Genomic DNA, 230,686 nt, shown 5'->3' with positions numbered 1-230,686 from the left:
CGAAGTACAAGTTCATGGAATGACCGCAATGTTCCAATCTAAGCGTTCTCTTCTTGGAAATTATTATGAATACCAAGGAAAAGTGATGGAAGTTGAGAATCGCAAATTGGAACATAACATGTTTTTACATGATAAAGAACGGGAGAATAAATATCCGATCTTTGAAGACGAAAACGGAACACATATTATGAGTCCAAAAGATATGTGTATAATTGACGAGCTTCAAGACATGATTGAGGCAGGAATTGATTCATTTAAGATAGATGGAATATTAAAAAGTAGTGAATATATTGTTGAAGTAACAAAGCTATATAGAAAAGCAATTGATCTTTGTATCGAAGATCCGGATTTGTATGAAGATGCAAAGGATGAGCTTTTAGAGGGAATAGAAAAAATTCAGCCAGCTAATCGCCCGCTGGATACAGGATTTTTCTTTAAAGAAACAGTATATTAAAGGAGGCAGCTATATGACAACGGTGAAAGATACTATTTCCCAAATTGTGAACGGCAAACGGGTAATCGTTAAAAAGCCTGAATTGCTTGCGCCAGCTGGAAATTTAGAAAAACTAAAAATTGCCGTTCATTATGGAGCCGATGCCGTATTTATTGGTGGCCAAGAATATGGCCTGCGATCAAACGCTGATAATTTTACATTCGAGGAAATGAAAGAAGGCGTCCAATTCGCCAAAAAATATGGGGCAAAAATATATGTAACGACAAATATATATGCTCATAATGAGAATATTGATGGACTTGAAGACTATCTGCTTGGTCTGAAAGAAGCGGGGGTAGCAGGTATTATTGTTGCAGACCCTCTTATTATTGAAACCTGCAGAAGGGTTGCACCGGAAATAGAAGTTCATTTAAGCACGCAGCAATCTTTATCCAACTGGAAAGCTGTTCAGTTTTGGAAGGAAGAAGGACTAGAGCGTGTGGTTCTTGCTCGTGAAACAAGTGCGGAAGAAATTCGTGAAATGAAGGAAAAGGTTGATATTGAAATAGAAACCTTTATTCATGGGGCAATGTGTATTGCTTATTCTGGACGTTGTACATTAAGTAATCATATGACAGCTCGTGACTCAAACAGAGGTGGATGCTGCCAATCATGCCGATGGGATTATGACCTTTATCAATTAGAAGGAACAAATGAAATTCCATTCTTTAATGAAGACGACTCTTCTTTTGCTATGAGTCCAAAAGATTTAAATTTAATTCAATCTATACCGCAAATGATTGAACTTGGAATTGATAGTCTCAAGATTGAAGGCCGTATGAAATCCATTCATTATGTTGCTACTGTTGTTAGTGTGTATCGTAAAGTAATAGATGCTTATTGCGCAGATCCTGAGCAATTTAAGATTAAGCAGGAATGGCTAGAGGAATTAGCTAAGTGTGCAAACCGCGATACTGCTCCTGCGTTTTTTGAAGGAGTACCAGGGTATAAGGAGCAAATGTTTGGAAATCATAGCAAAAAGACAAATTTCGATTTCGTTGGATTAGTATTAGATTATAATCCAGATACGCAAATGGTTACATTACAGCAGCGTAACCACTTTAAACCAGGTCAGGAAGTAGAGTTTTTTGGGCCTGAAATCGAAAATTTCACCCACATCATTGATAAGATTTGGGATGAAAAAGGGAATGAACTCGATGCAGCCCGCCATCCGCTTCAAATTATTCAATTTAAGCTCGATAAGCCGGTATTCCCTAACAACATGATGCGAAAGGAGATTTAATCACCATGACCCGCAAACCCGTTGTTATCGGCGTTGCCGGCGGCTCTGGCTCGGGAAAAACGAGTGTGACAAAATCGATTATTGATCGCTTTGCAGGTCACTCGATTTTGATGCTGGAACAAGATTATTACTACAAAGATCAAACTCATTTGCCGTTTGAAGACCGATTAAAAACAAATTACGACCACCCTCTAGCTTTTGACAATGATTTATTAATTGAACATATCAAAAAATTATTACGTTACGAAACAATTCATAAGCCTGTTTATGATTATGCACTCCATACAAGGTCTGAAAAGGTCATTAACGTTGAGGCGCAGGATGTAATCATTTTAGAAGGAATCCTCATCCTTGAAGATGAGCGCCTACGAAACTTAATGGATATTAAACTTTTTGTAGATACGGATGCTGATCTACGCATAATTCGCCGTTTGTTCAGAGATATTAAAGAACGCGGACGGACAATGGATTCTGTAATCGAACAATATGTAAATGTTGTTCGACCAATGCATAATCAATTTATTGAACCGACGAAGCGATATGCAGATATCATCATTCCTGAGGGCGGGCATAATCATGTGGCTATTGATATAATGGTAACAAAAATTCAAACAATTCTTGAACAAAAATCGTTTTTATGACACAATAGCATAGAATAAGAAAAGCGGAAGCGCATTCAGAACAATCAAAGGTCAGATTGTTCCTGCGATGATTATTCTGAGACGCTGGCTAGACCATTTTCGGACTCGAGGAAAGCTATACTTTTTTATCTTTTATTAAAAGGTCCAATATGGACAAACTTTTATGCGCGCCCTTTAAAGGTCGCGCTCCTATATTAATTAGCAGTACATAAAATAAAGAAAGAACACAATGAAAGTATAATTGTGAAATTTTGAAGGAGTGAAGGTTTTGGCAATTGAAAAAGTTTTCCCTATGACGCAAGCTGGTAAAGAGAAGCTTGAACAGGAATTAGAATATTTAAAGTCTGTTAAGCGTAAAGAAGTAGTAGAGCGTATCAAGATTGCACGCAGCTTCGGGGACTTATCTGAGAACTCTGAGTACGACTCAGCTAAAGAAGAGCAAGCATTTGTGGAAGGTCGAATTACAACCATTGAAAATATGATCCGCAATGCAAAGATTATTACAGAAGCTGAGATGAGTGCTGACACAGTTTCATTAGGCAGCTCTGTTACATTTATTGAACTTCCAAATGGAGATGAAGAAACTTATTCTATTGTTGGGAGTGCAGAAGCGGACCCGTTCGAAGGAAAGATCTCGAATGATTCTCCAATAGCCAAAAGCCTATTTGGCCATAAAGTTGGAGATGAAGTAAAAGTTCAAACTCCTGGTGGAGAAATGGATGTAAGAATTATATCAATTAAATAAATATTCATTGTTTGAAAATATGAAACCTCGTCAAAACTTTTGACGAGGTGTTTTTTATGTGGAAAAAGAGAGCGATTGTATGGCTTTGCATCTGTTTAGCGATATTCACTGTATTAATCGGAAGACTAATTCAACTTCAATTAGTCGCAACAGAGGATTTTACAAAAAGGCAAATTAACTTATTAGAGGCAAGTGTACGACAACGATCTCAAGAGATGGTACTTGATACTGGTAGAGGGAATTTTCTCTACAAGGATGGTAGCCCAATCACGCACAAAACCCTTCCCGTTCTCATCCTCTTTCCTTTTCTAAAAAAAATGGAATGGGATATTGAGAAAGTATCTAATATTACTGGTATTTCTTCATATTCCCTTCGCTATGCTGTGGAAAATGCGAAACATCCCTTCGCTTATGAAGACCCAGATCCATATCTTTTAACAGAATCCCAGATCGAAAAAATAAATAATTTAAGAATTCCTGGAGTGTTTGCTGTTGAAAAGAAGTATCACCTAACTGAAAATTTAGCTGAACATTTAATAGGGATTACAGGAGAAAATGAAACTGTCCTTCGGAGCCGTTATTCAGAAAAGGATCTTACTACAAATACTATGATTGGTTTAACAGGGATGGAGAAAAGCTTTGATGAATTTCTCTTACCTGATGGAAAATCGAAACTTGTTTATCATGTAGATGCAACTGGAGGACCACTATTCGGGATTAATGTTAAATATGTGGAGCCTGCTAATCCGTATTACCCAGTAAATATTAAAACGACTCTTGATTCAAGCTTACAGGCAATGTTGGAAAAGCTTGTAGAACAAAGCGGGATGAAAAGAGGGGGAGCCGTTCTTCTCGATATTGAATCTAATTCTGTTTTGGCAATGGTTTCCAAGCCATCAATCAATCGTAAAGATCCTTTTAATAAAGAAACGGGTGGAATAGAAAATTTAATGGTGAAACAGCAAATAATGGGCTCAGTTTTTAAGACGGTCGTTGCTGCTGCAGCGATGGATTATGAGTTGACAGATCCATCACGAAAATTTGATTGCAGTAAGAAAATTAATGGCGAGCCAGACTTACAGTTTCAGTACGGTATGCTTGATTTTACTAATAGCTTTGCAAGAAGCTGTAATAATACATTTGCAACATTGGCAAAGGAATTAAAGGAAATTGACCCAAATATTCTAGAGGATTATGCAGAAAGACTTTCATTAACTGGTACCGTTGGATGGAAAGGGGATATTTATCATTTTCCTGATTTCAGACAATTGCAAGATGAAGAGAAAGGGAGGATTTTCCTTACGGAGGATGCGAAAAAGGATTCTAACTTTGTAGGTCTTACTGGTATTGGACAACATGAGGTGCGAGCAACACCACTTGCAGTAGCTAATATGATGGCAACAATTGCAAGGGGGGGAAAGAAGGAAATGGTTCGGGTAGCTTCAAAAATAGAATATAAGAATCGAACAACATTACTCGAATTTAATGAAAAAGAACTTCAAGGAGAATCTATCTCACCCTATACAGCAATGAAGCTTCAAAAGATTTTGCGTGAGGTCGTAATGAATGAAAATGGAACTGGAAGATGGTTTCAAGCCCTTCCATATGAGGTGGCAGGAAAGTCTGGGACAGGAGAGACTGGCAGAGTTGAAGGTGACAAGCCGCTTTATAATAAATGGTTTGCTGGCTATTTTCCGTATAAAAATCCTAAATACGCGCTTGTAACAGTAAATTTAGGAGTAACGAGCGAATCAGGTGGAGTGAATTCTTTATTTGCTGATATAGTTAAAGGTATCTATAACATGGATCACAATTAGAATATGATGAATTTGACTCTTTTGCATGCATCCCATCTGCGATAAAATGAAACTTACCTTTCTCTTTTTTCGTCAATGTAATATAGATGCGAAAAAGGAATAAGGCTCGTTTAAAACATCACATTCATAGACAAATCAACTAATTCATGTTTGAATAAGGATGGTAATTTATTTTTTCATTTCACAAAAATTGAAATGAGAAGAAGCTTAGTAGGGAGGCGAATTATTTGAAAGGCAACTATGGTTCATCTAGTCGGGAATCCCGCTCTGAAAATAGGGGAAAAAGAAGAAAAACAAATTTAATATTAAATATGCTAATCGGACTTGTTATTTTGTTAATCATTATTGTCTCTTCAATTATTTTCTTAGGGGGAAATGATGAGGAAACAGCAGGAAAACAAGTAGACGATAAGAAAACAATACAGGAAAATGGATCGACTAAAGATGAAGACACTGAATTAGATAATCAAACTGAAAATCGTTCTGATAATGAAGAACAGGAAGAAGGAAAAGAAGAAACGCCTGAAAAGCAGTCAGAAGATGTTGCTAAGGAAAATGATGATAATAGCAAACCTGTTATACAGGCACCATCTCCAGAAAAAGAAGAGGATGCAGTTGTTACGAATGGTGGAGACAGCGAAGAGGTTAATAAAACAATTGAGAATCAAAGCTGGCAGCCGATCGGAACATCTCAAGTGGGTGAACACGTTTCTGTATATGAGCAAGATTCAGTAGACTGGTCAGAAATGACTCAAGCTCTTTCGTATGCGACAGGAATTGATCATGATAACATGACTGTATGGTTTTTAGGCAATAACGGACATAATAAATCCGTAGGAACCGTATCGGCAAAAAATCAGAAGCAAAAGTATCGCGTTTATATTGATTGGGTAGATGGTCAGGGCTGGAAACCTACAAAAGTAGAAGAGATTAATAAATAGAATCATAAAATGAAGACGAATGTAGGTAAAACGAGGAGGGCACATGACCGTCCTCATTTTTTTGATTTAAAATGAACGACTGCGGAATAAAACCTTTTCCCGTTTTCGTCAACACTCATTTGGTGCGAGACGTGATGGACAGATAGTAAGATGGCCTTGTTATGATCGATTTGTGTATTGATGTTTTTTTCAAGCGTCTTTAAGTCATGAGCGTCAAAAAATTCAATTTTATCATCAATTAATTCTAGATTGAAATTCATTTTCCTTCCGATCTCCTTTTAATCAATTAACTATATAATGTATTTTATCCCATGTGAATTGTATAAGCCAAGACAGCTTCTGAAATTTTTCAGTTGAATGGTTCATTTGAGAATGGTAAATTGGGAACATGTATGATTGGAATCAAAAACAAGAAAGAGGTTTAAACAGATGAAAATAGCTATAATTGGAGCAATGGAAGAAGAAGTTACGTTACTGCGTGAAAAAATAATAGATAAGGATCAGACTGTTATTGCTGGCTGCGAGTATACAACTGGGCTAATGGATGGAGTAGAAGTAGTCCTGCTGCGTTCTGGAATTGGAAAGGTGAATGCTGCATTATCGACGGCAATCCTACTGGAAAAATTCAAACCTGATTTTGTCATTAATACTGGTTCTGCAGGAGGCTTCAATCCAGATTTAAATGTTGGTGATGTCGTCATTTCTACAGAGGTAAGACACCATGACGTAGATGTTACTGCATTTGGTTACGAGTATGGACAAGTCCCTCAGTTGCCGGCAGCCTTCGAAGCTGATAGCCAATTAGTACGTACAGCAGAGGCATGCGCAAAGGAAATCAAGGATATCCAAGTCGTAAGAGGATTAATAGCTACTGGCGATTCATTTATGAATGATCCAGTACGTGTGGACTATATCCGTGATAAGTTTAACGATCTACAAGCAGTAGAAATGGAGGCAGCTGCGATCGCACAGGTTTCTTATCAATTTGGAACTCCCTTTGTTATCATTCGATCATTATCAGATATTGCAGGGAAGGAATCAGATGTATCATTTGAGCAGTTTCTTGAAAAAGCTGCACTTCATTCAGCTGATTTAGTGATGAAGATCGTAAGTGCTATGAAATAAATTCAAGTATGAGAAAATAATGTCTATTGCCTAATTTTGAAAAAATATTTATTTTCTGCAATAAAATGGTTTACAAATACTAAGTGTGTGGTTATAATTACCAATGTAAGTGAAAAAATTCCAAAAAGGAGGTCGAATGAAATGATGATGAAGAAAGTTTGCAATGCAAAACTACATGCTTTTTTATACGTAACGAATTCGACCTATCAGGAATGGATCGCTTAATCTAACATAGCCTATCCATGCCGCAGGGAGAATCGTTTCCCTGTGGCTTTTTTGTGCCTATTTATGCTGCAGGGATGTCTCCTTGCGGCTTTTTTGTGTCTATGTTAATGAAAGAAAGGGTTTTGAAATGGGTATTTTCGGAGATGATCTTACCGAGTTTCAATTACGTTTTTTTGAGGAGGTGAAACAATAATGACACTAAATATTTTTTTCTTAACGATAACGATTAAAAAACGCGAGCTATCGATTGAAGAAATACTTCATGATCAAATGGTAAAAAAAATTCAAGATGAAAATCGTGATCGTCAATACACGATGTATCGCACTTATTAATTTGATTTTAAAAAAAATAGTGAAAGGTGGTAATGAAAATGATTTTTTTAATGCAAGGACGTCAAGCAATCTTTTGGGTGGAGAATGATTCCACCTAGCCTAAAAGGTAGGAGGAGCAGCTATATGTCATTACATGTTTTACTGCTAACGCTTAGCTTCCGTAAAAAGAAAAGCAAATGAAATCAATATCAAACATGGCAATTCATTAAATCACCTAATTAACAGAATGTTCATATTTAGATGAAATCATCAGGGTATGAATATGGTAATTTAATATTAATTAGGTGGTTTAAAGGGGTGCAAAAGCATGTTCATGATGGTGATGGGTTTAGTAATTTGCTGTGCAATAGGCAGTATTATTATTTCTGAAGTAAGTGTCGACGCAGTAGGTCTTGAATAAAAAAAGGATTAACCTTCATGGTTAATCCTTTTTTAATGCTTTCGTTTTTGCTATTTCTCTGGACGACCCCATAAGAATACAATGACTGCGACTGTTGCAATTAATAAGATGATTGGTTTTGTGGAAAATCCTTCGAAAATAATTTCTGCACCGGTTGCTATAAGAACGATAAAGAGTACAAGCAATAGAATAATACGCTGGCCTGTCATGACAAATCCAACTTTCATAAAGTAGTATTATTATTTTACCATATTTTTGTGTAACCATATTTAATGATAGCTTTATATAGAGCAAATTTCCTTTCCCTCCCGCTCTTAATTATTTTACTTAACTGGATTCTGGTCATTCACGATCAAATTCAATGACTTTATTTAAGAGGGAAAAATTTCCCGAACAAAATAAATGAATTGGACAGACAAAAACAACTCTCTTTACTCATAGGAATTAGTTAAGGGTAAAGTGTTTTTTATGCGGGGGTGGAAAAAATGTCTGGAATTCTAACGGCACTTGGCTATTTAGTGAAAGAAATTGTGTTTCTTGTATCTTACGTAAAAAACAATGCTTTTCCTCAACCGCTATCGGTTGCTGATGAAAAAAAGTATTTGCGGTTGATGGCGTCTGGTGATGCACATGCACGCAATATGCTAATCGAGCATAATTTAAGGCTCGTAGCTCATATTGTAAAGAAATTTGAAAACACTGGTGAGGATTCAGAGGATCTTATCTCAATTGGAACTATAGGGTTAATAAAAGCAATTGAAAGCTATTCTGAAGGAAAAGGAACGAAGCTAGCAACCTATGCAGCAAGATGTATAGAAAACGAAATTTTAATGCATTTACGGGCATTGAAAAAAACGAAAAAAGATGTTTCCCTTCATGACCCGATTGGTCAGGATAAAGAAGGAAATGAAATATCACTTATTGATGTTCTTAAATCTGAATCTGAAGATGTCATTAATACGATACAATTGAATATGGAGCTTGAAAAAGTGAAGGAATATATTTGTGTCTTGGATGAGAGAGAAAAGGAAGTCATTGTCGGCAGATTTGGTTTAGATTTGCAAAAAGAAAAAACACAAAGGGAAATTGCTAAGGAACTTGGAATATCAAGAAGCTATGTTTCAAGGATTGAGAAACGTGCCTTAATGAAAATGTTTCATGAATTTTACCGTGCGGAAAAAGAGAAAGAGAAGCGGAAGAATAACTAATAGGATGAAGGATAAAATGTGGCTGTCCCAAAGCAAAGTGTCAGGCACGACGAACAATATCTAGAATCAATAAGTGAGTGGACTCTAAATATTGTGCATTAAGTGGATGCCAGACACCTTATGGGATAGCCTCATCTCTTTTTATTCTATTTTACCGTTCTTTAATACCAAATTCCAATTCTCACCACCATCTGTAGACTCGTACACATCATTTAAGTAAGTGGCAAATGAGAGTGTATTTTGATTCTTCATATTAACAGAAATAAAGGTGATTGGGTTATCATAATTTAAATAGGGAATTTCAATTTCGACTGCTTTATTCGTACTTAGATCTATTTTGTGAAAAAGTACTTTATTATTTTCTACTGAAGAATAGTATAGCTCGTTTTCGGAAAATGCAAGAGCTGTAGCCATTACCGGGGCGGTTGCTAGCTTCAGATTCTGTCCTTTATCCTCAGATATAAATACACCGCTTCGAGTTGACATTGCCATTATGCTACCATTCGTTGGATGAGCTGCAATCATTCCCAATGTATCTGATTCCAATCCATTTAACTTTAATGGCTTCCATGACTTCCCTTCATCTTCTGAAATGAAGACACCTGGTTCTAATTCAGGTAAGGCTTTTTCATTAATGATATAAATGACATTTGTATCATAGCCTGCTGATAAAAAGTGAAAATCTCCTTCCCCATAAAATGAGAGTGGCTTAACCGTTGCTCCTCTATCAATACTTTTTACGATACCAATTGGATCTTTCATGTTGGAGCCCTTTTCAGGATGACCGCCTGAAATAAAACCGTCTTTCGTTGCTTGAAATCCTACATACTCATGTTTTTGTGAAGATCCTTCGAGCCACCCATTATTCGTGTTGATTTTTATTCCCTCCTGTGAAGAAAGATAAAGTCCTTCGTCGTTTCCAGGATAACCCAATCCATAAATTTGTTCTAAACGCTGGGGCTCTGCTTTTTGGATGTTGTAAGTAACAGTCTGCTGAATAGGTTCAGTCTTTTTATCATTCAGTTTTCCTTCATCTTGATCATTTGCGGAGGAACATCCAGCTGCAATTAAAATAAACATGAATGGTAAAAAATATTTTTTAGATATTTTCAATGTAACTCACTCCAACTGCACTTATTTTAAAAATGTTTAAATCCTTCCCCATAGTAACGGAAAATTCAACAAGGAAGCAAAGAATTAGTTCTAAAAAATGTTTTAACTATAATTTTATCCCGCATTAACGTGCAGTAAGACCCTCACCTCAAGATTGAGAGAGAAGCGAGGAAGATAGGTGGGGGACAACTGCCCGTAAAAGCCCGACGACGGACAGGATGTCCTAGTCAGGCGATAGCCACAGGACGTGGCGTTTTGAGCGTGATTGGTTCAACTAACCATCAGTGGGGGATGAAAAAAAAACCCACTGATGGAAGTTTCACTTTATAAAAGTAAGATTGTTAATATCCTTATTTTGGAAGTTATGAACGATTGCCTACACTCTTCTAAATTGGCCATCATAATTTATTAAAAGGACACAAGGAGGTAGAATTCAATGCTATATGGTTACCTATACACATTTGCTTATCCTCCGCCTCCAGCAGCATATTTTTGTGGAGGGGGATTTTGGTTAGCGCTAGCTATTGTAATATTGATATTGTTGCTCGTATTTGGTGGATTGTTTTGTTGTTCAGGTTGTTAAGCCAAAAGAGGTCGTCCCATAAGGTGTCTGGTATCCACTTAAAACATTATATCTAGAATCCAACTCACTTGTTGATACTAGATATTGTTCGTGGTGCCTGACACCTTTGTTTAGGGACAGCTCCTATTTTTTTCTAAATTTTAAGATCACCCATAATAATGGAATTTTTCGAATTATTAACCTATAATATTTTTGTAGTTATAGATATAAAACGCTTCGTAAGTCATGCAAGCGCACGACTAAAAGCAGAGCTTTTAGAAGGAAATGGCGTCCCTCGTCAGAGTGGGGGTTAGAAAATAAGGAGGAAGATGAATGACAACAAAAACATATTCAACAGTTTGGGATTTAGATGTATTTTTTAATGGCGGCAGTTCTTCAGAAGCATTTGCTGAACATTTAAAAATCACAGAAGAGGAAATAAAGGATTTTACTTTACAGGTACATAAATGGGAAACAACAAATTCTATATCTGATAAATCAGCATTAATTCGTTTAATTGATCGTTTTCAAGCAGCAACGAAAAAACTGCGTGAAGCAGGTGCTTTTGTAAGCTGTCTTCAGGCTCAAAATACTGGTGATAAAAAGGCGAGCGAGCATCGTGCGGCAATTACTCAACTTAGTGCGAGCTTTCAAACTGCTTTGACCGAATTTGATGAAAAACTAACAAGCTATGATTCTTCAATTTGGGAGGACATGTTAAAAAGTGAAGAACTCAGCGAATTGGCCTTTGTCCTAACAGAAAGACGTCAAACTGCGGCAGAAAAATTATCAAAAGAGGAAGAAAGCTTAATAAATGCTCTAGGAGTGGACGGCTATCATAGCTGGGGTCAGTTCTATGATTTGGTTGTGGGAAAAATTAAAATTCCTTCTCATGAGAACGGTGAGGAAACAATTCTTTCAGTTGGGCAAGCTGCTAATAAATTCTCAAGTCCCGACCGTGAAGTTCGTAAGGATATGTTTGAAAAGTGGGAAAATGCATGGAAGGAACAGTCGGAATATTTATCTAGAGTTATAAATCATTTATCAGGATTTAGACTTAATGTGTATAAGCAGCGTGGCTGGGATGATGTATTAAAAGAGCCATTAGCAATCAATAGAATGAGTCAAGAAACCTTAGATGCTATGTGGGACGTTATTTCTAAAAATAAACAGCCTCTCGTACAGTTTCTAAATAGGAAGGCTAAACTACTAGGAGTAGAAAAACTGAGCTGGTATGATCTTGACGCTCCGATCAATAAAACTGAATCAAAAGTTTCTTATCAAGAAGGCGCAGAGTTTATTTTGGAGAACTTTTCAAAGTTTGGTGAAGAAATGACTTCATTTGCTAAAATGGCTTTTGAAGATAAATGGATTGAAGCGGAGGATAGACCAGGGAAATCACCTGGGGGTTTCCATACGTATTTTCCAGAAAGCAGTCAGTCAAGAATTTTTATGACGTATTCTGGAACACCTTCAAATATATCTACTTTAGCCCATGAGCTTGGACATGGATTCCATACTTATGCGATGAGGGATCTGCATTTATTGAATCGCAATTATGCGATGAATGTGGCAGAAACAGCTTCTACTCTTGCAGAAATGATTGTCGCAGACGCTTCAGTTAAAAGCGCTCAATCTGAGGAGGAAAAAATTGCGCTTCTTGAGGACAAAATCCAGAGAACGGTTGCATTATTGATGAACATTCATGCTCGATTCTTATTTGAGACACGCTTTTATTCAGAACGTAAGAATGGCTCGGTAAGTACAGAAAGATTAAATCATCTAATGGAAGAAGCCCAAAAAGAAGCATATGGTCATGCACTTGAAGAATATCATCCTTCTTTCTGGGCATCTAAGCTTCACTTCTATATTACGGGTGTCCCGTTTTATAACTTCCCTTATACGTTTGGATACCTATTCTCACTTGGAATTTATGCTAGAGCAATCGAGGAAGGAAAGGACTATGAACAAAAGTATATCGCTTTATTGAAGGATACAGCATCAATGAAAGTGGAGGAATTAGCGCAAAAGCATTTGAACGTTGATTTAACGAGACATGAGTTCTGGGAAAAGGCAGTTCAATTATGCATTGATGATATTGAGGAATTTTTAGCCTTAACTGAAGGAAAGTAATGAAAACAAGCTAATCTTCTATAAAAGCCGCACCATTTAATAGGTGCGGCTTTTACATTTTAAACCTTTTTTAATTTAAAGGGGCTTACCATTAAGAATGAAAGAATTATCATGATAAATAAGAAGAATTGGGAAGGCAGATATGGTATAGTAAGAAAACTTAGAGTAGCAAGACAGCCTGCAGCAGTAATCGGAAGGCCCGTAAAATAGCCATTATTTTCACTAATATTAAATCTTGCAAGTCTAAAGGCGCCGCATCCTATGTAAAAAATGGTGAAAAATGAGCCAGGAGCACCAAATTCAAATAAAATTCCTTGATATATTAATAGTGCAGGTGCGACTCCAAATGATATAATATCACTCATGGAATCTAATTGCTTGCCTAGCTCTGATTCGATATTTAGCTTTCTAGCAACCATTCCATCAAATCTGTCAGCAAGTGCGGCAATAAAAATAAGCAATAAACTCAAGTCTAAATAACCATTTATGGAAAATAATATGGCAAAGCCACCTAGGAATAAATTCGTTAATGTTAATACATTTGCTATCTGAGCTTTTAATTTTTTTATGGTTTGATCAAATATATCGGATAAAAACATTCACCACACTCCTTACATATTAGAGGAATAAATTTTGTCCACCTATTGGCCAGTCTGCCAAAAAGGTTTAAGAACAATTTCTGCGCTATTCTATATTAATATTTTATTTTAAGCTTTTTAGTACTATCCGTAAAGAGTATTATTACACCAAATGGAGGGGTACCATTGATTCAATCTATTTATCGGCTGTTTATTGAGCTAACAAATGGGAAAATAACATCAGGTTTGATAAGAAAGTTTGCACGCTCAAAAGCAAGTCGAATGTTCATTCCTTCTTTCTCTAAGGCTTACCAAATAAATCAAGATGAAATGGAGCAAAAATTAGAAGAGTTTCCTACCTTGCATGATTTTTTCACAAGAAGGCTTAAAGAAGGGGCACGAATGCCAGATATTGATCCTGATTCAATAATAAGTCCGGTTGATGCTGTAATTGAGGATATTGGCATTATTGAGCCAGGGCATATTATAACAGTAAAAGGGAAGGATTATTCAATTAGAGAAATGTTAGGAAAAGATGAAAAAATAGAAAAATATACAGATGGATGCTATATGATTTTCTATCTAAGTCCTAGTCATTACCATCGGATTCATAGTCCGGTAACAGGTCGTGTCATTGACCAATGGACATTAGGATCAAAGTCTTATCCGGTAAACAAACATGGTCTAAAATATGGGAAGAACACTCTTTCAAAAAATTACCGTACCATTACAGAGGTGGAACATAAAACTGGTCTACTCTCCATTGTGAAAGTTGGAGCCATGTTTGTGAATTCTATTGAAGTCATTCATGAAGGTGACCAATTGGTGAAAGGAACTGAAATGGCCTACTTTTCCTTTGGATCAACAGTTGTTCTTTTATTCGAAAAGAATAGTATTCAACCACTAACGTCATTAAAGACACCATTCGATATTAAAGTTGGGGAAAAAATAGGATATTTGACTAGGAAAAAGGAAGATTTGAAAGGATAATCTTAATGCCGACAAAGATTCTGAAAAAGAAAGGATAGGTGGGGGATATGGTCTGTAAGGATAAACAGACGATTCTTTAACATTTATTTAAAGCATGCTGACTATGCCTTGCTTGTATAATATTTTGATAAGCCCCCACAGATAGAAAAATTAAATTAAGATGAAACCTTTATATTGTGAGATAATGAACGTCGGTGAATTTCGGTTTCAATAAGTCTAATAAAGTCTAGACTTAATTTCAGCTCTATGGCTTTATAATAGGATTCTATTAATAATTCGTCTGACAGCTTGCGCATGTCTATTCACCTCCAATACTGAAATTTCAAGGTTCTAATTAATCGTTAACGAGCATATACTGTAAATTTATATAATGTATCTTAACTCTAGCAAAATTCAACAGTTAGAACAACCGTTCTCTTATCCACAGCTAACGGTGGAAAACCTGTGGTTAAGTTGTTAATAAAAGTGGGAAAAGTAAGTATATGGGAGTAGGAAATGTGTATAAAGTTATCCACAGATTTAGATTTAACAAAAAATGTCGAAAAATTTATTGATTTATGGAAAATGACCTAAGTTTGAAACAGTTTATAAAATTAGTTAAAATGATGAGTACAAATTAATGGAATTATTTTTTATATACAAATTACTATAGCAACTAACTGAGGTGTTTAATAAAGTGTTAAAACATTTTTTACCAGATCAGCATGCAAAAAGCATATTTGAAATTACTCCTGAAAGCTTAAAGGAAAATGGAGTAAAAGGGATTATTACCGATTTAGATAATACGTTAGTCGAATGGGATCGCCCACATGCAACTCCCAGATTAATAAAATGGTTTGAAGAAATGAAAAACAGCAATGTAAAAATTACGATTGTTTCAAATAACAATGAAATTCGTGTGAAGTCTTTTTCTGAGCCTTTAAATATACCATTCATTCCTTTAGCAAGAAAGCCTTTAGGACGAGCATTTAATAGGGCTTTACATGAAATGGGTCTTAGGAAAGAAGAAACAGTTGTTATCGGAGATCAATTACTGACAGATGTTCTCGGAGGCAATCGCAGTGGTTTCCGTACAATTCTTGTTGTTCCCGTTGCACAAACTGATGGATTTATAACCCGTTTTAATCGAAAAGTAGAAAGAAGAATATTAAATTGGTTTAGAAAAAAAGGTATGATTCAGTGGGAGGATTAATTCGTGAGTGAACAATATATTTGTATAGGATGCGGTGTGAAAATTCAAACAGAGGATCCTGCTCTAATCGGTTATGCACCGCAATCTGCATTGCTTAAGGATGATATTATATGCCAACGATGTTTTCGATTAAAGCATTATAATGAAGTACAGGATGTCAATTTAACCGATGATGATTTTCTAAAAATATTAAATGAGATTGGAAAAAGTAATTCTCTAATTGTAAAAATAGTTGATATTTTTGACTTTAATGGAAGTTGGCTTCCTGGGCTGCATAGGTTTGTAGGTAATAATAAAATTCTTCTTGTTGGGAATAAAGTTGATTTACTTCCAAAATCAGTTAAACACAATAAGTTAATTAATTGGATGAAGCAAGAAGCGAAGGAGCTTGGCTTGAAGCCAGAAGATGTTTATCTCGTAAGTGCTGCTAAAGGGAAGAATATTAAAGAGGTAGCTGCTGCAATCGATGAACATCGAAAAGGCAAGGATGTCTATGTAGTCGGATGTACGAATGTTGGAAAATCAACCTTTATAAACCGAATATTAAAAGAGGTAACTGGTGAAGGCGATGTCATTACAACCTCGCATTTTCCTGGTACAACTCTTGATATCATCGAAATTCCGCTAGCCGATGGAAAAGCACTGGTAGATACACCAGGAATTATTAATCATCATCAGATGGCACATTATGTGGATAAAAGGGATTTAAAAATCATTACACCAAAAAAAGAAATTAAACCAACTGTTTTTCAGTTAAATGAAGAACAAACCCTTTTCATGGGCGGCTTAGCTAGGTTTGATTATATTTCTGGTGGACGAAGATCTTTTGTGTGCCATTTTTCTAACGAAATAAATATCCATCGAACAAAATTGGAAAATGCAGAGGAATTGTATAAAAATCATCTTGGAGAACTATTAACTCCGCCAAGAATAGAGCAAGTCGATGTTTTTCCTGAATTAATTAGGCACGAATTTATGATTAAAGAAGGAAAAATGGATGTAGTTTTCTCAGGACTTGGCTGGATAACGATAAATGATCCAGGAGCAAAAGTGGCTGCATATGTTCCAAAAGGTGTTCATGTCTTATTAAGAAAATCATTAATATAATTAGTTTATTAAAGCAGGTTGACGTCTAACAATAGGCTTACTTCGAAATATTATATGGGGGGAAGCTATTTTGAAAAAGCTATTTGCTGTATTAGGGGACCCAATTGCCCACTCCATGTCACCTGCCATGCATAATGATCTTTTTTCAATTTATGGAATGGATGCGCATTATCACCCCTTTCATGTGAAAAGGGGCAGCTTAGAAGAGGCTATTAAGGGACTAAAGGCAATCGGAATCGCAGGTTTTAATATAACTGTTCCGCATAAAGAAACAATTATTCCGCTATTGGATGAAATCGATCCACTTGCAAAATCAATTGGAGCGGTAAATACAGTGGTGAATGTGAATGGAAAATTAATAGGCTATAATACAGATGGCAGTGGTTATGTAAAAGGATTAATAGAGGAATTTCCATTAATAAATGATAAAAATGTTTTGATAATTGGGGCCGGTGGAGCAGCTAGAGCAATTTATTTTACTATGGCGGAAGCTGGTGTACGAAGAGTAGATATTAGTAATCGAACAGTATCAAAGGCTGAAGTGATTGTGGAAGAATGTCCTTATGCTGCTAACTCCAATGTTTATGGGATGAATGAAGCCGAAAATATTTTAGGTGAATACGATTTAATTATTCAAACAACCCCAAAAGGGATGGCGCCTGATTCCTTCGAGCTGCCTCTTTCTTTACATAATCTAAACCGTGATACATTTGTTAGTGATATAATATACAATCCACTAGAAACAAAGTTTTTGGGGGAAGCGAAAAAAAAGGGTGCGAGAATTCAAAATGGCTTAAATATGTTTGTTTTCCAAGGTGCATTAGCCTTTGAAAAATGGACTGGAATATTTCCAGAAACAAGCCGTATGAAAGCGAATATTCTAACACAACTAGGAGGATAACAATAATGCTTACAGGAAAGCAAAAACGATTCTTACGTTCAAAAGCTCATCACCTAAATCCAATTTTTCAAGTTGGTAAGGGTGGTGTAAATGATAATATGATTAAACAAGTATTTGATGCACTAGAGGCACGCGAATTGATGAAAATAACGATTTTGCAAAATTGTGATGAAGATAAAAACACAGTTGCGGAACAATTAGTTGAAGGAACGAACGCAGACTTAGTTCAAATTATCGGGAACACAATCGTGCTGTATAAAGAATCAAGAGAAAATAAGCAAATCCAATTACCATAGGATTGTGAAAAGAAATATCTGTTTAGAATAAGCTAGGAGGAAATTTTCTTGATTAAAATCGGCATTCTGGGAGGCACCTTTGATCCGCCGCATCTTGGACACTTAATAATTGCAAACGAAGTATTAAATAGCTTTGATTTAAATGAAATTTGGTTTATGCCGAATCAAGAACCTCCACATAAGAAAAAATCAAATTCCATCAAGGATGAAGACAGGGTAAAATTATTAAAGCTTGCGATAAGTGAGCATCCTAACTTTAAACTTGAATTAATTGAGCTTGAAAGGTCAGGACCATCCTTTACTTACGAAACAATGAAAATGCTTAAGGAAAGGCATCCTGATAAACAATTTTATTTCATTATTGGTGCAGACATGATTGAATATTTGCCAAAATGGAGAAATATTGATCAATTGGTTGAAATCGTTCAATTTATTGGCGTCAATAGACCATCCTACAGTCAAAAAAGCTCTTATCCTATACTTTATGCTGAAGTTCCGAATATCGAGATTTCCTCAAGCCTTATTCGAAGCAGACTAAAGGAAGGCAAAACGATTCAATATATGGTTCCTGAATCTGTTAGGAATTATATAAAGGAGAAGAATTACTATGGATCGCAATGATGCATTACGATTAGTAAAAGAACAATTGACTGAACATCGTTATAACCATACACTAGGTGTTATGGAAACAGCCATTATTCTTGCTAATCAATATGATGCAAATGAAAAAAAAGCAGAGCTTGCTGCCATTTTTCACGATTATGCTAAGTTTCGACCGAAAGAAGAGATGAAACAAATCATATTAGAGCAAGGTATGCCTAGTGAACTTTTACAATTCAATAGTGAACTTTGGCATGCTCCAGTCGGGGCTTTTCTTGTTCAAAAAGAAGCTGGATTGGATGATGAAGAAATTTTAGATGCAATAAGGTATCATACATCTGGCAGAGTAAATATGACCTTGCTTGATAAGGTCATATATTTGGCGGATTATATTGAACCAGGGAGACACTTTCCTGGAGTGGACGAAGTGCGGGAGCTCGCTAAGGTAAGCTTAAATCAAGCATTAATCAAAGCGATTCAAAATACAATCCAATTTTTAATGAAAAAGGGTCAGCCGGTTTTCCCTGCTACCTTTTATACGTATAATAACTTAGTGATGTTCCAGGAGGACTGATTGAATGAGTGAAAAACAATTATTATTAACGGCTGTTAAAGCAGCTGATGATAAACGAGCTGAAGATATTATTGCATTGAATATGAAAGGAATCTCTCTTATCGCGGATTATTTTCTTATATGCCACGGGAATTCTGATAAGCAGGTTCAAGCCATTGCACGCGAAGTAAAAGAGAAAGCGGAAGAAATAGGGTATACAGTAAAAAGAATGGAAGGCTTTGATGAAGCTAGATGGATTCTTGTCGACCTAGGCGATGTCGTTGCGCATATATTCCATCGTGATGAAAGAAGCTATTATAATCTTGAACGCTTATGGGGAGATGCACCGATTGAGAATGTGCAAAGTGAACTTAATCAATGAGTTATGGGAAGTTTGCCTATCTTTACGATGAGTTAATGAAAGATGTCCCTTATAATAAATGGGTTGAATTAGTTGAAAAAAAGACAAAAAAATATAATTTGAACGGAAATAATCTTCTTGATCTTGCATGTGGCACAGCTGAGCTGTCTGTTCAATTAGCAGAAAAGAGCTTCAATGTCGTTGGAGTAGATCTTTCAGAGGATATGTTGACAGTTGCTCAGTCAAAGGCGATAGAGAAAGGGCAAGATATAAAATTTTATCAGCAAAACATGGCTGAACTAGATGGATTAGGCCAGTTTGATATCATTTGCATTTTCTGTGATTCTTTAAATTACTTACAGTCAGAAAAAGATGTTTTGGATACATTTCATAGTGTCCATCATCATTTGGCTGAGAATGGCCTCTTTCTGTTTGATGTTCATTCTATCTATAAAATCATGCAGATTTTTATGAATCAAACCTTTGCCGTCAATGATGATGAAATTAGTTATATTTGGCATTGTTATCAAGGGGAATTCCCGAACAGTGTTGAGCATGATTTAAGTTTTTTTGTTCTTGATGAAGAATCTGACTTATATGAACGGTATAATGAACTTCATTTTCAGCGCACATTTCCAATTGATGTATATGAAGGATGGTTAAAAAAGGCAGGTTTTGAATTACTTGAAATAACATCAGATTTTGAGGATGTTCCTCCACAAACCCATTCTGAAAGGATATTTTTTACTTGCCGGAAAGCTAGATCATGATCAATGATAGAAAAAGGCCAGCTGAATAAGCTGGCCTATTTTTTATACGTTAAGAAAGTATAAATTGTCAGCGTAGAAGGTCATTCGACGTAGTTGCCAATTTTAGGAATTAAGTACGACGGACAGGATGTCATAGTCGGGCGAATGCCACAGGACGTGGCATATATGAGCGCGATAAGCGCAACTACGCCTCTGTCTTCGCCTTTTCAAGGCTCGCCAATCGGTGAGTTTTCTTTATAAAAAATTTTATTTGATACAGGAAGGAATTTGTATTTTTATGAAGAATTAATTAGAGTGTAACGTATAGTGCTTTTTTACTTGTTGTATATCTTCATCAAATTTAGCATGAGTTGCCTGAAATACGTGCTCAAACACCTCATCTAAACCGGTTTCAAGCACCTTGATTCCCTCTCCCGTTATACCTCCTTTAACACAAACTTTTTCCTGTAAAGTCGGCAATGTATATAAGCCCTTTTTCATTAATTCGCCCATCCCAATTAACATATTCTCTGCTAAAATAGTTGCTGTTTCCTGATCGATAGCAGTTTCTTTCACAGCGGCAAGAATGAATCTTTGCATTAAATAGCTAAAAAATGCAGGTCCGCAGCTTACAATATCTGATGCTACTCTTGTAATATTTTCTTCAATTTCAACTGGAGTGGATATGGCTTCTATTAATTTTCGAATACTCGCCTTCCAGTTTTCATCACATCTTTTTCCAAATGATAATAATGAAACGCCTGAGAGCGCTCGATTCGTAATACTTGGAATAACTCTTGCGACTGAACAAGAGGTAATGCATTCTAATTGGTCTACATTTATTGGACTCGTAATCGAAACAATGCACTTATCTTTTGTTAAAAATGGATTAATATCATGAATGACGTTATGAACGTCATGTGGCTTAACGCAAATAAAGATAAGTGTAGATTGTTTAGCTACTTCTTTTCCATTTTCTCCAATATTTATTTCCTCATTATTCTCTTTAATTTCCAATGCCTTCGCAATCGTTCGATTCGTGATAGTCATCGAAGAAGGGGAAACGGCTTTTCCTTCAATTAATGCCTCTGCCAGAATTCTCCCCATATTTCCTGTTCCTATAATTCCGATTTTCAATGTCCCTTCCCTCCTTCACGAGCAAGATATCTCCTATACAATATGAAATACCATAATAGAATATGCTTATTTGAAAGGATGATATAGATGATTAACTTTATAAAAGAACATAAACTTTACTTTTCTTTAGGAATTGGGGCTCTTATTATTGTGATTTATTTCGTATTTCAACCGTTTGAAGAACAAGGGATCCCTTTTGAAGAGCAAGAAGATTTTATGAAAATGGAGGATGAGAGCTTAGTTGAGACAGCAGAAGTTGAAATCAGTGATGAAACAGTCATTGTAGATGTAAAGGGGGCTGTAATGAAACCGGGTGTGTATGAAGCTGAGCAGAATGATCGAGTGATTGACTTAATTAATATGGCTGGTGGATTAAATGAAACTGCTGATGAAGCCAAAATAAATTTCGCCATGAGAGTCGAGGATGAAATGGTCATTTATATTCCGAAGGTAGGGGAGGATGTGGAAGAATCGGGTACAGAATTGTTAGTCGGCGCTTCAGCAGCTTCAGGTCAAGCAAAAAATGATGGCAAGGTAAATTTGAATACAGCAAATGAGACAGAGTTACAAACTTTACCAGGAATAGGTCCTGCCAAAGCATCAGCAATTATTGAGTTCCGTGAAACGAATGGTCCTTTTAAAGTAATAGAGGATATAAAGTCCATTAGTGGGATTGGTGATAAAACCTTTGAAAAATTAAAAGACAGTATTAAAGTCAAATAGGATCTCTACCATTGACCCATTCATGTCGGAAGCTTAAACTAATGGCTATAGGAACTAATAATTAGAGGAGAATAGAATATGTCGAGAAAAAATTGGGATGAATACTTTTTAGATATAGCAGAACAAGTAGCCACACGTTCAACGTGTCCAAGATTGCATGTAGGTTGTGTTATCGTAAAGGACAAGCATATTGTATCGACAGGTTACAATGGAAGTATTCATGGGCATGAACATTGTGACGATGTTGGATGTTTGACTGGTGAGGACGGCAGGTGTTACAGGACCGTACATGCTGAAAATAATGCCGTCTTGCATGCTGATAGAGGGTTGCTGTTGGGGGCAACAGCGTACGTAACCCACGAACCATGTGAAAACTGTTCAAAAACGTTAGCACAGTCAGGCATAACGAGGGTTGTTTTTAGAAGCGCATATCCAAATAAGTTGAATAAATATTTTTTGAAGGATATTGAAGTGATTCACTTGCCAAAAATTAACGAAGGCATAGAGTAAGGTGTTCTCTATGCCTCTTTAAGTATTTTATTGAAGGAGAACCCAATAATGAAAGGAAGATGGATTTATTTTACATTCGTTTCTCTAATAGGAATATTAGCTGCTTTTGTAAATGTGCTTATTTTTGTAATTTTTTTTATCCTGATCATTCTTTTTCTATATAAAAAGAAAGGCTTTTCTCAGAGGATGCTTATTTTAATAAGTTTTATTTTTTTTGTGTTTTTTATCCGAAGTGAGATGGTTGAAAAGGGTAATAAGACACGATTACCGCCTCAAGAAACTAATTTTATTGTTCGCTTTGAAGAAAATTTGAAAGTTGATGGGGATCGTTTTTCTGCAACTGTAAAGGAGCTTGTATATAAAGAAAAGCTTATCCTCTCATATAAAATAAAAACGGAAAAAGAAAAGGAAGCTATTTCGAAACATTTGAAAACTGGAATTGCTTGTCAATTAAGTGGCACATTAGAAGAACCAATAACATCAACAAATGAAAATGCCTTTAACTATAAGGAATATTTAAAAAGAAATCAAATGTATTGGATATTAAAAGTTGAGCATCTATCCCTCTCTAAATGTAGTCCTCAAAAGAAGTCCCCTCTTTCATTCTTTCGTTCTATTAGGCAAAAAGGAATTGAATACGTACAAAATAACTTCCCGAAGGAAAGTGCACCTTTAGCAGTAGCTCTGCTCTTTGGTGATCGAAATTTAATGGATGAGGATGTGTTAGCCTCTTATCAAAAGCTTGGAATTGTTCATTTATTGGCAATTTCTGGTCTTCATGTCGGCATGCTTACTGGGATGATTTATTATCTAGGCATACGAATTGGTATCTCGAGGGAAAAAATGATTTCGGCTTTACTATTGTTTTTGCCGTGCTATGCCTTAATAACAGGTGCTTCTCCTTCTGTAATCCGAGCAGTCTGTATGATGATGATCTTTTTTTTGTTAAAAAAGTGGGGCAATCATTTTTCACTTCAAACAATTGATATCTTCGGCATTGTCTTTATGGTGTATACTTTCTTTTCGCCTCTTGTCATTTATAATGTAGGGTTTCAGCTTTCTTTTAGTGTTAGCTTTTCACTTATTCTTTCTGCTCCAATCATATTAAAAAGGTGTACACATTCATTTGCATTAATCTTTGTAACATCATTTATATGCCAATTGGCAGCTACCCCTATTTTGTTTTTTTACTTTTATGAAGTCTCAATAATCTCCATTTTTGCTAATGTGCTTTTTGTTCCGCTATTTTCCTTTCTCATTTTACCTGCTATTTTTATTCTCTTTCTTTTACATTTATTATTCGGTGCAAATATTTATTTCCTCATTTCCATAATGAACTACATCATTTATTGGATGGATTTTGCAGCTAAATGGTTTGCGCAGCTCCCGTTTGCAACAATTATTCTTGGAAGGCCAGGTTTGCTGATTTTATTCCTCTATATTCTAATCATTCCATTGTATTTTTCTTTATGGGAGAGGAAATTCAAAATAAAGTGGTTCCTAAAAATTCAAATTCTTCCTCTTGTTATTTTTTTATTACATGCGTTAGTTCCTATACTCTCTCCATATGGTGAAATAACTTTTATTGATGTCGGGCAGGGAGACAGTATACTGATAAAACTTCCACATGGGAAAGGAAATTATTTGATTGATACAGGGGGGACCTTGAGATTTAATATTGATGATTGGAAAGTAAGAAAGAAACAATATGAAGTTGGCAAAGATGTGGTCGTTCCTTTTTTAAAAAGTAAGGGGATCAAAACGATAGATAAGCTTATTTTGACACATGGAGATGCGGATCATATCGGAGGTGCAGAACAAGTTGCTGAAGAGTTAAAAATTAAAGAAATTCTTCTTCCAAAAACGGATGATCTATCAGAACTAGAAAAAAATTTATTACTGACTGCAAAAAAGAAGAATATTCCATTTTATTTTGTTAAAGGTGGGCAAGGCTGGAAGAATGGAATAAATGTATTTAAAATAATATCTCCATATCCTGAATTGGAGGTAGAAAAAAATAACGGATCAATTGTTTTATTTGCCAATATCGGAGGTTTAAATTGGCTATTTACTGGTGATTTAGAAGCGAGTGGAGAGGAAAAATTAATGACTCGCTATCATAAATTGAATATTGATGTGTTAAAGGTTGGCCATCATGGCAGTAAAACATCAACCTCCCCTATGTTTTTAGATCATATTCAGCCTAATCTAGCGGTGATCTCAGCAGGTAAAAATAATCGATATGGCCACCCAAATCGCGAAGTGCTAAACAATCTAAATGAAAGGAAAATAAAAATTTTACGAACAGACGAGCATGGAGAGATTTCTTATATTTTTAAAGGGAATGCTGGAACCTTTTACAAGCAGCTCCCATAAGATATATTAATCAGAAAATGAAAAGAGGCTGCATTGTATGCAGCCTCCGTACATTCCATTCTATGTAGATTTATGAACCTACAACTTTAACGACTGTTGCAATAATAAATAATGTTGCGAAGAATCCAAAAGATACGAAAAAGCCTACTCCAGAGTCGACAGCATCATTTCTTTTACTTTGGACATTTTGTTCAAATTCGTTCACAGTCTACCCCTCCTATTTCCTACATTAATTGGCAGTATTATCCCAACACCAAAGTGATGGATGTCAAATAGCTAGTAGGATAACTGCCCATAACATTCCGAACTAACTAACCATCAATGTGTAAATTGATGGAAGGCTCGCCTTTTAGTATAAGCGATTCAAAAAAAAAAATCTAGCTTTCCTCGTGGCTTTTCCTTAGATGACAAGAGTTGTCACAAATAAGTTACAATTGTAAGGCAACAATATTCATACGGTGATGCACCGTCGTGATTTGAGTATCCTAGGCCTCAATTTACGACGTTCATTATAGATGGGGGAATTGGCACTTTGGTTAAATGGATACGTGTCAATTCCCTTTGTACTTGTCAAAACGCCCAAGCTTCTTTAGGATAAAAGGTAAAGTATCCTAATGTGAACGGAGCGAAATTCAGTGGTTTTTGATTTATGGAAACAAATAAAAGCTAAAAAGTTTGCTCCTATTTATTTATTATACGGAGTGGAATCATTTCTTATTAATGAAACAAGGCAGCATTTAATCAATCATTTGTTGAATGAGGAAGAAATGGATTTTAATCTTTTTTCCTATGATTTAGAAGAAACGCCTATTGATGTAGCTCTTGAAGATGCTGAAACTTTTCCTTTTATGGGAGAAAGAAAACTAATTTTTTTACAAAACCCTGCTTTCTTAACCTCTGAAAAGACGAAGGAAAAAGTCGAGCATAATTTGTCTAAATTGGAGGCGTATATTAAAGAACCCTCTCCTTTCACTGTCCTTGTTTTCATTGCACCTTATGAGAAATTGGATGAACGAAAAAAGATTACAAAAGAATTAAAAAGAAATGCTGCAATCCTAGAAGCAAAAAAGTTGAACGAAGTAGAGCTAAAATCTTGGATTAAAGAACGCGCAGCATTAAATCATGTGGAAATAGAAGAGGAAGCTGTCGAATTAATACTGTCTCTAGCTGGGACAAATTTATTTATGCTAACGAGTGAAATTGATAAGCTGGCATTATATTCTGGTGCAGGTAATGGAATTAATGTACATATGGTCGAAAATTTAGTTTCTCGTTCGTTAGAACAGAATATATTTACGCTAATTGATAAAATTGTTAACCGCAAAATCGAAGAGGCATTAAGGATTTATTATGATTTACTAAAACAGAATGAAGAGCCGATAAAAATCCTATCGATTATTACTGGACAATTTAGGCTTATTTATCAGGTAAAGGAGCTCGCCAGAAGAGGATACGGTCAGCAGCAAATTGCAGGACATTTAAAAGTTCATCCATTTCGAATTAAGCTAGCCGCAGGACAAGCCAATGTCTTCGGAGATAAAGAACTCACACACATTATGAAAAGCTTAGCTGAAACAGATTATCAAATGAAAACGGGTGGAATGAATAAGGAATTGCTCATTGAAATGTTTTTATTCCGTTTACATCACAAATAATATGAATGGAAAAACGACCAAATCAGGTCGTTTTTTTTTTCAAAATAAAAAGGCTATCTATTTAAGATAGCCATCACCTTTAAACTTACGCGTTTAAAGTGTTCATTTTTTTCATTAAACGAGACTTTTTACGAGCAGCAGCGTTTTTGTGGATAAGACCTTTAGCAGCAGCTTTGTCTAGTTTACTAGCAGCAGCAGCGAAAGTTTCCTTTGCAGCAGTAGCATCGTTATTTACGATAGCAGCATCAACCTTTTTAACAGCTGTACGCATTGCAGATTTAGCAATAGTGTTTTGAGCGTTTTTAGCTTCGTTTGTTTTTACACGCTTAATAGCAGATTTAATGTTTGGCATTCCATTCACCTCCCGCAAAAACAGCATCGAGATTATATAAACTCGACTTTCACATTCATTAACAATCAATTATTAAGAACAAGTGATATTTTATCAAACACTTGGTTATATTGCAATACTCAGCTTACAAATTGCTAAAGGATTAGCCATCCTTACAATGGAGCAAAGAAAATCTCTTAGCCAAATGAATAGGAATGTTTCTGCTAGAAAAAGGAAAGGATAGGACATAGATACCTGTTTTTAGTGGTTATTCATGTTCGAATAACAAGAATGAATGCAAAGCATATTATTAATCAAAAGGCGAGGGGTTCTATATGGAAGAATCATTGGATTTAAGTAAATACTCGATTAGAACAGATTTAGCCATTGAAGCTCGTGAAATGGTCATAGATGATCGTAAGAAACATGTCCAGGAGCAGGAAAACCTTTCACAATTAGAAGGGGTTATTATAAAGGAAAAAGAAGAGGATGATATGAAAGTATCATACGTTGAGGTGACAAAAGAGGGAGCAAAATCCATAGGAAAAAAGGAAGGGAAATATTTAACAATTGAAGCCATTGGGATTCGGCAGCAAGATACAGTGATGCAAAAAAAGGTTGTTGAATTATTATCGATGGAGCTTTCTCAGTTTTTGAAGAATCTTGGAATTACAGACGACGCCTCCTGTTTAGTTGTTGGTTTAGGTAATTGGAATGTGACACCGGATGCATTAGGGCCTCAAGTATGTGAGAACCTGCTTGTCACACGCCACCTCTATCAACTGCAGCCCGAAAGTGTAGAAGAAGGATATCGACCGGTAAGTGCCATTGCACCAGGAGTTATGGGGCTTACAGGAATAGAAACGAGCGATATTATACTTGGTATTGTTGAAAAAATAAAACCAGACTTCGTTATTGCCATTGATGCACTTGCATCTCGTTCAATCGAAAGGGTTAATTCTACTATTCAAATTTCGGATACTGGCATTCATCCTGGTTCAGGTGTAGGGAATAAACGAAAAGAAATTAGCAAGGAATCGCTTGGAATTCCTGTGATTGCGATTGGTGTGCCGACAGTGGTGGATGCTGTTTCAATTACGAGTGATACGATTGACTATATCTTAAAACATTTTGGGAAAGAAATGCGGGAGGGAGACAGGCCATCTAGAGCATTAGCTCCCGCTGGAATGAGCTTTGGTGAACGTAGAAAGCTAACAGAAGAAGATTTACCTGAGGAACATCATAAAAAGACATTTCTTGGCATGATCGGAACATTGCCTGAAGAAGAAAAAAGAAAATTAATATACGAGGTTTTATCTCCCCTTGGGCATAATCTGATGGTGACACCGAAAGAAGTTGATGTATTTATAGAAGATATGGCAAATCTCTTAGCCAATGGGTTAAACGCAGCACTTCATCATAATGTTAATCAAAAAAACGCTGGATTTTACACAAGATAATTTTTTTCTGTTCTATCTTTCCTAGCAAAGTCATATGAATTACTAGACTTGCAAAGAGGGGTGGAAAGATGAAACCTTTAAAAACAAATGGACACATTGTTTTTATACAAGGGACAACCTTTATAAAAATAATAGGCGGCTTTCTCTTGTTTCTATTGATGATTTTTTCTATAAGTGGTGTTTTGACGTCTTTAAAACCCGAATACAGACTCAGCTCTTCTTCAGTGAATACTGCAGCAAATAAAATAACGGGAAAAATGCTCTATCATTTTCTCGGTTGGGAGAATCACCATTTTACAAAGGGAATGGATGATTCGTCTAATTCTCCAACCTTGACGAATATTTTTTTTAAGCTTTCAACCAATATTAATTTAGATGATCCAAGGAGCTTACTAGGAAATGAATTACCGTACTTTTCTATTTATGATAAGGAAATAATTGTTGCTGGTGAGGGAACTAATTATACAAATATGCCTTTTGAATCTGCTCCACCCCAAGAGATTTTAATGGCAGAGCAAGAAGCAACACTGCAAAATATTGAGAATTTAGATAATCCGTCTGGAGAGGAATCTTCAGGGAAACCATTAAATACGACTGGGGATCGGAAGGTAGTGTATGTTTATTTTACTCATAACAGAGAATCCTTTCTTCCGTATTTAAAAGGAGTGACTAATCCAGATTTTGCGCATCATTCCAAAGTAAACGTAACAAAGATTGGAGATAAACTGAAGGAAGAGCTTGAAAGAAAAGGCATTGGGACAACAGTTGATAAAACGGATGTTCAAGGAAATCTTGTTAAGAAAGGTTGGAAATATCCACGATCCTATCAAGAATCTCGTTCAGTTGTACAAGCCGCTACAGCTGGTGATAGAAATTTATCTTATTTAATCGATATTCACCGCGATTCTAAGAGGAAAAAGTATACAACATTAGATATAAACGGAAAATCTTATGCGAAACTAGCCTTTATTATTGGAACTGATAACCTAAATTATGAAAAGAATGTACGCTTAGCAAATGAACTGCATAAAAGACTAGATAAAAAGTATAAAGGTTTAAGCAGGGGGATTTTGCCACAGCAAGGCCCGGGTAATAACGGTATTTACAATCAAGATTTATCAGGAAACGCCATTCTAATAGAATTTGGCGGTGTAGATAATACATTTGAAGAATTAAATCGTTCGGCAGAGGCTTTAGCAGATGTATTCAGTGAATTCTTTTGGCAGGCAGAAGAGGTTAATAATCCGGTAAATGGACAGGATGAAAAGAAATAAAAAAGATAGGTGATCGGTTATGAAATGGTTTATGCTTAAAAGTTTTTTACTCGTCTCTCTCATGTTCATGGCTGTTCTATTCGGGATGCAGCAGGCAAATGAAGGCATTCAAAATATGAAGGGCTATCATGATTCTAATCTTAAAGGGGCATTCGCCTTTCAAGATGGAAAGGATGGACAGGTGCAAGCATCCATTCTTGGAAAGGATATATCTAGCCATGATCTTCAGCAAAAAAAGGAAAAACTTGAAGAGATGAAAGCCTTTAATTTCTTTTCAACAGTAGGCAAAAAGCTCTCAGAAGGTATTTCAAATCTATCAGAATCCACGATTACTTTCTTAACCGATCTCATAAACGGTAATTAGCGGCTGCTTAATAGCCGTTTTTTATTTTTGAAAAAAACCGAACTCATTCTCTAGTACTAGCATTGAATCTTCATAAACGGACTGCTATAATCAAAAAATAGTGCATGTTGACAAATTTAGGCCCTGTCTTGTCAGGGGAATGAAGGCGCTTGCGTTTTTCTTAGTAGGAGTGAAATGATGAATAGAGAAGAAAGACTTAAAAGACAATCAAAAATTCGAAATTTTTCCATCATCGCACATATCGATCATGGAAAATCGACTTTAGCTGACCGTATTTTGGAAAAAACAAATGCTTTAACTTCACGGGAAATGAAAAATCAACTTCTAGATTCCATGGATTTAGAAAGAGAACGTGGGATTACGATAAAATTAAATTCCGTTCAATTAAAATATAAAGCAAAAGATGGCGAAGTTTATACATTCCATCTCATTGATACACCTGGGCATGTCGATTTTACCTATGAGGTGTCTCGTAGCCTTGCTGCTTGTGAAGGGGCAATTCTTGTCGTAGATGCTGCACAAGGAATTGAAGCGCAAACATTGGCGAATGTATATTTAGCGCTTGATAATGATCTTGAAATCTTACCGATTATTAATAAAATTGACCTTCCAAGTGCAGATCCGGAACGTGTTCGAAATGAAATTGAAGAAGTGATCGGTCTTGATGCTTCAGAAGCTGTCCTTGCTTCTGCAAAGGCAGGAATTGGGATCGAGGAAATTTTAGAACAGGTAGTTGAGAAAGTGCCTGCTCCAACAGGGGAACCAGACGCTCCATTAAAAGCCCTCATTTTCGACTCATTGTTTGATGCCTATCGAGGTGTTATCGCCTATATTAGGGTAGTTGAGGGAACTGTAAAAGCCGGGGACAAAATTAGAATGATGGCAACAGGCAAGGAATTTGAAGTTGTTGAAGTAGGTGTCTTTTCACCTAAAGCACAAGTCCTTGACGAGCTGACAGTTGGTGATGTTGGGTTCTTAACTGCCTCAATTAAAAATGTCGGCGACACACGGGTTGGGGACACAATTACAAATGCTAAGAATGGGGCAACTGAAGCTCTCCCTGGTTACCGCAGATTAAATCCAATGGTGTATTGCGGATTATATCCAATTGACAGTGCGAAGTTTAATGATCTGCGCGATGCGCTTGAAAAACTAGAATTAAATGATTCGGCCCTTCAGTTTGAGCCTGAAACGTCTCAAGCACTCGGATTCGGTTTCCGCTGCGGATTTTTAGGTCTGCTTCATATGGAAATTATTCAAGAGCGTATTGAACGTGAATTCAAAATTGACTTAATTACTACAGCTCCAAGTGTAATATACGATGTGATTCTGACAGATGGGTCAAATATTAAAATTGATAATCCATCCAAAATGCCTGATCCACAAAAAATTGATCGAGTTGAAGAGCCGTATGTAAAAGCAAAAATGATGGCACCAAATGACTATGTTGGGGCGATCATGGAGCTTTGCCAGGAAAAGCGCGGAATCTTTATTGATATGCAATATATGGATGAGACGCGTGTAAATATTACGTATGAAATACCATTATCTGAAATTGTATATGATTTCTTTGATCAGCTTAAATCAAATACAAAAGGATATGCTTCCTTTGACTATGAATTAATTGGCTATAAGCCTTCCAAACTTGTGAAAATGGATATTCTTTTAAATGCGGAAAAAGTGGATGCGTTGAGCTTTATTGTTCATAAGGATTTTGCATATGAGCGTGGAAAAGTAATCGTAGAAAAACTAAAGGAACTAATCCCTCGTCAACAATTCGAGGTTCCTGTTCAAGCAGCAATAGGTCAGAAGATTATTGCGCGTTCAACGATTAAATCAATGGGGAAAAACGTATTGGCTAAATGCTATGGCGGTGATATTTCCCGAAAACGAAAACTTTTAGAAAAGCAAAAAGAAGGTAAAAAGCGTATGAAGCAGGTTGGGTCTGTTGAAGTTCCACAGGAAGCATTTATGGCTGTGTTGAAAATGGATGATACTGCGTCGAAGAAAAAATAAAATTGATTTGTATGGGGGGCGGATATGCTTTTTTAGTAAAAGCAAGTCTAGCCTCTTTTTTTCACTTTATCGCAGATTAACGGGCAGTAAGACCCCCACTTCAAGGTTGCGAGAGAATCAAAGAATTTTAAGTGGGGGATCAACTGCCCGTAAAGGCCCGATTGGTTCAACTAACCATCAGTGGGGGATGAAAGAGAACCCCCACTGATGGAAGTTTCACTTTATTAGTTTTTAATAAAAGGTTGTGAGAATTTGATTAAAGCAGCATATATTCATATTCCGTTTTGCGAGCATATTTGTCATTACTGTGATTTTAATAAATTTTATCTACAAGGACAGCCAGTAGATGAATACCTTGATTTACTAGGAAAAGAGATGGAGCTAACCTTACATGAAACACCAACTGATCACTTACAATCGATTTTTATTGGTGGCGGAACTCCAACTGCATTAAATGAACGCCAGCTAGAAAAGTTATGCAGCATGATTAAGGAGCATTTGCCGTATAGCGAAGAATCAGAGTTTACTTTTGAAGCCAACCCAGGGGACTTGTCTGAAGAGAAGCTAAAGATTTTATATGATGCTGGTGTTAATAGAATTAGCTTCGGTGTGCAAACGTTTAATGATGAATTATTAAAGAGAATTGGACGAGCTCATCGTGCAAAGGATGTCTTTCACTCAGTAGAGTCGGCTAAACGTACGGGCTTTGAAAACATTAGTATTGACCTTATCTATAGTTTGCCAGGACAAACATTAGAGGATTTTAAGGAAACACTCGAAACCTCATTTAAGTTAAATATCATGCACTATTCTGGGTATTCTTTAATCATAGAGCCAAAAACTGTTTTTTATAATTTAATGAGAAAAGGTCAGCTGCCAACACCTGGAGAAGATATTGAGGCTGAGATGTACCAATTATTAATGGAAGAGATGGATAAGCACGGATTCAGGCAATATGAGATTAGCAACTTTTCCAAACCTGGCTATCAAAGCAGGCATAATTTAACCTATTGGAATAATGAATGGTATTACGGTTTTGGCGCAGGTGCTCATGGATATGTGAATGGCAATCGTATTTCTAATCATGGTCCACTAAAAAAATATATGGAAGCTCTGAGTCAAGGGAAAATGCCGATTATTGAAAAGCATCATGTGACAGTAAAAGAGCAAATAGAAGAGGAAATGTTTTTAGGACTACGAAAAACAGATGGTGTATCCATTTCTCGATTTATAGGGAAATTTGCAGAAAATCCGCTTGAATTATTTAATAAGGAATTGAGAGAGCTTATTGATCGTGAATTAATTAAGGTATCAGACAATTTTATTCAGTTAACGAAAAAAGGTCGTTTCCTAGGAAATGAAGTGTTTCAATCTTTTTTGAAGTAAAATCGTTTTTTATTGACACAAAACTCTTGATTTGATAATTTATTAATAGAATTAGCACTCACGAGCATGGAGTGCTAACAGAGGTGATAACTGTGTTGACTGATCGCCAATTATTGATATTTCAAGTAATTGTTGATGATTTTATTCAATCTGCGCAGCCAGTCGGTTCAAGAAGTTTGTCGAAAAAGGACAAAATAGCATTTAGCTCTGCGACTATCCGTAATGAAATGGCTGATTTAGAAGAGCTGGGGTTTATTGAAAAAACACACACCTCATCAGGAAGAATTCCTTCGGAGAGAGGGTATCGATATTATGTGGATCATTTGCTTTCTCCTCAACAACTAAATCAGCATGAAGTTCACGAGCTAAAATCGATTTTCGCTGAAAGAATTTTTGAGCTAGAAAAGATTGTGCAAAAATCAGCAAAGATTTTATCTGAGCTTACAAATTATACTTCAATTGTTTTGGGGCCGGCTGTTAAGGACAATAAATTGAAGAAAATTCAGATTGTCCCATTAAATAATCAGACTGCAATAGCCATTATCGTAACTGACTCAGGACTAGTAGAAAATCGCATGTTTCAATTACCAGAATCGATGGATGCAAATGAGCTTGAAAAATTAGTAAATATCTTAAATGATCGCCTATCAGGTGTACCAATTGAAAGCTTGAATGACAAAATGTATAAAGAGGTTGCAATTCTTTTAAGGCAGCATATTAATAATTACGATTACATTCTTCATTCAATTGCCGATTCGCTCAAAATTCCTGTACATGAAAAATTATTCTTTGGCGGGAAATCTAATATGCTAAGCCAGCCAGAGTTCCATGATTTAGATAAAATTAAAAGTTTGATGCAAATGATTGAACAGGAAGATAGTATTTATGATCTCATTCGAAAAAATAAGACTGGGATCAATATTAAAATAGGTAAAGAAAATAAAAATTCTGCGATGGAAAATTGCAGTTTAATTACAGCTACCTATTCTATTGGAACAGAACAGCTAGGTACGATTGCCATATTAGGTCCGACAAGAATGGAATATTCACGAGTCATTAGTCTATTAGATTATATTAGTACAGACTTGTCATCTGTTTTGACGAAACTGTATCAAAGAAATTGACGTTGGAAATATTGATTAAGGATGGGGCAATATGATTGATCTCCATCCCTTTCCCTATGTCTGTTATAGATTTATCGCAGATTAACGGGCAGTAAGACCCTCACTTTAAGGTTGCGAGAGAATCAAAGAAACCTAAGAGGGGGATCAACTGCCCGTAAAGGCCCGATTGGTTCAACTAACCATCAGTGGGGGATGAAGGCCGACTAAGAACGCCGCGTTCTGTGGCAACTTCGGCACTAGCACGTCCTGTGCGTCGAAAAACTCCCACTGATGGAAGTTTCACTATATCAGGAGTTTAAATATTCTTATGGGGAGGTGAAAAAGTTGGCAGATGGAAAAAACATTTTAAACGAAGAGACAATGGAACATGAAGAGTTGGAAGCGGCTGATGCTGTAGGTTCTGAGGAAGCAGAAATTTCTAATGATAAACCAGAAGAAGTTTCCCTTGAAGAGCAACTAAAGGAAGCACTAAATAAATCAGCTGAATTGGAAGCAAAGCTAGCAGATGCTGAAAATCGATATATCCGTCTTCAGGCTGATTTTGATAACTCTAGACGTAGAGCAAGATTAGATATAGAAGCGTCTGAAAAATATAGAGCACAAAAGTTAATTTCTGATTTATTACCTGCTATTGACAATTTTGAAAGAGCACTTCAAATGGAGACTGATAGTGAACAAGTCAAATCTGTCCTTCAAGGGATGGAAATGGTTTACCGCAGCCTATTAGAAGCTCTTAAAAATGAAGGTGCAGAGCAAATAGAATCAGTTGGAAAAGAATTTGACCCTCATATCCACCAGGCAGTTATGCAAGTGGAGGTTGAAGGATTTGAATCAAATACTGTAGTAGAAGAATTTCAAAAGGGCTATATTTTAAAGGACAGAGTGATTCGTCCAGCAATGGTGAAAGTTAATCAATAATTACATAAATTGGGGAGGTAAAAAAACATGAGCAAAATTATTGGAATCGATTTAGGGACTACAAACTCATGTGTTTCCGTATTAGAAGGCGGAGAAGCAAAAGTTATTCCAAATCCAGAAGGAAACCGTACAACACCTTCTGTTGTTGCTTTTAAAAATGGCGAACGCCAAGTTGGTGAAGTAGCAAAACGCCAATCTATTACAAATCCAAATACGATTATGTCTGTTAAACGCCATATGGGTACAGCTCATAAAGTTGAAGCAGAAGGTAAGGAATATACACCGCAAGAGATTTCAGCGATTATTCTTCAATATTTAAAATCATATGCAGAAGATTATCTTGGAGAAAAAGTATCAAAAGCTGTTATTACAGTACCAGCTTACTTTAATGATGCTGAACGTCAAGCTACAAAGGATGCAGGTAAGATTGCAGGTTTAGAAGTTGAGCGTATTATTAACGAGCCAACAGCTGCTGCCTTAGCTTATGGTATGGATAAAACTGATGAAGATCAAACGATCCTTGTATATGACCTTGGGGGCGGAACATTTGACGTTTCCATTCTTGAACTTGGAGACGGAGTATTCGAAGTTAAATCAACTGCGGGTGATAACCGTCTAGGTGGAGACGACTTCGACCAAGTGATTATTGACTATTTAGTTGAAGAATTTAAAAAAGAAAATGGCATTGACCTATCCAAAGATAAAATGGCTGCTCAACGTTTAAAGGATGCAGCAGAAAAAGCGAAAAAGGATCTTTCAGGTGTAACATCAACACAAATTTCCTTGCCGTTTATTACTGCTGGTGCAGCAGGTCCGCTTCACCTTGAAGTAACATTGTCAAGAGCTAAATTTGATGAGATTTCAAGTGAGTTAGTTGAAAGAACAATGGGACCAACTCGTCAAGCATTAAAGGATGCAGGCCTATCCCCTTCTGAGATCGACAAAGTAATACTTGTTGGTGGATCTACTCGTATCCCTGCTGTACAAGAGGCTATTAAAAAAGAAACAGGTAAAGAACCTCATAGAGGAGTTAACCCTGACGAAGTAGTAGCGATGGGAGCTGCGATCCAAGGTGGAGTTATCTCTGGTGACGTTAAGGATGTTGTTCTATTAGACGTTACACCGCTATCACTTGGTATTGAAACAATGGGTGGTGTATTTACAAAGCTTATTGACCGAAATACGACAATCCCAACTTCTAAATCACAAGTATTCTCTACAGCAGCTGATAATCAATCAGCAGTTGATATTCATGTGCTTCAAGGGGAACGTCCAATGGCTTCAGACAATAAAACTTTAGGACGCTTCCAATTAGGCGATATTCCTCCTGCACCAAGAGGAATTCCTCAAATCGAAGTTTCTTTTGATATCGATAAAAACGGTATTGTGAATGTTCGTGCGAAAGACCTTGGCACAAATAAAGAGCAAGCTATTACAATTAAATCTTCTACAGGCTTAACTGATGAAGAAATTGATAAAATGGTTAGAGAAGCTGAAGAAAATGCAGAAGCAGATAAGCAGCGTAAGGAAGAAGTGGAGCTACGAAACGAAGCAGATCAGCTAGTCTTTACGACTGAAAAAACATTAAAAGACCTTGAAGGCAAAGTGGACGAAGCTGAAGTTGCTAAAGCAAATGAAGCGAAGGATGCTTTAAAAGCTGCGATTGAAAAGAATGATTTAGAAGAAATCAAAGCAAAGAAGGATGCACTGCAAGAAATCGTTCAAGCTTTAACAATGAAGCTTTACGAAGATGCTGCTAAGCAAGCTCAAGCTGCTCAAGGCGCAGAAGGACAAGATAGCGGAAAAAGCAGTGATGACAATGTAGTTGACGCAGAATTTGAAGAGGTTAAAGACGATAAATAAGTCAATAGTGTTTATGTTAATAGGTGTTGTCTAGCTTCAGCGCCTAGGGGCTCTCGGGTCTAAGCCAATCCGTCAAGAAGGTTAAATAACAACCTCCTCGTCGGCTTGTCTTATGCTTGTCGCCCCTGAGCACAAAGGAAAGCTTCTGCGAGTAATCATCGCAGGAACAATTGATCTTTGATTGTTCCGAAGGCACTTCCGCTTTTCTAAGTCAAAGTCAGGGTATTCTTGGCTTTGGCTTTTATTTTTGCTAAGAGAGTGTTAAAATAATTTTCATGTGAAAAGATTCGGGGAGTGGTAATCATGAGTAAAAGGGATTACTATGAAGTCCTTGGTGTCAGTAAAAGTGCATCCAAGGATGAAATAAAAAAGGCTTATAGAAAGCTATCCAAACAGTATCACCCAGATATTAATAAAGAACCGGGTGCAGATGAAAAATTTAAAGAAGTAAAAGAAGCCTATGAAGTATTAAGCGACGATCAAAAAAAGGCTCATTACGACCAGTTTGGCCATACAGACCCTAATCAAGGGTTTGGCGGTGGTGGTTTTGAAGGTTTCGGCGGCTTCGAAGACATCTTCAGTACCTTCTTTGGAGGCGGTGGTTCACGTAGACGGGATCCAAATGCACCTAGACAAGGCTCTGATTTACAATACACAATGACCTTATCTTTTGAGGACGCAGTTTTTGGTAAAGAAACCGAAATTGAAATTCCGCGTGAAGAAACGTGTGAAACTTGTAATGGAACAGGTGCAAAATCTGGAACAAAACCTGATACGTGTGGCCATTGTCATGGTTCTGGTCAAATAAATGTTGAGCAAAACACGCCATTTGGAAGAATTGTTAATCGCAGAGCATGTCATCATTGCGGCGGAACAGGGAAGCAGATTAAACATAAATGTTCTACGTGCAGTGGTACTGGTAAAGTGAAGAAACGCCGAAAAATTTCGGTGAAAATTCCTGCAGGGATTGATGATGGACAACAGCTGCGTGTAACTGGGCAGGGAGAGCCAGGGGTAAATGGTGGTCCATCAGGAGATCTTTATGTCGTTTTCCATGTACGATCTCATGAATTTTTTGAGCGTGATGGAGATGATGTGTATTGTGAAATGCCAATTACATTCGTTCAAGCTGCTTTAGGGGATGAAGTTGAAGTCCCTACCCTTTATGGAAAGATAAAATTAAAGGTTCCAGCAGGTACACAAACTGGGACAAAATTCCGTTTAAAGGAAAAAGGCATCCCGAATGTAAGGGGATACGGAAAAGGTGATCAGCATATCATCGTCCGAATTGTTACTCCTACAAAGTTATCTGAAAAACAGAAGCAATTGCTTCATGAATTTGCAGAGATTAGTGGGCAAGCACCTCAAGGCGAACAAGAAGAAAGCTTTTTTAATAAAGTAAAACGTGCATTTAAAGGCGATTAATGGAAATGGAGTTGGGAAGCAGTGAAATGGTCAGAAATCAGTATCCATACGACAAATGAGGCAGTCGAACCGATTTCGAATATTTTGCATGAAGCCGGAGCAAGCGGAGTTGTTATTGAGGATCCATATGAACTTGTAAAAGAAAGAAAAGATCAATTCGGTGAAATTTACCAGCTCAATCCATTAGACTATCCCGAAGATGGTGTAATCGTCAAAGCTTACTTGCCTGTAAATAGCTTCCTTGCTGAAACAGTCGATGAAATTAAAGAAGAGATCAATAATCTTCTCTTATATAATATTGATATTGGCAAAAATGATATTAGCATTAGTGAAGTAAATGAAGAAGAATGGGCAACAGCTTGGAAAAAGTATTATCACCCAGTAAAAATTTCTGAAAAGTTTACTATAGTACCTACGTGGGAAGAGTACACATCTGTATCTAGTGATGAATTAATCATAGAGCTTGACCCTGGTATGGCTTTTGGAACTGGAACCCATCCAACAACCGTTATGTGTATTCAAGCATTAGAAAGAACAGTGAAAAAGGATGATAGTATCATTGATGTTGGTACTGGATCTGGCGTTTTGAGTATTGCTGCTGCTATGCTTGGTGCTGAAAAAGTAACTGCTCTTGACCTTGATGAGGTGGCTGTTAACTCTGCGCGGGAAAACATTGAATTGAATAAAGTTCATCATGTCGTCAGCGTGGCACAAAATAATTTGCTAGATGGCGTAAAAGATGAAGTAGATATAGTTGTTGCAAATATATTAGCAGAAGTAATCCTTAAGTTTACGGATGATGTTGCTTCTGTAGTTAAAAAATCCGGTTATTTTATCGCTTCTGGTATTATTCAACAGAAAAAGCAGGATGTTAAGGATGCAATGACCGAGGCCGGTTTTATCATTGAAGAAACGATTCAAATGGAAGATTGGGTAGCCATTATCGGAAGAAGACAATAGGACTTAGCATTTGCCATAAGAACTTGGCAAATGCTAAGTTTTTCTAACACGTTAAGAAAGTATAAATTGCCAGCGCAGAAGATTATTCGACGCAGTTGCCAATTTTAGGTATTAAGTACGACGGACAGGACAAGGAAGGCTTCGATAGCGATTAACATCGCACGAAGGAAAAGCGATAGCTTTTACGAGGATGTCCTAGTCGGGCGAATGCCACAGGATAAGGAAAGCTTCGTCAGAGATACATCGCACGACCAAAAGAGAAGCTTTTGGGAGGACGTGGCATGTATGAGCGTGATAAGTGCAACTACGCCTCTGTCTTCGCCTTTCCAAGGCTCGCCAATCGGCGAGTTTTCTTTATAAGTTATTTAAATTGAAAAGTAGGTGCTGATTTTGCAGCGTTATTTTGTCAATCAATCTGCAAATGATAATTGTTTTACCATTTCAAATGATGATTACCATCACATCGTTCGTGTTATGAGAATGAAGAAAGGTGATCGACTTATCTGTGTTGATTCTATGAAATCAAGCGCTATTTGTTCAATTGTAGAAATTACCGATGAAAAAGTGATTGCAGAAGTTGTAAAATGGGAAGAAGAGTCCTCAGAATTGCCCATTAATATAACAATAGTGAGCGGACTGCCTAAAGGGGATAAGCTGGAATGGATTATTCAAAAGGGTACTGAGCTTGGAGCTCATCGGTTTATCCCTTTTATTTCAGCACGCTCAGTAGTAAAATGGGATGAGAAAAAGGGTGCTAAAAAAATAGAACGCTGGCAAAAAATCGCCAAAGAGGCCGCAGAACAGTCTCATCGCACGAGTCTTCCTGAAGTAATGAGCCCACAAAATATAAAATTATTGATAAAAGCAAGTGAGGGCTATGACTATAGATTAATTGCTTTTGAGGAGGATGCTAAGCGAGGGGAAAAGTCTGTGTTGGGGAAAACCTTAACAGAAATAAAACATGGCCAGTCACTTATGATTGTATTCGGACCTGAAGGCGGGCTAACCGATCAAGAGGTTACACTATTTTGTGAACACGGCTTTCAATCTTGCGGACTAGGCCCTCGTATATTAAGAACTGAAACAGCACCTCTTTATGCTTTATCAGCTGTTTCCTATCATTTTGAATTAATGGAGTGAAATAATATGCCTACTGTTGCATTTCATACACTTGGTTGCAAGGTCAACCATTACGAAACAGAAGCTATTTGGCAATTGTTTAAAGATACAGGCTATGAACGAGTAGATTTTGAATCTATGTCAGATGTTTATGTTATTAATACTTGTACAGTTACAAATACTGGTGATAAGAAAAGCCGTCAAGTGATTCGCAGAGCGATTAGAAAAAATCCAAATGCTGTTATTTGTGTAACTGGCTGCTATGCACAAACATCTCCTGCTGAGATTATGGCAATTCCAGGTGTAGATATTGTCGTTGGAACACAAGATCGAGTGAAGATGCTTGAATACATTGAGCAATATAAAGAGGAGCGTCAGCCGATTAATGGAGTAGGAAATATCATGAAGAATCGGGTATACGAGGAGCTTGATGTGCCTGCCTTCACTGATCGTACTCGTGCTTCGTTAAAAATCCAAGAAGGTTGTAATAACTTCTGTACATTCTGCATCATTCCTTGGGCACGTGGATTAATGAGATCCAGAGATCCAGAAGAGGTTATTCGTCAGGCCCAGCAGCTCGTAGATTCTGGCTATAAAGAAATTGTCTTAACAGGAATTCATACGGGCGGCTATGGTGAAGATATGAAGGATTACAATCTTGCCATGTTACTGAGAGATTTAGAAGCGCAGGTGAAGGGATTGAAGCGTATAAGAATCTCTTCAATAGAAGCGAGTCAAATTACTGACGAAGTGATAGAAGTAATAAATCAATCTAATATGGTTGTTAGACATCTTCATATCCCACTTCAATCTGGCTCAAATACAGTATTAAAAAGAATGCGTAGAAAATACACGATGGAATTCTTTGCTGAAAGATTAGATCGTTTAAAAGAGGCGCTTCCGGGATTAGCTGTTACTTCAGATGTAATTGTAGGCTTTCCGGGCGAAACAGAAGAAGAATTTATGGAAACATACAATTTTATTAAAGAGCATAAATTCTCAGAGCTGCATGTTTTCCCTTATTCAAAACGTACAGGTACACCAGCTGCAAGAATGGAAGACCAAATTGATGAAGAAGTAAAAAATGATCGTGTACATCGATTAATATCATTATCTGATCAGCTTGCTAAAGAATATGCTTCCCAATTTGAAGGCGAAGTTCTCGAAGTAATTCCTGAGGAAGAATACAAGGATGAAGCAAATAGCGGTTTGTATGTTGGGTATTCCGATAATTATTTAAAAGTCGTTTTTCCAGCAACGGAGGAAATGGTCGGACAAATTGTAAAAGTGAAAATTAATAAAGCGGGTTATCCATATAACGAAGGACAGTTTGTACGAGTACTAGATGAAATAGCTAATTGCGAAGAAACAGCGGTATAATAGGAATATTAAAGAAGGAATTACAATAGAGTAATTCCTTTTTTAATGGTAAAAATAAGCTAGATAAAGCTTGTGTTGGATTGAAAAATGCTGCTTTCCTTCTCGCTATTTTTATGTTGACATGATATGATGTGAGAGGTACGGACAACTAGTTTGTTTGAAGGGAGATTAATAAAATGACAAAATCAATTGCGAAAATGATCGATCATACATTGTTAAAAGCAGAAGCAACAAAAGATCAAATTGAAAAAATTTGTGCAGAAGCTAAGGAATATAATTTTGCATCAGTATGTGTTAATCCAACATGGGTAAAGCTTTCAAGTGAATTACTAGCTGGAACAGAAGTAAAAGTTTGTACAGTTATCGGTTTTCCTTTAGGTGCTTCAACGCCTGAAACAAAGGCATTTGAAACGAAAAATGCGATCGAAAATGGTGCTACAGAAGTAGATATGGTCATTAATGTAGGGGCATTAAAAGGCGGAGATATCGAATTAGTTGAAAGAGATATTCGAGCTGTTGTAGATGCGGCAAAAGGAAAAGCTTTAACTAAAATTATCATTGAAACTTGCTTGCTTTCTGAAGAGGAAAAAATCCAAGTATGCGAAATATCGGTTAAAGCTGGAGCAGATTTTGTTAAAACATCAACAGGCTTTTCTACTGGCGGAGCGACGGTTGAAGATATCGCCCTTATGAGAAAAACGGTAGGCCCCGAAATTGGAGTTAAAGCTTCTGGTGGTGTAAGAAGTGCAGAAGACGCTGCAAAGATGATTAAAGCTGGGGCTACTAGAATTGGAGCAAGCTCTGGTGCAGCCATCGTGAATGGTTTAACAAGCGATTCAGATTACTAAAAAAATGTCGTATATTAAAAGCACTCTTATTGTTAGACACCTCTAACAATAAGAGTGCTTTTTTTAGCTAACAGGAAAGTTTATGTTTTATGGTGGCAGGCACCAGTCGTGGACAAACAAGGAAAAGTGTCCTTTTACGGTGCCTGACACCAATGGCTGACACCATAAGTGAATAGATTAGCGATCATGGATTCGAATGATTAGCCTCCCAAATGGCGCTGCAAAAGGAAGTACAATAAGAGAAGAAATGACATTAAATAATACACCTATATGTGCAAGCTGTAAATCAGGGTTATTAGCTAAATGAATTCCAATATTTGTGAGTATTCCGATGAATGGATAGAATGCAACCACACCGATAATATTTAGCCAAATATGGGCATAAGCTGAAAGTCTAGCTTCTTTTCCAGCACCAATTGAAGCTAGAAAAGCTGTTACACATGTTCCGATATTCGAACCTAGCATGATCGCTATTCCAGTATCTAATTCAATTGCTCCATTTGTAAGGAAACCCATTATGATACCGGTTGTAGCGGTACTGGACTGAATGATAGCAGTAATAAAAGTCCCTGCAAAAATACTATATATATGACTACTATCTAATGAAATAAGCAACTCATCAATGAATTCAATCGTTCTTAGAGGACCCGCTAAATATTCAAAACCACCCATGGCTGCAAATACAGACGCAATACCAAGAAGAATTAGCCCAATACTTCGAAGATTTTTCTTCCCAAGAAAAAGAAAAGCCGCTCCAATTATAGCAATGGGTGCAAGGAATGGTTCAATATCAAATGTAATTAATTCTGTAGTTAAAGTGGTGCCAATATTCGTTCCTAATATAATCCCAATAGATTGAGGGAATGAAAGCAATCTTGTAGAAATAAGTCCTATCGTAATGACCATAACTGCCGAGCTGCTCTGTAGAATACAAGTGATGACAATTCCAGCTAATAAGCCTTTCCATGGTGAATCAGTTAATTTTGTCAGCCATATTTTTAATGCATCAGCAGATAAATTGAACAGACCTAACCTTAGTAAAGTCATTCCATAAATAAATAACCCAATAAATACAATAAATAGAATTAGCTGGGTCAAGCTCTCACCCCCTACTCTATTTGTATGGAATCGGGTGGAAGGACATGCCTTTACATGAAAAATAATTTGCATTCACGTTTATCTGGGATTTTACTACTATTAGCTTGAAAAACACTGCTGTTAAAGGCTAATAACAGTTGACCTCTAATCGCTGTTATATTATAATTGCAAAGTACATGGAAAAACCATGTTGATGTAAGTGTGTTGTGCTCGGAGGGAGGGAAAGAGAATGTCTAAAACCGTCGTTCGTAAAAACGAATCGCTTGAAGATGCTCTTCGTCGCTTTAAACGTACAGTTTCTAAAACTGGTACTTTGCAAGAAGCAAGAAAGCGCGAATTCTACGAAAAGCCTAGTATTAAACGTAAGAAAAAGTCTGAGGCTGCAAGAAAACGTAAGTGGTAAGAGAGGGTGTTTGAATGAGTCTTCTCGAACGTTTAAATGAGGATATAAAACAAGCGATGAGGAACAAAGAAAAAGATAAGCTTACTGTAATTCGGATGATTAAAGCTTCGATACAAAATGAAGCTATTAAGCTTGGAGCAGATTTATCCGAGGAGCAAGAGCTTACTGTCCTTTCTCGCGAAGTTAAACAACGCAAGGATTCCCTCCATGAATTTGATAAAGCAGGTCGTGAAGATCTTGTTGAAAAAATTCGTTCTGAACTTCAGTTCGTCGAATTATATATGCCTAAACAGCTATCTGAAGAAGAGGTTTCAAAAATCGTTCAAGAGACGATTGCTGAAACAGGTGCAAAATCTAAAGCCGATATGGGTAAAGTAATGGCTGCCATTATGCCGAAAGTTAAAGGTAAAGCAGATGGAGCACTTGTAAATAAACTTGTACAACAACACCTTTCATAAGACAAATGTATTATTAAAGACCGTAAGCTATTGCTTTCGGTCTTTTTTAAATTTGGTAAAAAAATAGGCTGTAGATCATTGAAACCTTTTTTACAGACATACGTATAAGAAAGAGAGTAACCAATGGGGGAGGGGGAAAGATTGAGATTTAGAAGGATATTAATTATTTTTTCATTTCTTTTTGCGTTTATCTTAATGATGGGTGCCCCATCTAAAGGAAATACGGATCATGAAATCATCTATATTGTGCCCATTCACGAAACGGTAGAAAACGGGCTATATGCCTTTTTAAACAGAGCTATTCAGTCGGCTGAGGAAGATCAAGCATCTGCTATCATTTTTGATATAGATACTCCTGGCGGGGCTGTAGATGCGGCTGGGAAAATCGGAAAACTATTAACCTCAACAAATGTGAAAACGATTTCATTTGTTAATAAACAGGCTTTATCCGCAGGTGCATATATTTCTTTAAATACAGATGAAATCTATATGTCTCCAGGGTCAACTTTTGGATCTGCAGCAATCATTGATCATCAAGGAAATACTGCTGGTAAGAAGGTTGAATCCTATTGGTTTAAAGCAATGGAAGAGGCTGCAAAACAAAATAACAGAGATCCGAAATATGCCCTTGCCATGGCGGATGAATCTGTTCATTTGCCTAATGTTGGAGCACCAAGAGGAAAGCTGTTAACTTTAGGAGCAGACGAGGCTAAAAAGATCAATTACTCAGAAGGAACATTTAACAATATCGATGAATTAATAAAGCATCTAGGGTATGAAAATGCCAAAGTTCATAAAGTAGAAGAGAGCTTTGCGGAAAAACTGGCACGATTTATTACTCATCCTGTTGTGATTCCGATCTTGCTGTCAATTGCAAGTCTAGGACTAGTTCTTGAACTTTACTCACCAGGCTTTGGAGTAGCTGGATTTATGGGATTAACAGCATTGCTATTGTTCTTTTATGGACATTTAGTTGCTGGACTGGCAGGTTATGAAACGCTTATCCTGTTTATCATTGGAATTGGATTGATCATTGCAGAGTTTTTCCTCCCAGGGGCAGTAGCAGGGCTACTTGGCGTGGCAGCTGTCTTGGGCAGTTTATTTTTAGCATCAGAAAATGTCATTCATATGGGAATTTCTATTTTAATTGCAATTGGTGTTGCTATCTTGGCATTGATACTAATGGTAAAGGTGTTTGGTAAAAAGATGAGTATATTTAAGAAAATAATTCTAACCGACGCAACGAAAACGGAAGAAGGTTATGTATCAAATAAAAGCAGGCTTGAGCTTATAGGATTGGAAGGCTATGCTTTGACAGCACTTCGTCCATCGGGAACTGTTGTCATTGAAGATGAACGAATTGATGTCGTAAGTGAAGGTGGATTTATATTAAAAGATGCGAGAGTTCGTGTTGTGAAAGCAGAAGGTTCCCGTATTGTTGTAAGAGAAATACCTAATTTAGATAAATAAAAAGAGGAGGATGTAGTATGTTGGAAGCAGGCTCGGTACTTGTAATAGTTGTTGTTGTTCTTGCTATTATTCTTTTAGGTGTGTTATTTACCTTTGTTCCGGTCATGCTGTGGATATCTGCACTAGCTGCAGGTGTTAAAGTGAGTATCTTTACTCTGATCGGTATGAGGCTTCGTCGTGTCATTCCAAGTCGTGTCATTAATCCTTTAATTAAAGCGCATAAGGCTGGAATTGATGTAACGACAAATCAGTTGGAGAGTCATTATTTAGCTGGTGGGAATGTTGATCGTGTTGTTAATGCATTAATTGCCGCACATCGTGCAAATATTGATTTAAAGTTTGAACGTAGTGCCGCTATCGATCTAGCAGGACGTGATGTTCTTGAAGCAGTTCAAATGAGTGTTAATCCAAATGTTATTGAAACACCATTTATTGCAGGAGTTGCAATGGATGGGATTGAAGTAAAGGCGAAGGCTAGAATTACAGTTAGAGCTAATATAGACCGTCTAGTTGGTGGAGCAGGTGAGGAAACGGTTGTTGCGCGTGTAGGTGAAGGGATTGTTTCTACAATCGGTTCATCCGAAAGTCATAAAAAAGTTCTTGAAAATCCAGATATGATATCTCGTACTGTCCTCGCAAAAGGGTTAGATTCAGGAACAGCTTTTGAAATTCTCTCTATTGATATTGCAGATGTTGATATCGGCAAAAATATCGGTGCACATTTGCAAACTGAACAAGCTGAAGCAGACAAAAAAATAGCACAAGCGAAAGCAGAAGAACGCCGTGCTATGGCCGTAGCCACAGAGCAGGAAATGAAATCAAAAGTAGAGGAAATGAAAGCAAAAGTTGTTGAGGCAGAGGCTCAAGTACCACTTGCGATGGCTGAAGCACTTCGTACAGGAAATATTGGTGTAATGGATTATATGAATATTAAAAACATTTCAGCTGATACGGATATGAGAGATTCTATCGGCAGAATTAACGATGATCATAAAGATGAAGGTAAAAAATAATTAAGGAAATGGCAAGTCAATGCTGAAATTGCTCTAAGGCATGCATGTAAAATTTTTGATCCTAATACATTGTTATTTTTGAAGGGAGTGGGATCAACTTGGAAAGTTTATTTGATTTTCCAATTGTTTTTATCATTGCAATAATCGGTTATATCTTTTCACTTTTTAATAAGAAGAAAAAAGATAACCAACAGCAGCATAAAAATATTCATTCAAAGAGAACACCTATACCAGCTCAGACTTTTGATCAGATGCTTAAGAAAAAGCCAATACAGGAGAAGCCACACTCTCCTAATACGCTTGAAGCTGAGTATGCAGAGCAGAAAAAACAGGCTGAAACCCTCACAGAACGATTACAAACAGTACCAAGTTTGCCGATAAAGCATTCAGCTTCATTATTGCAAAAAGGAGCACGTTCATCCTTTTCGCCAAGCCAAAAACAGCTTGTGGATGGCATTATATGGTCAGAAATAATTGGTCCTCCAAGGGCTCTAAACCCCCATAAATCAATGAGAATCAAGAAATAGGCTTATTAAAATGAAGAAAAATAAGTGCTAGAACCTTCCATCATTTCATACATATGAGATGAAGGGGGGTTCTTTTTTTATGACAAAAAAATGGGGACATTTCGTTCGAAAATGGATAACAAAAAATATGGAGCTTCCTCAAGATGTCATGATGGATTTACCCCGCATTACAATGATCGGACAAATCCATATATATATTGAGAACCACCGGGGCTTAATCGCTTTTTCCGACAAAGAATTAAGGCTACTTCTTAAGCAGGGACAGCTTTTGATTAAGGGAAATGCTTTTGTAATAAAAACGATATTACCAGAGGAGATCCTGCTAGAAGGGAAAATTGATCAGGTCACATATATAAATGAATAGACATTCTTACAGAAGGAGAGCGCCTTCTGTAGGATTTTTCTACGTATAAGCTCCTTATCTAAATGTGATGAGCAATAAAGAAAATATTCAAACGAACGTGACAAAGTAAATCAGGAGGAAGGAAATGAAGAATCTGTGGATTGAATTTATTGGGGGTATTGTTACAGTAAAAGCCAAAGGGAAAGGAATAGAGCGTTTTATTAATACTCTTACTCGGAACGGGATTCATATTTGGCAGGTTAAAAGGCATGGCGTCGAAGCAGTAATATTCAAAATGAAGCTAAAGGATGTTAATCAGATTAGAAACGCTGTCAGAAACAGTGATTGCAAAATTGAATTTTTACAACGGACAGGCTTTCCATTTCTTTTCAAGCGCTTGCTAAAAAACTTTGGTTTTGTTTTAGGTGCGACAGCATTTATTATCGTTATTTTTGTATTGTCCAATATGGTTTGGGGAATTGAAATTAAAGGAGCAAATCCAGCAACTGAATATAAAATTCGTAAAGAATTAACTGAAATGGGTGTTAAGAGGGGGAAGCTTCAGTTTTTCTTAGATAATGTTGAAGGAATTCAAAGAAAGCTATCGGATAATATTGAAGAAATCACTTGGGTTGGTGTGGAGCTAAAAGGGACAACCTACCATCTTCAAGTGGTGGAGAAAAACGACCCGAAGAAACCTGAATATTTAAGTCCAAGAAATTTAGTGGCAAAAAAGAAGGCAGTTATTGTGTATATGTTCGTAGAAGAAGGTCAACCAGTCGTTAGAGTCAACGATCATGTACAACCAGGACAATTGCTTGTTGCGGGAAAAATTGGGAAGGAAGGGAATATTGAATTAGTTCCTGCTAAAGGTGAAATTTATGGAGAAACATGGTATAAAACAGATGTCACTCTTCCGCTGAAAAAAACCTTTCAAGTATTTAATGGGAATGAAAAGCGGAAGCATTTCATCAAAATAGGAAATGTTGAAATTCCAGTTTGGGGTTTCAAAAAAGTGGAATATAAGGATTTTGAGACGGAGTCGAATGAAAAGAAAATTAATTTTTTAAAGTGGGAGCTCCCTATTTCGTATATAGATAGGACGATTAGAGAAAGTGAACAGGAAACTTTAATTTACGATCACGAGCAAGCATTTGAAGCTGCAAAAACTTTAGCTCGAAACAAAATAAAAAGTCAACTATCTGAAAATGATAAAATAAAAGGCGAAAAAGTTTTACACAAGTCTGTAGACAATGATAAAGTAACTATATCAATACATTTCCAAATTATTGAGAATATTGCAGAAGCACAACCAATTGTTCAAGGAGATACAGAATGACAGAAAACTTGAAAACAGTGAATGTACAACTTGAAAATCCGAATGAAGCTGTTTCTTTACTTGGTAATTCGGATGCACACATAAAAATGATCGAGCAGGAATTAAATGTAACTATCATTACGAGGGGCGAGACTGTTTTTATTTCCGGCGAAACAGAATTGGTCGAAATGGCAGGTCTTTTACTTGCTGAATTATTGCAAGTGATTAGAAAAGGAATCAATATTAACCAAAGAGATGTAATGTACGCTATTCAAATGGCAAAAAAAGGAACTTTAGATTACTTTAGTGATCTATATGACGAAGAAATTATTAGAAATGCAAAGGGAAAAATAATCAGAGTTAAGACAATCGGGCAAAGCCAATACATTCGGTCTATAAGAAGAAATGATCTTGTATTTGGAATTGGACCAGCAGGAACAGGCAAAACATATCTTGCGGTTGTTATGGCTGTTAATGCATTGAAAAACGGTCATGTGAAAAAAATTATTCTCACTCGCCCCGCCGTGGAGGCAGGTGAGAGCCTTGGATTTTTACCTGGAGATTTAAAAGAAAAGGTGGATCCTTATTTAAGACCATTGTACGATGCGTTAAATGATATATTAGGTGCAGAGCATACACAAAGGCTTATTGAAAGAGGAACGATTGAAATTGCTCCTCTCGCATATATGAGGGGAAGAACACTTGATGACGCTTTCGTTATTTTAGACGAAGCACAAAATACGACACATGCCCAAATGAAAATGTTTCTAACACGTCTTGGATTCAACTCGAAAATGGTTATCACTGGTGATAAAACCCAGGTCGATCTTCCGAAAGGAGCTAAATCTGGATTAATAGTTGGGGAAGAGATTTTACAAGGAGTAAAGGGTATCTCATTTGTCCATTTAGAAGAAAGTGATGTTGTACGTCACCCTCTTGTGGCAAAAATTATTCAAGCATATGGACAGATAGAATAGAAAAGCGAAAGCACTTAATAAAAACCGTCGGTAATACCGTCGGTTTTCTTTAGGTTTTGTCTCTTATAAATCTATTGATGTAGAGAAGTTTCAATAGAAGGATGCATCTTGATTGAAAAACTGTTATCATTTTACATAATTATAGTGTTAATGAACCAAAAACGATGATAGGAGGGAGAACATTGGACAAGCTTCAGCAATACTTGACAAAAATGAAAAAGTTATTGGAATTAACTTTTTTTAGAATCCTTTTATTTATTTTACTTGGAATCATTATGTTTCTTTCTATGTTCAGTAATGTAAAACCGGAAAAATTAGACTTAGATTTGTTCGTAGTTGCTGAACAAACAATCAGATCCCCTATCACCATTGAGGATAAGGCGAGTACAGAAAAAAGAAAGAAAGAAGCGGCAGATCAAGTTCAAGATATATATGTTGTAAAAAAAGAAATAGCGCAAAATCGGGTTGATCTAATCACCTCCATTTTTGATTCTGCAATAGAAGTGAAGGATGAGATTAAAGAGGATTTAGAGGAACAGCAAAAGGCTGAAGAACAATCGGGAGAGGTTGAAAACGGATCATTTAATATCCAAGAACCGTCACCATCAGATAAATTAGCACGAATGAAAGAAAAACTTACTGAGGATATTACAAAGGAAATATCGGATCAATCTTTGCTTGCATTATTACAGGCTTCTAAAGGTGAACTTTCAATTGCAAAAGATATGACAGTGACAGCCATAAATAATGTTATGAGCAAGAGAATCCCAGCAGATGGTGTAGAGAATGCAAAAAAAAGCCTAGAGGAAGAATTGAAATTTACCAGTCTGAATTCAAACTTGAAGTCGGCAGCTATTGAACTGGGAAGGTATGCCGTTTATCAAAATGAATTTTATGACCCGACTGCAACTGAAGAGGCGCGCCAGCAGGCTGTTGAAAGTGTTGAGCCTGTTAAGATTCTTCAAGGACAAATCATTGTTGAGGAGCAGCAATTAATCACTAGGGATATATATAGGCAATTAAAGCTGATCGGAATGTTGGATAACAACAATTCGATACAACCTTTTGCAGGACTTGCAATCATTACTCTTGTAATCCTAGGAGCTTTATATTTTTATTTTAATGATATGCAGTCTGAGTTAAAGCAAAACTATTTACTGCTGTTTAGTTTAATTTTTACTTTATCCATATTAATAATGAAAGGGATAAGCTTTTTTCCTGAGTTTAAATATTCAGAGATTAGCTATATTTTCCCAGCAGCAATGGGATCGATCTTAATTAGAATACTAATTAATGAGCGAATGGCAGTTATTTTTACAATCATAATGTCCATATGCGGAAGTATAATCTTTAACGAAGGTGTTACAGGCACTTTTAATGTTTCTTCAAGCATTTACATCATTTGCAGCGGACTTGCTGGTATTATTTTTTTAACAAAGCAAAATCATCGGTCAAAAATATTACAAGCAGGTATGTTTGTAGCTGTGGTTAATGTTATAGTTATTTTTTCACTCGTTTTTTTAAGGAATGGACAATATGATGGAATAGAATATGGATTTTATTTTATCATTGGGGTTATTTCAGGCATTTTGTCAGCAGTCTTAGCAATAGGCTTGCTTCCGTTTTTTGAAGCGGGTTTTGGTATTCTTTCCACAATGAGATTAATTGAATTGACTAGCCCAAATCATCCGCTGCTAAGAAAAATTCTAACAGAAGCACCTGGAACGTATCATCATAGTGTCATGGTAGCCAATTTATCAGAATCAGCATGTGAAGCAATTGGAGCAAATGGGTTATTAGCAAGAGTCGGTTGCTATTATCATGATATTGGAAAAACAAAACGGCCACAATTCTTTATAGAGAATCAAATGAATATTGAAAATCCGCATGATAGACTTCCGCCTCAAACTAGCAAAAATATTATCATTGCCCATGCTACGGATGGGGCTGAAATGCTTCGGAAGCATAAAATGCCTAAGGAGATTGTCGATATTGCTGAGCAACATCATGGAACAACACTACTTAAATATTTTTATCATAAGGCGAAGCAAAGTGGGCTTGAAGTTCGAGAAGAAGATTATCGATATCCGGGACCGAAAGCACAAACGAAAGAATCAGCCATAATTGGAATTGCTGATAGTGTTGAGGCTGCGGTTCGTTCAATGTCTCACCCAACTCCAGATCAAATAGATGATCTCGTAAGGAATATCATTGCTGATCGTCTTCAAGATGGACAGCTTAATGAATGTGATTTAACCTTAAAAGAATTAGTAATAGTAGAGAATTCTTTTTGTGAAACTTTAAATGGTATTTTCCATTCACGAATAGAGTATCCAGAAATGACAAAACAGAAGGTGAAACAGGCATGAGTTTAAATATTGACTTTTTGGATGAAACAAATGAGTTATCTGCGGAGCAAATTTCTTATATAAGTGAACTTCTTAATTTTGCTGCAAAATATGAGTATATTGAGGAAGATAGTGAGGTTTCACTAACTTTTGTGAGTAATGAAAAAATTAGAGAAATTAATAAAGAGTACCGAAATAAAGACAGTGTTACTGATGTCATTTCTTTTGCGATGGAGGAAATGGGTGAAGGTGAGATCGAGCTTATAGGCGTTGATATGCCGCGCGTACTTGGCGATATTATCATATCGGTTGCAAGAGCACGGGGGCAGGCTGAAGAATACGGACATTCTAATATGCGGGAGTTAGGTTTTTTAGCCGTTCACGGTTTTCTTCATCTTCTTGGATATGATCACGAAACAGCTGATGAAGAAAAGGAAATGTTTACCCGCCAAAAGGATATTTTAAATGAATTCGGACTCCAGCGTTAAGAAAAATCGATTACTTAAATCTTTTGGATTTGCCTTAACCGGCATCAAAGAAGCTGTCATGTGTGAAAGGAACCTTAGAATTCATCTTTTCTTTTCAGTAATCGTAATATGTATGGGAATATGGTTATCTATTTCTGTAAGCGAGTGGCTAATTATTGTATTGGCTATTGGAGGAATGCTTTCACTTGAAATTCTCAATTCTGCTATTGAAAGAGTTGTTGACCTTGTCACTACGGATTTTCACCCTTTAGCAAAAACAGCAAAGGATATGGCTGCAGGTGCTGTACTTATTTTTGCGATAATGTCAGTGATCATTGGGTTAATTATTTTTTTGCCGAAAATTATTGATCTTTTTCATTAGTTAGGACTGCCCTAAAGTAGGGCAGTTTTTTTACTCATTTGAATTTGCTCCATAATTTTTGGTAAAATGGGTTGGCATCATTTATAAACAAAATATATTTTTAGAAAATTCAATTTTCTATATTACGATTTTGCTACAAACGATGATTTTGAAGTCAATATGAGGTAAAATAAAAGAAGTACCCCCTTCTTACAGGAAAGGAAGACCATTTGTGCAAATTGAAAAATTAATTGAAGAAGCGAAAATAGCAAGGGAAAAAGCATACGTACCCTATTCAAAATTCAAAGTAGGTGCGGCTCTCTTAACAGAAGATGGAAAAGTGTATCATGGATGTAATATTGAAAACGCGGCATATAGCATGTGTAATTGTGCTGAACGTACGGCAATTTTTAAAGCATATTCTGAAGGAGATAAGAAATACACAGCAATGGCAGTTGTAGCTGATACAGAGCGACCATGTTCTCCTTGTGGTGCCTGCAGACAGGTTATTGCGGAATTATGTCCGAAAGATATGAAGGTTATTCTAACGAATCTTAAAGGTGATATTCAAGAAATCACGATAGAAGAATTGCTGCCAGGAGCTTTTTCACCGGAGGATTTGCATGAATAATACAGCACAAGAACATAAATCTGGGTTTATTTCAATCATCGGAAGACCAAATGTTGGAAAATCTACGTTTTTAAATCGAGTAATCGGGCAGAAAATTGCAATTATGAGTGATAAACCTCAAACGACAAGGAATAAAGTTCAAGGTGTTTTAACAACAAATGATGCTCAATTTATCTTTATTGATACCCCTGGTATTCACAAGCCTAAGCATAAACTAGGTGATTTCATGATGAAGGTCGCCCAGAATACATTGAAAGAAGTAGATGTTGTTCTGTTCATGGTTAATGCTGAAGAAGGCTATGGACGTGGGGAAGAATTTATTCTAGAAAAGTTCCAGTCCATTCGAACACCAATATTCCTTGTTATTAATAAAATAGACCAAGTTCATCCAGATGAACTGCTTACAATTATTGAATCCTACAAAGAAAAATATAATTTTAGTGAAATTATCCCTATTTCTGCCCTTGAAGGAAATAATGTTGAAACATTATTAGAGCAGATTAAAAAATATATTCCAGAAGGGCCACAATACTATCCAGCTGATCAAGTAACAGATCACCCTGAAAGATTTATCGTATCAGAATTAATAAGAGAAAAAGCCCTGCATCTAACAAGGGAAGAAATTCCTCATTCCCTTGCGGTATTGATTGATAAAATGGAGCGCCGTGATGATAAAGATGTAGTTCATGTAATGGCTACCATTATTGTCGAGCGAGATTCTCAAAAAGGGATCGTTATAGGTAAGCAAGGAAAAATGCTAAAGGAAATTGGCCAGAGGGCACGAATCGATATTGAAAATCTACTCGGATCTAAAGTGTTTTTAGAGCTATGGGTAAAAGTTCAGAAAGATTGGCGCAACAAGATGTCACAACTTAGAGATTTCGGTTTTCGTGAAGATGAGTATTAGAAAAGCGTAATGGCATCGGAAAGTTAATCTTTCCCTTTTTGGGGGATTGACCAAAACGTCCAGCCTTAACTAAGTTATTACCGGAAGTCAAGAATTATGCATAATGAAGATTAACAATATTTTTCTCTTATGAAATTTGAAAGACAGGCTATGATATATGGTAAGGATTTGGGATTTAGAATATTGCGTTGAATAACTGAAAGGTGGGGTTTTCGATGATGGATTTTACCTGGAGAGTGTTTTCGCAGACAGGTAATATAGACACATATCTTCTCTTTAAAGAGCTAGAAAAGGAAACTCAAGATATACCCGGAAATCAGGACGCAGAACTAGCAGAAGTTGACTTTCCCATCTCATAGATTGTCTTAATATAGGGATGGTGGATATGGTGCTTGAAAAATGTGAAGGCATCATTATTAGAGCAACAAATTATGGTGAGACTAATAAAATTGTCACTCTTTATACCCGAGAATGGGGAAAGGTTGGTGTGATGGCGCGCGGTGCAAAAAAGCCGAACAGTCGACTTGCAGCCGTCACCCAGCTTTTTACATACGGCTATTTTTTAATTCAGAGAGGTAACGGCTTAGGAACATTGCAACAGGGAGAAATGATTTCATCCATGCGATCGATCCGAGAAGATATTTTTCTTACAGCCTATGCAAGCTATATTGTTGATCTAACTGATAAAGGTACTGATGATAGGAAACCCAATCCTTATTTATTTGAATTAGTTCACCAAATATTAAATTTAATTAATGAGGGGTATGATGCCGAAATTCTTGTAAACATTTTTGAAATGAAAATGTTAAACACATTTGGCCTTTATCCCGTACTGAATCAATGCTCCATATGCGGCAGTACAGACGGACATTATTCTTTTTCTATTCGTGAAGGAGGACTCCTTTGCCATCGTTGCTTAGAAAAAGATCCTTATCACTTCAAAATTTCCTCTGCTACTGTGAAGCTCTTAAGGCTTTTTTACTTTTTTGATTTATCACGTCTTGGAAATATCTCTGTTAAGGCAGAAACAAAGGCTGAGTTAAAAAGAGTGATAACTGCTTATTATGATGAATATTCAGGCCTAAATTTAAAAACGAAAAAATTCCTCAATCAAATGGCTAAGTTTGGGGATATGATTTAATAGGGGAAAAAAATCTTTTTTTTTAAAGGCTCTTTTCGCATATATTGTTGCTTTTGCTTTCAAATTTCGCCCGTTGATTTCCGCTGCGGTCACTTGCTTTCCGCGGGGAGAGACGTGAGCCTCCTCGGCGCTTGCGCCTGTGGGGTCTCACGCTTCCCTCCATTCCCGCAGGAGTCAAGTGCCCTCCGCTCCAATCAACTCAGATAGTTAAATAAAAATTGCATTTAAAACAACAACCTTTACGAAAACAGCCTTTTTAAAAGATAAAGTTTAACTTTTCTCGAATTAGTGAAATGTCTAGCTCCAGCGCCTACCCCCGACGTACAAGGACGTACTAGTATCGACAATGCGACAGGACGTCGCGTTTTAGATCATAAGCCAGTCCGCCAAGAAGGTTAAAGAGAAACCTTCCTGTTGGCCTGTCTTATGCTTGTCGGGGGTGAGCACAAAGGAATGCTCCTGCGAGTTCTCATCGCAGGAACAATTGCCTTTGATTGTTCCGAAGGCGCTTGCGCATTTCTTCTTGACATTTATTTTTGTTTCGTCTAAGATTCAAATTATTAAATCTAATAGTTGCATGGATGGAGAAGAGTACTTAACTCTCTTAATTAAAGCGAACCTAGGACAGTGTAAGCTAGGGAATTAAATGTTAAGGAAGGCGCTCTTGAGCAACATGTTAATAAGGTGGCTGCTATTTCAGATTGCAGCAAATAGGGTGGAACCGCGGGTTAACTCTCGTCCCTATGCTTCATGCATAGGGACGGGAGTTTTTTGTTTTTAGTAAAAAAAATCTAATAAGAGGTGTGCTGTATGAATATTCAAAACATGATATTAACTTTACAAAAGCACTGGTCTGATTACGGTTGTATATTAATGCAGGCCTATGATGTGGAAAAAGGAGCGGGAACGATGAGCCCTTATTCGTTTCTGCGGGCAATAGGGCCAGAGCCATGGAATGTGGCATATGTGGAACCGTCCCGTCGTCCCGCGGATGGCCGTTACGGTGAGAACCCCAATCGTCTTTATCAGCATCATCAATTTCAAGTGATTATGAAGCCATCACCGGATAATATTCAAGAAATGTATTTAGACTCTTTACGAGCACTTGGTATTAATCCGTTAGAGCATGATATTCGTTTTGTTGAGGACAACTGGGAAAATCCATCACTAGGCTGTGCAGGACTAGGATGGGAAGTATGGCTAGACGGGATGGAAATTACTCAGTTTACTTATTTCCAGCAAGTTGGAGGCATCGAGTGTAAGCCTGTGTCAGTTGAAATTACTTATGGAATTGAGCGTCTTGCCTCGTACATTCAGGAAAAAGAAAATGTCTTTGATCTTGAATGGACAAATGGTTTTACGGTAAGAGATATATTCCTGCAGCCAGAATACGAGCATTCAAAATATACATTTGAAACATCCGATCAAGAAATGTTATTTAATCTCTTTAATATTTACGAGAAAGAAGCACATCGCCAAATGGAGGAAGGACTAGTCCATCCTGCTTATGACTATGTATTGAAATGCTCTCATGTATTTAACCTTTTAGATGCAAGAGGGGCTATATCAGTAACAGAAAGAACAGGATATATTGGTCGCTGTCGAAACCTTGCGAGAAAGATTGCAAAGACCTTTTATGAAGAACGTGAAAAATTAGGATTCCCGATTTTACAGTCAAAGGAGGAAATGGACCGTGACTAAAAGAGAGCTCCTTTTAGAAATTGGCTTAGAAGAAATGCCCGCAAGATTTGTAACGAATTCAATGGATCAGCTTTCAGACAAAATCCAAGCTTGGATGATGGAAAAGAAAATTTCATTTGAGAATATTAAAGCTTTCTCCTCTCCACGTCGTTTAGCGGTACTAGTAGAGGGAGTGGTTGAAGCTCAAGAAGACATTCATGAAGAAGCAAAAGGTCCAGCTAGAAAAATAGCTGTCGATGAAAACGGGGAATGGACAAAAGCAGCAATAGGATTCTGCCGTGGTCAAGGAGCTAGCGTTGAAGATATCTTTTTTAAAGAGATTAATGGTATTGAGTATGTTCATGTGAAAAAATTTATTAAAGGGCAAGAAACGAAATCTTTATTGCCTGAATTACAACAAATTATTACAAGCTTGACATTCCCAAAAAATATGAAATGGGCAGATAAGGATCTTCGCTTTATACGTCCTATCAAATGGTTGTTAGCTTTATATGGCAGTGAGGTTATGCCATTTTCAATTACAACGGTGGAAACCGCTAATTGGACGCTTGGACATCGTTTCCTTGGAAGCAAAATTGAAATAAATGAGCCAAAGGACTATGAAAAAGCTCTTCTTGGACAATATGTTATTGTTAACCCAGAAGAAAGAAAGAATGCTATTCGATCCCAGTTGGTTAAAATCGAAGAAGAAAACAATTGGGTTATTCCAATTGATGAGGAGTTACTAGAAGAGGTTACAAATCTTGTTGAATATCCAACTGCTCTATTCGGCCGTTTTGAAGAAGAATTCTTAGTACTTCCTGAAGAAGTTCTTATTACATCAATGAAAGAGCATCAACGCTATTTTCCTGTAAAATCACACGATGGCAAGCTTTTACCCTTCTTTGTTACTGTACGAAATGGAGGACATGAACATTTAGAAAAAGTAGCAAAAGGAAATGAAAAGGTATTAAGAGCAAGACTATCAGATGCTGATTTCTTTTATAAAGAAGATCAAAAAACGGAAATAGAATCTTCACTTGCTAAGTTAAAAACGATCGTCTACCATGAAGAAATTGGGACTTTAGCTGAGAAAGTTAACCGTGTTCGGAAGCTAACGAATGAAATGGCTGAAAAACTTGATTTTAGCATAGAAGATAAAACTGTTGCTGACAGAGCTGCCGAGATTTCAAAATTCGATCTTGTTACTAATATGGTATATGAGTTCCCTGAATTACAAGGCTATATGGGAGAAAAATATGCTCTGCAAAAAGGTGAAAAGGAAGCAGTAGCTAAGGCGATCAACGAACATTATATGCCAAGGAATGCGGATGATCATACTCCTAGCAGTCATGTAGGAGCGGCGCTATCAATTGCGGAGAAAATGGATACAATTGCATCCTGTTTCGCAATTGGCATTATACCAAGCGGTTCCCAAGACCCTTATGCACTAAGACGTCAAGCAACAGGAATTGTCCAAACACTTTTAAATAAAGACTGGGAAATTGAATTAGAATGGCTTATTGGATCTGCATTAATACAAATTGAAGAAGCTGGTATCACCAAAAAATCTAAAGATGAGATTGCAAAAGAAATTGTTGCATTCTTTAAGCTTAGAATAAAGCATATTCTTCAAGAAAAACGAGTGAGATATGATTTAATTGAAGCTGTATTGGGTAATGAAATTGGATCTTTACCATCACTAGTAAAAAGAGCAGAAGTTCTTGAAGCAAGGAAGAATGATGACGGCTTTAAAGAAAATATGGAAGCATTAAGCCGTGTTTTAAATATTTCATCTAAAGCAGAGATTGCAGGAGAGATTAATAGAGATTTATTTGAAAATGAATACGAAAAAAATCTTTATAATAAATACGTGCATATAAGCGAAAAGATGGAAGAGAAAATTTCAGAAAGCGTTTCATATGAACAGCTCATTTCTCTAAAACAAGAAATTGATGAATACTTTGATCATACAATGGTTATGGCTGACAATAAAGAAGTTCGTGAAAATAGGTTAAACCAGATGGTTATGCTCGCACACATTATTAGGAAATTTGCAAATGTTAACGAGATTATTGTGAAGTGAGCTTAATTTTTGCTTAAACTATATAAAAAAAGTATTATTATCATGAGCCTGTCTTAAAATTGACAGGCTCATTTATATACAGTAAATCTTTTCATTTATTTTAAATAGTATATAATAAATCTATAATAGTATGTCATTTTTCGCTTGCGCTTTTCTATTAAGGTGGTGAGGACGATCGAATTAAATAAAAGGCAGGAAACAATACTAGAGATTGTAAAAGAGAACGGTCCTATTACTGGTGAAAATATTGCGGAAAGATTGAATTTAACGCGAGCTACTCTAAGACCAGATTTGGCCATTCTTACAATGGCTGGATATTTAGATGCTAGACCACGAGTGGGGTATTTTTACACGGGAAAATCAGGCACACAGCTCCTTACAGAGAATCTAAATAAACTGTACGTAAAAAATTATCAATCTATACCCGTAGTTGTACATGAGAATGTATCTGTTTATGATGCGATTTGTACGATGTTTTTAGAGGATGTAGGGACATTATTCGTTGTTGATCAAGCAACATTACTTGTTGGGGTTCTATCAAGGAAAGATCTATTGCGTGCGAGCATTGGTAAACAAGAATTGACGAACATACCAGTAAATATTATTATGACGAGGATGCCTAATATCACGATGTGTGAAAAAGAGGACTTAGTAATTGACGTCGCGAAAAAGCTGATCGAGAAACAAATTGATGCTTTGCCAATTGTGAAAAAAACGGAAAAAGGTTTTGAAGTGATTGGCAGGATTACAAAAACAAATCTAACAAAGGCATTTCTTGCCCTTGCAGAAGATAATTAAGTAAATGAACAGAGGAGATGGTATTAAGGAATGACAAATAAGCCAATCATCTATGTAGTATCTGACTCTGTAGGGGAGACAGCAGAACTTGTTACTAAAGCAGCAGTGAGTCAATTTAATGGCAATGGAGTTACGATAAAACGTTTTCCATACGTAGAAGACAAAATGCATATTGACGAAGTTATTTCATTGGCGAAATTAGATCAAGGTATGATTGTTTATACACTTGTTAAGCCAGACATACGTCAATATATCAATGAAAAGGCTTTAAAAGAAGGAATATATGCTTTTGATATTATCGGTCCGTTAATGGATCAAATCCAGCATTTATACGGAAAAACCCCTCTTTTTGAACCTGGCTTGGTTAGAAAGCTTGATGAGGATTATTTCAAAAAAATCGAAGCGATTGAATTTGCAGTAAAATATGATGATGGACGCGACCCAAGGGGGATACTAAAGGCGGATATAGTGCTTGTCGGTGTATCAAGAACATCAAAAACCCCACTTTCACAATATCTGGCACATAAAAGGCTTAAAGTTGCGAACGTTCCTTTAGTACCAGAGGTAGATCCTCCAGAAGAATTATATCTTGTTCGTCCTGAAAAATGCTTTGGATTAAAAATTAGCCCTGAGAAGCTAAATAATATTCGCAGGGAACGTCTAATTTCTTTAGGATTAAGCGACAATGCCAGCTACGCAAATATTGAGAGAATTAAAGAAGAAATCAAATATTTCGAAAGCATTGTAAATAAAATAAATTGTCCTGTCATTGATGTTACAAATAAAGCAGTGGAAGAAACAGCCAACTTAATATTAAATCAATATCACAAAAGCTTTCCGAAAAGCTAGCACATAATTTGAATTATGTGCATTTTTCTTTTTGGGGGAAATAGTATCAGAAGTTTCAGAATTCTTCCTTTTGTTAAAGAAAAATGATTGTATAACGATAAAAAATGATAAAAACAATAGATATTCAAATTATTTTATACTATAATAAAAAATTGTGATAAAAATGTTATAGATTAGGTTTAGAGTTCAGTATGAACGAATAAACTATTTATTGTGAGAAGTCAAGGGCACGACCTGAAAAAAATTCGACATAAACCCCCTTCTAACATAGTACAGCTTTTTAGTGTTTATACACTAAAGTCAAAAGTTGTTTTTAGAAAGAAGGAATATGTGGAGTGATGTAGAATTATTAGAACATTAGGCAATCCTAAAATTTTATTGATGCAGAATCATGTCCTGTAAAGGAGAATATTGTCGAAATAAACAATAAGAATTCTGTAGAAGTAATATTCATTGCCTCCTATGCCCTATGAAAAATGATTTAATTGTGGCTAAGTGGAAATTTGTTGACTCAAGAAAAGAGAAAGTTGATTTATTTATTATGAATCATGCATTACCTTCCGATATTGTTATTACGCAAGATATTGGATTAGCATCTACACTTTTACTCAAAGGAGTTTATGTCCTTTCTCCGAAGGGGATTTTATACGAGGAAAAGGAAAATCACACCGCACTTGATATGCGATATTTATCTTCAAAGGCGCGGCGAAGGGGGATATATGGCAAAGGTCCAAAGCCTTACAGTCGGGAAGATCGTTTAAGGTTTGTGAAGGAATTGACCAAGATTTTGTCGAAATTTGAAGGAAAACGCTGACTTTTATAGAAATACTATTTGAAAAGCTTTCTGAGTGTCTAGCTACAGCGCCTACCCCCGACGTACAGGACGTGCTAGTGTTGACAATGCGACAGGACGTCGCGTTTTTGTCGACCTCGAGGTCACAAGCCAATCCTCCCAGAAAGGTAAAGAACACCTTTCCGTGAGGCTCGTCTTGTGCTTGTCGGGGGTGGGCAAGGCGCTTACGCTTTTCTAATTATTGGAGTTGTTTCCATGGCAGAGCGCATCGCCGAGGAGAAAGTGAATGAAATTCGGCAAGCTGTCGATATTGTTGATATTATTAGCGACTATGTACAATTAAAAAAGCAAGGACGAAATTATTTTGGTCTATGCCCTTTTCATGGAGAGAACACACCGTCTTTTTCTGTTTCACCAGATAAGCAGATCTATCACTGTTTTGGCTGTGGTGCAGGTGGAAATGCTTTCTCATTTTTAATGGATCTTGAAGGATATTCATTCCAAGAAGCTGCTGTCAAACTAGCTCAAAAAGGTAATATAAAGCTTGATAACCTTACCCCAATAGCAGCACAAAAGCAAGTTTCTCCAGATATTCAACACATGCTTGATGCTCATGAAGTATTACGTAAATTTTACCATCATCTTCTTGTAAATACAAAAGATGGCGAGCATGCATTAGAATATTTGCTTGGAAGAGGATTTACAATGGAATCCATTGAAAAATTTCAAATCGGTTATTCTCTACAATCATGGGATTTTGTTTTCAAGTTTTTAACAAAAAGGAAATTCCCTTTAGAAATTATTGAAAAAGCAGGTTTGATCATAAGACGTGAAAAAGATGGCAGTTATTTTGATCGCTTTCGTAATCGAATTATGTTTCCTATTTTTGATCGAAGTGGTAATACGATTGCCTTTTCAGGAAGATCACTAGGGGACGACGAGCCCAAATATTTAAACAGTCCTGAGACGCCAATCTTTAATAAAAGTAAAATTTTATACAATTTTCATTTAGCAAGACCTCAAATAAAAAAATTTCAGCATGCAGTACTTTTTGAAGGCTTTGCTGATGTAATATCTGCAGATCTTGCTGGAGTTGAAAACGGTGTTGGCACAATGGGAACTTCTTTAACGGAAGATCATGTTTCCGTATTAAAGCGGAATGTGCAGTCAGTCACCATTTGCTATGATTCAGACAATGCTGGAATTGAAGCAGCTTTTAGAGCTGCAAGTATGCTATCACATGCAGACTGCTCTGTAAGAATAGCAGTAATGCCTGATGGACTAGATCCCGATGATTACATTAAAAAATTTGGTCCAGAAAGGTTCCGCCATGAGGTGATTGATGCAAGTGTCACACTAATGGCTTTTAAGTTATTATACTATCGCAGGGGAAAAAAACTGCAACATGAAGGAGATCGGCTTTCTTATATCGAAGAAGTATTAACGGAAATTAGCAAGCTGGATAAAGCAGTTGAAAAAGACTTTTATTTGCGACAGCTAGCAGACGAGTTTTCGCTTTCGTTAGATGCTCTTAAAGAGCAAGAGAAACAAATTTATCTTTCAGACAGACGGAAGAATAAAGGGGAAAGTGGAAAAGCGGCAAATAAAAAGCTCCTTCTAACGAAACAAACAAAGCAGCTTAATCCTGCTTTTTATACAGCTGAAAGAAGGCTTATTGCACATATGCTACAAAACAGCGATATTGCTTTTAAAGTGCAAGATTTGCTACAGGGTAACACTTTTAATATTGATGAACATCAAGCAATTATTACTTACTTATTAGGTTATTATGAAAATGGGCATTCACCTGATCCGAGTGCTTTTATCAATTATATTAATGATGAAAAGCTTAAACGGGTTGTTGCTGATATTGAAATGATGAGTATAAACGAAGAAATTAGCGAGCAAGAATTAAGTGATTATCTTAAACAGGTGTTTAATTATCCAAAAATGTTAAAGATAAAAGAAAAAATGATTGAACAGAAGGAAGCGGAACGGCGAAGTGATTTTGCGGAGGCAGCCTTAATCGCAATGGAAATAATTCAATTGCGCAAGTCTCTATAGATAGTTAATTATGTAAGGATTGTCGTGACTTTGGAAGGAGGGGGCCATATGGCTGAAAAATCAGCTCGATCAAAAGAAGTTGATTCAGAATTGACCCTAGATCAAGTAAAAGAACAAATAACTGAAGCTGGGAAAAAGACAGGTGTTTTAGCCTATGATGATATTGCAGAAAAATTGTCTCATTTTGAATTAGATTCTCATCAAATGGATGAGTTTTATGAATTCCTTGGGGATCAAGGTGTTGAGCTTATTGGTGACAATGATGAAGATGCTGACCCGAATGTACAGGAATTAGCAAAAGGTGAAGAAGAATTTGATTTAAACGATTTAAGTGTACCACCGGGAGTAAAAATAAATGACCCTGTACGCATGTATTTAAAAGAAATAGGCCGTGTTGATCTTCTTTCCGCAGAAGAAGAGATTTCTCTTGCGGAACGTATTGAAGATGGTGACGAAGAAGCGAAAAGACGCCTTGCAGAAGCAAACCTTCGTTTAGTCGTCAGTATTGCCAAAAGATATGTAGGTCGAGGTATGCTTTTCCTAGATTTAATTCAGGAAGGGAATATGGGACTAATAAAAGCAGTTGAAAAATTTGATTACAGAAAAGGCTTTAAATTTAGTACCTATGCTACATGGTGGATCCGACAGGCTATTACAAGAGCTATAGCTGACCAAGCAAGAACGATAAGAATCCCGGTTCATATGGTAGAAACAATTAATAAATTGATTCGAGTTCAGCGTCAATTACTTCAGGATTTAGGCCGAGAACCAACTCCTGAAGAAATTGCGGAAGATATGGATTTAACACCAGATAAAGTAAGAGAAATACTAAAAATTGCACAAGAGCCTGTTTCATTAGAAACACCAATTGGAGAAGAAGATGACTCCCATTTAGGTGATTTTATTGAAGATCAAGATGCTACTTCACCATCAGAGCATGCTGCATACGAACTTCTTAAAGAGCAGCTAGAGGATGTTTTAGATACTTTAACCGATCGGGAAGAAAATGTCCTTCGTCTTCGTTTTGGACTTGATGATGGCCGCACAAGGACTTTGGAGGAAGTCGGTAAAGTCTTTGGTGTAACTCGCGAGCGTATTCGTCAAATCGAAGCGAAAGCATTGCGCAAATTAAGACATCCAAGCAGAAGCAAGCGCCTAAAAGACTTTTTAGAATAGAAAATGATTGTCAGAAAATAGTTTACTTCTTACAATGGAGGTAAACTATTTTTTATTTTCAAGAAATTACATAATATCTTTAACTTCCAGAATGGACGTGAAGCAAAAATGAATGAAACAAGAAAAAAGATCATCGTTAACGAAATTGTCAATTGGAAAAAAAATCGATTGCTTCCAGAACAATATTGTGACTATCTTTTAGCTTTATACACAGAAGGAAATCAACAGGAGGAAATGGAAGGTTCAGGTAAAAATAAAAATTTTTTTTGGGAAAATCATTACCTTTTTTTACTTCTTATTCCATTGTCCGTGTTTTTAATCCATTTTACTGAATTGTCTATTATTTTGCAAATGACCTTTTCCCTTTTATTTGTTTTTACTGCAATTTTATTCACATTTTACTTTTTTAGAAAAGGAATCTTACTGCAAATTCCTCTTTTTGTAGCAGCATTAATAATATTATTAGCATCTGTTGAATTTTTTTCAAGTGTCTACCCTGATAGTCCATTATTACTGTATTTTAACCTAATTATAAATTGCATCATATGGATGATTACAGGATGGAAACTAAAGCTTCCTTCCTTTAGCATTTCAGGTATTTTAGGATTTATATTAATAGTTATCTTTATATTTAAATAATAATATATTTTTAAAAATTTTTAAATGTTGTGAAAATTATCCCTTCTCTTTTATAATATAAATGAAAGCGTATACAAATCAGCTTCAAGAGGGGGATGAAGATGAATTTTGATTTAACAAATGAGCAGGAAATGATTTTAAAAACGATACGAGAATTTGCAGATGAAGAAGTAGCTCCCGGAGCACTTGAAAGAGATAGGACAAAGAAATTTCCAGAAGAAGTATTTAAGAAAATGGCAGATCTTGGATTAATGGGATTGCCTTTTCCTGAAGAATATGGCGGTTCAGGTGCAGATACAGTAAGCTTTGCAATTGTAACTGAGGAATTAAGCCGGGCATGTGGCTCAACAGGTATAACCTATTCTGCCCATATTTCACTAGGTGGAGCCCCACTATATTTATTCGGAACAGAAGAACAAAAACAAAAATATTTAGTGCCTATTTGTACGGGCGAAACCTTGGGAGCATTTGGTCTGACAGAGCCGAGCGCTGGTTCAGATGCAGGAGGAACTAAAACAACTGCTGTAGAAAAAGATGGGGAATATATTATTAATGGCAATAAGTGTTTTATTACAAATGCTAGCTTTGCTAAGCATCTAGCTTTAACGGCCGTTACTGGAGAAAAGGAAGGTAAGAAGGAAATAAGTGCGATTATAGTGCCAACGGATACAAAAGGCTTCAAAGTAATGGATAATTACGAAAAAATGGGGTTGAATGCATCTAATACAACGGAACTAGTACTTGAAGACGTTCGCGTTTCGACTGAGCACTTGCTCGGCAAAAAAGGGGAAGGCTTTAAGCAATTTTTAATAACTCTAGATGGCGGAAGAATTGGAATTGGGGCGATGGCTGTTGGAATTGCTCAGGCAGCATATGAAAAATCATTGCAATATGCAAAGGAAAGACAGCAATTTGGTCGGACGCTGGCCCAGTTTCAGGCTATTCAATTTAAGCTTGCTGACATGGCAATGAAAATAGAGCTTGCAAGAAATATGGTGTACAAAGCAGCATGGTTAAAAGACCAAGGCAGACCTTTTTCAAAGGAAGCATCAATGTGTAAATTGTATGCATCAGAGATTTGCATGGAGATCACGGATCAAGCAGTGCAAATCCATGGAGGATACGGCTACATGAAGGATTACCATGTAGAGCGGTATATGAGAGATGGTAAATTAACAGAAATCGGAGAAGGAACATCTGAAATACAAAGAATGGTAATCGCACGTCAAATTGGCTGTTAAATCGAAAAGCGGAAGCGCCTTGATCAGAGGCGACAAGCATAAGACGGGCTGACGAGAAGGTTGTTCTTTAACCTTCTTGGCAGACTGGCTTATGACCTCGAGCCTCTAGGCGCTGAAGCTAGACAAATCGAAAAGCGGAAACGCCTTGGTCAGAGGCGACAAGCATAAGATGGGCTGCCGAGAAGGTTGTACTTTAACCTTCTTGGCAGACTGGCTTATGACCTCGAGCCTCTAGGCGCTGGAGCTAGACAAATCGAAAAGCGGAAGCGCCTTGGTCAGAGGTGACAAGCATAAGATGGGCTGTCGAGAAGGTTGTACTTTAACCTTCTTGGCAGATTTGGCTTATGACCTCCGATGGGCAGGAAGTCCTAGTGCCGATTTTGCCACAGGACGTGGCGTCTTAATCGGCGAGCCTCTAGGCGATGTAGCTAGACAAATCGAAAGCGAACAAAACTCCATCTATGAGGATGGAGTTTTTGTCTAAATTCCGAAAATGATTTGACAAAATTTGCTTTAGGGCTTTTCCTTCTTCCTATTTTGAAGTAGAATAGAGATTGTTTGTATAAATACTTAATAAAAATGAAATTTTCTTACATAAGGGAGGTTAAAACATGAAAAATCCAGTAATGCCGTATATCTTAATTTTTGCCTTAGGTATTGTTGCAATGTTCCTGATTTCCTTCAAAGGACTTGGTGATGCGGAACAACTCGCTGCTGAAAAAGAAGGTAAGGGCGAGAAACAAGAAGAAACGGTAGCAGCAAGCCCTGAGGAGATTTATAAAAAAAGCTGTATCGGATGCCACGGTGACCAATATCAAGGCGGAGTTGGCCCTGCATTAACAGGAGTCGGTGATCGTCTATCGAAGGATGAAATTGCTGATATTGTTACAAATGGTAAAGGTTCAATGCCTCCAGGTTTAGTTCCTGCTGACAAGGCTGGCGATATGGCTGCATGGTTAGCTGAAATTAAATAATGTTCTAATAATGAGAAAGTCCTTTGCATTCGTAAAGGACTTTTTTTAGCTAGTAGGAAATGTTAAAGTAAAATTGAAATAATGATTAAGTTTCTGCTAATATGATAAAAACTAAGGCATTCGCAGAAAGGAATTAGCGAATGCCAAGTTTTTCTAATTCTATAGAGATAGAAATATCTCCGTCTTTTCTAAAATTATTGGAATGGTGAACGAATGAATACTGAAAAATTATCACAGCGTTTAGAAGCTGTAGCGAATTATATACCTAAAGGCTCTCGATTGGCTGATATTGGCTCAGATCATGCTTATTTACCTTGTCATGTAGTAAAAAAAGGATTAGTTTCCTTTGCTATTGCAGGAGAAGTAGTTGAAGGGCCATTTCAATCTGCTAAAAAACAGGTTGAAATGGAAGGTCTAAATAATCAAATTACTGTCCGAAAGGGAAATGGTCTGAAAGTAATTAGCTCTGGCGAAGTTGATTGTATTACGATCGCAGGAATGGGTGGTGCATTAATCACTAATATTCTGGAAGAAGGAAAAGAAAAGCTAAGTTCAACAAAAAGATTAGTACTACAACCTAATATTAGTGCAGTGACTATTAGAAATTGGCTTTTGAATAATGGCTGGGTGTTAATTGCAGAAGAAATTCTCGAAGAAGATGATAAGATATATGAGATTCTCGTAGCTGAACAAGGAACAGCAACAAGCAAACCTAGTGAAGTTTTGCAAAAGGAATTACTGTTTGGACCGTTTTTATTAGAACAGAAATCTGATATTTTTAAGAAAAAGTGGTTGATCGAGTTGAATAATTGGAAAAGGATTTTAGATCAACTATCAAGAGCTACAAAAACAGAAGAAACTGTAAATAAAAAATCTGTACTAATAAAGAAAATAGAAATGGTCGAGGAGGTATTACGGCATTGAAGAAAGTGAATGGGCATCAAATTATTCAGCTTTTTGAACAGTTTTCCCCGAAAAGCTACGCAATGGAAGGCGATAAAATAGGTCTGCAAATTGGCAGGCTGAATCAGCCAGTTGAAAATATTATGATCGCTTTGGATGTGCTTGAAGATGTAGTTGATGAAGCAATCGCAAAAAATGTTCAGCTTATTATAGCCCACCACCCACCAATCTTTCGTCCACTTAAATCAATTGCGACAGATACACCCTCTGGGAGAATGATTGAGAAACTAATAAAGCATGATATTGCTGTCTACGCTGCTCATACAAATTTAGATGTAGCAGTTGGCGGTGTGAATGATATGCTAGCAGAAGCATTACAGCTAACCAATACAGAGGTTCTTTACCCGACAACAGAAATACAATTGAAAAAACTAGTTGTCTATGTTCCAGAACAATCTGCAGAAGTTGTTAAAAAAGCTTTAGGTGACGTAGGTGCAGGTTCGATTGGAAATTATAGCCATTGCTTGTTCTCATCAACTGGTACAGGTCAATTTTTACCAGGAGACGGAACAAATCCACATATCGGTCAACTAGGAAAACTGGAAACAGTTGTAGAACAAAGAGTTGAAACTGTATTTCCAGAGCATCTAGAAAAAAGAATACTTTCTGCGATGTTTAAATCCCATCCTTATGAAGAGGTTGCTTATGATATCTATAAGCTTGAGAATTCAGGAGAAAAATTAGGCTTAGGAAGAATTGGTGATATTCAGGAAATGTCGCTAAAAGACTTTGCCAACCATGTTAAAATGTCATTAGGTGTTTCAGGGGTTCGCGTCGTTGGAGACTTGAATTCAAAGGTGAAAAAAGTTGCTGTATTAGGCGGAGACGGAAATAAATATTTCACAGCTGCGAAATTTAAAGGTGCAGATGTGTATGTTACAGGCGATATGTATTATCATGTTGCACATGATGCGATGATGATAGGATTAAATATTGTCGACCCTGGCCACAATGTTGAAAAAGTCATGAAAAATGGGGTGGCCAAAAAATTGGATCAAATGTGTAAGGAAAAGGAATTTAAGGTTACTATTTTTCCTTCAGAAATAAATACTGACCCTTTTCAATTTGTATAAGCAATGATAAAAAAATAAAAAAAGAACCTGTTCAGATCAGACTTTTAAGTTGAACAGGTTCTTTTTTTATTTGAATTTGAGATTTTTTATTGTATAGGAAATTATTATTTTCGCTATCTGTTGATAACTTGAGATATAGTTTATCTACGTTCAGCTCTAGCGCCTACCTCCTCGAGGTCACAAGACAATCCTCCCAGAAAGGTAAAAAACACCTTTCCGAGAGGCTCGTCTTGTGCTTGTCGGAGGTGAGCAAGGCGCTTGCGCATTTGTTCTTATCTCTTTACCTTAGGTAAAATTTTGCTCAATGGTACTTTTTTCTCTTTTACCCACGTATTTTTATCCTGTGGATCAAATTGCTCGATAAAAGAAATAACTTCTTTTGTAATAGGTGTTGGTGTAGATGCACCTGATGTGACACCAACTGTATTTGCATCCATAATCCAGTCTATATTAAGCTCGGAAATATCCGCAATTCGATATGCTTTCGTTCCAGCAATTTCTTCTGAAACCTGTGCTAGTCGATTCGAATTATTGCTTTTTGGATCGCCAACAACAATTAATACATCTGCCTCTCCAGCTTGTTCAGCAACTGCCTCTTGTCGAACTTGAGTTGCAAGACATATTTCTTTATGGAACTCTGCCTGTGGGTATTTTTCTTTAATTTGTTCCATCACATGCTTTACATCCCACTGGCTCATTGTTGTTTGATTTGTAACGACAATCTTATCGTTTTTGATGTTAAGTGCGTGAACATCTTCAATTGTTTGTACAAGATGTACAGCATTTGGGGCGACTCCTACTGCTCCCTCAGGTTCTGGATGGCCTTTCTTTCCAATATAAATGATTTCAAAGCCTTCTTTTACTTTTTGTTCAATTAAATCATGCGTTCTTGTTACATCAGGGCAAGTAGCGTCAATTGTAACAAGCCCCTTTTGCTTTGCTAATTCTCTAACCTGAGGAGAAATTCCGTGAGCAGTGAAAATGACTGTGCCCTTATCAACTTTTTCAAGGATTTCCATTCGGTTATTCCCATCAAGTGTAATAATTCCCTCTTCCTCAAAAGCATCAGTCACGTGCTTATTATGGACGATCATGCCAAGTATATAAATTGGGCGCGGTAAGGATTTATCAAGAGCTGCATTTCTTGCAATCACCATTGCATCAACAACTCCGTAACAGTACCCGCGTGGCGAAATTTTAACAACTTCCATGTATGAATACCTCCCAAAAATTAATGATCTATAAAAAATGACGTTTATGCAGGATAATTTGCAATTACGTATACTATTATATAGGACATCTGTAAATAATAATACTAATAGAGATTTGTAGTAAAACAAAAAGAAATCGACTAAATGGCCGATTCCTTTTTAACGGTTCTATACAAATAATTTTGGTTTTGGTTGCACTTTATTCCTTTTTTTTATATTTTGTATTGGTAATTGCTCAATTGGTATTTCTTTTTTCTTTCCTTTGGTGGTTTTTATAGTCGGGTTTTTATTACTTTTTTGGGCATTTTCCTCAGTAGATTTATCTGTTGAGCTTGTTAGTCCTCTAAAAGCCTTCCACATAGATGGGATATTCTTTACAATTGGCCCGTATTGCTGGAACATTGGCCCAAATTGCTGTGCGCTCGATAATACTTTCTGTGAATTGGTTAAAAAACCGTTAATGGCTTCAGGATTGCTTAAGGATTTTAGAATGCCTCCTCCTGGATTTGCAGCACCTGACCCCATAGCTCTGCTGGCAGTTTGCATTGGTCCAGTCGCCATTCCCCGAGCTTGATTGCCGCGACCGAAGAGTTTAGCTAATAATCCTCCACCTCTACCCGACCTCATTGGAGAAGATCCCCCTCCCATCATAGGTGAATTAGGCATCATTGAAGAAGGTCCTCCAGGAGGCCTAAATCCCCCACCCATCATAGGTGAATTAGGTGTCATTGGAGAAGGTCCCCCAGGAGGCCTAAATCCCCCACCCATCATAGGTGAATTAGGTGTCATTGGAGAAGGTCCCCCAGGAGGCCTAAATCCCCCACCCATCATAGGTGAATTAGGCATCATTGGAGGGTGTCCCCCAGGAGGCCTAAATCCCCCACTCATCATAGGTGAATTAGGTGTCATTGGAGAAGGTCCCCCAGGAGGCCTAAATCCTCCTCCCATCATAGGTGAATTAGGCATCATCGGAGGGTGTCCTCTAGGAGGCCTAAATCCTCCACCCATCATAGGTGAATTAGGCATCATTGGGAAAGGTCCTCCAGGAGGCCTAAATCCTCCTCCCATCATTGTTGAATTAGGCATCATTGGAGGACGCCCTTGCATTGGGTTCATAAATGGCTGTGGAGGCGTGCCACCTCGAAATGGCATCCTTGGTCTATATTTCATTTACTTTGCCTCCTATCTATTCTCTAATATTAATAAGGTATGCACTAATTTTGAAATGGTTTTTGTTCGTTTGGGATGATTTAATTTCTAGATACAAGAGGAATATGTGGTTATTTCATACGAATTTTATTATAATAACAGGATGATTAAATGAATCGAGGAGTTAACAATATGAATGAAACAAAATTTGATCGCTTTAATTTTAAATCTTTTATTCTAAATGCTGTGGAGGATTTGGGCTTTTATGAGCCAACAGAAATACAAGAAAGATTGATTCCCACAATTATTAAAGGTGATAGTGCAATTGGGCAATCTCAAACAGGAACAGGAAAGACTCACTCTTATGTTTTACCGATTTTGCAAAAAATTGATCCTGAAAAACAGGAAGTACAGGCAGTCATTACAGCACCAACAAGAGAACTTGCGAGTCAGATTTACCATGAAATCTTAAAGGTTACGAAGCATTGTCCAGTTGGAGAAGAAATATCAGCAAGAGTTTTCATCGGTGGAACGGATAAGCAGAGATCAATTGAAAAATTAAAAACACAGCCGCAAATTGTAGTTGGAACACCAGGCAGAATTAATGATCTAGTAAAGGAACAAGCCTTATTCGTGCATACATCAACCATGCTTGTTGTAGATGAAGCAGATTTAATGCTTGATATGGGTTTTATTGAGGATGTTGACCAAATCGCAGCAAAAATGCCTGTAAAACTGCAAATGCTTGTTTTTTCAGCAACAATTCCGGAAAAATTAAAGCCGTTTTTGAAAAAGTATATGGAAAATCCAAAATATATTCAAATTGAGCCAAAGCAAGTGACAGCGGCAAAAATCGATCATTGGATCATGCCTTCAAGACATCGAAATAAAGTGAAGCTTGTTCATGAAGCATTAACTGAATTTAACCCATTTTTAGCTATTGTTTTTACGAATACGAAAAAAATGGCTGATGAGGTCGCAGATTTGCTAATTGGAAAGGGCTTAAAGGTAGGTCGAATTCATGGTGATTTGAATCCACGAGAACGTAAAAAAATGATGAAGCAAATTAAAGACTTAGAATTTCAATATATCGTAGCAACAGACTTAGCTGCTCGTGGAATTGATATCCAAGGGATCAGCCATGTTATCAATTATGAACTGCCATCAGATTTAGATTTTTATATTCATCGTGTCGGCAGAACAGCACGTGCTGGCCATTCAGGAATTGCTCTTACGATATATGACCCAGCGGATGAAGATGCTTTAAATCGTCTTGAGAAAATGGGAATTGAATTTAAGCATGTTGATTTTCAAAAGGATGGCTGGACTGATTTAGGAAAACGAAATAAAAGAAAAGGTCGTCAGAAACAAGTTGATGAAATAGATAAACAAGCAAAATCTATTGTCAAAAAACCGAATAAAGTAAAGCCTGGTTATAAAAAGAAAATGCAATCTGAAATAGAGAGCTTTAAAAAACGACAAAAAAGATTGCAACGTAAAAAATAAATCATTAATGGGGAGAGAAGTGAAAGATGCTAAAAATTGGATCACATGTTTCCATGAGTGGGAAGAATATGCTTTTAGCAGCTAGTGAGGAAGCTGTTTCATATGGTTCTAATACATTTATGATTTATACAGGGGCACCTCAAAACACGAGAAGAAAAAAAATTGAGGAATTAAATATTGAAGCTGGACTTAGGCACATGGAGGAAAATGGTATTTCTGATATTATTGTACATGCTCCTTATATCATTAATATTGGGAACACGACAAATCCAGCCACGTTCGAATTAGGTGTAAATTTTTTAAGAACGGAAATTGATCGTACAGAGGCGATTGGAGCGAAACAGATCGTTTTGCACCCAGGTGCACACGTTGGAGCTGGCACTGAGACTGGCATAAAGAAAATTGTTGAAGGTCTTAACGAAGTTTTAGCCGGAGATGAAAAAGTTCAGATTGCTCTTGAAACGATGGCAGGAAAAGGATCTGAATGTGGAAAATCTTTTGAGGAAATAGCGATGATCATAGATGGTGTTAACTATAATGATCATTTATCTGTATGCTTTGATACGTGTCATATCCATGATGCGGGCTATAATATCGTGGAAGATTTTGATGGTGTTTTAGAGCAATTCGATCGAATTATTGGGCTTGATCGATTAAAAGTTCTGCATATAAATGATAGTAAAAATGAACGAGGTATGAGAAAAGACCGTCATGAAAATATTGGTTTTGGCCATATTGGTTTTAAAGCATTAAATTATATTGTTCATCATCCTCAGTTGAAGGATGTACCAAAAATCCTTGAAACTCCTTTTGTTGGTGAGGATAAGAATAATAAAAAGGCACCATATAAACATGAAATAGCAATGCTACGATCACAAGAATTTAATGAAAATCTATTAGATATTATTATGCAAGGGTAATTATTAAATATTGCTGCTTATGTCAAAAGAAGCAAAAGCTGTGGAGGGATACTCACAGCTTTTGCTTCATTTTATTTTGTGAATTGAATAAATAGCCGATTTACTTCTCTAGCGGTTTCTGGTCCTGCAATCTTTGCAATTTCTTTCACAATTTTGGAGCGTTCAGTATCATCAAAAATATTGATCTGCTTTCCTCTGAGATACTCCGCTATTTTAGTTGCTTGTTGTTTTGTAATAGAAACTTGAAATTGCGAAGCATATTTTAATAATTCAGTGGCAGTCATATTATTAATTTTATAATTGATGATGTTCTCAAATATTTTCAATTCTTATCACTCCTCAAATGTACTTTATGTAGGCTAAATGAAAATCGTGACAGTTTTATTGATTAAAAAACATTCTAGTATACGTCAATTTATTAAGCAGAGGCTTACAATCTTGTTTCTTTACAATCCTTTTTAGTTCATGTATACTAACCATTGTTAAATCGGAATGATTCTTAATATTAAAAGGTGATACAAAATGAAGGCTCAAAAAAAGCCAATTATTGAATTAAAGCAAGTTTCGTATCGTTATGAAAAAGAAAATGTGCTTGAAGATATTAATTTGACTATTCAAGAGGGAGCATTTCTGGGAATTGTTGGACCAAATGGTTCTGGGAAATCAACAATGTTAAAGCTAATACTTGGATTGATAAAAACTCAAAAGGGAGAAATTCATCTTTTCGGACAGGATATTAGCCGCTTTAAAGACTGGCAAAAAATTGGTTTTGTTTCCCAAAAGGCAAATTCCTTTAATTCAGGTTTTCCTGCAACTGTATTTGAGGTTGTTGCTAGCGGATTAACGAAAAAACTTGGACTATTTAAATTTCTAAAGAAAGAGCATCATAAAAAGGTTTTTCAGGCAATTGATTCTGTAGGCCTCCTCCCTTTTAAAAATCGCAATATAGGAGAGCTTTCAGGGGGACAGCAACAGCGTGTATTCATTGCAAGAGCGTTAGTAAGTGATCCAAAACTTTTGATTCTTGACGAGCCAACAGTAGGAGTTGACGCTCAAAATGTTCAATCGTTTTATCATATGCTCGATAGCCTGAATAAGGAATTAGGAATTACTCTTTTATTAGTGACTCATGATATTGGAGTCATTTCTGATAAAGTTACCCATGTGGCATGTTTAAATAAGCATTTGCATTTCCATGGAAAAACGTCAGAATTTGAACAATTGAAAAAGGATGAAATGTCGGATTTTTATGGCCACGATATCCAAATCCTCACACACAATCATGACCATCATCACCACGGAGGAAGAATGCAATGATTGAAGGATTATTACAATATGAATTTTTGCAAAATGCCTTCATAACTGGGATTATTATAGGTATTATTGCCCCTTTATTAGGAGTTTTTATTGTTGTTAGAAGGTTATCTTTAATAGCAGATGCACTGAGCCATGTGACCCTAGCAGGAATTGCAGCGAGTCTCTATTTAGAGAAAAATTTCACGGCTTTCTCCGGCTTAAATCCATTGTACATGGGAATGGCCTTTTCAGTGACGGGTTCATTATTTATTGAAAAACTTCGCTCTGTTTATAAACATTATCAAGAGCTTGCAATCCCAATTATTTTATCAGGGGGGATTGGTTTAGGAGCCATTTTTATTTCTCTTACTGATGGGCTTAATACGGATATAATGGGTTATTTATTTGGAAGTGTGAGTGCGGTAAGCCGTATCGATCTTTGGACGATAGTAATCATAAGCATTGTCGTTATTACATTAATTATTTTATTATATAAAGAATTATTTTTATTATCATTTGATGAAGAGCATGCGAAAGCCTCTGGAATTGCAGCCAAAAGTGTTCATTTTATTTTTATTATTATGGTTGCACTCGTTATAGCAGCCTCGATGAGAATTGTCGGTATTTTGCTTGTTTCTTCATTAATGACTTTACCAGTCGCTGCAAGTATCCGAATTGCTACTGGATTTAAACAAACCATCTTATTTTCAATTATATTCGGAGAAATATCTGTATTAGGTGGGCTTTCGCTTTCCTATTATTTAGATATAGCACCTGGTGGAACAATCGTGATGATCGCAGTGCTTATTTTGATCTTAACAATTCTTATAAAAAAAATGACAGTTAGGCTAAAATAGGCATAAATGAAAGGGTATTTTTTAAAGAGGTGAATGATGTGGATATTAATGAAGCATTACAGCTGCTAAAGGATAAAGGGTATAAGCATACAGGTAAGAGGGAAGAAATGCTGCAATTATTTGCTAAGAGTAATAAATATTTAACAGCAAGAGATGTTCTTACATGGATGAAGGATGATTATCCTGGATTAAGCTTTGATACAATATATAGGAATTTGTCTTTATTTGTTGAACTTGGAATTTTTGAAATGACAGAGCTATCTGGAGAAAAGCATTTTCGGTATACTTGTTCTCATGATCATCATCACCACCATTTTATTTGCTTAGATTGCGGAAAAACAAAGGAAATTGAAACCTGTCCAATGAAAGAGCTACAGGACAATTTAAGAGGTTATGATGTATCAGGGCATAAATTTGAAATATATGGACGATGTCCTGAATGCGTTAGCTAAAACAGAAAAACGGCTTACCTGCCGTTTTTCTGTTTTTTTTCTTCTTTTAGCCAATTTTCTACCCAAATATTTGCTTCTGCCCAATTTTTTACGCGGATGACCCCACTAGGAATTGGCTCCTGATTGTATGGAGTATCAAATAAAATGACAGGAATTTTACATTCTTCATGAAGCATTACAGCATTGTCATGTTTATCCTCAAAGAAGATATCTACTTTATATTCTTTAGCCGCTTTAATCTTATTATGAGTACCAATTAAATCAATATGATGAAAGCTTAATGCGTTTCTTAAGAACCATTCTTTTGTCAAATCAAGCAGATGTGATCCTCGTGCACTAATAAAAAACAATTCATGCTCTTTTTCCCATTTATTCAAAATATGCTTAGCTCCTTCTGCAAGTGGGGATTCAGCATATATAACTGGTTCAATTTCAGCAAACCAGTTAGCAAACTCCTCTTCAGAAATATCGACTAAATGGTTAAGATCGTATTGTTTTACATCATTTAATGTAATATTAAGATTAAATGCATGATTTAAATATGGAATCAAAGACGATGGACAGGTGACGGTCCCATCAATATCTATACCAAACCGATTTTTCATAAAATACTCCCCTTATAACAAAGTTCAATCTATATCTTAGTAAAAACATGAGCTAAAGTAAAACATTAACATCATTAAAAATAACATTTTCGTAAACAATATTAATGCTCCAAAAGAAATGAGACAGTAAGGGTTGTTAAATGGAAAGGATTATTTCCATATTTGAAAGCGAGGGATCATGATGGCAGATCAAGAACGTGAATACGAAGATTATGATCTTCGTAATGCGCAAGAAATTGGAGAAAAGAACCAATATGGAACTGCAGATTATACAGAAGAAACCTCAGCTGAACTTGCTGCACCTGTTTCATATGACAGGGGCAGGGATATAGAAAATGAGAAGGAAGATGAAACCGATACAGCAGGTAGGGGAATAGGGATTTCTGCTTTGGTTCTTTCCATCATCTCATTATTTGTGTTACCAGTCCTGTTTGGAGCGACAGGCATTGTGCTTGGCTTTATTGCACGGGCTAGAGGGGCTAGAACCCTTGGAAACTGGGCGATAGGAATCGGAGTTGTATCTATAATTGTAGGAATGTTTATCCTCCCATTTTTTTAAAAATTTTTAGCAAAAATAAAGAAGCCTGGCACCGAATGCCAGGCTTTTTGAGCTTCATATTAAATGCTTGGGGTTTTCTAATTCACAGATTCAGTCTTTTTCTTTTCTTCTTCTTGCTTTGCAAAATATTCCGCTGCAATTTTATCGATTTCGATTTTTAATTCATCGACCATTGTTGCTTCAGGAACTTTACGTACAATTTCTCCTTTGCGGAATAAAAGGCCTTCTCCCCTCGCTCCAGCAATACCAATATCAGCTTCTCTTGCTTCTCCAGGGCCATTAACAGCACAGCCAAGAACTGCTACTTTAATAGGGGCTTTTATTTTTTGAATGTATTCCTCTACTTCATTTGCAATGCTAATTAAATCAATTTCGATACGACCGCAAGTTGGGCATGAAATTAATGTTGCTGCATTCGAAGAAAGGCCAAACACTTTAAGTAATTCACGTGCAACTTTAACTTCTTCTACAGGGTCTGCACTTAATGAAATACGCAGTGTATTTCCAATGCCTTTATTCAAAATAGCACCTAATCCTGCTGCACTTTTCACAGTACCAGCAAATAAAGTACCAGATTCAGTTATTCCTAAATGCAATGGATAATCAAAGGCTCTCGCTGCTTTATCATAAGCCTCAATAGCTAGGTTAACGTCTGATGCTTTCATGGAGACGATAATATCATGAAAATCTAGATCTTCAAGAATTTTTATGTGATGAAGGGCACTTTCAACCATACCATCAGCAGTAGGATAACCATATTTTTCAAGAATCTTTTTTTCTAAAGATCCGGCATTTACACCGATTCGAATCGGAATACCCTTTGCTTTTGCCGCTTTTACAACAGCTTCGACCTTTTCACGTCTTCCGATATTCCCTGGATTGATTCTGATTTTATCAGCTCCGCCCTCAATTGCTTTAAGAGCAAGCTTATAATCAAAATGTATATCTACAACAAGAGGAATGTTGATCTGTTTTTTAATATCTGCAATTGCATCTGCGGCCCTTTCGTCAGGACAAGCAACCCGCACGATTTGGCAGCCAGCTTCTTCTAAGCGTTTAATTTCAGCAACTGTAGCTTCAACATCATGTGTTTTTGTTGTTGTCATACTTTGGATAAAAAGCTCATTACTGCCGCCGATTGTTAAAGGTCCAACTTTAACAGGGCGAGTTTTTGTACGATGTATAAGTTCACTCAATGGAGATTCGCTCCTTTTTTACTGATCATTTTAATTATCTTGTTTCCAATAATGAAATAGAACTTCACCTTATTATTGTATCAATGATTCTTTGGAATTGACAAGAATGATGGTTATCCATGAGTGGGAATTTTTTTAGTAACTGCTAAAAGACGAACTACATGCCAAGGTGCAATTGTCGGAAGGACTTGGAGAACACCTTAGTTTTTCAATAATTTGGGAATTTATACGTATATCCAAATTTTATCTCTTCCGGCTTTATACCTTTATTTAAGCTTGTAAAATCAGTAACAACCTTATTAATTGGGACTGGAAGGGGTCCGTTTATTTTTTTCTCAACGATTGATAGAACTGTTTCACCTGGACTAACCTTTTTTTCGAAAAACGGGATGGTAGTGTCTATTGGTGCCATTGCTTCTATGACTGGTTCTTTTGGCTCTGATAGCGTACCCTGGGTTAAATCGTAATAAATCACATATATAATAAGGATAGAAATAAGAAATGCAGCTAGACGCTTCATTTTCATAAACCTCCTAGAATTAATAAGTTATAAAAAATATGTATGCTTGTCCAAAGAATTTAGAACTTGTAAAGAATAATAATATTTTAAATAGAAGAAAAATTAATATAATCATTACGTTATCTTTACGTTTTCTTAATATTTCTTTGAAATAATGATCGAAGGGAATAGAAGGGGGCATCTATTTGTAAATGAAGAAGATAAAAGAGAAGTTTCATATTTTTTTAACAAAGATATCTCTTCAAACAAGGCTTTTAGTATTGATATTAAGCTTACTTCTTGTAAGTGTTTCTACTGTCGCATATATCTCATATGCAAAATCAAAGGAAACAACGATAAACTTAATCGAGCAGCGTTTAACTAAAGAGGTTAAGACCATTTATGATATGGCACAGAATCTGATGCTTCTCTATGTAGGTAATGAAGAAAAGTTTAATAAAAAAATGAATCAAATCATAAAAAGTCAGGATGCGGAGCTTGCACAAGATGGATTATCGGGGACTTTCTTCTTAGTGAATGAAAAAGGAGCAACTCCATTTCAAATCAGCAAAAATACAAAAATCAAATTTACTCAGTCAATGATTGACGAAATAAGAAAAAAAGAGAATGGTCTTTTCCATCAAAATATTAATGGGGAGCCGTATACAATAGCATTTCAATCTGTGCAAGAACTAAAAGGGATCTATGCCATTGCAATCCCACAAAAGCAGTATTTAAGAGAGAATAATGAAACGGCCAAATACATATTTATTGTTGTAATAATTAGTCTCACAATAACTTCTGTCATAGTTATTCTTTTAGTAAGAAACCTTACGAAGCCGCTATCTAGATTAAGAGAGGTAATGAGAGTAGCTAGAAATGGAAATTTAGATGTTCATGTTGAAGCAAATACGACAACTCCTGAAATAACATCTCTTGTCAAAAGCTTTGACGCGATGATTAGGCAAATGAGTGCTCTCCTTTATAAAATATCCTCTACGACAATGGATCTGTCTAAAACCGGTAGTGATCTTCAGAGTCTGTCAGGAAAAGTATTGGAAGAGAACGAAATGCTAATGGAAGCAATTCTTGTTGTTAAAACAGGTGCTGAACAAACTGCAAGCAGTTCAGAGGATAGCATTCAAATGTTTCAAAATATGAAGAGCTCTATCCAAAATATTTACGCACATATGAATGATGTCATGACTAAAGCACAATCCATGAATGATTCAGCTCATAATGGTGAAAAAAGTGTAGGCAATCTTATTCAGGCATTTGATCATTTTGGACAAGAGTTTTTGGGAGTTGCATCAACGGTTCAAGAAGTAAAAGACCATTCGGAATCAATTGCAAAAATTATTACCTTTATCCAACAAATTTCTGCACAGACAAAGCTTTTAGCATTGAATGCTGCAATAGAGGCTGCAAGGGCAGGAGAGTCTGGAAACGGATTTGCTGTTGTTGCAAATGAGGTTCGATTATTAGCTGAACAATCATCAAATGCAACAGAGGAAATAAAACGAACAATTGAGCAAATGGAGATGATCTCTTCCAAGGCATCCAGTGAATTTAGTGAAATGCTAGGAAATTTCCAATCACATCTTGAAACAGCGTCTGCAAGTAGAAAATCATTTGATACACTAATGTTTGAAATTGAAAAGGTTAGTGGCATGATAAAAAATGCCCAGAATGAGTTAGTAGGTCTAAATCATGCGCTGCCAAAGATGGAATCATCTGCAGAAAATTTTGTTTCTGTTTCCCAGCAAACCCTTGCTAGTGCAGAACAAATGCTTGAAGCCTCACAAAGGCAGATGAATAATGTAAGGATGAATCATGAGACTGGAGAAAAGTTAAAGGATTTGTCGCAATCATTAGCAAAACATAGCTCTGAGTTCAGTTATTCAATAAACAATTAATTAATTGACATTAAAAAAACTTGGAATTCGCCAAATCCTTTTTCTTATTAGCTAAAAAATAAAACGCGCTTTCGCGCGTTTTTATTTTTTTTTCGGCTGAGGTATTTCTTTAATAGCTAAGAAAAGGATCATAATGGCAACAAACCAATTGATGATGGCTGCATTTGGTACGACAGTTTGAAGACTATTCATGATTGTAAAAAACATCGTTGGAAGTGTAACACTATAAGCTGCCAATCTCCAAGACTGACGGTAATGAAGATTTTTTAGCATCATTTTATTCATAAACTGTCCAAATAAGGCAAGAATAGATATTTCGATAAATTTCATTCCGCTTGCAAAAATGAAAATTACAACAGCAAGTAATGGAATGAAAATAGGTAATGATGAATCGGCTGTATCTAATAATTCAAGCAAACTCTCATTTGTTAATGATAGATCTGGAAACATGGAGTATGGCAAAGATTGAACTTGTCCACCTGCAATAAAATAGGCATCATTTTTTAATATAGCTAAAGTATTATCGCTATTTGCCAACTTCTCAGAGTCTACAGTTCCTGTAGAATCGAAAATAATTGTAAAATCCTCTTTGTTAATAATAATTGGAGCATCTTGTTCTGCTTGCAGGACTCCGTTTTTAATTTGAAAAGGGGGAAGTTCATTTTTAACACTTTCCTCAACTGCATTAACACCATTAATCAAAGCAGAACCAAAATAATATACGGATGGAATAATCGATAAAAGAACCAGAAAAAACACGTATAGAATCGTTTTCCCAATCCCTTGAAAGCGGAACATAGCAATATCCTTAGGAGAATAGAAACTTTTAATAAATTGCTTGAAAATATTCATTTTTACACACCCTTAAAAAAGATCATCACATTATTTTAACCGGATAAATCCAGTAGTACAAGTATTTGATCTGCAAAAACAACCTAAATAATGTAACGTAATTGTAATATAAAGACCGATTGTAAATGTATTGTAAATGTATTGTAAATTTAAACCGAGAACTCTTTACTTTGAAATAAAACTTCATTAATAATTGTATGGAGTTTGAAGAAAAATGTCGAATTAATTACTTAATAGGGGTTGGGAAAGTGGAACTGAATATTCAGCAGATGCTTTTTGAGTTTTTAGGCGGACTTGGAATTTTCTTATTTGGAATTAAATATATGGGAGATGGTCTTCAGAAATCAGCAGGTGACCGTTTAAGAGATTTACTTGATCGTTTCACTACAAATCCACTAATGGGTGTATTGGCGGGTATGCTCGTAACAGTCCTCATTCAGAGCAGTTCGGCTACAACAGTCATAACAGTTGGATTAGTTAGTGCTGGTTTTATGACACTGCGCCAAGCAATCGGCGTCATAATGGGGGCAAATATCGGAACAACCGTAACAGCATTTATTATTGGTATTAATGTTGGTGAATATGCACTTCCTATTATTGCAGCAGGAGCTGTTTTACTATTCTTTTTCAAAAATAAAAAGGTTCATAATGTTGGTCAGATCGTATTCGGATTTGGTGCACTGTTTTATGGTCTAGAGTTAATGAGTGAAGGAATGAAACCATTAAGCTCCCTTGAATCTTTTCATGATCTAACAGTAAATCTGAGTTCAAATCCTATTTTAGGAGTTATTGTAGGTACAGTTTTTACTGTCATTGTTCAAAGCTCAAGCGCGACTATCGGAATATTGCAGGGGCTATTTTCTGAAAACCTGCTTGATTTAAATGCTGCATTACCTGTGCTTTTTGGAGATAATATTGGTACAACGATCACGGCAGTACTAGCATCAATTGGTGCCTCTGTAGCTGCGAAAAGAGCTGCAGCTGTACATGTTTTATTTAATCTAATTGGAACAACGATTTTCTTGATATTATTAAAACCATTTACGTTAATAATAGGAAATATACAGGAAGCTTTGAACCTTAATCCTGAAATGACAATCGCTTTTGCACATGGAATATTTAATGCGTCTAATACGATTATTCAATTGCCGTTTGTCGCGGTATTAGCATGGATTGTGACAAAATTGATTCCTGGCGAAGATTCTGTATTAGAATACAGGACGAAGCATCTAGATCCTGTATTTATCGAACAGTCACCTTCCATCGCTCTTGGACAAGCGAAAGAGGAAGTATTAAGAATGGGCAAATTCTCGATTCACGGTTTAGAGGAAACGCATGAATTCTTAAAGACAAGACTCCAAAAGCATTCAGATAATGCCATACAAATTGAAGATGCACTTAATAATCTAGATCGAAAAATCACGGATTATTTAATCCAACTAGCAACTAGCTCACTGTCTGATCATGAATCAGAAGAGCATACAATGTTGATGGATACAGTTAGAGATATTGAAAGAGTCGGGGATCATTACGAGAATATTATAGAACTTATCGAATATCTTCAGGCGAATAAAGTAAAGATTACAGATTCTGCTATGGAAGATTTAGAGGAGATGTTTAACCTCACCATTTCTACTGTATCAGATTCTATACAGGCGTTAGATCATAATGATAAAGAAGCCGCAGCACATGTTGTGCAAAAAGAAGAAGAAATTGATAAAATGGAAAGAAGGCTACGTAAACAACATATACTGCGTTTAAATGAAGGATTATGTTCTGCACAAGCTGGCATTATATATGTAGACATTGTAAGTAACCTAGAGAGAATTGGTGATCATGCAGTAAATATTGCCGAAGCGATCTTAGGAGAAGAAAATTAGTTAAAGATAAAGAGCAAGGAGGGTGCCCCTTCTTGCTCTATTAAGCTAATTAGGAAAGTTATTTTTATTAGCGTACTAATTATGGTGGATGGTGAGATATGGATCACTTCTATTGGAGTTTAATTATCATTTTATTCATTGTTTCATTTATAGGACTTGTTTATCCGATTCTTCCTAGTGTGCTTTTCCTCATTGGCGGCTTTTTATTGTACGGCTTTGTATTTACTTTTGATGAATTTAACTGGTTATTTTGGGTCATTCAGGGTTTGTTTGTTGTCTTACTATTTGGAGCAGATTATTTAGCAAATATGATTGGGGTAAAAAAATTTGGCGGCTCAAAAGCAGGAATATGGGGAAGTACAATTGGAATTATTCTAGGACCTTTTGTGATCCCTGTATTCGGTATTCTAATCGGCCCATTTTTGGGAGCAATAATTGCTGAATTTGCTGTAAACAAAAAAGAATGGAAAGAAGCTGTCAAAATCGGTTTTGGATCTGTTATTGGTTTTATCAGCAGTGTTATAACAAAAGGAATCATTCAGATCATAATGATTGTTTATTTTTTTATCGTTATTTAACAATTAGACGGAAAACTTAAATCTAGTGTAAAAAATATTGAGGTAAATTGAAAAAATGGATATATTTTATTAAAATCGGGAAATGTATATTTGGAATTAAGCATTTTGATTGAAACGATTTTCTTTCTTTGGTAATCTACAAATATAGCCATGAAGAATAATTCTAATTTCAGAATAATAAGAACTATAGAATAATTTAAATGGTTAATAATAATTTACATAGGAGGAATGTACAATGGCATTTGAATTACCACAATTACCTTATGCTTACGATGCATTAGAACCAAATATTGACAAAGAAACAATGAATATTCACCACACGAAGCATCACAACACATATGTAACAAATTTAAATAACGCTTTAGAGGGAAATGAAGAGCTTCTTTCTAAATCAGTAGAGGAAGTTATTTCAAATATGGATGCTGTTCCTGAAGCTGTACGTACTGCTGTACGTAATAATGGCGGCGGACACGCAAACCATACATTATTCTGGCAGGTTATTTCTCCTAATGGCGGTGGAGAACCTACTGGTGATTTAGCAGCTGCAATTAACAGCAAATTCGGAAGCTTTGATAGCTTTAAGGAAGAGTTTGCTAAAGCAGCTACTACACGTTTCGGCTCTGGCTGGGCTTGGCTTGCTGTAAACAATGGTGAGCTTGAAGTTACAAGCACTCCAAACCAAGATTCTCCTTTAATGGATGGCAAGACGCCAATTCTAGGCTTAGACGTTTGGGAGCATGCTTACTATTTAAATTATCAAAACCGTCGTCCAGATTACATCAATTCTTTCTGGAATGTTGTTAATTGGGATGAGGTTTCAAAACGCTATAGTGCTGCAAAATAATGATTTTACTTAACACGGCAGAGAGTTCTCTGCCGTGTTTTTCTAACTACTCCTAAAAATTTGAATAAGAGTACTGGCTTTGTTGGAAACTACCCTTTAGATGCAAAGGGGAGTTTTTTTATGAGTAAGGTAAAGAAATTGATCGGTGATGTTGAAATAACAAAGGATTTAGGATTATTACTAATAATTGGTGGATTATATTCATTAAGTGTTGCATTATCCAATACATTTGTGAATATTTACCTTTGGAAGCAGTCCGGAGATTTCAAGGATTTAGGTTTATATAATTTAACAGTCGTTATAATACAGCCATTAACATTTATTTTAGCGGGCAGATGGGCGAAAAAAGTGGACCGTGTAATCGTGTTAAGGATTGGTGTTATTTTTCTAGCTGCATTTTATTTAGCTGTATTAATCATTGGAACGAATGCTTCGAAATTTTTATTACTGCTAGGGGCGCTCCTTGGAGTAGGCTATGGATTTTACTGGCTGGCATTCAACGTACTAACATTTGAAATTACTGAACCTGAAAATCGTGATTTTTTTAATGGATTTCTAGGAATTTTAACTTCTATAGGTGGAATGATTGGACCAATTGCTGCTGGTTTCATCATATCGAAGTTGGAAAAATTCACAGGGTATACAATCATTTTTGGGATTTCACTTGGTCTATTTTCGCTTGCAGTTTTTTTTAGTTTTTTTATCAAAAGACGTCCAGCGAAAGGAAAGTATTGGTTTAAAAGAATATTTTCTGAACGAAAAAATAATATGAATTGGCGGCTTATTACAAATGCTCATTTTTTTCAAGGTCTTCGTGAAGGGACCTTTGCTTTTGTCATATCCGTTTTTGTCTTTATTTCAACTGGCAGCGAATTAGCTTTAGGGGCTTATGGACTCGTTAATTCAGGGGTTTCATTTATCGCATACTATGTTGTGTCACGTCTGCTCAAGAAAAAGTATCGGAAAAAGGCAATATTAATTGGTGGAATCATACTGTTTGCCGCCATATTTTTAATCATATTTGAAGTAAGCTACTCCAAATTGCTTATTTATGGAGCTACAATTGCCATCGCGTATCCTCTTTTACTTGTTCCTTATATTTCAATGACCTATGATGTGATCGGTACAGGATGGCAGGCTGCAGAAATGCGAATAGAATATATTGTCGTAAGAGAAATATTCGTCAATTCTGGAAGAGTTTTTTCGGTTCTCTGCTTCTTAGTAGTGATTACCTTTTTTAATGAACAAAAAGGCATCCCCATTCTTCTCCTATTTCTTGGTGCCGGCCATTCAATTATTTATTTCTTTATCCGTAAAATCCATTTTCAATCAACATGAGAGAAGAGTACAATCCTCTTCTCTTTTTTAAAGATATGAGCCGATTTTTTGAAAATCTAACCAGCTCACATATTTTTTAAAAATATCCAGATATTTTCTTATAGGTTCTTTCTAGAATTAATGAATGATTTCTTATAGAATGGGATGAGGGGAAGTAATAAGTTAACCTTTTTAAAGGAAGTGTAGATTCAAATTGAATAAAAAGAAAAAGAAAAAAAAGTCACATGTTCCATTCCGTTTGAACATTTTATTTTTGATCGTGTTTATACTGTTTTCAATATTGATTCTTCGTTTAGGAATTGTTCAAATTGTATATGGAGATGATTATAAGCGGGAGATAGAGCGAACAGAGGATGTGACCGTCAATAATCCTGTTCCAAGGGGAAAGATGTATGATCGGACAGGAAAAGTGATCGTTGATAACAAGCCGCAAAATGCTATTACCTATACGAAGAGTACAGGAGTTAAGCAGGATGATATGCTTAAAGTAGCAGAGGACCTTGCTATGCTCATAGAAAAGGATACCGATAAGGTCCAAGAGAGAGATAAAAAGGATTACTGGATTATGAAAAATCCGGAGCGAGCAGATAAAAAGGTTTCAAAAAAAGAAATTGATAAATTGAAGGAAAAATTTGAAGGAAAAGAATTAGATAAAGAAATTTACCAATTAAAGCTTGACCGTATTACTGAGGAAGAACTGAATGAGCTTACAGAACAGGATTTAGAGATTCTTGCCATATATAGAGAGTTTTCAACTGGATACGCATTGACACCTCAAATTGTAAAAAATAAAGATGTAACCCCTGAAGAATTTGCTGTTGTAAGTGAAAATCTGCAGCTTCTTCCTGGTGTTGATACGACAACAGATTGGGAAAGATATTATACATTTGGTTCTACATTAAAGTCTGTTCTAGGGAAGGTAACAGACTCTGATGAAGGCTTGCCTGCAGAGCAGCTAGATTATTATCTAGCAAGGGATTACAGTCGAAATGATCGGGTAGGGAAGAGCTATATTGAACAGCAGTATGAAGAGGTTCTGAATGGTCAGAAAGCTAAAGTTAAAAATGTTACTGATAAGGCGGGTAATGTTCTTGAAACGATTCCTATAACTGAGGGGAAAAGAGGAGATGACCTTGTCCTTAGTATAGACATGGAGTTACAACAAGCAACGGAAAAGATCATTGAAGAAGCGTTAAAGGAAACGAAAACCAAGGGTGGTACTTCATTGCTAGATCGTGCGAATGTTGTGGTTATGGATCCGCGCACTGGTGAGGTACTCACAATGGCAGGTAAGCAAATTGTTAAAGATAAGGAAACTGGCAAAAAGACATTTCAGGATGACGCACTCGGCAATATTTCGATGACATATAACGTCGGTTCAGCAGTCAAGGGAGCAACAATCATGACGGGGTATAATACTGGGGCAATCAAGCCAGGTGATACTTTTTATGATACTCCGATGAAAATTTTACAAACACCTGTAAAAAAATCCTGGAAAAACCTTGGTCTTGTCAATGATAGTGATGCACTAAAAATGTCTTCGAACATTTATATGTTCCACACGGTTATTAAGATGGCTGGTGGTACGTATATAGAAAATGGACCTTTACGATTGGATCTTGATTATGGAATGAAAACGATGAGGGATTCCTTTGCACAATATGGTCTTGGTGTGAGAACAGGAATAGACCTTCCGAATGAACAAATTGGATTTAAAGGGCCAGCTGAAACAAATGGTTTACTTCTTGACTTTTCCATCGGTCAGTATGATACGTATTCAAATATGCAACTAGCCCAATATATATCTACAATTGCTAATGGTGGCAACCGGATGGAGCCCCATGTTGTGAAATCGATTAATGAGCCTTTAATGGAAAATGATGAGATCGGACCAATTGTACAAGAAATTTCTCCGAAAGTACTTAACCGTGCCGATGGAAAAGACGAATGGTTCGATAGGGTTCAGGGCGGATTCCGCAGAGTTACACAGGAGCCGGGTGGAACAGCCTACCATTGGTTCGGTGACAAAGACTATAACCCTGCTGGAAAGACAGGGACTGCTCAAGCATTTTACGATGGACCTGACAAACAAGAAAAATTCGGCAAAGAACCTCATGAAGTCATTAATTTAAGCTTTGTTGGCTATGCACCAGCGGATGACCCGGAAATTGCGATTTCTGTTCTCGTTCCATGGGCATATGATTCAGGAAAAGGCCATTATATGAATCTTGAAATTGCGGAACGTGTTATGGATACTTATTTTGACCTAAAAAAACAGCGACAAAATGGAAATGAAAATGCCGCACTATCAAGCCAAGATGATAAAAACAAAGAAAATGTGCCAGAAGGCGAACAAGCACAATAGAATAGCTTGCAAACAGCTTGTCTCTTACTTATTAGGAGGCAGGCTTTTTTTATTGCAATTCCCTTTATTCATAAAAACATTCGTAATTTCATCGTAATTTACAAAACCTTTACATTTTATTAAAACCAGATTAATGCTTAAGCATTATTCTATTACATGTAGGACAAAACAACCAAATCTCTTAGGGGGAATTTAAGAAATGAAAAGCTTTAAATTCTTGGCACTTTCAACAATGATTGGAGCAGTGCTAGCATTCACTTCAGCTTGTGGGTCAACAGAAGAAAAAACAAACAACGGTTCTCAAACTGAAGGAAACACAACTGAACAAGCTAATGAAGAAGGTAAGCAACTTCAAGGTGAAATAAATATTGATGGATCATCGACTGTATTCCCGATTATGGAAGCTGTAACTGAAGAATTTAATATGGAGCAGCCTGATGTAAAAGTTTCTGTTGCTTCTTCTGGTACAGGTGGCGGTTTTAAAGCGTTTATTGCTGGAACAACTGATTTCAGTAACGCTTCTCGTCCAATAAAAGATGAAGAAAAAGCACAATTAGAAGAAAAAGGAATTGAATATACAGAATTAAAATTAGCAAATGACGGACTATCCGTTGTTGTAAGCAAGGACAATACTTGGGTTGATTATTTAACTGTAGATGAATTAAAGAAAATGTGGTTAGAAGATGGAACTGTTAAGAAATGGTCAGATATTCGTAAAGGATGGCCTGAAGAAGAAATTAAATTCTACTCACCAGGTACAGATTCTGGAACTTTCGACTATTTCGATGAAGTTATTCTAGAAGAACAACCGATCGTTGAAAAAGCAACACTTTCAGAAGACGATAACGTTTTAGTACAAGGTGTTGCAGGTGATAAAAACTCAATTGGTTACTTTGGCTATGCTTACTATGCTGAAAACAAAGATAAATTGAAGGTAGTGCCAATCGATTCTGGTAATGGTCCTGTTGAGCCAACAAATGAAACAGTTGAAAGTGGAGAATATGCTCCATTATCCCGTCCATTATTCACTTATGTGAAAAATGAATCTGTTAAAAAAGAAGAAGTTTATGAATATCTTAAATTTACAATTGAAAATGCAGGTCAACTTGCAGAAGATGTTGGCTACGTTAAATTAAAGGATGAAGAATATACTAAGGGCTTAGAAACAATTGAAGGTCTGAAGTAAGATCCAAAACTGAAATGATGGGAAGCACGTTTTTGGTGCTTCTCCTCTTGTTTTGTGGATGAAAGGGGTTTTCACTTTGCAAAATTCAACAAATACGTTTTCCGTACAGGAAATGATTCAGTTAAAAAAGCAAAAAAAGAATACAAGTTCAACGATTGAAAAAATCGTTCCTATACTATTATTATTTACAGCTATTGTCTCAGTACTAACAACTCTTGGAATCGTACTTACACTAATAGTTGAAACATTTACTTTCTTTAGCCGAGTTTCGATAGTAGAATTTTTTACGTCAACAAAATGGTATCCTTTCTCACCTACTCAAGGCTCGTATGGTGTATTGCCACTTGTTGTAGGAACCTTAAAAGTAACAGGGATTGCTGCCATTGTTGCGATTCCAATCGGATTAGCAACAGCGATTTTTTTGAGTGAGTATGCATCAGATAGAACTCGCAGAATCATTAAGCCGATATTAGAAGTATTAGCAGGAATTCCTACTATCGTTTATGGATTTTTCGCCTTAACTTTTGTTACACCGTTATTGAGAGAATTCATTCCTTCCCTTGAAATATTCAATGCGTTAAGTCCGGGTATCGTTATTGGGATTATGATCACACCAATGATCGCATCTTTGTCTGAGGATGCAATGTCCTCAGTACCAAATTCAATGCGCGAAGGAGCACTAGCATTAGGTTCAACTAAGCTGGAAGTTTCCTTAAAAGTTGTTCTGCCAGCTGCTATTTCTGGTATTATCGCTTCAATCGTCCTCGCTGTTTCCCGGGCAATTGGAGAAACGATGATTGTAGCAGTTGCAGGTGGATCTACACCTAATATGAGTTGGGATTTAACCACTTCAATTCAAACGATGACAGCCTATATCGTTCAGGTGAGCCAAGGTGATGCTGGGTATGGAACAACTATTTATTACAGCATTTATGCGGTTGGATTTACACTTTTCGTCTTTACATTAGTGATGAACTTATTTGCCCAGTTTATCTCTCGTCGTTTCAGGGAGGAGTATTAAATGAAACTAATTAACCACACATCGGTTGTTAAACATATGAAACCTAGACTAGTCATAAACATTCTTTTTAAATCTTTGTTTTTTGCAGCTACTTTGTTTGGTTTGCTAGTTTTAGGAATTTTACTTTATCGGATATTCACTCAAGGAATCGATTATCTTGATATGCAGTTTCTCCAAAGCCTACCTTCACGTAAGCCAGAACAGGCTGGGGTTAAAACTGCTTTGATTGGAACAATTTGGTTAATGGCGGTAGTGACGCCTATTTCCTTATTTTTAGGTGTTGGAACTGCCATATATTTAGAAGAATATGCGAAGAAAAACCGCTTTACAAGTTTTATTCAAGTGAATATTTCAAATCTAGCAGGTGTTCCGTCAATCGTCTTTGGTTTATTGGGACTAACTGTTTTCGTTCGTGCTCTTTCACTCGGAACGAGCGTCTTAGCAGCCGGTTTGACAATGAGCTTATTAGTTCTTCCAATTATTATTGTTGCTTCACAGGAAGCGATAAGATCTGTTCCAAAAGAATTAAGAGAGGCTTCTTTTGGGATGGGAGCAACAAAATGGCAAACTATTGTTCATGTTGTCTTACCTGCAGCAATTCCAGGTATATTAACAGGCGGGATTCTAGCGTTATCAAGAGCAATAGGAGAAACGGCTCCTTTAGTAGTGCTTGGTCTTCCGTTATTCTTAGCATTCTTGCCAAAATCAGTTTTTGATATGTTTACTGTATTGCCAATGCAAATATACAACTGGACTGGAAGGCCGCAAGCAGAATTTCAATCTTTAGCAGCTGCTGGAATTATCGTGCTACTTGTCATGTTAATTATTATGAATTCTATAGCTGTTTTAATTCGAAACAAATATCAAAAAAGATTTTAGGCATTAAAGTTAAAGTGGATGAGGGGGATATTTTAAAATGAATGCAACAATGGAAAAACAAAAGGTACGGATTGTTCAAGGTGAAGATAAACAAGCTGAAATGGAAAATAAAAGTATTGTCTATAAAACAGACCAGCTTAATTTATGGTACGGAGAAAATCATGCGCTAAAAAATATTAATTTAGATATTTATGAGAACGAAGTCACTGCTATTATTGGACCATCAGGCTGTGGGAAATCGACTTATATTAAAACTTTAAATCGCATGATTGAATTAGTCCCTGGTGTGAAAACATCAGGTGAAATTGCCTATCGAGGCCGAAATATTTTTGATCGCTCATACGGTGTAGAAGAGCTGCGCACAAAGGTTGGAATGGTATTCCAAAAGCCAAATCCTTTTCCTAAAACGATTTATGAAAACGTAGCATACGGTCCAAAAATTCATGGGATCCGCGACAAAAAGATTCTTGATCAAATCGTTGAGAAAAGTTTAAAAGGTGCTGCCATTTGGGATGAGGTTAAGGATAGATTGAATCAAAATGCTTATGGGCTTTCAGGCGGTCAGCAGCAGCGTCTTTGCATTGCGAGATGTCTTGCCATTGAACCAGATGTTATCTTAATGGATGAACCAACATCAGCTCTAGATCCGATTTCAACCTTAAAAGTAGAAGAACTCGTACAAGAATTAAAAAAGGAATTCAGTATTATTATTGTTACTCATAATATGCAGCAAGCAGCTCGAATCTCTGATAAAACAGCTTTCTTCCTGAATGGAGAGGTTATTGAATTCACTGATACGAATAAAATTTTCTCAATGCCATCTGATAAGCGAACAGAAGACTATATCACAGGTAGATTCGGTTAAGGAAGGAGATGCAAACTAATGCCAGTACGTGGAAAATTTGATGTAGATTTAAAAGAATTACAAGGAAAATTGCTGGAACTTGGAAATTTTGCAGAGTCTGCTCTTTCCAAATCAATTGAAGCACTAGAAACACAAAATATTGAAATGGCTCTTGAAATTATCGATGAGGATTCTAACGCAAATCTTATGTATGAAGACATTAATGATTTTGCCATTTTATTAATTGCAAAGCAACAGCCAGTAGCCATTGATCTCCGTCGTATCATTGTTGCGATTAAAATTGCGGCTAATATTGAAAGAATTGCTGATTTTGCAGTAAATATTGCAAAATCGACGATTAGAATTGGTTCTGAGCCGCTTGTTAAGCCGATTGTTCATATAAAAGAAATGCATCAAATTACGTTAGAAATGCTTAAACTATCATTAGAGGCATTTAATGATGAAGATATTATTAAAGCAAAAAAGCTAGCTGATATGGATGACACGGTAGATGATTTATACGGTCAAACAATTAGAGATTTAATGCAAATCAACTTACAGAAGCCAGAATATTTGCCTCAAATTTTACAGTTATCATTTATCTGCCGTTTTCTTGAAAGAGCAGCGGACCATATAACTAATATTGCTGAAAGTATTTTATATCTTGTCAAAGGGCGACAATACGATTTGAATAAATAAATGATTAAAAAAGCTAAAGAAGCATATATATGTGCTTCTTTAGCTTTTTGTAATGATATTAGCAATTTCCTTGTAGCTCATTCCTTTTTTTACTTCAAAGGTTCCAAGCTGAATTTTTTTGCTATACCCGTATTCTTCTAGATATGTTTCAAAACGGTCTGCATCATCAATCAATTTTTTCTCCTCTAGAATAGAAGAAATGTCATGTGAAACCATGCCACTAACAATTTCAATTGTGAAAGATGTGGTTGGTTCCATATCTTTTGGCTTATTGACCACTTCTTTTTTTTGTGGTTTTTCGGCTTCCTTTTTTGTTAATTTTGTTATGGTATTTTCCATTTCACTATACTTTTGCTTTTCTACCACAATAAATCCGCTTTCATTTAATAATGCTTCTGCTTTTTCAATATTTATTTGTTCCTTTTTTCCATCCTCACTAAAATAATAAAATGAACCTAGTATACATACGGTAATCAGAATTCCGAATGCAAACGCACGGATGCTCCTTTTGTTCATACTTTTACCCTCTTCCGATCATTTCCACTAAGATAGATTCGACTTCACTTGGCATCAAAGAAGATTGTTTAGCGATTTGCTCAACTGTTAAACCTTGCTGTGCTAATGACCAAACTTGATTTTTTATTATTTCATGAATGTCTTTTTTCTGCTTTGAGCTAGGTGGTTGCTGAACTGAAAGAGCTGGCTGGAAATCCACATCATTAACTAGCAATTCCTCTTCAAGAACTTTTAATTTCTTCTTGATAACATACATATCTTGAATTTGCTGCATTGAGAGCTGGTCTATTTCTTCTCGAATGCTCTTATATGGGTCCCTCATAAAAGCGGATAAAATTAAAAGAATAATAGCAAAAGCAAGTAAGCCGATCATTACAAATTCCAAATATGCCACCTCAATTAATTCTTTAAGATATTTCCCTTACATTAAATATTTTACCATTATTTACGACAAACTTCGATTCGAAATATTCATATGAAGAAAGAAAGAATTCTTTTTGTCGTATTTTATAGATGGAAACGCAAATTACGACAATTTCCGTTCGTTGTGAGAGTTAGTTTTCAATGATAACATTAAACTATAGAAAAGTGGAATAAACAGTCTCTATTACTCATATCATACTTATTTAGGCCAATATTTGAGGAAACCATTTGAGATACGTGAAAGAAACTATGAGGTGTATGGATAATGGAAGAAAGAATACATGTAAGTTTAATATCAAAGGATATATTATCTGTTACTTGGGAAGTTCCAGATTTTATAAAAAGCTTTATTGAAAATTATTTTGAACAACTATTCACATCATTAATAAGCGCAATCAGAATCTATGATGTTACATGTATTATTTTTGATGGAAGTAATGCTCATTATTATTTTGAGGCAATGACCGGGGAAAGCCAAAAAAATTGGAAATTTAAAAATCTAAAGGCAAATCGTAATTACTGTGTTGAAGTAGGGATTAAGCTTTCAGAAAATCAATTCTTCCCATTACTACGATCCAATACTGTCCGAACTTGGGAGAACCAGTCAGCCTTAGAGGATAAAAATCAAATTGAAGAATTTCCTTCGTCTGAAAACGATGACTCTAGAGAGAATTGGAACGATTTCGTGAGCACTTATTCTTATTATGGGAAGAGTTATCCTTCCTTCATCTATGAGAGAGGAAACTTCTCGCATCAAATAAAAAAATCATTTTCTATAACGACTTTTTTTCTAGATGAAGATAAAAAACGAAAAAAGATTCTTTTATTGACTTGGGAGTACCCACCAAACATTATTGGGGGTTTATCAAGGCATGTACATGGCCTTGCAGGAGGTTTACATAAAAAAGGCTATGAAGTATATGTGATCACTGCTAATTCAAATCAGCAGATGCAGGAAGAATTTACTGATGGAATCCATATTTATCGAGTTAAGCCATTACTTGAAAAAGACAATGATTTTCTAAGCTGGATTGGCGGGCTTAATTTAGCGATGATTCAAAAGGCAATGGAATTATCTAAAATCCATCATTTTTCCTTAATCCATGCGCATGAATGGCTTGTGGGAGCTTGTGGAATTACTCTGCAGGAATTCTTAGCAGTCCCCTTAGTTGTAACCATACATGCAACTGAGTTTGGTCGAAACAACGGAATTTACAATGGGCTTCAAAGGTTTATTCATGAAAAGGAACAACAATTGATTAATCAAACGGAACAGCTAATTGTCTGCAGTACCTACATGAAAAAAGAGCTTCAACAAGTATTTTCAATGAAGAAAAATAAGAAGATATGGACGATACCAAATGGAATTGAAGAAAAAGATCTTAAAGAAATATCTGACGAAGTCTTATCAGCAATCCCTATACAAAAAAATAAGCGCCTTATTTTTTCCGTTGGTCGTATTGTTAAGGAAAAGGGCTTTGATACATTAATTGAAGCAGCATATAAGTTGCGCCTTGCCTATCCAGATTTGTATTTTATTATTGCTGGTAAAGGACCAATGCTAAAAGAATACAGAAATAATGTGATTGAGAAAAATCTTCAGGATGTTGTCTTCTTTATTGGCTTTGTCACAGATGAACAAAAAAACGCGCTTTTTTCTAAGTGTACCATGGCAGTTTTTCCAAGTCGCTATGAGCCCTTTGGGATTGTAGCAATTGAGTCATTGAGTAAAGGTATTCCAACTATTGCCTCAAATACAGGAGGCTTGAAAGAAATAATACAGCATGAAGTAAATGGATTATTAATGGAAGCGGGTAACTCCGATAGTTTGATTGAACAGACAATTTTCTATTTAGAAAATGAATCTAAGGCTCTTAAAATAGGAAGTAATGGAAGGAAAATGGTCGAGAGCGAATTTAGTTGGGAAAGAATTGCAAACGAAACAAATAATGTTTATAAAGAAGCGTTTATAAATAATAAGGGAAAAACATCATCTGCTTCTATGGATGTTAATCCAATATGATCAAATACATCTTAACTTTTTACGGAGGTGATATCTGATGAAATTAAATACATATAGTCAATCATATAGAATGGAAAAATTTATAGATACCAATAAAGAAGGTTTAGAAATGATTCCAGGCATCTGGATTGAGGGTAAAACGTATTGGTTAACATCTGGAACAGAAGAACTAATGAAAGACGAAGGCATTTCTGTGGATGTAAAGCAAGAGAATAGTCGATCGGATATTCAATCATTTATTATTAATATCACGAATCATATTCAGCGATCAAAAAATGTTAAGCTCCTTATACAGAATAGGTATCAACATCAAGACTTTAATCATTATTCATTTATTTCACCTACTGAAAATGCTGTCTTCCATTTGATTGATAATCAAGTTTATTTAATAGATGGATTTTGTAATAGTATGTCGAGGGAGGCTTGTTCAGTTCAGCCAATTTGGGATATTTATATGGATAGAATTTGGTCCTGTTCAAAACTGGGTAAGCTAAAATATAATCCAATGGCTAACGGAAATGCCGCAAGTATCCTGCTTTACAATATTAATTTCAAGGGAATTCAAACCTTTGAAGGGAAAACGTGGATGATAAAAGGGGAAAATGAAGTAGAATTAATAAAATTAAACGAAGCACTTTTAAAAACATACTAGCATTTCCAATTGAAAAATGATATTATAGAAAAGTCGTATGAACGAACTAGTCATATATAGTTTGGAGGGAAATTACATGCGTGTGAATATTACGTTAGCTTGCACAGAATGCGGAGATCGTAACTATATTTCTAAAAAAAATAAACGAAACAATCCAGATCGTCTTGAGCTTAAAAAATACTGCCCAAGAGAAAAGCGTTCTACAACTCATCGTGAGACAAAATAAGTAGTGGGGTTATTCCTACTGCTTTTTTTGTTGCATTCGATGGATATTTTGGTGAGCACCGAGTTTTTCTAATCAATAGAATTGATTGCCTTTATGTGTTTAGGCTATTACAAATATCTAGAAAACAAAGGGCTGAAGGAAAAATGAAAAATGAAAAACAGTTCCTGAGAAAGGAAATAATGGCCAAGCTTGATAATATAGAAAAACCTCAGTATGAACACTTTTCCTATTTAATTGCAAAAAATCTTTATCAAGATTCTTATTGGAAAGAGTCTAAGACGATAGGGATAACCATTTCTAAGCAATCAGAAGTTGATACATATCAAATTATTAGAAAGGCATGGGAAGAGGGAAAGCAAATCGTCATTCCTAAATGTCTGCCTAAGTTAAGAGAAATGGTCTTTCGTACATTTTGTCAATTTGATCAATTAGAATGCGTTTATTCGGGGTTATTCGAGCCAATTGAAGCTGAAACAGAAGAAGTTTCCAAAAGTGATATTGATTTGTTAATTATTCCTGGTCTTGCTTTTACCGAGAAAGGTTTTAGACTTGGTTTTGGAGGGGGCTATTATGACCGTTATCTAACAGAATATAAAGGCCGTACAGTTTCCCTTGCATTTCACCCTCAAATAGTTTCAGATTTGCCGATAGAGTATCATGATATGCCTGTTAATAAGATCATAACCCCGAGCAAGGTTTTGAGCGTAAATGATTGAAGTTATTTTTCTTATTCTATTTATTGGAGCTACCTCAGTCTGTGGATATTTTCTTAAATTACTTACGAAATCAGGAAGTATTGCTGCACTCATCGTTGGACTCACTGTCGGTCTAAGTTTTGGGGTTGAAGGCTTGCTGTTGCTTGGTTTCTTTTTTGCAAGCTCTAGCTTTTGGTCTAAGTACAAGAGGAAAAATAAAATTAATATTGAGAACCGACACGAAAAAGGTTCCCGAAGAGATTGGATGCAGGTGGCAGCCAACGGAGGAACTGCTGCTTTTATCAGTCTATTAAATATTTTTTTTCCTGATTCAATCTGGATTTACGGCTTCTCCATTTCCATTGCAGCTGCTAACTCGGATACATGGGCTTCGGAAATTGGATCTTTAAGCAAACGGTCCCCAATATATATTCGCTCATTCAAACGGATTGAAGCTGGTACATCTGGGGCAGTGAGCGTACTTGGGACTTTTGCAGCTATTTGCGGGGCATTTTCAATTGTGATTTTAGCTAATTATTTTTTTCATTTTTCTATTGGAGAAATGGCAATCATTTTTGCTTTCGGTTTTTTTGGTAATGTAATTGATACGCTGCTGGGTGCTTTCATTCAGGCTGTATATAAATGTGAAATATGTGGGACTGAAGTAGAAGCGTTACATCATTGTGGTGCTAAAACAACCCATAAACGAGGCGTACTAATTATGAATAACGACTTTGTAAACTTTCTCTCTGGTTTTCTAGCTGCATTTCTTGGGCTGCTTTTCATTCATTGATTTACCTCATACCCTATTGATATATACTCATTAGAATATTGACTAAGGACATGACAGTATAATGGATAAAATCGAGACATTCATCTCAAACTAAATGTAGGAGGGATGATTATGGGTCGTATTTTTTCTATTATTTTGATAGGCTTAGGCAGTTATTTTATTTTCCAAAACCGTTATCGCGCTTTGAATATGATTATTAAGAATTCATTTTTAAGGCGTATTTTTGTCAGCACGTTCATGGGGCTTCCTGGGGTAAGGAATCAGCTGATGAAAATGGTTTTCCCGTCAGGCCCTGCTGAGCTGCATTAGAAAAGACCTGTTCAGGGTCTTTTTTTCTTTTAACTTTACAAAAAGTAGGGATTTTGCCTATATTAAAAATAAAGAATTCATCGGTTTTTTGAAGAAGGCTAAGTTTTTCTAATCATATGTAGTTATTTTGAATCTAGACTAAAAAAATTGTAGTAAGTTTGCATAGAGAGTAGGGGGAAATTTGAAATTTCAAGAGGAATATGTTTTTTGGAAGCTTGCGCATTATTTCATTTCTGTTCATGAATATCGAATTGTTCAATTATCGGAAGAGCATAATGAATTATGGCTTGAAAAAATGGAGAATAAAGAGGCACAGGTCATTAGACTGCTCCGTTATAATTTAGATTGGAGCAACTGGATGCAAAAAGATATTGAGCTTACCGCTATGAATGGTGAAAGAATTCGTAAGCAATTATTAAAAGGAGATATGAATGTCATTAATTTATACGTATCTTCTCATCCTCCAGTTGATGAATATGCATTTAGAATCGAGAAACCTTTTGTACAACAAGGTAATGAAAAAACAAAGGTTAAATCCATTATTTTCGATCGGACGCATTACGGAGAAGGCTTCCATGAACTCGGCACTATTTTCAAAGAAGCAATAACTTTTCCTATTCATGATGAAGGATATACAGAGCAAGAAGTAGACTCAGTTAAGCTTGCTGCACTATCAGTAGCATCTAATCGATCTAAGAAGGAAAAATCCCTATTTGAGTATGGAAAGCCGTTCTTTACATATATGTTTATTGCTATACAAATTGCCATGTTCCTCTTCTTGGAATGGAAGGGCGGAAGTACAGATACATCTACTTTAATAAAGTATGGTGCTAAGTTTAATCCGCTAATATTAGAAGGTGAATGGTGGCGTTTTTTTACACCGATTTTTCTCCATATTGGGTTGCTGCATTTATTCATGAATACTTTGGCGCTTTATTATTTAGGAACAGCCGTAGAGAGAATATTTGGCAATATAAGATTTCTTTTTATCTATTTAACCGCAGGGTTTTGTGGTTCATTAGCGAGTTTTATTTTTAGTCAAAATTTATCTGCGGGAGCAAGTGGAGCCATATTTGGATGTTTTGGAGCTTTGCTTTACTTTGGAGTCATCTATCCAAATCTTTTCTTTAGAACTATGGGCTTAAATATCATGGTTGTCCTCGGGATTAATCTTGTCTTCGGATTTTCTATGACTGGTATTGACAATGCTGGACATATTGGTGGGCTAATCGGTGGTTTTTTGGCTACAGGAATTGTACATTTTCCAAAGCAAAAAAAGCCATGGCTGCAGCTCTTATTATTAGTAATAACTGCTCTAACGATAACTGGATTATTGAAATTTGGATTTGATGAGCCTGAAAGATTACTGAATGAGCAATCTGCAATCGTAATGGCTGATAGCTATTTAAAGTCGGGAGAATATGAAAAAGTAAAAAACATCCTGCATGAATATTCTAATGAGAGCTCAGCTTCTGCAGATGTTTATTTTTTGCTTTCATATGCAGAAATCAAAACAAATGATATCTCAAAAGCAAAAGAGCATTTGCATCTAGCGATTAAGAAAAGGAAAGACTTTCATGAGGCATATTATAATTTAGCCCTTATTTATCTACAGGAGGGTAATATTGAGGAAGCTAAAAAATTTGCCAAACAGGCTGTTGAAATAATGCCTAATCAAAAGGAATATAAACAATTATGGGAACGGATTAGCGAACAGACTAGTTCATAAAATTTACTTTTTTTGATATGAGGGAACAGAATGAAAACAATTTACGATATTCAACAACTTCTAAAAAGGTTCGGAACAATCATCTATATTGGTGACAGGGTTGCAGATTTAGAGCTGATGGAGGCTGAAATGAAGGAGCTTTATCAATCACAGCTCATTGAAACAAAAGATTATCAAACTGCCATTTTATTATTAAGACATGAGGCTAAGCTTTTAAAAGAAAAAGGCTGATCCTTTGTTGGGCTAATTGTTGTGGATTGACTAACATAAAACTGTATAGAACTTTAGTTCTGGAAATTTCAAGGGAATTCGTGATTAGAGCGGATTCTCTTTTTTTTGAAGGAAAAATGATACAGGGCGGAAGAATCATTTTTTTAGAAAATGGACAAACACGAAACTTTTCAAAGATTCAATCGTCTAATACTTTGGATAAAGAGAATATAAAGCAACCTATAATTATATAAAAATATGTTAAATTCTCATTTGATTTTTTGTAAAAAAAGTATTAAGATAATGTTTGATTCAAAACAATCTATCCTAAAAATGTAAAAAAACGACAAAAAATTCCATATCTGTTCTTCAAAAACAGGGAGGGTTTCACTTATTATGAAGAATTTCAAATGGTCAAGGATTTCACTTTTAGGTATTGCAATAGTGCTCCTTTGGCTAAAAACGTACATTACGTACAAAACTAGCTTTGATATTAAAATTGAAAATTGGAAACAGGAGTTTATTTTATTTATAAACCCATTAAGCTTTTTGCTATTTGTTTTTGGAATAAGCTTATTTATGAAAGAAAAGAATCAAAAACGCTACATACTCATCACAAGCTTTCTCGTATCCGTCGTATTATTTGCAAATGTAGTCTTTTATAGGTTCTTTAATGATTTCTTAACGATTCCAGTTCTTTTTCAAACGAGTAATATGAGTGATTTAGGTAGTAGTGTAAATGAATTATTGAAATTCACTGATATTTTTTATTTTGCTGATGTTATAATTTTGGCGTTAATTGTATTTTCAAAGCCTAAATTCGTCATACAAAGGAAATTTTCTAAGGTGGATCGAAGAGCATACTTCCTTATTGCAGTCGCCATTGCCTTTTTTAATCTTGGATTAGCTGAAACTGAACGTCCACAGCTTCTTACTAGAACCTTTGACCGTGAAATGCTAGTTAAAAATATTGGGACATATAATTATCATCTTTATGATGCTTTTCTTCAATCTAAATCATCTGCCCAAAGGGCTTTGGCAGATGGCAGTGAGTTAGTTGATATTGATAACTATATCAATGCAAATTATAAAAAGCCGAATGATGAACTATTCGGAATTGCGAAGAATAAAAACGTCATTTTGATTTCATTAGAATCTACTCAGAGCTTTGTTATTAATGAAACGGTAAATGGCCAAGAAATAACGCCGTTTTTGAATGACTTTATTAAAGAAAGCTATTATTTTGATAATTTCTACCATCAAACTGCACAGGGAAAAACATCAGACTCAGAGTTTATTGTGGAAAATTCTCTTTATCCATTAAGTCGTGGGGCAGTTTTCTTTACACACTCTGGTAATGAATATACTGCAACACCTGATATTTTGGGGAATAATGGTTATTATACAGCTGCCTTACACGCCAATAACAAGAGCTTCTGGAATAGAGATATTATGTATCAATCATTAGGTTATGACCGATTCTATTCACTTCCTGATTATGAAGTAACTGCTGAAAATTCTGTTGGCTGGGGATTGAAGGACATTGATTTTTTTGAACAATCCGTTCAGCATTTGAAGGAAATGCCACAGCCATTTTATGCGAAATTTATTACTTTAACGAATCATTTTCCATTTGAGTTAGATGAAGAAGATCGATTTATTGAGCCGTATACTTCGAATAATAAAACGGTGAATAATTACTTCCCAACAGTTCGTTATCAAGATGAAGCTTTAAAGCTATTTATCGAACGATTAAAAGCAGAAGGCCTATATGATGATTCAATCATCGTACTTTATGGAGACCATTACGGTATTTCTGAAAACCATAACAAAGCAATGGGTGAATTTTTAGGAGAAGAAGTGACTCCTTATGTTAGTACTCAGCTTCAGAGAGTACCATTTATCATTCATATACCTGGACAAAAAGGTGAAACAATTTCAACTGTGTCTGGGCAAATGGATGTAAAGCCAACCATCCTTCATTTATTAGGAATTAATACGAAAAATAATATTGATTTTGGATCAGACTTATTCTCAGAGGACAAATTGGAGTTTACGGTTTTACGTGATGGAAGCTTTATTACAAAAAATAATATTTATACTCGTGAGACTTGTTACGATAAAGGAACAGGGGAACCTACAGATAACAGTGCATGTGAACCATATATTGAAAAAGCGAAAAATGAGCTAGAATACTCTGACAAGATTATTTATGGAGATCTCCTTCGGTTCTATGAAGATGAAGAGTTTAGAAATTCAAAGACATTTGGTAATGAAATTAAATTTGATTCTAATTAGCACGAAAAAGCCTGCAATTATTTGCAGGTTTTTTCTTTGATCAAAATACTTTACTCGCGTTGGAGAAATGCATAGCTCTACAAGGAAGGCTGCTTTGCATATTCATCGCAAGAACAATTGACCTTAATGCTTTCGATAGGGATTATGCTTTTCTTACAGTCCTGTCATTTTTTCCTGTATTTCTTCATAAAAATGAATGGATAAGGGAGGATGATTGAAATGAGAGTTAAAGTACGTTCAGGAGATACTCTATGGTATTATAGCCGCCTGTTTATGATCCCATTAAATTTGCTCATCGATTCTAATCCCACAATCAATCCGAACTCCTTGTTTATAGGTCAGGAGGTACTTATACCCGGATTTATTACACAAACGTATAAAATAAAAAAAGGTGATACATTATGGAAGATTAGTGTTGGAAAACATTTGGCTGTGGATGCTTTGCTTCTAATTAATCAAAATATGAACCCAAATCAGCTGCAAACAGGGTCGACAATACTTATTCCTAAAAGAGTCATCACACCTATAGTCTCTGGAATGAAGAATTATCATTACGAAGCAGTAACAGAGGATATAAGAAATTTAAAGGCAATATTTCCGTTTATTAAGGTGACTACGATTGGCAACACTGTATTAGGGAAGCCTATTTACGAGATTCAACTTGGTAAAGGAACGAAAAAGGTGCATTTTAATGCATCCATTCATGCAAATGAATGGATTACCTCGAGTGTTTTAATGGCGTTATTAAATTATTTTCTCTTATCCCTAACAAATATCAAACCGATAAGAGGACTTCAAACCATGCCCTTATATCAATCGGTAAATATTTCAATAGTGCCGATGGTTAATCCCGATGGAGTCGATTTAGTTCTTAACGGGCCCTCTCCAGAAGTTAGAGAGCAAGTAATAAATATTAATCGTGGAAGTACAGATTTCTCAGGTTGGAAAGCAAACATAAGGGGTGTTGATTTAAACGATCAATTTCCGGCAAAATGGGAGATCGAGAAGGAGAGATCACCTGAAAAGTCTCCAGCACCAAGAGACTACCCAGGGACAGCCCCATTGACTGAACCTGAGGCAATTGCAATGGCGGATTTGGCAAAAAATCGCCAATTTAATCGAGTACTTGCTTTTCATACTCAAGGTGAAGAGATTTACTGGGGGTATGAGGGTTTAGAGCCTCCTGAATCAAGAGCTCTTGCTGAAGAATTTTCTAGAGTAAGTGGTTATAAATCAGTACAATATATTTATAGCTTTGCCGGGTTTAAAGATTGGTTTATTAAGGAATTTCGTAAGCCGGGTTTTACAATAGAAATGGGAAAAGGAATTAATCCTTTACCGTTATCACAATTTGATGAAATTTTTGAAGAGGTTCTCGGTATTTACCTAGCGGCATTATACATGTAGAATAAGTTTTGGATTAAGAAAAAGCCGTTATTCCGGCTTTTTCTTTGTTAAAAATGAAACAATTTTTATTTTCTTTCGTAATAAGTATAGGATAGAGAAAAGGGGTGAGGAATTGGAGCAAAGGAAAAATAGCAGTATCTGTATGTTTCTTTTTTTATGTACAATTCCCCTTTTTATCTTATTTGGATGCCAAAATGAAAAAGAAGTTGGGGTGCAGCCTGTAAAGAAGCATAATATTTCACTAGGTAAAGAAGCCATTCCTCACTCATTTGTTTCTAATGAAACCATGACCCCTATACCAATTGAAAATGGGCAATTTAATACAGTAAATGGCTGGTTAAATAATGAAACCATAATTTACATGACAAATGTAGGGCTAGGCTCAAATGTATATACTTATAATGTATTTACAGGCGAGAGTTCATTAATCTTTGAGAGTGAGGTACCAATATCTTCAGTAGTCCCGAGTCCATCAGGTCAATACATTCTAATCCATTCCGCTCCAAGTACATATGAAGGAATTATTTCGATTATTGATCCAAAAGGCGAGCAGTTAATGTCTGAGCACATCAGTGCATATGAGTTAACTTTCGAGTGGAATCCTTATGATGAAAACTTGATACTTATCTCTTCATTTTCGGAGAATTGGGATTTTTCGATGTTTCAAATGAATATTAAAGAGAAGAAGCTAGACGAGATCCATAATAAGGAGCCATTTGTTAATTGGGTAGACAAGGATGAAATCATTTATTTAAATTGGGATCAAAAAGATATTTCTCTCTTTGCCCCACTTGTAAAAAAGGGCATAAACGTGCAAAATGAAAAAATACTCCTTAATGATGTATTTTATGTTAAAACCGTTAAAGATTTAATTATGACGATTACTGTAAACTCAAATGCATCAGATGAGGCTGTTTACACCTTTCACTCTAATGATTTTCAAGAGCTGTCGTCCTTTACAGTTCCGCATTTGACGCGCTACTCTGATTGGCTTGTTCCTTATTTTGATTTTGATGCAGAGAATCATTTTCTTACCTTTCAGCCACTTTTCAGTGCAGAAGCTGATTCTTATCGCGATGGATTTCAGCTGTGGTCGTTTGATGCGGTAAAAGGTGAGAAAGAAGTGATCATGGAAGATTTAAAAAATGAACCGCTAAGCTGTTCACCAGATGGGAAGTATTGTTTGTATGGCTTTAATTTTGAAAAGCTGATTGACATACAATCAAAAAAAGTAATACCACTTATAAAGGATTTCTAAAAACAGATAAAGGATGATTTAGCATGGCAATTGTTGATGTAACTGTAATACCAATAGGAACAAGTACACCGAGTGTCAGCAGCTATGTAGCAGATATTCAACGTGTATTAAAAGGGTATGAAGAAAAAGGGCATATCAGATATCAGCTAACACCAATGAATACGATTATCGAAGGAGAGCTGCCGGTATTATTCGAAGTCATTCAGGCAATGCATGAGGTCCCATTTGAAAATGGGTTAATGAGGGTAGCGACAAATATCCGTATTGATGACCGCAGGGATGTAAAAAGAAAGATGGAAGAAAAGGTCGAAAGAGTTGTAAGTCAATTAAATGATAATTAGAAAAACTTGCGTTCGCCAAGTCCTTTTTGGCAAATGCCTTAGTTTTTCTTATGCGATCTTATTAGAAGTTAATTTAATTGAAAACACACTTTACTTTAGTACGTTAAAAAACTTAAACTTTCCTATTAGCCTAGAAAAAAGGACTGTCCACCATAGTTTGGACAGTCCTTCTTTTAATTACAAGATAAGTATGGCTTTTGCAGTCTAGAGAATTAAGCTTGTCTTATTCATGACGGGGTTGGTACAAAGGGAAACGCCTTCGGAACATTCCGAAGGCGTTTAAGCATTTCTTAGTGTACTGCAGGGTATCCACTGTTAATAAGTGTCAATAAAGCAAAACCGCCGAAAACAACAAATGAACCGGCTCCGAATACAAAGCCTAGGATATTCTTGTTCTTAAGCGCACTCCAAGCACCAATTCCAGCGAGAACTGCAACTAATGCGAAGATAATAACTAGTCCCATTATTTATTGCCCCCTTTTAAATAATAATCAGCAGGCATATGCCTTTTTAATTAAAAATAAAAAACTGTATGTAAACTTACTTATACACTCGTATTATATTCTATATTTTTTTCACTTGTTTGTCGAGTTCAAAAAATGACACTTTTATGTCGTAAGCATCGGCAATCCCTTTTACTAATTCAATTAAGTGAGATTCCACAAAATATACTGTTTCCTTTTCATGAACAGATTTATATAGGAGATGTTCATCGAGCTGTAATACTGCCATGCGAATGGAATCCTCATCCCCACCAATAATGAAAAACGAGCAAAGCAGTTCCTTTAGCAGATAAGTTTGGTTGGGAGTATCAAATCCAAAGTCAGAAAAAGTTTCTCCTTTTTCTCCATTATCTACGAGAAGAAGTTCGAAATGATTTTCAAATAGGTCAGCCTCAAGCAGTAATTCTTCTGCATGACGCGCCTCTTCATATGTTTCAAACATAAAGATTAAATCATGAAAATCAAATACTTTTGTTTCTTTTACAAGGAGTTCCATAAATTCAGGAACTTCTTCAATGATATTGTTTGCTTCAACTGCAAAGATTATTTTCATATTTTTCTCCTTGAGAGAGTTTTCTTTAAATTATTATTAACTTTAGTGTAAAATAAATCTAATCAATCGATCGAATGGAGGTATTCACATGAAATGGAATCAGATACCATTAGGACCATTACAAACAAATTGTTATGTATTGTCAAAGGAAGACAATTCATGTTTAATATTTGACCCAGGTGAAGAAAGTGAAAAGCTTAGCGATTATATTCGTCATAATCAATTGAAGCCACATGCAATAATTTTAACACACGCCCACTTTGACCATATCGGAGTGGTCGAGGATATTCGAGAAGAATTCGGCATTCCAGTCTATATTCACAAAAAGGAAGCTGATTGGTTGCTTGATCCTGCATTGAATGGCTCCTTGCGTTATGAGATGATAAAGAATGTGAGTGGGAAGCCAGCGGATTATTTCATTACTGAAGAACAAGAAATGACAATTGGAGATTTCACTTTTCAAATCTTAGAAACTCCTGGACATTCTCCAGGAAGTTTATCATTTTATTTCCAAGATTCGGGCTTAGTCATTGCCGGTGATGCGCTTTTCAATGGAAGTATCGGGCGTACAGACCTTCCTTTCGGAAACCATAATCAACTTATAAAAAGTATCCATGATAAATTATTAATTCTGCCAGAAGAAACGATCGTTCTTTCTGGACACGGACCAGCTACAACGATCGGACAGGAGATGGATTCTAATCCATTTCTTAATGGTTTTTAAATAGAAAAGCCCTTCTCAAAAGAGAAGGGCTTTTCTGGGGGATGTTCTATTCATATAATGGGAGGGGATATAGTTAAGCTACTACAATAAAAATATAATAAAGTTATCACTATGTCAATGGTGAAAACGTGAAAAGGAGCAAATATGATTAATTTTTTTAAAGAATGGATCCTGAATAGCCCATTACAAAGAATTACATATGCAGAATATATTCAGCTTGCCCTTTATCATCCTCAATATGGTTATTATATGCGGGACAAGTGTAAAATTGGACGCGATGGAGATTTTATAACGTCAAGTAATGTATCAGATATTTATGGGAGATCAATAGCAAAATGGTTTTATAAGCAAGTAAAAGCAAATAAGCTCAAAGCCTCTATATGTGAAATTGGTGCAGGAACAGGGCGTTTTGCCAATGCATTTATTGATGAATGGAATAAAATATCGACTGAACCAATACATTATTTTATTTTAGAGGCAAGTCCACATCATCGAAAGCTTCAGCAGGATGAAATCATTTTTTCAGAAAGAGTAAAACAAATAGATAGCTTAATGGAAATTTCTCCTTTTGAAGGACTGATTTTTTCGAATGAACTATTTGATGCTTTTCCTGTACATGTCATCGAAAAACAAAATGGACAATTAATGGAAATAATGGTCACTGTGGAAAATGATCAGCTTGCAGAGAGTGTAGTTCCACTGGAAAACGAGCAAATATTAACCTTTTTAAAGGAAAGTGGATTGAACATAAAAGATGGTCAAAGAATCGAGATTCCTTTACAAATGGAGGATATGATTTGTAGCATTGCCAATGTGCTTGCGAATGGAATGGTTCTTACAGTTGATTATGGCTATACGAATGAGGAATGGAAGAAACTATGGCGAAGGGAAGGCAGTTTAAGAGGCTATTATCAACATCAGCAAATTAATAATATCCTTCTATATCCTGGAGAAATGGATATAACGAGTCATGTTCATTTTGATGCATTTATTAATCTAGGAAGCAAGAATGGACTTCAATTTATAAACAAATGGAGACAGGATGAATTTTTAATTACATCAGGAATTTTAGAGGATTTACAGGATCATTATGATCCGAATCCATTCTCTGAAGTGAGTAAGAGAAATAGGGCGATTCGCAGTCTCATTATGCCTTCTGGAATTAGCTCATCCTTTCATATTATCCTGCAAGAAAAAGAAATTCGGAAAAAATAAAAAAGCGATGATTCATCGCTTTTTTATTATGTACGTATTCACTTCTTAGTGGCCGCTTACGCCTGGAGTCATCATAAATGTACTCCAGTATGTAAAGCCAATAAAGAACACTGTTAAATATGCTCCAAAAACATACATATACATACGTTCTGAAAGCTTTAAGTAACTTAAAAGTAGGAAAAATCCTGTTTGGCCGAAGAAGATTAAAGATGTTGTATACATGTCGCCTACAAAGAACATGACAGCAAAAATCCCCGTCCAGAAGCCTAATACTCTGTACATACGATCCATATGTATCCCTCCTTTTATCCCAAAAAAATACAACATTACATATTATAAGTACATCATTACATATTATAAGTTATTTCCAGCTTAAAAGTAAATAACTCTTTGTTGCTAGTTTGTGACGAATGCATGATAGGAGCATGATTCACAGCCATTTAGCATGTTTTCCTTTTCAATTAACTCAATTTCATCGAATAAGGCTTCAAACATACCTTTTAGAAATTCAAAATGCATATTACATACTGATTCTTCATGATCTGCAGCTACTTCTTTGAATGGGCAATTAAATATTTGGAAGTAGATCTTTGTTTTTTCATCATTTGCTTCAAACTCAGGATGAAAGCCTGACATAGTAGCTGCATTTTTAATGATATTCAATTTTTGATCAAAGGAAAGTGATTCATTAAATTGTGAGGAGCGGTTCTTTTCCTGATCAATCAATTCAAGACCAAATTTTTTTCCCGTTTCATATAACGCACTCTTAGCTTGCTCTCCAAGGGATAGCAGTGTTTGCATCGCAATTTTTGATAAAAGCTGGTAGTCTCGATACGGGAAATGAAGCTGAATGACATCATCCGATAAGCGATAAAGTCTGCTTGGCCGGCCTCCTTTTCCCGTTTTTTGTGTTTCAGAGACAAGCATATTGACATCTTCTAACTTTGATAAATGAAGTCTTGCAACGTTAGGATGAATATTAAAATTGTCCGCAATTTCCTGAACAGTTACTTCATTATGTCTTTTTGTTATGTATTGATAAATATAGTAGCGTGTTGGATCAGATAACACATTTGTAATTTTTAAAGTTTGTTCCACCTTGACTCACCTCAGACCGATATTGATTCTATTATAATACAGGTCCCAAGAGTTAACACTGTATTCACTATAAGTTTATAAAATGTTCACAAATATTCCCTCAGGTACTCAGAAATATTCAATGAGATAAAGGTCTTCTCTAAACAAGGAAAGGCTTTATATTATTTTATAAAAATTTATTTTTTTAATGCGAAATATTTGTCAAAAAATTATGGAAAATATATAATAAGGTCGAATATACAAAAAAGGTGGTGTCATGTTCAATTGAACATAATAGAAAAGCTCGCTGAAAGAATTATTAAAGATGCAGTAAGAAATCAAGCCTCAGACATTCATATTGTTCCCCGAAGGAAAGACACACTCATCCAGTTGCGCCTCGCTAACAAATTAATTCCAAGACTGTATTTACCGAAAGAAGAATGTGACAGACTCATTTCCCATTTTAAATTTACAGCTTCCATGGACATTGGTGAAAAAAGACGGCCGCAAAGTGGGGCATACTCCTATTCAGTAGATGGGCAAATGATTGGCCTTCGATTATCCACCCTTCCTTCCAGTCATAATGAAAGTCTCGTAATCAGAATCCTCCCTCAGCAGGAACAAATTCCTTTTTTCCAAATCTCTTTATTCCCAGCTATGACACGAAAAATGCTCGCTTTATTGAAGCATGCTCACGGATTAATTATATTCACTGGTCCGACCGGCTCAGGAAAGACTACAACATTGTACTCCCTTTTAAACGAAACCTCCCATATGTTCAATCGCAATATAATAACGCTAGAAGATCCAATAGAAAAAGATAATGATTTGGTTCTTCAAGTACAAGTGAATGAAAAAGCAGGTGTCTCCTATGCTGCTGGGCTAAAGGCCATTCTTAGACATGATCCGGATATCATTATGGTGGGTGAAATAAGAGATGCCGAAACGGCAAAAATCGCAGTTCGGGCAGCATTAACGGGACATCTTGTATTAAGTACAATGCATACTAGGGATGCAAAGGGGGCTATCTACAGATTAAATGAATTCGGAGTTAACTGGCTCGAGATTGAACAAACGCTTGTTGCAGTAACAGCACAAAGGCTTGTCGAGTTAAGGTGCCCATTTTGCCAGGGGGAGTGCTCTCCTTTCTGCTACAGCTATGGTAGATGGAAGAGAGCAAGTGTTTTTGAGCTTCTTGCAGGGAGAGCGTTAAATGCAGCTATGATGGGTGCGAAGGGTGAAAAATCAAAGGTAGAATATTTAACATTGAAAGATGTCATTAAAAAGGGCATTGCTCTTGGGTATATCAAGGAATCTGAATATGAGCGGTGGGTACTAGATTATGCGAAAGCGTAAATGGAATCTGCAAGAGCAAAGTCATTTTTTAAAAAGAACAGGCGAGCTGCTAGTAAGAGGTTATCCCTTATCAGAAGCAATTGAATCAATCTTGTATCAGCTGCCGCAAAATAAAAAAGAGGAGGTTAGAGGATGTCTCGCAGATTTAAGAGAGGGTTATCCTTTTTATCAAATTTTATCAAAATTAAACTTCAATAAAAATTTAATTGGCTATGTATACTTCGCAGAGCAGCATGGCGGCTTAGCGAGTGCTATCCAAGAAGGCAGCGAAATGATGCTTAAAAGGGATAAGGATTTTGAAAAACTAAAGAAGTTACTTGTATATCCTTTAATGTTGATCTTTATTACTGTTGTTTTGTTTATCTTCGTTGACTATGTAATACTGCCGAGATTTTCCTCCTTGTTTATTTCAATGAATCTAGAGCCAAACTTTTTCATGAAGGTCGTTTCATCGTATGGTGAAATGATGCCATTTCTAATAGGGGGCACAGGTTCTCTTTTCCTCATTTTCTTCGGGTATTATGGGCTGATATTTAAAAAACATTCCCAGATTAAACAAAAAAATTTGCTCGTTTCTATTCCTATCATTGGCCACTTCCTAAAATTATTTTATACTCAATTTTTTTCAGTACAGATCAGTTATTTATTAGCTGGGGGTGTATCCATTCATGAGGCCTTGAGTCTATTTGAAAAGAATGATAAGCAGCCGCTTTATCAAGAATTAGGATTAGAAATAAAGCAGAGCTTACGTAAGGGGGAGAAGCTGGAAGAAATATTAAAGATTTATCCTTTTTTTGACAGTGAGCTACCAAACATCATTAGACATGGACAGAAAAACGGAAAGCTTGACCAAGAATTATTATTCTTTAGCAGACACTGTTTAAATTTAATTGAAGAAAGATCAGAAAAATTGCTAAAAACAATTCAGCCTTGTCTATATACTGTAATTGGTTTTTTAATTGTTTCGATGTATTTAGCAGTTCTATTACCAATGTTTCATTTATTGGAGGGAATATAGAAATGAGATTGCTTAAAAATATAAAGGGTTTCACATTAATAGAAATGTTAATTGTTTTGCTTGTTATATCAATTCTACTAATTATTACAATTCCAAATATTACGAAGCATAATTCATCGATAAATAATAAAGGATGTGAAGCATTCGTGCAAATGGTACAAGCCCAGGTACAAGCATATGAAATTGAGCATAAAAAACCCCCTGCTAGCATTCAAACACTTGTAGATGAAAAATATCTTAATGAAGGGGAAACCTCATGTCCAAATGGAGAAAATATCTCGATTGCAGAAGATGGAAAAGTAATACTAGTTAAAAAGGAGTCTTCTTCTGAATGAGAAGCCGAGAAGCTGGCTTCACCTTGATAGAATCTTTGTTTGTATTGAGTGTTTTTTTCGTCATTACCTCTTTTTCAGTCTTTCTGTTAAAGCCCCAATTTAGCTCCATTGAAAAACAACAATTTTTTTCCCAATTAAAATCAGACTTTTTGTTTGCACAACAATATGCTATTTCCCATCAAACTGAAGTAATCGTGTATTTTCCAATCGAATATGATGCCTATTATATTCATGAAAAGCTAAGCTCCCAATATCTAATCGAAAGGGAAATTCCTGAGAGGATTAAGATTCAGCCAGGATCCATGAAGCTCTTTTTTCAATTTCAGGCTGATGGAAATATTAGTAAATTCGGCTCGTTCTGGATCTTTATTGATAAGGAAAGGTACAAATTTACTTTTTTAATTGGAAAGGGAAGGTTTTATGTGCAGAAGGAATAATGGATTTTTCTTGGTTGAGATGCTTTTATCTTTATCCGCTTGGCTAGTCATAGCGATGGTCTTTTTCCCCCTTATAATGGGACTCATTAATCGAACCATTCAATTGCATCAGGAATATGATGGGACTCAACTTTTATATGAGACTTTACAAACAGCTAAGAAGGAACAAAGGGTTCCTGTTCATGAAATAATTAAAATAAATCAAACTGTTTATGAAGTCTATCAAGACTCTGTTCGTTCTGGTAGATTGGAGGTTTGCGTGAAATATGAGGACATTCTTAAAAATGAATACAAGAAGTGCGAAATATTTGAATAGTAGAGGGTTTACGATGCTTGAAATGCTATATGCATTTTCTATTTTTCTTCTTATCGTTTCTTTTTTTTCCATATGCATGAAATTTTTATTGGATAATAAGGGGCTAGAAGCAAGAGTGAGCAGGATGGAATGGCAAGTATTTGTCAGTCAGTTAAAAAAAGAGCTAAGGTTGTCAGAAGGCTTGGAGGTATATGAAAACAAGATAATATTAAGAAAGAACGGCCAGAATGTCAGCTATGAGAAATATGGAACAAATATGCGACGGAGAGTAAATAATGAAGGGCATGAAATTGTACTTCAGAAAGTGGATTCATTCAACTTTACCCCTATTCGAGACGGGATGAAACTTACAGTAGAGGATTTATATAATCAATCCCATTCTGCGCTTCTTTTCTCTTATATTAATCTGGAGGAAGAACATGCTGCAGAATGAAAGGGGCTTTACGTATCCACTTACATTTTGCTTTATTTTGCTTGCTGCTCTAGTGCTCTCCGTTCAAATTGACTCTTACTTATCGGAAGTACGTTTTTTAAAAGAATCAGAGGCGATATTAAAGCAAGAATACTATTTATTAAGCTCAATGAAAAGGGTTGAGAATATATTAATAGAGGGGGATGAAGAACTTTTCTCAGGCTTCTTTACGTTTACTGATGGAACGATTCGTTATGAAACGTCTCAACTTACTGCAACTCTGTACATGGTAACCTTCAATTTAAAAATAGGATCATATCCTGATATCAAGGGGTTTGGTTATTTTGATGAAGAATCAGGTAAGATGATTAAATGGGTAGAAAGAAATTAATTTAGTTGCAAAATTTCATCATCTGATTATTAATTTTTGTTAAAGGACATACTTGAATTGAAAGCTAAGATAAATGATCAAAAAGTATATGTAAATGAGCAGGTGATGCCATTGAAATCGAATGATTACGTAAAATACATTACCCAAACAGTAGTTAAATATATTGATCAGCCCAAAAATGAACGGAAAAGAAATCGTCTTGAAAAAAAAGATATGAAAGAGCCATTTTTATTTCGGTGGTTCGGTGTGATTCCTTATATTTTGTACTATTATGTCAAAAGAAAAAGAGGAAAGTGAACAGCAAAAGAAACCGGTCAAATGACCGGTTTCTTTTGGCTAGTAAAGGAACTGGCGAATGCCGTGCTTCCAAGCTGTTTTTAAACAGCTTGATCTGTTAAATAAAACAAACCACCGTTTACGATTGAAATTTTAACCTTTGGCTCGTATTGCTCTTTTAAAGCTGTTTTTTCAATTTCATAGCTTTCATCTTTTTCCTCAGCTTCTTCGTAAAAATGTTCCAGCAATTTTAAATCCTTTTGCCAGCGTTTTCTTGCATCTTCAGCCCAAGAGTGATCCTCATGTTCAAGCTTATATCTCAAGAAATTTTCCACTCTTGATATGCCACTCTTAGGCATAATTAATGGTGAGAGTGTAAACGAATAGTCAGGAATTTTCGGTGTCAGAGGTAAGTTTAGAAGTTTATCATGAAAACCCTCAATCATTTGCCCATTTATTAATTGTAACCCAATTGATTTAAAGACATCTCTTTTCCTGTCGCATTCATATGAGATCCGGATATTCATACCAAGCCAAGGTCTTAAAGGAGTCTGCTGTCCTGGTGGTTTATTGTGCTTTTCATATAAACGAATAGAGCCGGCTAAGTTTTTCGTTGACTCAAAAATTTGGTGGAGGCGAGGGGATCCAAAGTGAATGGTCTCCCCTTTCATTTGATCAGAAACAAGATGTGGATTTGTAATCAATGTGAGCTGCATTGGATTAGGTACTCCACCAGTTTTTTCTAAATAATGCCAGTAAAAAGGCCTATTCATCAGCTCTTTATCTAGTTCAATTGTAAGCTGTACAGTTAAATAGCCTTGCCCGTTTTGAATGATTTCGCATCCGTTCGCATAGAAATATTTCTCGAGGAAATTATGAATTTCCTGTTGCTGCATTTCTCTCACCTTCCCGTATTTCTTCAGCAAACTGAATCATCGCTGTTAAATTCTCCATTTTGATTCTCATTTCTCCTTCTGAAGCTGATTTGCCAAAAATATCAACTAGATGATCCTCTACATTACCAAAATCCAGTTTTGTCAGAATATCATCTAAATCGCCAATTACTTTTTCAAATAGATGAATTTTTTCATATAAAAGTTTTAAAATATGCTCTTCAACAGTATCCTTTATGGCAAAATTATAGATCATAACGTCTTTCTCCTGTCCGAGGCGATGTATACGACCGATTCTCTGCTCAAGCCTCATTGGATTCCATGGCAGATCAAAATTGATAATATGATTACAAAATTGAAGATTAATACCTTCACCGCCTGCTTCAGTAGCAATAAGGACTTGGGCGTTTTTTTGGAAAAGCTCCCTCATCCAGTCCTTTTTCCCTCGTTTGAAACCTCCTCTAAATGGAACGGATGTAATTCCGTATTGTTTGAGGAACCATTGCAAATACATCTGCGTTGCCCTATATTCTGTAAAAATGATCACTTTATCATTGATTTGCTGAATTAATTCAAGTGCTTTTTCGGCTTTTGAATTTTGCTGAACAGCTTCCACCTTAGAGATTAAAGCTTGAATATGGTCTTGGAAATCTTTTGAGGGCTCAACTTGTTTTTCTAGCATATTTTTAAGAGTGAAATAGACCGCTTCTCGGCTGCTGCATGCTTCACGCTGAAGTGTCATAACAGAAAATTGGCTAGAGCTTAACCAATCACCTTCCCTGCGAAGGCTGCTGACTGCATCGTAAAGGTCTCTTTCTTCTATATTGAATTCTATTGGAATGGTTTCGACCTTTCGCTTCGTCCATTCAATACCTGTATCAGCTCTTCTGTTTCGGATCATAACTTTATTGACAAGCTCTTTTAAATGTTCATGATCATTCAAGTCACGGGAATCTTTATTGTATTTTTGATAAAAAGCTGACTCATTTCCTAAATGCCCGGGCTTTAATAAAGAAACTAAATTAAAGATTTCGCTAATGCGGTTTTGAATGGGAGTAGCAGTTAAGAGCAAACAGAATTTCTTTTTTAAATTTTGAACAAACTCATAGTTTTTCGTTTTATTATTTTTAAGCTTATGTGCTTCATCAATAATGATTAAGTCATAATCCTGCTTGTATATGATATCTCTATGAGGATTACGTTTTGCGGTATCAATGGATGAAACGACCACATCACACTGCTCCCATACATAGCTTTTACGTTGTGTTACTGCAGGGATGAAGAATTTAGTGTTCAGCTCAATTGCCCATTGGGTAACAAGGGAGGCTGGCACAAGAATGAGCACTTTTTTAACTAATCCTCGAATCATATATTCCTTTAATATCAATCCTGCTTCAATTGTTTTCCCTAATCCAACTTCATCAGCAAGAATAGCTTTTCCATTCATACTTTCTACAACCTGCTTGGCAACTTCAAGTTGATGTGGCAATGGGGTAAGGCCTGAAAGATGTTTTGGAGCTTGCAATCCTTCAAAATCAGGAATGGTGGTATGAGTTTCTACTTCTACTGCTAATTTATATAGCTCCCAGTTCCCCCAAGGTCCGTCATTTTCAATTCTAGTTAAAAACTCCTCCTGCCAAGAGGAATCAAATTCAATCCGCACTGTCATTAAAAACAGCTCCTTTAAAAAATTGGAAGTATTCGTTTTGTAGTTAGAATCAGATTACCCATTGCCCAAATGACCTTCTAATGGTAGGATAAGAATAGCTTTGAAAGTTTTGAAATTTGCCACAATCATTTAGTTTATCGAAATATATTTTTATTGATTTTCAAATTTGGTTTCGAGTTGAAAGGTGAAAGCTAGCTAACTCATATTCATGCAAATTGACGGTCAAGACGCCATTTTGTTTAGTATGAACCAACTTGAAAAATTTTATAAATACGGATGACAATAAGGGGAGAGACTACTTTTGTGGCGCCGAAGGAGCAAGCAATGGATTTGTGAATCTCTCAGGCAAAAGAACCCTTATTTGACGTAACTCTGGAGAGCGCTCTATTATTTTGGAGCCACCAAAGGGGAAAACCGTTATTCGGTAAACTTTCAGGTGCAAGGACAGGGATCTTCTTGAAATATAGGGGATTTTCTGTCCTTTTTTTGTTCAAATTTCAAGCTTTTAATAAATATTATAAGGGGGACAAGTGGATGTCACAGTTAAAACGTACACCGTTATACGATGTTTACAAGGACTATGGCGCAAAGACAATTGATTTTGGCGGCTGGGATCTGCCAGTTCAATTTTCTAGCATTAAAGAAGAGCATGAAGCAGTCCGTACTAAAGCTGGTTTGTTTGATGTATCCCATATGGGTGAAATTGAAGTAAAGGGGCCTGATAGCCTTTCCTATCTTCAAAAAATGATGACAAATGATATCTCAAAATTGAAAGATTTTGGTGCCCAGTACACTGCTATGTGTTATGAAAATGGCGGAACTGTTGATGATTTACTTGTCTATAAATTTACAGATGATCATTTTTTACTTGTTGTAAATGCATCTAATATTGAAAAAGATTACAAATGGCTTGCTGATCATCTTGAGGGTAATGTAGAAATTAAAAATCTTTCTGATCAGACAGCACAAGTTGCCATCCAAGGTCCATTGGCAGAGAGTGTATTGCAAAAGCTTGCTAGTAATACAAATCTATCAGATATTGGCTTTTTTAAATTCCAAAATGATGTTGATTTAAATGGTAAAAAAGCCCTTGTTTCTAGAACTGGCTATACAGGGGAAGACGGGTTTGAAGTATATTGCGATGCTAATGATGTAGTTTCAATTTGGAAGGATATTTTAGAAGCTGGTAAAGAAGAAGGTGCTATTCCTTGTGGATTAGGTGCTCGCGATACATTGCGTTTTGAGGCTAACTTGGTTCTTTATGGTCAAGAGCTTTCTCCAGAAATTTCACCGTTAGAAGCTGGCATTGGCTTTGCAGTGAAAGTAAATAAAGAAGCTGATTTTATTGGAAAAGAAGTGCTATTAAAGCAAAAAGAAGATGGACTTTCAAGAAAATTAGTTGGTATCGAAATGATTGACCGCGGAATTCCACGTCATGGCTACCTGGTTTTTAAGGGTGAAGAGCAAATCGGAGAAGTGACAACAGGTACACAATCGCCAACATTAAAGAAAAATATTGGCCTAGCTTTACTATCTATTGAAAATACTGCTGTTGGTACAGAAGTAGAAGTTGAAATTCGTGGAAAGCGCCTTAAGGCAGTAGTGGCAGCTACGCCATTTTATAAAAGAGAGAAAAAATAGGAGGGGAGACTTAAATGATGAAACATCGCTATTTACCGATGACTGAGACGGATAAGAAAGAAATGCTCGCAACCATCGGTGTAAACTCAATCGATGAATTATTCAGTGATATTCCTGAAAGTGTTAGATTTAAAGGGGAATATAATATTAAACCAGCTGCAACCGAAACAGCATTGATGAAAGAGCTTACTAAAATGGCTCAGAAGAATGCAGATCTTAAAAGCAACACTTCTTTTTTAGGAGCAGGGGTTTATGATCATTACATGCCTGTCATCGTTGATCATGTAATATCCCGTTCAGAATTCTATACAGCATATACACCGTATCAGCCGGAAATTTCTCAAGGGGAGCTTCAAGCGATCTTTGAATTCCAGACAATGATTTGTGAACTAACGGGTATGGATGTTGCAAACTCTTCCATGTATGACGGTGGCACAGCGTTGGCAGAAGCTGCAATGCTAAGTGCAGGCCAAACTCGCCGCAAAAAAGTTCTTATTTCAAGTGCAGTTCATCCTGAATCCAAAGATGTTGTGAAAACATATGCAAAAGGCCAGTATATCGAGGTTATTGAAATTCCGCATAATGATGGGGTTACCGATCTAGAAGCACTGAAAGAAATGATAAGTGATGATATTGCTGCTGTTATTGTTCAATATCCAAACTTTTTTGGCAGAATTGAACCATTAAAAGAGCTGGAAGAAATCATCCATGCGCAAAAATCTATGTTCGTTGTTTCAAGCAATCCGCTTTCACTTGGAGCTTTAACACCTCCTGGGAAACTCGGTGCTGATATTGTGGCAGGGGATGCACAGCCTTTTGGCATTCCAACTGCATTTGGCGGACCGCACTGTGGTTATTTTGCTGTAACGAATAAATTGGTGAGAAAAGTTCCTGGACGCCTTGTTGGACAAACTGTAGATGAAGAAGGACGCAGAGGCTTTGTATTAACGCTTCAAGCGCGTGAGCAGCATATTCGCCGTGACAAAGCGACTTCAAATATTTGTTCCAACCAAGCATTGAATGCACTTGCAGCATCAGTAGCCATGACAGCTCTTGGTAAAAAAGGTGTTAAGGAAATGGCACTTGCTAACATTCAAAAATCAAATTATGCGAAAAAGCTTTTTAAAGAAAATGGCTTTGAGCTTGCATTTGAAGGGCCTTCCTTTAATGAATTTGTTATTAAATTGAATAAGCCTGTTAAAGAAGTGAATCAGAAGCTTCTTGAAAAAGGCATTATTGGCGGATTCGATTTAGGACGCGATTTTTCAGATTTGAAAAACCATATGCTTGTTGCTGTAACAGAGCTAAGAACGAAAGAAGAAATCGATACATTTGTTAAAGAAATGGGGGAGTACCATGCATAAGGACGATCAGGCACTCATTTTTGAATTAAGCACACCTGGCCGCATCGGTTATAGTCTCCCGGAAATGGATGTTCCGGAAACTGATATTAATGAACTGATCCCTGCAGGTTATTTAAGGGAAGAAGAGGCAGAGCTTCCAGAAGTAGCAGAGCTCGATATTATGCGCCATTACACAGCGCTTTCCAATAGGAACCATGGTGTTGACTCAGGCTTTTATCCGCTTGGTTCTTGTACAATGAAATATAATCCAAAAATCAATGAAAATGTTGCACGTTTCCCTGGATTCGCTCATGTTCATCCATTACAGGATGAAAGCTCTGTTCAAGGTGCTATGGAGCTTATGTACGATTTACAAGAGCATTTAATTGAAATCACGGGTATGGATCAAGTTACTCTACAACCTGCTGCTGGTGCACATGGAGAATGGACAGCTTTAATGATGGTTCGTGCCTTCCATGAAGCAAACGGAGATCTCAAACGTACAAAGGTAATTGTCCCTGATTCTGCACATGGAACGAACCCTGCTTCAGCTACAGTAGCAGGATTTGAAACCATCACGGTAAAATCTGATGACAATGGTCTTGTAGATTTAGATGATTTAAGACGAGTAGTTGGAGAAGATACTGCTGCTTTAATGCTTACAAATCCAAATACTTTAGGTTTATTTGAAGAGCATATTCTTGAAATGGCAGAAATTGTCCATGGTGCCGGCGGAAAGCTTTATTACGACGGAGCTAATTTAAATGCGGTAATGTCTAAAGCGCGTCCAGGAGATATGGGATTTGATCTAGTTCACTTAAATCTTCATAAAACTTTCACTGGCCCACACGGAGGCGGAGGCCCTGGTTCAGGTCCTGTCGGAGTAAAAGCAGACTTGATTCCATTCCTTCCGAAGCCAGTTTTAGTGAAGCAAGACGACAAATATGTCTTTGATTATGATCGTCCACAGGCAATTGGCCGAGTTAAGCCTTATTATGGAAACTTCGGAATTAATGTTCGTGCCTATACGTATATTCGTACAATGGGTCCAGACGGACTTAAAGCTGTTACAGAATATGCAGTTTTAAATGCCAACTATATGATGAGAAGGCTTCAAGATGCCTATGACCTTCCATTTGACAGACATTGTAAGCATGAATTCGTATTAAGCGGCAGACGTCAAAAGAAACTTGGTGTACGTACACTTGATATTGCAAAGCGCCTTCTTGACTTTGGATATCATCCGCCAACAATCTACTTCCCATTAAATGTGGAAGAATGTATCATGATCGAACCGACTGAAACAGAGTCAAAAGAAACACTTGATGCATTCTGTGATGCCATGCTGCAAATCGCGAAGGAAGCAGAAGAAAATCCAGAAATCGTTCAAGAAGCCCCGCATAACACAGTTATCGGACGACTTGATGAAACACTTGCAGCTCGAAAGCCTGTTCTTCGCTACCAAAAGCAATAAAAAAGAAAGATTCAATTAAAAAGACCTCTGCTCTTCATTTTGCAGAGGTCTTTCCTAACACTTTAAGAAATTATAAATTGCCAGCGCAGAAGATGATTCGACGTAGTTGCCAATTCTAGGAATTAAGTACGACGGACAGGATGTCCTAGTCGGGCGAATGCCACAGGACGTGGCATGTATGAGCGCGATAAGTGCAACTACGCCTCTGTCTTCGCCTTTCCAAGTCTCGCCAATCGGCGAGTTTTCTTTATATTATTTCGTTTTTACTTTTCCAGACCATTTTTTGAAACCACCTTGAAGGTGTGATAGATCTTTATAGCCTTTGCGGTAAAGAAATTGGGCTGCTCTGCCGCTTCTCATGCCGCTTTGGCAATATAAGTAAACCGGCTTATCCGGGCGAAGCTCCTTTAATCGTACTTTCATTTGTGATAGCGGGATGTTACGAGCGCCAAGAATATGTCCTGCTTCAAACTCATTTGGTTCACGAACATCGATTAATTGAGCCTTCCGATAATCTTCACGAAATTGCTCTTCAGTTAGTGTTTTAACGATTTTACGCTGATATAGCCAATTAATAACCGAATAGACAATTATTGCGCCTAAGATGATAAGAAAGAAATAAAGGGTATCCAAATCTGTTTTTCTCCTTTCAAGCATTACTAAACATTTCGTAGAGTTTCATTAATATTATATAAGTCTTCTATCATTCGAGTAAAGGAAATCAAACAAATTTCAGGGCAAAAATCGCGATACTTTTTTTTTTGGCCTAATTTTGATAGACTTAAATTCGCATTAAAACTATTGTAAAAGAGGTTTTATAAATGGCAAAAGAAGTTTGGAATTTTATCGATACGGGTGCTGGATCACCCTCCTTTAATATGGCATTAGATGAAGCACTCCTTGACTGGAATAGCCAGGGGAAAATTCCTCCAACCATTAGATTCTATGGTTGGAATCCTGCTACACTTTCGATTGGCTATTTTCAAAAGGTGGATAAAGAGATTGATATGGAAGCGGTTAAGGCGAATGGACTAGGGTTTGTCCGCAGGCCTACAGGGGGAAGGGGAGTTCTTCATGAGCATGAACTTACATATAGTGTCATCGTATCTGAAGAGCACCCGGATATGCCCAAAACAGTTACTGAGGCATACAGAGTCATCTCTGAAGGGATTTTAAAGGGATTTCACCATTTAGGAATGGAAGCCTATTTCGCTGTTCCAAAAACAGATGAGGAAAGAGACTCCTTAAAAAATCCCCGCTCTGCCGTATGCTTTGATGCTCCGAGCTGGTATGAGCTTGTTGTAGAAGGTCGCAAAGTAGCTGGAAGTGCGCAAACAAGGCAAAAAGGTGTAATTTTGCAGCATGGTTCCATCTTACTCGATATAGAGGAGGACAAGCTGTTTAGCCTTTTCAAATATCCAAATGACCGAGTGAAGGAAAGAATGCAAAAGGCATTTAAAAACAAGGCTGTTGCCATAAACGAAATAAGTAAACAAAGAGTTACACTCGAACAGGCAAAGGAAGCTTTTAAAAAGGGCTTTGAAGAGGGACTCAATATCGAGCTTAAGCCATACGAACTGACAGCTGAAGAGCTTGAGTATGTTAATAAAATAGCTAAAGAGCGTTATGAACATGATGAATGGAATTTCAAAAGATAAAAGCGGCAGATGCCGCTTTTTTTGCTAATCAAATAGGTATGATATAATTTAAAGCTGGTAGTAGATGCTATTATTAGGTGTTAACCTATTTATTAATTGGAGGATAAAATGGAAGATTTATTAAAATTAAAAGGTAAAAATATCGTAATAATGGGAGTTGCTAATGAACGAAGCATTGCTTGGGGGGTAGCAAAGTCTCTTTATAAAGCAGGGGCGAACTTAATTTTTACTTATCGAAAAGAACGTTCTTTAGGAAAATTAAATAAACTCTTAAGTGACAATCATTACGAAGCGAAATTAATCGTTCAATGCGATGTAAATAGTGATGAAAGTATTAAAGAAGCTTTTTCAAATATTGGAGAAGCTGCTGGTACAATACACGGAGTTGTGCATTCGGTTGCTTTTGCCCATGCAGAAGACCTTAAAGGGGCATTTATTAATACATCGAGGGAAGGATATGCTTTTGCCCAGGATACGAGTGCATATTCATTAATTGCTGTTGCTAGAGAAGCAAAACCGTTAATGTCAGACGGAGGTTCCATTATTGCAATGAGCTATCTCGGAGCCGAACGGGTAGTCGAAGGTTATAATGTAATGGGAATTGCAAAGGCTTCGCTTGAAGCAGCTGTGAAATATTTGGCTTTAGATCTAGGGAAGAACAATATTCGCGTTAATGCCATTTCCGCAGGGGCTATACGTACTCTAGCCGCGAAAGGGGTTCCTTCTTTTAATGAAATCCTTCATTTAATTGAAGAAAAATCCCCTTTAAAAAGAAATGTCACCCAAGAAGAGGTTGGGGATATGACTCTTTCGTTATTGAGTCATCTTTCAAGAGGGGTAACAGGAGAAATTGTATATGTAGATTCAGGCTATCATATAATGGGATAAACTTCATGAAGAAGTGAGAAGGGCTGCTGTATGCGGCTCTTTTTTTGTTTTTTTCCAAACGAAGTAAAAGCAAAATGACAAATGTCATCTGTAAGAAATGACATTATCCACTAAACCAATAATTTCCTCCGAATTATAATGAGGGTAGAAGTGGCGGAGGTGGAAGCAATGGAAACAATAGTACAGCTCGATCATGTTTCAAAGACGTATAAAAATAAAAAAGCAGTTGATGAGATTTCTTTTTCGATAAAAAAGGGTGAGATTGTGGCAATTCTTGGTCCGAATGGAGCTGGAAAGACGACTACAATCATGATGATGCTTGGATTGCTTGAGCCAACAAGTGGTCAGGTACAAATTTTTAATATGCATCCAAAGGAGAAGAAGGTGCGTGAGCGAATTGGCGCAATGCTACAGGAGGTAAGTGTTATTGATGCCTTAAAGGTAAAAGAAGTCATTCAGTTATTCAGAAGCTATTATCCGAACCCTATTGCCTTTGATGAAATTGTTTCATTGACAGGCTTGAGTGAGGGTGATTTGAAAAAGAAAGCTGATAAACTTTCAGGTGGTCAAAAACGCCGTCTCGGCTTTGCACTTGCGATGGCGGGAAATCCCGATTTGCTCTTTTTCGATGAGCCGACAGTAGGATTGGATATAACATCTAGAAAACGTTTCTGGGATACTATCCATGAATTAAAGAAAAGGGGAAAGACGATTGTGTTTTCAACGCATTACCTTCAGGAAGCAGATGATACAGCAGAAAGAATTATTTTGTTTAAAAATGGAATCATTGTAGAGGATGGGACACCTGAGGAAATGAAAGCTAAGCTAACTAGAAAGTCTGTCTCCTTTCATTCAACTGATAGCATTTCATTTGAGGGATTGATGAAGATTCCTGGTGTCTCACATGTATACCGAAATGAAAATCGCATATATGTCGAAACAGATAATACTGATCAAGTGCTTGCAGCATTATTCGAGATGAGATTGAAAATTAGTGGAGTTCAAGTTGATCATGGCCGACTTGATGAAGCCTTTGAGCAATTAACTGAAAAGAAGGAGGCAATCTAATATGAATGCGTTTAGAATGCAATGTAAAGCAGAGACGATTAGAATTCTGCGGAATCCATATTTTGTTTTTTGGTCTCTCTTTATGCCAATCCTATTTTATATCATTTTTACAAAAATCTTTAATACGGATATTCAGGATAAGCAGGTTTGGCAAGCTCATTATTTGATGTCAATGACAGCATTCAGTGTGATGGGATCAGCGATTATGACGCTAGGCATTAGGCTTGTTGAGGAACGCACAAAAGGCTGGGCTATGTTTATGCGTATCACTCCTCTATCTGATTATGCCTATTTTACTGCTAAAATGATTGGGCAAACGGTCATTCACCTTATTTCAATAATAATCATTTTTACAACTGGTGCAATTGTTAATGATGTTACACTTACAGTATACGAGTGGCTAATGAGCGGACTATGGATATTGGCAGGATCATTTCCATTTCTTGCTTTAGGAACATTAGTTGGAACAATGAAGAGGGTGGATACTGCATCAGGAGTCAGTAATGTTATTTATATGATTTTTGCTATTTCGGGCGGAATGTGGATGCCGATGGAAATAATGCCAGAATTCGTTCAAGCATTTGGGAAGTGGCTTCCTTCATATAATTTTGGGAATGGGGCATGGCAGATTATTCGTGGAAACAGTCCGGAGCTGAAAAATATTATGATTCTAATAGGTTATCTCTTCCTCTTTATGCTATTATCGGGATATATTAGGAGAAAGCAGGAAGCGGCGGTGTAGTGTATATGAAAAAGAGGAAGGGGAAATTTGAATTTTTCCCAGAGAGATATGGATTCTTTCCATATATCTTTTTGATTTATCTATTTATGCCAATTTATTATATCTTTTATGAATCTGACTGGAAAAGGTTTGTCGGATATGCATTGGTATTATTGTTTACTGTCGCATACCGGAAGCTTTATTTTAACACGAAGTCTTTTTCAAAATGGCTGATCATTCAAGTTTTAATTATTCTTATTCTGGCAGTCTTTTATAATATCAATAATATTTTTTTAGGATTTTTCCCAGCAAATTTCATTGGCTGGTTTACGGACAAAAAGAAATTTTATAATGCACTGATCCTTTTTGCAATCGCAATTATTATACCGTTATTTTTGCATTCGGATGTATTCTTTTCTGCCAGCATGTTATATTTTATCCCTTTTATTGTGATTATGTTTATTTCACCATTTGGTATACGATCTATGAATAGTAAATTGGAGCTCGAACAAAAATTAAACGAAGCAAATGAAACAATTAAAGAATTGGTCAAACGTGAGGAAAGAATGAGGATTGCCCGTGATCTCCATGATACTCTTGGCCATACATTATCTTTAATTACATTGAAAAGTCAGCTCGTTGGAAAGCTGATAACGAAGGATTCTGAGAAGGCATTAACAGAGGTCAAAGCAATTGAAAGAACCTCTCGAGCGGCCCTTGCACAGGTGAGAGAGCTTGTTTCCGATATGCGGACGATATCGGTAGAAGAGGAGTTAACTCATGCTAAATCTATTCTAGAAGCTGCAAATATCTCTTATGAGCTGCAGGGTGACTCGAAGTTAAAGGGTATTCCAGAACTAACTCAAAATATACTGAGTTTATGTCTAAGGGAGGCTGTGACGAATGTGGTTAAGCATAGCCAGGCCCAAAAATGTCTCGTTTGTATTTTAGAAAAGGCAGGGGAGATCTTGCTGAGTATTCATGATGATGGAAAGGGTCTTAACTCTAATAATAAATATGGAAATGGTTTGAAAGGGATGACAGAAAGGCTTGTATTAATTGATGGAGACTTGAATTTAACATCTGAAAATGGAACTAAGCTTATGATAACGGTTCCGGTTATCGTTAAAGAAAGAGAGGCAGGTGTTATCTCATGATTAGAATTGTCATTGCAGAGGATCAGGGTATGCTTCGCGGAGCACTCGGGTCACTTCTTAGTTTCGAAGAGGATATAGAGGTAATCGCACAGGCGAAAAATGGGGAGGAAGCGCTTCGATCAATCCTTGCTCTAAAGCCAGATGTTTGCCTTATGGATATTGAAATGCCAATTAAAAGTGGTCTGGAAGTAGCGGAAGAATTGAAGACTCTTGGATCAGATTGCAAAATTATTATATTAACAACATTTGCAAGACCTGGATATTTTGAACGTGCAGTTCGAGTGGACGTACATGGGTATTTGCTAAAGGATGGATCAAGTGATGATCTGGCAGTAGCGATAAGAAATGTGATGAAAGGAAAACGGGAATTTTCTCCTGAATTAGTTTTTGGAAGCATGAAGGAAGAAAATCCATTAACTGAACGTGAGCGAGAAGTGTTAAGAATGGTTGCGGACGGGAAAACAGCGAAAGAAATTTCTGTAATCCTTTTTTTATCACAAGGGACCGTCCGTAATTATATGTCTGAAATCATAAGTAAGCTGCACGTGAAAAATAGGATAGAAGCAATTACTGTTGCGGCGGAGAAAGGCTGGATATAGAAGAAGGCAATGCCATAAGTGACATTGCCTTCCTTTTCTTATTACTTTTTCAAATCCTCAATCGAATCAATATCCATATAAGCAGGAACAACTAATCCAAGTTTAGTTCCCTCCATATTTGCGCCAAGGTCCTCAAATTTGCCATTAAACTTTTCATAATAATCAGCATGGGTGAGGGGGAGCCATGCTGCGACACTAGCATCGAGGCTTCCGTCAGCTACTCCGGCCCACAATGGGCCTGCTTCAAGCTGGCGAAGGGTAACATCATATCCTAGCTCTGTTAATACTTGTGAGATGACATTTGTACTTGCAATTTCGCTATCCCAAGCTACATAGCCCAATGTTATTTTATCACCGTCTACCTTTTCTACACCTTCTGTCCATGTAGACACTTTGTCAGCATTTGCTTTTACCCATTCATTGGCAGCTTTTTCTGGATCTTCTCCATCAGTGATTTTTACCATTACATCTGCCATTTCATCTGCAGTCCAATTGAATTGATCAAGAACCTTGTAGGCAGATGGATGATCTTCTGCTAGCCCTAAACGTGCGATCGTATTGATATTTTCTTCACCGCCGTATACGCCTTTTGGATCCTCTAAATATTTCAGATCAAATTTGGAGAACATCCAGTGTGGTGTCCACCCAGTTACAATGATAGGCTCTTCCTTGTCATATGCCTTTTTAAATGCTGCAGTCATAGCAGCACCTGAGCCTTCTACTACATTCCAATCACTAAGTTCATATTCTTCAACAGCAGCTGCTGTTGCCTTCATTAATCCTGCACCTGGATCGATACCGATGATTTTGTAATCAACACTTTCCCCGACCGAAGCTTTTGTATCTCCTTTATCTGTTTTATTTTCATTTTTACTAGCGTTGTCTGATCCACATGCCGCTAGTCCTATTGTGAGAACAGACACCATAAAAGCGGACAACCATATTTTCTTCAACTTAGTTTCCCCCTTGTCTTTTGATTCCTATATTTTGGGTAATACGGTCAAGGATGATGGCAATAACCACAATAGCTAGACCAGCCTCAAAACCTTTTCCGATTTGAATCTGTGTAACTGCACGATAGACATCCGCTCCAAGTCCTGGAGCTCCAACCATAGATGCTATGACAACCATAGATAATGCCAGCATAATGCTTTGATTAATTCCAGCCATGATTGTTTGCATGGCTAGGGGAAGCTGTACCTTTAATAATCGCTGGCTTGTTGTGGAACCAAATGCCTCAGTAGCTTCAATAATATCTGCCGGTACTTGCTGGATTCCTAATATTGTTAATCTGATTGTCGGAGGCATGGAAAAAATAACAGATGCTACTACACCTGGAACAACCCCAATGTTAAAGAAGAAGATTGCAGGAATAAGGTACACAAATGCTGGCATTGTCTGCATTAAATCCAATATTGGTGTAACAATTTGTTTCACTCTCTTGCTCTGTGATGCCCAGATTCCGATTGGGACACCAATAATGACTGAAAGAACAACAGCAGTTAATACTAAAGCCAATGTTTCAAGCATCGGTTCCCAATAGCCTAAATTATCAATTAAGAACAACCCAATGATGGTAAAAAGTGCAATTCCTTTTGATGCTAGCCTCCATGCTAACAAACTTAATAGGATCATAAATAGATAGGATGGGATGAATCCTAATCCTGTAACAAGACTTTCAACAACAGTTTCAAGTCCTTCTGAAACACCGTTAAAGGCTGCTTCAAAAGTGATGGTCAGCCATTCAACAAATTGATCAACCCAATCCGCAATCGGTAGTTTTGGAATTAAGCTTTCCATTTATTCACAACCCCCTTTTCGGACTGACTTACAGCAACTTGATTATTCGCTTTTTCTAAAACATTAATGACCTCATTGTTTCCTGCCAGCGCTCCAATTACAGCACCTCTGACAAGAATGCCTTGAAGACGATTATCATCAACAACTGCAACTGGAATTGTCGCAGTTGAAACCTTATCAAATAAATCCGTTAACAATGTATCACTTGCAACCTTTTGTACATCCCGATCTACAATTTCTTGTAAATTTTGCCCCTTTTCAACTGCTGTTTTAGCAGTTGCAGCATGAATGGTGCCAATAAGCGTCTTTTTCTTATCTACTGCATAGATGCTTGATATACCAAGATCCTTCATCATTTGTAGAGCAACCCGAGGCCCTTTATCAATTTGTACGGTTTCAGCTCGTTTCATTACATGACCTGCTGTCAGCACTTTAGACAAATCGACATCCTCAACGAATCTCTCAACATATTGATTAGAAGGATTCATTAGAATTTCCTCAGGTGAGCCGATTTGTACAATTTCCCCATCCTTCATTAAGGCAATTCGATCCCCAATTCGAAGAGCTTCGTCTAAATCATGGGTAATAAAGATAATCGTTTTTTCCATCGATGACTGCAATTCAAGCAATTCGTCCTGCATGTCTTTACGAATTAGAGGATCTAACGCACTGAAGGCTTCGTCCATTAATAGAATATCTGTATCATTTGCCAGAGCCCTTGCAAGTCCGACACGCTGCTGCATTCCTCCGCTTAGTTGTTTAGGAAACTGGTCTTCATAGCCTTCTAGACCAACAAGCTTTAATGCCTTCATTGCTTTTTGCTTTCTTACTTCTTTTTCAATTCCTTGCACTTCCAAACCATATTCCGTGTTTTCAAGGACCGTTCTGTGTGGAAGTAAAGCAAATTTCTGAAAAACCATGCTTATATTTTTCCGACGAACATTCTTTAGTTCATCCTTTTTCATTTTTGTTATCTCTTTTCCATCAATCCAAACTTCACCCAAAGTTGGATCGATAAGTCGATTTAATGTCCGGACTAAAGTTGATTTTCCGCTTCCTGAAAGTCCCATGATGACAAAAATTTCACCTGAATAAACATCAAAGGAAGCTTGGTTTATACCGACAGTCGAGCCGGTCTTTTTCAGGATTTCTTCTTTAGAACTGCCTTCCCTTAATAGCTGTAATGCCTTCTTGGATTGTTTCCCAAATATTTTTGTTACGTTTTTAACGCTTAATTTTACATGTTTATCATTCAAAATAGTCCCTCCCGTTCAAACCACACCGGCTAATGCGACCCTTTAATTGTATTATTAATAGAAAATGTGGGCAAAGCTGGTAATCAGGCATATTTAGTCGTAAAGTGCGTACAGAATAAACTGAACATACCGTAAAAGCGGATTACTTAAACTTCCTTTCATATCCTCCCATATACTCATTCAATTGCTTCTTTACTTTCAAAAAAAACATGTTAGTCTATTAAATGGATATTTCATTTTTTCTCAAGCCTTAGGGCGAAAGCAGAAAAAGTTAATTTTTCATTTATGGATGTGAATGATTAAATGGATGGGAAAGAACAACTTGATCATGTAAGAGAACGGGTCATCGAGACGATTGCTAAAAATATGAATTTATATGGAGTAACAGATTCCATTGGGCGATTATATGGGATGTTATATTTTCAAAATCATCCAATGACACTAGATGAGATGAAGGAAGAGCTCGGGATGAGTAAAACAAGTATGAGCACTTCTATCCGTCACTTATTGGAGCTTAAAATGGTCGAAAAGGTGTGGAAAAAAGGGACAAGAAAGGATTTATATAAGGCAGAGGAAGACTGGTATCAAACATTTACAGATTTTTTTACTATTAAATGGCGTGCAGGGATCTCCATGAATATTTCCGCAATGTCGAAAGCGATAACGGAGCTTGAAAAAATAATAATATTTGAGGATCTTGATGAGGAAGTTAGATCAGCAGCAAAAACAGACATTGATAAAATGAATGCAGCACTTCAATATTATGAATGGTTAAATCAATTGGTGGATAGCTTCGAATCAGGAAAAATTTTTGATTTTATTCCAAGGGATAAAAATTAGGAATGAGATATCGGCACAGGTGAGTAGCCTGTGTTTTTCTTTTTGGGAAAACCTGCACTTTAAAGATTATGTTTCCAAATAAATGTGCAAGCCTCAAAATATATTAAAATTTGTCAAAATCTGTCGCGAATCTTTGATATTCTCTTTTTTTCTCTCGATTCTAGTTTTTTTTGAGCTTGACAAAAAAAGTGAAACGTGAATCAAACACAACATATAGTGGTTCCGAAAATATTTTCGCTACTACATGTAGATTTTGTTGTTGATTTTAAATATCCACTATGATAACTTAAGATTATTAACTATCAACTAGAATAAACAAAAACTAGTATTAAAATTGAATATTTTCTTTTGAAGGAGTTGTAATAATGTCTGTAGCATTAGGACAAAAAATGAGTTTAAACATTGAACAATTAAACGAAGATATCCGATTATTTCCTCAGGTACATCCTATTACCTCTGATATGAAAATGACCCACAAAGGGGTTTCCCGTTTGGTCATGCTGGACAGATATACATTTAAGGATACTGAAAAGATTACTTTGACTAATGGGGACTTTATCGTATTAACCATCAAAGAAGATCCTAAATTTCCTGCACGTGGACTTGGATACATTTTAGATATCGATTGGGAAAAAAAGTTAGCAACCGTTCTAGTGGAAGAAGATTACAGAGGGGTACTTGATGACCCAGAAGAATCACAAACTGGAATCATTAAGAGATCTCTAGATGTCATTGAAAAACCGCTAGAGCTTTTTTATGAGCAAATCGCAAAACGTAATGCAACTGGCCTGGCTTCAGTTGAAAAAACAGAAGAGAAAAGGCAAGAATGGTTTGAAAAGTTTTATCAGGAGTTAGCAAGCCTTAATTTTATCCCTGCTGGACGCGTTCTTTACGGTGCCGGAGCAGATACAGATGTAACATACTTTAACTGCTATGTTATGCCATTTGTTCAGGATTCTCGTGAAGGAATTTCTGAACATCGCAAACAGGTCATGGAAATCATGAGCCGTGGCGGTGGAGTCGGAACAAACGGCTCAACCTTGAGACCGCGCAACACGCTCGCTAAAGGCGTAAACGGCAAGTCATCCGGATCGGTATCATGGCTGGATGATATTGCGAAATTAACACATCTAGTTGAGCAAGGTGGCTCCCGCAGGGGCGCTCAGATGATCATGTTAACGGATTGGCATCCAGACATTATTGAATTCATCATTTCAAAAATGCAAAATCCAAGAATTTTACGATTCCTTCTTGAAACAACAAATGATGAAACCATTAAGAAATACGCAAAAGAAAAACTAAAATTTACTCCTTTCACTGAACAAGAATTAGCTATGTATCAAGGGATTATTAACTATAAGAGCATTCCTGGATACGGTGGCTTCAATGAGAAAATTATTAGCGATGCAGAAGAAAAGCTTGTTAATGGCGGTACTTATTCTGTTCACAATTCTGAATTCCTAACTGGTGCAAATATCTCTGTTTGCTTAACAAAAGAATTCATGGCCGCTGTTGAAAATGACGCAGAATACGAACTTCGCTTCCCAGATGTCGAAAGCTATGAAAAAGAAGAAATGCAGATCTATAACGAAGAATGGCATAAAGTTGGGGATGTTCGTGAATGGGAAAAGCTCGGTCATAAAGTTCGAGTGTATCGTAAAATCAAAGCAAAAGAGCTTTGGAACTTGATTAACATATGTGCAACTTACTCAGCTGAGCCAGGAATTTTCTTTATCGATAATGCAAACGACATGACGAATGCGAAAGCATATGTACAGAAAGTAGTTGCGACAAACCCATGCGGAGAGCAACCTCTCGCACCTTTCAGTGTATGTAATTTAGCGGCTGTGAATCTAGCTGAAATGGCAGATAAGGAAAACAAGACAGTTGATTTTGAAAAATTAAAGAAAACAGTCGAAGTTGGAGTTAGAATGCAAGATAACGTCATTGACGCTACTCCTTACTTCCTTGAAGAAAATAAAAAGCAAGCCCTAGGTGAGCGCCGTGTCGGCCTTGGCGTGATGGGGCTTCATGACCTTCTTATCTATTGCGAATCAGAGTATGGTTCAGAAGAAGGCAATAAACTAGTCGATAAGGTATTTGAAACAATCGCAATAACAGCTTATCGAGCTTCGGTAGAGCTTGCAAAAGAAAAAGGAAGCTTCCCATTCTTAACAGGGGAAACAGAAGAAGGAACAAACAGATTACGTAAAGCATTTACTGAAACAGGATTCATGAGTAAAATGCCTGAAGATATTCGTAAATCTATTTTAGAAAATGGAATCCGTAATTCTCACTTGCTAACTGTTGCCCCTACAGGATCAACAGGGACAATGGTTGGGGTATCAACCGGATTGGAACCATATTTTTCATTCTCTTACTTCCGAAGCGGACGTCTTGGAAAATTCATTGAAGTGAAAGCAGATATCGTACAGGAATATTTAGATAAGCATCCAGAAGCAGATTCAGAAAATCTTCCAAATTGGTTTGTATCTGCGATGGAATTAGCACCAGAGGCACATGCGGATGTTCAATGTATCATCCAACGCTGGATTGATAGTTCCATAAGTAAAACTGTTAATGCACCAAAAGGATATAGTGTTGAACAAGTAGAAAAAGTATATGAGCGTTTATATCGCGGTGGTGCTAAAGGCGGAACCGTTTACGTTGACGGATCACGTGATTCTCAAGTTCTAACCTTAAAAGCGGAAGAAAACAATTTTGAAGAAACAAGAGTAGACAAAAAAGAAAAAACAAAACCTCATGTTGTTCTAGTCGATACAATTAATGAGCTGCAATCGACTAACGTGATTGGTTCAGAGGTTGGCAATACTTGTCCAGTTTGTCGTAAAGGAAAAGTTGAAGAAATTGGTGGCTGCAACACTTGCACAAATTGTAATGCCCAATTAAAGTGCGGACTATAAAATTAAATATTTTAATAATGGGGACGTCTCATAAGTCGATTTATCGGCAAAGAGACGTCCCTTTTTTGGCTAATAAGAAAGTTTAAGTTTATTAACGTACTAAAGTAAAATGTGTTTTCAATTCAATATCTTTAAACAAGATCGCATAAGGAAAACTAAGGCATTCGCCAAAAAGAACTTGGCGAATGCCTTAGTTTTTCTAACGCTTCTGACAATGCTATCAATTATTTGAATATAAAATTTAGGAATGAATTTCTTTTTTGGACAGGTCTACCTTCATTACAGTTATAAAAAATTTCATTGTCCACTGTACTATTTTCAGATTCTCTTGATTAAAGATGTATAAAAAAAGCAACAGGGGTGTCTGCTGTGAATATTGATGGTGTTTTTTCTGGAGGAGGTATAAAAGGGTTTGCCCTTATTGGTGCTTATGAGGAGATTGAAAAACGAGGTTTTTGCTTCACTAGGGTAGCGGGTACTAGTGCTGGATCAATTATAGCTGCATTAATAGCAGCTAAGTATACAAGTAATGAAATTTATCAATTAATTGATGAACTGGATTTAAAGAAATTTTTAGATACACGCAAGACTTTTGTCCCTTTTGCAGTCACGAAATGGCTACTGCTTTATTGGCGTTTAGGCTTATATAAAGGGGAGGAGCTTGAGAATTGGATTGCTGACAAGCTTGGAGATAAAGGAATATGGAAGTTTTCAGATTTACCTCCACAAGCATTACGCATAATTGCCTCAGATCTAACGAATGGCCAGCTCATCGTATTGCCAGATGATCTTATTAAATATGGGATCGAGCCAGGCTCATTTTCGATTGCTAAAGCAATTCGCATGAGCTGCAGCCTTCCTTATTTCTTTGAACCTGTAAAGCTTAATGTGAAAAAAAACACGAATCTTATTGTTGATGGCGGGGTATTGAGTAATTTTCCGATGTGGCTTTTTGATAAAGAAAACATTAAGAAGGTTCGTCCTGTTTTGGGGGTACAGCTAAGTCACAATACTTTAGAAAGGCCAAAAAACAAAATTAATAATGCAATTCAAATGTTTGAAGCTTTGTTCGAGACAATGAAGGATGCACATGATTCTCGTTATATTTCTCGAAAACATGCACGTAATATTATTTTCATTCCAACAGAGGGGGTGCTAACAACAGAATTTCAATTAACCCCTGAAAAAAAGAAAGCACTTGTTGATTTAGGCAGGAATAGTGCCAAGCAATTTTTCAGTCAATGGAGCTATTAAAAATAAAAAACAATCGGCTATTCGCCGATTGCTAATACTTAATTCGATCGAGCGTTTAAAGAGAAGCCCGATCTTTCTTTTTTCCTTTTTTCCCTTCGATTACAGTTAAATGCGAAGACGACTTTTTTCGCGTTCTCTTAATAGTTGTTAAAGAACCAGTCGTTGTTTTGCGATTACTGTTTTTTGCAGGATTATTATGCAATATTCGTTTTTTCGATTTTCTCGCTGCACGATTGAATGCTCGTTGCTCTTGTTTTTTAGGGCTAGCTTTATAAAAGCGTTGAAAAATAAAGTACACAATAGCACCTACCAATAAAATGACAGCTATTCTCCGCAAAAAACCGGCGGGATTTGAAATCAAACTGGTTGAAACTCCTAAAACAGCAAGAAGAATAATACCAGAGATTACGAATAAGGAAATCCGATTTTTCAAGAAAGCCACCTCCCTATGAGCATGATGAGCATTTTTCCAATCTTTTAAACTTATTGCCGTTATTTTTAAACGATTTCTTCTGTTTTCAGAAGGTTTTCAGTTTCCTCTTCTTTTTTTAATAATTCTTTAAAAGAAAGAATGGCAACCTCAACCTGATCATCAGTAGGTTCCTTAGTTGTTAGCAGCTGTAGCCAGAGACCAGGAAGACCTAAATATTTTAATAAAGGCACATTTCTAACTTTATTTGTTAATTGCAAAACTTCAAATGAGATGCCAAGAACGACAGGAATAAGGGCTATTCGATTTAGGACTCGGACATATAATGGTTCAGTCGGTACAAGCAAGTAAACAAAAACGCCGACTAAAACTGTAAATAAAATGAAGCTGCTGCCACATCTGTAATGTAGACGAGACTGGGCTTGCACATTTTTAATAGTAAGATCTTTCCCGTTTTCAAATGCGTTTATTACCTTATGCTCTGCACCGTGATATTGGAACACTCTTTTAATAATCGGTGTCAGTGATACAAAGTATATATAAGCAAGCAATAAGAGAAGCTTAAAAAAACCTTCGACTAATATTTGTGCAAGATGACCAGGGAAAATTGGCTTAGTTAATTCAGCTAAAAAGACAGGGACGAGAGTAAAAATAAACTTACCAAAAAGGAATGATAATACCCCTATTGCAGCTACACCAAGCCACAATGTTAATTTAGAGCCTTCTTGTTCATTCAGTGTAAGATCCTCACTAGGATCCAAATCATATCTTTCTGTTGAAAAGTTTAAATGCTTAGAACCGTTTGCACTTGCTTCAATAATGGCAACAATTCCTCGTATAAAAGGAATTTTTTTTAGAAATTTTAAAGAAGGGTTAGATTTTCGAGGCAGCTCGAAGTATTCTATCGAGTCATCCTTTCGACGAATAGCGGTCACATAATGATGTTTCCCACCAAACATAACACCTTCTACAACCGCTTGGCCACCATATACTGGTTTTTGATCCTTTGACATGCGTTTGCACCAACCTAATTCGAACTCGGAATTAACAGCTAAATCTGACATTAATACTGTAGAATTTATAAAGCATAATACTATTTAGGCATGGTACACTTTGATCTTCAAAGCATCAATCCATTTAAAGCTGTATATACCTATCCTTATTCTACTAAAAATTCAATAAAACCTCTAGGAATGACATGTATTTTTAATTTAATTACTAATTTAATTCTGGCATGCAAGGGAAAAAATACTGGGGGCATAATAGTTAAAGGAGGTGGTTTTTATGTCAGAAGAAAAACAGCATGAAGAAAATCACAGAGATAGACCGATGACCTTTATGAATATGGTGATCCTAACAGGTTTAATTGGAGGGATTTTCTGGAGCGGACTAGGTTATTTAGCGTATATCATAAATTTAACTGAAATCAGTCCAAATGTGTTATTGGAGCCATGGGCACTTGGAAGCTGGAAAAAAGGCTGGCTAGGGACCGTTATTTCGATCGTTATGATCGGAGTTGTATCTATCGTTGCCGCACTTTTTTATTATGCAGTACTACGAAGATTTCCAAGTATGTGGGTTGGAATCTGCTATGGGTTTATTCTCTTCTTGTTAGTCTTTATCGTATTAAATCCAATTTTCCCAGGGATAAGCCCTTTCTATGACCTAGGAAGAAATACAATCATTACTTCTATCTGTATATATGTTTTATATGGTGTATTTGTAGGGTATTCAATTTCATATGAAGAACGTGAAATGAACTATAAAAAAAAGAAGGAAGCTAAAGTCTAATTCTTTATATTCAGCGATATAAAACTTTAAAGATGTAATATGCAAGCACAATTGTTCGTGGTAGTTAAATTAATTTCAACTATGATAAAATATTCTTGTTATTCAATAAAAGGATGTCACTGGTAAGTAATACTAAAGACAGCCTAATATAAAGTATCGTAAAGGGGAGAGAGAGGATGGAAAAATTACAGAAACTTCGCTCTAGTTTTGAAAAACTAGGAATTGATGGAATGCTTATTTCAAGTGCGTATAACCGCCGATATATGGCAAATTTTACTGGTTCTTCAGGTGTCGTACTAATAAGTGGGGAAAAAGCACAATTTATTACAGATTTCCGTTATATTGAACAAGCGACAAAACAATGTGTTGGATATGAAATTGTGAAGCATACAGGCTCAATTCCAGATGAAGTGGCTGACCAGGCAAAAAAATTAGGCATAAAAAAGCTTGGATTTGAACAGGATCATTTAACTTTTTCTTCGTATAAAGCATATGAGAAGGCGCTGGAAGCAGAATTAGTACCTGTTTCTGGTGAACTTGAAAAGTTACGCTTGATAAAGACTGAAGCAGAGATTAAGATATTAAAGGATGCAGCGAACATTGCAGATGCTGCATTTATGCATATTCTAGATTTCATTCGCCCAGGCTTAACAGAGCTAGATGTTTCCAATGAATTAGAGTTCTTTATGAGAAAAGCAGGCGCAACTTCATCATCTTTTGACATTATCGTTGCATCTGGTTATCGTGGTGCACTTCCACATGGTGTTGCGAGTGACAAAGTAATTGAAAAAGGTGATTTCATTACTCTTGATTTCGGAGCTTATTATCAAGGTTATGTTTCCGATATTACTAGAACCATTGCTGTTGGCGAACCTGATTGCAAGCTGAAAGAAATATATCATATCGTTCTTCAAGCACAATTGCGTGGAATGGAAGGCATCAAGCCAGGTATAAGCGGAGTAGAAGCTGATGCTCTAACACGTGATTATATCGCGGAAAAGGGATATGGTGAATATTTTGGACATTCAACTGGTCATGGTATTGGTTTAGAAGTTCATGAAGGACCATCCCTTTCTTTTAAATCTGATACCATTCTTGAACCAGGAATGGTTGTAACGTGTGAGCCAGGCATTTACATACCTGGACTCGGCGGGGTTCGGATTGAAGACGATACTGTCATAACAAAGGATCATAATGAAGCGCTAACACATTCAACGAAGGAACTGATTATTCTTTAATTAAGAAAAGCGGAAGCGCCTTCGGAACAATCAAAGTTCAGATTGCTCCTGCGATAATTATTCAAAGGAGCTTTCCTTGTCCTGTTGCATTGTCGATACTAGTACGTCCTGAACGTCGGGCCTAGGCGCTGGAGCTAGACAAAGAAAACATGGGCTAGACAATATTTAGGAGGATTTAAAATGATTTCAGTTAATGATTTTCGTACCGGATTAACAATTGAAGTAGATAATGGCATTTGGCGTGTAATGGATTTCCAACATGTTAAACCAGGAAAGGGAGCTGCTTTCGTACGTTCAAAACTGCGTAATCTTCGTAACGGTGCGGTACAAGAAAAAACTTTCCGTGCTGGTGAGAAAGTTGCAAAAGCGCAAATTGATAATAGAAAAATGCAATATCTATATGCAAATGGCGATCAGCATGTTTTCATGGATAATGAATCTTATGAACAGATTGAATTACCAACAGCAACTATTGAATATGAGCTGAAGTTTTTAAAAGAAAACATGGAAGTCCAAATCATGATGTATAATACTGAAACACTTGGAGTTGAGCTTCCTAAATCTGTAGAATTGGAAGTTATTGAAACTGAACCAGGGATTAAAGGGGATACAGCTTCAGGTGGTTCAAAACCTGCTAAGCTTGAAACTGGCCTTACCGTTCAGGTACCATTTTTCATTAACCAAGGTGATAAGCTTATCATTAATACGGATGAAGGTACATACGTATCTCGTGCATAAGGATTACAAAAACTCCCGAAAGTACATACTTTCGGGAGTTTTTATTTTAAGAATGAAATTCAAACTCTGCTGAAACTTGGCTTTTGTATAGGGTAGTGTCAGGATTTTGTGATTTTACAACGTTAAGGATAAGAAGTCTTGTATATCAATGTTTTTTAGTACGTCCCAAGGTTAAGTAAAATATAAAGATTGCTTTTGTACTGTCCCATTCCGAAATGAAAAGTATCCTAAAACTCGAATTCATAAATCTCCGGACGTAAGGTATCCAAACAATCTGTACCAAAGGTTTTATCATTATTTTTACCTGTTTCATTTTGAAAATTTAACGTTTCTACATTATTTCACGATTTGTACAAAGATTGGTGTTTCGCTTCCTCTGAAAATGCCCGTTAAAAACTCAAGATGATGTATGAACCCAAGTTTTTAAATAATACTAATGACAACTTTAAAAAATTGGGGACGAAATGATGAAAACCATTTTCGGGATTTATAGAACAGATTTGAAAAATATTTATCAAAATTGGGCTGTTTTTATTTTAATTGCAGGATTAACACTCCTACCTTCTTTATATGCTTGGTTTAATATTGAAGCTTCTTGGGATCCATATGGTCATACAAGTGACATCTCGATTGCTGTTTCAAATAAGGATAAAGGGGCAAACATAAGAGGAAGTAAAATTAATGTAGGGGACGAATTGGTTTCCTCCTTGAAAACAGATGAAAACTTCAATTGGGTGTTTGTTGATGAAAAGGAAGCCATTAAGGGTGTTGAACGAGGTAAATATTACGCAAGTATAACGGTTCCAGAGAATTTCTCTGAAAAAATTACGACAGTATTGACGGATGATCCAGAAAAACCTACGCTTTCTTATTATGTAAATGAAAAAATAAATGCTGTTGCTCCTAAAATTACCTCAAAAGGTGCTACGGGTTTGGTTGAGCAAATTAGTAAAAACTTTGTTAAAACGGCAAATGGTGCTATCTTTAAAGTTTTTAATGAGATTGGGATTGAACTTGAAAGAGATTTACCAACGATTGAAAGAGTAAAGCATTTGATTTTTGAATTGGAGAAACAACTTCCCACTATTCGGGATACAACCAATAAAGTGCTAGATGATGTAGAGAAGGCGAAGCAAGTTATTAGTACCGCACAAGAAGAAGTAAAGCGCATTGCAGTGCTTTCCGATGAAGGGGTACAGCTTGCGGAGAATTTCACTGGCTATTTAAATAAAGCTACCTTACTAATAAATAACTCAGCACCATTTATAAAAGAAAATCTCGTCATTTTAAAGCAAACAGCAGATTCAACAAATCAGCTTACCGACTTCTTATTGGACAATCAAATACCTACTGAGGAAAAAATTAATTTCTTACAACGACATAGTATAAGGCTTGAAAAGAGTGTAGAAGTCATTGATGATATGATAAGTTTTTTTGAACATTTAACTAAATTATCCTCTAGTTCCTCATTTGATTTAGAGCTAAATAGGCTGCAAGAGGTAAAGAAAAATTTTACGTCGGCGCAAGTACTTTTAAAAAATACAATTAACTTAATTGAAAATGGGGAGCCGCTTACGAGCAAAATAACAAATCAAATCAATCAATTTTCCGAAAGCACTTCTGAGCTACTAAAAAAAGTACTAGATAATTTTGATAATCAAACAGTTCCGAATATCGATAATCAACTTCAGAAAACAAAGAGTTTAATCGAAAATACAACGGCAGCTTTAAAAGGAGCAAAACAGAGCTTACCAGATGTAGAAAGTATATTAGGAGAAGCACAAAAAGGAATAATAATCGGAACGAAAGAGCTTCAAAAATTTAAAGAGGATTTACCAGAAATAGAGCGGAAACTAAAAGAAATTACTCAGAGAATTAGAGCCTTTGAAGCAAATGCAAATATAAAGGAAATTATTGATTTATTAAGAAATGATATAAAAAAGGAAAGTGATTTCTTTGCTGAGCCAGTCCTGCTGAAAGAGCATAAGTTATTTCCGATTCCTAATTATGGATCAGCAATGTCGCCTTTTTTCACCACTCTTTCGCTATGGGTAGGAGCAATGTTATTAGTGTCCCTTTTATCAATCGATACGACGACAAACGGCAGCATTATACACTTCTATTTTGGAAAGTTTTTAATCTTTTTGACAATTGCTCTTCTTCAAGCGTTAATTGTTACACTGGGGGATATTTTTTTATTAAAGACATTTGTTGTTGATAAGCTCTGGTTTGTGCTGTTTGCTTTATTTATGGGTGGGATTTTTATGCTAATGGTGTTCACTCTTGTTTTTTTATTAGGGAATGTAGGAAAAGCGTTAGGGATTGTTTTATTAGTATTGCAAATCTCTGGATCGGGAGGAACCTTTCCGATTCAAGTTGTCCCAAAGTTTTTTCAAGTAATTAATCCGTTTCTTCCCTTTACATATGCTATCAGTATGATGAGGGAGGCGGTAGGTGGAATCATCTGGGATATCGTTATTAGGGATGCTATTATCCTCAGTCTATTCGGTATACTAACGATTTTGCTTGGACTATTTTTGAAGAAGCCAGCTAACCGCTTAACTGAAAAATTCAAATTAAAAATAAAAGAGAGTTCGTTGATTCATTAAACTAATTTCCTAAAAGATTTTTTTCGAATGTTCACGAAGTTTGATATATAATCTTTTTAGGAAGTGATTAAATGGATAAAGTATTACGTGGTCATCACCTTCTTTGCATCCATGGATTTCGAGGAATGGGCTACAGTACAAAATTTGTTGAGAAAATGTATGAGATCGTAAATGATGTTCGAGATGGACAGAAGGATTTTTCAATTAAAGTAGTTGCTACTTTTGACGATGCTTGCTTTACATGCCCACATCAAGGAAAGACGGAATGTGAAGCAAATGAAGGCTCTAATGAGCATGTCTTATCAATGGACGAAAAAACCATCCGTCATCTCGGACTTGAAAAAAATAAAAGTTATCAGAAATCTTTTTTAGTGTCCTTAACAGCCCAAAAGGTAGTAATGGAGGATTTAGATTATTTATGTAAAGGCTGCTCATGGCTCTCATATGGGGTTTGTAAGGAAGGGATTGTAGAGCTGAAAAACAAATATGGCGTTGTCGATATAACCGATCAATAAACCTTTTATGGGTTGCCTCAAGAAATCGTAATTTTCCTGACGCTACCCCATGCCCATCAAGCTAAGATTTTGTGACACCCCCATAACGAAATTTTTACCTTTTACAGTTATTTATGAGAATTCAGATCATTTTTTTCGTTTTGGGGAACAATCAATTTCTTAAGTTGATGGATGTGGGGTGCAGCCCCATGCCCGTACATAGGGCCACTAAATCTTGTGCGCGGTATTTACTTTTTCGTTTAACAAATCCTACATTTTTAGCTAATTGTTCTAAAGCATCCTGTGACATATATCGTTGTAACTCTTTAGAAAACAATTCTAGTTCATCAGAAATCGATAAGTTCATATTAAAAACGCCATCCTTTCCTATGATTCTACAGAAAGAATAGCGTTTTTTTACTTTAGGTACATTTCAAAATCTTAGACATGTAATAACTATCAACTAAATCCCCAGCAATAATGTAAGAAGTTCTTTTTATTCCCTCAATCTCTAGTAAATCTGGCTGCTCTTCCTTTGTAATTGGCAAATTATATTCCTTTTGCTGAATATGAACAATTAAATCCACCACTTCCGATTGATACTTACTTTCATATGGTGTAATAAAAATAGTATTATTCATCGAATCTCCTTCCAGTCTGAAGCTAGTAAACTATACACGGCAATATCGTGAAAACGCTCATATTCTTTTTGCTGTTTCTTCTGCATAACAACAAACGCAACATATTCACGAATCATTGCGCCCTAAGAAATCTCTCTCTTTACCTTTTTCACAATAGAACGTGAAGATATTCTGCCATGTAGTAAATAATAAACACCACTTCCGATTATTATAAGGAATGAACAATAAAAATATAATGATCCATAATCAATTTTAGTTGCGGCAATACCAAAGATAAATGATCCAATGCCGAACCCAAAATCATATATAGAAAGGAATGTAGCCGTAGCCAATGCCCTCTTTTTAGGAGGTGCTACTTGAATGGCAATGGTTTGAAAACTGGGAAACACGGTTCCCCATCCCACGCCAATAAGGGCTGCTGATGCAAGAAATAACAATGACGTATTCGATACACTCAATAAGAATGTACCGACTGCAAAGCATAAAATAGCGGGATAAATTATAATATTTGCCCCAAATAAATCAAACCATTTTCCAGTAAAAGGTCGGGAAATTAAAAGGACCACTGCGTACACAACAAAGAAATAACCAGCAGCTTCCACTAATTTTTGTTCTTTAGCATATATGGATACAAAGGAAATAATTCCCGAATAAATCAATCCTAAGAAAGCTGAAACCAACGATACAGGAATAGCAGAAGTTTCCAAATAATTCCCAATTTTCATACTTGTTTTTCGTTCAATTACCCGTTCTGGCATAAAAGCTTTCTTAGGTAATCTAACAAATAATCCTGCAACGAGTGCAAAGAGAGCACATAATGCATTTATGATAAATATTACATTTGTCCCTGTTTGTTGCATAACAGTCAAACCCAAAAAGGGACCAATAGCCATAGCAAGATTTAGCGTTAGTCCATAGTACCCCATTCCTTCTCCTTTGCGGGATTCCGGGATGAGATCTGCCACAATTGCTCCAGTGGCCGTTGTGGCCATTCCAAAGCCAATTCCATGAAAAAAGCGAAGAATTAGTAAGCCAATCAGAGATTGTGGAATAAAATACAAAATTGAAGCTGCGAAAAGAACAATGAGGGAACTTATAAAAACGATATACTTTCCTGCCTTTTCGATCCATTTACCTGCAAATGGGCGTGTTAGGATGGATGCAACCAAAAAAACTGTAGTAATAAGTCCTGCTTCAGATTCGGCACCATGCAATTCTTGTAAAGCATATATCGGCAGTGTAACCAATAAATAAAAAAATGTTGTAAACACGAGAAAATTAGTAATGGCAATACTGATAAAATCCCTTGTCCATAATCGGGGTTTATCCAATATTTCCACCTCCCATATAATATTAAATTCCTACGTTTTTGTCTTTCTCACCAGACAAACATTAAAACCCATGCCTGCGTTGTTTTAATGCTATTTTATTTGCGTACTCATACTTAATATTAAATTTCTTTGTCATTTACAAAAGGTGCAGTTTACAATAAAAACAAATGACAGATGAGGTGTTTCAATGATGAATGAACTAATATTTAATATCAATCGAGAGAGTAACACTCCTATGTACCAACAAGTTTATCAATACATACGTACTCAGATTTTATCTGGTAAATTAGAAAGGAATACAAAGTTACCATCGATAAGACAACTTGCTCTCCAATTAGAGGTCAGCAGAAACACAACTCAGGTAGCCTATGAACAATTGCAATCGGAAGGATATATTCGAAGTGAGAACAAAAAGGGATTTTTTGTAGAGGCAACTATATCGGATGAGACACTTAATTATGAACCCATTAGAGAACAGCATCATGAAAAAAATCAAACTGACATAAAAACTATTGACTTTAAGATTGGGACAGTAGATCAAGAGAACTTCCCTTTGAAAAAATGGAGAATGCTTACAAACAAAATCGTTAAAGACTCTAGCATGTTTTCATACGGAGAAAAACAAGGCGATATTAAATTAAGAAAGGTACTAGCAGATTACTTGTTTCAATCAAGAGGGGTTAATACTTCTGCTGACCAGATTATTATTGGCAGTAGCACACAACACTTGTTATTACTTTTGTCGCTGTTGCTAAAGCAAGACTATCATTATTTGGCAGTAGAAGACCCTGGATATAATGTGGCAAGGGAACTATTTGCTCTTCAGTCATTTATCATTGATCCGATCCCGGTAAAAGAACAAGGCATCCAAGTCGATCGCCTTTTAAAGTCGCCTTCTAGACTTTTATATGTCACTCCTACTCACCACTTTCCATATGGAGTAACTATCCCCGTCAATGAAAGATTAAAGTTAATTCAATGGGCAAAAAGGGTGGAAGGATATATTATTGAGGATGATTACGATAGTGAATTCCGATACATCCATCAACCTATACCGTCTCTTCAAAGTTTAGATTCTAATGATAGGGTGGTTTATTTAGGAACTTTTTCAAAAGCACTGCTACCTTCTATCCGTGTCAGTTATATGGTTTTGCCTAGGAGGCTAGTAAGTGAATATAAAAAGATACTCCCTTTGCTTGAGCAAACATCCTCATCTATTCATCAGAGAACACTGGCGACCTTTATGAATGAAGGATATTGGTACTCACACTTAAGGAAGATGAAAGCTTTGTATAAACGTAAAATGAATCTATTGAATAGGGAATTACTAAAACACTTTAAGAATTATGTTGAAATAAAAGGTGGTAGCTCCGGAATTTTCGTTATTATTGAAGTTAAAACAAAAATGAGTGAAAAAATGCTGATTGAAAAGGCATATGAACACGGAATTGCAGTTTATCCTTGCTCAAAATATTTCTCGAAATATATACCACAATATCCGCATATTCAACTTGGATTGGGTAATTTATGTGAAGAACAGATAATAAAAGGAGTATCTCAACTAGCAAAAATTTGGTTGTAATCTTGATTTTTTCCCTAAAAAAGTTTTTTCGTTTTTCCTATTAGGGGTAGCACCACATCGCTATCAAGCTAAGGTTTTACACTATCCATAAAGCAAAAAAGACGTTATCCTTTCTGTAGAATTATAGGAAAGGATGGCGTTTTTTTATGGATTTTTCGATTCTGACGAACTTCAACCGATTGCTGAAGAATTACAACGACATATGTCTCCTCATGTTCTAGAACACCTAGCTAAAGAAAAAGGATTCGTTCAGCGAAAGAGTAAATATCAAGCAAAGGAGTTAGTTGCTTTATGTGTATGGCTTAGTCAACAGGTCGCAAGTACATCACTCACACAATTATGTAGCTGTCTTGAAGTATCTACAGGTGTTCTTATTAGTCCTGAAGGACTTAACCAACGATTTAATGCTTCCGCAGTACAATTTCTTGAACAAGTTTTAGCTAACCTTCTAGCTCAAAGAATTCATTTAACAAAAGAAATAGTTCACCAATATACCACAATCTTTAAGAGCATTCGGATTCTAGATTCTACAACATTTCAGCTTCCAGATAGGTTTTCTTCACATTATCAAGGTTCAGGTGGAAGTAGCCATACGGCAGGAGTTAAAATTCAATTGGAATATGATCTATTGAGTGGAAAGTTCCTACACGTTTATGTAGGAGAAGGAAGAGAAAATGATAAAATCTTTGGTTCATCAAGCCTACAAACCATTCAACCAAAAGATTTGTACATAAGAGATTTAGGCTATTTCGACTTACATGACTTACAGAAAATCCATGATAAAGAAGCTTATTATGTCTCACGTTTGATATTAAATTCTCGAATCTACCTTAAGAATGATGAACCAGAGTATTTTCGAAATGGGACCGTGAAGAAAGGAACACTCTATATTCAGTTAGATATGGAAGAACTCATGTATCAATTGTACCCTGGTCAAACCATGGAGATTTCAGAGGCATACATTGGACAGTATCAAAAATTACCAGCTCGTGTTATTATTCATCGATTAACAAAGGAACAAACAGAGAAAAGGTTGAAGGAACAAGCCAAAAAAGAAAAGAAGAAGGGTATTACCTATAAAGAACGAAGTAAACGGTTGAGTGGGATCAATGTGTATATTACGAATCTTCCTGCAGAAAATGTTCCAACGGAACATATCCATGACTTGTATTCATTACGCTGGCAAATTGAAATTTTGTTCAAAACATGGAAATCTTTCTTTCAAATTGACAAGTGCAAAGAAATCAAGAAAGAACGCTTAGAATGCCATTTATATGGGCAACTCATTAGTATTTTACTCTGTTCATCGACGATGTTCAAAATGCGTCAGTTACTCTTGGATAAGAAAAAGAAAGAGTTAAGTGAATACAAATCCATCTATATGATAAAGAATTATTATCTATTGTTTTATGAGGGACTACAGAAGGGCAGCCATGAATTATTAAAAGTTTTACTGCGTTTGTTTTACCTTTTAGAGAAAAACGGAAGAAAATCTCACCGGTACGAAAAGAAAACCGTCTTTGATATCTTAGGTGTTGTGTATGATTATATGTTGTCAAAAAGTTTCAAGGCTGCATAATATGTTTTAAAAAGCCTAGTTAATAGGTTTATTTGTTATGCCTATCTTTAATACAGTCGTAGAAATTTAAAGGAATAATCCTCACATATAACCTCTTATCGCCCTAAGGTTGATGGCGATGTGACGCTACCCCATAAAAATTAAAAAAACTCCCGAAAGTATTTACTTTTGGGAGTTTTTGTGTACTTGAAATGTGTGCAAAGACTGGGATATTTTATGTTGTTGCTTTTTTATTTTTTCGCTGTGTTAAAGCTAAGTGTTGATCATGCTATTTTGTTGTTGATCCTCGCTGCAGGCACGAGACTCCTCGAAAATGCTAACCCATTTCCTTCGTGCGGTGATTATTCAAGAAAGCTTATTCGATGTCCTGCGGGAGAAGCGAATAAAAGGGAGACCCCTCAGGAGCGCTCTTCGACGAGGAGCCTTCCGGACCGACGGAAATCGCTAAGTGCCTGCAGCGGAAATCAACAGGGAAGTTTAACATAACCTACTTTTTAAGAATGAAATTCAAACTCTGCTGAAACTTGGCTTCTCATTTCTAATGTACCTGGTTGTATAGGAGTAGCTGCTTCGCTTTTAACGAGTGCAGTCATCTGAAACGGGATTGGTTCTCCGCGTTGCCGACCAATTTCAGCAACTAATATTGGTACTTTATTTAATTGAACTCCTAAAGTTCGGGCGATTGTATCGGCCTTTTGATACGCATTGATAACAGCTATTGATAATGCCTGCTGTTCATATTGAATAGAGTCTCCAACAGAAAATCTAATTCTTGAAACGACATTAGCTCCATTTTTTACGGCCGTATCAACTACTAAACCTGCATTTTCAATATCATTAATAGATATTTGAAGCAAGTGCTCTACTTTATATCCCCTGAATATCTGCTTACCTTCAACATAATCATATTGTGGAAAAATTGAATAATTAACGGTTTTGATTTGCTCATCTTGAATATCCAATTGATTAAGTCCTTTTTTAATATTAGAGATAATCATTGCATTATTTTTTTGCGCAACCTCTAATTGCTTATCCTCTGTTGAAGCACCCAATGTGATTTCTGCTTTATCGGGCTTCACAGAAACGATTCCTTCTCCAGTTACCCTTATCATATTCCGCTTACTGCCGCTAGTTTGAGTATTCCGATAAGATGGCTGCTGATAATACATACACTCTCCTCACTTTCAATGAACATGGTCTCAATTAAATGTACGGCTGTAAGAAAAATAACATTCAAATATTTTATAAATAGGTTGATGAAAGAACAATGAAAATAAAACAAAGTCATATTGTTTCAAAGCAGGCATACATTTTAAGTAGAAAGATGCTAGTCCAACTAGAAAAGCGTAGAGCACCCGCTTATCGGCGACAAGCATAAGACGAGCCGGCGAGAAGGTTGTCCTTTAACCTTCTTGACGGATTGGCTTATGACCTCGAGCCGATGGTGCTCGGAGCTAGACAAAGAAAAGCGTAGAGCATCTGGAGATGGACAAAGGAAATTGTGAAGTAACTAGAGCTATAAAAGTAAAGAATTAGGAGGAAAAATGTATTGGAAACCATTCTAGCCTTTTTGCCAAAAAAGATTTCAGAATACATGCAGCAAATTCCACCTCCTCAATTGGTTGAAGTAGAAGAGATTCGCGTACGGATCAATAGACCACTTGAATTAACAATGAAGGGAAGTCCGCGTTTTTTACCATATATCGTGAAACAAGAGGATGCGTTGCATTTATTAAACAAAATAAGTCATTTCTCCATTTATACCTTAGAGGAAGAGTTGCGTCGAGGCTATATCACGATTGAGGGTGGACATCGTGTTGGTTTAGCCGGAAAAGTTATTCTTGAAGCTGGAAATGTGAAGGCGATTAGAGATATTTCTTCTTTTAATATTCGGATTGCTAGAGAACAAATTGGAATAGGCGAAAAGCTCGTTCCTAGTCTATTTAATGGTAGATCTTGGCTTCATACGATGATCATCGGCTCACCCCAAACAGGGAAAACGACTCTTCTTCGTGATATGGCAAGAATTATTTCAACCGGAGATAAAAATGGCCGTTTTCCTGCTCAAAAGGTTGGAATCGTTGATGAACGCTCTGAAATTGCAGGTAGTGTGCAAGGAATTCCGCAAATGACTTTCGGGCCTCGTCTTGATGTTCTTGATGCCTGTCCTAAAGTTGAGGGCATGATGATGATGATTCGCTCAATGAGCCCAGATGTGCTAATTGTAGATGAAATTGGGAGAAAAGAGGATGCAGATGCAATTTTGGAGGCTGTTAATGCAGGGATTAAATTAATGATGACAACGCATGGAACCACTTTCGAGGAGATAAGAAGACGCCCTACAATCAAGCCAATCATTGAAATGGGAATCTTCCAGCGTTTTATAGAATTAGATAGAAAAAATGGCCCAGGTAGTGTAGCGAGTATAAAGGATAGTTATGGAAATGAGATCAAATACGAAGTGCGGGTGACATGAATGATAAAAATAATGGGAGCCGTATTCATTATTGTTGCCACCACTTGGGCGGGCTTTGAAGCTTCTAGACATTTACATGAAAGACCCCGGCAGCTGCGTCAGCTAAAATCGGCCTTACAATCATTAGAAGCTGAAATCATGTATGGACATACGCCACTTCATGAAGCAGCAAGAAGGCTTTCGGTTCAAGTGCCAATGCCGTTATCAAGATTTTTCGATATTTTTGCGGAAAAACTCATGGGTTCGGAAACGACAGTAAAAGAGGCATGGGTACAAAGCCTAAAGGACATTTGGAAAATGACTGCTTTCAAACAAGGTGAATTTGAAATTATGAAGCAATTCGGTGAAACATTGGGCAGACATGACCGTCATTCTCAGCAAAAGCAAATCATGCTGGCTCTCTCACATTTAGAGCGTGAGGAGGCCGATGCTTATGAAAGGCAAGCTAAATACGAAAAGATGTTTAAAAGCCTTGGCTTTTTATCAGGGCTGTTATTAATCATTTTATTGATGTAGACAGCGCCCTGCGCATTTCTATTTAGGAGGAGAATACATGGGCCTAGAGGTGGATATTATTTTTAAAATTGCCGGTGTCGGAATTGTTGTTGCGTTTTTACATACAATTCTCGATCAGGTTGGAAAAAAGGAATACGCCCAATGGGTAACGCTTTTTGGCTTTATTTATATTTTATTTATGGTTGCATCCGTAGTAGATGACCTATTTCAAAAAATTAAATCTGTGTTTCTATTTCAAGGCTAAAGGAGGTCTTTGCCATTGAAATTATTCAAATAGTCGGCGTTGCACTTGTAGCTACATTTCTAGCTTTAATCGTGAAGGAACAAAAGCCGAACTTTGCCTTCCTTCTCATCGTTTTCGTTGGCTGCACTATTTTCCTTTTTCTAGTCGATCAAATTTATGCCATTATCCATATGATCGAAAGAATTGCTGTGAATGCCAAGGTAAATATGATTTACATTGAAACCATTTTAAAAATTATAGGAATTGCCTATATTGCTGAATTTGCTGCTCAAATTACAAAGGATGCTGGCCAAGGAGCAATTGCCTCCAAAATAGAATTAGGAGGAAAAATATTAATTCTGGCTATGGCAATTCCAATTCTTACCGTAATGATCGAAACCATTATTCAAATGATACCTGGTTAATGAAAACGGGGTGTAAATGATGAAGCAGCGGCTGAAGAAAATATTTTTTCTGAATCTACTAATCTTCTTATTACTAATTCCAAGTGTACAAGCCTCACCACAAACAGAAGATGTAAATCAAGCAATCAATCCTCAGGCGATCGTTGACTCACAGCTTGACTCGCTCAATATAGATGAATTAAAGCAATTCTGGGAAAAAATCAGCAGTGAATATGGAGGATTTTTGCCTGAAAGCCAAAAAGGAAGTCTTTACGATTTTATTAAAGGAGAAAAGAAATTTTCTTTTCAAGAATGGGCCTCTGGCTTTATGAAGTTTATATTTCATGAATTTATTGTAAATGGAAAATTATTAGGCACTTTAATCCTGCTTACGATCTTTAGCATGTTTCTCCAATCCTTGCAAAATTCCTTTGAGAAAAGCACAGTAAGCAAAGTTGCCTATGCAATAGTGTTCATGGTACTAATTATTATTGCCCTTAACAGCTTCCATATCGCAATTAGTTATGCACAAGATGCAATCGATACGATGATTTCATTTATTTTAGCTCTAATACCGCTTTTGCTTGCACTTATTGCATCCTCAGGAGGGCTCGTATCAGCAGCATTTTTTCATCCAGTGATTCTCTTTTTAATGAATATTAGTGGTTTATTAATTCAATATATCGTTTTACCCTTACTATTTCTATCGGCTCTATTAGCAATTGTCAGTACCTTATCTGAAAATTACAAAGTGACCCAGCTTGCCAATTTAATAAGAAATTGGAGCATAGCACTTCTAAGTATGTTCTTAACGGTTTTTCTAGGGGTCATTTCTGTTCAAGGTGCATCAACAGCAGTGACAGACGGTGTAGCGATACGAACAGCGAAGTTCATAACAGGTAATTTTATCCCGATAATCGGAAGGATGTTCACAGATGCAACAGATACCGTGATCAGTGCATCTGTTTTATTAAAAAATACTGTCGGTATTGCTGGCCTGGTACTCCTCATAATTATCGCCGCATTTCCTGCAATCAAAATTTTAATGATTGCATTTATATATAAATTTGCAGCAGCTATTCTTCAGCCATTAGGTGGAGGACCTATTATTTCCTGTCTGGACATTATTAGTAAGAGTGTTATTTATGTGTTTGCTGCACTAGCCGTTGTTTCTCTCATGTTTTTCCTTAGTATCACTGTTATAATCGCAGCCGGAAATTTGACGATGATGGTCAGGTAGGAGGGGGAGCTAAATGGAATTTATTAAGGAATGGATTACCAATATTATTTTATTCATTCTTTTAGCGACGGTCATTGATATGCTCCTCCCCAATTCGAATTTACAAAAATACACAAAAATGGTGACGGGTCTTTTGCTAATCGCGGTTATATTAACCCCAATTTTAAAACTTGTTTCAAATGATTTTGAAGAAGCATTAGCATCTATTCCTTCAATTGAACCCTATGGGGAAAAAAATATGGAAAATTCAATTGAAATGCAGAAAAAAGAAATACAAGCCTGGCAAGATGCATATATTTTAGAAGAAATGGCTGTCCACTTAAATAAGCTAGCAGAAGAGGAGCTGATGGAACAGTACGGATTAGAAATAGTAAACATTCATCTTGATGTAAATGTAAATGACACACGTGACTTCCCGGAAAATCTACAGAAGGTAATCGTTCAATTAAAAATGAAAGATGAAGAAGCAGAGGCTGTTGAGGTGGTCAAAAAAGTAGCAATTAATACCCAAGAAACTCTTCCTTCGAAAAAGCCAAACAAAGATACAGAAAAAGTTGCTTCTCTACTTGCCCAAAAATGGAATGTAAATGAAGAAAAAATCGAAGTTCTTGTTGAAGGAGGGAAGATAAATAACAATGGATAAAGAAAAAGGGCCTTTCACTTTATTGAAAAAATGGCTTTCCAAAGATGATCACACTGACAAAAAGCCAGGGAAATATCAATATTTGCTTCTCGTCCTCCTTTTTGGCGCTGCTATTATGCTAATTAGTAATATCTTTTTTAAGGATGAGCCATCCAATGCTAGCTTAGAAGTGTTAAAAAATCAAGAAGAGGCAAATGATGAGGAAGATATAGAAGCTTTTAAACATAAGCAAAAGGAAGGCAATGACTTGATAGCTTCTTATGAAAGGGCATATGAAGCTAAGCTCAAAGATGCACTCGATGTCATTATCGGTGTTGACGATGTGACGGTCGTCGTTAATGTTGAAGGAACAGAGAAAAAGGTACTCGAGAAAAACAGAACCAATAAAATACAAATTACCGATGAGACCGATCGAGAAGGCGGAAAGAGAAAAGTTGAAGATCAGTCAATAGAAGAACAGCTCGTTATAACGAGAAATGGAGAAAAAGAGGTTCCTATTGAAATAGAAACGAAGAAACCAAAAATTAGTGGTGTTCTCGTCGTTGCAAAAGGGGCTGATAATATACAAGTAAAGAAATGGATAATAGAAGCGGTATCAAGAGTACTTGATGTTCCAAGTCATAGAGTGGCTGTTATGCCTAAAAAAACTAAGGGGGAATCATAGATGTTATTAAAAAAACAAACTGTCTGGTTATTAACAATGCTTAGCTTAGTTGTAGTATTATCAGTTTATTACATTACCTCACCAGATCAAAAAGGTCAGAACTTAGCAGATGTAGAGGAAAAAACAGACCAACTAAAGGATGAGGCTGCAACAGAGAATTTAGATGATAGTGCCATCATTACTAATGCAGCAGGCGATGAAATGTTTGAAACATTACGTATGGAGCTAAATGATGAGCGCAGCAGGAAGATAGAAGAATTGCAAACAAAACTGGCATCAACAGAACTTCCTGCTGAAGAAATCAGTGCCGCTAAGGATGAGATTGATGAGCTAGAAACACTTGCGCAAAAAGAATATATGCTAGAAACGCTGATTAGAGCTATGAACTACGAGGATGTCCTTGTCCGTGCTGAAGGGAAAAATGTCAAAGTAACTGTGAAAGCAGAAAAACTTTCCAAATCAGCTGCAAATGAAATTATTCGAGAAGTAAACAATGAAATTAGCGGTTTGAATGCAGTAACAGTAGAATTTAAAGCACCAAAATAAATAGAAAAACTTGGCGTTCGCCATGTCAAATCTGAAAATAGCGGGAGCTCTCCCGCTATTTTTGCTGTAATACTATTAATTCATCAATCGAACCCATATCCTATTTTCTCCCCAACCTTTAGTCCATTTTAGTTTTTTAGATCAAATATTCCCTTGTGAAAAATTATTAACATTTAATAATTATTCGAAAGTATTCCATTTTTTTCTGAACTCGAAAGGCTAGCAATACAGAAATATTATTCATTGTCATAATCCAATATTGAATTTCAATAAGATATTATCGTATGATATTAGTATCTAGTCATAAATTATTTGATGTGTTATTTTTTATCTTTAGTTTTAAAATATAAGATGAAAAAATTAATTCATTGAAAACAAGGGGTGCCGAAATGTTAAAAGTCCAAGAAATTCGTGAGCTGATTAAGCTTGTTGATCAATCAAATATTGATGAGTTTGTATATGAGCATGATGGCTCTAAAATTAAAATGAAAAAGAAAACAGCAGAAGAAGTCGTTGCAAGACCTGTGATGCCTGTAATGGAAGAGATTCCAGCACCTAAAGCTGTTCAACCTGCAATGGTTAAGCAGGAGGTAGTCACTGAGCCGACTGTTCAAGCTCCTATTAAGGAAATTGAAGCAGATACAAAAGATTTACATAAGATTGTTTCACCGATGGTAGGAACTTTTTATCAATCATCATCTCCAGATGCGGAAGCATATGTAAAAGCTGGTTCCAAAGTTTCAAAAGATTCCATCGTATGTATTGTTGAAGCAATGAAACTATTTAACGAAATTGAAGCTGAAGTAAACGGGGAAATTGTTGAAGTACTTGTAAAGGATGGACAATTAGTCGAATACGGACAGCCACTATTTTTAGTAAAAGCTGAATAAGGAGCGGTAACAGGATGATAAAAAAACTGTTAATTGCAAACAGAGGAGAAATCGCTGTTCGGATTATACGTGCTTGCCGCGAAATGGGGATTGAATCTGTCGCCGTCTATTCTGAGGCTGATCGAGAAGCTCTTCATGTACAGCTTGCGGATGAAGCATATTGTATTGGACCGAAAGCATCAAAAGATAGCTACTTGAATTTTACAAATATTATTAGCGTTGCTAAGCTTACAGATTGTGACGCTATCCATCCAGGATATGGATTTTTAGCAGAGAATGCTGATTTTGCAGAGCTTTGCCGTGAATGTAATATTATTTTTGTCGGTCCCACACCGGAAGCAATTACGAAAATGGGAACAAAAGACATAGCAAGAGAAACGATGAAAGCAGCAGGTGTTCCAATTGTTCCGGGCTCGAACGGCATTATTAAGGATATTGATGAAGCAATTGAGCTTGCAAATAAAATAGAATACCCTGTTATTATTAAAGCTACAGCCGGTGGCGGTGGAAAAGGGATTAGGGTTGCAAAGAATGAACAGGAGCTTGTTAAGGGAATTAATATTACTCAACAGGAGGCTTTAACGGCTTTTGGAAATCCAGGAGTTTATATTGAAAAATATATAGAAGATTTCCGTCATGTTGAGATCCAGGTTCTTGCAGATACACATGGAAATGTCGTTCACCTTGGCGAAAGAGATTGTTCGATCCAACGACGCCTGCAAAAGTTGCTTGAGGAAACCCCTTCCCCTGCTCTAGATGGCGAAACTCGTCAAGAAATGGGAAATGCTGCTGTAAAAGCTGCTAAAGCAGTTGATTATACAGGTGCAGGCACAATAGAATTTATTTATGATTATCGTAAACGTAAATTCTACTTTATGGAAATGAACACACGGATTCAAGTGGAGCATCCAGTTACTGAAATGGTAACAGGGGTAGATTTAATTAAAGAGCAAATAAAAGTAGCTTCAGGAGAAAAGCTGAATTTTAGCCAACAGGATGTTACTTTTAACGGTTGGTCAATCGAATGTCGGATTAATGCAGAGAATCCCGAAAAAAACTTTATGCCATCTGCAGGTAGAATTGAAATGTACCTTCCACCTGGTGGCTTAGGCGTTCGTGTTGATTCAGCCGCATATCCGGGCTATATGATTCCACCATATTATGATTCCATGATCGCAAAAGTCATAACCTACGGAGCTACAAGGGATGAAGCGATTGCAAGGATGAAGAGAGCATTAAGTGAATTTGTGATCGAAGGAATTCATACAACGATTCCGTTTCATTTGAAGCTTCTAAGCCATGAAAAATTTATTGATGGCCAATTTAATACAAAGTTTTTAGAAATGTATAATGTGATGCAAATAGAAGACTAATTGGAGGTGTAATGGATGAGCGAAAATATTTTAGAAATGAATCATGATAATGTAGGGCTTGGAAAGATCGAGATTGCCCCAGAAGTAATTGAAGTTATTGCAGGAATTGCAGCTTCAGAAGTTGAAGGGGTAGCCCACATGCGCGGAAACTTCGCAACAGGAGTAGTTGAGCGCCTTGGTAAGAAAAATCATGGTAAAGGTGTAAAAGTTGAGCTTTCTGAAGAGGGTATTAAAGTTGATGTTTATTGCTCGATGACATTTGGCATTTCTATTCCGAGTGTAGCCCAAAAAATTCAAGATAATATCCGCCAGGCATTATTGAATATGACTGCATTAGATGCACAAGAAGTGAATATTCATGTAGTCGGAATCGTTTTTGAAAATCAAAAACAAGTAGTGGAATACGAGCAAGAAATGTAAAAGAACCTCAAGTGAGCCAAAGACATCAGTTTGTCTTTGGCTTTTTTTCAAAATATATATAAGTAAATGCAGCATTTATTAAAGTTATTGTCTTTACGAAGGGAAATTTTCATGTAATCAATGCGCTCAACATTTTCTTATGTTATTATTTAAAATGTATTTTTGGACATATAAGTGGTATAAATGATAATGATTATACCGATATTCATGCAAGAGTAAATGAAACGGACATTGGTAAATATCTGAAATTTTCCCTGTTAAAGGAGTAATAAATAGAATGAAAAGAAGAACAGCAAGAGAAAAGGCATTGCAAGCATTATTTCAAATTGATGTAAGTCAAGTAGAACCAAGCTCTGCTATTGAACATGTATTAGAAGATAAACCAAATGACGCTTATTTAAATCAGCTTGTAAATGGTGTAGTAGAAAACAAAGATTTTATTGATGAAACGATTAAGAAGTATCTTGAAAATTGGACAATGGAAAGATTGGCGACCGTAGATCGAAATTTATTAAGATCCGCAGTTTATGAACTTCTTTTTTGTAAAGAGGATGTGCCTCCAAATGTAGCGATTGACGAAGCGATCGAAATTGCAAAAAGGTATGGAGATGACCATTCTAGTAAGTTCATAAATGGAGTTCTTTCAAAGATTAAACAGCAGCTATGAACATTTTTTCAGCAATCGGTTCCTTTCACTATTCATGAGGAGGAAATTGGGATGACAATGAATTTGATTGATGGGAAAGAAATTGCAAGACAAAAAAGATCTTTTATTGCAGAAGAAGTGGAAAAATTAAAAAAAGAGGGTATTATTCCTGGACTTGCTGTTATTCTAGTTGGCAATAACCCAGCATCAAAAACCTATGTTACAAATAAAGAAAGAACATGTCGAGAGCTTGGCATGCATTCCGTATTAATAGAACTAGATGAAGATGTTAGTGAGCAAGTGCTGCTGGAGAAGGTGATGGAATTAAATGCTGATCCGGACATTCATGGTATCCTTGTTCAAATGCCATTACCAAAACATATTAGTGAAATTAAGGTCATTGAAACCATTTCTCCAGATAAAGATGTTGACGGCTTCCATCCTGTCAATATCGGAAGAATGATGACAGGGCAAGATGCTTTCTTACCTTGTACACCATATGGCGTAATAGAGATGCTTGACTTTATTAATGCTGATATTTCAGGTAAGCATGTAGTTGTTGTTGGAAGAAGTAATATTGTTGGTAAGCCTGCTGGGCAATTATTTTTAAATAAAAATGCAACAGTTACATATTGTCATTCCAAATCAACAGATTTAATGCAATATACGAGGCAAGCAGATATCCTTGTTGCAGCTGTGGGAAAGGTCAATTTAATTACAAAAGACCATGTTAAAGAAGGTGCTATTGTAATAGATGTCGGCATGAACCGAAATAATGAAGGCAAACTTTGTGGGGACGTGGATTTTGATAATGTGAAGGAAGTAGCGAGCTATATCACTCCTGTCCCAGGCGGAGTTGGACCAATGACTATTACGATGCTTATGTTTAATACGTTAAAAGCTGCTAAATCAATTCGAAATAAATAGAATGTATAATCATTCATATTTTTCTTGAAAAGCTGAGCTTTTCTGATCACTCTGCCTTTTCCATTTGTGATTATAGACTTTTTTCCTAAATCGTTATTACGTGACGGATTGAGGCTATAAATCTATAATGGAAGGGGCAGTTTTGCTTAGCTAAAAAAGTTAAACATTATTAGTGTTCACAATTAGACTTGAAGTTTCGATAATTTAGAAGGAGATTAACATGAAAGAACAGCGTTATTTAACGGTGAATGCTCTAACAAAGTATATTAAAAGAAAATTTGATGCTGATCCACACCTACAGGATGTAATGGTTAAGGGAGAAATTTCCAATTTTAAACAACATTCGAGCGGACATATGTATTTTACACTAAAGGATGAAAAGGCGCGCGTTCTTGCTGTTATGTTTTCGAGCTATAATCGTTCGATGAAATTCTCTCCTGAAAACGGAATGAAAGTGCTTATTAGCGGAGATCTTACCGTTTATGAACCTTCTGGTCAATATCAAATTTATATTAAGGAAATGCAGCCAGATGGAATTGGGGATTTATATTTAGCATATGAACAACTAAAAGAAAAGCTAGAAAAAGAAGGTTTGTTTGCTCCTCAAAATAAAAAGCCTATCCCAAAATTCCCAAAAACTGTCGGGATTATTACTTCACCGACGGGTGCAGCAATTAGGGATATTTTAACAACTATTAAACGTAGGTACCCTATTGCGAATATTCTTATTTTCCCAGCCCTTGTTCAGGGCGTACATGCAGCACCTTCTATTGTGAAATCACTAAATATAGCAAATCAATTGAACGATACAGATGTGCTCATTATTGGACGTGGCGGAGGGTCGATTGAAGAACTCTGGGCGTTTAATGAAGAGGAAGTAGCTAAAGCCATATTCAACTCAAAGATTCCAATTATTTCTGCTGTTGGTCATGAAACAGACTTTACAATAGCTGATTTTGTAGCTGATTTACGCGCCCCTACTCCAACTGGAGCAGCGGAGTTGGCGGTTCCTCATATTGAGGACCTTACTGAAAAAGTGCTTGTACGTCAGTCACGTTTAATTAGGTCGCTAAAGGAACAAATTTCTTTAAGGAAAGAAAGACTTTCGAGAATCCAAAAATCTTATGCATTCCGCTTTCCTCAAAAATTATATGAACAGAAGCTCGAACAAGTGGACCGTCTCTCAGAACAGCTAGAAAAAGGATCAAAAAAGCTTTTTGATTTGAAAATTAATCAATGGGAAAATATGCATAAGCGCATGCAAAGAAAGTCTATGAATGAATTAATTCGAGCATCAAAAGAGCAGCATGAAAAAGCACATAAACAACTTAATAAAGCGATGACTCAAATTTTTTCTGAAAAAGAGAAGGATTTTTCACATAAAATTGCTAATTTGGAAGCATTAAGTCCATTAAAGATCATGGATAGAGGTTATAGTCTAATTTATTCAGCGCAGGATAAGCTCATTAACTCAATTAAAAAAGTGAATAAGAATGATCAAATTAAAGTAAAGGTATCCGATGGAACAATACATTGTTATGTAACGGATATGGAGGAGTGATTACATTGACTTCAGAAAAGCAACTTACTTTTGAAGAAGCGATGGAGAAATTAGAAGTAATCGTTGAAAAGCTGGAAGAGGGAGATGTTCCTCTAGAAGAGGCTATTAATATATACAAGCAGGGTATGGAGCTATCTAAGCTCTGTCATGAAAAGCTGAAAAGTGTGGAAAATCAGCTAACTCAAATATTGACTGAAGACGGGCGAAAAGAAAATTTCGTCATTTCCGAGGAGGAGTAATCTTGCAACAAGCAACCTTTCCATCATTTGCTAAGACTCATAAATCATTATTAGAAAAAGAGCTTAAAGAAAGTATTAGTCGACTGAACGCCCCTTCCATAATTAAAGAATCGATGCTTTATTCATTAGAGGCTGGCGGAAAGAGAATTAGACCGCTGCTTCTTTTTGCGACATTAGCGGCTTTTGGTGCAGATACAAAAAAAGGACTTCAAACTGCAGCAGCAATTGAAATGATCCATACTTATTCACTTATACATGATGATCTGCCTAGTATGGATAATGATGACTTACGTCGTGGAAAGCCAACAAATCATAAAGTTTTCGGGGATGCTTTTGCTATTCTAGCAGGTGATGCACTTTTAACGTATAGCTTTCAAATCATCACTGAAACGCCAGCTGAATGGGCTAATGCAGAAATGAAGCTCAATCTAATAGATGAATTATCGAAGGCAGCTGGTGCTGAAGGCATGGTCGGTGGTCAGGTTGCTGATATTAGTGGGGAAGAGAAAGAGTTAACCTTAAATGAATTGGAGTATATTCATATTCATAAAACAGGAAAGCTGCTCGAATGCAGTGTCATTTCTGGGGCGATCCTTTCTGGAGCAGAAAAAGAAACCATTAATATTTTAGCTGAATTTGCTTACCATCTCGGACTCGCTTTTCAAATTAGGGATGATATTCTTGATCTTGAAGGAACAGAAGATATTATAGGTAAACCAGTTGGCAGTGACACGTATAATAACAAGAGTACTTATCCATCACTCTTGTCATTAGAGGGAGCGAAGAAATCCTTACATCAACATATCCAACAAGCTAAAAGCAAATTGAAAGAAACGGGGCTTAATACATCCTTGCTCGAAGAAATTACTGATTTAATTGAAACAAGGGATCATTAATTCCTTTATGATAGGATAATATTGCTTTATCTTGAGGATTTCTTTCATACTGTTATAATAAACCATAAGAATTCGTATAGACAATACATGACAAAGAAATGAAAGTGAGTGATCCACTGAATGGATCTAATGACAATTAAAGACCCTTCTTTTTTAAAAGGGCTCTCTAATAAAGAATTAGAAGAATTAAGTCAGGACATTCGCAAATTCCTGATTGAAAGATTATCAAGTACTGGAGGCCATATAGGCCCAAACTTAGGTGTTGTGGAATTAACGATTGCATTGCATAAATGCTTTGACAGTCCTAAGGACAAAATTATTTGGGATGTTGGTCACCAATCATATGTACACAAAATTCTAACTGGCCGTGCAAGTCAATTTGATACGTTGCGCCAATATAAAGGACTTTGCGGTTTTCCGAAAATGGCTGAAAGCGAGCATGATGTCTGGGAAACAGGACATAGTTCTACTTCCTTGTCTGCAGCAATGGGGATGGCCATTGCACGTGACCTAAAAAAAGAGAACTCATTTGTTATCCCAATTATTGGGGATGGTGCCTTGACAGGTGGAATGGCCTTAGAGGCATTAAACCATATTGGTCACGAAAAAAAGAATATGATCGTTATTTTAAATGATAATGAAATGTCCATTGCACCTAATGTTGGAGCGTTGCACAATGTCCTTGGCAAACTTCGGACAGCTGGAAAGTATCATTGGGTAAAGGATGAACTAGAACTCTTTCTTAAGAAAATCCCCGCTGTTGGTGGAAAACTTGCTTCAACAGCTGAAAGATTAAAGGATAGCTTAAAATATCTTTTCGTTTCCGGAATGTTTTTTGAAGAAATGGGCTTCACTTACTTAGGTCCTGTTGATGGACATGATTTTGAAAGCTTATTTGAAAATTTAAGCTATGCCAAGAAAACAGAAGGTCCAGTCCTTCTCCATGTTATTACAAAAAAGGGGAAGGGATATCGCCCAGCAGAAAATGACACGATTGGTACTTGGCATGGAACAGGTCCTTATAAGATTGAAACTGGAGACTTTGTCAAACCACTAAATGTACCGCCTGCTTGGAGCAAGCTTGTTAGTGAAACGGTTCGAAGATTGGCGAGAGAAGATGAGAGGATTGTAGCGATAACTCCAGCCATGCCAGTTGGATCTAAACTGGAAGGCTTTGCTAGCGAATTTCCTGAACGAATGTATGATGTGGGAATTGCAGAACAGCATGCTGCAACAGTCGCAGCTGGTTTAGCAACACAGAATATGAAGCCATTTCTCGCAATATATTCCACATTCCTACAAAGAGCATACGATCAGGTTGTACATGATATTTGCCGTCAGAATTTGAATGTATTTATTGGAATTGATCGTGCAGGACTTGTAGGAGCGGATGGGGAAACACATCAAGGAGTATTTGATATCGCCTTTTTAAGACATGTTCCAAATCTTGTATTGATGATGCCGAAGGATGAAAATGAAGGACAGCATATGGTTTACACAGCAATTAAGTATGATGATGGACCCATTGCAATGAGATTTCCTCGTGGAAATGGAATTGGTGTTCCAATGGATGAGAAATTAAATACGATTCCAATTGGCACATGGGAAGTATTGAAAAAAGGCTCAGATGCAGCTATTTTAACCTTTGGCACGACAATTCCTATGGCCATGAAAGCTGCGAGTATTTTAGAGAAAAAAGGAATATCTATAAAGGTAATCAATGCAAGATTTATTAAACCATTAGATGAAAAAATGCTTTTAGGACTATTTAATGAAAGTCTGCCAATTCTAACAATCGAAGAAGCAGTTCTTCAAGGTGGCTTTGGTAGTGCAGTTCTAGAATTTGCTCATGAAAAAGGCTATCACCAAGTTGAAATTGAGCGAATGGGAATTCCAGATCACTTTATTGAACATGGAAGCGTCGATAAGCTTTTGGAAGAAATCGGGATGACAACTGGTGATGTGGTCGATCGAATGAGTAATCTTGTTGGAAAGAAACAAAAAAGGGCATAAAATAATGAAAATAAAGAAAGAACGCTTAGATGTCTTATTAGTAGATAGAGGCTTAGCAGAAACGAGAGAAAAGGCAAAACGCACCATTATGGCTGGTCTTGTCTTCAGCAATGAAACTCGTCTTGATAAGCCGGGTGAAAAAGTAAATAGTGATATTCCATTAAGAGTAAAAGGTAAGGTCATGCCATATGTGAGCCGAGGAGGCTTGAAGCTTGAGAAGGCGTTAAAGACGTTTGATCTAGATGTGAAGGATAAGCTACTCCTTGATATTGGTGCTTCAACTGGGGGATTCACTGATTGCGCATTGCAAAATGGTGCACTGATGTCTTATGCCCTAGATGTTGGCTATAATCAGCTAGCATGGAAGTTGAGACAAGATGAGCGTGTAGTTGTAATGGAGCGCACAAACTTTCGTTATGTAACCCCTGCGGATCTTACTAAAGGTATGCCTAATTTTGCTTCGATTGATGTTTCATTTATCTCATTGAAGCTAATACTGCCTGTCCTAAAAACGCTATTGGTACCAAATAGTGATATCGTAGCGTTAGTGAAACCGCAGTTCGAGGCAGGACGTGATCAGGTAGGGAAAAAAGGAATTGTTAGAGATTCTAAAGTCCATGAATTAGTTCTTCATGAAATGATTTCTCTTTCTCTTCAACTTGGCTACGATGTAAAGAACCTTTCGTTTTCACCGATTACTGGTGGAGATGGAAATATTGAGTTTTTATTGCATCTTTTTTGGACAGGTGAAAAAGATTCAGGGGAAAATATGCTTTCATTTGATCCAAGTACGATCGTGAAGGAAGCTCATATAGAACTGAAAACAAAACAAAACCATGAGGAATAAGCTGCGGCTTGTTCCTTTTATAATGGGCTAAGGAAGAAAGAAGTAATTTTATTAAAGAAAAAATGTACAATATAGGTAAAATCGGCTAACATAAAAGGGAAGTAGCTCAAATGCTTGTATATGAGGTGTTATTATGACAAAAGGTCAGAGGCATATAAAGATTCGTGATATTATTGCAAATAATGATATAGAAACACAGGATGATCTTGTAGATGAATTAAAAAATGCTGGTTACAATGTAACACAAGCAACCGTTTCTCGTGACATTAAAGAACTTCATCTTGTAAAGGTTCCCCTTTTAGACGGTAGATATAAATACAGTCTTCCTGCAGATCAGCGCTTTAACCCATTACAAAAACTAAGAAGAAATTTAATGGATGCATTTGTACGTATTGATTCAGCAGGACATCTTCTTGTTATGAAAACCCTTCCTGGTAATGCGATGGCAATTGGAGCGCTTATCGATAATTTGGATTGGGAAGAAATTCTCGGAACAATTTGTGGAGACGATACTTGCTTAATTATTTGTAAAACTCCTGAGGAAACGGAAGAAATTACAAATCGCTTTCTTGAAATGTTGTAAATGGGGATGAATTATTTTGCTAAATGAACTTTCAATTAGAAATTTTGCTATTATTGAAGCCCTTTCTATATCGTTCGATAAAGGTTTAACTGTATTAAGTGGGGAAACAGGTGCAGGGAAATCAATTATCATTGATGCTATTCATTTACTGGTCGGTGGCAGAGGTTCAGTTGAATTTATTAGACATGGCGAGGAAAAGGCAGAAATTGAAGGGCTTTTTCAAGTAGACGACACAAACCATCCTGTTTACAAAAAAGCAAATGAATTTGGTATAGAGCTTGAGGATGGAATGGTTGTACTAAGAAGAGATATTTTAAAGTCTGGAAAAAGCATTTGCAGGATAAATGGAAAGCTTGTGACCATATCGATTTTGAGAGAGGTTGGCAGTTCGCTTATTGATATTCATGGACAGCACGAGCATCAGGAACTAATGGATGATACGATGCATATTAGTTTACTTGATCAATTTGGTGGTGCAAAGATTTCAACTGCCCTTTTAGGATACCAGCAAGTTTTTCAATCCTATGAACAAAAATTGAAAAACTTAAAAAGCTTAAGTGAAAATGATCAATTAATGGCGCATCGTCTGGATTTAATTCAATTTCAATACGATGAAATTCAAAAGGCAAATTTAAAACTAAATGAAGATGAAGAGCTGTTTGAAGAGAAAAGAAAGCTGAGTAATTTTGAACGTATATTTGATTCTTTGCAGTCAGGCTATTCAGGCCTTCAAGGGGAACAAAGAGGACTGGATTGGATTGGCTTAGTTATGGGTCATTTAGAGGAAGCGGCCGGACTTGATCAATCCTATAAAGACCTTGCAGAAAATGTATCAAATTGTTTTTATCAACTTGAGGATGCAGCTAGTATATTACGAAACAAACTTGATTTTCTTGAATATGATCCAGAAAGGCTGGCCAACATTGATGACCGTTTAAATGAAATCCAACAGTTAAAACGAAAATACGGAAAATCAATTGTTGAAATCCTTGAATATGCATCAAAAATTGAGGAAGAAATCGAAACTTTGCAAAATAAAGAAACGCATATTGATAAGCTTGAGAAAGAAATATCCTCACTTAAAAAGGACCTGCGAATTGAGGCTGAGGAATTAAGTAAATCAAGAAAAGTTTCAGCCCAGAATTTAACAAATTTAATCCATAAAGAATTAAAAGAACTATATATGGAGAAGACAGTATTTGAAGTAATGTTTCACACGGATTCTGATAACTTTATGAGAAGTGGAATCGACCGAGTTGAATTCTACCTTTCAACAAATCCAGGCGAACCATTAAAGCCTCTATCTAAAATTGCTTCCGGAGGAGAGCTTTCGAGAATTATGCTTGCATTAAAGAGTATTTTTTCAAAGCATCAAGGGGTTACTTCTATCATTTTTGATGAAGTAGATACCGGTGTTAGCGGAAGAGTTGCACAGGCGATTGCTGAAAAAATTCATCATGTAGCAGTTGATTCTCAAGTGTTATGTATTTCTCATTTACCGCAAGTTGCAGCAATGGCTGATACCCATTTGTTTATCGCAAAAAATATTAAAGATGGAAGGACTAAAACATCTGTCAAGCCTTTGAATGAAGTTGAAAAAATAAAAGAAATTGGCAGGATGATATCTGGTGTTGAAATTACCGATTTAACAAAAGAGCATGCTAAAGAACTTCTTCAGCTTGCGAACAGGTTAAAGCTTCAAAAGTGATCAAATAAAATACTTGAAAAGCTATCCAAAGAAGGATAGCTTTTTTTATCACCAAATCGGTTATAAATGCTCGCTTTGAAGGCAAAATTAAAGGTGTAGCCATTTGACGTTAGTGGATTAGAAGCGAGGAGAGTGAAAGTTTTGACAATAGAAGCTTTAAGAAAAATAATTGGTGGAATTCTCCTTGTTTCATTAATTGCAATTGGTTTTTCCAAGCCTTTTAAAGAATATATAGAAATTCCGACATCCATTACACTTTTTGAAGGTCAGCAGTTTAACTTAGCTAAAGTAGAAATGGTAACAGCAAAGATGTCTTCAGATAATTCAAGTATTGCACTTAAACAAGACAATGATTCCGTGTCCCTAAATGCGAAAAAACGCGGGGAAAATGAAATGTTTTTAGAATTAGCGGGTTTTCCCATTAAAAAAGTCGATGTTAATGTGTTAAAGGATTTTAAAGTTATACCAGGTGGGCAGTCGATTGGAGTAAAACTAAATACAATAGGTGTGTTAGTAGTAGGCCACCATCAAATAAATACAATTAATGGTAAATCATCACCTGGAGAAATTGCAGGTATAAAAATAGGAGATATTATTACAGAAATAAATGGTAAAAAAATAGAAAAAATGTCAGATGTTGCTCCGTTTGTACAAGAGGCGGGGAAAGCTGGTAATCCCCTCAATATAGTCGTCAATCGTGAAAATAATTATTTTACAACAAAATTAACACCCCTCAGAGAGAAGACTGAGGGCTCCTATAAGCTAGGGTTGTATATTAGAGATTCTGCGGCAGGAATTGGTACAATGACATTTTATCATCCTGAGTCAAGAAAGTATGGCGCATTAGGTCACGTCATATCAGACATGGATACAAAAAAACCAATTGTTGTGGAAGATGGACAAATCGTTCGCTCAACCGTTACTTCAATTGAAAAAGGGAGTAATGGAAATCCAGGAGAAAAGCTTGCGCGTTTTTCTGAAGACAAAGAGGTAATCGGAAATATTGTTAGAAATAGCCCCTTTGGAATTTTTGGTGAGCTAAATCAAAACCTGAAAAATGGCATACTTGATAAGCCCATGCCGATTGCTTTATCACATCAAGTAAAAGAAGGCCCGGCACAAATTTTGACAGTGGTAGATGATGATAAAGTTAATCTTTTTGATATTGAAATTGTCAGCACAATTCCTCAAAAATTTCCTGCTACAAAAGGAATGGTCATAAAGGTGACAGATCCGAAGCTTTTAGCAAAAACAGGAGGAATAGTCCAAGGAATGAGTGGCAGTCCGATTATTCAAAATGACAAGGTAATTGGTGCGGTCACACATGTCTTTGTTAATGATCCAACTTCAGGCTATGGCGTTCACATTGAATGGATGTTAAATGAAGCTGGAATAGATATTTATGAAAAACAAAGAGAAAAAGCCTCATAAGGTCTAATATGCAATTAAAAGAAATCGGCATTTTGTCGATTTCTTTTTTTGGCTGTGTCAAAGTTCAAAGTTCAGTTTGATAATGCTATTTTGTTGTTGATTCTCGCTGCAGGCGCGAGATCCTCGAAAATGCATTCGCATTTCCTTTGTGCGGTGTTTATTCGGGGGAGATTATTTCAACGTCCTGCGGGAGAAGCGAGTCAAAGGGAGACCACGCAGGAGCGCTCTTCGACGAGGAGGCTTCCGGACCGCCCTCGATCGCTAAATGCATGCAGATCAACAGGGAAGTGCTAACATTAATGAGATGAATATGATATCATATAGTAAAGATTTTTCGACAAATAGGTTGGAGTATTAATAATTATTAGCGGAAAAAGTCGAATAACAGAGAAAATAAGAGAATATTAAGGATTTTATCCTATTTTTGAGAAAATTTAAAAAAACTAAAGGATTTTCAGTTGCGTTGTCGAATTTCTCATTTAGAATAAAAATAGATGGTAAAGAGAACACAATGGACCTGAGGAGGAAGTATCCGTGAAGAAGATTAAAGTTTGTGTAGTCGATGACAATAGAGAGCTAGTCGGGCTTTTAGAGGAATATATATCATCCCAGGATGATATGGAGATAATAGGGGTTGGGCATAATGGACAGGAGTGCTTGGACATTTTAGAGCACGAAGATCCAGACGTCCTTGTGTTGGATATTATTATGCCTCATTTAGATGGCCTTGCTGTTCTTGGTAAAATGCGCGATATGAAAAAGACACACCTGCCGAATGTAATTATGCTAACAGCTTTTGGACAGGAGGATGTTACAAAGAAAGCTGTTGATTTAGGAGCATCATATTTTATTTTAAAACCATTTGATATGGAGAATCTTGCTAACCACATTCGACAAGTAAGTGGAAAATCTAATCCGGTCATGAGGAAGTCTACAACCTCAAATTATCGTCCTCAAGTGGAATCAAAACCAAAAAATCTCGATGCAAGCATTACGAGTATTATTCATGAAATTGGCGTCCCTGCACATATTAAAGGCTATATGTATCTTCGTGAAGCAATTTCCATGGTATACAACGATATCGAGCTTCTTGGTTCGATCACAAAGGTTTTATATCCTGATATTGCAAAGAAATACAATACAACTGCAAGCCGAGTTGAACGTGCAATTCGACATGCTATCGAAGTTGCTTGGAGCAGAGGAAATATTGATTCGATCTCATCATTATTTGGATATACGGTAAGTATGTCAAAAGCAAAGCCAACGAATAGTGAATTTATTGCGATGGTCGCTGATAAATTAAGGTTGGAACATAAAGCTTCTTGAAAGAGTTAGAAATTATTAGAAATTATTTTAATCAATATCTCATAATCAGCGTTCTCTAATTGGGAGCGCTTTTTTAGCTGATAGGAAAGTTAAGCTTATTAACGTACTAAAGTAAAGTGTGTTTTCAATTAAATATCTGCCAATAAGACCGCATAAGAAAAACTAAGGTATTCGCCAAAAAGGACTTGGTGAACGCCAAGTTTTTCTAATGGTTTTTACTCTTGTTTTTCTTTTTTATCTAGCTCCATCATCTTTTGAAGCAAAATATGCTGAGGCATATGCATGATTTGCTCAATAGGAAGCTTTAATTTTTCTGCAAGCTTTATGGCTGTATCTGGTGAAATTTGTAAAGGTTTCATCATTTTTTTCCTCCAATTCATAATAAGGGATTGATCTTATGACACTTATTTTTGCGCATAGGGGATACTCACACCTTTTCCCTGAAAACACTATGAAAGCTTTTAAAGAAGCTGAATACGCTGGTTCCGATGGAATCGAACTAGACGTTCAACTAACAAAGGATGGTGAAATCGTAGTCATCCATGATGAAAAAGTAGATAGGACAACGAATGGAAAGGGTTTCGTAAAAGATTTTACATTTAATGAGTTAAGAAAGCTAGATGCGAGTTATCCAAAAAAAACATTTCTAAAAAAAGAACCCATTCCTTCTTTATATGAAGTTTTAGAATGGATGAAAACGAACCATATTATTTGTAATATCGAATTAAAAAATGGTATTTTTCCATATGAAGGCATGGAGGAAAAGGTGATAGCTCTAATTCGTGCTTATAATATGACTGATCGTGTTGTTCTATCTTCATTTAACCATTATAGTATTGTAAATTGTTACAGAATGGCTCCTGAAATAGAGACGGCTCCATTGTTTTCAGAAGGTCTTTATATGCCGTGGATTTATGCGGAATCAATTGGAGCAAAGAGCATCCATCCAAAATATACAATTGCAAAAACGGAATTAATTAAGGCTTCTATGGAATATGGAATCGCTGTTAGGCCTTATACAGTAAATAAAGAAAACACGATGCACCGATTATTTTCTGCAGGATGTTCAGCGTTTATAACGGACGATCCTGTAAAAGCAATAAAAATCAGGGAGCAGTATTGTTAAATAAGTGGCTATATTTATATTGAATAAAAAAAGCATGGCGTTTTTTAAAAGACCTTTATTAAAGGTGCATTTTATTTTCGCCACGCTTTTTTATTTTCTTTGAAAACGTACTTGTACTTTATTTCTTTTTCGATCACGGTAAAGGATAAAGCCAGCCACAAAGCCAAGCCCAGTTAGAAATAGAAGAAGCCCAGTTAGAAATTGAAGCCATAAGAATGGAAATGGACTAAGTAAATTTCCAAACACCATATCCCTCATTAATTTTATTCCATATGCAGCCAAAAAACCGGGTATTAATAATATAAGTAAAGCAATAATTCTAACCATTGGAGATTCCCTTCGTTCAATAATATTGCATTCATAAAAAATAATAAATCAATAAGGAAATTTGTCAAGCTATATAATTATGTATAAAATATGACTATATGAAATAATTTGCATAAAAGATAGAAAATTCATGAAATAAATTTCAAACAAAAGAGGTATACAACATATGCAAACAGTGATGATTGTTGGTGCAGGTAAAGGTGGTACAGCGATCTTAAGAATTATGAAAGAGACAGCAATGTTAAAAGTGATTGCTGTTGTCGACAGTAATCCGGATGCATCTGGCATATTAATGGCAAAGGAAGATGATATTCCAACAGGAACAGACTGGAGGAAATTTATTAACAATGACATTGATATCATTATAGAGGTAACTGGAAATCAAGATGTTTTTATTGAGCTTAGGGAAGAAAAAAGTAAAAATTCAGTCTTAATTCCAGGAAGTGTAGCATTTTTAATAGCTAAGCTTATTGAGGAAAAAGAGGAGTTAATTTCACGTATTCAAAATGAAAAATTTAAGCATGATTTAATTTTTAACTCAACGGGCGACGGAATGATTGGGATCAATAAGGATTTCGAAATTATTCTAATTAATAAAAGTGCTGAAAAGATGATCGGAATAATAAGACAGGAAGCACTTGGAAGGCATATCCTTGATGTGATATCTAAAAGTAATTTACCTAGGGTGTTAGAAACAAGGAGGATTGAGGCAAATCAGGAGCTTATTTTAGATAATGGATTAAAGGTCATTACGACAAGAATTCCAATGATTGGTGAAAATGGGGAACTTATTGGGGCGTTTTCTGTTTTTCGAGATATGACAGAAGTAATGAATCTTGCTGAGGAGATCACCAATTTAAAAGAAATTCAAACAATGCTTCAAGCTATTATCCAATCAAGTGACGAAGCCATTTCTGTAGTTGATGAAAACGGTAGAGGTCTTCTAATTAATCCTGCCTACTCTAGAATCACTGGTCTATCAGAGGAAGAAGTGATAGGAATGCCAGCAACCGCTGATATATCAGAAGGTGAGAGTGTGCATATGAAGGTTCTGCAAACGCGTAGGGCAGTAAGAGGAGTGGCTATGCGTGTAGGTCCAAAGAAAAAAGAAGTCGTCGTAAACGTTGCGCCCGTCATAGTTGATGGAAAAATAAAGGGAAGTGTCGGAGTTATTCACGATGTTTCAGAAATTGAAACATTGAATAGAGAATTAAATCGAGCAAGGCAAATCATTCGAAATCTAGAAGCAAAATACTCGTTTGAAGATATAATTGGAATGTCAGAGGAAATGACGATTGCCATTGAACAAGCACGATTAGGTGCAAAAACCCCTGCAACAGTATTGCTTAGAGGGGAATCAGGAACAGGTAAAGAGCTTTTTGCTCATGCCATTCATAATGGCAGTGATCGAAAATATAACAAATTTATTCGAGTAAATTGTGCAGCCTTATCAGAGTCATTGCTAGAGAGTGAGCTTTTTGGATACGAAGAAGGAGCCTTTTCAGGTGCGAAAAGGGGAGGCAAAAGAGGACTTTTTGAAGAAGCGAATAATGGAAGTATTTTTTTAGATGAAATTGGCGAGTTATCTGCAAATACTCAGGCAAAACTATTAAGGGTCCTGCAGGAAAAAGAAATTACCCGCGTTGGTGGGACAAAGCCGACTCAGATAAATGTAAGGGTAATAGCTGCAACAAATGTAAATTTAGAAAAGGGAATTGCAAACGGGACTTTTAGGGAAGACTTATATTATCGGTTAAATAGGATGCCAATTCACATCCCTCCACTTAGAAAAAGAAAGGAAGACATTCCTTTACTATGCAGCCGACTTATTCAGAAAATTAATCAAGAATATGGGCGGAATGTTGAGAGTATCTCTGAAACAGCATTGAAGAAATTAATGATGTATGATTGGCCAGGGAATGTAAGGGAATTAGATAATATTCTGGGCAGAGCTATTATTTTTATGAGCTATAATGAAAATGTTTTAAATGATCATCATGTACCAGAATTAGTAAAGAAAGAGAGTCATACACAAAACGATCAAATCTTAACGAATATTGAACAAGGACAAACATTAGCTCAACATGTCGAAAAGTATGAAAAAAGAATGATTTTACAAATGTTAGAAAAAACAGATGGTAATAAAACCGTTACGGCAAAGTCACTTGGTTTATCTGTAAGAAATTTATACTATAAACTCGAAAAATACGGAATTGCAAATAATAGCGTGCAATAATTTTCATGTTACGCAATTTTTTTCATGTGTCATTTATAAAAAAAAGCGTTTTCATTAGATATTCAACTTGGCACACTTCTTGCATTTAAAACAGTGTAGTGTTGCAACACGTTTTGAAAAGGGGTTGAGACAGACATATGGAATTGGATTCGCTTATACAGAGAGCAACCCAATATGAAGAAAAAACTGTAGCAGTTGCTGCCGCAGAAGATCATGAAGTCATAGAAGCCGTTTCTGAGGCAGTAAAACGGAACTTGGCAAAGTTCTTATTGTTTGGAGATAAAGAAAAAATTCTTCAAATATTAGAAGAGCACGGTAATCTTGCTTCAAGTGACAAAATTCAAATCATTCATACGAACTCAAGCAGTTCGGCTGCTGAGCATGCTGTAAAAGCAGTTAAGTTGAATGAAGCAAATGTGTTAATGAAGGGGAATGTTCCGACTGCTACCATATTAAAGGCTGTTTTAAACAAAGAATATGGTTTGAGAGCTGGAAGTGTTTTATCCCACGTAGCTGTTTTTGAGGTGCCAGGCTATGACCGGTACACAATTGTTACTGATGCAGCAATGAACATTGCGCCAGATTTAGATCAAAAAGCACAAATTATCAAGAATTCTGTCGGAATTGCAAGAAGTATTGGCATTGATAAACCACTTGTAGCTCCGATAGCAGCTGTTGAGGTAGTAAATCCTGCTATGCAGGCGACCCTCGATGCTGCAGCATTGTCTGTGATGAATAAGCGTGGTCAAATAACGAATTGTATTGTTGATGGACCCCTTGCTTTAGATAATGCCGTGTCTCAAATTGCTGCTGAGCATAAAGGAATTAAAAGCGAAGTCGCTGGACAAGCTGACATTTTATTAGTTCCAACGATTGAAGTTGGTAATGTACTTTATAAATCGTTAATTTATTTTGCAAAAGCAAAAGTTGGAGCTGTTATTGCAGGTGCAAAAGCACCAATTGTACTAACATCAAGAGCTGATTCTGCAGAAAGCAAACTATATTCTTTAGCATTAGCAATTTGTTCTGCTAAATAATTGGCTACATAGCCAGTTTTTATAAAAGATGAAATCTTAGGAGGAATATTCAAATGGAAATCTTCAAATATCTAGAAAAATATGATTATGAGCAAGTAGTTTTTTGTCAAGACAAAACATCTGGTTTAAAAGCAATTATTGCAATCCATGATACTACATTAGGACCAGCATTAGGTGGTACTCGTATGTGGACTTATGCTTCTGAAGAGGCAGCTATTGAGGATGCATTACGTCTTGCAAAAGGTATGACTTATAAAAATGCAGCTGCTGGTCTTAACCTTGGTGGCGGTAAAACAGTTATCATCGGCGATCCTAAGAAGGATAAAAATGAAGAAATGTTCCGTGCATTTGGCCGTTACATCCAAGGCTTAAACGGACGCTATATTACAGCAGAAGATGTTGGTACAACTGTTGCTGATATGGATCTAATCCACGAAGAAACTGATTATGTAACTGGTATTTCACCAGCATTCGGTTCTTCAGGTAATCCATCTCCTGTTACAGCTTACGGTGTGTACGTTGGTATGAAAGCTGCTGCTAAAGCTGCATTTGGTACAGATTCACTAGAAGGTAAAGTTATAGCTGTACAAGGTGTAGGGAACGTAGCATATCACCTATGCAAACATTTACATGAAGAAGGCGCACAATTAATCGTAACTGATATTAATAAAGAAGCTGTTCAACGTGCAGTAAATGATTTCGGTGCAAAAGCTGTTGATCCAGATGAAATTTATGGCGTTGAATGTGATATCTATGCTCCATGTGCTCTTGGTGCAACTGTTAATGATGAAACAATTCCACAATTTAAAGCAAAAGTAATTGCTGGATCAGCTAACAACCAATTAAAAGAAGAGCGTCATGGTGATGTAATCCATGAAATGGGAATTGTTTACGCACCAGATTATGTAATCAATGCTGGTGGTGTTATTAACGTAGCTGATGAACTATACGGATATAATGCTGAGCGTGCAATGAAAAAAGTTGAAGGACTTTATCAAAGCATTGAAAAAGTTATTGAAATTTCAAAACGCGATAATGTCCCAACATATGTTGCAGCTGACCGTATGGTAGAAGAAAGAATTGAAAGAATGCGTAATTCTCGCAGCCAATTCCTTCAAAACGGCCACCATATTTTAAGCCGTCGTAAATAATAGCTAAATAATAAGTACTGAGCATTCAGTGACTTAATCTATATAGAAGTAATGTATAACCTAGTAATAGCTCACCGAATTAGATGTTTCATCTAATTTGGTGAGCAAAATCGCTTTTCAAATGGAGGTTTAATTGTGCTAGAACAAGACCATCGAATTCTCGTTATCAACCCAGGTTCAACTTCAACGAAAATTGGAGTTTTCGATAATGATATTTCTATTTTAGAAAAAACATTACGCCACGATACAGATGTCATCAACTCATTCGAGAACATTATTGATCAGTACGAATTCCGTAAAAAGGTCATCCTTGAAACATTAGATAAAGAAGGATTTAATGTTTCTAAACTAAGCGCCGTATGCGGACGAGGCGGCTTATTAAGACCGATTGAAGGCGGAACATATGCAGTAAATGATGTCATGCTAAAGGATCTAAGAGAAGGTTTTGCAGGACAGCATGCATCAAATCTTGGTGGAATTTTAGCATATGAAATTGCTACTGCATTAAATATCCCATCATATATCGTTGACCCAGTAGTTGTTGACGAATTAGCTCCAATTGCACGCATTTCCGGTTTTTCTCTAATTGAAAGAAAAAGTATTTTTCATGCTTTAAATCAAAAAGCTGTAGCAAGAAGAGTAGCAAAAGAATTAGGCAAAAAATATGAAGAATTAAACTTAATTATTACTCATATGGGTGGAGGTATTACAGTTGGTGCCCACCTAAAGGGAAAAGTTATTGATGTAAATAATGGTTTACACGGAGAAGGCCCTTTCAGCCCAGAACGTGCTGGTACAGTTCCAGTTGGTGAATTAGTTTCATTGTGTTATTCCGGTCAATTTTTCCGTGAAGAAATGATGAAGAAGCTAGTTGGACAAGGCGGCCTTGTTGGCTACCTAGGTACAAACGATGCTGTTAAGGTTGAAAAAATGATCGAAGACGGCGATGAAAATGCGAAGCTTGTGTATTCAGCAATGGCATACCAAGTTGCAAAAGAAATCGGTGCAGCAAGTGCAGTTCTTAATGGAAAAGTAGACGCTATTATCATTACAGGTGGACTTGCATACGGAAAAGATTTTGTTAAAGAAATCAGCGACCGTATTAATTGGATTGCAGATGTAATCGTCCAACCTGGAGAAAACGAATTACAAGCTCTTGCAGAAGGAGCACTTCGAGTTCTTCGTGGAGAAGAAAATGAAAAAGAATACCCAGGTAATGTAAATATTGCAGCAACTGTTCAGTAAGGAGGAAATAAAGTGGCAGAAGAATATGATTTAGTCATACTAGGTGGAGGAACAGGTGGATATGTTGCGGCCATTCGTGCTTCACAGTTAGGTTTAAAAACAGCTCTAGTCGAAAAAGGAAAACTTGGTGGAACATGCTTACACAAAGGATGTATTCCAAGTAAAGCATTACTAAGAAGTGCAGAAGTGTACGCTACTACAAAACGCAGTGAAGAATTTGGTGTTTCAGCAAGTGATGTAACAGTTAACTTTGGCAAAGTTCAAGAGCGTAAAGCGAAAATAGTCGACCAACTTCATAAAGGTGTTCAGCATTTAATGAAGCAAGGAAAAATCGATGTTTATGAAGGGATGGGGCGTATTCTAGGACCATCTATCTTCTCTCCAATGCCTGGAACTATTTCAGTAGAAATGAACAACGGTGAAGACAATGCAATGCTTGTTCCTAAAAATGTCATCGTTGCTACAGGTTCTCGCCCAAGAAGCTTACCTGGCTTAGCTATTGGCGGAAACGTAATGACTTCTGATGAAGCTCTTGCAATGGAAGAGATTCCTAGCTCAATCATCATTGTTGGTGGTGGAGTAATTGGAATTGAGTGGGCTTCTATGCTTTCTGACTTTGGTGCAGATGTTACGGTAATCGAATATGCAGACCGTATTATTCCAACAGAAGATAAAGAAATTTCTAAGGAAATGCAACGCTTAATGAAGAAAAAAGGCGTAAATATTATTACAAGTGCTAAAGTTCTTCCAGAAACTCTTAAGCAAACAGAAGGAAATGCAACAATTTCTGCTGAAGTTAAGGGTGAGCAAAAAGAATTTACAGCTGCAAAAATACTTGTTTCTGTTGGCCGCCAAGCTAACACAGAAGGAATTGGTCTTGAAAATACAGATATCCAAGTGGAAAAAGGTTATATTGTAACGAATGAGTTCTTCCAAACGAAAGAATCTCATATTTATGCAATCGGGGATGTAATTGGCGGACTTCAGCTTGCACACGTAGCTTCTCATGAAGGAATCGTAGCAGTTGAGCATATCGCTAATCAAAATCCATCACCAATTGATTATTCACTTGTTTCAAAATGTATTTACAGTGCTCCAGAAGCTGCAAGCGTTGGATATACTGAAGATGAGGCAAAAGAGAAGGGCTTTAAAGTTAAAACAGGTAAATTCTCATTCCGTGCAATCGGAAAAGCTCTTGTTTTTGGTGAATCAGATGGCTTCGTGAAAATTGTAGCTGACGAAGAAACAAATGATATTCTTGGTGTTCATATGATTGGACCACACGTAACGGATATGATTTCAGAAGCTGGGCTTGCACGCGTTCTGGATGCAACTCCTTGGGAAGTGGCGCATACAATCCATCCACATCCAACATTATCTGAAGCAATTGGTGAAGCTGCTCTAGCAGTTGAAGGTAAAGCAATTCATTCTTAATCGTATACAAGGAGCCTCTTCTTGAGGCTCCATACATACTCATTTAGGAGGTTATAAAATGGCTAAAAAAAATCGTCATAAAGCTTTAGGTTTAAGCGATGAAAAAGTATTAGAAATGTATGAAACAATGCTATTAGCCCGTCGTATTGACGAGCGTATGTGGCTTTTGAACCGTGCTGGAAAAATTCCGTTCGTTATTTCATGTCAAGGTCAAGAAGCTGCTCAAGTAGGTGCTGCTTTTGCACTTGATACTGAGAAAGACTATGCACTACCTTACTACCGTGATATGGGTGTAGTTTTAACTTTTGGTATGACTCCGAAAGATTTAATGTTATCTGCATTTGCGAAAGCTGAAGATCCAAACTCAGGTGGCCGTCAAATGCCAGGACATTTTGGTCAAAAGAAAAACCGTATTGTTACAGGTTCTTCACCAGTTACAACACAAGTGCCACATGCTGTTGGTATTGCGTTAGCTGGGAAAATGGAGAAGAAAGATTTAGTTACATTTGTAACATTCGGTGAAGGATCATCTAACCAAGGTGATTTCCATGAAGGAGCTAACTTTGCTGGTGTTCACAAACTTCCTGTTATCTTTATGTGTGAAAATAATAAATATGCAATCTCAGTACCAATTGAAAAGCAATTAGCATGTGAAAAAGTATCTGATCGTGCAATTGGTTATGGTATGCCTGGTATTACTGTTGATGGTAATGATCCACTTGAAGTGTATCAAGCTGTTAAAGAAGCAGCTGATAGAGGCCGTCGTGGTGAAGGTCCAACATTGGTTGAGACAGTATCATACCGTTTAACACCACACTCTTCTGATGATGATGACCGCAGCTACCGTTCACCAGATGAAGTGGCAGAAGCAAAAACAAAAGACTCCATTATTACTTTTGGTGCTTACTTAAAAGAATCAGGAGTTATGGATGATGCGAAAGAAAAGGAAATTAATGATCGTATAATGAGTTTAGTGAATGAAGCTACAGAATATGCTGAAAATGCACCATATGCTGAAGCGGAACATGCATTGAAATACGTTTATGCTGAATAGTAAGGGGGAACAAAAATGGCTGTAATTTCTTATATTGATGCGGTTACTATGGCTATCCGCGAAGAGATGGAAAGAGATCCAAAGGTCTTTGTTTTAGGTGAAGACGTTGGAAGAAAAGGTGGAGTATTCAAAGCTACTCAAGGCTTATACGACAAGTTCGGAGAAGATCGTGTACTTGATACACCTCTTGCAGAGTCTGCTATTGCCGGAGTTGGTATTGGTGCTGCTATGTACGGCATGCGCCCAATTGCTGAAATGCAATTTGCTGATTTCATTATGCCAGCAGTAAACCAAATCATTTCTGAAGCTTCAAGAATTCGTTACCGTTCAAACAATGATTGGACATGTCCAATGGTTATTCGTGCACCATATGGTGGCGGAGTTCACGGTGCATTATACCATTCCCAATCTGTAGAAGCAGTTTTTGCTAACCAACCTGGTTTAAAAATCGTTATGCCTTCTACACCGTATGATGTTAAAGGATTATTAAAAGCAGCAATTCGCGATGAAGATCCTGTACTTTTCTTTGAACATAAACGTGCTTACCGTTTAATTAAAGGTGAAGTTCCAGATGATGATTATGTATTACCAATTGGAAAAGCAGATGTAAAGCGTGAGGGTGAAGACATTACAATTATTACTTATGGACTTTGTGTTCATTTCGCACTTCAAGCTGCTGAAAAGTTAGCAAAAGATGGCATTTCAGCTCACATCCTTGACTTAAGAACGATCTATCCTCTTGACAAAGAAGCGATCATTGAAGCAGCTTCAAAAACTGGTAAAGTATTACTATTAACTGAGGATAATAAAGAAGGTAGCATTATGGGTGAAGTTGCAGCGATTATTGCTGAAAATTGCCTATTCGAGCTTGATGCTCCAATTATGCGTCTTGCAGGCCCTGATGTACCATCTATGCCATATGCTCCAACAATGGAAAAATACTTCATGGTTAACCCTGATAAAGTAGAAAAAGCAGCTAGAGAGCTTGCTGAATATTAATAGAAATGCTGAAACGCCTAGCTAGATAAATTTTTACACCAAGACACTCAAATGTTAGAAGGAGGTCAATTCCATTGGCTATCGAACAAATTAAAATGCCTCAATTAGGGGAAAGTGTTACAGAAGGTACAATTAATAGATGGTTAGTATCCGTTGGCGATAAAGTAAATAAATATGACGCACTTGCGGAAGTAACAACAGATAAAGTAAATTCAGAAATTCCATCTTCCTTTACCGGTACGATTAAAGAATTAATCGCTGCTGAGGGTGAAACATATGATGTTGGTGCAATAATCCTTACGATCGAAACAGAAGGCGGCGGTACAGAAGAAGCTGCTCCAGCTCCACAAGCAGAAACACCAGCAGCAGCAGCTCCTGCGGCAAGTGCTGCACCTGCACCAACAGCGGCAGCTACTGCTGCCCCTGTAGCAGAGGATGGCAGCAAAGTTCGCTATTCACCTGCTGTATTAAAGCTTTCTCAAGAGCATGGTATTGATTTAAATCAAGTAGCGGGTACTGGTGCCGGCGGCCGTATTACTCGTAAAGATTTAACGAAAATTATTGAGTCTGGAAATATTCCAACAGCAGCTACTGCAGCACCAGCTGCACCTGCACAGGCAGCAGCAGCAGCAGCAGCAGCTCCAGCTCCTGCAAAACAAGCTGCACCTGCTCCAAATGTGCCAGTTGTATCAGGTGACATTGAAATTCCTGTTTCTGGTGTTCGTAAAGCAATTGCAGCTAACATGCTTCGCAGTAAGCATGAAGCTCCACACGCTTGGACTATGATCGAAGTGGATGTTACAAATCTTGTTAATTACCGTAATTCCATTAAAAATGAATTCAAGAAAAAAGAGGGCTTCAACCTTACTTTCTTTGCATTCTTCGTAAAAGCTGTTGCTCAAGCACTTAAAGAGTTCCCACAAATTAACTCAATGTGGGCTGGCGACAAAATCGTTCAGAAGAAAGATATCAATCTTTCTATCGCTGTTGCGACAGATGATGCATTATTTGTACCAGTTATTAAAAATGCTGATGAAAAAACAATCAAAGGCATTGCACGTGAGATTGGCGAGCTTGCAGGGAAGGTTCGTGCAGGTAAGTTAACTTCAGCTGAGATGACAGGTGGTACATTCACTGTAAATAACACTGGTTCATTTGGCTCCATTCAATCAAATGGAATCATTAACTATCCACAAGCAGCGATTCTTCAAGTTGAATCTATTGTGAAGCGTCCGGTTGTTATGGATAACGGTATGATCGCTGTCCGCGATATGGTCAACCTATGTATGTCACTTGACCATCGTGTACTAGACGGTCTTATTTGTGGCCAATTCCTTAAGCGCGTAAAAGAAATTCTTGAAAATACTTCAAAAGAAAATACATCTGTATATTAATACGGACTTTCTTAATAAAAAGGCTGCCGAAAAGAATCGGCAGCCTTTTTTCAGTACTTATTTTAAAGTGTACAAAAACAGAATTCTACTTGTTCGAGTGCCTAAATATTGAAGACAGAACCGTAATTGCTTGTTTTAAATATGTATAATAAAATATTAATGTCATGATTTTTATGAATTTTGATATAATTCCGCTCCAGTGGAAAGCTTTTCTAGCTAAAACCTCCAATAGAAATGGACGGTCTTATGTAATTATCGCAGATTAACGGGCAGTAAGATCCCCACTACACGGTTGCGAGAGAATCAAAGAAACCTAAATGGGGGATCAACTGCCCGTAAAGGCCTATAAAATGAACACAGACTAAAAGCGCCACATCGTGTGGCAACATCTGCGTGACCCACTTCCTGTGGGCCGCAACTAACCATCAGTGGGGGATGAAAACCGACTAAGAACGCCACGTCCTGTGGCAACGTCGGCACTAGCACGTCCTGTGCTTCGAAAAACCCCCACTGATGGAAGTTTCACTTTATGAAGGGAGGGAAAGCTGTCTGCTTTAGACAGTTAATATGACATTAAAAGATATGGTAAATGAATCATTTCGAACATATTCACTTGATGATTGGACACAAAAAGCAGAGGAAGCATTAAAAGGAAAAGCGGTTAATTCCTTAAAAACAAATACATTTGAAAACATTGAATTGAAACCGCTTTATACGAAAGAGGATCTTGAAAACAAAAAAATATCTCAATTCCCAGGACAAGCAGATTTTCGGAGAGGGTTTAATTCCCTTGGTTATCTTACAGAAGAATGGAAAATCGCTCAAAAAATCGAAAATGGAGAAGAGTTCCAAGAAAAACTACGGTCTTCTTTTGATAAAGGACAAACGGCCATTGCCTTTAATGCTAATAAAATTGAACTGAACGACATTAAAACGCTAGCTGAGAAAGTATATACAAAATACCCATTCAGTGTTGAAACAAATGACAATCAAAGTCAAATTCTCTCCATACTATCCAATCTAGCTAATCGTGACAAAATTTCTGGTTATATTGCGGCAGATCCATTTACATTAGGTGCGATTCAAGGTCATGCACCAAATAGTGAAATCTATGACAATTGGGCAGAAGTCATTCAATCGGCAGACAGAACGATGCCAAACCTTCGGACTATTTTAGTTAATACTAGTGTTTATCATAATGCTGGTGGAAACGCGGTTCAAGATCTTGCAATTGCACTAGCCACAGCAGTGCACCATATTCAGGAGCTCCTTAATCGTGGTTTAAAACTCGAAACAATATTATCAAAAATGATTTTTAAGTTTTCTATCGGTGCTAACTTTTTTATGGAGATTGCAAAGCTTCGTGCTGCAAGGCTTCTTTGGAGTAAGGTAACTGAAGCATACGGTGCAAAAAAAGAAGATCGTAAAATGGTCATTACAGCTGAAACATCCTCGTTTACGAAAACGGTTTATGACCCTTATGTCAATTTGCTAAGGGCTGGTAACGAAGCATTTGCAGCAGTTCTAGGTGGAATTCAATATCTACATGTCAGCCCATTTAATGAGCCTGAAGGGGAACCAACTACATTTTCCGATCGAGTCGCTCGCAATACACAGCTGATATTAAAAAATGAAGCTCATTTAGAAAAAGTAGTTGATCCTGCTGGCGGCTCTTGGTATATCGAGAGCTTAACCAATGAGTTAGCGGAAAACGCATGGGCATTATTTCTTCAAATCGAAGAAAAAGATGGTATTGGAAATGCTCTAAAATCTGGCTGGCTTCATGCTCAAATCGAAGAAGTGTTAAAGCAAAGAAATGAAGCTATTTTTACACGAAAGCAAAGTATTATTGGTACTAATATTTACGCAAATTTACATGACAAGCCTTTAAAAAATGCAGAAAAACTAATTACTTCATCTATACCGCAATTACGTCTATCTGAGCTATTTGAAAAACTTCGTATAAGTGCAGAAAACTTAGAACAATCAGGATATAAGCCTACAGTAGGTCTTATTTGCCTTGGAGATCTAAAAGCACATAAGGCTAGAGCGGATTTTATTACTGGATTTCTTGCTCCAGGAGGAATTCACGCACAGAAGAGCGAGAATATTGAAAAGCCTGAAATGGCAATTCAATTCATTAAAGAATCAAATCTTAGCCATTATGTTATTTGCGGTACGGACAAACAATATGAGGAAGCTGCATTTGAAATTGTACGCATAATTAAAGAAGAACTGACAAAGGTAAAAGTTTCTCTAGCTGGACGTCCTGAGAAAGAAATGCAGGAGAAATTAAAGCAAGCTGGAATCGATCAATTTATTCATATCCGTAGCGATTGTTTCGACATTCTTTCTTCTTTGTTAAAGGAAATGGAGGTGACAAGCAATGACTAATAAACCTGATTTTAAAAATATTTCCCTTTTTGAAGATGACCAGTCAGATAAGGAAACGTGGAAAGAGAGCGCAGATCAAGACTTGAAAGTGTCGATTGATGATCTTCTTTTTGAAACAAATGAAAAAATCGCATTAAAACCCCTTTATACAGAAGAAGATTTAGAAGGCTTTCAACATTTAGATGGTATACCAGGGCTACCTCCTTATACAAGAGGTCCTTATCCAACGATGTATGTAAATAGGCCTTGGACGGTCCGTCAATATGCAGGATTTTCAACAGCTGAAGAAAGTAATGCCTTTTACCGTCGTAATCTTGCCATGGGACAAAAAGGGCTATCCGTAGCATTTGACCTTGCCACTCATCGAGGTTATGATTCCGATCATCCAAGAGTTGTTGGAGATGTGGGAAAAGCAGGTGTTGCCATTGATTCAGTTCTTGACATGAAAACACTTTTTGACGGAATTCCTTTAGATCAAATGTCCGTTTCGATGACAATGAATGGTGCGGTTTTGCCTATTATGGCCTTCTATATCGTTACTGCTGAAGAACAAGGAGTCAGTCAGGAAAAATTATCAGGTACGATTCAAAATGATATTTTAAAAGAGTATATGGTTCGTAACACATATATTTATCCACCAGAAATGTCGATGAAAATTATCGCTGATATATTCGAATATACATCCAAATATATGCCGAAGTTCAATAGTATTAGCATTTCCGGCTACCATATGCAGGAAGCGGGGGCACCAGCAGACATAGAGCTTGCTTATACGCTTGCAGATGGCTTGGAGTATGTAAGGACAGGATTAAAAGCTGGAATAGAAATTGATTCTTTTGCACCAAGACTTTCTTTCTTCTGGGCCATTGGAATGAATTATTTTATGGAAGTCGCTAAAATGCGCGCAGCCCGATTCATCTGGGCAAAAATGATGAAAACATTCGAACCGAAAAGTTCAAAGTCTATGGCTTTGAGAACCCATTCACAAACATCGGGCTGGAGTTTAACAGAACAGGATCCATTTAATAATGTTACCCGTACATTAATTGAAGCACATGCAGCAGCAATGGGACATACTCAGTCACTTCATACGAATGCTCTTGATGAAGCCATTGCCTTACCAACAGATTTCTCTGCACGTATCGCCCGAAATACTCAGCTATTCCTTCAGGAAGAAACGGGGATCACAAACGTAATCGACCCGTGGGCAGGTTCTTATTATGTGGAGTCACTGACTGACGAATTAATCAAACGTGCTTGGGAGCATATAGAAGAAATAGAAAACCTGGGCGGAATGGCGAAAGCAATAGAAACAGGCCTGCCAAAAATGAGAATTGAAGAAGCAGCAGCAAGAAGACAAGCTCAAATTGACTCTGGAAAGGAAACGATTATCGGAGTTAATAAATATCGTCTTGATCAAGAAGAGCCGATTGAAATTCTTGATATCGATAATACAGCTGTCCGCTTGAAGCAGCTTGAAAAGCTAGAAGGGTTAAAAGCTTCCCGTGATGAAGAGAAAGTTTTACAGGCATTAGATGAGATTACACAAGCAGCGGAAACAGGTGTAGGAAACCTGCTTGAGCTTTCTGTTAATGCAGCGAGAGTACGCGCAACGTTAGGAGAAATTTCTTTTGCCATCGAAAAAGTCGCAAATCGTCATAAAGCGATCATTCGCTCTATTAGCGGAGTGTACAGCTCAGCTTTCTCTAATGAAGAAGAAATTACGGAAGTTAAGCAAATGACGGATGACTTTTTAGAAAATGAGGGTAGAAGACCTCGAATTCTCATCGCGAAAATGGGTCAGGATGGACATGATCGTGGAGCAAAGGTTATTGCTACCGCTTTTGCGGATTTAGGCTTTGATGTTGATATTGGTCCATTATTCCAAACACCAGAAGAAACGGCAAGACAGGCTGTGGAAAATGATGTCCATGTCATTGGGATCAGCTCTCTTGCTGCCGGCCACAAGACACTTCTTCCTCAGCTGGTAGAAGAACTTGAAAAGCTTAAAAGGGAAGATATTCTTGTTGTAATAGGCGGGGTTATCCCAGCTCAAGACTATCAATATTTATATGAGCATGGAGCTGCAGCCATTTTTGGTCCTGGTACAGTTATTCCAGTTGCTGCTCAAAAAGTGATTCGCGAAATATATAACCGCCTCGGTTATGAGGAAGTATTAAATGGATAAAGACAAAAAACCTGAATGGTTTGATGAGAAAAATCCTGACGATTTTACTAGCATCGTTCGAAAAGGCGTTGAGCTGAAGAATGAAACTTCTTTTGTGAAAAATAGAAAGTTTCAAAAGAAAACTAGACCCGAATTGAATGTTAATGAATTAGCTGAAGGTATTCTTGAAGGAAATCGGACAGTGCTAGCCAAGTCCATAACACTAATTGAAAGCAACGCTGAGCATCACTTTCGTAAGGCTCAAGACCTTTTGCAAAAGCTTCTTCCTTATTCCGGCAATGCTATTCGTATTGGTATAACAGGTGTGCCAGGTGCGGGAAAAAGCACATTCATCGAAGCCTTTGGCACCTTTTTATGTGATTTAGGCTTAAAGGTTGCCGTTCTTGCTGTTGATCCGAGTTCTAGCATTAGCGGAGGCAGTATCTTAGGTGATAAAACAAGAATGGAGCAGCTTTCGCGAAATCCGAGGGCGTATATTAGGCCATCACCATCTGCAGGTAAGCTTGGCGGAGTTCATAGAAAAACGAGAGAAACGATGCTCCTATGCGAGGCTGCTGGCTTTGATGTCATTCTAGTTGAAACTGTCGGTGTTGGACAAAGTGAAGTAATCGTTAGAGATATGGTTGATTTTTTTATGCTTATCGTTCTTACTGGAGCAGGGGACGAATTACAAGGAATGAAAAAAGGGATCATGGAGCTGGCGGATGCCATTGTTGTGAACAAAGCAGACGGCTCAAACAAAAAGCTCGCATTAAAAACAAAGTCAGAATACAATCAAATTCTTCATTTTCTACAGCCTGCTACAAAAGGATGGGAAACAAAAGCAGTCACATGCTCGTCCATTTATCATGAAGGTTTGCAGGAAATATGGGATTTGATCCATACTTTTGAGGTAAAAACAAAGACTTCGGGTATGTTTGAAGAAAGAAGAAGGGAGCAAACAAAGGAATGGCTTTACTCTATGATTGTTGATCATTTGCAATTCAGCTTTTTCTATCACAAAGAAGTAAAGCCTCTCCTTCCAAAAATAGAGAATGAAGTTATCTCTGGAAATCGAACTGTTACCTCAGCAGTAGAGGATTTATTCAGAGCTTATTCAGAAAAAGAGACATAAAAGGCTGCCCTATTGGCAGCTTTTTCATGTATGAGTACCACTTGTTATTAGTTAAATATTCATCTTCATTTTTCTAATAAACTTGATACGTTGATTAAGGGTATGAACAATTGGTATGATGTAGTAAAGGCTTATTAAAATTATAGAGGAGCGATAATTCAGATGAATATGGATTTTAATTTATTTATGAATGATGTTGTTAATCAGGCACGAAAAGAAATCGTGGCTGCTGGCTATACTGAATTAAAAACAACTGATGAGGTTGAAGAAGCACTGAACAAAAAAGGAACAACACTTGTCATGGTTAATTCTGTTTGTGGGTGCGCTGGTGGGATTGCTCGCCCAGCTGCAGCCCATTCACTACATTATGATAAGCGCCCAGATCATTTGGTGACAGTTTTTGCAGGTCAGGATAAAGAGGCAACTGCTCTTGCACGCAATTACTTTACTGGTTATCCACCTTCATCCCCATCCTTTGCAATATTAAAGGATGGAAAGCTATGTACGATGATTGAGCGCCATGAAATTGAGGGACATGAACCGATGGCTGTTATTCAAAAGCTTCAAAATGCATTTGAACAATATTGTCAAGATATTTAAGTATAATGAAAGTCTCGTTTATTCGAGGCTTTTTTTTATATAAAATACTCAATAATAATTTATCAGAATAATAAAATATTTGATATTTTATTATTTTTATTGCATAAATATAATCGTGTGTTAAAATACATTTATGTGAATAATTATTAATTTCGAAGAAATGCTTGAAAATTAATAGACTATCGCTAATAATATATTTAAAAAATATTAATTTTCAGAAAATTATAGGAGGAAAACAAATATGAAAAAAATATTTTCTTATTTTTTCGTTAGTATTCTATTAATTGGATTACTTTCAGCATGCGGTACTAGCGACAAAGATTCAACAAATGGTTCAGGAGATAACAAATCCGATAAGAAGGTTTTAACAATGGGAACATCGGCAGATTATGCTCCGTTTGAATATATTGATACCGCAAAAGGCGATGAAATAATCGGTGTTGATGCTGATATTGCCAAGGCTGTTGCAGAAAAGCTAGGTTATGAAGTTAGATTTCAAGATATGGATTTCGGCGGTTTAATTCAGTCGCTTCAATCTGGTCAAGTAGACTTTGTCATGTCAGCAATGTCAGCAACGGATGAGAGAAAAAAGAGCGTAGATTTTAGTGAGACTTATTATACCTCAAAGCATATCATCGTATCAAAAAAGGGCAGCGGTATTAAAAGTGTTAATGACCTTAGCGGAAAAAAGGTTGGTGTTCAGCTAGGATCGATTCAGGAAGAAAAAGCGAAGGAATTAGCTAAAGAAGTAAACATGACTGTTGAGAATCGTAACCGCATTCCTGAAATCATTCAAGAAATCAAAGCGGGTCGTTTTGATGCAGCGGTCATTGAGGATACAGTAGCTAAAGGATATTTAGATAATAACCCTGATTTAGAAGGATTCACAATTGAGGACGCAGACGGAGGATACGCAATTGCGTTTCCAAAGGATAGTAAGTTAACAGAGGAATTTAATAAAGTATTAAAAGAAATGATTGACAATGGTGAGATAGATGCCATTATTAAAAAATGGTTTGAATAACGTTAGCTTTGCATATACTGTTGTTTATCCGTTCAGAAGTGATCAAAGCTTCTGAACGTTTTTGCCCTTAGCTTACGAGGGGAGATAACTTACTTTTCGTATGAATACAACATGATTGCAGATATATTTACTGTTTAGAAAATCGCATAAGAAAATCTAAGCATTCGTGGAAGGAATTGGCGAACACTAATTTTTCCCAATAGATTACTTAGATAGTGAGAGGACTGAGTTTCCGGATGAATCTTGATTTTTCTTCCATTCTCCCTTCCCTGCCGTATATTTTAAAAGGTATAGGTGTTACGCTCCAAATTGTAGGACTAGCAGGTTTAGTAGGGTTTTTACTTGGAATTATTTTATCACTTTTTAAAATTAGTTCATTTAAACCACTTGTTTGGTTTGCTGATGCCTACACATCCATATTTCGTGGCACGCCCTTAGTTTTGCAGTTAATGATCATTTATTTTGGATCACCACAAGTCTTTGGTTATCAAATCGAACCAATTACAGCAGCTGTTTCGGCATTTGGGTTGAATTCTGCAGCGTATATTTCAGAAATCATTCGTGCTGGAATTCTAGCCGTTGATAAGGGACAAAGTGAGGCCGCAATGGCACTTGGAGTTCCGTACAGAAAGATGATGCTTCATATCATTTTGCCGCAAGCATTGAAAAATATTTTGCCAGCATTATTAAATGAGTTCATCACCTTAACAAAGGAATCTGCGATCGTGACAACGATCGGAGTTATGGATATCATGCGCAGAGCTTATCAAGTTGGTGCGGACAAGTTCCGCTTCATTGAGCCATTATTATTAGCAGGTCTCATTTATTACTTAATGGTAATCGTTTTAACAATCCTCGGAAAAGCATTAGAAAGAAGGATGAGACGCGGTGATTAAAATTGAAAATTTATTTAAACAGTTCGGAAAGCTTGAAGTATTAAAAGGTATTTCAACTACAATTAAAGATGGAGAGGTCGTTGCCATTATCGGTCCATCTGGTTCAGGGAAATCGACTTTTCTCCGCTGTATCAATTTTTTAGAGAAGCCAACAAATGGACGAATTTGGATTAGTGATCAAGAGATAACAGATAAAAAAACAAATATTATGAAGGTTCGTCAAAATGTTGGAATGGTTTTTCAGCATTTTCACCTTTTTCCCCATAAAACAGTCCTACAAAATTTAACGTATGCTCCTATGAATGTGAGAGGCCTTTCTAAGCCTGAAGCTGAAAAAATTGGGATGGAGCTATTAAGTAAAGTTGGATTGTCTGACAAAGCCGATACTTATCCAAATCGGTTGTCAGGGGGGCAAAAGCAAAGGGTAGCCATCGCTCGGGCGCTTGCGATGGAGCCAGAAGTGATGTTATTTGATGAGCCGACATCTGCTCTTGACCCAGAGATGGTTAAAGAGGTGTTAGATGTTATGAAAACCTTAGCCGATACTGGAATGACAATGGCAATAGTCACGCACGAAATGGGATTTGCGAGAGAAGTTGCTGATCGTGTTCTTTTTTTGGACGGCGGGGCTCTTGTGGAGGATGCTCCACCTAATGAATTCTTTACAAATCCATCATCAGATCGGGCAAAGGATTTCTTGAATAAAGTATTATAAAGTGAATAGTGTATTGTTTTTTACCCATTAATTTCGATAATTTAGTATTATGAAGATGATCTCTATTGATCATCTTCTTTTTTTTGGACATAATTTAATAAGAAGCTATATAATTATATCGCAGGATAATGGACATAAATAGGAGTTTATACATATGAAGTTTCGTATTGGATATCGAACCATAAAAACAGCAATTGGCACTTCAGCAGCGATTATTTTGGCTCAAATTCTAGGTTTTGAAAACTTCACATCAGCTGGAATAATAACAATACTTTGTATACAAGTAACGAAAAAGAAATCACTTCGAGCGTCGTGGGATCGTTTTTTTGCTTGTTTATTAGCAATGGTTTTTTGTGCAATTATTTTCGAAGGCATCGCCTACCATCCATTAATGATTGGACTATTGCTTCTTTTATTTATTCCTACTGCTGTTATGCTTAGGAAAAGCGATGGAATTGTTACTAGCAGTGTAATCATATTGCATATTTACGCAGCTGGCCAAATGACATGGGATATTATTTTGAATGAAATAGGCATCATTACGATCGGAATCGGTGTTGCGCTTGTCGCCAATATTTTTATGCCTAGCCTTGATCTTAAGCTCAGAGAATATCAGGTGCAAATAGAAGAGAATTTCAAAAGAATTTTTGATGAAATTGTTAAATATTTACGGACTAATGAAAGCGACTGGGATGGGTACGAGATTACTGAAACGACAAAATTAATTGAACAGGCTGAATCATTAGCATTTCGAGATGTTGAAAATCATTTCCTCCGAAATGAAAATGTTTATTTTCACTATTTTAAAATGAGGGAAAAACAATTTGAAATTATTGAACGTGTACTGCCAATCGTCACTTCAATCTCACATACGGTTGAACAGGGGGAGATGATAGCTGACTTTATTGAAGAACTAGCGGAAAATATTCATCCTGGAAATACAGCTGATTACTTCTTAGACAAGCTTTTCGTCATGAAAGCTTCTTTTAAAAGAATGGAATTACCTAAGACTAGACAGGAATTTGAAGCAAGGGCTGCCCTTTTTCAATTTGTTCGAGAAATGGAACAGTATTTATGGATTAAAAGCTCAACTAAAGAGCTGCCCAAAGGCAAAAAAGTGCATGTTCATGCTAATTCTGGTAAAAACTAAGGGAAAAACAAAAGAAGGAACTCCTTCTAGAAAATAGTTGGTGATAACATGCTAAAAATAATTTCAGCTGTTTGCCTTACTTTTATCTTTTCCCCAATTTGGCCATTAGGACAAAACCCAATGCCAGGAGATCCATTTATTATCGTAAATAAAAAAAACAACGAAGTGGCCTATATTAAAGACAATAAAGTGCAAACGGTAATGGCTGCAGCAACTGGAAAAACGGAAGATTTAACACCGGAAGGATTTTTTACTATTACGGTAAAAGCTGTGGAGCCATACTACCGTAAGAAGGATATTAAGGGTGGAGATCCTAATAATCCGTTAGGTACAAGATGGATTGGCTTTGATGCTGCGGAAACAGATGGAAGGATCTATGGGATTCATGGTACAAACGATCCATCCTCGATTGGAAAATATGTATCTCAGGGCTGTATCCGATTACAAAATGAGGCGGTAGAATCCTTATTTGATTTTGTTCCAATTGGTACAAAAATTTTAATAGTTACTTCTCCTGATAACTTTGAACAGATCGGGAGAGCATATGGGGCGATTAAGTGAAATTTCCAATGGAAGTCTTACTCTAGTTAATCAGCGATAAAAAATGATTAAAGGGACTGTTTAGAGACAGTCCCTTTTTTTACACGTTAAGAAAGTATAAATTGTCAGCGCAGAAGGTGATTCGATGTAGTTGCCAATTTTAGGAATTAAGTATAAGTGCAACTACGCCTCTGTCTTCGCCTTTCCAAGGCTCGCAAATCGGCGAGTTTTCTTTATGATTAACAAAGATCTACTATAAGAACAATGTCGCGCCCACGGCCAAAGAAGAAGCTAACATAGCAAAAATCATTAAATAAACAACAATTTTTCGCATTTTTTTATTAGACAAATAAATTCCTCCTCAATCTATTTTTCCTTAATCCTATTCTACTAAGAAAAACGAAAATGAACAACCGTTCGATTTTTAAAGGAATTTTCGACATTATTAGAGAATTCTTAATGTAAATATATTTTTATTATTGTCAGAAAAGATTATAATTTTTAAAGGTAGTGATTTATTAAGCAAATTGGAGGAAAAACCAACTATGATCAAAAAAGTAGACCATATCGGGATTGCAGTTCGCTCACTTAATGAGGCACTGCCTTTTTATACGGAAATTCTTAAGCTTCCACTTTTAGGAATTGAAGAAGTGGAAAGCGAAAAGCTAAAAGTAGCCTTTCTAAAAGCTGGTGAAACAAAGCTCGAGTTATTAGAGCCAACAAGCCAGGAAAGTGCTGTAGCAAAGTTCATAGAAAAACGCGGCGAAGGTCTTCATCATGTGGCCTTAGGTGTTGAATCCATTCAAGACCGTATCAATGAAATGAAGGAAAAAGGAATTAGAATGATTCAGGACACGCCAAAAATTGGGGCAGGCGGTGCTGAAGTAGCATTCATGCATCCGAAATCAACTGGCAGCGTTCTTTATGAATTTTGTGAAAAGAAAGGATTGGAGCAATAATGGCAGATATCTATGAGAAAATAAATGAATTATATGATCGCAGGAGAGAAATTGAATTAGGAGGTGGAGATGAGAGAATTGAAAAGCAACATGAAAAAGGAAAGCTTACTGCTAGGGAGCGGATTGAACTATTAGTTGATCCAGGAACATTTGTTGAGCTTAATCCTTTTATTGAGCATCGTTGTACAGACTTTGGACTTGAGAGTCAAAAAGGGCCTGGAGATGGTGTTGTAACTGGCTATGGAAAAGTGAATGGGAGGCCCATTTTTCTATTCTCACAAGATTTCACAGTGTTTGGCGGAGCACTAGGGGAAATGCATGCAAAAAAAATTGCGAATGTTATGGATTTAGCAGCACAAAATGGCACTCCATTTGTGGGCTTAAATGATTCTGGTGGGGCAAGGATTCAAGAAGGTGTAGTTTCTCTGGATGGCTATGGACATATTTTTTACAGGAATTCGATATACTCGGGTGTGATTCCACAGATTTCAGTGATCATGGGACCTTGTGCCGGTGGTGCCGTTTATTCGCCAGCAATTACGGATTTTGTTTTCATGGTAGAGAAGACAAGTCAGATGTTTATTACCGGTCCGAAGGTTATTGAAACGGTAACAGGTGAAAAAATTTCGTCTGAAGATCTTGGTGGGGCGAGTGTACATAATACCATAAGCGGTAATGCACATTTTAAAGGAAAGACTGAAGCTGAGGTCATCGAACAGGTTCGCCGATTATTAAGCTTCCTGCCGCAGAATAATAATGAAAAGCCTCCGATGGCAGAGGCAGCTGAAGATGATGATTACCGTCCTGACTTAACAGATATCATTCCATTTGATGCTGTACGGCCATACGATGTCCGTAAAGTCATCGAGCAGGTAGTGGATGCTGGCTCCTTTATGGAGGTTCAGCAGGATTTTGCCAAAAACATAGTAGTTGGTTTAGCGAGAATGAAAGGGGAGGTTGTTGGTCTTGTGTGTAATCAGCCGAAATTTATGGCTGGGGGATTAGATATCGATTCATCTGATAAAGCGGCAAGATTTATTCGTTTTTGTGACTCCTTCAACATTCCGATTATAACATTTGAAGATGTTACGGGTTTCTTCCCTGGAGTAAAACAGGAGCATGGGGGAATTATCCGTCACGGCGCGAAAATTCTTTATGCTTATTCCGAAGCAACTGTTCCGAAGCTTACCGTTATTTTACGAAAAGCCTTCGGTGGTGCCTACGTTGCTTTAAATAGTAAAGCAATTGGAGCTGATCTGGTTTTTGCATGGCCAAATGCGGAAGTTGCAGTAATGGGCCCACAAGGAGCTGCAAATATTATTTTTGCTAGAGAAATTCAAAACAGTGATGATCCAGAAGCTACAAGGGCACAGAAAATTGAAGAATACCGCGAGAAATTTGCGAATCCTTATGTCGCTGCAAGCAGAGGAATGGTCGACGATGTGATTGATCCACGCGAGACAAGAACCAAGCTTATCCAATCTTTAGAAATGCTTAGGAATAAACAGGAATCAAGACCAAAGAAGAAGCATGGAAATATCCCGTTGTAATATGAAAAAAAACTAGGCGTTCACCAATTCCTTTTGGCGAATGCCTTAGTTTTATCTTTTGCAATTAGAGTTTATAAATGTATACTAATAAAGTAAACGTATAATATTGGAGGCAATAGTAATGATTAATCAAGAGCGCTTGCTTAACGAATTTTTAGAGCTTGTACAAATCGATTCTGAAACAAAATATGAAACAGAAATTGCAAAAGTTTTAAAGAAAAAATTCAGTGATTTAGGTGTTGAAGTTTTTGAGGATGATACAACAGCACAGACAGGTCATGGTGCAGGCAACCTGATTTGTACGCTTCAAGGAACAAAAGAAGGTGTTGACACGATCTACTTTACTTCTCATATGGATACAGTAGTTCCTGCAAAAGGTGTAAAGCCTTCAATCAAGGACGGCTATGTTGTATCAGATGGTACAACTATTCTAGGAGCAGATGATAAAACAGGGCTGGCTGTCATGCTTGAAATTATTAAGGTATTAAAAGAGCAAAGTATTCCTCATGGAACTATTCAATTTATTATTACTGTTGGTGAAGAATCAGGATTAGTAGGAGCAAAAGCCCTTGATTCATCATTAGTTACTGCTAAATATGGCTATGCATTAGATAGCGATGGCAAAGTAGGAAATATTATTGTTGCAGCACCAACTCAAGCAAAAGTGAAGGCGACGATTTTTGGAAAAACAGCACATGCAGGTGTTGCTCCAGAAAAAGGCGTTTCTGCTATTACAATTGCGTCTAAGGCGATCTCAAGAATGCCTTTAGGTCGAATTGATGAGGAAACAACGGCAAATATTGGCCGCTTTGAAGGTGGAACACAAACGAATATCGTATGTGATCGTGTTGATATTCTAGCAGAGGCTCGCTCTTTAATTAATGAGAAAATGGAAGAGCAAGTACGTAAAATGAAGGAAGCTTTTGAAAGTGCTGCTAATGAAATGGGCGGAAAAGCAGAAGTTGAAGTTCAAGTTATGTACCCTGGTTTTAAATTTAGTGAAGAAGACCATGTTGTCGAAGTTGCACGTAGAGCAGCAGCAAAAATTGGCCGTAGCTGTGAATTATTAAATAGCGGTGGCGGCAGTGATGCAAACGTAATTGCAGGCTTTGGTATTCCAACCGTTAACCTGGCAGTCGGTTACGAGGAAATCCACACGACGAACGAACGCATGCCAATTGAAGAACTGAATAAGCTAGCTGAAATGGTTATTGCGATCATCGAAGAAATCGCTGCATAATCTAGTTGTAAAAAATAGAGTGTGAAATCTTATAGGATTTTCACTCTATTTTTTTGAAAAAATCACCGAAGTCTAAGTTTTTCAGTATCACAGATAAATTCTCTTCAAAAATTCCTCCTTCTTTAGTAATATTGATATAGGGGAAAATGCCCACTTGGATACTGGAGGTTTTATTTTGGAAGAGACAAATAAAGTTGTTGTTTTTCAAGTTGGGAATGAGGAATACGCCATTCCAATCCGATTTGTCACATCAATTGAGAAAATGGAAGGAATTACACCAATACCGCATTTACCTGCTTATGTAAATGGGATATTTAAAGTAAGGGGAGAGCTTATCCCAGTTATTGATTTTGAAAGGGTTCTTTATAATCAATCTATTAATTTTGATGAATCAACGAAAATTATTGTATTACAAACTGATGAACTTTCAATTGGTGTAGTCGTTGCAGATGCGAAGGAAATAATTGATATACCTCAAGATAAAATGAAACAATTAGGTCTTATTGCTTATAAAAAGACAACTTATTTTACTGGAATTGCTAACTTGGATTCGAGAATCATCACTTTAATTAATCCAACCCAGATGGTACAGTCTCTTGAAGGTATTAGAGAGATTCAGGAATATATGAAAGAGCAAAAAAATACATAATTTCTTATTAACAGGGGATTGTTTAAGGCATCCTCTGTTTTGTTTTTAATCGGCTTAAGCAAGAAAGCACATTCTAACTCAATTTAGTCAATAGATGATAGGAACCTTATTATTTTGTTAAAATAGTAGCAGAATAAGAACAGGGAAGTGCAGGCATGAAACAAATGTATCCTAAAAATGGCCGAGTTATTTTACATGTGGATATGAATAGCTTTTATGCGTCAGTTGAAATGGCTTATGATCCTTCACTGAAAGGAATGCCTCTGGCTATTGCAGGCAATCCTGAGGAACGTAGAGGAATCATTGTTACATGCAGCTATGAGGCAAGAAGCTTTGGGGTGAAAACAACGATGACCCTATGGGAGGCGAAAAAGCTTTGCCCACAGCTAATCGTGAAAAAACCTAATTTTGATCGATACCGAGCCGCATCTATTGGCATGTTCGAAATATTAAATGAATATTCTTCCCTTGTTGAACCTGTATCAATTGATGAAGGCTATATTGATATAACGGAAAGCTTTGAGCACGGAGCCCCTCTTGAAATTGCTGAAACGATTCAAAAGCAGATTTTCGAACGGCTCGATCTCCCCTGTAGTATTGGGGTTGCACCGAATAAGTTTCTAGCAAAAATGGCTTCAAACATGAAGAAGCCAATGGGAATAACAGTCTTAAGAAAAAGGGATGTTCCAAAGATACTTTGGCCGCTTGATGTAGAGGAAATGCATGGGGTCGGTAAGAAGACGGGTGAAAAGTTACGCAGCTTAGAGATTAAAACGATTGGTGATTTAGCAAAAGCAAGTGAAATCCAGCTTAAATCAACACTTGGAATCAATGGCCTTCGTCTAAAGGAAAGAGCCAATGGAAATGACAGAAGGCATGTTGATCCTGACGCTGCTGCTGAATTTAAGAGTATTGGGAATTCTACTACTTTACCAAGGGACAATTCCAATCAACAGGAGCTCCTTCGTGTCATAGAAAATCTTGCAGGGACCGTTTCCGTCAGGCTAAAAAGAAAAAAGGTTCTCGCAACTTCATTAAGTGTCATGATTCGTTATAAAGATAGAAAAACAATAACAAGAAGCAAAAAACTTGCAAATCCTATTCAGAAGAGTGAAGAAATTTTTGAAGCGGCGAAGCAGTTGTTTTTAAAGCATTGGAATGGCGATTCAATCCGTTTGCTAGGTATAACTGGAATGGATTTAGTGGAACAGAATGAGGCGGTTAAGCAGCTAGATCTTTTTAGCTTTGAAAAAGAAGCAAAGAAGGAACCGCTTTATAAAGCATTAAATAATTTACGCAGGAAATACGGCTCGCAAATTATTGAAAGTGCTTCAGGAATGCCTGAATTGAAAAAACAACAGGAAAATATTGGTGCGGAAACAAGTTTTAATAAAGATTTTCTGCGAGATTTACCTGATAAAAAAGATAATAAATAATTGCATATACTTTTCAATCTTGCTAAAGTAAAGTGGATTATAGGCTAGAAGGGACGTTAGAAAATGGCAAAATCACAATTTGGCGTAATTGGCTTAGCGGTCATGGGAAAAAATTTGGCTATGAACATTGAGAGTAAGGGTTATTCCGTGTCTGTCTACAACCGTTCACGCGAAAAAACGGATGAAATGCTTAACGAAGTAAAAGGTAAAAATATTAATGGTACATATTCGTTGGAGGATTTTGTCCAATCTCTTGAGAAACCGAGAAAAATCATGCTGATGGTGAAAGCAGGAGCACCTACAGACAGCACGATTGAGCAATTAAAACCTCTGCTCGACAAGGGTGATATCATTATTGATGGAGGAAATACTCTTTTCACAGACACACAACGACGCAATAAAGAATTAAGTGAATTAGGTTTCCACTTTATCGGGTCAGGGGTTTCTGGCGGTGAAGAGGGGGCATTACTAGGGCCATCGTTAATGCCTGGTGGACAAAAGGAAGCTTATGAACTTATTGCTCCGATTTTCAAAGATATTTCTGCTAAAGTAAATGGTGAACCGTGTACGACCTATATTGGGCCTGATGGGGCGGGCCATTATGTGAAAATGGTTCATAATGGTATTGAATATGGGGATATGCAATTAATCGGTGAATCGTATTTTATTTTGAAGCATATTCTTGGCCTAAATGCAGATGAACTGCATGAGGTATTTGTTGATTGGAATAAAGGCGAGCTTGACAGCTATTTAGTTGAAATTACAGCAGATATTTTTATGAAGAAGGACGAGGCAACAGGCAAGCCATTAGTGGATGTTATTCTTGATACAGCTGGTCAAAAGGGTACTGGCAAGTGGACTAGTCAAAGTGCATTAGATATGGGTGTGCCGCTGCCTATTATTACAGAATCGGTGTTTGCTCGCTTTATATCTGCTATGAAAGATGAACGCGTCGAGGCTAGTAAAATATTGAGCGGGCCGTCAAAAGCAGCATTTTCAGGAGACAAGAAGTCATTTATCGAATCTGTTCGCAAAGCTCTGTATATGAGTAAAATCTGCTCTTATGCTCAAGGATTCGCGCAAATGAGGGCTGCCTCTGAAGAATTCGGCTGGGATTTACGCTATGGTGACATCGCAATGATCTTCCGTGGAGGCTGTATTATTCGCGCGCAGTTCCTTCAAAAAATTAAGGATGCCTATGATCGTGATCCATATTTGAAAAATCTTCTCCTTGACCCATATTTCAAGGAGATTGTGGAAAGCTACCAGGCTGCCCTTCGTGAGATCATTAGTGTGGCTATTCAAAATGGAATTCCTGTCCCTTGCTTCTCTGCTGCAATGTCTTATTATGACAGTTATCGCATGGAAGTACTGCCTGCTAACTTGATACAGGCACAACGCGACTATTTTGGTGCACATACGTATCAGCGAGTAGATAAAGAGGGCGTGTTCCATACGAATTGGATGGAAAAATAAATAAAAAAATCGATTGGATTTTTAATCCAATCGATTTTTTAAAATACTATTTTCTATATGGATTAATGCACTTACGCTTTCTAGTAAGCTGTTTTAGCAATTCTCCACATCTAAATCAGTCACAGGCCACCAGAAAAATCCGTCTTTTTTTAATAATTGATCCGCTTCTTTTGGTCCCATTGTTCCAGATTCGTAATTCGGGAAGTTTTTCGCTTTGGTGTTTTCCCACACTTCAGAAATTTTATCGACAAAGCTCCAAGAAAGAGCAACCTCATCCCAATGGGTAAAATTAGTCGCGTCACCGCGCATACAATCGAATAATAGCTTTTCATATGCTTCAGGAGTATTAATTCCGTGAACTCCCTTATTGGAAAAATTTAATTTAATCGGTGTTGCATTCATATGCTGACCCGTTTTTTTCGCATTTAAATAAAGGGTAATGCCCTCTTCAGGCTGAATATGGATGACGAGCAGGTTTGGATTTAATGTTTGTTCGGATTTGTAATACAAATTCATTGGAATATCTTTGAATTGAATCACAATTTTGGTTGACTTTGTCTTCATTCTTTTTCCTGTACGGATATAGAATGGTACCCCCGCCCAGCGAAAGTTGTCGATTAAAAGCTTACCGGCAACAAAGGACTCCGTATTTGAAGCTGGATCGACCATCGGCTCCTCGCGATAAGCAGGAACCTCTTCATTATCCATTACACCCTTATCATATTGTCCGCGTACGAAAAACTCCTCTACCATATCCCCATCTAATGAGCGCATCGCTCTAAGTACCTTTACTTTTTCGGAGCGAACTTCTTCCGTTGTCAGGCGAATAGGGGGTTCCATTGCTAGCAGCGCTACCATTTGAAGCATATGGTTTTGTACCATATCACGAAGAGCACCGCTCGTTTCGTAATAGCGTCCGCGCTCCTCTACTCCAAGAACCTCACTTGACGTCACTTGAATATTGGAAATGTAGCGATTGTTCCATAGCGGTTCAAAAATTGCGTTCGCAAATCGGATGACCTCAATATTTTGTACCATTTCTTTGCCTAAATAATGGTCGATCCGGTAAATTTCATCTTCTGAAAAAGCTTTACGGATTTGTTTATTCAGCTGCTTCGCAGATTCTAGGTCATGTCCGAATGGTTTTTCAATGACAAGGCGTTTGAAGCCATCCACATCAGTAAGCCCGTCCACTTTTAAATGCTCGGCAATCGTTCCGAAAAATTCAGGCGCCATCGCTAAATAAAAAATTCTATTGCCTGCTAAGCTATATTGGGTATCTAATTTTTGAGCCATTTCTTTTAAGGATAGATAAGAGCTGGAATCTGTGACATCATGTGAATGGTAGTAAAAATGCGTGATGAATTCGCTAATATCGCCCGCTTCCCCTACTGCGGTAAGGACAGAATCCTCAACATTTTTCTGAAATTCCTCATTCGAAAGCGGTCTTCTAGCTACACCAATAACAGCAAATCGTTCAGAAAGCCTCCCTTCTTGATACAATCTATACAGAGATGGGAATAGCTTCCTCTTTGCTAAATCTCCCGTTGCTCCAAAAATCATTATTAATCCCATCGGTTTTTCGCTATGTATCACGGTTACGGACCTCATTTCAATTCGATAATTCAATTACACCTTTCAATATTACTGCTTTTATTGGAATTGTAAAAGCTTCTAAATATAAAAAAACTGTATTTTCCTCAACTTAGGCGAATTTTCCTTATAGTTTTCGCGAATAATTGATTACTATCCCTCATTACCCATATGGTATAGTAAGTATATTAATTAAGACGAACTCTGTAAGGGGGAGTTTTCTATGGATGTTTTTTTTCTAGGTACGGGTGCTGGGATGCCAGCGAAGCTACGGAATGTGACCTCTATTGCCTTGAAGCTTCTTGAAGAACGGGGAGCAATTTGGCTTTTTGATTGTGGGGAAGCGACACAGCACCAAATTTTACATACATCAATTAAACCGCGGAGAATTGAAAAGATTTTCATCACTCATCTCCACGGTGATCATATTTATGGACTTCCAGGTTTATTATCGAGCCGATCTTTTCAAGGCGGCAATTCAGAATTGACTTTGTATGGGCCTAAAGGATTGAAGGAATATGTTGATATTTCGCTATCGGTCAGCCAAACATATTTAAAATATCCTTTACACATAATCGAAATTGAAGAGGGAATTATTTTTGAAGATGAGGCATTTGCAGTTGAAGCTCTTCTTCTCCAGCATGGAATACCTTCGTATGGCTACCGAATTATTGAGAAGGACCGACCTGGCACATTATTAGCAGACAAGCTAATGGAAGCTGGCATTAAGCCTGGACCAATTTATAAACAAATTAAAAATGGTGAGCCGATACAGTTAGAGGATGGTCGAGTCATAGAATCAAATGTATTTTTAGGGCCCACTCAAAAAGGCCGTGTGGTAACAGTGTTAGGAGATTCGCGAAAATGTAAAGCCGCTATCCAATTAGCTAGGAATGCTGATCTGGTCATACATGAAGCCACCTTCGCAGCTGGTGAAGAAAGCCTTGCTTACGAATACTTTCATTCCACTACTGTACAAGCTGCAGCTGTTGCCATGGAAGCAGATGCAGAAAAGCTATGTCTTACACATATAAGCTCACGATATGACCGAACGGATTGGGGTAGACTTGTTCAGGAGGCGCAAACCCTATTTAAAAATACGGTCATAGCAGAGGATTTTAAAGAAATTCATATTCCACTTAAAAAATAGATAGGAGCTGTTCAAAATAAAAACCATTTATTTTATCCGGCATGCCCAAGCTGAAGGACAGCCAATCACAGCAAATCTTACGAAAAAAGGCAAGGAACAAGCAAATTCGCTTGTACCTTTTTTCAAAAATAAAGAAATTGACCGAATTTATTCTAGTCCTTTTAAGCGTGCGGTTGACACCATTGGTCCACTTGCGGAATCGAGAGGTTTGCAAATCATTGAGGATGACAGGCTAGGTGAGCGCGTCCTGAGCTCATTAAATTTAGAGGATTGGCAAGATAAGCTAAAGAAGAGTTTTGAGGATTTAAACCTTGCTTTTGAAGGGGGAGAATCGAATAATTCTGCAATGGCTAGAGCAGCCTCTATGCTGAAAATGATTATCCAGTCGGATGATAATCATATTATTCTAGTGAGTCACGGTAATTTAACGACTTTAATGCTCCGCTATTTTAACGAGTGCTTTGGATTTGAACAATTGATGGAATTGAGCAATCCGGATGTATTTGAAATTGTAGTTGTTAATGAAAAAGCGACTTTACGGAGGATTTGGGACGAGGAAAGGGTTGGATTTTGACTTTTAGAAATTTTTGGTTACTTTATTTTTCGATATAATTCAAAAAATAATATTGACTTGCTTAAAGATATACTATAATCTCGTTATTATAAATATTATATTTAAAAAGCAATGAAGAGAATCTATTAAGTCTTATTTCCCTGTTTATAGAGAGTCAGTGGCTGGTGAAAACTGATACATAGATAAGATGAATTTCAGCTTGGAGCTTTTCTTTACTTTCATGATTGGAAGTGAAGACGGTTATACCGTTAACATATTAAGTGGAAAGTCGCATGCTTTCAAAAAGGGTGGTACCGCGTGAAATGATCACGTCCCTTTTGAAGTGTGGGGCTTTTTTGGTTTTTAGGATAATTTTATCTTATTAATGTGTTAATGTGTTAATGTATTATTGAAATTTTATTAAAGAAATTGGCCAATTTCTGAATTGTTTTTACCATCCAAAGGAGGAAAAGTTATGCAGCAAGGTGAACAGTGGTCTTCGAAAATTGGCTTTATATTGGCGTCAGCCGGTTCTGCGATTGGACTAGGAGCGATTTGGAAGCTTCCTTATGTAACAGGGATGAGCGGAGGCGGTGCATTCATTCTATTATTTTTAATATTTTCTCTGCTTATTGGTTTCCCGTTATTATTAGGTGAATTTGTTATAGGACGCAGCACTGGAAAAGAAGCAATTTCTGCTTACAAAGCGATTGCTCCGGGAACAAAATGGCATTGGATTGGTTATCTCGGCGTCTTTACCTGCTTTCTTTTACTATCTTTCTATAGTGTCATTGGCGGCTGGATTATTCAATATTTATATTATACGGTTTCAGGTAAAATGACTGGCGATTATGCAGCCTTGTTTAACAGCTCAGTATCTGATTCGGCATCCGTTCTTATATCCCAAGGACTATTCATGGTCATCACGATTGTTGTAGTCGCAAGAGGTGTACAAAAAGGAATCGAGAAGGTTAGTAAAATATTAATGCCTGCCTTGTTTTTATTATTTATTGTATTAATTGTACGTTCTCTCACATTAGATCATGCGATAGATGGGGTACGGTTCTTCTTAAAACCGGATTTTTCAAGCCTGACTTCTAAAACCGTCTTATATGCGATGGGGCAGTCATTCTTCTCATTAAGCGTAGGGGTTTCTTGCATGGTAACGTACAGCTCTTATTTATCGAAGAAAGAAAGTCTTCTCCAACCAGCTTTTTCAGTTGTTATTATGAATCTAATCATTTCAATCCTAGCTGGATTAGCTATTTTCCCAGCTGTGTTTTCATTGGGCTTCGAGCCTGAAGAAGGACCGGGATTATTATTTATTGTGTTGCCATCTGTTTTCGATCAAATTATTTTTGGGAAAATCTTTTTGCTGCTCTTCTTAGCCTTGTTCTTATTTGCGACCCTAACCTCGGCATTTTCAATGCTTGAAATCGTAGTGGCAGCTACCACTACTAAGAAGTCGAAAGGGCGCAGCACGATGTCATGGATCATAGGAGCTGCGATTTTTATAGTTGGGATTCCTTCGGCTTTATCTTTCAATGTACTTTCAGACATCACGTTTTTTGGGAAAAATATTTTTGACAGCGCAGATTTCCTTGTCAGCAATATTCTGATGCCGATTGGAGCCCTGCTCATCTCTATCTTCGTTTCCTTTAAAATGAAGAAGGATCTATTGAGAAGTGAAATGATTCAAGGATCAAAGGGATTAAATTTTGTTTTCACATGCTGGCACTTTTTATTACGTTATATCATACCTTTAATAATTATTGCTGTGTTCATAGATTCATTAGATATTATTTAGAGAAAAGGGGATGGAACAATTGTATCCATCCCTTTAATATATTAATACCATCCGCGCTCATATTGCTTTGGCGCTTCAATATCCACTCCTAATTCTTTCGCGGCAGTTCGCGGCCAGTATGGGTCACGAAGCAATTCACGTGCAAGGAAAATTAAGTCAGCACGATCATTTTGCAGAATCTCTTCTGCATGTAAGGGAGAGGTAATCAAGCCAACAGCACCCGTAGCAATATCAGCTTCATGCTTAATTTTTTCAGAGAATTTTACTTGGTATCCCGGGTATGTATGGATCCTTGCTGGTACAACTGCACCTGAACTGCAATCAATAAGGTCAATTCCTTGTTCCTTCATCCAACTGCTCATTTGTACATAATCCTCAACTGTTAAGCCTTCTTCATGGTAATCGTTTGCTGAAATTCTAACGAAAAGCGGGCCGTCCCATACGGATTGTATCGCTTCAATCACTTCACGCAAGAATCGGTATCGATTTTCCATAGTCCCACCGTACTCATCATTCCGTTTATTTGACAGCGGTGATAAAAATTCATTGATTAAATATCCATGAGCTCCGTGAATTTCAATGACTTCAAATCCAGCTTTTTTGGCACGTGTTGCCCCTTGCTTGAAGGCTTCAATTGTTTTATGAATATCATCTAAAGTCATTTCATTAGGTGTTTTGCTTTTTTCATTAAATGGAATGGCAGAAGGGGCAATGATTTCACCTTCAAGCACGGCTTTTCTGCCTGCATGGGCAAGCTGGATGCCAGGTGCAGCACCATGCTCTTTCATTAATTTGGTAAGTTCCTTCAAACCATCAATATGCTCGTCACTCCAGATACCAAGGTCTTTTGGCGAAATTCGTCCTTGAGGAGTAACAGCGGTTGCCTCCACAATAATCATCCCAACCTGGCCCACCGCACGGCTTGAATAATGAGTCCGATGCCAATTCTCAACCATGCCATCTTCATTTGAGCAGGAATACATACACATCGGGGACATGACAATTCTGTTCTTAAATGTCGTATTTTTTATTGTAAAAGGGGTAAAAAGCTTTGCTTCCATCGAAAATGCCTCCTTATTTTAATGGCTATGTTAAACTTCCCTGTTGATTTCCGCTGCAGGCACTCGCTTTCCGCGGGCGGTCCGGAAGCCTCCTCGTCGCTATCGCTCCTGCGGGGTCTCCCTTTGACTCGCTTCTCCCGCAGGAGTCTCGCGCCTTCCGCTCCAATCAACAACTAAATAGTATTTTAAACACTGAGCTTTAACACAGCCATATTAATTAATATTAATATATCAAAATGGCCTATTTCTTTTCCTCCATTATATTTTACTACATTTTCTTCTATATATTTAGTGAGTAGAAAGTTTCGTGACTAGAAATAGTCCGATAGAACTTATATTTGTAAATAAACTGAAAATAACAAATACTTAGTTACCGAGTGGTTTTTTTCTTATTTAGTCTTATGTATTCATTTTCAAAAAAGCAGGAGGAAACAGAGAAATATCGTAGAAATCTTACATTGATTTTACATATAAAAGGGTGGAGGAATGGAGAATGAATAAGCTTTGGAAGGTATTAAGTTCAACTGCTTTAGCTGCATCGTTATTGGCTGTACCGAATGTTGGTTTTGCTGAGACAGGGCCAAGTCCACAACAAGGGGATAATCTATCGATTGAAGGGTTTATCAACTATGATCAACTTACAAAAAAGCTAGAGCAGATCCAGAAATCTAGCCAAGGCAAAGTAAAGGTTGAAACGGCTGGCAAAACAAATTTAGGGCGTGACATCTATAAGGTAACAGTTGGCCACGGAGATAAGGTTGTATTAATCGAGAGTGAGATTCATGGAAATGAGAAAACAGGAACGGTTGCCCTTTTAAACATTTTGCAAAATCTTGGATCAAGCAATTCACAAGAAGCGAAAAAGATTTTGGATGAGCTGACAATTGTCGTCATTCCAATGATGAACGCTGATGGCTCAGAGCTTGACCGCCGTGCGAATGACATGGATTGGGCGGAGGTAGTTGCGAAATTCCCTCAGTTAGCAAATGTCCAGCCTGCCTGGAATTATTACAATTATCCTGGAAGTTATAATTATAATCTCAACCCAGGATTTGATGTGAACCGAGACTTTCATCCAGACTTGAACTATGTTCCAAAGCCTGAAGATTTCCCAGGAGCATCTAATAAATACGGCTGGTATATTACACCTGAAGCGCAAACAGTTAGAAATGTTTATAAGGACTTGAAGGAACAATTCGGAAAAGTGGATGTGTTCGTTGATCTTCACCATCAAGGATTCCCTTATGTAGAAGGTACGGATGATCGTGTGACGATGTCAATTTCAGGGAAATTCGTCAAGCATCCAAATAGCTCTGGCGGTGAAAAATACGCTGCGTACGCTGAGAACTATAATTATGATTTTTCAAGACAATTGAATTTAGCGGTATATAACGCACTACAGGAAAAAGGCGATTCTGTATTTACAAATATTTCATTGTACGATCAAAATATTGACTTACCAGGAACAGCTTTAGGTGCGTTTGCATTAAATGGAAGCGGAACAGTACTTTTTGAAGTAAGTGGGCAAACGCAAAGCTTTGGTCAAAAGAAGAGAGGCCAGCTCGTAAAAACAGTTGAAACAGGTCTAATGAGCATTATTAATGGCGTGACAGATGGATCTGTATATCAATTAAATCCAGAAGAATATGAAAACATTCCGTTAAGCGTTAGAACTCCAGGCGGATTGTAAAAAAATATTTGTTCATTTGCCGCCAATTGAAGGTTAAGTCAGTTGGCGGCTTTTATTTTAACTCAGTGGCTTTGCTAAAAAAATATTGAAATGTGCACATACCTCAAGTGAAGTACTCGATCAACTTGAAAAGTAGTTATTAAATGTACTTACTTAAACCTCCATCTTAGCTCCAAACGCCTTTCCTAGTCTTTTTGACTGTGCAGTTGCTTCTTTAATACAATCAATAAACGCATTCTGTACACCATAGGAATCTAAAATTTTTATACCAGCCTCCGTTGTTCCACCTGGGCTTGTCACTTCTTTACGAAGCTGCTGAGGTTCCTTGCTTGATTTTGATAGCATTTCAGCTGCTCCAAGCAAGGTTTGCACAATAAATTCCTTTGCTACGTTTTTTTCAAGTCCAATGTCCAATGCGCTTTTTTCCATCGCTTCTGCAAGATAGTAGATATAAGCTGGCCCGCTGCCTGATAAACCTGTTACTGCATCAAGCTGCTTTTCTTCAACAATTGCAGTCAAACCAACTGTTCCGAATATTTTTGTAACGAGCTTCACTTGTTCTTCAGATACATTTTCATTTATTGCCAAGGCCGTTGCTGATTTTCCGACAGCTGCCGAAGTATTCGGCATTGCTCTCACAATGGCCAATTCCTTTTCTGCCAAGTGTTCGATGCTGTTGATCGCAACTCCGGCTAAAACGGAAATAACAAGCATTTCCTTCGTTAAGTATTTTTTTATTCTAGTAATCGCCACTGCCGCATCTTTAGGCTTCATTGCTAAAAAAACAATCTCAACATCATGAAAAATCTCCTCTAATTGATACGTTGTTTGAACTCCATATTGAGTTTGCATCTCCTTTAACTTGTCGTGATCAGCCTTATTTGTTACCCAAATGCGATGTGGATCAACTATTTTATTTTTTAATATTCCGGAAATTAATGCATCTGCCATAGAACCTGCACCGATAAACGCTACTTTTTTCATTTGAATGGCCTCCTTATGAAAAAAAATATTTTGTGTTCGATTTTGTATGATAAAAATAAAAAGCCCTTTCATCCGTAAAGGACGAAAGGGCTTAGCTTTTCGTGGTACCACCTTAATTACCCTTTCTTACATGTAGCAAAAGGGCATCTCATCTCCGTTAACGCCGGAAACACGTTTAGGTTTTCCTAACGGCTCATAAGGTAGGTTCAATGGTCAAGTGGACGGTGAAGCCTTTCAGCCGCTGAGCTTCACTCTCTTTCGTCTTTTTCCATTTACTGGCCTCATTCATCGCTGTTTTCCTTTATCTAATGATATTAATAGAGATTATGGATGAGGACGAGCAAGTTTGTCAAGAGTTTAATATCTAAAAATACGGAAAATTACGTACTTGTAATTTCCTTTTTTTCAAATTATTTTTTGCAATCTTTTTCCTTGAAATTTGAGTAGTTAAGCCTATTAAAAAATAGTAGAAATTTCTTATTTTTGGTATTTTATTTAAAATTTACAAAAATATGATTGTGCAGTTAATAGAGGAATGCTTAACTAAATGTGAAGAAGGTATTAATAAAATATGAGGATTTGGAGGGAGTTCAAATGAAAGGTAGGCTTCAGAAAAAGATATTTAGCCTCGTTCTAATTTTTACAATGATTTTCAGCCTGTTTAATCCATTCCTTGGAAATGTATCGAAGGCAGCAGAAACAATTACGGTTGCAGAGGCAATTGCAAATAATAGTGGTTTAGCCACGGTTGAAGGGTACATTATTGGTGTAACAAATAATGGCCCAAAATATCAGCACCAAGGGCCTTTTACAGTGAACACTAATATTGCTATTGCAGATTCAGCAGATGAAAAGGATGCAAAGAAAATTTTGCCTGTTCAACTGCCAGCAGGTTCTATTAGAACAGCATTGAATCTTGTAGATCACCCAGAGAATTTAGGGAAAAAAATTAAAATTTCTGGTACTTTGACAGCTTATTTTGCAGTTCCAGGTTTGAAAAGTCCTACTGCTTATTCATTCGTTGAGGATACTGACCCTGTCAAGGTTCAAGCTGTAACTGCATCCCCAGATGGAGGTGAAGTTGTCAAAGGTACAAGAGTTGAACTAGCGACAACTACTAAAGATGCAGCAATCTATTTCACTTTAGACGGTTCAGAACCTACTAAATTCAGCACGCTTTACACAGAGCCGATCGAAATAAATGCTCCAGTCACCATCAAGGCCATTGCCGTTAAAGCTGGTTTATCAGACAGTGAAGTAACGGTGCGTGATTATACCATTCTACAGGAGAATACTATCCGTATTCATGATATTCAGGGTGCTGGCCATAATTCTCCATATGCAAATCAAAACGTAGTAGGTATTGAGGGAATCGTAACTTATGTAGTTGATGGAAGCAATTTTTATATGCAGGACAGGCAGCCAGATGAAGATCCAAACACTTCTGAAGGAATTTTAGTTTATAAAAAATCCCATAATGTTAAAGTGGGGGATGTTGTAAAAGCTAGTGGTCAGGTGAAAGAATGGGTTTTGGAAGGATATGCTGAAAAGCTGCAAACGGACCTTCCGGTAACTGAAATAAATGCAACTAATATTCAAATGATTAAAAGCAATGAGCCTCTACCTGCTCCTGTTGTTATGGGAGTCGACCGTATGCCGTCTCTTGAGGTGATCGACAGCGATGGTTTAACAGCTTTTAATCCTGAGGTGGATGGTATTGACTTTTTTGAGAGCCTTGAGGGTATGCTCGTACAAGTTAATAATCCAAAGGTAGTAGCTCCACAGAAATATGGAGAAATTATCGTCGTTCCCGAAAATATTCCAACAAATACAAAAGCGGGTGGCTTACGCATCACAGAAACTGATTTTAACCCAGAAAGAATGACTATTGATATTAATGATGATTCATTTGTAGCTAAAATGGGAGATCGCTTTAATGGTTCAATTCAGGGGGTTGTAAGCTATGGCTACAGCAACTATAAAATCCTTAGTGATAAAGCGAAATTGCCATCACTGTTGCCTGGGGCAAATGAGCGCGAAACAACAGCAATTGCACCAGTGGATGAAAAACTGACTATTGCATCATACAATGTAGAAAACTTTTCAACGAAAACAGATGATTCAAAGGTTACTAAACTAGCAGAAGCTATTGTTACGAATATGAAACAACCAGACATTATTGGCTTGACAGAGGTTCAAGATAATGACGGACCAACGGATAGCGGAACGACTGATGCAAGCCAAAGTGCATCGAAATTAATCGCAAAAATTGTATCTTTAGGTGGCCCGACATATGTCTATACAGATATTTCACCGGTAGATAAGTTAGATGGCGGACAGCCAGGAGGAAATATCCGTGTTGGTTTCCTTTACAATCCGGAACGAGTATCACTAATGGAAGGTGTAAAAGGCTCTGCTACAGAAGCAGTCGGATTTGAAAATGGCAAGCTTACACTTAATCCAGGACGTATCGCTCCTACAAATTCTGCTTTTAATTCAAGCCGAAAACCGTTAGCCGCACAGTTTGAATTTAAAGGAGAAAATGTCATTGTTGTAGCAAACCATTTTAACTCAAAAGGCGGGGACCTTCCTTTGTTTGGAAAAACTCAGCCTCCAGTTTTAAATAGTGAAAAACAGCGGATGGAAATTTCCACGGTTGTAAACAATTTCGTCAAGGATGTTAAATCAAAGGACCCTAATGCAAATATTGTATTGCTTGGAGACTTTAATGATTTTGAATTTTCTAATCCGTTGAAAGCATTAAAAGGACAAGAATTAACGAACATGATAGAAAAGGTTCCGGCAGATGAGCGCTATACTTATAACTACCAAGGGAATGCTCAAGTTTTAGATCATATTTTAGTATCTAATAATTTAGCTGCTTCAACTGAAGTGGATATTGTTCATATTAATTCCGGCTTTATGGAAGAACATGGACGTGCCAGCGACCATGATCCTGTTTTAATTCAAACGATTCTAAAAGATCCCGTTAAACCAGAGGAACCAAAGTATGATAAAGTGTATGATCTTGTCAATTACAATGCAAAAAAACTTGTCATCGGACCGGATAATGCGTTAATTATCATGGATAAAAACTCGACAATCACAGAAGGAATTTGGCTTAAAAAATCTGCCACCCTTAAAGGGGAAGGATTAAAGAAAACGAGAGTTGTCATAAGCTCTGCCCAAAGAGACACTGTTGTTGATCTAACCGGAACGGAGATTAAGGAAGTTCTAATAGAGAGTGATAAGGTGAAGGAAATTAGAGGAGCAGAGAATGTTAAGCTGTGGACGTTAGGTAAAAAAGTCGACCCTTCCGCTATTAAATTTACAAATGCGAAAGGGGAAGAGATTCCTTCTCCATTTGCTCCAAAAGAGAACAAAGCACCAGTACTAACTAAGCCTTTAGACAAAATTAATGCCAAAACTGGTGAGAAGGTTTCGATTCAATTAAGCGAGCATTTCTCAGATCCAGATGGAGATCCATTGGTTTACACTACAACAATTGGTACTGTATCAGGCTCTGTGCTTACACTTCCAACTGATGAAATCGGCAATTACTTAATCGCAATTACGGTTAAAGACGGAAATGGCGGAGAGATTACTGCCCGCTTCTCATTAACTGTTGAAGAAAAGAATGAGTTGGATGGCTACTATGATCCAGCCTCTGGGAAAACCGGAGCGGATTTGAAGCTTGCTCTCCACAAAATTATTAGCGAGCAAACAAAAATTTCGTACAGTCAAGTGTGGGAAGCATTAAAGGAAACGGATGAGGATCCGAATAACAAGGACAATGTTATTTTGATTTATAAGGGTGAATCCCGTCCAAAGAGCAGTAATGGCGGAAATGTAGGTCAATGGAATCGTGAGCATGTTTGGGCACAATCCCATGGCGGATTCGGGACAAATATTGGTCCAGGTACGGACATTCATCATCTCCGTCCTTCCGATGTACAGATTAATAGTTCTAGAGGAAATCTAGATTTTGATAATGGTGGCAGCCCAGTCAGTGGCTGTAATGGCTGTTTCAAAACATCAAACTCATGGGAACCTCCTGATAGAGTTAAGGGAGATGTTGCCAGAATGCTCTTCTATATGGCTGTTCGGTATGAAGGAACGAATGGTGAAATCGATTTGGAATTGAATGATAAAGTAGGAAATGGAACAAGCCCATATCACGGCAAGCTGTCTGTCTTGCTAGAATGGCATAATCAAGATCCAGTGGACGATTTTGAACGGAACCGCAACAATATTATTTATGAAAAATGGCAGCACAATCGCAATCCGTTCATTGACCATCCTGAGTGGGCTCACATGATCTGGAGAAAAGCTAACTAATAATTTGTTTTAGGTAATATAAAAATTTTGGACATATTTATTGATTTAAAAAAGCTATCGCTTTGCGATAGCTTTTTCTTTTTGCTAATAAGGAAATCGGAAATATTCTTGAAGTGGTGACAGCCTCTTATTATTGGTAAAATGAACAAAACAAAGCCTTGAGGTGATTAAGATGTGTGGCCGTTTTACTTTAACAGCTTCATTTGAACAAATTATTGATCGATTTGATATTGAACAATTTATCGAACAAGATTTATTTGCCCCGAATTATAATGTCGCTCCCTCACAATCTGTATTAGCAGTCGTTAATGATGGCAGCAAAAATCGCTTAGGCTTCTTAAGATGGGGATTAATTCCTTCATGGGCTAATGATGAGAAAATCGGTTATAAAATGATTAATGCAAGAGCTGAATCCTTAAAGGAGAAGCCTAGTTTCCGTAATGCTTATATGAAAAGACGCTGTTTAATAATTGCGGACAGTTTTTATGAATGGAAGCGTCATGAAGATAAGACGAAAACCCCGATGCGTATAAAACTGAGAACATCTGAACTTTTCGCAATGGCAGGTTTATGGGAGCACTGGAAATCTCCACAGGGGAAATCTGTTTATTCCTGTACTGTTATCACCACAACGCCAAATGAGCTTGTAAAAGATATACACGATCGCATGCCTGTTATTTTACAACCAGAAGATGAAAAAATATGGTTAGATCGTTCAATTACAGCCCCATCTTATCTTGATGGATTGCTTAAGCCTCTTGATCAGGACTTGATGGAGACGTATGAGGTATCTACGCTCGTGAATTCGCCGAAAAATAATTCGCCTGAGTTAATTCAGAAAATTTGCTAGGAGTTTAAAAGACTTGATTATGCCCAGTGTAAAACCTTTATAGGTTTTGGTCACTGTTTTATTTACACTTTTTGTTTTGAGATCATTCTTCGGGTATTTTCTCGTTTTTGCTTTTTTTATTTTAAATGCTCTTTCATTTCAGCTTGAACACGTTCTTTTTCCTCATCAGGGACGATAAAATAGTAAATGCTGTCGATTTTTGTCCCGCTTCCGTTAATGGAGGATTGTTCAACGGTTTTGACTGCAGTCCGATAATTTTTTTGAATGTCTATCATCTCTTCAAACTTTAGGTTTGTTTTTATATTATTTCCTAATGCTTGAAATATCTCTTTATAGTTTGCTAATGAGGAGATGCTTGCTCCTTTCTTAAGTACGGCTTGAATGATTTGACGCTGTCTAAGCTGGCGGCCAAAATCTCCTCGTGGATCTTCATATCTCATTCTCGAAAACGATAAAGCTTGCTCCCCATTTAACGTTATTTCTCCTTTTGGAAAATGCTGATCTACATTGGTGAATTCTAAGTCATTATTAACAGTTACGCCGCCCACAGAATTAATAATTTCTGTAAAACCCTCCATATTAATTTGTATGAAATAATCAATAGGGATATCTAAAAAGCTCTCCACTGTTGCTATTGACATTTCTACTCCACCAAATGCATAGGCATGATTGATTTTGTCCACTGTACTATGACCTATTATCTCTGTTCTTGTATCTCGAGGGATGCTAAGAATCTTGACAGAGTTTAGATTAGGGTTAACTGTCAATACAATAATTGTATCTGAACGTCCACGATCTCCCTCGCGTTCATCAACACCAAGCACTAATACAGAGAATGGATCTTTTTTGGTCAGTGTTATTTCTTCTTGCCTTTTAACTGATTTCTCCCGATCAATAGGCTGATGCATTGTTTCAATCGATTTTGTCAAAGATTTATAAAATGAATATCCATAAATACTCGTACCTATTAAAATAAATAGAATAATTATTCCTGTTGCGTGAAGCCATGTTTTATTCTTTACAGATCTCATTCTTTTCCCCCACCAATTTAACAAAAATTCGGCTGCCTACCGATTGCCGAAATCCTGTTATAAATAGTCATCTTGTACCAGACTCCGCCCATTTGACTGTGTGTCAATGGGGCTATTTTTAAAAAAAGAGCTATTAGTCATTTCTATTCAGTAATAAAGGAATAAATTACATAGCCTCCTCGAGTGTTAGTTGAAAAATATAAAAACACATTTACCTGAAAGAGATTTTTATTTATCATCTTTCCAAACGCAGAACGAAATTTTTTCTCTCCACTTAGTGTATATTGAATTATGTGAAAATAATGACAACAAGTAAAAATAAGGTTAAACTTATGTTTAAAAGGTCAAAAAGTATAAAAATTATTGTGAAGAATTATGTTGGAAATGGCATCTGAGAAACTGAAATGCTTTGAAGTATGTAAATTTGATTCTATCTAAATATAGTAATTTTGAGGGGTTGAAAAAATGGCAGAATGGAAAGATGGCCTTGCTAAATTAGTCATTCCGACACCTTTTTCTGTCGGTGATGTAAATGTCTATGTTGTGAAAGGGGAAAGGCTGACGCTTGTCGATGTTGGGCCAAAAACGGAAGAGGCTTGGGAGGCTTTGAATGCACAATTGAAAGATTTACATTTATCGCCTGAGGATATTGAGCAGGTTGTCCTTACTCACCACCATCCTGATCATGCTGGTCTTTTAGATTTTTTTCCGCAGACTTTGGATGTATATGGACATCGAAATAATCAAAGATGGTTACATCGTACGGATGCGTTTTTAAAAGCACATGATGAATTTTACTATGATCTTTTTCCTAGGTGTGGGATTCCGGAGCAATATTTATCGTTTATTGACTTGATGAAAAAGCCGCTGTCTTTTTCCTGCAGCCGTTCTCTTTCAGGTGAATTGAAGGAAGGGGACATCCCGCCAGGTCTTGACAGCTGGACGGTCATTGAAACACCTGGGCATGCTCAGAGTCATATCGGTTTATTCCGGGAAAAGGACGGCGTTTTTATTGGGGGAGATCATTTACTTGCTCATATCTCTCCGAATCCTTTAATGGAACCTCCTTTGCCCGGCAAAACAAAGCGTCCAAAACCGCAAGTGCAATATAATGAGTCTTTGAAAAAACTGCTGCAGCTACCAATACAGCTCTGTTATTCTGGACATGGCGATAATATTTATCATGTTCATGAACTTATCGAAAAAAGACTTGTCCGCCAGCATGAGCGCGCCTTGCATGTGAAAAAATGGCTGGAAGAAGAGTCCCTTACTGTTTTTGAAATTTGTCAGCGTCTTTTTCCAACAGTATATAAAAAAGAATTTTCCTTAACAATTTCTGAAACAATCGCACAGCTTGATTATTTGCATGCATTGGGAGCAATTAGTATAAATAAAGAGGGGAAAGCTTATCTTTTTTCTGCTTAGCTTTTTGGAAAGAGAGGAGTGCTTCCCAATTGTAGTTAATGAGGTGACACAATGTCAGAGCGTTTGAAAAATAAAAATATTATTATTACAGGAGCTTCAGGTGGAATCGGTGCGTCCATGGCGGCCCTTTGTGCGGAGAGAGGAGCAAATCTTGTTTTGCTCGCCCGAAACGATGAGAAGCTAGGTACACTGAAAGCTGATTTAGAAAGGCGTTTTCAAGTGAATGTAGATGTACATAAACTTGATGTTTCAAACACGGACGAGGTGGAGGCTGTCTTTTCAAAAGTTTTGGAGCAGCTAAGTTCAGTTGATGTTCTTGTTAACAATGCGGGGTACGGTATTTTTCGTGAAGCGTATGAGGCAAAAATTGACGATATTAAAGGAATGTTTGCTGTTAATGTTGTTGGCTTAATGGCTTGTACGAGTATGGTTTTGCCTAAAATGCAACAGCAGGGAAGCGGCCACATCATTAATATTGCCTCTCAGGCTGGTAAGATTGCTACACCGAAATCAAGTGTTTATTCCGCAACGAAGCATGCTGTCCTCGGTTACACGAACAGTCTTCGGATGGAGCTTTCCAAGCATCATATTTTTGTGACTGCCATTAATCCAGGTCCGATTGAAACGAATTTTTTTACGATTGCCGATGAAAAAGGAACATACGTTAAAAATGTAAAGAAATTTATGTTAAAGCCAGAATATGTGGCCAAAAAAGTGGTGGATGCAATGCTGACGCCTACTCGCGAAATTAATTTGCCGCGCTGGATGAATGCAGGCAGTATTGTGTATGCTCTTTTTCCGCGCTTGTTTGAGCGTCTTGGCAGAAGGGCTTTTAATCAAAAATAAGCATTAATTTCTAAAAATACGGTGAATCTGTTATATAGCCATATACGACATCATTGACAATGTCATGTAAGTCACTTTCCTTTTCGCTTTCTTTCATTAAATTAATTTTTTGATACATTTCCTCAAATTCCACGCTGCCAAACGATACAGACTCATTGTATTGTTTTAGGCAGCTTTGGATCATTTTAAATATGAACTTCCTATCCATTTAAAAATTCCTCCTCATGTCGATTATACGGTTTTTAGGTCGATAGACATACTGGAAAAATTCCCTTTTATAAGAAATAAGTCGTGAAATTCCCATTGAAAGAGAACGTATATTCGTTTATTATAATGTGTATACTAAAATTAGAACAAATGTTCTTATTTTTGAGGAGTTTCGCCCAACAAGATTGTCTGCTTTTCAAGGAGGAAGAGCCATGATTGATTACAGCACGATGCCAAAGAAACAGATTTTGTGTGTGGATATTAAGAGCTTCTATGCAAGCTGTTCCGCTATTATGCGCGGGCTCGATCCTCTTGAATGCTATCTCGTTGTTGCTGGAAATCAAGAGCGGAAGGGAAGTGTTGTTCTGGCAGCGTCACCAAGGATGAAAAAAGAATTCGGTATAAAGACAGGAAACCGTTTGTATGAAATTCCAGACGACCCGCGGATTATTGTAGCTGAGCCGAAAATGGCAACCTATTTAAGGGTTTCGACGGAAATTACCCGTGTTTTTAATCGTTATGTTCCAAAGGAAGCGATTCATACGTACAGTGTAGACGAGAGTTTTATTAAGGTGGATGGGGCTCTGCATCTTTGGGGGGATGCTTTCACAATTGCCTGTAAGATCAGGGATGATTTAGATCGGGAATTTCAGCTGCCATGCGCCATTGGAATCGGGCCTAATATGCTGCTTTCGAAGCTTTGTCTTGATTTGGATGCGAAAAGATCGGGGATTGCCGAATGGACATACGACGATGTCCAAACAAAATTATGGCCTGTTTCTCCTTTAAGGGAAATGTGGGGAATTGGGCGCCGTGTGGAAAAAACGCTGAATGGAATGGGGATCTTTACTGTTGGACAACTTGCTCATTATGATTTGAAGCAGCTTGAGAAGAAATTCGGCATCATGGGAAATCAGCTTTACCATCATGCATGGGGGATTGATCTTTCTGAAATCGGTGCACCGATAATGGAAGGGCAAATCAGTTTTGGGAAAAGTCAGATCTTGCTCAGGGATTATAAGGAAGAGCATGAAATTAAGTATGTCATCCTAGAGATGTGTGAGGAAGTGGCAAGAAGGACGCGTAAACATCGGAAAGCTGGAAGGACGATCAGTTTCGGTGTGGGTTACAGCCAAGATGAATTAGGCGGCGGCTTTTATCGTTCGAAAACGCTTGATGAGCCAACAAACATTACAATGGATATTTATCGTGTGTGTGTACAGCTTTTTCATAAATTTTATGAAGGAAAAACAGTGCGGCAAATTTCTCTTTCCATTGGCAATCTTGTTGATGACAATGAAATGCAGCTCAATCTTTTTGATCAAAATGGTTGGAAGAAGAGAGAGCTTGGCTATACTGTTGACCATATCCGATCGAAGTTTGGAGCGGAAGCACTTCTAAGAGCAGTCTCCTATACAGCTGCGGGAACGGCCAGACATAGAGCAACGCTTGTCGGCGGTCATAAAATGTAGGCTGTCACTTTGTTAAAGTTAAATAAGGGGGTTGGATCATGATTCGAGACAGGGGCAGAATAAAATGGACATCCATGATGCTCCCAGAACATGTAAAGCTATTAAGAGATTGGGCGAAGGAAGATACGTACGACCAAAGGCGGGAAATCGATGAACAAAAGCTTGAGAGGATGAATGACATTATTTCCGAGGCAATGGAATTTGGAAAAAGCGTTACAATTACTCACTATAGGCATCAAAATTACGAGATTATTATTGGAAATATTCATTTTTGGGATGATATTAATCAAAAGCTGCATATTGTAGATCGATTTGAGGAGATACACCGGATTCACATTTCTGCTATAGCGGATGTACGGTTTTCCATGCAGTAACCTTATAATCGTTATAAAAACTGAGCAATAGAAAGGCTATACTGTTCTTTTGTTCAGTTTTTAATTCGAATAGCTATATTTATTAAATTGAGACTTCAAATTAGAAGTTTCGTTGGTAATTACTTTTCTTTTCTGTCAAAAGTTCACAAAGAAAAATGATTATTTAGTTAGAGATTATTTTTACATACATACCGTTTTTGGATTTTTTCTTAGCTTCTTCACCGATACTCTTAACATATGCTGATAATTTTGAAGCTCTAATTAATTTATTTTCATAAAGGACAGAAGGGTCAATGAGTCGCATTTTATTTTTACGGTGTAAATCATATTCGTTTTTATCTTCTTTTACTTGTACTCTACGATGAATTCGTTTTATAAGACTTTGTATATCCTTGTCATCAGATGAACGTAATAAGAGCATTACTTCTTTATCTGTTCCAAGCAAGGTATTAAGGTTAATAATATTTTTATCTAATGCTAATTTTAAAGTTTTTGCTAAAAAATCATAGCCATATATATTCAAAGGATCCATGAAGTAATCAATAACTTCTTTATAATAAGTTTTTACAAACCATTCAGCCGTTTCGATATTCTTCAGATACATTTTCCCATCTATTATTATTAAATTCTCGAAAAAATGATGAATCTCTTCCAATGTGATGTTTCCATAATGATACATATCTCGGAGAGTGTAGTCTACTCGATCGGCACATAACTCAGGTGCTGGTTGTTCAAGTAATGTCCACTTGGAGTCGTCTAATAATATTTCTTTATAGTCATAGCCGTATTTCTTAAGGATATGAGGAATTTCAGACTCAGTAACGATTTGATGATAAATTTTTTCGTGGTAATTCTCCTCAATATTGTCAAATACGAAATCAATAACGTGAGAAAATGCTGTATGTGATACATCGTGAAGCAATCCTGCCATTTGTTCTTCTAGGGAGCCACCGAATTTCTTGATTAAGAGCATTACACCGATAGAATGTTCATACCTTGTAACATCCCATTCCTGATTAACTAAATAACTTGATCCACCTTGGTAAACACCTTTTAATCTTTGTACAGGACTACTGTAAATTAGTTCTTCGAGAATTCCATCTATTATAAATTTCCCATAAATTTTATCTGCTACGATCACTCACTTCACCCTTTCAAAATAACTAACTCGGAAATTATATTTGAATCTACTACTAACGAATATTCTGTAATGAATTATAGCAAACATAGTATTCGGTTAATTAGTATTGAATAAATTTTTTATACTGTGAGGATATTTGAAAGTTGTATGGGTAGTTTTCCATTGATGTAGCACCTTAACATTAAGGAGGTGTTTCTATATGCCAAGAGGAAAGGAACTCAAGCAGCTTCCAATGTCCAATCTTGCCCCTGGTGCAGGAGATGATAGCAGTCACATGGATCGGGAAATTCTGCAGGGGATTACTGAGGAGGAGCTAGTAGCTCCTGCAAAGGCTGGGAAGGAAAAGAAAAAACGGAGGTGATTCCTCCGTTTTTTGGCTTCGATAAAGCCTTTGCTTAAAAGGGCGTATAAGAAAAACCAAGGCATTCACCGGAAGGATATGGCGAATGCCTTGGTTTTACTAATGAATAGCTTTTGTACAAATTGGAAGTGCGAAGTTATAATTTCTTACTCTTCTTCTAGCTTTGGCGCGCGAACAACTGATTCAAATTGACCTTTATGTGTTCCATCACAAAATGGAGCTTTGGAGGACAACCCACAACGGCATAGAGAGAAAGCTGGCTTTGTTTCGAATTTATTGCCTTCAGCATCGATTAATTCAACATCCCCCGTAATACGGTAAGAGCCATTATCATTCACCTTAATTGTAACCTTTGACATACATAACCATCCCTTCACAAAAATGTCACATTTTATCTCCCATATTAAAAGGAAAATTGAAAAAAAGCAAACGTATTGCTTAAAGTAGAGCAATCAGGGTTTTACTCTCTTGTGAAAACTTTCAGGCTCTGCCATAGAAGGAGAAAAGATAGAAATAATAAAGCCAAGCTTTTGAGGGAAAATAAATTAGTAATAAAAAGAATAAAGCGAGGATTTTTATGAAAAAGACATCTATGTTTTTCCTATGTATTCTTATCTCACTATTTCCATCACAAGTCCTAGCGGTGAGAAATGTACCAATTTTAATTTATCATTCAATCGATGAGTTTAAGGGACATGGTTCTAAAGAGTTATATGTAACCCCTAAGAATTTTGAGGAGCAAATGATGTATTTACGGGATCATGGCTATACTTTATTAACGTTTGAGCGATGGCAGGATATGCATAAAGTAAATAAACCGATTTTCATTACCTTTGATGATGGATATAAAAACAATCTTAATGCATTTGCTATCTTTCAAAAACTGAAAAATGACCGATTTAAACCTACTGGAACCATATTTGTTATTTCTGACTTTATTGGTCGTTCAAACCGATTATCGAAATCGGATATAAAAATGATGGCTGATTCGGGTTTCTTTTCAATCCAGTCTCATACAGCTACACATCCTGATTTGACGACAATAACAAATTATGAATATGAACTGATGCAGTCAAAGGATGGAATTCAAAAAATAACGGGAAAACCAGTGATTGCTTTAGCGTATCCATACGGAAATTTCAACGAGAAGGTTGTAGAAGAAACGAAGAAGTACTATTTGTTTGGACTTACGACTACTCCTGAACCATTTTCTGAAAAGGGGAGTAAAGATGAACTATATCTATTACCGCGAATTTATATAAAATATTCAACGACTCTTGATGATTTTATAAAGATAGTTGAAGGAGAATGACGGTGACTTTACCGGCTAATCGCTTTGCTTAAAGTAGAGTATGCTACAATAAAGGAAAATGGTAGCAAGGGGTAAGAAAGAATGCAAATCACCATAACCGAAGAAGCAGCAAAAAAGATCAAAGAGCGAATGGCAGATAAAAGAGGATTTTTAAAGCTTAAATACGATACAGAGGGCTGTGGATGTGTTGTAAGCGGGGTAACGGCTCTTTGGTTAGTTCCTGAATTGGATGAAGATGATCGAGAAATTAAAACGAATATAGGCAGTATTTATATAGAAAAATCAAAGGAAGTTTTTCTCGATGAACAATTAAAAATAGATTACTCAGAAAAGGCAAACTGCTTTCAATTGAAGAGTCCAAATGAGTACTTAAATCCAAGAATGAGCTTTTTTGATCGCACAATTGGTTAACTTAAAATGGAAATAGCTCACACAGTAAGTGAAACTTCTAGTAGGGTTATCCCTATTGTTGGAAGTTTCACTTTTTACTTTCTGGCGTATTTAAATTTCCTAAAAAAAGTCACATTAGTCAGTGATTGTTTGTCTTAATAAATGACACAGAAGAGAGGGAGGTGAAAGTTGTGTATGTAAACAGAACCGAGTGTAGTATCGAAGAGTTAAATGAGAATAGTTTCGAGGATCTAATAAAACAATATCATCAGCAAATCTATATTTATTGCTATAACATTTTGAGAAATCCTCATGATGCTGAAGATGCTGCACAAGAAGTATTTATGAAAGCATACCAGAGTAATAGGGTTGAAGAAATTAATAATCATAGTGCTTGGCTTTACAAAATTGCTTACAATCATTGTTTAAATAAAATCAGAAGAAAGACTTTAATTGAATTTATCCCCTTTACAGAAAAAAATAGGCTGAAAAGGGAAGTCTATCATGACCAGCAGAGCGACTTTGAATTAAATTACATACTGTCCAATTTAAAACCGAAGGAAAGAGCAATCATCGTTCTTAGAATTATTGAAGATAAAGATTTCGCTGAAATAGCTACGATTCTTGATACTAGTATTCCTACTGCTAGAAAGAGATTTGAAAGAGTAAAATCAAAAATACAAAAATTAATCGAAAGGAGAATACAAGATGAAAGATAAAATTAAATCGTTCGAAGAGTTTGAGAACCGTTTTAAGAATCAGAGGCTTCCAAAAGTTGAACATAATGAGTATTTGGCTGTCAATACGATCGAACACAAAAAAACGCCCATATTTTTACGTGCGTCATTTATCACCATATTTTTAACGTTATTTATCTCGGTGTCAATTGCAGCGGCAATGCATTTTACAGGATGGAAGTTTTTTAATTCGGATGGAAAACAAGTTTTTGAGATGAATACAATGACCGAGGAAGAAGCAAAACCACATCATACGTTTGATGAAATTTATGCTGAACATAGAGATGTAATGGATGAAATTCGTGAAAATCTTCAAAAGGGAGAATTTAAGTATTTTCTTTCTGTAGAAGGCTATGAAAAAATTGGAGTTTCAGCATTAACGATGATTTATAAAGGGGAAGAAATTAAAACTGTGACGCAAATCCCGAATGACATGAGGGAGTTTCTGAACTTAAAGGATGAATTGCAAAATAAATATATACTAGAAGAAGGAATGTTATATTATGAATTGCCATGGACTGATTCAATAAAATTGGCTAAAGATATGTATAAAGAAGCAAAGGAGAAGAATCTAGAATATATTGAAAAGGCAGGTAAACGTACGTCTGATATAACTGATATATCTAATATGTATCTACATTACACAACTAAGAGTAATGAAGAATATTCAAGTCTTCAAATCATAATTACTCCTGTTAAAAAAAGTATACACACGACAGAAGACTTAGCAGGATACATACAATTAACGGAAGATGGTGTAGACTTTTTATATAGTAAAGATATGCATCATATTTATTTCGTCAAAGAAGATAACTCAAAGAAATTTTTAATTAATATTTCCACTTCATGGAGTCTAGAAAACTTTGATGAGAATGAAGAAAAAGAAAAATTAATAGAGATTGCCAAGACCTTTTTAAATTAATTCATCTTGTCTTCTAATTTATTTATAGTAAATATTCCTTTTGATCTGAAATTCAAAAAAAATGCATGTTCCTTTCGATGCTAACATTTAATGGTAAAGATGTCAGTGAAGCGGAGGGAGCAGCGTGGAAAAGAAAGTGATGGCCCTTTTAATGATGTGTGCCTTATTATTGGTAGCTTGTAGGCCGGTGCCAATGAATAAGGTAATTAAGGAAGATATTCCGTTTAATGTACAGGAAGTTATTCATACAGAAAAAGTGAAAGATGGAGTCATTCTCCTATATGCCACGCGCCAGAAAAATAAACATGGAGAATTTGATGCTATCACAGTTGCTTTTTTAAAAGGAAATGATGAAGACGGATGGGAAAACGCTGGACATAATCATTGGGAGCATGAGGAAAATGAACTGCTGACTACTTATACTGATGTATTTTACGATTATGATCATAAAGGGAATTTAGAAAATCGGATTCCTGTCATCTACGGGAAGATTGAAAGTAAGGATATAAAATCTGTTGAGGTATCTGGGAAGGATGAAAAGCTGGAGAAGTCTCACATCATTGAAAAAGGAAGCGGGCGCTACTTTTTTAAGTTGGGGGATTACGAAATTGCGAGAGGACTTTCGAGTGATGGAAAGGCAATGGGTGATAATCTAGAATAATAAAAGGCCTGGCAGACCAGGCCTATTTAGTTAGTGAATTCTTGGTGAACAGGATAAACAAATTCCCTTAAAAACTCATCAATCGATTTTTCATAATCATTGGGGTTTTCATTCAATGATTGGGCATGAACACCATTTGTAGCTAAGTAAATCTTTTTTGGCCCTATTTTTCGTTCATATAAATCTTGAGACATGGATGGTAAAATAAAATCATCTTTTTTGCTATGAATAAATAAAATGGGCTTTTGTATATTTTCGATAAAGGAGATGGGAGAGACATTTTTAATCGAGTATTTCTGTCGCATGCGCAAAAATAAATCAGCTACAGGCAGGATGAGCTTTGGTGGCAGCTTCATTTCTGATTTTAATTGATAAGCAAGCAGCTCTTTAAAATCGGAAAAGGGACAATCAGCAATATAGAAATCTGCTCCATCCTCAAGCATTCCAGCATATAACAGCATTGTTGCTGCACCCATTGATTCTCCGTGAATGCCGAGCAGGATGTTGGCCCCTTTTTCTTCTTTTAGCCAATCTACGATCGTTTTTAAATCGAACTTTTCATAATGACCGAAGCTTGTCGTTTTTCCTCCAGACTCCCCGTGACGGCGATGATCGTAAATAACGGCATTAAATCCGCGCTTCAAAAAAAGATTCATATACTTAATCGAGTTCATTTTGTTTTCTGTAACTCCATGAGCAATAATAATATAACGATTCGTTTCATACGGCTCAATAATGACCATTTTAAGATCGTAACCAAACGGAGAATGGACAAGCACTTCTTTTTTCGGCAGACTTTCATATTCTATTGGATCAAGCCGGCCAGCTTCCTTTTCACGTTCAAGAATAAATTGATCTTCCTTTTTCCTCATATACATCAGCCGATTCGTAAAATAAATTCCAATTGATGATAAAAAAAGAATGAAGGAAATGAAATAACGAGTAAGCCTAAGTAGTCTTTTCAAATTCATCCCCCCAAGGAGCTAACGTTTTTCTTATTATTTTACCATTTTGAAAGCTGTTTAACATATTAAATGCATTTTCAGTATGATCCTTTACATAAAAAATGAAGGAATAAAAAAAACCGCTGGGGAGAGCGGTTTATTGCTTAGCGTTCTGTCGTTTTGTAGGGTGGATCGCTTTTTCTAATTCTTCTGCCGCAATCGTTGGATTAACGGTATCGCTGTTTGGTTTTCCTTTTTGGCTGAAGCCCTTATCACGCTTTTGGCTCATAATTTCATATCTCCCTTCTTATTCCTTCACCTAATAAGATGGATTAAGAAGTACAAGATTATTCATAATTAAACTTTCTGTATGTGAAGTCGATAATAGGTGCTTTCAATTGAACGTGATAAATAAGGCTGAACAACATCAATGGCTTTGACTAATTTCTCTAAATTTACGCTTGTTTCAATTCCCATTCGTTCAAGCATGTAGACGACATCCTCCGTAGCAGCATTTCCTGCGGCTCCTGGAGCAAATGGACATCCGCCTAGTCCGCCAGCTGAAGTATCAAAGCGATTTATGCCAACTTGTAAAGCAGCAAAAATATTTGCAAGAGCCATTTTCCTCGTGTCGTGGAAATGAGCAGTTATAAGGGTGGAAGGAAAATCTTTTTTCAAACGGCTGAATAATGCATAGGATTCAAGGGGTACAGCCATTCCAATTGTATCGGCCACACTTAGCTCATCAGCACCAGCCTCTACAAATTGACGGCACAAGCTCACAGTATCCTCTAATTCCATTTTTCCTTCATAAGGACAGTAAAATGCAGTTGAAATACATGCACGAACAAAGAATCCTTTTTCCTTTAACTCACTGATAATGGTAGTTAACTCATTCATGCTTTCCTGAGTCGTTTTATTAATATTTTTCTGATTGAACGTATTGCTGACACCAACAAAAACAGCAACGGCACTACAATCGGTCATATAAACTCTGTCGATTCCTTTTCTATTCGGAGCAAGGACGATGTTTCGGGTATGATCATCTAAGCAATCGGCAACAATTTCAGCTGCATCTCCCATTTGAGGAACCCATTTTGGTGATACAAAGGAAGTCAGCTCCATTTCAGTTAATCCAGCATCCTTTAATCCTTTAATAAAATCTTTTTTTATCTTTGTTGGGATAAAGGCTTTTTCGTTTTGTAATCCATCACGCGGACCAACTTCAATGATTGTTACTTTTTCTGGCATTTGAAGCGTCATGATTCTCTCTCCAATCTCATAGTTTAGTAGAAGTACAATTCATTTTTACAAATGCCTTATTAAAATATTGAACTTGTTTTCAACTATTCTGAGCGAACGCTCTGTTCTTTTCTATATTTTAGTGTTCATGTATTTATAAATGCAAGAATTATAGAAATTTTGACAAAATAAAAGGATTTTTGAGTTATTTCTCGAAAATGTTATAGATGAAATAGCCAAGAGAGGATGAGTAAGATGACTCAAACAGAGGTAGTAATAGTCAGCGCAGTCCGAACAGCAATTGGCAGCTTTAATGGAAGTTTAAAGGATATATCCGCATCAGAATTAGGGGCCGTGGCAATTAAAGGAGCACTTGAAAGAGCGGGGGTGAAACCTGAAGAGGTAGATGAAGTTATTCTAGGGAATGTATTGCAGGCTGGACTTGGTCAGAATCCAGCAAGGCAAGCAGCAATTAAAGCAGGACTCCCTGAAAGCGTTTCCGCTTTGACGATTAATAAAGTATGCGGATCTGGATTGAAGGCCGTCCATTTGGCAACACAGGCAATCTTAGCTGGAGACGCAAATGTTGTTGTCGCTGGTGGAATGGAGAATATGAGCCAAGCACCATACATATTAAAAAATGCTCGAAATGGATTTAAAATGGGCGATCAGAAGCTTGTTGACACGATGATATCTGATGGGCTTTGGTGTGCATTCAATGATTATCATATGGGTGTAACAGCAGAAAATCTTTGTGAAAAATATGAGCTGAGCAGGGAAGAACAGGATGCATTTGCAGCCTTAAGCCAAGCAAAGGCAGTAAATGCAATTGAAGAGGGTAAATTTAAAGATGAGATTGTCCCTGTTGAAATCCCGCAAAGAAAAGGAGACCCAATCATCTTTGATACGGATGAATATCCGAAAAAAGGAACAACTGCTGAAAAATTAGCTGCCCTTCGTCCGGCATTCAAAAAAGATGGCAGTGTCACAGCTGGAAATGCTTCGGGCATTAATGACGGAGCTGCAGTTCTAATAGTAATGAGCAGGAAAAAAGCAGATGAATTGGGCATCCAGCCATTAGTCACGATTAAAGGAAATGCAAGTGCAGGAGTAGACCCAAGTATTATGGGGATTGGACCTGTCAGCGCTGTGAAAAAAGCCCTTGAAAAGGCATCCGTTTCTATAGATGAAATGGAGTTAATAGAAGCAAATGAAGCATTTGCGGCACAATCACTTGCTGTTGACAGAGAGCTGCATTTTAATAAAGAAATTTTAAATGTTAATGGGGGAGCTATTGCTTTAGGACATCCGATTGGTGCAAGTGGTGCGAGAATCCTTGTTACATTAATTCAT

The 230,686-nt window shown here is 36.7% G+C and carries 230 protein-coding genes, 3 pseudogenes, 1 riboswitch and 3 other annotated features (2 of these 237 running past the window's edge); of the genes and pseudogenes, 185 read left to right on the top strand and 48 right to left on the bottom strand.

All coding sequences use genetic code 11. The features are described 5' to 3' along the window. The 6 genes from FSZ17_RS16545 to FSZ17_RS16520 all read left to right on the top strand — a co-directional run. Nucleotides 1–454, top strand: partial view of a peptidase U32 family protein gene (locus FSZ17_RS16545; protein WP_057771656.1) — the 3' portion only. Its footprint begins 476 nt before the window's first position; 454 of the gene's 930 nt are visible here — the last part of the coding sequence; the start codon falls outside the window, past its left edge; its stop codon occupies nt 452–454. Between the two features lie 13 nt (nt 455–467). Then, complete coding sequence (locus FSZ17_RS16540) at nt 468–1,736, top strand: peptidase U32 family protein (RefSeq protein WP_057771655.1); 1,269 nt, start codon at nt 468–470, stop codon at nt 1,734–1,736. A 5-nt stretch (nt 1,737–1,741) separates the two neighbouring features. Continuing rightward, nucleotides 1,742–2,377 (top strand): uridine kinase, encoded by a 636-nt coding sequence (gene udk, locus FSZ17_RS16535; RefSeq protein ID WP_057771654.1) that lies wholly within the window; start codon nt 1,742–1,744, stop codon nt 2,375–2,377. Between the two features lie 268 nt (nt 2,378–2,645). Further along, nucleotides 2,646–3,122 carry a transcription elongation factor GreA gene (gene greA / locus FSZ17_RS16530; RefSeq protein WP_057771653.1) on the top strand — a complete coding sequence of 159 codons (477 nt, stop codon included), beginning with the start codon at nt 2,646–2,648 and terminating at the stop codon, nt 3,120–3,122. A gap of 56 nt (nt 3,123–3,178) precedes the next feature. Then, nucleotides 3,179–4,939, top strand: a complete 1,761-nt coding sequence (locus FSZ17_RS16525) for a peptidoglycan D,D-transpeptidase FtsI family protein (RefSeq protein WP_057771652.1) — start codon at nt 3,179–3,181, stop codon at nt 4,937–4,939. Between the two features lie 227 nt (nt 4,940–5,166). Then, nucleotides 5,167–5,880: a YrrS family protein gene (locus FSZ17_RS16520; RefSeq protein WP_057771651.1), complete on the top strand. Its 714-nt coding sequence runs from the start codon at nt 5,167–5,169 to the stop codon at nt 5,878–5,880. A 53-nt stretch (nt 5,881–5,933) separates the two neighbouring features. On the opposite strand, the gene FSZ17_RS16515 is transcribed toward FSZ17_RS16520, so the two are convergent. Then, entirely contained in the window at nt 5,934–6,140 is a 207-nt protein-coding gene (locus tag FSZ17_RS16515) for a DUF2536 family protein (protein WP_057771650.1), read from the bottom strand. A 169-nt stretch (nt 6,141–6,309) separates the two neighbouring features. Between FSZ17_RS16515 and mtnN the strand changes: the two genes are divergently transcribed. Together mtnN and FSZ17_RS16505 are read left to right on the top strand one after the other, a co-directional pair. After that, the gene (mtnN, locus tag FSZ17_RS16510; protein ID WP_057771649.1) at nt 6,310–7,005 is read left to right on the top strand and encodes a 5'-methylthioadenosine/S-adenosylhomocysteine nucleosidase; all 696 of its coding nucleotides are present in this window, start codon (nt 6,310–6,312) and stop codon (nt 7,003–7,005) included. A 417-nt stretch (nt 7,006–7,422) separates the two neighbouring features. Continuing rightward, complete coding sequence (locus FSZ17_RS16505; RefSeq protein WP_082625244.1) at nt 7,423–7,563, top strand: YrzI family small protein; 141 nt, start codon at nt 7,423–7,425, stop codon at nt 7,561–7,563. Nucleotides 7,564–8,013: 450 nt separating this feature from the next. Here FSZ17_RS16505 and FSZ17_RS23510 read toward each other — a convergent pair whose 3' ends face one another. Beyond that, a complete protein-coding gene (locus tag FSZ17_RS23510) occupies nt 8,014–8,172 on the bottom strand; it encodes a hypothetical protein (RefSeq protein WP_185150639.1) in 159 nt (52 codons plus the stop codon). A 276-nt stretch (nt 8,173–8,448) separates the two neighbouring features. On the opposite strand from FSZ17_RS23510, the gene sigK reads away from it, so the two are divergent. Then, on the top strand, nt 8,449–9,171 hold the full coding sequence (gene sigK / locus FSZ17_RS16500; protein ID WP_057771648.1) for an RNA polymerase sporulation sigma factor SigK: 723 nt from the start codon (nt 8,449–8,451) through the stop codon (nt 9,169–9,171). A gap of 141 nt (nt 9,172–9,312) precedes the next feature. On the opposite strand, the gene FSZ17_RS16495 is transcribed toward sigK, so the two are convergent. Then, nucleotides 9,313–10,284 carry a F510_1955 family glycosylhydrolase gene (locus FSZ17_RS16495; RefSeq protein ID WP_146846503.1) on the bottom strand — a complete coding sequence of 324 codons (972 nt, stop codon included), beginning with the start codon at nt 10,282–10,284 and terminating at the stop codon, nt 9,313–9,315. Nucleotides 10,285–11,179: 895 nt separating this feature from the next. Between FSZ17_RS16495 and FSZ17_RS16490 the strand changes: the two genes are divergently transcribed. Next, complete coding sequence (locus FSZ17_RS16490) at nt 11,180–12,979, top strand: M3 family oligoendopeptidase (protein WP_057771647.1); 1,800 nt, start codon at nt 11,180–11,182, stop codon at nt 12,977–12,979. A 59-nt stretch (nt 12,980–13,038) separates the two neighbouring features. On the opposite strand, the gene pssA is transcribed toward FSZ17_RS16490, so the two are convergent. After that, nucleotides 13,039–13,578 (bottom strand): CDP-diacylglycerol--serine O-phosphatidyltransferase, encoded by a 540-nt coding sequence (pssA, locus tag FSZ17_RS16485; RefSeq protein WP_057771646.1) that lies wholly within the window; start codon nt 13,576–13,578, stop codon nt 13,039–13,041. A gap of 165 nt (nt 13,579–13,743) precedes the next feature. Between pssA and FSZ17_RS16480 the strand changes: the two genes are divergently transcribed. Then, the gene (locus FSZ17_RS16480) at nt 13,744–14,547 is read left to right on the top strand and encodes a phosphatidylserine decarboxylase (protein WP_057771645.1); all 804 of its coding nucleotides are present in this window, start codon (nt 13,744–13,746) and stop codon (nt 14,545–14,547) included. A gap of 155 nt (nt 14,548–14,702) precedes the next feature. Here the strand turns inward: FSZ17_RS16480 and FSZ17_RS16475 are convergent, their stop codons facing one another. After that, nucleotides 14,703–14,843: a sporulation histidine kinase inhibitor Sda gene (locus FSZ17_RS16475; protein WP_082625243.1), complete on the bottom strand. Its 141-nt coding sequence runs from the start codon at nt 14,841–14,843 to the stop codon at nt 14,703–14,705. 380 nt (nt 14,844–15,223) lie between these two features. Here FSZ17_RS16475 and FSZ17_RS16470 point away from each other — a divergent pair, with 380 nt between their 5' ends. The 8 genes from FSZ17_RS16470 to FSZ17_RS16435 all read left to right on the top strand — a co-directional run bounded on the left by FSZ17_RS16470 (nt 15,224) and on the right by FSZ17_RS16435 (nt 20,327). Next, complete coding sequence (locus tag FSZ17_RS16470) at nt 15,224–15,739, top strand: YqeG family HAD IIIA-type phosphatase (protein ID WP_057771644.1); 516 nt, start codon at nt 15,224–15,226, stop codon at nt 15,737–15,739. A 3-nt stretch (nt 15,740–15,742) separates the two neighbouring features. Then, on the top strand, nt 15,743–16,846 hold the full coding sequence (gene yqeH / locus FSZ17_RS16465; protein ID WP_057771643.1) for a ribosome biogenesis GTPase YqeH: 1,104 nt from the start codon (nt 15,743–15,745) through the stop codon (nt 16,844–16,846). 70 nt (nt 16,847–16,916) lie between these two features. Beyond that, nucleotides 16,917–17,747 (top strand): shikimate dehydrogenase, encoded by an 831-nt coding sequence (gene aroE / locus FSZ17_RS16460; RefSeq protein WP_057771642.1) that lies wholly within the window; start codon nt 16,917–16,919, stop codon nt 17,745–17,747. A 5-nt stretch (nt 17,748–17,752) separates the two neighbouring features. Further along, on the top strand, nt 17,753–18,043 hold the full coding sequence (gene yhbY, locus FSZ17_RS16455) for a ribosome assembly RNA-binding protein YhbY (RefSeq protein WP_057771641.1): 291 nt from the start codon (nt 17,753–17,755) through the stop codon (nt 18,041–18,043). 48 nt (nt 18,044–18,091) lie between these two features. After that, nucleotides 18,092–18,664, top strand: a complete 573-nt coding sequence (locus FSZ17_RS16450) for a nicotinate-nucleotide adenylyltransferase (RefSeq protein ID WP_057771640.1) — start codon at nt 18,092–18,094, stop codon at nt 18,662–18,664. After that, entirely contained in the window at nt 18,651–19,217 is a 567-nt protein-coding gene (gene yqeK, locus FSZ17_RS16445; RefSeq protein WP_057771639.1) for a bis(5'-nucleosyl)-tetraphosphatase (symmetrical) YqeK, read from the top strand. The genes FSZ17_RS16450 and yqeK overlap by 14 nt, the downstream gene beginning before the upstream one ends. A 4-nt stretch (nt 19,218–19,221) precedes the next feature. Continuing rightward, complete coding sequence (gene rsfS / locus FSZ17_RS16440) at nt 19,222–19,578, top strand: ribosome silencing factor (RefSeq protein WP_057771638.1); 357 nt, start codon at nt 19,222–19,224, stop codon at nt 19,576–19,578. Beyond that, on the top strand, nt 19,575–20,327 hold the full coding sequence (locus FSZ17_RS16435) for a class I SAM-dependent DNA methyltransferase (RefSeq protein WP_057771637.1): 753 nt from the start codon (nt 19,575–19,577) through the stop codon (nt 20,325–20,327). The genes rsfS and FSZ17_RS16435 overlap by 4 nt, the downstream gene beginning before the upstream one ends. 285 nt (nt 20,328–20,612) lie before the next feature. On the opposite strand, the gene comER is transcribed toward FSZ17_RS16435, so the two are convergent. Then, complete coding sequence (gene comER, locus FSZ17_RS16430; RefSeq protein WP_057771636.1) at nt 20,613–21,443, bottom strand: late competence protein ComER; 831 nt, start codon at nt 21,441–21,443, stop codon at nt 20,613–20,615. Between the two features lie 87 nt (nt 21,444–21,530). On the opposite strand from comER, the gene FSZ17_RS16425 reads away from it, so the two are divergent. The 3 genes from FSZ17_RS16425 (at nt 21,531) to FSZ17_RS16415 (ending at nt 25,052) form a co-directional block, all read left to right on the top strand. After that, nucleotides 21,531–22,166 (top strand): helix-hairpin-helix domain-containing protein, encoded by a 636-nt coding sequence (locus tag FSZ17_RS16425; protein ID WP_057771635.1) that lies wholly within the window; start codon nt 21,531–21,533, stop codon nt 22,164–22,166. Between the two features lie 78 nt (nt 22,167–22,244). Then, nucleotides 22,245–22,676, top strand: a complete 432-nt coding sequence (locus FSZ17_RS16420) for a deoxycytidylate deaminase (RefSeq protein WP_057771634.1) — start codon at nt 22,245–22,247, stop codon at nt 22,674–22,676. A 48-nt stretch (nt 22,677–22,724) separates the two neighbouring features. After that, on the top strand, nt 22,725–25,052 hold the full coding sequence (locus FSZ17_RS16415; protein ID WP_057771633.1) for a DNA internalization-related competence protein ComEC/Rec2: 2,328 nt from the start codon (nt 22,725–22,727) through the stop codon (nt 25,050–25,052). 70 nt (nt 25,053–25,122) lie between these two features. On the opposite strand, the gene FSZ17_RS16410 is transcribed toward FSZ17_RS16415, so the two are convergent. Beyond that, a complete protein-coding gene (locus tag FSZ17_RS16410; protein ID WP_082625242.1) occupies nt 25,123–25,257 on the bottom strand; it encodes a YqzM family protein in 135 nt (44 codons plus the stop codon). Between the two features lie 430 nt (nt 25,258–25,687). On the opposite strand from FSZ17_RS16410, the gene holA reads away from it, so the two are divergent. Continuing rightward, the gene (gene holA, locus FSZ17_RS16405) at nt 25,688–26,707 is read left to right on the top strand and encodes a DNA polymerase III subunit delta (protein WP_057771632.1); all 1,020 of its coding nucleotides are present in this window, start codon (nt 25,688–25,690) and stop codon (nt 26,705–26,707) included. Nucleotides 26,708–26,792: 85 nt separating this feature from the next. Here the strand turns inward: holA and rpsT are convergent, their stop codons facing one another. Continuing rightward, nucleotides 26,793–27,059 (bottom strand): 30S ribosomal protein S20, encoded by a 267-nt coding sequence (gene rpsT, locus FSZ17_RS16400; RefSeq protein ID WP_057771631.1) that lies wholly within the window; start codon nt 27,057–27,059, stop codon nt 26,793–26,795. Nucleotides 27,060–27,373: 314 nt separating this feature from the next. Between rpsT and gpr the strand changes: the two genes are divergently transcribed. The 13 genes from gpr (at nt 27,374) to deoC (ending at nt 43,175) form a co-directional block, all read left to right on the top strand. Continuing rightward, nucleotides 27,374–28,498, top strand: coding sequence for a GPR endopeptidase (gene gpr / locus FSZ17_RS16395; RefSeq protein ID WP_057771630.1), 1,125 nt, complete (start codon nt 27,374–27,376; stop codon nt 28,496–28,498). Nucleotides 28,499–28,566: 68 nt separating this feature from the next. After that, on the top strand, nt 28,567–29,772 hold the full coding sequence (spoIIP, locus tag FSZ17_RS16390; protein WP_057771629.1) for a stage II sporulation protein P: 1,206 nt from the start codon (nt 28,567–28,569) through the stop codon (nt 29,770–29,772). Nucleotides 29,773–29,791: 19 nt separating this feature from the next. Further along, nucleotides 29,792–30,136 carry a YqxA family protein gene (locus tag FSZ17_RS16385; protein WP_057771628.1) on the top strand — a complete coding sequence of 115 codons (345 nt, stop codon included), beginning with the start codon at nt 29,792–29,794 and terminating at the stop codon, nt 30,134–30,136. 177 nt (nt 30,137–30,313) lie between these two features. Further along, entirely contained in the window at nt 30,314–32,152 is a 1,839-nt protein-coding gene (gene lepA / locus FSZ17_RS16380) for a translation elongation factor 4 (RefSeq protein WP_057771627.1), read from the top strand. A 252-nt stretch (nt 32,153–32,404) separates the two neighbouring features. Further along, nucleotides 32,405–33,538 carry a radical SAM family heme chaperone HemW gene (gene hemW, locus FSZ17_RS16375; RefSeq protein WP_057771626.1) on the top strand — a complete coding sequence of 378 codons (1,134 nt, stop codon included), beginning with the start codon at nt 32,405–32,407 and terminating at the stop codon, nt 33,536–33,538. A 92-nt stretch (nt 33,539–33,630) separates the two neighbouring features. Continuing rightward, the gene (gene hrcA, locus FSZ17_RS16370; protein WP_057771625.1) at nt 33,631–34,662 is read left to right on the top strand and encodes a heat-inducible transcriptional repressor HrcA; all 1,032 of its coding nucleotides are present in this window, start codon (nt 33,631–33,633) and stop codon (nt 34,660–34,662) included. Between the two features lie 360 nt (nt 34,663–35,022). Beyond that, on the top strand, nt 35,023–35,580 hold the full coding sequence (gene grpE, locus FSZ17_RS16365) for a nucleotide exchange factor GrpE (RefSeq protein WP_057772341.1): 558 nt from the start codon (nt 35,023–35,025) through the stop codon (nt 35,578–35,580). A 27-nt stretch (nt 35,581–35,607) separates the two neighbouring features. Next, entirely contained in the window at nt 35,608–37,443 is a 1,836-nt protein-coding gene (dnaK, locus tag FSZ17_RS16360) for a molecular chaperone DnaK (protein ID WP_057771624.1), read from the top strand. 303 nt (nt 37,444–37,746) lie between these two features. Continuing rightward, nucleotides 37,747–38,868: a molecular chaperone DnaJ gene (gene dnaJ / locus FSZ17_RS16355; RefSeq protein ID WP_057771623.1), complete on the top strand. Its 1,122-nt coding sequence runs from the start codon at nt 37,747–37,749 to the stop codon at nt 38,866–38,868. 21 nt (nt 38,869–38,889) lie between these two features. Further along, nucleotides 38,890–39,828 (top strand): 50S ribosomal protein L11 methyltransferase, encoded by a 939-nt coding sequence (gene prmA / locus FSZ17_RS16350; RefSeq protein ID WP_057771622.1) that lies wholly within the window; start codon nt 38,890–38,892, stop codon nt 39,826–39,828. Nucleotides 39,829–40,218: 390 nt separating this feature from the next. After that, nucleotides 40,219–40,968 carry a 16S rRNA (uracil(1498)-N(3))-methyltransferase gene (locus FSZ17_RS16345; protein WP_057771621.1) on the top strand — a complete coding sequence of 250 codons (750 nt, stop codon included), beginning with the start codon at nt 40,219–40,221 and terminating at the stop codon, nt 40,966–40,968. 6 nt (nt 40,969–40,974) lie between these two features. Then, a complete protein-coding gene (mtaB, locus tag FSZ17_RS16340) occupies nt 40,975–42,327 on the top strand; it encodes a tRNA (N(6)-L-threonylcarbamoyladenosine(37)-C(2))-methylthiotransferase MtaB (RefSeq protein WP_057771620.1) in 1,353 nt (450 codons plus the stop codon). A 176-nt stretch (nt 42,328–42,503) separates the two neighbouring features. Beyond that, on the top strand, nt 42,504–43,175 hold the full coding sequence (deoC, locus tag FSZ17_RS16335) for a deoxyribose-phosphate aldolase (RefSeq protein ID WP_057771619.1): 672 nt from the start codon (nt 42,504–42,506) through the stop codon (nt 43,173–43,175). 177 nt (nt 43,176–43,352) lie between these two features. Here the strand turns inward: deoC and FSZ17_RS16330 are convergent, their stop codons facing one another. After that, entirely contained in the window at nt 43,353–44,273 is a 921-nt protein-coding gene (locus FSZ17_RS16330; protein WP_057771618.1) for a Na/Pi symporter, read from the bottom strand. 229 nt (nt 44,274–44,502) lie between these two features. On the opposite strand from FSZ17_RS16330, the gene rpsU reads away from it, so the two are divergent. The 28 genes from rpsU to FSZ17_RS16190 all read left to right on the top strand — a co-directional run bounded on the left by rpsU (nt 44,503) and on the right by FSZ17_RS16190 (nt 70,973). Further along, nucleotides 44,503–44,676: a 30S ribosomal protein S21 gene (gene rpsU / locus FSZ17_RS16325; RefSeq protein WP_057771617.1), complete on the top strand. Its 174-nt coding sequence runs from the start codon at nt 44,503–44,505 to the stop codon at nt 44,674–44,676. 14 nt (nt 44,677–44,690) lie between these two features. After that, complete coding sequence (locus tag FSZ17_RS16320) at nt 44,691–45,134, top strand: GatB/YqeY domain-containing protein (RefSeq protein WP_057771616.1); 444 nt, start codon at nt 44,691–44,693, stop codon at nt 45,132–45,134. A 123-nt stretch (nt 45,135–45,257) separates the two neighbouring features. Continuing rightward, entirely contained in the window at nt 45,258–46,604 is a 1,347-nt protein-coding gene (locus FSZ17_RS16315; protein WP_057771615.1) for an NfeD family protein, read from the top strand. A gap of 17 nt (nt 46,605–46,621) precedes the next feature. Further along, a complete protein-coding gene (gene floA / locus FSZ17_RS16310) occupies nt 46,622–47,617 on the top strand; it encodes a flotillin-like protein FloA (protein ID WP_057771614.1) in 996 nt (331 codons plus the stop codon). A 98-nt stretch (nt 47,618–47,715) separates the two neighbouring features. Continuing rightward, nucleotides 47,716–48,144: a YqfB family membrane protein gene (locus tag FSZ17_RS16305; RefSeq protein WP_057771613.1), complete on the top strand. Its 429-nt coding sequence runs from the start codon at nt 47,716–47,718 to the stop codon at nt 48,142–48,144. A gap of 79 nt (nt 48,145–48,223) precedes the next feature. After that, nucleotides 48,224–48,508 (top strand): sporulation protein YqfC, encoded by a 285-nt coding sequence (gene yqfC / locus FSZ17_RS16300; RefSeq protein ID WP_057771612.1) that lies wholly within the window; start codon nt 48,224–48,226, stop codon nt 48,506–48,508. A gap of 124 nt (nt 48,509–48,632) precedes the next feature. Further along, entirely contained in the window at nt 48,633–49,826 is a 1,194-nt protein-coding gene (gene yqfD, locus FSZ17_RS16295) for a sporulation protein YqfD (protein WP_057771611.1), read from the top strand. Continuing rightward, nucleotides 49,823–50,782 carry a PhoH family protein gene (locus FSZ17_RS16290; RefSeq protein WP_057771610.1) on the top strand — a complete coding sequence of 320 codons (960 nt, stop codon included), beginning with the start codon at nt 49,823–49,825 and terminating at the stop codon, nt 50,780–50,782. The genes yqfD and FSZ17_RS16290 overlap by 4 nt, the downstream gene beginning before the upstream one ends. 182 nt (nt 50,783–50,964) lie before the next feature. Beyond that, entirely contained in the window at nt 50,965–53,151 is a 2,187-nt protein-coding gene (locus tag FSZ17_RS16285) for an HD family phosphohydrolase (RefSeq protein ID WP_057771609.1), read from the top strand. Further along, nucleotides 53,148–53,618, top strand: a complete 471-nt coding sequence (gene ybeY, locus FSZ17_RS16280) for an rRNA maturation RNase YbeY (protein WP_057771608.1) — start codon at nt 53,148–53,150, stop codon at nt 53,616–53,618. Before FSZ17_RS16285 ends, ybeY begins: the two co-directional genes overlap by 4 nt. Continuing rightward, nucleotides 53,596–53,979: a diacylglycerol kinase family protein gene (locus FSZ17_RS16275; protein WP_057771607.1), complete on the top strand. Its 384-nt coding sequence runs from the start codon at nt 53,596–53,598 to the stop codon at nt 53,977–53,979. Before ybeY ends, FSZ17_RS16275 begins: the two co-directional genes overlap by 23 nt. Nucleotides 53,980–54,190: 211 nt before the next feature. Then, nucleotides 54,191–54,589 (top strand): cytidine deaminase, encoded by a 399-nt coding sequence (locus tag FSZ17_RS16270; protein ID WP_228460231.1) that lies wholly within the window; start codon nt 54,191–54,193, stop codon nt 54,587–54,589. Next, entirely contained in the window at nt 54,582–55,496 is a 915-nt protein-coding gene (gene era / locus FSZ17_RS16265) for a GTPase Era (protein ID WP_057771606.1), read from the top strand. The genes FSZ17_RS16270 and era overlap by 8 nt, the downstream gene beginning before the upstream one ends. Nucleotides 55,497–55,711: 215 nt before the next feature. After that, nucleotides 55,712–55,855 carry a YqzL family protein gene (locus tag FSZ17_RS16260; RefSeq protein ID WP_082625241.1) on the top strand — a complete coding sequence of 48 codons (144 nt, stop codon included), beginning with the start codon at nt 55,712–55,714 and terminating at the stop codon, nt 55,853–55,855. Nucleotides 55,856–55,884: 29 nt separating this feature from the next. Continuing rightward, nucleotides 55,885–56,637: a DNA repair protein RecO gene (recO, locus tag FSZ17_RS16255; RefSeq protein WP_057772336.1), complete on the top strand. Its 753-nt coding sequence runs from the start codon at nt 55,885–55,887 to the stop codon at nt 56,635–56,637. A 569-nt stretch (nt 56,638–57,206) separates the two neighbouring features. Beyond that, nucleotides 57,207–57,383: a binding site (T-box leader), on the top strand. A 64-nt stretch (nt 57,384–57,447) separates the two neighbouring features. Next, complete coding sequence (gene glyQ, locus FSZ17_RS16250) at nt 57,448–58,338, top strand: glycine--tRNA ligase subunit alpha (RefSeq protein ID WP_057771605.1); 891 nt, start codon at nt 57,448–57,450, stop codon at nt 58,336–58,338. After that, nucleotides 58,331–60,403 carry a glycine--tRNA ligase subunit beta gene (gene glyS, locus FSZ17_RS16245; protein ID WP_057771604.1) on the top strand — a complete coding sequence of 691 codons (2,073 nt, stop codon included), beginning with the start codon at nt 58,331–58,333 and terminating at the stop codon, nt 60,401–60,403. Before glyQ ends, glyS begins: the two co-directional genes overlap by 8 nt. 162 nt (nt 60,404–60,565) lie before the next feature. Beyond that, nucleotides 60,566–61,201, top strand: a complete 636-nt coding sequence (locus FSZ17_RS16240; protein ID WP_057772334.1) for a transcriptional regulator CcpN — start codon at nt 60,566–60,568, stop codon at nt 61,199–61,201. A 30-nt stretch (nt 61,202–61,231) separates the two neighbouring features. Then, nucleotides 61,232–62,050, top strand: coding sequence for a pyruvate, water dikinase regulatory protein (locus FSZ17_RS16235; protein ID WP_057771603.1), 819 nt, complete (start codon nt 61,232–61,234; stop codon nt 62,048–62,050). Nucleotides 62,051–62,537: 487 nt separating this feature from the next. Further along, nucleotides 62,538–62,864 carry a DUF188 domain-containing protein gene (locus FSZ17_RS16230; RefSeq protein ID WP_407643412.1) on the top strand — a complete coding sequence of 109 codons (327 nt, stop codon included), beginning with the start codon at nt 62,538–62,540 and terminating at the stop codon, nt 62,862–62,864. A gap of 234 nt (nt 62,865–63,098) precedes the next feature. Then, complete coding sequence (gene dnaG / locus FSZ17_RS16225; protein WP_057772332.1) at nt 63,099–64,907, top strand: DNA primase; 1,809 nt, start codon at nt 63,099–63,101, stop codon at nt 64,905–64,907. Between the two features lie 48 nt (nt 64,908–64,955). Then, the gene (rpoD, locus tag FSZ17_RS16220) at nt 64,956–66,083 is read left to right on the top strand and encodes an RNA polymerase sigma factor RpoD (protein ID WP_057771602.1); all 1,128 of its coding nucleotides are present in this window, start codon (nt 64,956–64,958) and stop codon (nt 66,081–66,083) included. A 108-nt stretch (nt 66,084–66,191) separates the two neighbouring features. Then, nucleotides 66,192–66,722 (top strand): hypothetical protein, encoded by a 531-nt coding sequence (locus FSZ17_RS16215; RefSeq protein ID WP_057771601.1) that lies wholly within the window; start codon nt 66,192–66,194, stop codon nt 66,720–66,722. A gap of 101 nt (nt 66,723–66,823) precedes the next feature. Continuing rightward, entirely contained in the window at nt 66,824–67,963 is a 1,140-nt protein-coding gene (locus FSZ17_RS16210) for an acyl-CoA dehydrogenase (RefSeq protein WP_057771600.1), read from the top strand. Between the two features lie 295 nt (nt 67,964–68,258). Continuing rightward, nucleotides 68,259–68,447: a hypothetical protein gene (locus tag FSZ17_RS16205; protein ID WP_057771599.1), complete on the top strand. Its 189-nt coding sequence runs from the start codon at nt 68,259–68,261 to the stop codon at nt 68,445–68,447. Between the two features lie 127 nt (nt 68,448–68,574). Next, nucleotides 68,575–68,937: a cytochrome c550 gene (gene cccA, locus FSZ17_RS16200; protein WP_057771598.1), complete on the top strand. Its 363-nt coding sequence runs from the start codon at nt 68,575–68,577 to the stop codon at nt 68,935–68,937. Between the two features lie 213 nt (nt 68,938–69,150). Next, on the top strand, nt 69,151–69,861 hold the full coding sequence (locus FSZ17_RS16195) for a tRNA (adenine(22)-N(1))-methyltransferase (RefSeq protein WP_057771597.1): 711 nt from the start codon (nt 69,151–69,153) through the stop codon (nt 69,859–69,861). Next, on the top strand, nt 69,858–70,973 hold the full coding sequence (locus FSZ17_RS16190) for a Nif3-like dinuclear metal center hexameric protein (RefSeq protein WP_057771596.1): 1,116 nt from the start codon (nt 69,858–69,860) through the stop codon (nt 70,971–70,973). Before FSZ17_RS16195 ends, FSZ17_RS16190 begins: the two co-directional genes overlap by 4 nt. Nucleotides 70,974–71,245: 272 nt before the next feature. On the opposite strand, the gene FSZ17_RS16185 is transcribed toward FSZ17_RS16190, so the two are convergent. Together FSZ17_RS16185 and vrrA are read right to left on the bottom strand one after the other, a co-directional pair. Next, on the bottom strand, nt 71,246–72,184 hold the full coding sequence (locus FSZ17_RS16185; protein WP_057771595.1) for a 4-hydroxy-3-methylbut-2-enyl diphosphate reductase: 939 nt from the start codon (nt 72,182–72,184) through the stop codon (nt 71,246–71,248). A gap of 168 nt (nt 72,185–72,352) precedes the next feature. Further along, nucleotides 72,353–73,354 carry a VrrA/YqfQ family protein gene (vrrA, locus tag FSZ17_RS16180; protein WP_146846499.1) on the bottom strand — a complete coding sequence of 334 codons (1,002 nt, stop codon included), beginning with the start codon at nt 73,352–73,354 and terminating at the stop codon, nt 72,353–72,355. A 171-nt stretch (nt 73,355–73,525) separates the two neighbouring features. Here vrrA and FSZ17_RS16175 point away from each other — a divergent pair, with 171 nt between their 5' ends. Next, nucleotides 73,526–74,839, top strand: a complete 1,314-nt coding sequence (locus FSZ17_RS16175) for a DEAD/DEAH box helicase (RefSeq protein ID WP_057771592.1) — start codon at nt 73,526–73,528, stop codon at nt 74,837–74,839. Between the two features lie 26 nt (nt 74,840–74,865). Continuing rightward, nucleotides 74,866–75,759: a deoxyribonuclease IV gene (locus FSZ17_RS16170; RefSeq protein ID WP_057771591.1), complete on the top strand. Its 894-nt coding sequence runs from the start codon at nt 74,866–74,868 to the stop codon at nt 75,757–75,759. A 71-nt stretch (nt 75,760–75,830) separates the two neighbouring features. Here the strand turns inward: FSZ17_RS16170 and FSZ17_RS16165 are convergent, their stop codons facing one another. Further along, nucleotides 75,831–76,085, bottom strand: coding sequence for a DUF2624 domain-containing protein (locus FSZ17_RS16165; protein WP_057771590.1), 255 nt, complete (start codon nt 76,083–76,085; stop codon nt 75,831–75,833). A gap of 196 nt (nt 76,086–76,281) precedes the next feature. Between FSZ17_RS16165 and FSZ17_RS16160 the strand changes: the two genes are divergently transcribed. Genes FSZ17_RS16160 through FSZ17_RS16150 form a run of 3 tightly spaced genes read left to right on the top strand, consistent with a single transcriptional unit; the run spans nt 76,282 to nt 78,364 of the window. Further along, a complete protein-coding gene (locus tag FSZ17_RS16160) occupies nt 76,282–77,076 on the top strand; it encodes a metal ABC transporter ATP-binding protein (RefSeq protein ID WP_057771589.1) in 795 nt (264 codons plus the stop codon). Next, entirely contained in the window at nt 77,073–77,912 is an 840-nt protein-coding gene (locus FSZ17_RS16155; RefSeq protein ID WP_057771588.1) for a metal ABC transporter permease, read from the top strand. Before FSZ17_RS16160 ends, FSZ17_RS16155 begins: the two co-directional genes overlap by 4 nt. A 38-nt stretch (nt 77,913–77,950) precedes the next feature. Further along, nucleotides 77,951–78,364, top strand: a complete 414-nt coding sequence (locus tag FSZ17_RS16150; RefSeq protein WP_057771587.1) for a zinc uptake transcriptional repressor Zur — start codon at nt 77,951–77,953, stop codon at nt 78,362–78,364. Nucleotides 78,365–78,378: 14 nt separating this feature from the next. On the opposite strand, the gene FSZ17_RS16145 is transcribed toward FSZ17_RS16150, so the two are convergent. Next, the gene (locus FSZ17_RS16145; RefSeq protein WP_057771586.1) at nt 78,379–78,969 is read right to left on the bottom strand and encodes a hypothetical protein; all 591 of its coding nucleotides are present in this window, start codon (nt 78,967–78,969) and stop codon (nt 78,379–78,381) included. A 178-nt stretch (nt 78,970–79,147) separates the two neighbouring features. On the opposite strand from FSZ17_RS16145, the gene FSZ17_RS16140 reads away from it, so the two are divergent. Continuing rightward, nucleotides 79,148–79,528, top strand: a complete 381-nt coding sequence (locus FSZ17_RS16140) for a DUF308 domain-containing protein (protein WP_185150636.1) — start codon at nt 79,148–79,150, stop codon at nt 79,526–79,528. A gap of 77 nt (nt 79,529–79,605) precedes the next feature. Here FSZ17_RS16140 and ispG read toward each other — a convergent pair whose 3' ends face one another. Continuing rightward, a complete protein-coding gene (gene ispG / locus FSZ17_RS16135; RefSeq protein WP_057771584.1) occupies nt 79,606–80,724 on the bottom strand; it encodes a flavodoxin-dependent (E)-4-hydroxy-3-methylbut-2-enyl-diphosphate synthase in 1,119 nt (372 codons plus the stop codon). Nucleotides 80,725–80,932: 208 nt separating this feature from the next. Further along, nucleotides 80,933–81,244 (bottom strand): hypothetical protein, encoded by a 312-nt coding sequence (locus FSZ17_RS16130; RefSeq protein WP_057771583.1) that lies wholly within the window; start codon nt 81,242–81,244, stop codon nt 80,933–80,935. 191 nt (nt 81,245–81,435) lie between these two features. Between FSZ17_RS16130 and FSZ17_RS16125 the strand changes: the two genes are divergently transcribed. Continuing rightward, nucleotides 81,436–83,139: a methyl-accepting chemotaxis protein gene (locus tag FSZ17_RS16125; RefSeq protein WP_057771582.1), complete on the top strand. Its 1,704-nt coding sequence runs from the start codon at nt 81,436–81,438 to the stop codon at nt 83,137–83,139. An 81-nt stretch (nt 83,140–83,220) separates the two neighbouring features. Here FSZ17_RS16125 and FSZ17_RS16120 read toward each other — a convergent pair whose 3' ends face one another. Continuing rightward, nucleotides 83,221–83,991: a DUF1189 domain-containing protein gene (locus FSZ17_RS16120; RefSeq protein WP_057771581.1), complete on the bottom strand. Its 771-nt coding sequence runs from the start codon at nt 83,989–83,991 to the stop codon at nt 83,221–83,223. Nucleotides 83,992–84,260: 269 nt separating this feature from the next. Between FSZ17_RS16120 and FSZ17_RS16115 the strand changes: the two genes are divergently transcribed. The 10 genes from FSZ17_RS16115 to phoU all read left to right on the top strand — a co-directional run bounded on the left by FSZ17_RS16115 (nt 84,261) and on the right by phoU (nt 95,625). Beyond that, on the top strand, nt 84,261–85,871 hold the full coding sequence (locus tag FSZ17_RS16115) for a Na/Pi cotransporter family protein (RefSeq protein ID WP_407643451.1): 1,611 nt from the start codon (nt 84,261–84,263) through the stop codon (nt 85,869–85,871). 98 nt (nt 85,872–85,969) lie between these two features. Next, complete coding sequence (locus tag FSZ17_RS16110) at nt 85,970–86,449, top strand: DUF456 domain-containing protein (protein ID WP_057771579.1); 480 nt, start codon at nt 85,970–85,972, stop codon at nt 86,447–86,449. A gap of 235 nt (nt 86,450–86,684) precedes the next feature. After that, the gene (locus FSZ17_RS16105; protein WP_057771578.1) at nt 86,685–87,293 is read left to right on the top strand and encodes a superoxide dismutase; all 609 of its coding nucleotides are present in this window, start codon (nt 86,685–86,687) and stop codon (nt 87,291–87,293) included. Nucleotides 87,294–87,413: 120 nt separating this feature from the next. Continuing rightward, entirely contained in the window at nt 87,414–88,631 is a 1,218-nt protein-coding gene (locus tag FSZ17_RS16100; RefSeq protein WP_057771577.1) for an MFS transporter, read from the top strand. A gap of 193 nt (nt 88,632–88,824) precedes the next feature. Continuing rightward, entirely contained in the window at nt 88,825–90,996 is a 2,172-nt protein-coding gene (locus FSZ17_RS16095) for a peptidoglycan D,D-transpeptidase FtsI family protein (protein WP_057771576.1), read from the top strand. A gap of 199 nt (nt 90,997–91,195) precedes the next feature. Next, complete coding sequence (locus tag FSZ17_RS16090; RefSeq protein ID WP_057771575.1) at nt 91,196–92,182, top strand: PstS family phosphate ABC transporter substrate-binding protein; 987 nt, start codon at nt 91,196–91,198, stop codon at nt 92,180–92,182. A gap of 58 nt (nt 92,183–92,240) precedes the next feature. Next, nucleotides 92,241–93,203, top strand: a complete 963-nt coding sequence (pstC, locus tag FSZ17_RS16085; RefSeq protein ID WP_057771574.1) for a phosphate ABC transporter permease subunit PstC — start codon at nt 92,241–92,243, stop codon at nt 93,201–93,203. Beyond that, complete coding sequence (pstA, locus tag FSZ17_RS16080; RefSeq protein ID WP_057771573.1) at nt 93,204–94,082, top strand: phosphate ABC transporter permease PstA; 879 nt, start codon at nt 93,204–93,206, stop codon at nt 94,080–94,082. A gap of 100 nt (nt 94,083–94,182) precedes the next feature. Continuing rightward, the gene (gene pstB, locus FSZ17_RS16075) at nt 94,183–94,947 is read left to right on the top strand and encodes a phosphate ABC transporter ATP-binding protein PstB (RefSeq protein WP_407643450.1); all 765 of its coding nucleotides are present in this window, start codon (nt 94,183–94,185) and stop codon (nt 94,945–94,947) included. Between the two features lie 18 nt (nt 94,948–94,965). Continuing rightward, nucleotides 94,966–95,625, top strand: coding sequence for a phosphate signaling complex protein PhoU (phoU, locus tag FSZ17_RS16070; protein ID WP_057771572.1), 660 nt, complete (start codon nt 94,966–94,968; stop codon nt 95,623–95,625). 39 nt (nt 95,626–95,664) lie between these two features. Here the strand turns inward: phoU and FSZ17_RS16065 are convergent, their stop codons facing one another. Both FSZ17_RS16065 and FSZ17_RS16060 read right to left on the bottom strand, forming a co-directional pair. Further along, nucleotides 95,665–96,141 (bottom strand): MltG/YceG/YrrL family protein, encoded by a 477-nt coding sequence (locus FSZ17_RS16065; RefSeq protein ID WP_057771571.1) that lies wholly within the window; start codon nt 96,139–96,141, stop codon nt 95,665–95,667. A 4-nt stretch (nt 96,142–96,145) separates the two neighbouring features. Further along, complete coding sequence (locus FSZ17_RS16060; RefSeq protein WP_057771570.1) at nt 96,146–96,526, bottom strand: hypothetical protein; 381 nt, start codon at nt 96,524–96,526, stop codon at nt 96,146–96,148. Between the two features lie 303 nt (nt 96,527–96,829). Between FSZ17_RS16060 and FSZ17_RS16055 the strand changes: the two genes are divergently transcribed. From FSZ17_RS16055 to FSZ17_RS16000, 12 genes are all read left to right on the top strand, one after another. Beyond that, nucleotides 96,830–98,587, top strand: a complete 1,758-nt coding sequence (locus tag FSZ17_RS16055) for a glycosyltransferase (RefSeq protein ID WP_082625240.1) — start codon at nt 96,830–96,832, stop codon at nt 98,585–98,587. Nucleotides 98,588–98,624: 37 nt separating this feature from the next. Further along, nucleotides 98,625–99,239: a hypothetical protein gene (locus FSZ17_RS16050; protein ID WP_057771569.1), complete on the top strand. Its 615-nt coding sequence runs from the start codon at nt 98,625–98,627 to the stop codon at nt 99,237–99,239. A gap of 76 nt (nt 99,240–99,315) precedes the next feature. Next, on the top strand, nt 99,316–99,465 hold the full coding sequence (rpmG, locus tag FSZ17_RS16045) for a 50S ribosomal protein L33 (protein WP_057771568.1): 150 nt from the start codon (nt 99,316–99,318) through the stop codon (nt 99,463–99,465). A 143-nt stretch (nt 99,466–99,608) separates the two neighbouring features. After that, the gene (locus FSZ17_RS16040; RefSeq protein ID WP_057771567.1) at nt 99,609–100,181 is read left to right on the top strand and encodes a 5-formyltetrahydrofolate cyclo-ligase; all 573 of its coding nucleotides are present in this window, start codon (nt 99,609–99,611) and stop codon (nt 100,179–100,181) included. After that, nucleotides 100,174–100,953: a DUF92 domain-containing protein gene (locus FSZ17_RS16035; RefSeq protein WP_057771566.1), complete on the top strand. Its 780-nt coding sequence runs from the start codon at nt 100,174–100,176 to the stop codon at nt 100,951–100,953. The genes FSZ17_RS16040 and FSZ17_RS16035 overlap by 8 nt, the downstream gene beginning before the upstream one ends. A gap of 111 nt (nt 100,954–101,064) precedes the next feature. After that, nucleotides 101,065–101,262: a hypothetical protein gene (locus tag FSZ17_RS16030; protein ID WP_057771565.1), complete on the top strand. Its 198-nt coding sequence runs from the start codon at nt 101,065–101,067 to the stop codon at nt 101,260–101,262. Between the two features lie 181 nt (nt 101,263–101,443). Continuing rightward, on the top strand, nt 101,444–102,991 hold the full coding sequence (locus tag FSZ17_RS16025; RefSeq protein ID WP_057771564.1) for a rhomboid family protein: 1,548 nt from the start codon (nt 101,444–101,446) through the stop codon (nt 102,989–102,991). A 30-nt stretch (nt 102,992–103,021) separates the two neighbouring features. Next, complete coding sequence (locus tag FSZ17_RS16020; RefSeq protein WP_057771563.1) at nt 103,022–103,222, top strand: YqgQ family protein; 201 nt, start codon at nt 103,022–103,024, stop codon at nt 103,220–103,222. Between the two features lie 375 nt (nt 103,223–103,597). Next, complete coding sequence (locus FSZ17_RS16015) at nt 103,598–105,499, top strand: LTA synthase family protein (RefSeq protein ID WP_057771562.1); 1,902 nt, start codon at nt 103,598–103,600, stop codon at nt 105,497–105,499. 219 nt (nt 105,500–105,718) lie between these two features. Then, the gene (locus FSZ17_RS16010) at nt 105,719–106,906 is read left to right on the top strand and encodes a M14 family metallopeptidase (protein WP_057771561.1); all 1,188 of its coding nucleotides are present in this window, start codon (nt 105,719–105,721) and stop codon (nt 106,904–106,906) included. Nucleotides 106,907–107,018: 112 nt separating this feature from the next. Then, nucleotides 107,019–108,164, top strand: a complete 1,146-nt coding sequence (locus tag FSZ17_RS16005; RefSeq protein WP_057771560.1) for a YqgU-like beta propeller domain-containing protein — start codon at nt 107,019–107,021, stop codon at nt 108,162–108,164. A gap of 23 nt (nt 108,165–108,187) precedes the next feature. Continuing rightward, nucleotides 108,188–108,505 (top strand): MTH1187 family thiamine-binding protein, encoded by a 318-nt coding sequence (locus FSZ17_RS16000; protein WP_057771559.1) that lies wholly within the window; start codon nt 108,188–108,190, stop codon nt 108,503–108,505. A gap of 290 nt (nt 108,506–108,795) precedes the next feature. On the opposite strand, the gene FSZ17_RS15995 is transcribed toward FSZ17_RS16000, so the two are convergent. Together FSZ17_RS15995 and FSZ17_RS15990 are read right to left on the bottom strand one after the other, a co-directional pair. Then, nucleotides 108,796–108,969 carry a DUF2759 domain-containing protein gene (locus FSZ17_RS15995; protein ID WP_082625239.1) on the bottom strand — a complete coding sequence of 58 codons (174 nt, stop codon included), beginning with the start codon at nt 108,967–108,969 and terminating at the stop codon, nt 108,796–108,798. Between the two features lie 100 nt (nt 108,970–109,069). Next, nucleotides 109,070–109,561, bottom strand: a complete 492-nt coding sequence (locus tag FSZ17_RS15990; protein ID WP_057771558.1) for a hypothetical protein — start codon at nt 109,559–109,561, stop codon at nt 109,070–109,072. A gap of 88 nt (nt 109,562–109,649) precedes the next feature. Between FSZ17_RS15990 and FSZ17_RS15985 the strand changes: the two genes are divergently transcribed. Continuing rightward, nucleotides 109,650–110,285 (top strand): MBL fold metallo-hydrolase, encoded by a 636-nt coding sequence (locus FSZ17_RS15985; protein ID WP_057771557.1) that lies wholly within the window; start codon nt 109,650–109,652, stop codon nt 110,283–110,285. A 144-nt stretch (nt 110,286–110,429) separates the two neighbouring features. Beyond that, nucleotides 110,430–111,500, top strand: coding sequence for a class I SAM-dependent methyltransferase (locus FSZ17_RS15980; protein ID WP_057771556.1), 1,071 nt, complete (start codon nt 110,430–110,432; stop codon nt 111,498–111,500). Between the two features lie 45 nt (nt 111,501–111,545). Here FSZ17_RS15980 and FSZ17_RS15975 read toward each other — a convergent pair whose 3' ends face one another. Both FSZ17_RS15975 and FSZ17_RS15970 read right to left on the bottom strand, forming a co-directional pair. Next, nucleotides 111,546–111,791 carry a DUF2626 domain-containing protein gene (locus FSZ17_RS15975; RefSeq protein ID WP_057771555.1) on the bottom strand — a complete coding sequence of 82 codons (246 nt, stop codon included), beginning with the start codon at nt 111,789–111,791 and terminating at the stop codon, nt 111,546–111,548. A 105-nt stretch (nt 111,792–111,896) separates the two neighbouring features. After that, a complete protein-coding gene (locus FSZ17_RS15970; RefSeq protein ID WP_057771554.1) occupies nt 111,897–112,598 on the bottom strand; it encodes a helix-turn-helix transcriptional regulator in 702 nt (233 codons plus the stop codon). Nucleotides 112,599–112,862: 264 nt separating this feature from the next. Here FSZ17_RS15970 and comGA point away from each other — a divergent pair, with 264 nt between their 5' ends. From comGA to FSZ17_RS15930, 8 genes are all read left to right on the top strand, one after another. Further along, entirely contained in the window at nt 112,863–113,933 is a 1,071-nt protein-coding gene (gene comGA, locus FSZ17_RS15965; RefSeq protein WP_057771553.1) for a competence type IV pilus ATPase ComGA, read from the top strand. Next, complete coding sequence (gene comGB, locus FSZ17_RS15960; protein WP_057771552.1) at nt 113,920–114,951, top strand: competence type IV pilus assembly protein ComGB; 1,032 nt, start codon at nt 113,920–113,922, stop codon at nt 114,949–114,951. The genes comGA and comGB overlap by 14 nt, the downstream gene beginning before the upstream one ends. Nucleotides 114,952–114,953: 2 nt before the next feature. Beyond that, nucleotides 114,954–115,286 (top strand): competence type IV pilus major pilin ComGC, encoded by a 333-nt coding sequence (comGC, locus tag FSZ17_RS15955; protein ID WP_057771551.1) that lies wholly within the window; start codon nt 114,954–114,956, stop codon nt 115,284–115,286. Next, nucleotides 115,283–115,723 (top strand): competence type IV pilus minor pilin ComGD, encoded by a 441-nt coding sequence (comGD, locus tag FSZ17_RS15950; protein ID WP_057771550.1) that lies wholly within the window; start codon nt 115,283–115,285, stop codon nt 115,721–115,723. The genes comGC and comGD overlap by 4 nt, the downstream gene beginning before the upstream one ends. Further along, nucleotides 115,707–116,039 (top strand): type II secretion system protein, encoded by a 333-nt coding sequence (locus FSZ17_RS15945; protein ID WP_057771549.1) that lies wholly within the window; start codon nt 115,707–115,709, stop codon nt 116,037–116,039. Before comGD ends, FSZ17_RS15945 begins: the two co-directional genes overlap by 17 nt. Further along, nucleotides 116,008–116,472, top strand: coding sequence for a competence type IV pilus minor pilin ComGF (gene comGF / locus FSZ17_RS15940; protein WP_228460229.1), 465 nt, complete (start codon nt 116,008–116,010; stop codon nt 116,470–116,472). The genes FSZ17_RS15945 and comGF overlap by 32 nt, the downstream gene beginning before the upstream one ends. Continuing rightward, nucleotides 116,459–116,842 (top strand): competence type IV pilus minor pilin ComGG, encoded by a 384-nt coding sequence (comGG, locus tag FSZ17_RS15935; protein WP_057771548.1) that lies wholly within the window; start codon nt 116,459–116,461, stop codon nt 116,840–116,842. The genes comGF and comGG overlap by 14 nt, the downstream gene beginning before the upstream one ends. A gap of 111 nt (nt 116,843–116,953) precedes the next feature. Beyond that, a complete protein-coding gene (locus FSZ17_RS15930; RefSeq protein WP_057772327.1) occupies nt 116,954–117,139 on the top strand; it encodes a YqzE family protein in 186 nt (61 codons plus the stop codon). An 80-nt stretch (nt 117,140–117,219) separates the two neighbouring features. Here FSZ17_RS15930 and FSZ17_RS15925 read toward each other — a convergent pair whose 3' ends face one another. Both FSZ17_RS15925 and FSZ17_RS15920 read right to left on the bottom strand, forming a co-directional pair. Then, nucleotides 117,220–118,014 (bottom strand): YqhG family protein, encoded by a 795-nt coding sequence (locus tag FSZ17_RS15925; RefSeq protein WP_057771547.1) that lies wholly within the window; start codon nt 118,012–118,014, stop codon nt 117,220–117,222. Then, nucleotides 117,992–119,680, bottom strand: coding sequence for a DEAD/DEAH box helicase (locus FSZ17_RS15920; RefSeq protein ID WP_057771546.1), 1,689 nt, complete (start codon nt 119,678–119,680; stop codon nt 117,992–117,994). Before FSZ17_RS15920 ends, FSZ17_RS15925 begins: the two co-directional genes overlap by 23 nt. 276 nt (nt 119,681–119,956) lie before the next feature. Further along, a riboswitch (glycine riboswitch) is annotated at nt 119,957–120,047 on the top strand. Nucleotides 120,048–120,214: 167 nt separating this feature from the next. On the opposite strand from FSZ17_RS15920, the gene gcvT reads away from it, so the two are divergent. From gcvT to gcvPB, 3 genes are read left to right on the top strand one after another with little or no spacing between them, the layout of a single operon-like run. After that, nucleotides 120,215–121,321, top strand: coding sequence for a glycine cleavage system aminomethyltransferase GcvT (gcvT, locus tag FSZ17_RS15915; RefSeq protein WP_057771545.1), 1,107 nt, complete (start codon nt 120,215–120,217; stop codon nt 121,319–121,321). A gap of 17 nt (nt 121,322–121,338) precedes the next feature. Continuing rightward, nucleotides 121,339–122,685 carry an aminomethyl-transferring glycine dehydrogenase subunit GcvPA gene (gene gcvPA / locus FSZ17_RS15910; RefSeq protein WP_057772325.1) on the top strand — a complete coding sequence of 449 codons (1,347 nt, stop codon included), beginning with the start codon at nt 121,339–121,341 and terminating at the stop codon, nt 122,683–122,685. Further along, complete coding sequence (gene gcvPB / locus FSZ17_RS15905) at nt 122,678–124,138, top strand: aminomethyl-transferring glycine dehydrogenase subunit GcvPB (RefSeq protein ID WP_057771544.1); 1,461 nt, start codon at nt 122,678–122,680, stop codon at nt 124,136–124,138. Before gcvPA ends, gcvPB begins: the two co-directional genes overlap by 8 nt. Nucleotides 124,139–124,390: 252 nt before the next feature. Here gcvPB and FSZ17_RS15900 read toward each other — a convergent pair whose 3' ends face one another. Next, a complete protein-coding gene (locus tag FSZ17_RS15900; RefSeq protein ID WP_057776886.1) occupies nt 124,391–124,771 on the bottom strand; it encodes a rhodanese-like domain-containing protein in 381 nt (126 codons plus the stop codon). 188 nt (nt 124,772–124,959) lie between these two features. Between FSZ17_RS15900 and FSZ17_RS15895 the strand changes: the two genes are divergently transcribed. The 6 genes from FSZ17_RS15895 to FSZ17_RS15870 all read left to right on the top strand — a co-directional run bounded on the left by FSZ17_RS15895 (nt 124,960) and on the right by FSZ17_RS15870 (nt 130,229). After that, nucleotides 124,960–125,796, top strand: coding sequence for a lipoate--protein ligase family protein (locus tag FSZ17_RS15895; RefSeq protein WP_057776887.1), 837 nt, complete (start codon nt 124,960–124,962; stop codon nt 125,794–125,796). Nucleotides 125,797–125,904: 108 nt separating this feature from the next. Next, entirely contained in the window at nt 125,905–126,684 is a 780-nt protein-coding gene (fabI, locus tag FSZ17_RS15890; RefSeq protein WP_057776888.1) for an enoyl-ACP reductase FabI, read from the top strand. A gap of 168 nt (nt 126,685–126,852) precedes the next feature. Continuing rightward, nucleotides 126,853–127,752 carry an ABC transporter ATP-binding protein gene (locus FSZ17_RS15885; protein WP_057776889.1) on the top strand — a complete coding sequence of 300 codons (900 nt, stop codon included), beginning with the start codon at nt 126,853–126,855 and terminating at the stop codon, nt 127,750–127,752. 1 nt (nt 127,753) lies between these two features. Next, nucleotides 127,754–128,494 (top strand): ABC transporter permease, encoded by a 741-nt coding sequence (locus FSZ17_RS15880; RefSeq protein WP_057776890.1) that lies wholly within the window; start codon nt 127,754–127,756, stop codon nt 128,492–128,494. 5 nt (nt 128,495–128,499) lie between these two features. Next, entirely contained in the window at nt 128,500–129,630 is a 1,131-nt protein-coding gene (locus FSZ17_RS15875) for a sensor histidine kinase (protein ID WP_057776907.1), read from the top strand. Then, nucleotides 129,627–130,229 carry a response regulator transcription factor gene (locus tag FSZ17_RS15870; RefSeq protein ID WP_057776891.1) on the top strand — a complete coding sequence of 201 codons (603 nt, stop codon included), beginning with the start codon at nt 129,627–129,629 and terminating at the stop codon, nt 130,227–130,229. The genes FSZ17_RS15875 and FSZ17_RS15870 overlap by 4 nt, the downstream gene beginning before the upstream one ends. Nucleotides 130,230–130,270: 41 nt before the next feature. Here FSZ17_RS15870 and FSZ17_RS15865 read toward each other — a convergent pair whose 3' ends face one another. Genes FSZ17_RS15865 through FSZ17_RS15855 form a run of 3 tightly spaced genes read right to left on the bottom strand, consistent with a single transcriptional unit; the run spans nt 130,271 to nt 133,285 of the window. After that, the gene (locus FSZ17_RS15865; protein ID WP_057776908.1) at nt 130,271–131,155 is read right to left on the bottom strand and encodes a glycine betaine ABC transporter substrate-binding protein; all 885 of its coding nucleotides are present in this window, start codon (nt 131,153–131,155) and stop codon (nt 130,271–130,273) included. A 28-nt stretch (nt 131,156–131,183) separates the two neighbouring features. Continuing rightward, entirely contained in the window at nt 131,184–132,029 is an 846-nt protein-coding gene (locus FSZ17_RS15860; protein ID WP_057776892.1) for an ABC transporter permease, read from the bottom strand. Then, nucleotides 132,017–133,285: a quaternary amine ABC transporter ATP-binding protein gene (locus FSZ17_RS15855; protein ID WP_057776893.1), complete on the bottom strand. Its 1,269-nt coding sequence runs from the start codon at nt 133,283–133,285 to the stop codon at nt 132,017–132,019. Before FSZ17_RS15855 ends, FSZ17_RS15860 begins: the two co-directional genes overlap by 13 nt. A gap of 303 nt (nt 133,286–133,588) precedes the next feature. Here FSZ17_RS15855 and FSZ17_RS15850 point away from each other — a divergent pair, with 303 nt between their 5' ends. The 3 genes from FSZ17_RS15850 to FSZ17_RS15840 all read left to right on the top strand — a co-directional run bounded on the left by FSZ17_RS15850 (nt 133,589) and on the right by FSZ17_RS15840 (nt 138,303). Further along, complete coding sequence (locus FSZ17_RS15850) at nt 133,589–134,125, top strand: GbsR/MarR family transcriptional regulator (RefSeq protein ID WP_057776894.1); 537 nt, start codon at nt 133,589–133,591, stop codon at nt 134,123–134,125. Between the two features lie 365 nt (nt 134,126–134,490). Next, nucleotides 134,491–137,049 carry a vitamin B12-dependent ribonucleotide reductase gene (locus FSZ17_RS15845; RefSeq protein ID WP_057776895.1) on the top strand — a complete coding sequence of 853 codons (2,559 nt, stop codon included), beginning with the start codon at nt 134,491–134,493 and terminating at the stop codon, nt 137,047–137,049. Between the two features lie 369 nt (nt 137,050–137,418). Beyond that, nucleotides 137,419–138,303 carry a patatin-like phospholipase family protein gene (locus FSZ17_RS15840; protein ID WP_057776896.1) on the top strand — a complete coding sequence of 295 codons (885 nt, stop codon included), beginning with the start codon at nt 137,419–137,421 and terminating at the stop codon, nt 138,301–138,303. 55 nt (nt 138,304–138,358) lie between these two features. On the opposite strand, the gene FSZ17_RS15835 is transcribed toward FSZ17_RS15840, so the two are convergent. Together FSZ17_RS15835 and FSZ17_RS15830 are read right to left on the bottom strand one after the other, a co-directional pair. Beyond that, nucleotides 138,359–138,745 carry an SA1362 family protein gene (locus FSZ17_RS15835; protein WP_228460227.1) on the bottom strand — a complete coding sequence of 129 codons (387 nt, stop codon included), beginning with the start codon at nt 138,743–138,745 and terminating at the stop codon, nt 138,359–138,361. Nucleotides 138,746–138,801: 56 nt separating this feature from the next. Beyond that, complete coding sequence (locus FSZ17_RS15830) at nt 138,802–139,746, bottom strand: DUF1385 domain-containing protein (RefSeq protein WP_057776898.1); 945 nt, start codon at nt 139,744–139,746, stop codon at nt 138,802–138,804. Nucleotides 139,747–140,017: 271 nt separating this feature from the next. Between FSZ17_RS15830 and FSZ17_RS15825 the strand changes: the two genes are divergently transcribed. From FSZ17_RS15825 to efp, 3 genes are all read left to right on the top strand, one after another. Beyond that, nucleotides 140,018–140,524, top strand: a complete 507-nt coding sequence (locus tag FSZ17_RS15825; protein WP_057776899.1) for a YqhR family membrane protein — start codon at nt 140,018–140,020, stop codon at nt 140,522–140,524. A gap of 176 nt (nt 140,525–140,700) precedes the next feature. Further along, on the top strand, nt 140,701–141,762 hold the full coding sequence (locus tag FSZ17_RS15820) for a M24 family metallopeptidase (protein WP_057776900.1): 1,062 nt from the start codon (nt 140,701–140,703) through the stop codon (nt 141,760–141,762). A gap of 180 nt (nt 141,763–141,942) precedes the next feature. Continuing rightward, entirely contained in the window at nt 141,943–142,500 is a 558-nt protein-coding gene (gene efp / locus FSZ17_RS15815) for an elongation factor P (protein ID WP_057776901.1), read from the top strand. A gap of 180 nt (nt 142,501–142,680) precedes the next feature. Here the strand turns inward: efp and FSZ17_RS24135 are convergent. After that, nucleotides 142,681–142,826, bottom strand: a pseudogene (locus FSZ17_RS24135) (IS4 family transposase); the annotation flags it as partial. A 138-nt stretch (nt 142,827–142,964) separates the two neighbouring features. Here FSZ17_RS24135 and FSZ17_RS15810 point away from each other — a divergent pair. After that, nucleotides 142,965–145,109 carry a YhgE/Pip domain-containing protein gene (locus FSZ17_RS15810; protein ID WP_228460225.1) on the top strand — a complete coding sequence of 715 codons (2,145 nt, stop codon included), beginning with the start codon at nt 142,965–142,967 and terminating at the stop codon, nt 145,107–145,109. 71 nt (nt 145,110–145,180) lie between these two features. Further along, on the top strand, nt 145,181–145,624 hold the full coding sequence (locus FSZ17_RS15805) for a DUF1284 domain-containing protein (RefSeq protein WP_057776903.1): 444 nt from the start codon (nt 145,181–145,183) through the stop codon (nt 145,622–145,624). A 196-nt stretch (nt 145,625–145,820) separates the two neighbouring features. Here the strand turns inward: FSZ17_RS15805 and FSZ17_RS15800 are convergent. The 3 genes and pseudogenes from FSZ17_RS15800 to FSZ17_RS15790 form a co-directional block, all read right to left on the bottom strand. Beyond that, nucleotides 145,821–145,970: pseudogene (locus tag FSZ17_RS15800) on the bottom strand (IS4 family transposase); the annotation flags it as partial. A gap of 136 nt (nt 145,971–146,106) precedes the next feature. Continuing rightward, a pseudogene (locus tag FSZ17_RS23500) lies at nt 146,107–146,244 on the bottom strand (GNAT family N-acetyltransferase); the annotation flags it as partial. A 122-nt stretch (nt 146,245–146,366) separates the two neighbouring features. Beyond that, nucleotides 146,367–147,575 (bottom strand): MFS transporter, encoded by a 1,209-nt coding sequence (locus FSZ17_RS15790; protein WP_057776906.1) that lies wholly within the window; start codon nt 147,573–147,575, stop codon nt 146,367–146,369. Between the two features lie 190 nt (nt 147,576–147,765). On the opposite strand from FSZ17_RS15790, the gene pdxR reads away from it, so the two are divergent. Both pdxR and FSZ17_RS15780 read left to right on the top strand, forming a co-directional pair. After that, on the top strand, nt 147,766–149,157 hold the full coding sequence (gene pdxR / locus FSZ17_RS15785) for a MocR-like pyridoxine biosynthesis transcription factor PdxR (protein WP_057771543.1): 1,392 nt from the start codon (nt 147,766–147,768) through the stop codon (nt 149,155–149,157). Between the two features lie 133 nt (nt 149,158–149,290). Then, entirely contained in the window at nt 149,291–150,736 is a 1,446-nt protein-coding gene (locus FSZ17_RS15780) for an IS4 family transposase (RefSeq protein ID WP_057771511.1), read from the top strand. A gap of 494 nt (nt 150,737–151,230) precedes the next feature. On the opposite strand, the gene FSZ17_RS15775 is transcribed toward FSZ17_RS15780, so the two are convergent. Beyond that, the gene (locus tag FSZ17_RS15775) at nt 151,231–151,905 is read right to left on the bottom strand and encodes an SIMPL domain-containing protein (protein WP_057771509.1); all 675 of its coding nucleotides are present in this window, start codon (nt 151,903–151,905) and stop codon (nt 151,231–151,233) included. A gap of 380 nt (nt 151,906–152,285) precedes the next feature. On the opposite strand from FSZ17_RS15775, the gene spoIIIAA reads away from it, so the two are divergent. From spoIIIAA to spo0A, 22 genes are all read left to right on the top strand, one after another. Next, entirely contained in the window at nt 152,286–153,212 is a 927-nt protein-coding gene (gene spoIIIAA, locus FSZ17_RS15770; RefSeq protein ID WP_057771508.1) for a stage III sporulation protein AA, read from the top strand. After that, the gene (gene spoIIIAB, locus FSZ17_RS15765) at nt 153,213–153,728 is read left to right on the top strand and encodes a stage III sporulation protein SpoIIIAB (RefSeq protein ID WP_057771507.1); all 516 of its coding nucleotides are present in this window, start codon (nt 153,213–153,215) and stop codon (nt 153,726–153,728) included. Between the two features lie 37 nt (nt 153,729–153,765). Then, the gene (spoIIIAC, locus tag FSZ17_RS15760; RefSeq protein ID WP_057771506.1) at nt 153,766–153,972 is read left to right on the top strand and encodes a stage III sporulation protein AC; all 207 of its coding nucleotides are present in this window, start codon (nt 153,766–153,768) and stop codon (nt 153,970–153,972) included. A gap of 14 nt (nt 153,973–153,986) precedes the next feature. After that, nucleotides 153,987–154,376: a stage III sporulation protein AD gene (gene spoIIIAD / locus FSZ17_RS15755; RefSeq protein ID WP_185150731.1), complete on the top strand. Its 390-nt coding sequence runs from the start codon at nt 153,987–153,989 to the stop codon at nt 154,374–154,376. Between the two features lie 19 nt (nt 154,377–154,395). Continuing rightward, on the top strand, nt 154,396–155,595 hold the full coding sequence (spoIIIAE, locus tag FSZ17_RS15750) for a stage III sporulation protein AE (protein ID WP_057771504.1): 1,200 nt from the start codon (nt 154,396–154,398) through the stop codon (nt 155,593–155,595). 13 nt (nt 155,596–155,608) lie between these two features. After that, a complete protein-coding gene (gene spoIIIAF / locus FSZ17_RS15745) occupies nt 155,609–156,238 on the top strand; it encodes a stage III sporulation protein AF (protein WP_057771503.1) in 630 nt (209 codons plus the stop codon). Then, nucleotides 156,231–156,902, top strand: coding sequence for a stage III sporulation protein AG (spoIIIAG, locus tag FSZ17_RS15740; protein ID WP_057771502.1), 672 nt, complete (start codon nt 156,231–156,233; stop codon nt 156,900–156,902). Before spoIIIAF ends, spoIIIAG begins: the two co-directional genes overlap by 8 nt. Beyond that, nucleotides 156,903–157,448, top strand: coding sequence for a SpoIIIAH-like family protein (locus tag FSZ17_RS15735; protein ID WP_057771501.1), 546 nt, complete (start codon nt 156,903–156,905; stop codon nt 157,446–157,448). A 389-nt stretch (nt 157,449–157,837) separates the two neighbouring features. Further along, a complete protein-coding gene (accB, locus tag FSZ17_RS15730) occupies nt 157,838–158,338 on the top strand; it encodes an acetyl-CoA carboxylase biotin carboxyl carrier protein (RefSeq protein WP_057771500.1) in 501 nt (166 codons plus the stop codon). Between the two features lie 14 nt (nt 158,339–158,352). Continuing rightward, nucleotides 158,353–159,711, top strand: a complete 1,359-nt coding sequence (gene accC, locus FSZ17_RS15725; protein ID WP_057771499.1) for an acetyl-CoA carboxylase biotin carboxylase subunit — start codon at nt 158,353–158,355, stop codon at nt 159,709–159,711. Between the two features lie 15 nt (nt 159,712–159,726). Continuing rightward, complete coding sequence (locus FSZ17_RS15720) at nt 159,727–160,131, top strand: Asp23/Gls24 family envelope stress response protein (RefSeq protein WP_057771498.1); 405 nt, start codon at nt 159,727–159,729, stop codon at nt 160,129–160,131. A gap of 277 nt (nt 160,132–160,408) precedes the next feature. Continuing rightward, on the top strand, nt 160,409–160,798 hold the full coding sequence (nusB, locus tag FSZ17_RS15715; RefSeq protein ID WP_057771497.1) for a transcription antitermination factor NusB: 390 nt from the start codon (nt 160,409–160,411) through the stop codon (nt 160,796–160,798). Between the two features lie 51 nt (nt 160,799–160,849). Continuing rightward, complete coding sequence (folD, locus tag FSZ17_RS15710; RefSeq protein ID WP_057771496.1) at nt 160,850–161,704, top strand: bifunctional methylenetetrahydrofolate dehydrogenase/methenyltetrahydrofolate cyclohydrolase FolD; 855 nt, start codon at nt 160,850–160,852, stop codon at nt 161,702–161,704. A 220-nt stretch (nt 161,705–161,924) separates the two neighbouring features. Continuing rightward, entirely contained in the window at nt 161,925–163,265 is a 1,341-nt protein-coding gene (gene xseA, locus FSZ17_RS15705) for an exodeoxyribonuclease VII large subunit (RefSeq protein WP_057771495.1), read from the top strand. A 5-nt stretch (nt 163,266–163,270) separates the two neighbouring features. After that, complete coding sequence (locus FSZ17_RS15700; RefSeq protein ID WP_146846495.1) at nt 163,271–163,504, top strand: exodeoxyribonuclease VII small subunit; 234 nt, start codon at nt 163,271–163,273, stop codon at nt 163,502–163,504. A gap of 2 nt (nt 163,505–163,506) precedes the next feature. After that, complete coding sequence (locus tag FSZ17_RS15695) at nt 163,507–164,400, top strand: polyprenyl synthetase family protein (protein WP_057771494.1); 894 nt, start codon at nt 163,507–163,509, stop codon at nt 164,398–164,400. 120 nt (nt 164,401–164,520) lie between these two features. After that, entirely contained in the window at nt 164,521–166,413 is a 1,893-nt protein-coding gene (gene dxs / locus FSZ17_RS15690) for a 1-deoxy-D-xylulose-5-phosphate synthase (protein WP_057771493.1), read from the top strand. A gap of 4 nt (nt 166,414–166,417) precedes the next feature. Then, nucleotides 166,418–167,260: a TlyA family RNA methyltransferase gene (locus FSZ17_RS15685; protein ID WP_057771541.1), complete on the top strand. Its 843-nt coding sequence runs from the start codon at nt 166,418–166,420 to the stop codon at nt 167,258–167,260. Between the two features lie 133 nt (nt 167,261–167,393). Then, the gene (ahrC, locus tag FSZ17_RS15680) at nt 167,394–167,843 is read left to right on the top strand and encodes a transcriptional regulator AhrC/ArgR (protein ID WP_057771492.1); all 450 of its coding nucleotides are present in this window, start codon (nt 167,394–167,396) and stop codon (nt 167,841–167,843) included. Nucleotides 167,844–167,859: 16 nt separating this feature from the next. Then, nucleotides 167,860–169,551: a DNA repair protein RecN gene (gene recN, locus FSZ17_RS15675; protein WP_057771491.1), complete on the top strand. Its 1,692-nt coding sequence runs from the start codon at nt 167,860–167,862 to the stop codon at nt 169,549–169,551. A 141-nt stretch (nt 169,552–169,692) separates the two neighbouring features. After that, entirely contained in the window at nt 169,693–170,982 is a 1,290-nt protein-coding gene (spoIVB, locus tag FSZ17_RS15670; protein WP_057771490.1) for a SpoIVB peptidase, read from the top strand. 534 nt (nt 170,983–171,516) lie between these two features. Then, nucleotides 171,517–172,308 (top strand): sporulation transcription factor Spo0A, encoded by a 792-nt coding sequence (gene spo0A / locus FSZ17_RS15665; protein ID WP_057771489.1) that lies wholly within the window; start codon nt 171,517–171,519, stop codon nt 172,306–172,308. A gap of 215 nt (nt 172,309–172,523) precedes the next feature. On the opposite strand, the gene FSZ17_RS15660 is transcribed toward spo0A, so the two are convergent. Continuing rightward, the gene (locus FSZ17_RS15660; protein ID WP_082625237.1) at nt 172,524–172,667 is read right to left on the bottom strand and encodes a YycC family protein; all 144 of its coding nucleotides are present in this window, start codon (nt 172,665–172,667) and stop codon (nt 172,524–172,526) included. Nucleotides 172,668–172,705: 38 nt separating this feature from the next. Here FSZ17_RS15660 and FSZ17_RS15655 point away from each other — a divergent pair, with 38 nt between their 5' ends. Then, entirely contained in the window at nt 172,706–173,434 is a 729-nt protein-coding gene (locus FSZ17_RS15655) for a glycerophosphodiester phosphodiesterase (protein WP_057771488.1), read from the top strand. A 90-nt stretch (nt 173,435–173,524) separates the two neighbouring features. On the opposite strand, the gene FSZ17_RS15650 is transcribed toward FSZ17_RS15655, so the two are convergent. Next, complete coding sequence (locus FSZ17_RS15650; RefSeq protein ID WP_057771487.1) at nt 173,525–173,761, bottom strand: DUF2627 domain-containing protein; 237 nt, start codon at nt 173,759–173,761, stop codon at nt 173,525–173,527. Between the two features lie 166 nt (nt 173,762–173,927). On the opposite strand from FSZ17_RS15650, the gene FSZ17_RS15645 reads away from it, so the two are divergent. The 17 genes from FSZ17_RS15645 (at nt 173,928) to FSZ17_RS15565 (ending at nt 194,953) form a co-directional block, all read left to right on the top strand. Next, nucleotides 173,928–175,997 carry a sigma-54 interaction domain-containing protein gene (locus FSZ17_RS15645; protein ID WP_057771486.1) on the top strand — a complete coding sequence of 690 codons (2,070 nt, stop codon included), beginning with the start codon at nt 173,928–173,930 and terminating at the stop codon, nt 175,995–175,997. A gap of 137 nt (nt 175,998–176,134) precedes the next feature. Continuing rightward, nucleotides 176,135–177,034: a phosphate butyryltransferase gene (gene yqiS, locus FSZ17_RS15640; RefSeq protein WP_057771485.1), complete on the top strand. Its 900-nt coding sequence runs from the start codon at nt 176,135–176,137 to the stop codon at nt 177,032–177,034. Between the two features lie 53 nt (nt 177,035–177,087). Next, nucleotides 177,088–178,185, top strand: coding sequence for a branched-chain amino acid dehydrogenase (gene bcd / locus FSZ17_RS15635; protein ID WP_057771484.1), 1,098 nt, complete (start codon nt 177,088–177,090; stop codon nt 178,183–178,185). A 135-nt stretch (nt 178,186–178,320) separates the two neighbouring features. Further along, nucleotides 178,321–179,430 carry a butyrate kinase gene (gene buk, locus FSZ17_RS15630; protein WP_057771483.1) on the top strand — a complete coding sequence of 370 codons (1,110 nt, stop codon included), beginning with the start codon at nt 178,321–178,323 and terminating at the stop codon, nt 179,428–179,430. Between the two features lie 12 nt (nt 179,431–179,442). Further along, entirely contained in the window at nt 179,443–180,864 is a 1,422-nt protein-coding gene (gene lpdA / locus FSZ17_RS15625) for a dihydrolipoyl dehydrogenase (RefSeq protein ID WP_057771482.1), read from the top strand. Nucleotides 180,865–180,922: 58 nt separating this feature from the next. Further along, entirely contained in the window at nt 180,923–181,918 is a 996-nt protein-coding gene (locus FSZ17_RS15620; RefSeq protein WP_057771481.1) for a thiamine pyrophosphate-dependent dehydrogenase E1 component subunit alpha, read from the top strand. Between the two features lie 15 nt (nt 181,919–181,933). Further along, entirely contained in the window at nt 181,934–182,917 is a 984-nt protein-coding gene (locus tag FSZ17_RS15615; protein ID WP_057771480.1) for an alpha-ketoacid dehydrogenase subunit beta, read from the top strand. Between the two features lie 74 nt (nt 182,918–182,991). After that, on the top strand, nt 182,992–184,311 hold the full coding sequence (locus FSZ17_RS15610; protein WP_057771479.1) for a dihydrolipoamide acetyltransferase family protein: 1,320 nt from the start codon (nt 182,992–182,994) through the stop codon (nt 184,309–184,311). A gap of 567 nt (nt 184,312–184,878) precedes the next feature. Continuing rightward, the gene (locus FSZ17_RS15605) at nt 184,879–186,705 is read left to right on the top strand and encodes a methylmalonyl-CoA mutase subunit beta (RefSeq protein WP_057771478.1); all 1,827 of its coding nucleotides are present in this window, start codon (nt 184,879–184,881) and stop codon (nt 186,703–186,705) included. Then, entirely contained in the window at nt 186,698–188,893 is a 2,196-nt protein-coding gene (gene scpA / locus FSZ17_RS15600; RefSeq protein WP_057771477.1) for a methylmalonyl-CoA mutase, read from the top strand. Before FSZ17_RS15605 ends, scpA begins: the two co-directional genes overlap by 8 nt. Beyond that, entirely contained in the window at nt 188,886–190,007 is a 1,122-nt protein-coding gene (gene meaB, locus FSZ17_RS15595) for a methylmalonyl Co-A mutase-associated GTPase MeaB (protein ID WP_057771476.1), read from the top strand. Before scpA ends, meaB begins: the two co-directional genes overlap by 8 nt. A 162-nt stretch (nt 190,008–190,169) precedes the next feature. Continuing rightward, complete coding sequence (locus tag FSZ17_RS15590; protein ID WP_057771475.1) at nt 190,170–190,607, top strand: BrxA/BrxB family bacilliredoxin; 438 nt, start codon at nt 190,170–190,172, stop codon at nt 190,605–190,607. A gap of 241 nt (nt 190,608–190,848) precedes the next feature. Next, nucleotides 190,849–191,631 (top strand): transporter substrate-binding domain-containing protein, encoded by a 783-nt coding sequence (locus FSZ17_RS15585; protein ID WP_057771474.1) that lies wholly within the window; start codon nt 190,849–190,851, stop codon nt 191,629–191,631. 236 nt (nt 191,632–191,867) lie between these two features. Then, complete coding sequence (locus tag FSZ17_RS15580; protein ID WP_057771473.1) at nt 191,868–192,527, top strand: amino acid ABC transporter permease; 660 nt, start codon at nt 191,868–191,870, stop codon at nt 192,525–192,527. Continuing rightward, nucleotides 192,520–193,242: an amino acid ABC transporter ATP-binding protein gene (locus tag FSZ17_RS15575; RefSeq protein ID WP_057771472.1), complete on the top strand. Its 723-nt coding sequence runs from the start codon at nt 192,520–192,522 to the stop codon at nt 193,240–193,242. Before FSZ17_RS15580 ends, FSZ17_RS15575 begins: the two co-directional genes overlap by 8 nt. Nucleotides 193,243–193,396: 154 nt before the next feature. After that, entirely contained in the window at nt 193,397–194,392 is a 996-nt protein-coding gene (locus tag FSZ17_RS15570) for an aromatic acid exporter family protein (protein WP_057771471.1), read from the top strand. 48 nt (nt 194,393–194,440) lie between these two features. After that, on the top strand, nt 194,441–194,953 hold the full coding sequence (locus tag FSZ17_RS15565) for a L,D-transpeptidase (protein ID WP_057771470.1): 513 nt from the start codon (nt 194,441–194,443) through the stop codon (nt 194,951–194,953). 232 nt (nt 194,954–195,185) lie between these two features. On the opposite strand, the gene prli42 is transcribed toward FSZ17_RS15565, so the two are convergent. Further along, nucleotides 195,186–195,266 (bottom strand): stressosome-associated protein Prli42, encoded by an 81-nt coding sequence (gene prli42, locus FSZ17_RS23495; RefSeq protein WP_156416236.1) that lies wholly within the window; start codon nt 195,264–195,266, stop codon nt 195,186–195,188. Nucleotides 195,267–195,477: 211 nt separating this feature from the next. Between prli42 and mce the strand changes: the two genes are divergently transcribed. The 6 genes from mce to gndA all read left to right on the top strand — a co-directional run bounded on the left by mce (nt 195,478) and on the right by gndA (nt 202,242). Continuing rightward, complete coding sequence (gene mce, locus FSZ17_RS15560; RefSeq protein WP_057771469.1) at nt 195,478–195,891, top strand: methylmalonyl-CoA epimerase; 414 nt, start codon at nt 195,478–195,480, stop codon at nt 195,889–195,891. Beyond that, the gene (locus tag FSZ17_RS15555) at nt 195,891–197,441 is read left to right on the top strand and encodes an acyl-CoA carboxylase subunit beta (RefSeq protein ID WP_057771468.1); all 1,551 of its coding nucleotides are present in this window, start codon (nt 195,891–195,893) and stop codon (nt 197,439–197,441) included. The genes mce and FSZ17_RS15555 overlap by 1 nt, the downstream gene beginning before the upstream one ends. A gap of 121 nt (nt 197,442–197,562) precedes the next feature. Further along, a complete protein-coding gene (locus FSZ17_RS15550) occupies nt 197,563–198,681 on the top strand; it encodes a tripeptidase T (protein ID WP_057771467.1) in 1,119 nt (372 codons plus the stop codon). Nucleotides 198,682–198,856: 175 nt separating this feature from the next. Further along, on the top strand, nt 198,857–199,330 hold the full coding sequence (locus FSZ17_RS15545) for a chemotaxis protein CheW (protein WP_057771540.1): 474 nt from the start codon (nt 198,857–198,859) through the stop codon (nt 199,328–199,330). A gap of 155 nt (nt 199,331–199,485) precedes the next feature. Further along, on the top strand, nt 199,486–200,766 hold the full coding sequence (locus FSZ17_RS15540) for a DNA polymerase IV (RefSeq protein ID WP_057771466.1): 1,281 nt from the start codon (nt 199,486–199,488) through the stop codon (nt 200,764–200,766). A 63-nt stretch (nt 200,767–200,829) separates the two neighbouring features. Continuing rightward, on the top strand, nt 200,830–202,242 hold the full coding sequence (gene gndA / locus FSZ17_RS15535) for an NADP-dependent phosphogluconate dehydrogenase (protein ID WP_057771465.1): 1,413 nt from the start codon (nt 200,830–200,832) through the stop codon (nt 202,240–202,242). Nucleotides 202,243–202,335: 93 nt separating this feature from the next. Here gndA and zwf read toward each other — a convergent pair whose 3' ends face one another. Continuing rightward, nucleotides 202,336–203,805, bottom strand: coding sequence for a glucose-6-phosphate dehydrogenase (zwf, locus tag FSZ17_RS15530; RefSeq protein ID WP_057771539.1), 1,470 nt, complete (start codon nt 203,803–203,805; stop codon nt 202,336–202,338). A 253-nt stretch (nt 203,806–204,058) separates the two neighbouring features. Between zwf and rnz the strand changes: the two genes are divergently transcribed. The 3 genes from rnz to FSZ17_RS15515 all read left to right on the top strand — a co-directional run bounded on the left by rnz (nt 204,059) and on the right by FSZ17_RS15515 (nt 207,345). Further along, nucleotides 204,059–204,985 carry a ribonuclease Z gene (gene rnz / locus FSZ17_RS15525; RefSeq protein WP_057771464.1) on the top strand — a complete coding sequence of 309 codons (927 nt, stop codon included), beginning with the start codon at nt 204,059–204,061 and terminating at the stop codon, nt 204,983–204,985. 7 nt (nt 204,986–204,992) lie between these two features. Beyond that, nucleotides 204,993–205,559, top strand: coding sequence for a histidine phosphatase family protein (locus tag FSZ17_RS15520; RefSeq protein WP_322107615.1), 567 nt, complete (start codon nt 204,993–204,995; stop codon nt 205,557–205,559). Between the two features lie 102 nt (nt 205,560–205,661). Beyond that, nucleotides 205,662–205,878 (top strand) — a binding site (T-box leader). Nucleotides 205,879–206,013: 135 nt separating this feature from the next. After that, the gene (locus tag FSZ17_RS15515; RefSeq protein WP_057771462.1) at nt 206,014–207,345 is read left to right on the top strand and encodes a sodium-dependent transporter; all 1,332 of its coding nucleotides are present in this window, start codon (nt 206,014–206,016) and stop codon (nt 207,343–207,345) included. Between the two features lie 41 nt (nt 207,346–207,386). On the opposite strand, the gene namA is transcribed toward FSZ17_RS15515, so the two are convergent. Continuing rightward, nucleotides 207,387–208,406: an NADPH dehydrogenase NamA gene (namA, locus tag FSZ17_RS15510; protein WP_057771461.1), complete on the bottom strand. Its 1,020-nt coding sequence runs from the start codon at nt 208,404–208,406 to the stop codon at nt 207,387–207,389. Nucleotides 208,407–208,899: 493 nt separating this feature from the next. Here namA and FSZ17_RS15500 point away from each other — a divergent pair, with 493 nt between their 5' ends. Further along, the gene (locus FSZ17_RS15500; RefSeq protein ID WP_057771460.1) at nt 208,900–210,096 is read left to right on the top strand and encodes a M14 family zinc carboxypeptidase; all 1,197 of its coding nucleotides are present in this window, start codon (nt 208,900–208,902) and stop codon (nt 210,094–210,096) included. 153 nt (nt 210,097–210,249) lie between these two features. On the opposite strand, the gene proC is transcribed toward FSZ17_RS15500, so the two are convergent. Next, nucleotides 210,250–211,080, bottom strand: coding sequence for a pyrroline-5-carboxylate reductase (gene proC / locus FSZ17_RS15495; RefSeq protein ID WP_057771538.1), 831 nt, complete (start codon nt 211,078–211,080; stop codon nt 210,250–210,252). Between the two features lie 74 nt (nt 211,081–211,154). After that, nucleotides 211,155–211,378, bottom strand: a binding site (T-box leader). A gap of 296 nt (nt 211,379–211,674) precedes the next feature. Between proC and FSZ17_RS15490 the strand changes: the two genes are divergently transcribed. Together FSZ17_RS15490 and FSZ17_RS15485 are read left to right on the top strand one after the other, a co-directional pair. Further along, nucleotides 211,675–215,418, top strand: coding sequence for an endonuclease (locus FSZ17_RS15490; protein WP_082625231.1), 3,744 nt, complete (start codon nt 211,675–211,677; stop codon nt 215,416–215,418). 172 nt (nt 215,419–215,590) lie between these two features. Then, nucleotides 215,591–216,268: an SOS response-associated peptidase gene (locus FSZ17_RS15485; protein WP_057771459.1), complete on the top strand. Its 678-nt coding sequence runs from the start codon at nt 215,591–215,593 to the stop codon at nt 216,266–216,268. Nucleotides 216,269–216,384: 116 nt separating this feature from the next. Here the strand turns inward: FSZ17_RS15485 and tagU are convergent, their stop codons facing one another. Beyond that, nucleotides 216,385–217,299, bottom strand: coding sequence for a polyisoprenyl-teichoic acid--peptidoglycan teichoic acid transferase TagU (tagU, locus tag FSZ17_RS15480; RefSeq protein WP_057771458.1), 915 nt, complete (start codon nt 217,297–217,299; stop codon nt 216,385–216,387). Nucleotides 217,300–217,764: 465 nt separating this feature from the next. Here tagU and FSZ17_RS15475 point away from each other — a divergent pair, with 465 nt between their 5' ends. Continuing rightward, entirely contained in the window at nt 217,765–218,724 is a 960-nt protein-coding gene (locus tag FSZ17_RS15475; protein WP_057771457.1) for an MBL fold metallo-hydrolase, read from the top strand. Between the two features lie 51 nt (nt 218,725–218,775). Continuing rightward, the gene (locus FSZ17_RS15470) at nt 218,776–219,570 is read left to right on the top strand and encodes an SDR family NAD(P)-dependent oxidoreductase (protein WP_057771456.1); all 795 of its coding nucleotides are present in this window, start codon (nt 218,776–218,778) and stop codon (nt 219,568–219,570) included. A 10-nt stretch (nt 219,571–219,580) separates the two neighbouring features. Here FSZ17_RS15470 and FSZ17_RS15465 read toward each other — a convergent pair whose 3' ends face one another. Beyond that, on the bottom strand, nt 219,581–219,778 hold the full coding sequence (locus FSZ17_RS15465) for a YqzH family protein (protein ID WP_057771455.1): 198 nt from the start codon (nt 219,776–219,778) through the stop codon (nt 219,581–219,583). A gap of 211 nt (nt 219,779–219,989) precedes the next feature. Between FSZ17_RS15465 and FSZ17_RS15460 the strand changes: the two genes are divergently transcribed. Both FSZ17_RS15460 and FSZ17_RS15455 read left to right on the top strand, forming a co-directional pair. Beyond that, nucleotides 219,990–221,249 carry a Y-family DNA polymerase gene (locus tag FSZ17_RS15460; protein WP_057771454.1) on the top strand — a complete coding sequence of 420 codons (1,260 nt, stop codon included), beginning with the start codon at nt 219,990–219,992 and terminating at the stop codon, nt 221,247–221,249. 38 nt (nt 221,250–221,287) lie between these two features. Then, on the top strand, nt 221,288–221,623 hold the full coding sequence (locus tag FSZ17_RS15455) for a YolD-like family protein (protein WP_057771453.1): 336 nt from the start codon (nt 221,288–221,290) through the stop codon (nt 221,621–221,623). Between the two features lie 163 nt (nt 221,624–221,786). Here FSZ17_RS15455 and FSZ17_RS15450 read toward each other — a convergent pair whose 3' ends face one another. Continuing rightward, complete coding sequence (locus FSZ17_RS15450; RefSeq protein ID WP_057771452.1) at nt 221,787–222,764, bottom strand: HD domain-containing protein; 978 nt, start codon at nt 222,762–222,764, stop codon at nt 221,787–221,789. A 199-nt stretch (nt 222,765–222,963) separates the two neighbouring features. Here FSZ17_RS15450 and FSZ17_RS23490 point away from each other — a divergent pair, with 199 nt between their 5' ends. Then, entirely contained in the window at nt 222,964–223,125 is a 162-nt protein-coding gene (locus FSZ17_RS23490) for a hypothetical protein (protein ID WP_057771451.1), read from the top strand. Nucleotides 223,126–223,271: 146 nt separating this feature from the next. Here the strand turns inward: FSZ17_RS23490 and FSZ17_RS15445 are convergent, their stop codons facing one another. After that, the gene (locus tag FSZ17_RS15445) at nt 223,272–223,484 is read right to left on the bottom strand and encodes a CDGSH iron-sulfur domain-containing protein (protein WP_057771450.1); all 213 of its coding nucleotides are present in this window, start codon (nt 223,482–223,484) and stop codon (nt 223,272–223,274) included. A gap of 218 nt (nt 223,485–223,702) precedes the next feature. On the opposite strand from FSZ17_RS15445, the gene FSZ17_RS15440 reads away from it, so the two are divergent. The 5 genes from FSZ17_RS15440 (at nt 223,703) to FSZ17_RS15420 (ending at nt 227,147) form a co-directional block, all read left to right on the top strand. Then, nucleotides 223,703–224,437, top strand: coding sequence for a polysaccharide deacetylase family protein (locus tag FSZ17_RS15440; RefSeq protein WP_057771449.1), 735 nt, complete (start codon nt 223,703–223,705; stop codon nt 224,435–224,437). A gap of 81 nt (nt 224,438–224,518) precedes the next feature. After that, nucleotides 224,519–224,848: an iron-sulfur cluster biosynthesis family protein gene (locus tag FSZ17_RS15435; protein WP_057771448.1), complete on the top strand. Its 330-nt coding sequence runs from the start codon at nt 224,519–224,521 to the stop codon at nt 224,846–224,848. 170 nt (nt 224,849–225,018) lie between these two features. Then, on the top strand, nt 225,019–225,546 hold the full coding sequence (locus tag FSZ17_RS15430; RefSeq protein ID WP_057771447.1) for an RNA polymerase sigma factor: 528 nt from the start codon (nt 225,019–225,021) through the stop codon (nt 225,544–225,546). Then, the gene (locus tag FSZ17_RS15425) at nt 225,536–226,486 is read left to right on the top strand and encodes a hypothetical protein (protein ID WP_057771446.1); all 951 of its coding nucleotides are present in this window, start codon (nt 225,536–225,538) and stop codon (nt 226,484–226,486) included. Before FSZ17_RS15430 ends, FSZ17_RS15425 begins: the two co-directional genes overlap by 11 nt. A gap of 124 nt (nt 226,487–226,610) precedes the next feature. Next, nucleotides 226,611–227,147 (top strand): hypothetical protein, encoded by a 537-nt coding sequence (locus FSZ17_RS15420; protein WP_146846491.1) that lies wholly within the window; start codon nt 226,611–226,613, stop codon nt 227,145–227,147. Between the two features lie 26 nt (nt 227,148–227,173). Here the strand turns inward: FSZ17_RS15420 and FSZ17_RS15415 are convergent, their stop codons facing one another. From FSZ17_RS15415 to FSZ17_RS15410, 3 genes are all read right to left on the bottom strand, one after another. Beyond that, nucleotides 227,174–228,112, bottom strand: coding sequence for an alpha/beta hydrolase (locus tag FSZ17_RS15415; protein ID WP_228460223.1), 939 nt, complete (start codon nt 228,110–228,112; stop codon nt 227,174–227,176). A gap of 136 nt (nt 228,113–228,248) precedes the next feature. Then, nucleotides 228,249–228,380 carry a hypothetical protein gene (locus FSZ17_RS23960; RefSeq protein ID WP_267128888.1) on the bottom strand — a complete coding sequence of 44 codons (132 nt, stop codon included), beginning with the start codon at nt 228,378–228,380 and terminating at the stop codon, nt 228,249–228,251. Between the two features lie 68 nt (nt 228,381–228,448). Then, a complete protein-coding gene (locus FSZ17_RS15410) occupies nt 228,449–229,354 on the bottom strand; it encodes a hydroxymethylglutaryl-CoA lyase (RefSeq protein WP_057771444.1) in 906 nt (301 codons plus the stop codon). 234 nt (nt 229,355–229,588) lie between these two features. Between FSZ17_RS15410 and FSZ17_RS15405 the strand changes: the two genes are divergently transcribed. Continuing rightward, nucleotides 229,589–230,686, top strand: the 5' portion of a protein-coding gene (locus FSZ17_RS15405; protein ID WP_057771443.1) for an acetyl-CoA C-acetyltransferase. Its footprint extends 90 nt past the window's final position; 1,098 of the gene's 1,188 nt are visible here — the first part of the coding sequence; the start codon lies at nt 229,589–229,591; the stop codon falls past the right edge of the window.

This window comes from Cytobacillus dafuensis, assembly GCF_007995155.1.
GTDB lineage: Bacteria > Bacillota > Bacilli > Bacillales > Cytobacillaceae > Cytobacillus > Cytobacillus dafuensis.
This window is presented reverse-complemented; position numbering and strand designations above follow the sequence as displayed.

What these genes read in the sequence shown, in the direction of transcription:
- FSZ17_RS16540 (WP_057771655.1), top strand. Translation starts at nt 468, where the DNA reads ATGACAACGGTGAAAGATACTATTTCCCAAATTGTGAACGGCAAACGG.
- udk (WP_057771654.1), top strand. Translation starts at nt 1,742, where the DNA reads ATGACCCGCAAACCCGTTGTTATCGGCGTTGCCGGCGGCTCTGGCTCG.
- FSZ17_RS16525 (WP_057771652.1), top strand. Translation starts at nt 3,179, where the DNA reads ATGTGGAAAAAGAGAGCGATTGTATGGCTTTGCATCTGTTTAGCGATA.
- FSZ17_RS16515 (WP_057771650.1), bottom strand. Translation starts at nt 6,140, where the DNA reads ATGAATTTCAATCTAGAATTAATTGATGATAAAATTGAATTTTTTGAC.
- mtnN (WP_057771649.1), top strand. Translation starts at nt 6,310, where the DNA reads ATGAAAATAGCTATAATTGGAGCAATGGAAGAAGAAGTTACGTTACTG.
- FSZ17_RS16505 (WP_082625244.1), top strand. Translation starts at nt 7,423, where the DNA reads ATGACACTAAATATTTTTTTCTTAACGATAACGATTAAAAAACGCGAG.
- FSZ17_RS23510 (WP_185150639.1), bottom strand. Translation starts at nt 8,172, where the DNA reads ATGACAGGCCAGCGTATTATTCTATTGCTTGTACTCTTTATCGTTCTT.
- sigK (WP_057771648.1), top strand. Translation starts at nt 8,449, where the DNA reads ATGTCTGGAATTCTAACGGCACTTGGCTATTTAGTGAAAGAAATTGTG.
- FSZ17_RS16490 (WP_057771647.1), top strand. Translation starts at nt 11,180, where the DNA reads ATGACAACAAAAACATATTCAACAGTTTGGGATTTAGATGTATTTTTT.
- pssA (WP_057771646.1), bottom strand. Translation starts at nt 13,578, where the DNA reads ATGTTTTTATCCGATATATTTGATCAAACCATAAAAAAATTAAAAGCT.
- FSZ17_RS16475 (WP_082625243.1), bottom strand. Translation starts at nt 14,843, where the DNA reads ATGCGCAAGCTGTCAGACGAATTATTAATAGAATCCTATTATAAAGCC.
- yhbY (WP_057771641.1), top strand. Translation starts at nt 17,753, where the DNA reads ATGCTTACAGGAAAGCAAAAACGATTCTTACGTTCAAAAGCTCATCAC.
- yqeK (WP_057771639.1), top strand. Translation starts at nt 18,651, where the DNA reads ATGGATCGCAATGATGCATTACGATTAGTAAAAGAACAATTGACTGAA.
- rsfS (WP_057771638.1), top strand. Translation starts at nt 19,222, where the DNA reads ATGAGTGAAAAACAATTATTATTAACGGCTGTTAAAGCAGCTGATGAT.
- FSZ17_RS16435 (WP_057771637.1), top strand. Translation starts at nt 19,575, where the DNA reads ATGAGTTATGGGAAGTTTGCCTATCTTTACGATGAGTTAATGAAAGAT.
- FSZ17_RS16425 (WP_057771635.1), top strand. Translation starts at nt 21,531, where the DNA reads ATGATTAACTTTATAAAAGAACATAAACTTTACTTTTCTTTAGGAATT.
- FSZ17_RS16420 (WP_057771634.1), top strand. Translation starts at nt 22,245, where the DNA reads ATGTCGAGAAAAAATTGGGATGAATACTTTTTAGATATAGCAGAACAA.
- FSZ17_RS16415 (WP_057771633.1), top strand. Translation starts at nt 22,725, where the DNA reads ATGAAAGGAAGATGGATTTATTTTACATTCGTTTCTCTAATAGGAATA.
- rpsT (WP_057771631.1), bottom strand. Translation starts at nt 27,059, where the DNA reads ATGCCAAACATTAAATCTGCTATTAAGCGTGTAAAAACAAACGAAGCT.
- gpr (WP_057771630.1), top strand. Translation starts at nt 27,374, where the DNA reads ATGGAAGAATCATTGGATTTAAGTAAATACTCGATTAGAACAGATTTA.
- spoIIP (WP_057771629.1), top strand. Translation starts at nt 28,567, where the DNA reads ATGAAACCTTTAAAAACAAATGGACACATTGTTTTTATACAAGGGACA.
- FSZ17_RS16385 (WP_057771628.1), top strand. Translation starts at nt 29,792, where the DNA reads ATGAAATGGTTTATGCTTAAAAGTTTTTTACTCGTCTCTCTCATGTTC.
- lepA (WP_057771627.1), top strand. Translation starts at nt 30,314, where the DNA reads ATGAATAGAGAAGAAAGACTTAAAAGACAATCAAAAATTCGAAATTTT.
- grpE (WP_057772341.1), top strand. Translation starts at nt 35,023, where the DNA reads ATGGAACATGAAGAGTTGGAAGCGGCTGATGCTGTAGGTTCTGAGGAA.
- dnaK (WP_057771624.1), top strand. Translation starts at nt 35,608, where the DNA reads ATGAGCAAAATTATTGGAATCGATTTAGGGACTACAAACTCATGTGTT.
- dnaJ (WP_057771623.1), top strand. Translation starts at nt 37,747, where the DNA reads ATGAGTAAAAGGGATTACTATGAAGTCCTTGGTGTCAGTAAAAGTGCA.
- mtaB (WP_057771620.1), top strand. Translation starts at nt 40,975, where the DNA reads ATGCCTACTGTTGCATTTCATACACTTGGTTGCAAGGTCAACCATTAC.
- deoC (WP_057771619.1), top strand. Translation starts at nt 42,504, where the DNA reads ATGACAAAATCAATTGCGAAAATGATCGATCATACATTGTTAAAAGCA.
- rpsU (WP_057771617.1), top strand. Translation starts at nt 44,503, where the DNA reads ATGTCTAAAACCGTCGTTCGTAAAAACGAATCGCTTGAAGATGCTCTT.
- FSZ17_RS16320 (WP_057771616.1), top strand. Translation starts at nt 44,691, where the DNA reads ATGAGTCTTCTCGAACGTTTAAATGAGGATATAAAACAAGCGATGAGG.
- FSZ17_RS16315 (WP_057771615.1), top strand. Translation starts at nt 45,258, where the DNA reads ATGGGGGAGGGGGAAAGATTGAGATTTAGAAGGATATTAATTATTTTT.
- floA (WP_057771614.1), top strand. Translation starts at nt 46,622, where the DNA reads ATGTTGGAAGCAGGCTCGGTACTTGTAATAGTTGTTGTTGTTCTTGCT.
- yqfC (WP_057771612.1), top strand. Translation starts at nt 48,224, where the DNA reads ATGACAAAAAAATGGGGACATTTCGTTCGAAAATGGATAACAAAAAAT.
- yqfD (WP_057771611.1), top strand. Translation starts at nt 48,633, where the DNA reads ATGAAGAATCTGTGGATTGAATTTATTGGGGGTATTGTTACAGTAAAA.
- FSZ17_RS16290 (WP_057771610.1), top strand. Translation starts at nt 49,823, where the DNA reads ATGACAGAAAACTTGAAAACAGTGAATGTACAACTTGAAAATCCGAAT.
- ybeY (WP_057771608.1), top strand. Translation starts at nt 53,148, where the DNA reads ATGAGTTTAAATATTGACTTTTTGGATGAAACAAATGAGTTATCTGCG.
- FSZ17_RS16275 (WP_057771607.1), top strand. Translation starts at nt 53,596, where the DNA reads ATGAATTCGGACTCCAGCGTTAAGAAAAATCGATTACTTAAATCTTTT.
- era (WP_057771606.1), top strand. Translation starts at nt 54,582, where the DNA reads ATGAATAATACAGCACAAGAACATAAATCTGGGTTTATTTCAATCATC.
- FSZ17_RS16260 (WP_082625241.1), top strand. Translation starts at nt 55,712, where the DNA reads ATGATGGATTTTACCTGGAGAGTGTTTTCGCAGACAGGTAATATAGAC.
- glyQ (WP_057771605.1), top strand. Translation starts at nt 57,448, where the DNA reads ATGAATATTCAAAACATGATATTAACTTTACAAAAGCACTGGTCTGAT.
- FSZ17_RS16235 (WP_057771603.1), top strand. Translation starts at nt 61,232, where the DNA reads ATGACAAATAAGCCAATCATCTATGTAGTATCTGACTCTGTAGGGGAG.
- dnaG (WP_057772332.1), top strand. Translation starts at nt 63,099, where the DNA reads ATGGCAGAGCGCATCGCCGAGGAGAAAGTGAATGAAATTCGGCAAGCT.
- rpoD (WP_057771602.1), top strand. Translation starts at nt 64,956, where the DNA reads ATGGCTGAAAAATCAGCTCGATCAAAAGAAGTTGATTCAGAATTGACC.
- FSZ17_RS16215 (WP_057771601.1), top strand. Translation starts at nt 66,192, where the DNA reads ATGAATGAAACAAGAAAAAAGATCATCGTTAACGAAATTGTCAATTGG.
- FSZ17_RS16210 (WP_057771600.1), top strand. Translation starts at nt 66,824, where the DNA reads ATGAATTTTGATTTAACAAATGAGCAGGAAATGATTTTAAAAACGATA.
- FSZ17_RS16205 (WP_057771599.1), top strand. Translation starts at nt 68,259, where the DNA reads ATGGGCTGTCGAGAAGGTTGTACTTTAACCTTCTTGGCAGATTTGGCT.
- cccA (WP_057771598.1), top strand. Translation starts at nt 68,575, where the DNA reads ATGAAAAATCCAGTAATGCCGTATATCTTAATTTTTGCCTTAGGTATT.
- FSZ17_RS16195 (WP_057771597.1), top strand. Translation starts at nt 69,151, where the DNA reads ATGAATACTGAAAAATTATCACAGCGTTTAGAAGCTGTAGCGAATTAT.
- FSZ17_RS16185 (WP_057771595.1), bottom strand. Translation starts at nt 72,184, where the DNA reads ATGGAAGTTGTTAAAATTTCGCCACGCGGGTACTGTTACGGAGTTGTT.
- vrrA (WP_146846499.1), bottom strand. Translation starts at nt 73,354, where the DNA reads ATGAAATATAGACCAAGGATGCCATTTCGAGGTGGCACGCCTCCACAG.
- FSZ17_RS16175 (WP_057771592.1), top strand. Translation starts at nt 73,526, where the DNA reads ATGAATGAAACAAAATTTGATCGCTTTAATTTTAAATCTTTTATTCTA.
- FSZ17_RS16170 (WP_057771591.1), top strand. Translation starts at nt 74,866, where the DNA reads ATGCTAAAAATTGGATCACATGTTTCCATGAGTGGGAAGAATATGCTT.
- FSZ17_RS16160 (WP_057771589.1), top strand. Translation starts at nt 76,282, where the DNA reads ATGAAGGCTCAAAAAAAGCCAATTATTGAATTAAAGCAAGTTTCGTAT.
- FSZ17_RS16155 (WP_057771588.1), top strand. Translation starts at nt 77,073, where the DNA reads ATGATTGAAGGATTATTACAATATGAATTTTTGCAAAATGCCTTCATA.
- FSZ17_RS16145 (WP_057771586.1), bottom strand. Translation starts at nt 78,969, where the DNA reads ATGAAAAATCGGTTTGGTATAGATATTGATGGGACCGTCACCTGTCCA.
- FSZ17_RS16140 (WP_185150636.1), top strand. Translation starts at nt 79,148, where the DNA reads ATGATGGCAGATCAAGAACGTGAATACGAAGATTATGATCTTCGTAAT.
- FSZ17_RS16130 (WP_057771583.1), bottom strand. Translation starts at nt 81,244, where the DNA reads ATGAAGCGTCTAGCTGCATTTCTTATTTCTATCCTTATTATATATGTG.
- FSZ17_RS16125 (WP_057771582.1), top strand. Translation starts at nt 81,436, where the DNA reads ATGAAGAAGATAAAAGAGAAGTTTCATATTTTTTTAACAAAGATATCT.
- FSZ17_RS16120 (WP_057771581.1), bottom strand. Translation starts at nt 83,991, where the DNA reads ATGAATATTTTCAAGCAATTTATTAAAAGTTTCTATTCTCCTAAGGAT.
- FSZ17_RS16115 (WP_407643451.1), top strand. Translation starts at nt 84,261, where the DNA reads ATGCTTTTTGAGTTTTTAGGCGGACTTGGAATTTTCTTATTTGGAATT.
- FSZ17_RS16110 (WP_057771579.1), top strand. Translation starts at nt 85,970, where the DNA reads ATGGATCACTTCTATTGGAGTTTAATTATCATTTTATTCATTGTTTCA.
- FSZ17_RS16105 (WP_057771578.1), top strand. Translation starts at nt 86,685, where the DNA reads ATGGCATTTGAATTACCACAATTACCTTATGCTTACGATGCATTAGAA.
- FSZ17_RS16100 (WP_057771577.1), top strand. Translation starts at nt 87,414, where the DNA reads ATGAGTAAGGTAAAGAAATTGATCGGTGATGTTGAAATAACAAAGGAT.
- FSZ17_RS16090 (WP_057771575.1), top strand. Translation starts at nt 91,196, where the DNA reads ATGAAAAGCTTTAAATTCTTGGCACTTTCAACAATGATTGGAGCAGTG.
- pstC (WP_057771574.1), top strand. Translation starts at nt 92,241, where the DNA reads ATGAAAGGGGTTTTCACTTTGCAAAATTCAACAAATACGTTTTCCGTA.
- pstA (WP_057771573.1), top strand. Translation starts at nt 93,204, where the DNA reads ATGAAACTAATTAACCACACATCGGTTGTTAAACATATGAAACCTAGA.
- pstB (WP_407643450.1), top strand. Translation starts at nt 94,183, where the DNA reads ATGGAAAATAAAAGTATTGTCTATAAAACAGACCAGCTTAATTTATGG.
- phoU (WP_057771572.1), top strand. Translation starts at nt 94,966, where the DNA reads ATGCCAGTACGTGGAAAATTTGATGTAGATTTAAAAGAATTACAAGGA.
- FSZ17_RS16065 (WP_057771571.1), bottom strand. Translation starts at nt 96,141, where the DNA reads ATGAACAAAAGGAGCATCCGTGCGTTTGCATTCGGAATTCTGATTACC.
- FSZ17_RS16055 (WP_082625240.1), top strand. Translation starts at nt 96,830, where the DNA reads ATGGAAGAAAGAATACATGTAAGTTTAATATCAAAGGATATATTATCT.
- FSZ17_RS16050 (WP_057771569.1), top strand. Translation starts at nt 98,625, where the DNA reads ATGAAATTAAATACATATAGTCAATCATATAGAATGGAAAAATTTATA.
- rpmG (WP_057771568.1), top strand. Translation starts at nt 99,316, where the DNA reads ATGCGTGTGAATATTACGTTAGCTTGCACAGAATGCGGAGATCGTAAC.
- FSZ17_RS16040 (WP_057771567.1), top strand. Translation starts at nt 99,609, where the DNA reads ATGAAAAATGAAAAACAGTTCCTGAGAAAGGAAATAATGGCCAAGCTT.
- FSZ17_RS16035 (WP_057771566.1), top strand. Translation starts at nt 100,174, where the DNA reads ATGATTGAAGTTATTTTTCTTATTCTATTTATTGGAGCTACCTCAGTC.
- FSZ17_RS16030 (WP_057771565.1), top strand. Translation starts at nt 101,065, where the DNA reads ATGGGTCGTATTTTTTCTATTATTTTGATAGGCTTAGGCAGTTATTTT.
- FSZ17_RS16020 (WP_057771563.1), top strand. Translation starts at nt 103,022, where the DNA reads ATGAAAACAATTTACGATATTCAACAACTTCTAAAAAGGTTCGGAACA.
- FSZ17_RS16015 (WP_057771562.1), top strand. Translation starts at nt 103,598, where the DNA reads ATGAAGAATTTCAAATGGTCAAGGATTTCACTTTTAGGTATTGCAATA.
- FSZ17_RS16010 (WP_057771561.1), top strand. Translation starts at nt 105,719, where the DNA reads ATGAGAGTTAAAGTACGTTCAGGAGATACTCTATGGTATTATAGCCGC.
- FSZ17_RS16000 (WP_057771559.1), top strand. Translation starts at nt 108,188, where the DNA reads ATGGCAATTGTTGATGTAACTGTAATACCAATAGGAACAAGTACACCG.
- FSZ17_RS15995 (WP_082625239.1), bottom strand. Translation starts at nt 108,969, where the DNA reads ATGGGACTAGTTATTATCTTCGCATTAGTTGCAGTTCTCGCTGGAATT.
- FSZ17_RS15990 (WP_057771558.1), bottom strand. Translation starts at nt 109,561, where the DNA reads ATGAAAATAATCTTTGCAGTTGAAGCAAACAATATCATTGAAGAAGTT.
- FSZ17_RS15985 (WP_057771557.1), top strand. Translation starts at nt 109,650, where the DNA reads ATGAAATGGAATCAGATACCATTAGGACCATTACAAACAAATTGTTAT.
- FSZ17_RS15980 (WP_057771556.1), top strand. Translation starts at nt 110,430, where the DNA reads ATGATTAATTTTTTTAAAGAATGGATCCTGAATAGCCCATTACAAAGA.
- FSZ17_RS15975 (WP_057771555.1), bottom strand. Translation starts at nt 111,791, where the DNA reads ATGGATCGTATGTACAGAGTATTAGGCTTCTGGACGGGGATTTTTGCT.
- comGB (WP_057771552.1), top strand. Translation starts at nt 113,920, where the DNA reads ATGCGAAAGCGTAAATGGAATCTGCAAGAGCAAAGTCATTTTTTAAAA.
- comGC (WP_057771551.1), top strand. Translation starts at nt 114,954, where the DNA reads ATGAGATTGCTTAAAAATATAAAGGGTTTCACATTAATAGAAATGTTA.
- comGD (WP_057771550.1), top strand. Translation starts at nt 115,283, where the DNA reads ATGAGAAGCCGAGAAGCTGGCTTCACCTTGATAGAATCTTTGTTTGTA.
- FSZ17_RS15945 (WP_057771549.1), top strand. Translation starts at nt 115,707, where the DNA reads ATGTGCAGAAGGAATAATGGATTTTTCTTGGTTGAGATGCTTTTATCT.
- comGF (WP_228460229.1), top strand. Translation starts at nt 116,008, where the DNA reads ATGAATACAAGAAGTGCGAAATATTTGAATAGTAGAGGGTTTACGATG.
- comGG (WP_057771548.1), top strand. Translation starts at nt 116,459, where the DNA reads ATGCTGCAGAATGAAAGGGGCTTTACGTATCCACTTACATTTTGCTTT.
- FSZ17_RS15925 (WP_057771547.1), bottom strand. Translation starts at nt 118,014, where the DNA reads ATGCAGCAACAGGAAATTCATAATTTCCTCGAGAAATATTTCTATGCG.
- FSZ17_RS15920 (WP_057771546.1), bottom strand. Translation starts at nt 119,680, where the DNA reads ATGACAGTGCGGATTGAATTTGATTCCTCTTGGCAGGAGGAGTTTTTA.
- gcvT (WP_057771545.1), top strand. Translation starts at nt 120,215, where the DNA reads ATGTCACAGTTAAAACGTACACCGTTATACGATGTTTACAAGGACTAT.
- gcvPA (WP_057772325.1), top strand. Translation starts at nt 121,339, where the DNA reads ATGAAACATCGCTATTTACCGATGACTGAGACGGATAAGAAAGAAATG.
- gcvPB (WP_057771544.1), top strand. Translation starts at nt 122,678, where the DNA reads ATGCATAAGGACGATCAGGCACTCATTTTTGAATTAAGCACACCTGGC.
- FSZ17_RS15895 (WP_057776887.1), top strand. Translation starts at nt 124,960, where the DNA reads ATGGCAAAAGAAGTTTGGAATTTTATCGATACGGGTGCTGGATCACCC.
- fabI (WP_057776888.1), top strand. Translation starts at nt 125,905, where the DNA reads ATGGAAGATTTATTAAAATTAAAAGGTAAAAATATCGTAATAATGGGA.
- FSZ17_RS15885 (WP_057776889.1), top strand. Translation starts at nt 126,853, where the DNA reads ATGGAAACAATAGTACAGCTCGATCATGTTTCAAAGACGTATAAAAAT.
- FSZ17_RS15880 (WP_057776890.1), top strand. Translation starts at nt 127,754, where the DNA reads ATGAATGCGTTTAGAATGCAATGTAAAGCAGAGACGATTAGAATTCTG.
- FSZ17_RS15875 (WP_057776907.1), top strand. Translation starts at nt 128,500, where the DNA reads ATGAAAAAGAGGAAGGGGAAATTTGAATTTTTCCCAGAGAGATATGGA.
- FSZ17_RS15870 (WP_057776891.1), top strand. Translation starts at nt 129,627, where the DNA reads ATGATTAGAATTGTCATTGCAGAGGATCAGGGTATGCTTCGCGGAGCA.
- FSZ17_RS15865 (WP_057776908.1), bottom strand. Translation starts at nt 131,155, where the DNA reads ATGGTGTCTGTTCTCACAATAGGACTAGCGGCATGTGGATCAGACAAC.
- FSZ17_RS15860 (WP_057776892.1), bottom strand. Translation starts at nt 132,029, where the DNA reads ATGGAAAGCTTAATTCCAAAACTACCGATTGCGGATTGGGTTGATCAA.
- FSZ17_RS15850 (WP_057776894.1), top strand. Translation starts at nt 133,589, where the DNA reads ATGGATGGGAAAGAACAACTTGATCATGTAAGAGAACGGGTCATCGAG.
- FSZ17_RS15845 (WP_057776895.1), top strand. Translation starts at nt 134,491, where the DNA reads ATGTCTGTAGCATTAGGACAAAAAATGAGTTTAAACATTGAACAATTA.
- FSZ17_RS15830 (WP_057776898.1), bottom strand. Translation starts at nt 139,746, where the DNA reads ATGTCAAAGGATCAAAAACCAGTATATGGTGGCCAAGCGGTTGTAGAA.
- FSZ17_RS15825 (WP_057776899.1), top strand. Translation starts at nt 140,018, where the DNA reads ATGTCAGAAGAAAAACAGCATGAAGAAAATCACAGAGATAGACCGATG.
- FSZ17_RS15820 (WP_057776900.1), top strand. Translation starts at nt 140,701, where the DNA reads ATGGAAAAATTACAGAAACTTCGCTCTAGTTTTGAAAAACTAGGAATT.
- efp (WP_057776901.1), top strand. Translation starts at nt 141,943, where the DNA reads ATGATTTCAGTTAATGATTTTCGTACCGGATTAACAATTGAAGTAGAT.
- FSZ17_RS15810 (WP_228460225.1), top strand. Translation starts at nt 142,965, where the DNA reads ATGATGAAAACCATTTTCGGGATTTATAGAACAGATTTGAAAAATATT.
- FSZ17_RS15805 (WP_057776903.1), top strand. Translation starts at nt 145,181, where the DNA reads ATGGATAAAGTATTACGTGGTCATCACCTTCTTTGCATCCATGGATTT.
- pdxR (WP_057771543.1), top strand. Translation starts at nt 147,766, where the DNA reads ATGAATGAACTAATATTTAATATCAATCGAGAGAGTAACACTCCTATG.
- FSZ17_RS15780 (WP_057771511.1), top strand. Translation starts at nt 149,291, where the DNA reads ATGGCGTTTTTTTATGGATTTTTCGATTCTGACGAACTTCAACCGATT.
- FSZ17_RS15775 (WP_057771509.1), bottom strand. Translation starts at nt 151,905, where the DNA reads ATGTATTATCAGCAGCCATCTTATCGGAATACTCAAACTAGCGGCAGT.
- spoIIIAB (WP_057771507.1), top strand. Translation starts at nt 153,213, where the DNA reads ATGATAAAAATAATGGGAGCCGTATTCATTATTGTTGCCACCACTTGG.
- spoIIIAC (WP_057771506.1), top strand. Translation starts at nt 153,766, where the DNA reads ATGGGCCTAGAGGTGGATATTATTTTTAAAATTGCCGGTGTCGGAATT.
- spoIIIAE (WP_057771504.1), top strand. Translation starts at nt 154,396, where the DNA reads ATGAAGCAGCGGCTGAAGAAAATATTTTTTCTGAATCTACTAATCTTC.
- spoIIIAF (WP_057771503.1), top strand. Translation starts at nt 155,609, where the DNA reads ATGGAATTTATTAAGGAATGGATTACCAATATTATTTTATTCATTCTT.
- spoIIIAG (WP_057771502.1), top strand. Translation starts at nt 156,231, where the DNA reads ATGGATAAAGAAAAAGGGCCTTTCACTTTATTGAAAAAATGGCTTTCC.
- FSZ17_RS15735 (WP_057771501.1), top strand. Translation starts at nt 156,903, where the DNA reads ATGTTATTAAAAAAACAAACTGTCTGGTTATTAACAATGCTTAGCTTA.
- accB (WP_057771500.1), top strand. Translation starts at nt 157,838, where the DNA reads ATGTTAAAAGTCCAAGAAATTCGTGAGCTGATTAAGCTTGTTGATCAA.
- accC (WP_057771499.1), top strand. Translation starts at nt 158,353, where the DNA reads ATGATAAAAAAACTGTTAATTGCAAACAGAGGAGAAATCGCTGTTCGG.
- FSZ17_RS15720 (WP_057771498.1), top strand. Translation starts at nt 159,727, where the DNA reads ATGAGCGAAAATATTTTAGAAATGAATCATGATAATGTAGGGCTTGGA.
- nusB (WP_057771497.1), top strand. Translation starts at nt 160,409, where the DNA reads ATGAAAAGAAGAACAGCAAGAGAAAAGGCATTGCAAGCATTATTTCAA.
- folD (WP_057771496.1), top strand. Translation starts at nt 160,850, where the DNA reads ATGACAATGAATTTGATTGATGGGAAAGAAATTGCAAGACAAAAAAGA.
- xseA (WP_057771495.1), top strand. Translation starts at nt 161,925, where the DNA reads ATGAAAGAACAGCGTTATTTAACGGTGAATGCTCTAACAAAGTATATT.
- dxs (WP_057771493.1), top strand. Translation starts at nt 164,521, where the DNA reads ATGGATCTAATGACAATTAAAGACCCTTCTTTTTTAAAAGGGCTCTCT.
- FSZ17_RS15685 (WP_057771541.1), top strand. Translation starts at nt 166,418, where the DNA reads ATGAAAATAAAGAAAGAACGCTTAGATGTCTTATTAGTAGATAGAGGC.
- ahrC (WP_057771492.1), top strand. Translation starts at nt 167,394, where the DNA reads ATGACAAAAGGTCAGAGGCATATAAAGATTCGTGATATTATTGCAAAT.
- FSZ17_RS15660 (WP_082625237.1), bottom strand. Translation starts at nt 172,667, where the DNA reads ATGAAACCTTTACAAATTTCACCAGATACAGCCATAAAGCTTGCAGAA.
- FSZ17_RS15655 (WP_057771488.1), top strand. Translation starts at nt 172,706, where the DNA reads ATGACACTTATTTTTGCGCATAGGGGATACTCACACCTTTTCCCTGAA.
- FSZ17_RS15650 (WP_057771487.1), bottom strand. Translation starts at nt 173,761, where the DNA reads ATGGTTAGAATTATTGCTTTACTTATATTATTAATACCCGGTTTTTTG.
- FSZ17_RS15645 (WP_057771486.1), top strand. Translation starts at nt 173,928, where the DNA reads ATGCAAACAGTGATGATTGTTGGTGCAGGTAAAGGTGGTACAGCGATC.
- yqiS (WP_057771485.1), top strand. Translation starts at nt 176,135, where the DNA reads ATGGAATTGGATTCGCTTATACAGAGAGCAACCCAATATGAAGAAAAA.
- bcd (WP_057771484.1), top strand. Translation starts at nt 177,088, where the DNA reads ATGGAAATCTTCAAATATCTAGAAAAATATGATTATGAGCAAGTAGTT.
- FSZ17_RS15620 (WP_057771481.1), top strand. Translation starts at nt 180,923, where the DNA reads ATGGCTAAAAAAAATCGTCATAAAGCTTTAGGTTTAAGCGATGAAAAA.
- FSZ17_RS15615 (WP_057771480.1), top strand. Translation starts at nt 181,934, where the DNA reads ATGGCTGTAATTTCTTATATTGATGCGGTTACTATGGCTATCCGCGAA.
- FSZ17_RS15605 (WP_057771478.1), top strand. Translation starts at nt 184,879, where the DNA reads ATGACATTAAAAGATATGGTAAATGAATCATTTCGAACATATTCACTT.
- scpA (WP_057771477.1), top strand. Translation starts at nt 186,698, where the DNA reads ATGACTAATAAACCTGATTTTAAAAATATTTCCCTTTTTGAAGATGAC.
- meaB (WP_057771476.1), top strand. Translation starts at nt 188,886, where the DNA reads ATGGATAAAGACAAAAAACCTGAATGGTTTGATGAGAAAAATCCTGAC.
- FSZ17_RS15590 (WP_057771475.1), top strand. Translation starts at nt 190,170, where the DNA reads ATGAATATGGATTTTAATTTATTTATGAATGATGTTGTTAATCAGGCA.
- FSZ17_RS15585 (WP_057771474.1), top strand. Translation starts at nt 190,849, where the DNA reads ATGAAAAAAATATTTTCTTATTTTTTCGTTAGTATTCTATTAATTGGA.
- FSZ17_RS15580 (WP_057771473.1), top strand. Translation starts at nt 191,868, where the DNA reads ATGAATCTTGATTTTTCTTCCATTCTCCCTTCCCTGCCGTATATTTTA.
- FSZ17_RS15570 (WP_057771471.1), top strand. Translation starts at nt 193,397, where the DNA reads ATGAAGTTTCGTATTGGATATCGAACCATAAAAACAGCAATTGGCACT.
- FSZ17_RS15565 (WP_057771470.1), top strand. Translation starts at nt 194,441, where the DNA reads ATGCTAAAAATAATTTCAGCTGTTTGCCTTACTTTTATCTTTTCCCCA.
- prli42 (WP_156416236.1), bottom strand. Translation starts at nt 195,266, where the DNA reads ATGCGAAAAATTGTTGTTTATTTAATGATTTTTGCTATGTTAGCTTCT.
- mce (WP_057771469.1), top strand. Translation starts at nt 195,478, where the DNA reads ATGATCAAAAAAGTAGACCATATCGGGATTGCAGTTCGCTCACTTAAT.
- FSZ17_RS15555 (WP_057771468.1), top strand. Translation starts at nt 195,891, where the DNA reads ATGGCAGATATCTATGAGAAAATAAATGAATTATATGATCGCAGGAGA.
- FSZ17_RS15550 (WP_057771467.1), top strand. Translation starts at nt 197,563, where the DNA reads ATGATTAATCAAGAGCGCTTGCTTAACGAATTTTTAGAGCTTGTACAA.
- FSZ17_RS15540 (WP_057771466.1), top strand. Translation starts at nt 199,486, where the DNA reads ATGAAACAAATGTATCCTAAAAATGGCCGAGTTATTTTACATGTGGAT.
- gndA (WP_057771465.1), top strand. Translation starts at nt 200,830, where the DNA reads ATGGCAAAATCACAATTTGGCGTAATTGGCTTAGCGGTCATGGGAAAA.
- zwf (WP_057771539.1), bottom strand. Translation starts at nt 203,805, where the DNA reads ATGATTTTTGGAGCAACGGGAGATTTAGCAAAGAGGAAGCTATTCCCA.
- rnz (WP_057771464.1), top strand. Translation starts at nt 204,059, where the DNA reads ATGGATGTTTTTTTTCTAGGTACGGGTGCTGGGATGCCAGCGAAGCTA.
- FSZ17_RS15515 (WP_057771462.1), top strand. Translation starts at nt 206,014, where the DNA reads ATGCAGCAAGGTGAACAGTGGTCTTCGAAAATTGGCTTTATATTGGCG.
- namA (WP_057771461.1), bottom strand. Translation starts at nt 208,406, where the DNA reads ATGGAAGCAAAGCTTTTTACCCCTTTTACAATAAAAAATACGACATTT.
- FSZ17_RS15500 (WP_057771460.1), top strand. Translation starts at nt 208,900, where the DNA reads ATGAATAAGCTTTGGAAGGTATTAAGTTCAACTGCTTTAGCTGCATCG.
- proC (WP_057771538.1), bottom strand. Translation starts at nt 211,080, where the DNA reads ATGAAAAAAGTAGCGTTTATCGGTGCAGGTTCTATGGCAGATGCATTA.
- FSZ17_RS15490 (WP_082625231.1), top strand. Translation starts at nt 211,675, where the DNA reads ATGAAAGGTAGGCTTCAGAAAAAGATATTTAGCCTCGTTCTAATTTTT.
- FSZ17_RS15485 (WP_057771459.1), top strand. Translation starts at nt 215,591, where the DNA reads ATGTGTGGCCGTTTTACTTTAACAGCTTCATTTGAACAAATTATTGAT.
- tagU (WP_057771458.1), bottom strand. Translation starts at nt 217,299, where the DNA reads ATGAGATCTGTAAAGAATAAAACATGGCTTCACGCAACAGGAATAATT.
- FSZ17_RS15475 (WP_057771457.1), top strand. Translation starts at nt 217,765, where the DNA reads ATGGCAGAATGGAAAGATGGCCTTGCTAAATTAGTCATTCCGACACCT.
- FSZ17_RS15470 (WP_057771456.1), top strand. Translation starts at nt 218,776, where the DNA reads ATGTCAGAGCGTTTGAAAAATAAAAATATTATTATTACAGGAGCTTCA.
- FSZ17_RS15465 (WP_057771455.1), bottom strand. Translation starts at nt 219,778, where the DNA reads ATGGATAGGAAGTTCATATTTAAAATGATCCAAAGCTGCCTAAAACAA.
- FSZ17_RS15460 (WP_057771454.1), top strand. Translation starts at nt 219,990, where the DNA reads ATGATTGATTACAGCACGATGCCAAAGAAACAGATTTTGTGTGTGGAT.
- FSZ17_RS15455 (WP_057771453.1), top strand. Translation starts at nt 221,288, where the DNA reads ATGATTCGAGACAGGGGCAGAATAAAATGGACATCCATGATGCTCCCA.
- FSZ17_RS23490 (WP_057771451.1), top strand. Translation starts at nt 222,964, where the DNA reads ATGCCAAGAGGAAAGGAACTCAAGCAGCTTCCAATGTCCAATCTTGCC.
- FSZ17_RS15445 (WP_057771450.1), bottom strand. Translation starts at nt 223,484, where the DNA reads ATGTCAAAGGTTACAATTAAGGTGAATGATAATGGCTCTTACCGTATT.
- FSZ17_RS15440 (WP_057771449.1), top strand. Translation starts at nt 223,703, where the DNA reads ATGAAAAAGACATCTATGTTTTTCCTATGTATTCTTATCTCACTATTT.
- FSZ17_RS15435 (WP_057771448.1), top strand. Translation starts at nt 224,519, where the DNA reads ATGCAAATCACCATAACCGAAGAAGCAGCAAAAAAGATCAAAGAGCGA.
- FSZ17_RS15425 (WP_057771446.1), top strand. Translation starts at nt 225,536, where the DNA reads ATGAAAGATAAAATTAAATCGTTCGAAGAGTTTGAGAACCGTTTTAAG.
- FSZ17_RS23960 (WP_267128888.1), bottom strand. Translation starts at nt 228,380, where the DNA reads ATGAGCCAAAAGCGTGATAAGGGCTTCAGCCAAAAAGGAAAACCAAAC.
- FSZ17_RS15410 (WP_057771444.1), bottom strand. Translation starts at nt 229,354, where the DNA reads ATGACGCTTCAAATGCCAGAAAAAGTAACAATCATTGAAGTTGGTCCG.